This is a genomic window from Mastigocladopsis repens PCC 10914, assembly GCF_000315565.1.
GTDB classification, from domain to species: domain Bacteria; phylum Cyanobacteriota; class Cyanobacteriia; order Cyanobacteriales; family Nostocaceae; genus Mastigocladopsis; species Mastigocladopsis repens.
Genome location: NZ_JH992901.1, coordinates 3,408,247 through 3,612,380, shown reverse-complemented (window position 1 = coordinate 3,612,380; position 204,134 = coordinate 3,408,247). Strand labels below are relative to the sequence as shown.

Annotated in this window: 184 protein-coding genes, 1 tRNA gene, 3 pseudogenes and 1 CRISPR repeat array; of the genes and pseudogenes, 91 read left to right on the top strand and 97 right to left on the bottom strand. The window is 43.5% G+C overall.

Annotated features, from left to right (window positions below; all coding sequences use genetic code 11):
• Nucleotides 1-582: 582 nt before the first annotated feature.
• Together MAS10914_RS0118285 and MAS10914_RS0118280 are read right to left on the bottom strand one after the other, a co-directional pair.
• The gene (locus MAS10914_RS0118285) at nt 583-1,989 is read right to left on the bottom strand and encodes an O-antigen ligase family protein (protein ID WP_017317397.1); all 1,407 of its coding nucleotides are present in this window, start codon (nt 1,987-1,989) and stop codon (nt 583-585) included.
• Complete coding sequence (locus MAS10914_RS0118280) at nt 1,986-2,828, bottom strand: YaaW family protein (protein ID WP_017317396.1); 843 nt, start codon at nt 2,826-2,828, stop codon at nt 1,986-1,988. Before MAS10914_RS0118280 ends, MAS10914_RS0118285 begins: the two co-directional genes overlap by 4 nt.
• Before the next feature lie 622 nt (nt 2,829-3,450).
• Between MAS10914_RS0118280 and MAS10914_RS0118275 the strand changes: the two genes are divergently transcribed.
• Together MAS10914_RS0118275 and MAS10914_RS35680 are read left to right on the top strand one after the other, a co-directional pair.
• Complete coding sequence (locus MAS10914_RS0118275; protein ID WP_017317395.1) at nt 3,451-3,933, top strand: TAXI family TRAP transporter solute-binding subunit; 483 nt, start codon at nt 3,451-3,453, stop codon at nt 3,931-3,933.
• A complete protein-coding gene (locus tag MAS10914_RS35680) occupies nt 3,818-4,159 on the top strand; it encodes a hypothetical protein (protein WP_232224289.1) in 342 nt (113 codons plus the stop codon). The genes MAS10914_RS0118275 and MAS10914_RS35680 overlap by 116 nt, the downstream gene beginning before the upstream one ends.
• 222 nt (nt 4,160-4,381) lie before the next feature.
• Here MAS10914_RS35680 and MAS10914_RS0118270 read toward each other — a convergent pair whose 3' ends face one another.
• The gene (locus tag MAS10914_RS0118270; protein WP_017317394.1) at nt 4,382-5,611 is read right to left on the bottom strand and encodes a methionine gamma-lyase family protein; all 1,230 of its coding nucleotides are present in this window, start codon (nt 5,609-5,611) and stop codon (nt 4,382-4,384) included.
• Between the two features lie 135 nt (nt 5,612-5,746).
• Here MAS10914_RS0118270 and MAS10914_RS0118265 point away from each other — a divergent pair, with 135 nt between their 5' ends.
• The 3 genes from MAS10914_RS0118265 (at nt 5,747) to MAS10914_RS0118255 (ending at nt 9,089) form a co-directional block, all read left to right on the top strand.
• Nucleotides 5,747-6,565 (top strand): acyl-CoA desaturase, encoded by an 819-nt coding sequence (locus tag MAS10914_RS0118265; protein WP_017317393.1) that lies wholly within the window; start codon nt 5,747-5,749, stop codon nt 6,563-6,565.
• A gap of 258 nt (nt 6,566-6,823) precedes the next feature.
• The gene (locus MAS10914_RS0118260) at nt 6,824-7,876 is read left to right on the top strand and encodes a fatty acid desaturase (RefSeq protein WP_017317392.1); all 1,053 of its coding nucleotides are present in this window, start codon (nt 6,824-6,826) and stop codon (nt 7,874-7,876) included.
• 127 nt (nt 7,877-8,003) lie between these two features.
• Entirely contained in the window at nt 8,004-9,089 is a 1,086-nt protein-coding gene (locus tag MAS10914_RS0118255; RefSeq protein WP_017317391.1) for a fatty acid desaturase, read from the top strand.
• A gap of 44 nt (nt 9,090-9,133) precedes the next feature.
• On the opposite strand, the gene MAS10914_RS0118250 is transcribed toward MAS10914_RS0118255, so the two are convergent.
• The 5 genes from MAS10914_RS0118250 to psbZ all read right to left on the bottom strand — a co-directional run bounded on the left by MAS10914_RS0118250 (nt 9,134) and on the right by psbZ (nt 12,346).
• Nucleotides 9,134-10,399: a glutamate-5-semialdehyde dehydrogenase gene (locus tag MAS10914_RS0118250; RefSeq protein WP_017317390.1), complete on the bottom strand. Its 1,266-nt coding sequence runs from the start codon at nt 10,397-10,399 to the stop codon at nt 9,134-9,136.
• A 4-nt stretch (nt 10,400-10,403) separates the two neighbouring features.
• Nucleotides 10,404-10,811 carry a hypothetical protein gene (locus tag MAS10914_RS0118245; RefSeq protein WP_017317389.1) on the bottom strand — a complete coding sequence of 136 codons (408 nt, stop codon included), beginning with the start codon at nt 10,809-10,811 and terminating at the stop codon, nt 10,404-10,406.
• Between the two features lie 422 nt (nt 10,812-11,233).
• Nucleotides 11,234-11,305, bottom strand: a tRNA-Gly gene (locus MAS10914_RS0118235).
• Nucleotides 11,306-11,446: 141 nt separating this feature from the next.
• Nucleotides 11,447-12,007 carry a 6,7-dimethyl-8-ribityllumazine synthase gene (gene ribH, locus MAS10914_RS0118230; RefSeq protein WP_017317387.1) on the bottom strand — a complete coding sequence of 187 codons (561 nt, stop codon included), beginning with the start codon at nt 12,005-12,007 and terminating at the stop codon, nt 11,447-11,449.
• Nucleotides 12,008-12,157: 150 nt separating this feature from the next.
• Nucleotides 12,158-12,346, bottom strand: a complete 189-nt coding sequence (psbZ, locus tag MAS10914_RS0118225) for a photosystem II reaction center protein PsbZ (protein ID WP_017317386.1) — start codon at nt 12,344-12,346, stop codon at nt 12,158-12,160.
• 288 nt (nt 12,347-12,634) lie between these two features.
• On the opposite strand from psbZ, the gene MAS10914_RS0118220 reads away from it, so the two are divergent.
• The 6 genes from MAS10914_RS0118220 (at nt 12,635) to MAS10914_RS0118195 (ending at nt 20,524) form a co-directional block, all read left to right on the top strand.
• Nucleotides 12,635-15,376, top strand: a complete 2,742-nt coding sequence (locus MAS10914_RS0118220; protein ID WP_017317385.1) for a CBS domain-containing protein — start codon at nt 12,635-12,637, stop codon at nt 15,374-15,376.
• A gap of 136 nt (nt 15,377-15,512) precedes the next feature.
• Entirely contained in the window at nt 15,513-16,514 is a 1,002-nt protein-coding gene (gene ahr / locus MAS10914_RS0118215; RefSeq protein WP_017317384.1) for an NADPH-dependent aldehyde reductase Ahr, read from the top strand.
• Nucleotides 16,515-16,823: 309 nt separating this feature from the next.
• Complete coding sequence (locus MAS10914_RS0118210) at nt 16,824-17,150, top strand: DUF6825 family protein (RefSeq protein WP_017317383.1); 327 nt, start codon at nt 16,824-16,826, stop codon at nt 17,148-17,150.
• A gap of 109 nt (nt 17,151-17,259) precedes the next feature.
• Nucleotides 17,260-18,945, top strand: coding sequence for an ABC1 kinase family protein (locus MAS10914_RS0118205; protein WP_026082643.1), 1,686 nt, complete (start codon nt 17,260-17,262; stop codon nt 18,943-18,945).
• Nucleotides 18,946-18,961: 16 nt separating this feature from the next.
• On the top strand, nt 18,962-19,687 hold the full coding sequence (locus MAS10914_RS0118200) for a Stp1/IreP family PP2C-type Ser/Thr phosphatase (RefSeq protein ID WP_017317381.1): 726 nt from the start codon (nt 18,962-18,964) through the stop codon (nt 19,685-19,687).
• 639 nt (nt 19,688-20,326) lie between these two features.
• Nucleotides 20,327-20,524 (top strand): NblA/ycf18 family protein, encoded by a 198-nt coding sequence (locus MAS10914_RS0118195; protein WP_017317380.1) that lies wholly within the window; start codon nt 20,327-20,329, stop codon nt 20,522-20,524.
• A gap of 444 nt (nt 20,525-20,968) precedes the next feature.
• Here the strand turns inward: MAS10914_RS0118195 and MAS10914_RS0118190 are convergent, their stop codons facing one another.
• The 5 genes from MAS10914_RS0118190 to MAS10914_RS0118170 all read right to left on the bottom strand — a co-directional run bounded on the left by MAS10914_RS0118190 (nt 20,969) and on the right by MAS10914_RS0118170 (nt 25,228).
• Nucleotides 20,969-22,525, bottom strand: a complete 1,557-nt coding sequence (locus MAS10914_RS0118190) for a serine/threonine protein kinase (protein ID WP_017317379.1) — start codon at nt 22,523-22,525, stop codon at nt 20,969-20,971.
• 259 nt (nt 22,526-22,784) lie between these two features.
• Complete coding sequence (locus MAS10914_RS0118185) at nt 22,785-23,237, bottom strand: hypothetical protein (RefSeq protein ID WP_017317378.1); 453 nt, start codon at nt 23,235-23,237, stop codon at nt 22,785-22,787.
• A 69-nt stretch (nt 23,238-23,306) separates the two neighbouring features.
• The gene (locus MAS10914_RS30460; protein WP_017317377.1) at nt 23,307-23,930 is read right to left on the bottom strand and encodes a sugar-transfer associated ATP-grasp domain-containing protein; all 624 of its coding nucleotides are present in this window, start codon (nt 23,928-23,930) and stop codon (nt 23,307-23,309) included.
• A 104-nt stretch (nt 23,931-24,034) separates the two neighbouring features.
• Entirely contained in the window at nt 24,035-24,229 is a 195-nt protein-coding gene (locus MAS10914_RS35670; RefSeq protein WP_017317376.1) for a hypothetical protein, read from the bottom strand.
• A gap of 777 nt (nt 24,230-25,006) precedes the next feature.
• Nucleotides 25,007-25,228: a hypothetical protein gene (locus MAS10914_RS0118170; protein ID WP_017317375.1), complete on the bottom strand. Its 222-nt coding sequence runs from the start codon at nt 25,226-25,228 to the stop codon at nt 25,007-25,009.
• Between the two features lie 411 nt (nt 25,229-25,639).
• Here MAS10914_RS0118170 and MAS10914_RS0118160 point away from each other — a divergent pair, with 411 nt between their 5' ends.
• The 6 genes from MAS10914_RS0118160 to MAS10914_RS0118135 all read left to right on the top strand — a co-directional run bounded on the left by MAS10914_RS0118160 (nt 25,640) and on the right by MAS10914_RS0118135 (nt 33,683).
• Complete coding sequence (locus tag MAS10914_RS0118160; RefSeq protein ID WP_017317374.1) at nt 25,640-26,338, top strand: hypothetical protein; 699 nt, start codon at nt 25,640-25,642, stop codon at nt 26,336-26,338.
• Between the two features lie 296 nt (nt 26,339-26,634).
• On the top strand, nt 26,635-28,491 hold the full coding sequence (locus MAS10914_RS0118155; RefSeq protein ID WP_017317373.1) for a peptidoglycan D,D-transpeptidase FtsI family protein: 1,857 nt from the start codon (nt 26,635-26,637) through the stop codon (nt 28,489-28,491).
• Nucleotides 28,492-28,707: 216 nt separating this feature from the next.
• A complete protein-coding gene (locus MAS10914_RS0118150; RefSeq protein ID WP_026082642.1) occupies nt 28,708-29,832 on the top strand; it encodes an iron-containing redox enzyme family protein in 1,125 nt (374 codons plus the stop codon).
• 167 nt (nt 29,833-29,999) lie between these two features.
• Nucleotides 30,000-30,695 (top strand): class I SAM-dependent methyltransferase, encoded by a 696-nt coding sequence (locus MAS10914_RS0118145; protein WP_017317371.1) that lies wholly within the window; start codon nt 30,000-30,002, stop codon nt 30,693-30,695.
• A 753-nt stretch (nt 30,696-31,448) separates the two neighbouring features.
• Nucleotides 31,449-33,149 carry a tetratricopeptide repeat protein gene (locus MAS10914_RS0118140; protein WP_017317370.1) on the top strand — a complete coding sequence of 567 codons (1,701 nt, stop codon included), beginning with the start codon at nt 31,449-31,451 and terminating at the stop codon, nt 33,147-33,149.
• A gap of 270 nt (nt 33,150-33,419) precedes the next feature.
• Nucleotides 33,420-33,683, top strand: coding sequence for a hypothetical protein (locus tag MAS10914_RS0118135; protein ID WP_017317369.1), 264 nt, complete (start codon nt 33,420-33,422; stop codon nt 33,681-33,683).
• A gap of 227 nt (nt 33,684-33,910) precedes the next feature.
• Here MAS10914_RS0118135 and MAS10914_RS0118130 read toward each other — a convergent pair whose 3' ends face one another.
• From MAS10914_RS0118130 to MAS10914_RS0118120, 3 genes are all read right to left on the bottom strand, one after another.
• On the bottom strand, nt 33,911-34,486 hold the full coding sequence (locus MAS10914_RS0118130; protein WP_017317368.1) for an ABC transporter permease: 576 nt from the start codon (nt 34,484-34,486) through the stop codon (nt 33,911-33,913).
• Between the two features lie 6 nt (nt 34,487-34,492).
• Nucleotides 34,493-35,230 carry a prolipoprotein diacylglyceryl transferase gene (locus MAS10914_RS0118125; protein WP_017317367.1) on the bottom strand — a complete coding sequence of 246 codons (738 nt, stop codon included), beginning with the start codon at nt 35,228-35,230 and terminating at the stop codon, nt 34,493-34,495.
• A 73-nt stretch (nt 35,231-35,303) separates the two neighbouring features.
• Nucleotides 35,304-35,876: a TIGR04376 family protein gene (locus tag MAS10914_RS0118120; RefSeq protein ID WP_026082641.1), complete on the bottom strand. Its 573-nt coding sequence runs from the start codon at nt 35,874-35,876 to the stop codon at nt 35,304-35,306.
• Nucleotides 35,877-36,215: 339 nt separating this feature from the next.
• On the opposite strand from MAS10914_RS0118120, the gene MAS10914_RS0118115 reads away from it, so the two are divergent.
• Both MAS10914_RS0118115 and MAS10914_RS0118110 read left to right on the top strand, forming a co-directional pair.
• Entirely contained in the window at nt 36,216-36,542 is a 327-nt protein-coding gene (locus tag MAS10914_RS0118115; RefSeq protein WP_017317365.1) for an MAPEG family protein, read from the top strand.
• Between the two features lie 43 nt (nt 36,543-36,585).
• Nucleotides 36,586-37,506 carry an IS5/IS1182 family transposase gene (locus tag MAS10914_RS0118110; protein WP_017314084.1) on the top strand — a complete coding sequence of 307 codons (921 nt, stop codon included), beginning with the start codon at nt 36,586-36,588 and terminating at the stop codon, nt 37,504-37,506.
• Nucleotides 37,507-37,857: 351 nt separating this feature from the next.
• On the opposite strand, the gene MAS10914_RS35665 is transcribed toward MAS10914_RS0118110, so the two are convergent.
• Both MAS10914_RS35665 and MAS10914_RS0118105 read right to left on the bottom strand, forming a co-directional pair.
• Complete coding sequence (locus MAS10914_RS35665) at nt 37,858-38,010, bottom strand: hypothetical protein (protein ID WP_156818185.1); 153 nt, start codon at nt 38,008-38,010, stop codon at nt 37,858-37,860.
• A 28-nt stretch (nt 38,011-38,038) separates the two neighbouring features.
• A complete protein-coding gene (locus tag MAS10914_RS0118105; RefSeq protein ID WP_017317364.1) occupies nt 38,039-38,911 on the bottom strand; it encodes a D-alanyl-D-alanine carboxypeptidase family protein in 873 nt (290 codons plus the stop codon).
• Nucleotides 38,912-39,087: 176 nt separating this feature from the next.
• Between MAS10914_RS0118105 and mnmG the strand changes: the two genes are divergently transcribed.
• Together mnmG and MAS10914_RS0118095 are read left to right on the top strand one after the other, a co-directional pair.
• Entirely contained in the window at nt 39,088-41,010 is a 1,923-nt protein-coding gene (gene mnmG, locus MAS10914_RS0118100; protein WP_026082640.1) for a tRNA uridine-5-carboxymethylaminomethyl(34) synthesis enzyme MnmG, read from the top strand.
• Between the two features lie 237 nt (nt 41,011-41,247).
• The gene (locus MAS10914_RS0118095; protein ID WP_017317362.1) at nt 41,248-42,570 is read left to right on the top strand and encodes a hypothetical protein; all 1,323 of its coding nucleotides are present in this window, start codon (nt 41,248-41,250) and stop codon (nt 42,568-42,570) included.
• 130 nt (nt 42,571-42,700) lie between these two features.
• On the opposite strand, the gene MAS10914_RS36665 is transcribed toward MAS10914_RS0118095, so the two are convergent.
• Nucleotides 42,701-42,820 (bottom strand): VOC family protein, encoded by a 120-nt coding sequence (locus MAS10914_RS36665; protein ID WP_408605870.1) that lies wholly within the window; start codon nt 42,818-42,820, stop codon nt 42,701-42,703.
• A complete protein-coding gene (locus MAS10914_RS0118090; protein WP_017317361.1) occupies nt 42,802-43,050 on the bottom strand; it encodes a hypothetical protein in 249 nt (82 codons plus the stop codon). Before MAS10914_RS0118090 ends, MAS10914_RS36665 begins: the two co-directional genes overlap by 19 nt.
• A 407-nt stretch (nt 43,051-43,457) precedes the next feature.
• On the opposite strand from MAS10914_RS0118090, the gene MAS10914_RS0118085 reads away from it, so the two are divergent.
• A complete protein-coding gene (locus MAS10914_RS0118085; protein WP_017317360.1) occupies nt 43,458-43,679 on the top strand; it encodes a hypothetical protein in 222 nt (73 codons plus the stop codon).
• A gap of 137 nt (nt 43,680-43,816) precedes the next feature.
• Here the strand turns inward: MAS10914_RS0118085 and MAS10914_RS35010 are convergent, their stop codons facing one another.
• Both MAS10914_RS35010 and MAS10914_RS0118075 read right to left on the bottom strand, forming a co-directional pair.
• A complete protein-coding gene (locus MAS10914_RS35010; protein WP_017317359.1) occupies nt 43,817-43,981 on the bottom strand; it encodes a hypothetical protein in 165 nt (54 codons plus the stop codon).
• Between the two features lie 274 nt (nt 43,982-44,255).
• Nucleotides 44,256-44,462, bottom strand: coding sequence for a hypothetical protein (locus MAS10914_RS0118075; protein WP_026082639.1), 207 nt, complete (start codon nt 44,460-44,462; stop codon nt 44,256-44,258).
• 141 nt (nt 44,463-44,603) lie between these two features.
• Here MAS10914_RS0118075 and MAS10914_RS0118070 point away from each other — a divergent pair, with 141 nt between their 5' ends.
• Nucleotides 44,604-45,971: a GH1 family beta-glucosidase gene (locus MAS10914_RS0118070; RefSeq protein ID WP_033366153.1), complete on the top strand. Its 1,368-nt coding sequence runs from the start codon at nt 44,604-44,606 to the stop codon at nt 45,969-45,971.
• A 181-nt stretch (nt 45,972-46,152) separates the two neighbouring features.
• On the opposite strand, the gene MAS10914_RS0118065 is transcribed toward MAS10914_RS0118070, so the two are convergent.
• The 5 genes from MAS10914_RS0118065 to MAS10914_RS0118045 form a co-directional block, all read right to left on the bottom strand.
• Nucleotides 46,153-47,787 (bottom strand): tyrosinase family protein, encoded by a 1,635-nt coding sequence (locus MAS10914_RS0118065; RefSeq protein WP_017317356.1) that lies wholly within the window; start codon nt 47,785-47,787, stop codon nt 46,153-46,155.
• A 291-nt stretch (nt 47,788-48,078) separates the two neighbouring features.
• Nucleotides 48,079-49,014 carry an alpha/beta fold hydrolase gene (locus tag MAS10914_RS0118060; protein ID WP_017317355.1) on the bottom strand — a complete coding sequence of 312 codons (936 nt, stop codon included), beginning with the start codon at nt 49,012-49,014 and terminating at the stop codon, nt 48,079-48,081.
• Between the two features lie 19 nt (nt 49,015-49,033).
• A complete protein-coding gene (locus MAS10914_RS0118055) occupies nt 49,034-49,561 on the bottom strand; it encodes a DUF4112 domain-containing protein (RefSeq protein WP_017317354.1) in 528 nt (175 codons plus the stop codon).
• Nucleotides 49,562-49,935: 374 nt separating this feature from the next.
• Nucleotides 49,936-50,532, bottom strand: a complete 597-nt coding sequence (locus tag MAS10914_RS0118050) for a cupin domain-containing protein (protein WP_017317353.1) — start codon at nt 50,530-50,532, stop codon at nt 49,936-49,938.
• Nucleotides 50,533-50,599: 67 nt separating this feature from the next.
• A complete protein-coding gene (locus MAS10914_RS0118045; protein ID WP_017317352.1) occupies nt 50,600-51,583 on the bottom strand; it encodes a hypothetical protein in 984 nt (327 codons plus the stop codon).
• A gap of 422 nt (nt 51,584-52,005) precedes the next feature.
• Here MAS10914_RS0118045 and MAS10914_RS0118040 point away from each other — a divergent pair, with 422 nt between their 5' ends.
• Nucleotides 52,006-52,455 carry a hypothetical protein gene (locus MAS10914_RS0118040; RefSeq protein ID WP_026082637.1) on the top strand — a complete coding sequence of 150 codons (450 nt, stop codon included), beginning with the start codon at nt 52,006-52,008 and terminating at the stop codon, nt 52,453-52,455.
• 74 nt (nt 52,456-52,529) lie between these two features.
• On the opposite strand, the gene thrC is transcribed toward MAS10914_RS0118040, so the two are convergent.
• Nucleotides 52,530-53,621, bottom strand: a complete 1,092-nt coding sequence (gene thrC, locus MAS10914_RS0118035; protein WP_017317350.1) for a threonine synthase — start codon at nt 53,619-53,621, stop codon at nt 52,530-52,532.
• 337 nt (nt 53,622-53,958) lie between these two features.
• Here thrC and MAS10914_RS0118030 point away from each other — a divergent pair, with 337 nt between their 5' ends.
• Entirely contained in the window at nt 53,959-54,141 is a 183-nt protein-coding gene (locus tag MAS10914_RS0118030; protein WP_026082636.1) for a hypothetical protein, read from the top strand.
• A gap of 77 nt (nt 54,142-54,218) precedes the next feature.
• On the opposite strand, the gene MAS10914_RS0118025 is transcribed toward MAS10914_RS0118030, so the two are convergent.
• Nucleotides 54,219-56,708 carry a hypothetical protein gene (locus MAS10914_RS0118025; protein WP_017317348.1) on the bottom strand — a complete coding sequence of 830 codons (2,490 nt, stop codon included), beginning with the start codon at nt 56,706-56,708 and terminating at the stop codon, nt 54,219-54,221.
• Between the two features lie 719 nt (nt 56,709-57,427).
• Entirely contained in the window at nt 57,428-58,651 is a 1,224-nt protein-coding gene (locus MAS10914_RS0118020; protein ID WP_017317347.1) for a glycosyltransferase family 4 protein, read from the bottom strand.
• A 136-nt stretch (nt 58,652-58,787) separates the two neighbouring features.
• On the opposite strand from MAS10914_RS0118020, the gene MAS10914_RS0118015 reads away from it, so the two are divergent.
• The 8 genes from MAS10914_RS0118015 (at nt 58,788) to MAS10914_RS0117980 (ending at nt 68,873) form a co-directional block, all read left to right on the top strand.
• Nucleotides 58,788-59,810 carry an Npun_R2821/Npun_R2822 family protein gene (locus MAS10914_RS0118015; RefSeq protein WP_017317346.1) on the top strand — a complete coding sequence of 341 codons (1,023 nt, stop codon included), beginning with the start codon at nt 58,788-58,790 and terminating at the stop codon, nt 59,808-59,810.
• Nucleotides 59,811-59,854: 44 nt separating this feature from the next.
• Nucleotides 59,855-60,775 carry a polysaccharide pyruvyl transferase family protein gene (locus tag MAS10914_RS0118010; RefSeq protein WP_017317345.1) on the top strand — a complete coding sequence of 307 codons (921 nt, stop codon included), beginning with the start codon at nt 59,855-59,857 and terminating at the stop codon, nt 60,773-60,775.
• Nucleotides 60,776-60,812: 37 nt separating this feature from the next.
• On the top strand, nt 60,813-61,760 hold the full coding sequence (locus MAS10914_RS0118005) for a glycosyltransferase family 2 protein (protein WP_017317344.1): 948 nt from the start codon (nt 60,813-60,815) through the stop codon (nt 61,758-61,760).
• A gap of 128 nt (nt 61,761-61,888) precedes the next feature.
• Nucleotides 61,889-62,740 (top strand): hypothetical protein, encoded by an 852-nt coding sequence (locus MAS10914_RS0118000; RefSeq protein WP_017317343.1) that lies wholly within the window; start codon nt 61,889-61,891, stop codon nt 62,738-62,740.
• A gap of 57 nt (nt 62,741-62,797) precedes the next feature.
• Nucleotides 62,798-64,921: an ATP-binding protein gene (locus MAS10914_RS0117995; RefSeq protein WP_017317342.1), complete on the top strand. Its 2,124-nt coding sequence runs from the start codon at nt 62,798-62,800 to the stop codon at nt 64,919-64,921.
• Nucleotides 64,922-64,952: 31 nt separating this feature from the next.
• On the top strand, nt 64,953-67,562 hold the full coding sequence (locus MAS10914_RS0117990) for a DNA translocase FtsK (RefSeq protein WP_017317341.1): 2,610 nt from the start codon (nt 64,953-64,955) through the stop codon (nt 67,560-67,562).
• Nucleotides 67,563-67,597: 35 nt separating this feature from the next.
• The gene (locus tag MAS10914_RS30450; protein WP_017317340.1) at nt 67,598-67,831 is read left to right on the top strand and encodes a nucleotidyltransferase family protein; all 234 of its coding nucleotides are present in this window, start codon (nt 67,598-67,600) and stop codon (nt 67,829-67,831) included.
• A 103-nt stretch (nt 67,832-67,934) separates the two neighbouring features.
• On the top strand, nt 67,935-68,873 hold the full coding sequence (locus tag MAS10914_RS0117980) for a ParA family protein (RefSeq protein WP_017317339.1): 939 nt from the start codon (nt 67,935-67,937) through the stop codon (nt 68,871-68,873).
• 67 nt (nt 68,874-68,940) lie between these two features.
• Here the strand turns inward: MAS10914_RS0117980 and ileS are convergent, their stop codons facing one another.
• The 3 genes from ileS to MAS10914_RS0117965 all read right to left on the bottom strand — a co-directional run bounded on the left by ileS (nt 68,941) and on the right by MAS10914_RS0117965 (nt 72,641).
• Nucleotides 68,941-71,814, bottom strand: a complete 2,874-nt coding sequence (ileS, locus tag MAS10914_RS0117975; protein ID WP_017317338.1) for an isoleucine--tRNA ligase — start codon at nt 71,812-71,814, stop codon at nt 68,941-68,943.
• Nucleotides 71,815-71,952: 138 nt separating this feature from the next.
• Nucleotides 71,953-72,405, bottom strand: coding sequence for an HNH endonuclease (locus MAS10914_RS0117970; protein ID WP_017317337.1), 453 nt, complete (start codon nt 72,403-72,405; stop codon nt 71,953-71,955).
• A complete protein-coding gene (locus tag MAS10914_RS0117965) occupies nt 72,402-72,641 on the bottom strand; it encodes a hypothetical protein (RefSeq protein ID WP_017317336.1) in 240 nt (79 codons plus the stop codon). The genes MAS10914_RS0117970 and MAS10914_RS0117965 overlap by 4 nt, the downstream gene beginning before the upstream one ends.
• On the opposite strand from MAS10914_RS0117965, the gene MAS10914_RS36240 reads away from it, so the two are divergent.
• Nucleotides 72,640-72,771, top strand: coding sequence for a hypothetical protein (locus MAS10914_RS36240; RefSeq protein WP_269635060.1), 132 nt, complete (start codon nt 72,640-72,642; stop codon nt 72,769-72,771). The two genes, MAS10914_RS0117965 and MAS10914_RS36240, sit on opposite strands and share 2 nt — an antisense overlap.
• On the opposite strand, the gene MAS10914_RS0117960 is transcribed toward MAS10914_RS36240, so the two are convergent.
• Nucleotides 72,759-73,562 carry a Ycf66 family protein gene (locus MAS10914_RS0117960; protein WP_017317335.1) on the bottom strand — a complete coding sequence of 268 codons (804 nt, stop codon included), beginning with the start codon at nt 73,560-73,562 and terminating at the stop codon, nt 72,759-72,761. The genes MAS10914_RS36240 and MAS10914_RS0117960 overlap by 13 nt on opposite strands.
• A gap of 247 nt (nt 73,563-73,809) precedes the next feature.
• On the opposite strand from MAS10914_RS0117960, the gene gndA reads away from it, so the two are divergent.
• Nucleotides 73,810-75,240 carry an NADP-dependent phosphogluconate dehydrogenase gene (gene gndA / locus MAS10914_RS0117955; RefSeq protein ID WP_017317334.1) on the top strand — a complete coding sequence of 477 codons (1,431 nt, stop codon included), beginning with the start codon at nt 73,810-73,812 and terminating at the stop codon, nt 75,238-75,240.
• A 271-nt stretch (nt 75,241-75,511) separates the two neighbouring features.
• Here gndA and MAS10914_RS0117950 read toward each other — a convergent pair.
• From MAS10914_RS0117950 to MAS10914_RS0117910, 9 genes and pseudogenes are all read right to left on the bottom strand, one after another.
• Nucleotides 75,512-76,093: pseudogene (locus MAS10914_RS0117950) on the bottom strand (IS66 family transposase); the annotation flags it as partial.
• Entirely contained in the window at nt 76,029-76,394 is a 366-nt protein-coding gene (locus MAS10914_RS35660) for a DUF6444 domain-containing protein (RefSeq protein ID WP_017316668.1), read from the bottom strand. The gene MAS10914_RS35660 and the pseudogene MAS10914_RS0117950, both read right to left, overlap by 65 nt.
• A 46-nt stretch (nt 76,395-76,440) precedes the next feature.
• Nucleotides 76,441-78,141 carry an RAMP superfamily CRISPR-associated protein gene (locus MAS10914_RS0117940; protein ID WP_017317333.1) on the bottom strand — a complete coding sequence of 567 codons (1,701 nt, stop codon included), beginning with the start codon at nt 78,139-78,141 and terminating at the stop codon, nt 76,441-76,443.
• Nucleotides 78,141-78,554, bottom strand: coding sequence for a hypothetical protein (locus MAS10914_RS0117935; protein WP_017317332.1), 414 nt, complete (start codon nt 78,552-78,554; stop codon nt 78,141-78,143). Before MAS10914_RS0117935 ends, MAS10914_RS0117940 begins: the two co-directional genes overlap by 1 nt.
• Nucleotides 78,551-79,423, bottom strand: coding sequence for a type III-B CRISPR module RAMP protein Cmr4 (cmr4, locus tag MAS10914_RS0117930; protein ID WP_198014983.1), 873 nt, complete (start codon nt 79,421-79,423; stop codon nt 78,551-78,553). The genes MAS10914_RS0117935 and cmr4 overlap by 4 nt, the downstream gene beginning before the upstream one ends.
• Nucleotides 79,420-80,376 (bottom strand): type III-B CRISPR module-associated Cmr3 family protein, encoded by a 957-nt coding sequence (locus MAS10914_RS0117925; RefSeq protein ID WP_017317330.1) that lies wholly within the window; start codon nt 80,374-80,376, stop codon nt 79,420-79,422. Before MAS10914_RS0117925 ends, cmr4 begins: the two co-directional genes overlap by 4 nt.
• 3 nt (nt 80,377-80,379) lie before the next feature.
• Nucleotides 80,380-80,955, bottom strand: a complete 576-nt coding sequence (locus MAS10914_RS0117920) for a hypothetical protein (RefSeq protein WP_026082634.1) — start codon at nt 80,953-80,955, stop codon at nt 80,380-80,382.
• 133 nt (nt 80,956-81,088) lie between these two features.
• Nucleotides 81,089-81,526, bottom strand: a complete 438-nt coding sequence (locus MAS10914_RS0117915; RefSeq protein ID WP_026082633.1) for a hypothetical protein — start codon at nt 81,524-81,526, stop codon at nt 81,089-81,091.
• 29 nt (nt 81,527-81,555) lie between these two features.
• Nucleotides 81,556-81,789: a hypothetical protein gene (locus tag MAS10914_RS0117910; protein ID WP_017317329.1), complete on the bottom strand. Its 234-nt coding sequence runs from the start codon at nt 81,787-81,789 to the stop codon at nt 81,556-81,558.
• 449 nt (nt 81,790-82,238) lie between these two features.
• On the opposite strand from MAS10914_RS0117910, the gene MAS10914_RS0117905 reads away from it, so the two are divergent.
• Nucleotides 82,239-82,592, top strand: a complete 354-nt coding sequence (locus tag MAS10914_RS0117905; RefSeq protein ID WP_017317328.1) for a hypothetical protein — start codon at nt 82,239-82,241, stop codon at nt 82,590-82,592.
• A 147-nt stretch (nt 82,593-82,739) separates the two neighbouring features.
• The gene (locus tag MAS10914_RS0117900) at nt 82,740-84,062 is read left to right on the top strand and encodes an ABC transporter ATP-binding protein (protein ID WP_026082632.1); all 1,323 of its coding nucleotides are present in this window, start codon (nt 82,740-82,742) and stop codon (nt 84,060-84,062) included.
• Nucleotides 84,063-84,358: 296 nt separating this feature from the next.
• Here the strand turns inward: MAS10914_RS0117900 and MAS10914_RS0117895 are convergent, their stop codons facing one another.
• Nucleotides 84,359-84,628 carry a ferredoxin-thioredoxin reductase variable chain gene (locus tag MAS10914_RS0117895; RefSeq protein ID WP_017317326.1) on the bottom strand — a complete coding sequence of 90 codons (270 nt, stop codon included), beginning with the start codon at nt 84,626-84,628 and terminating at the stop codon, nt 84,359-84,361.
• A gap of 537 nt (nt 84,629-85,165) precedes the next feature.
• Here MAS10914_RS0117895 and MAS10914_RS0117890 point away from each other — a divergent pair.
• A complete protein-coding gene (locus MAS10914_RS0117890; protein WP_017317325.1) occupies nt 85,166-85,726 on the top strand; it encodes a Uma2 family endonuclease in 561 nt (186 codons plus the stop codon).
• Between the two features lie 59 nt (nt 85,727-85,785).
• On the opposite strand, the gene MAS10914_RS36440 is transcribed toward MAS10914_RS0117890, so the two are convergent.
• The 3 genes from MAS10914_RS36440 to MAS10914_RS0117875 all read right to left on the bottom strand — a co-directional run bounded on the left by MAS10914_RS36440 (nt 85,786) and on the right by MAS10914_RS0117875 (nt 86,950).
• Complete coding sequence (locus MAS10914_RS36440) at nt 85,786-86,046, bottom strand: hypothetical protein (protein ID WP_017317324.1); 261 nt, start codon at nt 86,044-86,046, stop codon at nt 85,786-85,788.
• Nucleotides 86,047-86,246: 200 nt separating this feature from the next.
• Nucleotides 86,247-86,663, bottom strand: a complete 417-nt coding sequence (locus tag MAS10914_RS0117880; RefSeq protein ID WP_017317322.1) for a type II toxin-antitoxin system VapC family toxin — start codon at nt 86,661-86,663, stop codon at nt 86,247-86,249.
• A complete protein-coding gene (locus tag MAS10914_RS0117875) occupies nt 86,660-86,950 on the bottom strand; it encodes a hypothetical protein (protein WP_017317321.1) in 291 nt (96 codons plus the stop codon). Before MAS10914_RS0117875 ends, MAS10914_RS0117880 begins: the two co-directional genes overlap by 4 nt.
• Nucleotides 86,951-87,164: 214 nt before the next feature.
• Between MAS10914_RS0117875 and MAS10914_RS34345 the strand changes: the two genes are divergently transcribed.
• Nucleotides 87,165-87,338, top strand: coding sequence for a hypothetical protein (locus tag MAS10914_RS34345; RefSeq protein ID WP_156818184.1), 174 nt, complete (start codon nt 87,165-87,167; stop codon nt 87,336-87,338).
• Between the two features lie 64 nt (nt 87,339-87,402).
• Here the strand turns inward: MAS10914_RS34345 and MAS10914_RS36660 are convergent.
• The 3 genes and pseudogenes from MAS10914_RS36660 to MAS10914_RS0117860 form a co-directional block, all read right to left on the bottom strand.
• Nucleotides 87,403-87,969: pseudogene (locus tag MAS10914_RS36660) on the bottom strand (tetratricopeptide repeat protein); the annotation flags it as partial.
• A gap of 26 nt (nt 87,970-87,995) precedes the next feature.
• Nucleotides 87,996-89,924 carry a CHAT domain-containing protein gene (locus tag MAS10914_RS0117865; RefSeq protein ID WP_026082630.1) on the bottom strand — a complete coding sequence of 643 codons (1,929 nt, stop codon included), beginning with the start codon at nt 89,922-89,924 and terminating at the stop codon, nt 87,996-87,998.
• Between the two features lie 130 nt (nt 89,925-90,054).
• Nucleotides 90,055-91,962: a PP2C family protein-serine/threonine phosphatase gene (locus MAS10914_RS0117860; protein ID WP_026082629.1), complete on the bottom strand. Its 1,908-nt coding sequence runs from the start codon at nt 91,960-91,962 to the stop codon at nt 90,055-90,057.
• 236 nt (nt 91,963-92,198) lie between these two features.
• On the opposite strand from MAS10914_RS0117860, the gene MAS10914_RS0117855 reads away from it, so the two are divergent.
• Nucleotides 92,199-92,633: an NfeD family protein gene (locus MAS10914_RS0117855; RefSeq protein WP_017317319.1), complete on the top strand. Its 435-nt coding sequence runs from the start codon at nt 92,199-92,201 to the stop codon at nt 92,631-92,633.
• Nucleotides 92,634-92,661: 28 nt separating this feature from the next.
• The gene (locus MAS10914_RS0117850; RefSeq protein ID WP_017317318.1) at nt 92,662-93,669 is read left to right on the top strand and encodes an SPFH domain-containing protein; all 1,008 of its coding nucleotides are present in this window, start codon (nt 92,662-92,664) and stop codon (nt 93,667-93,669) included.
• Nucleotides 93,670-93,753: 84 nt separating this feature from the next.
• Here MAS10914_RS0117850 and MAS10914_RS0117845 read toward each other — a convergent pair whose 3' ends face one another.
• Entirely contained in the window at nt 93,754-94,155 is a 402-nt protein-coding gene (locus tag MAS10914_RS0117845; protein WP_017317317.1) for a Fur family transcriptional regulator, read from the bottom strand.
• Between the two features lie 141 nt (nt 94,156-94,296).
• On the opposite strand from MAS10914_RS0117845, the gene purS reads away from it, so the two are divergent.
• Nucleotides 94,297-94,575, top strand: a complete 279-nt coding sequence (gene purS, locus MAS10914_RS0117840; RefSeq protein WP_017317316.1) for a phosphoribosylformylglycinamidine synthase subunit PurS — start codon at nt 94,297-94,299, stop codon at nt 94,573-94,575.
• 119 nt (nt 94,576-94,694) lie between these two features.
• Nucleotides 94,695-95,369 carry a phosphoribosylformylglycinamidine synthase subunit PurQ gene (purQ, locus tag MAS10914_RS0117835; protein WP_017317315.1) on the top strand — a complete coding sequence of 225 codons (675 nt, stop codon included), beginning with the start codon at nt 94,695-94,697 and terminating at the stop codon, nt 95,367-95,369.
• A gap of 378 nt (nt 95,370-95,747) precedes the next feature.
• Here the strand turns inward: purQ and MAS10914_RS0117830 are convergent, their stop codons facing one another.
• Both MAS10914_RS0117830 and MAS10914_RS0117825 read right to left on the bottom strand, forming a co-directional pair.
• On the bottom strand, nt 95,748-96,188 hold the full coding sequence (locus MAS10914_RS0117830; protein WP_017317314.1) for a photosystem I reaction center subunit II PsaD: 441 nt from the start codon (nt 96,186-96,188) through the stop codon (nt 95,748-95,750).
• A gap of 142 nt (nt 96,189-96,330) precedes the next feature.
• Entirely contained in the window at nt 96,331-98,337 is a 2,007-nt protein-coding gene (locus tag MAS10914_RS0117825; protein WP_017317313.1) for a DICT sensory domain-containing protein, read from the bottom strand.
• A 1,451-nt stretch (nt 98,338-99,788) separates the two neighbouring features.
• Here MAS10914_RS0117825 and MAS10914_RS0117815 point away from each other — a divergent pair.
• Nucleotides 99,789-100,814 (top strand): glycosyltransferase family 4 protein, encoded by a 1,026-nt coding sequence (locus tag MAS10914_RS0117815; RefSeq protein WP_017317311.1) that lies wholly within the window; start codon nt 99,789-99,791, stop codon nt 100,812-100,814.
• Between the two features lie 835 nt (nt 100,815-101,649).
• A complete protein-coding gene (locus MAS10914_RS0117810) occupies nt 101,650-103,932 on the top strand; it encodes an amylo-alpha-1,6-glucosidase (protein WP_026082628.1) in 2,283 nt (760 codons plus the stop codon).
• Between the two features lie 94 nt (nt 103,933-104,026).
• On the opposite strand, the gene MAS10914_RS0117805 is transcribed toward MAS10914_RS0117810, so the two are convergent.
• Nucleotides 104,027-104,359 (bottom strand): DUF2973 domain-containing protein, encoded by a 333-nt coding sequence (locus MAS10914_RS0117805; protein WP_017317309.1) that lies wholly within the window; start codon nt 104,357-104,359, stop codon nt 104,027-104,029.
• Nucleotides 104,360-104,598: 239 nt separating this feature from the next.
• Nucleotides 104,599-104,919, bottom strand: coding sequence for a DUF2605 domain-containing protein (locus MAS10914_RS0117800; protein ID WP_017317308.1), 321 nt, complete (start codon nt 104,917-104,919; stop codon nt 104,599-104,601).
• 1,087 nt (nt 104,920-106,006) lie between these two features.
• Here MAS10914_RS0117800 and thrS point away from each other — a divergent pair.
• The 3 genes from thrS to MAS10914_RS0117780 all read left to right on the top strand — a co-directional run bounded on the left by thrS (nt 106,007) and on the right by MAS10914_RS0117780 (nt 108,406).
• A complete protein-coding gene (thrS, locus tag MAS10914_RS0117790; RefSeq protein ID WP_026082627.1) occupies nt 106,007-107,851 on the top strand; it encodes a threonine--tRNA ligase in 1,845 nt (614 codons plus the stop codon).
• A gap of 76 nt (nt 107,852-107,927) precedes the next feature.
• Complete coding sequence (locus MAS10914_RS0117785) at nt 107,928-108,119, top strand: hypothetical protein (protein ID WP_017317305.1); 192 nt, start codon at nt 107,928-107,930, stop codon at nt 108,117-108,119.
• On the top strand, nt 108,104-108,406 hold the full coding sequence (locus MAS10914_RS0117780) for a type II toxin-antitoxin system RelE/ParE family toxin (RefSeq protein WP_017317304.1): 303 nt from the start codon (nt 108,104-108,106) through the stop codon (nt 108,404-108,406). The genes MAS10914_RS0117785 and MAS10914_RS0117780 overlap by 16 nt, the downstream gene beginning before the upstream one ends.
• A 360-nt stretch (nt 108,407-108,766) precedes the next feature.
• Here the strand turns inward: MAS10914_RS0117780 and MAS10914_RS0117775 are convergent, their stop codons facing one another.
• The 4 genes from MAS10914_RS0117775 to MAS10914_RS0117755 form a co-directional block, all read right to left on the bottom strand.
• Nucleotides 108,767-108,994, bottom strand: coding sequence for a hypothetical protein (locus tag MAS10914_RS0117775; protein WP_017317303.1), 228 nt, complete (start codon nt 108,992-108,994; stop codon nt 108,767-108,769).
• Between the two features lie 142 nt (nt 108,995-109,136).
• Nucleotides 109,137-109,652 carry an orange carotenoid protein N-terminal domain-containing protein gene (locus MAS10914_RS0117770; protein ID WP_017317302.1) on the bottom strand — a complete coding sequence of 172 codons (516 nt, stop codon included), beginning with the start codon at nt 109,650-109,652 and terminating at the stop codon, nt 109,137-109,139.
• 500 nt (nt 109,653-110,152) lie between these two features.
• Nucleotides 110,153-110,644, bottom strand: a complete 492-nt coding sequence (locus tag MAS10914_RS0117765) for an orange carotenoid protein N-terminal domain-containing protein (protein WP_017317301.1) — start codon at nt 110,642-110,644, stop codon at nt 110,153-110,155.
• A 475-nt stretch (nt 110,645-111,119) separates the two neighbouring features.
• Nucleotides 111,120-111,548: a DUF6335 family protein gene (locus tag MAS10914_RS0117755; protein ID WP_017317299.1), complete on the bottom strand. Its 429-nt coding sequence runs from the start codon at nt 111,546-111,548 to the stop codon at nt 111,120-111,122.
• A gap of 615 nt (nt 111,549-112,163) precedes the next feature.
• Between MAS10914_RS0117755 and MAS10914_RS0117750 the strand changes: the two genes are divergently transcribed.
• The 10 genes from MAS10914_RS0117750 to MAS10914_RS36235 all read left to right on the top strand — a co-directional run bounded on the left by MAS10914_RS0117750 (nt 112,164) and on the right by MAS10914_RS36235 (nt 121,110).
• Entirely contained in the window at nt 112,164-112,565 is a 402-nt protein-coding gene (locus MAS10914_RS0117750; RefSeq protein ID WP_017317298.1) for a DUF2267 domain-containing protein, read from the top strand.
• 102 nt (nt 112,566-112,667) lie between these two features.
• Entirely contained in the window at nt 112,668-113,759 is a 1,092-nt protein-coding gene (locus tag MAS10914_RS0117745; RefSeq protein ID WP_017317297.1) for a DJ-1/PfpI/YhbO family deglycase/protease, read from the top strand.
• Between the two features lie 165 nt (nt 113,760-113,924).
• Nucleotides 113,925-114,629 (top strand): SRPBCC family protein, encoded by a 705-nt coding sequence (locus MAS10914_RS0117740; protein WP_017317296.1) that lies wholly within the window; start codon nt 113,925-113,927, stop codon nt 114,627-114,629.
• A 60-nt stretch (nt 114,630-114,689) separates the two neighbouring features.
• Nucleotides 114,690-115,859, top strand: a complete 1,170-nt coding sequence (locus tag MAS10914_RS0117735) for a zinc-dependent alcohol dehydrogenase (RefSeq protein WP_017317295.1) — start codon at nt 114,690-114,692, stop codon at nt 115,857-115,859.
• Between the two features lie 102 nt (nt 115,860-115,961).
• Nucleotides 115,962-116,636, top strand: a complete 675-nt coding sequence (locus tag MAS10914_RS0117730) for a hypothetical protein (RefSeq protein ID WP_017317294.1) — start codon at nt 115,962-115,964, stop codon at nt 116,634-116,636.
• Nucleotides 116,637-116,777: 141 nt separating this feature from the next.
• Nucleotides 116,778-117,947, top strand: a complete 1,170-nt coding sequence (locus tag MAS10914_RS0117725; RefSeq protein ID WP_017317293.1) for a zinc-dependent alcohol dehydrogenase — start codon at nt 116,778-116,780, stop codon at nt 117,945-117,947.
• 22 nt (nt 117,948-117,969) lie between these two features.
• A complete protein-coding gene (locus MAS10914_RS0117720) occupies nt 117,970-119,148 on the top strand; it encodes a Gfo/Idh/MocA family protein (protein ID WP_033366144.1) in 1,179 nt (392 codons plus the stop codon).
• Between the two features lie 74 nt (nt 119,149-119,222).
• Nucleotides 119,223-119,564: a cupin domain-containing protein gene (locus MAS10914_RS0117715; RefSeq protein WP_017317291.1), complete on the top strand. Its 342-nt coding sequence runs from the start codon at nt 119,223-119,225 to the stop codon at nt 119,562-119,564.
• Nucleotides 119,565-119,855: 291 nt separating this feature from the next.
• The gene (locus MAS10914_RS0117710) at nt 119,856-120,776 is read left to right on the top strand and encodes a manganese catalase family protein (protein WP_017317290.1); all 921 of its coding nucleotides are present in this window, start codon (nt 119,856-119,858) and stop codon (nt 120,774-120,776) included.
• A gap of 211 nt (nt 120,777-120,987) precedes the next feature.
• Nucleotides 120,988-121,110: a hypothetical protein gene (locus tag MAS10914_RS36235; protein ID WP_269635059.1), complete on the top strand. Its 123-nt coding sequence runs from the start codon at nt 120,988-120,990 to the stop codon at nt 121,108-121,110.
• 276 nt (nt 121,111-121,386) lie between these two features.
• On the opposite strand, the gene MAS10914_RS0117700 is transcribed toward MAS10914_RS36235, so the two are convergent.
• Entirely contained in the window at nt 121,387-121,773 is a 387-nt protein-coding gene (locus tag MAS10914_RS0117700) for an RNA-guided endonuclease InsQ/TnpB family protein (protein ID WP_026082626.1), read from the bottom strand.
• 38 nt (nt 121,774-121,811) lie between these two features.
• On the opposite strand from MAS10914_RS0117700, the gene ureE reads away from it, so the two are divergent.
• From ureE to MAS10914_RS0117675, 5 genes are all read left to right on the top strand, one after another.
• Nucleotides 121,812-122,255: an urease accessory protein UreE gene (ureE, locus tag MAS10914_RS0117695; RefSeq protein WP_017317287.1), complete on the top strand. Its 444-nt coding sequence runs from the start codon at nt 121,812-121,814 to the stop codon at nt 122,253-122,255.
• Nucleotides 122,233-122,922 (top strand): urease accessory protein UreF, encoded by a 690-nt coding sequence (locus MAS10914_RS0117690; protein WP_017317286.1) that lies wholly within the window; start codon nt 122,233-122,235, stop codon nt 122,920-122,922. Before ureE ends, MAS10914_RS0117690 begins: the two co-directional genes overlap by 23 nt.
• A gap of 100 nt (nt 122,923-123,022) precedes the next feature.
• Complete coding sequence (ureG, locus tag MAS10914_RS0117685; RefSeq protein ID WP_017317285.1) at nt 123,023-123,619, top strand: urease accessory protein UreG; 597 nt, start codon at nt 123,023-123,025, stop codon at nt 123,617-123,619.
• Between the two features lie 127 nt (nt 123,620-123,746).
• Nucleotides 123,747-124,715, top strand: a complete 969-nt coding sequence (locus MAS10914_RS0117680; protein ID WP_017317284.1) for an acetamidase/formamidase family protein — start codon at nt 123,747-123,749, stop codon at nt 124,713-124,715.
• 144 nt (nt 124,716-124,859) lie between these two features.
• A complete protein-coding gene (locus tag MAS10914_RS0117675) occupies nt 124,860-125,630 on the top strand; it encodes a sulfite exporter TauE/SafE family protein (RefSeq protein ID WP_026082625.1) in 771 nt (256 codons plus the stop codon).
• A 1,185-nt stretch (nt 125,631-126,815) separates the two neighbouring features.
• On the opposite strand, the gene MAS10914_RS0117670 is transcribed toward MAS10914_RS0117675, so the two are convergent.
• The 3 genes from MAS10914_RS0117670 to MAS10914_RS0117660 form a co-directional block, all read right to left on the bottom strand.
• Nucleotides 126,816-128,642, bottom strand: coding sequence for an alpha-amylase family glycosyl hydrolase (locus MAS10914_RS0117670; protein ID WP_017317282.1), 1,827 nt, complete (start codon nt 128,640-128,642; stop codon nt 126,816-126,818).
• Between the two features lie 77 nt (nt 128,643-128,719).
• Nucleotides 128,720-130,549 carry a GMC oxidoreductase gene (locus MAS10914_RS0117665; protein WP_017317281.1) on the bottom strand — a complete coding sequence of 610 codons (1,830 nt, stop codon included), beginning with the start codon at nt 130,547-130,549 and terminating at the stop codon, nt 128,720-128,722.
• Nucleotides 130,550-130,586: 37 nt separating this feature from the next.
• Complete coding sequence (locus MAS10914_RS0117660; protein WP_017317280.1) at nt 130,587-131,297, bottom strand: LamG domain-containing protein; 711 nt, start codon at nt 131,295-131,297, stop codon at nt 130,587-130,589.
• A 393-nt stretch (nt 131,298-131,690) separates the two neighbouring features.
• On the opposite strand from MAS10914_RS0117660, the gene MAS10914_RS0117655 reads away from it, so the two are divergent.
• The 3 genes from MAS10914_RS0117655 to MAS10914_RS0117645 all read left to right on the top strand — a co-directional run bounded on the left by MAS10914_RS0117655 (nt 131,691) and on the right by MAS10914_RS0117645 (nt 134,698).
• Nucleotides 131,691-132,278 (top strand): hypothetical protein, encoded by a 588-nt coding sequence (locus tag MAS10914_RS0117655; RefSeq protein ID WP_026082623.1) that lies wholly within the window; start codon nt 131,691-131,693, stop codon nt 132,276-132,278.
• 172 nt (nt 132,279-132,450) lie between these two features.
• A complete protein-coding gene (locus tag MAS10914_RS0117650) occupies nt 132,451-133,893 on the top strand; it encodes a DICT sensory domain-containing protein (protein WP_017317278.1) in 1,443 nt (480 codons plus the stop codon).
• Nucleotides 133,894-133,906: 13 nt separating this feature from the next.
• On the top strand, nt 133,907-134,698 hold the full coding sequence (locus MAS10914_RS0117645; protein ID WP_017317277.1) for an SAM hydrolase/SAM-dependent halogenase family protein: 792 nt from the start codon (nt 133,907-133,909) through the stop codon (nt 134,696-134,698).
• A gap of 63 nt (nt 134,699-134,761) precedes the next feature.
• Here the strand turns inward: MAS10914_RS0117645 and MAS10914_RS0117640 are convergent, their stop codons facing one another.
• Nucleotides 134,762-136,303: a sensor histidine kinase gene (locus MAS10914_RS0117640; protein ID WP_017317276.1), complete on the bottom strand. Its 1,542-nt coding sequence runs from the start codon at nt 136,301-136,303 to the stop codon at nt 134,762-134,764.
• 339 nt (nt 136,304-136,642) lie between these two features.
• Here MAS10914_RS0117640 and MAS10914_RS0117635 point away from each other — a divergent pair, with 339 nt between their 5' ends.
• Together MAS10914_RS0117635 and MAS10914_RS0117630 are read left to right on the top strand one after the other, a co-directional pair.
• Nucleotides 136,643-137,299: a general stress protein gene (locus MAS10914_RS0117635; RefSeq protein WP_017317275.1), complete on the top strand. Its 657-nt coding sequence runs from the start codon at nt 136,643-136,645 to the stop codon at nt 137,297-137,299.
• Nucleotides 137,300-137,555: 256 nt separating this feature from the next.
• Nucleotides 137,556-138,044: a BON domain-containing protein gene (locus MAS10914_RS0117630; RefSeq protein ID WP_017317274.1), complete on the top strand. Its 489-nt coding sequence runs from the start codon at nt 137,556-137,558 to the stop codon at nt 138,042-138,044.
• Nucleotides 138,045-138,177: 133 nt separating this feature from the next.
• Here the strand turns inward: MAS10914_RS0117630 and MAS10914_RS0117625 are convergent, their stop codons facing one another.
• From MAS10914_RS0117625 to MAS10914_RS0117600, 6 genes are all read right to left on the bottom strand, one after another.
• The gene (locus MAS10914_RS0117625) at nt 138,178-139,455 is read right to left on the bottom strand and encodes a hypothetical protein (protein WP_017317273.1); all 1,278 of its coding nucleotides are present in this window, start codon (nt 139,453-139,455) and stop codon (nt 138,178-138,180) included.
• 34 nt (nt 139,456-139,489) lie between these two features.
• Nucleotides 139,490-140,125 (bottom strand): hypothetical protein, encoded by a 636-nt coding sequence (locus MAS10914_RS0117620; protein ID WP_017317272.1) that lies wholly within the window; start codon nt 140,123-140,125, stop codon nt 139,490-139,492.
• 1,325 nt (nt 140,126-141,450) lie between these two features.
• A CRISPR array of direct repeats spans nt 141,451-141,997; the repeat unit is 37 nt; unit sequence CCCGCACCGATTGCGTTAATTCGGATTAGTTGGAAAC.
• A 196-nt stretch (nt 141,998-142,193) separates the two neighbouring features.
• Nucleotides 142,194-143,357 (bottom strand): 8-amino-7-oxononanoate synthase, encoded by a 1,164-nt coding sequence (gene bioF / locus MAS10914_RS0117615; protein ID WP_017317271.1) that lies wholly within the window; start codon nt 143,355-143,357, stop codon nt 142,194-142,196.
• 9 nt (nt 143,358-143,366) lie between these two features.
• Nucleotides 143,367-143,624: a hypothetical protein gene (locus MAS10914_RS0117610; protein ID WP_017317270.1), complete on the bottom strand. Its 258-nt coding sequence runs from the start codon at nt 143,622-143,624 to the stop codon at nt 143,367-143,369.
• Nucleotides 143,625-143,903: 279 nt separating this feature from the next.
• Entirely contained in the window at nt 143,904-144,539 is a 636-nt protein-coding gene (gene ruvA / locus MAS10914_RS0117605) for a Holliday junction branch migration protein RuvA (protein WP_017317269.1), read from the bottom strand.
• Nucleotides 144,536-145,285, bottom strand: coding sequence for a sucrose-phosphate phosphatase (locus MAS10914_RS0117600; protein ID WP_026082622.1), 750 nt, complete (start codon nt 145,283-145,285; stop codon nt 144,536-144,538). Before MAS10914_RS0117600 ends, ruvA begins: the two co-directional genes overlap by 4 nt.
• Before the next feature lie 225 nt (nt 145,286-145,510).
• On the opposite strand from MAS10914_RS0117600, the gene MAS10914_RS0117595 reads away from it, so the two are divergent.
• Nucleotides 145,511-147,892, top strand: a complete 2,382-nt coding sequence (locus MAS10914_RS0117595) for a sensor histidine kinase (protein ID WP_017317267.1) — start codon at nt 145,511-145,513, stop codon at nt 147,890-147,892.
• Nucleotides 147,893-147,922: 30 nt separating this feature from the next.
• Here MAS10914_RS0117595 and xseB read toward each other — a convergent pair whose 3' ends face one another.
• Complete coding sequence (gene xseB, locus MAS10914_RS0117590) at nt 147,923-148,138, bottom strand: exodeoxyribonuclease VII small subunit (protein ID WP_232224185.1); 216 nt, start codon at nt 148,136-148,138, stop codon at nt 147,923-147,925.
• An 18-nt stretch (nt 148,139-148,156) separates the two neighbouring features.
• Nucleotides 148,157-149,389 (bottom strand): exodeoxyribonuclease VII large subunit, encoded by a 1,233-nt coding sequence (gene xseA, locus MAS10914_RS0117585; protein WP_017317265.1) that lies wholly within the window; start codon nt 149,387-149,389, stop codon nt 148,157-148,159.
• A gap of 273 nt (nt 149,390-149,662) precedes the next feature.
• Between xseA and recA the strand changes: the two genes are divergently transcribed.
• A complete protein-coding gene (recA, locus tag MAS10914_RS0117580; protein ID WP_017317264.1) occupies nt 149,663-150,742 on the top strand; it encodes a recombinase RecA in 1,080 nt (359 codons plus the stop codon).
• A gap of 226 nt (nt 150,743-150,968) precedes the next feature.
• Here recA and MAS10914_RS0117575 read toward each other — a convergent pair whose 3' ends face one another.
• The gene (locus MAS10914_RS0117575; RefSeq protein ID WP_026082621.1) at nt 150,969-152,555 is read right to left on the bottom strand and encodes a serine/threonine-protein kinase; all 1,587 of its coding nucleotides are present in this window, start codon (nt 152,553-152,555) and stop codon (nt 150,969-150,971) included.
• 295 nt (nt 152,556-152,850) lie between these two features.
• Between MAS10914_RS0117575 and MAS10914_RS32915 the strand changes: the two genes are divergently transcribed.
• The gene (locus tag MAS10914_RS32915; RefSeq protein ID WP_071599835.1) at nt 152,851-153,012 is read left to right on the top strand and encodes a metallothionein; all 162 of its coding nucleotides are present in this window, start codon (nt 152,851-152,853) and stop codon (nt 153,010-153,012) included.
• Between the two features lie 80 nt (nt 153,013-153,092).
• Here MAS10914_RS32915 and hemL read toward each other — a convergent pair whose 3' ends face one another.
• Nucleotides 153,093-154,391 carry a glutamate-1-semialdehyde 2,1-aminomutase gene (gene hemL / locus MAS10914_RS0117570; RefSeq protein ID WP_017317262.1) on the bottom strand — a complete coding sequence of 433 codons (1,299 nt, stop codon included), beginning with the start codon at nt 154,389-154,391 and terminating at the stop codon, nt 153,093-153,095.
• A gap of 104 nt (nt 154,392-154,495) precedes the next feature.
• On the opposite strand from hemL, the gene MAS10914_RS0117565 reads away from it, so the two are divergent.
• Complete coding sequence (locus MAS10914_RS0117565; protein WP_017317261.1) at nt 154,496-154,681, top strand: ChaB family protein; 186 nt, start codon at nt 154,496-154,498, stop codon at nt 154,679-154,681.
• A 102-nt stretch (nt 154,682-154,783) separates the two neighbouring features.
• Nucleotides 154,784-155,434, top strand: a complete 651-nt coding sequence (gene hisIE / locus MAS10914_RS0117560; protein WP_017317260.1) for a bifunctional phosphoribosyl-AMP cyclohydrolase/phosphoribosyl-ATP diphosphatase HisIE — start codon at nt 154,784-154,786, stop codon at nt 155,432-155,434.
• 51 nt (nt 155,435-155,485) lie between these two features.
• On the opposite strand, the gene MAS10914_RS0117555 is transcribed toward hisIE, so the two are convergent.
• Nucleotides 155,486-156,748 carry an MDR family MFS transporter gene (locus tag MAS10914_RS0117555; RefSeq protein ID WP_408605868.1) on the bottom strand — a complete coding sequence of 421 codons (1,263 nt, stop codon included), beginning with the start codon at nt 156,746-156,748 and terminating at the stop codon, nt 155,486-155,488.
• 361 nt (nt 156,749-157,109) lie between these two features.
• The gene (locus MAS10914_RS34340) at nt 157,110-157,250 is read right to left on the bottom strand and encodes a hypothetical protein (RefSeq protein WP_156818182.1); all 141 of its coding nucleotides are present in this window, start codon (nt 157,248-157,250) and stop codon (nt 157,110-157,112) included.
• Between the two features lie 818 nt (nt 157,251-158,068).
• Between MAS10914_RS34340 and MAS10914_RS0117545 the strand changes: the two genes are divergently transcribed.
• Entirely contained in the window at nt 158,069-158,266 is a 198-nt protein-coding gene (locus MAS10914_RS0117545; protein WP_017317257.1) for a DUF2811 domain-containing protein, read from the top strand.
• An 86-nt stretch (nt 158,267-158,352) separates the two neighbouring features.
• On the top strand, nt 158,353-158,565 hold the full coding sequence (locus tag MAS10914_RS34335) for a hypothetical protein (protein ID WP_156818181.1): 213 nt from the start codon (nt 158,353-158,355) through the stop codon (nt 158,563-158,565).
• 510 nt (nt 158,566-159,075) lie between these two features.
• Here the strand turns inward: MAS10914_RS34335 and MAS10914_RS0117540 are convergent.
• Nucleotides 159,076-159,795: a response regulator transcription factor gene (locus tag MAS10914_RS0117540; protein ID WP_017317256.1), complete on the bottom strand. Its 720-nt coding sequence runs from the start codon at nt 159,793-159,795 to the stop codon at nt 159,076-159,078.
• Nucleotides 159,796-160,477: 682 nt separating this feature from the next.
• Here MAS10914_RS0117540 and MAS10914_RS0117535 point away from each other — a divergent pair.
• The gene (locus tag MAS10914_RS0117535) at nt 160,478-161,104 is read left to right on the top strand and encodes a CPP1-like family protein (protein WP_017317255.1); all 627 of its coding nucleotides are present in this window, start codon (nt 160,478-160,480) and stop codon (nt 161,102-161,104) included.
• A gap of 33 nt (nt 161,105-161,137) precedes the next feature.
• On the opposite strand, the gene MAS10914_RS0117530 is transcribed toward MAS10914_RS0117535, so the two are convergent.
• The 4 genes and pseudogenes from MAS10914_RS0117530 to MAS10914_RS30440 all read right to left on the bottom strand — a co-directional run.
• Entirely contained in the window at nt 161,138-161,860 is a 723-nt protein-coding gene (locus MAS10914_RS0117530; RefSeq protein ID WP_017317254.1) for an HAD family hydrolase, read from the bottom strand.
• Between the two features lie 92 nt (nt 161,861-161,952).
• Nucleotides 161,953-163,107 (bottom strand): 4-hydroxyphenylpyruvate dioxygenase, encoded by a 1,155-nt coding sequence (gene hppD, locus MAS10914_RS0117525; protein ID WP_017317253.1) that lies wholly within the window; start codon nt 163,105-163,107, stop codon nt 161,953-161,955.
• A 329-nt stretch (nt 163,108-163,436) separates the two neighbouring features.
• Nucleotides 163,437-164,249, bottom strand: coding sequence for a peptidylprolyl isomerase (locus MAS10914_RS0117520; protein WP_017317252.1), 813 nt, complete (start codon nt 164,247-164,249; stop codon nt 163,437-163,439).
• Between the two features lie 250 nt (nt 164,250-164,499).
• Nucleotides 164,500-166,092: pseudogene (locus MAS10914_RS30440) on the bottom strand (glycerophosphodiester phosphodiesterase family protein); the annotation flags it as partial.
• A 507-nt stretch (nt 166,093-166,599) separates the two neighbouring features.
• On the opposite strand from MAS10914_RS30440, the gene MAS10914_RS0117510 reads away from it, so the two are divergent.
• Together MAS10914_RS0117510 and psbM are read left to right on the top strand one after the other, a co-directional pair.
• The gene (locus MAS10914_RS0117510) at nt 166,600-166,896 is read left to right on the top strand and encodes a 2Fe-2S iron-sulfur cluster-binding protein (protein WP_017317248.1); all 297 of its coding nucleotides are present in this window, start codon (nt 166,600-166,602) and stop codon (nt 166,894-166,896) included.
• A gap of 140 nt (nt 166,897-167,036) precedes the next feature.
• On the top strand, nt 167,037-167,153 hold the full coding sequence (gene psbM / locus MAS10914_RS0117505; protein ID WP_017317247.1) for a photosystem II reaction center protein PsbM: 117 nt from the start codon (nt 167,037-167,039) through the stop codon (nt 167,151-167,153).
• Between the two features lie 82 nt (nt 167,154-167,235).
• Here the strand turns inward: psbM and MAS10914_RS0117500 are convergent, their stop codons facing one another.
• The 4 genes from MAS10914_RS0117500 to MAS10914_RS0117485 all read right to left on the bottom strand — a co-directional run bounded on the left by MAS10914_RS0117500 (nt 167,236) and on the right by MAS10914_RS0117485 (nt 171,318).
• Nucleotides 167,236-168,078 (bottom strand): universal stress protein, encoded by an 843-nt coding sequence (locus MAS10914_RS0117500; protein ID WP_017317246.1) that lies wholly within the window; start codon nt 168,076-168,078, stop codon nt 167,236-167,238.
• Nucleotides 168,079-168,350: 272 nt separating this feature from the next.
• A complete protein-coding gene (locus MAS10914_RS0117495; protein WP_017317245.1) occupies nt 168,351-168,707 on the bottom strand; it encodes a hypothetical protein in 357 nt (118 codons plus the stop codon).
• A gap of 17 nt (nt 168,708-168,724) precedes the next feature.
• A complete protein-coding gene (locus MAS10914_RS0117490) occupies nt 168,725-170,830 on the bottom strand; it encodes a M3 family metallopeptidase (RefSeq protein WP_017317244.1) in 2,106 nt (701 codons plus the stop codon).
• A gap of 122 nt (nt 170,831-170,952) precedes the next feature.
• Nucleotides 170,953-171,318 carry a hypothetical protein gene (locus MAS10914_RS0117485; protein ID WP_017317243.1) on the bottom strand — a complete coding sequence of 122 codons (366 nt, stop codon included), beginning with the start codon at nt 171,316-171,318 and terminating at the stop codon, nt 170,953-170,955.
• A 610-nt stretch (nt 171,319-171,928) separates the two neighbouring features.
• On the opposite strand from MAS10914_RS0117485, the gene MAS10914_RS0117480 reads away from it, so the two are divergent.
• Both MAS10914_RS0117480 and MAS10914_RS0117475 read left to right on the top strand, forming a co-directional pair.
• Nucleotides 171,929-173,647: a diflavin flavoprotein gene (locus MAS10914_RS0117480; RefSeq protein ID WP_017317242.1), complete on the top strand. Its 1,719-nt coding sequence runs from the start codon at nt 171,929-171,931 to the stop codon at nt 173,645-173,647.
• 85 nt (nt 173,648-173,732) lie between these two features.
• Nucleotides 173,733-175,445 (top strand): diflavin flavoprotein, encoded by a 1,713-nt coding sequence (locus MAS10914_RS0117475; protein WP_017317241.1) that lies wholly within the window; start codon nt 173,733-173,735, stop codon nt 175,443-175,445.
• A 740-nt stretch (nt 175,446-176,185) separates the two neighbouring features.
• Here the strand turns inward: MAS10914_RS0117475 and MAS10914_RS0117465 are convergent.
• Nucleotides 176,186-177,478, bottom strand: coding sequence for a dicarboxylate/amino acid:cation symporter (locus MAS10914_RS0117465; protein ID WP_017317239.1), 1,293 nt, complete (start codon nt 177,476-177,478; stop codon nt 176,186-176,188).
• A gap of 142 nt (nt 177,479-177,620) precedes the next feature.
• On the opposite strand from MAS10914_RS0117465, the gene MAS10914_RS0117460 reads away from it, so the two are divergent.
• On the top strand, nt 177,621-180,251 hold the full coding sequence (locus MAS10914_RS0117460; RefSeq protein ID WP_017317238.1) for a trans-splicing intein-formed DNA polymerase III subunit alpha N-terminal partner DnaE-N: 2,631 nt from the start codon (nt 177,621-177,623) through the stop codon (nt 180,249-180,251).
• Between the two features lie 73 nt (nt 180,252-180,324).
• Here MAS10914_RS0117460 and MAS10914_RS0117455 read toward each other — a convergent pair whose 3' ends face one another.
• Nucleotides 180,325-181,542, bottom strand: a complete 1,218-nt coding sequence (locus MAS10914_RS0117455; protein WP_232224183.1) for a Na/Pi cotransporter family protein — start codon at nt 181,540-181,542, stop codon at nt 180,325-180,327.
• 561 nt (nt 181,543-182,103) lie between these two features.
• Between MAS10914_RS0117455 and MAS10914_RS0117450 the strand changes: the two genes are divergently transcribed.
• Nucleotides 182,104-182,892 carry a dienelactone hydrolase family protein gene (locus tag MAS10914_RS0117450; protein WP_017317236.1) on the top strand — a complete coding sequence of 263 codons (789 nt, stop codon included), beginning with the start codon at nt 182,104-182,106 and terminating at the stop codon, nt 182,890-182,892.
• A 255-nt stretch (nt 182,893-183,147) separates the two neighbouring features.
• Nucleotides 183,148-185,466 (top strand): hypothetical protein, encoded by a 2,319-nt coding sequence (locus MAS10914_RS0117445; protein ID WP_017317235.1) that lies wholly within the window; start codon nt 183,148-183,150, stop codon nt 185,464-185,466.
• Nucleotides 185,467-185,492: 26 nt separating this feature from the next.
• Here MAS10914_RS0117445 and MAS10914_RS0117440 read toward each other — a convergent pair whose 3' ends face one another.
• Nucleotides 185,493-186,407, bottom strand: coding sequence for a DUF1338 domain-containing protein (locus tag MAS10914_RS0117440; protein ID WP_017317234.1), 915 nt, complete (start codon nt 186,405-186,407; stop codon nt 185,493-185,495).
• Between the two features lie 338 nt (nt 186,408-186,745).
• Entirely contained in the window at nt 186,746-188,053 is a 1,308-nt protein-coding gene (locus tag MAS10914_RS0117435; RefSeq protein WP_017317233.1) for an acetyl ornithine aminotransferase family protein, read from the bottom strand.
• Between the two features lie 437 nt (nt 188,054-188,490).
• Between MAS10914_RS0117435 and MAS10914_RS0117430 the strand changes: the two genes are divergently transcribed.
• Nucleotides 188,491-188,790, top strand: coding sequence for an RNA recognition motif domain-containing protein (locus MAS10914_RS0117430; RefSeq protein ID WP_017317232.1), 300 nt, complete (start codon nt 188,491-188,493; stop codon nt 188,788-188,790).
• Nucleotides 188,791-189,097: 307 nt separating this feature from the next.
• A complete protein-coding gene (locus MAS10914_RS0117425; protein WP_026082620.1) occupies nt 189,098-189,433 on the top strand; it encodes a hypothetical protein in 336 nt (111 codons plus the stop codon).
• Nucleotides 189,434-189,783: 350 nt separating this feature from the next.
• Here the strand turns inward: MAS10914_RS0117425 and MAS10914_RS0117420 are convergent, their stop codons facing one another.
• A complete protein-coding gene (locus tag MAS10914_RS0117420; RefSeq protein WP_017317230.1) occupies nt 189,784-191,280 on the bottom strand; it encodes an aldehyde dehydrogenase family protein in 1,497 nt (498 codons plus the stop codon).
• Between the two features lie 222 nt (nt 191,281-191,502).
• Nucleotides 191,503-193,329, bottom strand: a complete 1,827-nt coding sequence (locus MAS10914_RS0117415; protein WP_232224182.1) for a cyclase family protein — start codon at nt 193,327-193,329, stop codon at nt 191,503-191,505.
• Nucleotides 193,330-193,630: 301 nt separating this feature from the next.
• Here MAS10914_RS0117415 and MAS10914_RS34330 point away from each other — a divergent pair, with 301 nt between their 5' ends.
• Nucleotides 193,631-193,804 carry a hypothetical protein gene (locus MAS10914_RS34330; protein ID WP_156818180.1) on the top strand — a complete coding sequence of 58 codons (174 nt, stop codon included), beginning with the start codon at nt 193,631-193,633 and terminating at the stop codon, nt 193,802-193,804.
• 66 nt (nt 193,805-193,870) lie between these two features.
• On the opposite strand, the gene MAS10914_RS0117410 is transcribed toward MAS10914_RS34330, so the two are convergent.
• Nucleotides 193,871-194,980, bottom strand: coding sequence for a retropepsin-like aspartic protease family protein (locus tag MAS10914_RS0117410; protein ID WP_017317228.1), 1,110 nt, complete (start codon nt 194,978-194,980; stop codon nt 193,871-193,873).
• A gap of 308 nt (nt 194,981-195,288) precedes the next feature.
• Between MAS10914_RS0117410 and carA the strand changes: the two genes are divergently transcribed.
• The 5 genes from carA (at nt 195,289) to MAS10914_RS0117385 (ending at nt 199,352) form a co-directional block, all read left to right on the top strand.
• A complete protein-coding gene (gene carA, locus MAS10914_RS0117405) occupies nt 195,289-196,455 on the top strand; it encodes a glutamine-hydrolyzing carbamoyl-phosphate synthase small subunit (protein WP_017317227.1) in 1,167 nt (388 codons plus the stop codon).
• Nucleotides 196,456-196,588: 133 nt separating this feature from the next.
• Complete coding sequence (locus tag MAS10914_RS0117400) at nt 196,589-196,990, top strand: STAS domain-containing protein (protein WP_017317226.1); 402 nt, start codon at nt 196,589-196,591, stop codon at nt 196,988-196,990.
• 416 nt (nt 196,991-197,406) lie between these two features.
• A complete protein-coding gene (locus tag MAS10914_RS0117395; protein WP_017317225.1) occupies nt 197,407-197,889 on the top strand; it encodes a Mini-ribonuclease 3 in 483 nt (160 codons plus the stop codon).
• A 93-nt stretch (nt 197,890-197,982) separates the two neighbouring features.
• Entirely contained in the window at nt 197,983-198,963 is a 981-nt protein-coding gene (gene rlmB / locus MAS10914_RS0117390; RefSeq protein ID WP_026082618.1) for a 23S rRNA (guanosine(2251)-2'-O)-methyltransferase RlmB, read from the top strand.
• Between the two features lie 86 nt (nt 198,964-199,049).
• Complete coding sequence (locus MAS10914_RS0117385; RefSeq protein WP_017317223.1) at nt 199,050-199,352, top strand: DUF1816 domain-containing protein; 303 nt, start codon at nt 199,050-199,052, stop codon at nt 199,350-199,352.
• 223 nt (nt 199,353-199,575) lie between these two features.
• Here MAS10914_RS0117385 and MAS10914_RS0117380 read toward each other — a convergent pair whose 3' ends face one another.
• The 5 genes from MAS10914_RS0117380 to MAS10914_RS0117360 form a co-directional block, all read right to left on the bottom strand.
• Entirely contained in the window at nt 199,576-200,427 is an 852-nt protein-coding gene (locus MAS10914_RS0117380) for an alpha/beta fold hydrolase (RefSeq protein ID WP_026082617.1), read from the bottom strand.
• 38 nt (nt 200,428-200,465) lie between these two features.
• Nucleotides 200,466-200,594, bottom strand: coding sequence for a hypothetical protein (locus MAS10914_RS36230; protein ID WP_017317221.1), 129 nt, complete (start codon nt 200,592-200,594; stop codon nt 200,466-200,468).
• Between the two features lie 58 nt (nt 200,595-200,652).
• Entirely contained in the window at nt 200,653-201,348 is a 696-nt protein-coding gene (locus MAS10914_RS0117370; RefSeq protein ID WP_017317220.1) for a CAP domain-containing protein, read from the bottom strand.
• 514 nt (nt 201,349-201,862) lie between these two features.
• Nucleotides 201,863-202,609, bottom strand: coding sequence for a CAP domain-containing protein (locus MAS10914_RS0117365; RefSeq protein ID WP_017317219.1), 747 nt, complete (start codon nt 202,607-202,609; stop codon nt 201,863-201,865).
• Nucleotides 202,610-202,873: 264 nt separating this feature from the next.
• The gene (locus tag MAS10914_RS0117360) at nt 202,874-203,698 is read right to left on the bottom strand and encodes a DsbA family protein (RefSeq protein ID WP_017317218.1); all 825 of its coding nucleotides are present in this window, start codon (nt 203,696-203,698) and stop codon (nt 202,874-202,876) included.
• Nucleotides 203,699-204,134: the final 436 nt, after the last annotated feature.

Sequence of the window (204,134 nt, the reverse complement as noted above, 5' to 3'; positions counted from 1 at the left end):
CACCTGGGTATAAAACTGCTCAAAAAGCTCTCAATCGTTTCATTGTTGAACTGACCCGTTCAGTTTAGATGTTTTGGGAATTCGCCAACGGTATCAGATTGGTGTTTCTCCACCAGACAACTCGCATCACCAAAAAGAAATACCTGATGAACAGGGGGGTCGAATGTTGTGAATCAGACAAACGATACATCAGAATAAGTATTTTGTGACTGCGGTCGGGCAGCCCGTGGTAGTAAAACAGATGCTTGTGGAGGGGAATCTGTCGGGGTCAGTGCCTGTGGGAGAGTTTTTAACTCGTTATACCACAGTGGGCTAGAAAAACCTGTTGAAGCAAGAATCTCCCTTCACAGGCGAAGCCTTGAAGGTAAGAGTGTCAATAAGAGATGCCCATGATGCAGGAAAACACCAAAAAAGGTTATTCCTACATCTTCCCAACAATCAGCAATCGTGACTCATCGTTAGTCACAGATGCATAATAGTAATTTTATTAACTGTTAAATGAGATATAATCAGTATATACTCTGAAAATAGTCAGCAGTGCTAAATTGCAGTTATGCAGAAAATTGCCTGCACAGCTAGTTTTTATCTGACCTGGAGCCTTTCGTCGCGGTTGTAGTGATACACAACTCCAGAAATTGCAGATAACAACAACCACGACAGAACATTCAATCGAAAATCGAATAGGCTAACGTCTGCTGTATTGAATAGCACCCAACCTACAAAAACTATCAGATAACTGAAAAATATCAACTTATCTTCTGCCTCCTCCACATATTTGGACTTTTGCAATAGTTGGACACCCGCAACAAATATCCAACCGAGTAAGCCACAAAATAGAAAAGCAGTAGGAAGCCCCGTTTCAGCCAATAGCATCAAAAACAAGTTATGCGGATGTCCCAACTGAATGTGCATCTGTACTTCATAAAGAGAAGTAAAATTGCGTAAACCCCAGCCAGTCCAAGGACGCTGCTGAGTCAAAGACAAAGCAAATTGCCACTGTGTTTTACGGAGTAACGCTATTGGTCTATCGGGATACAGTTGGTCGTTTAAACGTGCCCAAAAGAAAGCAGGAACAACCCTACGAAACAATTGTGCAATTGGCGAAGGAGCAAAAGCAGCCAAAAGCACACTAGCAGAAACACCAGCCACACTAGCCACAAGAATTCGCCAGCCTTCGTAAAATGCATAGGCTAAACAGGCAAAAATAGCAATTGCCCAAGCGTTACGTGAATTGGTCAAAATTAATGCTACGAAATTGGCAATGACCGCCACTGTGAGGAAGAGGAAGGGGAGGTGGAGGAAGTGGGCGAAGTGGGGGGAGTGGTGGGGGTGGTGGGAGTAAATACTTCCTCCTCCCCCTCGTCCCTTTGTCTGTTTGTCCTCTCGTCCCCTTTTCCCCTCCTCTCCTTGTCTCCTTATTAATCGGTAGCTTTCCACCCACAACCCTAATGCCAGGATGAAAACTATCATCAGATAACCAGCCAAGGTGTTAGCGTGCATGAATATGGAAGCCATGCGACCTAGTGGTTCTCCACCAGGTTCTATATCCCATTCCACTACAAACCCCAAAACTCTTAACTTAAAAGACCAGTCCAAAAACAACTGCCCAAATCCCAGAATCACGACTGGCAGGGAACTTAGTACCATAATCCAAGACATTTGCCGCAATTGTGCAGATGTCTGAATCAACCTGCTGAAAGCAGCGAATAATAAAAAAAACGGTAAGAAATTAAATAAACCCAGGAAAGCTGCTATTTTGTCATAGGCAAAGCTGGCAGTAATAATCAGCAAGAAACTAAGGAGAGCAAAGCCCCAGTTAAGGGGGCGGCGGATAATTGTACGGTATTGAGCAATCCAAGTTCCTAATAATGCCAAAACCATACCCACAGCCCCGATAAACGGACTCAATGGGAAGATAAGCAGCCCCAGTTGGGCGTAGTTCCAAAAGGATTGCAAACCAGGGTTGGGATGGTGAAAAGGTCTTTTCAAGCAGGCTCCCAAAATTCGGTGCGGGTGAGACGAATTTGAGCTAAGGTAAAAATCGTAGGTATAATCCGACCGTAGTTAGTGGCGATCGCTCTCCACCCTAAATCCGCAAAAAACCAAGTCCACATCACTGGTCCTAAAACGGCAAACACACTGCGAGCGACTCCATACCGAGCTGCGCTGACAGTCATACCCCGCTTTGCCATCTGCAAAGATATATAGTTTTGAAACTGATTTGCAGCGACTTCAGAACCTTGAATCGCCGCTTGTTGGGCAACTTGATATGCAGCAAAGTGCGTTGCAAATTGACGGGCAATTTGTTTGAGCAATAGTGGCTGGACGATAGAGGTGACAGCGAGGGCGCTACCACCTTTGAAAAGTAACGCCAAAGGGTCTTGTTGCAATGAAAGTGGTAGCGGTTCTGTTAATTCTGCTTTGGCTAGCTGACGCTGTATCCGCACAGTCAATTTTTGCTTATCCTTTGCCGGCAATTTTCTCCATACGTGTCCTAGCAAATGCAAAAACACCTCTGCTTCTAAATCAACGGTGGTCAGTTGATGAGAATAAGGTATTTTCAAATACTTACACACTTGAATCAGCGCTTGCCGGTAAGTCACCTGACTAGTGCGTCCCCGTAATACCGTTATCCCATCTGCTGCCAAAAAGCGAAAGCGCTGCTCTAGCGCATCTAGCCACGCTTTGCGACCTTGGCTTTGCACTTCTATAGGTTCTGGCGTGTGAACATAATCTAGGGGATTAAACTTGCGACTAAACAGAATTGCCGTTAAATCTTGCAATTCATCTTCAGTTGCCAGCTCTAGTGCCGCCCTTAGTTCATCCAATTTCCCTTCCTCCGTTCTATGCAGCTTTTTCTGTACCTTATTCTACTATTAGCTTTCTGGACTCATGAGTAGCCAACGACCTGTTTTTGTAGTACAAAGTAGCGCTACTTTTGCCCAGAGTTGTGACTAAACCCAGGATTTACATCCAGCAGGACAGTGTTATGTTACAACGTGCGGCCCAGTCTCTGCTGCTTGTTTGCCTGAATATTCCCCAATAGATGCAAGTCCATGAATGGCGCTGTGCCTTTCTTCTCCATCGTTGGCAGGAAGTTTGTTTACCTACCTGCCAACACTTCCATATGTGCTTAGTACAGCTTTGCATTAATTCGTGGCGTTTTAATTTGTACTAAGTGCTTTAGCACTCTTCGTGCTGACTACGAACTATATGCATCATCTTCATTTCGTTACCAACTTTTGCAATCCTGTACTTACTGGGACTGGTTAAAGCAATTTTTAGAATTCCCAAAAAGTTTCATAAAAATTCTGGAATGCCGTCATTACGATTTGTATCCATAACTGTTTTAATGTGGCTAAAATACAACGCAACCCAATGGGAGATTGCACTGTTGGGGGCGGGAGTCGTAGTGAATTAATCTCTGCCAAGGATTAAAATTTTACAGTTATGGCAGCATTGAAAGCTTCTCCTCAACTCAAATTCCTCAGCTTTTTTCAAAAGCTCGACCCTATATCCAAGTTCATCTTTATTTGCCTGGGGTTTGCCAGCATAAGCTTAGTTGCACTAACCACCTGGAGAGTTGTAGGGCGTTTGACACCTCCTCAACTTATTCTCGCAGCAGGCGACCCAGAAGGGGAGAGTTATATTATCAGCGAAGCGATTGAAAAGGTTGTAGAACGCAGATCCAATATCAAAATTACAGTCATATCCACTGGCGGTACAGCAGATAGCCTCAAAATGTTGGAAGAAGGTGGTGCACACTTAGCAGCAGCTCAAGCAGACGTTGCCTCTGAGGAAATGGATGTATCAGCTGGTGACGAGGCTAAATCATCAAAGCCTGGAGGCGCAGACGCCTCAATCAGAACCGTGGCTATTTTGTATAAAGAAAACGACTCGGGAAGCAATAGAACGCGAAAAACAACTTGTTGAGCAACAAACAGAACAGAAGCAAAGAGAACTTTCTGCAAGATACATTAAGGCAATAGTTGAACTGCTGCGTGATAACAAACAAAGCAGAGATTTACTTCAACAAAAGATAGACAAAACTCTCAAAGAAGTTGCAGAAAAACTGATTTTAGAAGAAATTTCTCAAGAATCATTCCGAACTTTTATTGAAGCTTACAAAACCACAAGAGATGCCATTGAACGGAATTAGTCATTTGGTAGTTAGTAGTGGATAGTTGGTAGTGGGTAGCTGATAGTTGTTAAAAGAACTACAAACTACTAACCCTATGGCTGACGCCACGCCTTACGGCGAACGGGTATGCCTGCGGCACGTCTGCGACGTTAGCGGAAGCTCCTCCGCAGGAGGCACACCAGTTACCTGCGGAGGGTTTCCCTCCCGCAGTACTGGTTCACCACTAACTACTAACGACTCTCAAGCTGAACCTACCGCTTCTATCGCTGCTTCCAAGGCTATTGCTACGTGTGTCCAGTGGGTTCCGCCTTGGCAATACACCACGTAAGGTTCCCGCACTGGACCATCGGCTGAAAATTCAGAGGTACTCCCCTCAATAAACGTCCCGCCAGCCATAACGACCTTACTTTCATAACCTGGCATTTCATCGGGGATGGGGTCGAGGTAGGAACCGATGGGTGAATGCTGTTGAATTGCCCGACAAAAAGCGATAAGCTTTTGGGCAGAACCCAGTTTAATTGCCTGAATGACATCCCGACGCTTGGCAAATGGCGATGGATTGACTGGATAACCCAGTTTGTCAAATACATAACCAGTAAGGTGAGTTCCTTTCATAGCCTCTCCTACCATTTGCGGGGCGAGAAACAGTCCTTGGAACAGCAGGCGATTTTGGTCAAAAGTCGCACCTCCATAACTGCCAATTCCTGGTGCAGTGAGACGACAAGCGGCGGCTTCTACCAAGTCAGCCCGACCGGCAACATAACCGCCTGCGGTGACAATGGTGCCACCAGGGTTTTTAATCAATGACCCCGCAATTAAATCAGCGCCAACGTGAGTTGGTTCTTGAGTCTCAATGAATTCACCGTAGCAGTTATCGACAAAGCAAATGGTGTTGGGGTTTTGCTGTTTGACGAAGTGGATAATTTTTTCAATTTCGGCAATTGATAGGCTAGGACGCCAAGAATAGCCACAGGAACGCTGAATCAGTACTAAACTAGTAGTGTCCTCTATCGCACGGCTTAAAGCTTGCCAATTTACTGTTCCTTCTTCAGTCAGATCCAATTGTCGATATCGAATGCCAAACTCAAGGAGTGATCCTTGACCTTTACCTCTTAATCCGATTACTTCTTCAAGGGTGTCGTAGGGTGCGCCTACCACCGCCAGTATTTCATCACCGGGACGAAGAACGCCGAATAAGGCACAAGCAATGGCGTGGGTTCCAGAAACGAACTGCACGCGCACTGCCGCCGCTTCAGCGCCCATTACTTCAGCGAATACTTTGTCTAAAGTTTCTCGCCCTAAATCGTCGTGTCCATATCCTGAGACACCTGCGAAATGGTATGCACCCACACGATAATGACGAAAGGCATCTAACACTTTTTGGAGATTTTGCTTGACCTGAGCGTCAATACCAGAAAAAATCTGTAACAGTGCTTGTTCTGCTTCGTGCAGCTGTCTCAAGCTGTTCATTAGTTCCTCATTCACAAAAAAATATCAATTTGCGGATTAATGGCGTCATGCGCCACGCTAATTGTGAAGCACACGCTTCACGAATGCGAACGGATCACGCAGATTAGGCTGAACAATTCCTATTCAGGTTACTGCATGACAATTGCTACCTCAACCAAACGCCAAATCAACTGGGTTAATACCCTATTTTTCGCCTTTTTGCATATCGGAGCTTTATTTGCCTTGCTTCCCAGTAACTTTAGCTGGAAAGCAGTGGCTGTTGCTTTGTTTCTCTACTGGCTGACTGGCGGCTTAGGGATTACTCTGGGATTTCACCGCCTTGTAACCCACCGCAGTTTTCAAACTCCTAAATGGCTGGAGTATTCTCTCATGTTTTGCGGAACCCTCGCCTGCCAAGGGGGACCAATCGAGTGGATAGGGACACACCGCATACATCATTTACACTCCGATCAAGACGCTGACCCGCATGATTCCAATAAGGGCTTTTGGTGGAGTCATATAGGTTGGTTGATTTATAGCAAATCAGAAGATTTGGAAATTCCTCGCTTTACTAAAGACATTGAAGATGATCCAGTTTATCAGTTTTTAGAAAAAAATATGATTCTTATCCAGCTTGCCTTGGGTGTAGTTCTTCTGCTCCTGGGTGGCTGGTCTTTCGTTGTCTGGGGAATTTTTGTTCGCATTGTTTTTGTCTACCACTGTACCTGGTTGGTTAACAGTGCCACCCATAAATTTGGCTATCGTAGCCATGAATCAGGTGATCACTCAACTAACTGCTGGTGGGTAGCCCTACTGGTGTTTGGTGAAGGTTGGCACAATAACCACCACGCCTATCAATATTCAGCTCGTCACGGGCTGGAATGGTGGGAACTTGACCTCACCTGGATGACGATTCAACTACTGCAAACACTTGGTTTAGCGACAAATGTGAAGCTGGCAGATAAAAAGCAATAAGCACTCAGTAGTTAGCAGTCCTTACAGTGTCAGATTTTACATTTTGTAGACGCCCAGAGGGGGCTTCCCAAAGGGTATTTTGAATTGCTTGTGCTCCCCCGCGTCTAAACTACTACTCAAGCATCGGCGGGGGTTAATTCCGGGTGTGCTAGAGTGCCTAAGATTGCTATAATCCAAAACGCTAATGTTACAAAAGTTTGTGACAAGCTACTTTTTTAATGACTAGGTAGTGAGGTTTGTTTGTCTTTTCAGGTATTCATGACTACATCAACAATCAAAAGCCAAAAGCTAGCTGATGACTTTGGGAATTCCGATCTGAAGCTAAAAGATATTATCAAAACCTTGCCACAGGAATGTTTTCAGCAGAATCGCCACAAAGCTTGGGCAAAAGTGCTGACCAGTGTCTTGATGGTGTGCCTGGGCTACTTGAGCTTGATAATTGCTCCTTGGTTTCTTTTGCCCCTGGCTTGGATTTTTACCGGTACTGCTTTGACCGGTTTTTTTGTGATCGGGCATGATTGCGGTCATCGTTCATTTGCCAAACGCCGTTGGGTAAACGATTTAGTGGGTCATTTAATGATGATGCCGTTGATTTACCCGTTCCACAGTTGGCGCATTGGGCATAATTATCATCACACTCATACCAATAAGCTGGACGAGGACAACGCTTGGCATCCAATTAGAACAGAGGTGTTTGAAAGTTGGGGAAAAATCGGGCGCTCAAGTTTTGAGGGGTTCATGCGAAACCGATTGTGGTGGATAGGCTCAATCATGCATTGGGCAGTTGTACACTTCGATTGGTCTAAATTCCGCGAAAAAGACCAATCAAGCGTGAAGCTTTCTGTGGCTGTCGTCGTGCTTTTTGCGGCGATCGCTTTCCCCATCCTCATCGCTACGACTGGTCTGTGGGGATTTGTCAAATTTTGGCTGATACCCTGGTTAGTTTACCATTTTTGGATGAGTACCTTTACTTATGTTCACCATACGGCTCCAGAGATTCCTTTTGTGGCAGAATCTAAGTGGAATGCTGTCTTAGCACAGTTATCTGGCACGGTTCACTGCGATTACCCCCGTTGGATAGAATTCCTTTGCCACGATATCAATGTCCACGTTCCCCATCACATTTCTACCGCCATTCCTTCTTATAACTTGCGCTTTGCTCATCGCAGTTTGCGAGAGAATTGGGGCGCTTATCTATATCCTGAATGTCGGTTTTCTTGGTCTTTGATGAAGCGAATTACAGACCAGTGTCACCTGTATATCACTGATACTGGCTATCAGTCTTTCAACGACTATCACGCGGGGCGATAAACCAAGACGGTGTGGATAGTGGGAATTTTTGATAACTACCTACTACCTACTAACGTGAAATACCACTCCTTTTAGGGGGTGGTATGAGCTTAAAAAACTTCCAATTTATATCCAACAACACAATAAAGTGCAATCTAACACCATCAAGTTAAATAATCCTCAAGGTGACTATGAGTTATCTGAGGATACAACCAAACTCCCCTTTACCCTTGGTGATTTGAAAGCTGCAATCCCATCTGAATGCTTTCAGCCCAATGTCGGAAAATCGCTATTTTACTTTTTTCGGGACATTCTGATTATCGGTCTGCTTTATGCAGTTGCTCATTACCTAGATTCTTGGTTTTTTTGGCCTATTTTCTGGGTCATGCAAGGAACGATGTTTTGGGCTTTGTTTGTAGTCGGACATGATTGCGGACACCAATCTTTTTCTAAGAAGAAATGGCTTAATGATTTGATTGGGCATTTGTCCCACACGCCGATTCTCGTTCCTTATCATGGTTGGCGAATCAGCCATAGAACCCACCACCTAAATACTGGCAACATCGATAATGATGAAAGCTGGTATCCTGTGAGTGAATCACAGTACAAGGCGATGCCTTTGGAGCAAAAGATAGGCCGATATTATTTGTTCCTATTGGCTTATCCGGTGTATTTGTTTAAGCGGAGTCCTAATAAGGAAGGCTCTCACTTTTCCCCTAGCAGCCCACTTTTCAAACCATCCGAGAAATGGGATGTGATCACAAGCACTATACTCTGTACTTGCATGGTAGGTTTGCTATTGTTTCTCACCTATCAATGGGGTTGGATGTGGTTGCTCAAATACTATGCTGGACCCTACATTGTGTTTGTCATTTGGCTAGATTTGGTGACATTTTTGCACCATACTGAGCCAGATATCCCTTGGTATCGTGGGGAAGATTGGACTTTCCTCAAAGGTGCGATTTCCACCATTGACCACGATTACGGTTTTATCAATCACATACATCATGATATCGGTACTCATGTTGCTCACCATATATTCCTAAATATCCCTCACTACAATTTGAAGAAGGCAACTGAGGCGATTAAACCAATTATGGGGGATTACTTCCGCAAATCCGAGAAACCAATTTTGACTGCATTATGGCACTCTTGCACCAGTTGTTATTTTGTACCGGATACTGGAAGCAAGGTTTACTACACATCCAATAAGAAATTAGCAAAAGACGAGTAGGAACTTAAAATGTAGAGACGCGCGATGGCGCGTCTCTACAACTTTTAAAACCGTCCGTTTCCCTGAACAATATGTTTGACGGTAGTCAGGCTTTCTAAACTAATCAATCCGCGTCGATGACCTTTTTGATTGGACATCCCTAGAAAGACTGAGTCTCCTCGGGACGGATTCCGAGAAAAACGCGGGGAAGCGTTGATGTAGCTAGAGGCGCTGTTAACTCCTAAGGCAAACTGCCGACTTTCCTGGTAAGATTCGGTCACAATACAGTCGGCATGACCACTGCTGTAACGATTAATCCAGGCTATTGCAGCCTCTAGACTATGCACCAGTTTAAAAGCAACTGTCTTGGTTAAATAAGCGCTTTCCCATTCTCCATCCTTGACAAGCTGTAACTGAGGAAAGGCTTCTACCAGTTCGGCATCTCCCTTAATTTCAAAGCCCTTTTCCTTTAAGCTATTCAACAACGTCAGTAACGATGATGGCAAGGCTTGTCGGTGAATTAGCACTTTTTCAATTGCGTTCACTGGGTCTGGTTCGCTTTGATGGCTATCTATAATTACCCACCTCACCATTTCCAAACTGCCATTTGGCGACCAGTAGAGGTAACAGTTGCCCATAGCTGATTTGAGAACTGGGGAAGTGGAATGTCTGACGACCTGCTGTACTAAGCTGGAACGTCCGTAGGGAATGATTAAATTCAAGCACTGGTCTTGTGTGACTAAGTCCCGAATGGCAATTCCATGTTCTGCTGATATGAGCTGTAAGCAAGATGCTGGTAAACCAACTTCACTCACAGCAGATAGGAGTGCGTTAGCGATCGCCGCGTTAGAATGACTAGCTTCCGTACCACCTTTAAGGATCAGACTGTTGCCAGTTTTGATACACAACCCCGCTGCAATCGCTCCCAACTCCGGAAACGCCTCATAAATAAACGCAATCACTCCCAAAGGCATTAATTGGGTGTACGTTTGAGAGTCTTCTAGTTGATAGTCACCGTGTCTGACTCGCCGCAGCGGATCTGATAACTCCCCTAGCCGTTGCAGAATGTCTACTGCCATCTCTAGCCGTTTTGGAGTCAGCTTCAGCCAATCCAGAATTAAATCTGGCACTGCCATTTCCCGACTCGCTTCTAAATCCAAAGTGTTGGCTTCTAGAATGTCGTCAAATGAACGCCTAATTGCTTGTGCCATCTCCAACACGGCACGACTTCTGTCTGCTCCTTTTGTGCTTCCCAACTTTAGGGAAGCTTGATGAGCGCGTCTAGCGCTTGCAATTGGTTCAGGGTTAACATCAAAAGCATCCACTGTCATTCAGTTATCGTCTGTAGGTAAGCCAGACCATCAGTGCTGGCAGAATAGCCAACAGTACCGCCACCATTGCCCAAGCAATAATGCTGTAACCACTTGCCAATCGCAGTGCTAATGGTAACCATATAATCACTAGCACGAAAATAATGCCAAGTGCTACGGGCAAATAGCTTTCTCCTAACCGAGGATGGACAACTTGCCAAATACTCCCTGTCCAGCGCCAAGCTCGCTTGTAGGGGTAGGTGGTGGAAAGTTGCTCCAGCACATGACCATTATCTTCCACCACGAAAATTTGCTGACAGCGATCGCAACCAAATGCTTCTGTCAGGGTAATCGGAATTAACCGCCCCCGCCGACGACAGGGACACGGGTATTCGCTATTGAAGTCAATTTTATCTGCTTTTTGAGGTTGCACAAGCGAACTTTTTACTTGAGCGTGTTTGTCCTAAGCTAGTGAGAATAGCATCCCTTCGTTTATGTCTTTGGGGCTGGCTACCCTCCCATGACCTTCTTTTATAACATTAGCCAGTTTGGGTTACCCTTTGTCCCCAGACATATTTTTTCTAAATTCAGTGGCAAATCAACTTTGGCACTGAAAGATATTGAAATTTATTCGATCATTTTAACTTTGAAGTATGTGGTCTGAAATAACAAAACTTTTTATTTTCAGCTTTTCTACTTCACTTTTTCTTTCGTCACCCTTTACAAGGGGTAGTGCATCTTACAAAAAAGTAGTTAGCTACACTTAAATATTATTATGAATGATGAATTTTGCAATTTTGCGAGACTAATAACCCCACTTCCTTACAAAAAAACCATATATATTTTTTCTTCTCAAGCGGGTAACGCGATTCGAACGCGCGACATTCACCTTGGCAAGGTGACGCTCTACCACTGAGCTATACCCGCAACATTCACGTATATCTAATATGCCAGATGAGCCGTTGTTTGTCAACACCTTTTTGGTGAGTGGTTAGTTGGTAGTTGGTAGTTGATAGTTGTTTTTCACTACTAACCACTCACCACTAACTACTCACCACGATCTCTTGACTATTCTACTGGCAACTCACCAACGCTGGCGCTTTTGAGCGATGCTGGTGAGAGAGAATTGCCAGAAAATGGCTCGGCGAGGTTAGAACGCAATTTCCGCATGAGGCTAGCCATTTCCAAAGCACTCATGGCGTACTCCCAGCCAAGATTGCTTTTAATGCCAGATCGTTCTAATGCTTGCTGCATGGTATCTGTCGTTAAAACGCCAAAAACCACAGGTACACCTGTTTGAAAAGCAGCGGCAGCAATGCCCTTGGCTACCTCAGAAGATACGTAGTCAAAATGAGGCGTTTGCCCTCGGATAACAGCACCCAGACAAATGACCGCATCATAACGACCGGAAACTGCCAATTGGCGGGCCACAACTGGAACTTCAAAACTGCCTGGTACCCAAACATAGTCTACTTGAGAGCCGTGAGGATTGACATCAACACCGTGGCGTTTCAAGCAATCTTGACACCCCTCCAGCAGCTTGGTGGTGACGAGGTCATTGAATCGACCAATAACCAATGCAAACCGCAAAGGTTCTGTCTGAGTAAAAGTTCCCTCGAAAACTGCCATAACCGCCTCTCAATCATGTATACTTCTTGCCAATATACATTTCTTCTCCAAACAATAAAGTATAAGAGCAGAGGAATCAACAGACGCGGTTAAATGGAGACGCGGGGAAACGCTGTCTCACCGCGTCTATGCTATCAAAGAAGCAGTCACTTAGACTACAAAAAAGCTTAACGCACCAACTAAAAACACTAAGCCAATCCAAGCTCCTGAACCAATCCACAGGAGCCTTCTAGATTCATTCCAGTTTTGTGGAGTGGCATAAGCAACAGGAACGCCAACCACCAAGACAAAAGACAGCACAACCAAAGCTAATAAAGCAACTTGGAATACAATCGTCATCTTCCCTTCTCCCAAAACAGCAAATCAGTTAATAAAAATAGAATATTGTACAGGTCAACACTGACAGTTTTTCCTTATTTGTTAAGCTAGCAGAAATTGACACACTTTAGTCATTTATCCTTCGCTAATGACTAATGACTATTAAAACAGTGACCAGTGAACAGTGAACAGTGACCAGGTTTGACGCAGGGGATTTAGACCCCAAGTCAAACGTACCATCTTTGATGGGGGTCTCTTTCCTGCCGCTAAAAACTGGTAACTGGTAACTGGTAACTGCAAAAGATGACTATGGACTTAATTCTGTGCCATACAACAGCTGATTTTGACTCGTTAGGAGCAGCGGTAGGGCTGTCACGCCTGTTACCTGGAAGCAAGATTGTGCTGAGTGGCGGAACTCATCCACCCGTACGAGATTTTTTGGCGCTCCATCGGGATGAGTATCAGCTGATTGAACGGCGTTCGGTCAATCCAAAGGAAATTCGTTCCTTAAATGTGGTGGACACACAACAGCGCGATCGCTTGGGTAAGGCTGGTGAATGGTTAGATTTACTCCACATTAAAGAAATTATCATTTATGACCATCACCAAGAACAACTTGGGGATATTCCCGCTACAGAGGTACACATTTCCCCTGTTGGAGCCACAACAACTCTCATCGTCGAGAAATTGCAAAAACAACAAATTTCCTTGACAACGGCAGAAGCAACCGTGATGGCTTTGGGTATCCATGTGGATACTGGGTCTCTGACATTTGACTATGCCACACCACGGGACGCCCTAGCCTTGGCTTGGTTAATGCAACAAGGGGCAAGTTTGTCGGTCGTGAACCAGTACGTTGACCCTGGTCTTTCTCCTCAGTTGCAGCAGCTATTAAAGGTAGCACTGGAAAAACTACAAAATATATATGTTAGGGGATATAAAATTGCTTGGGTCACTCTGAAAACAGATAAATTTGTGCCTGGGTTATCGAGTCTCGCGTCGCAGTTGGTAGAGTTAACAGAAATAGATGCGTTACTGCTTTTTCATGAATATCCTCTGACAGAAGGTGAATCACGCTTAATAGTGATTGGAAGATCACAAATTCAAGGCATTAATCTTAACGAATTATTCCAACCACTAGGTGGCGGTGGTCATTCCCAAGCAGCGGCGCTGAACTTGAGAGGCGTAGATTCTCAGGAAATCTTAAACCAACTCCTTGAGGAGATAAAAGTAACAATTCCTCACCCACCTACCGCCAGAGACTTGATGTCTTCCCCAGTCCGCACGATTCGTCCAGAAACCACAATTGCAGAAGCACAGCGTATTTTACTGCGTTATGGGCACTCTGGTTTATGTGTAGCCGATGCCCTTGGGCAACTGCTAGGTATTATTTCCCGACGGGATTTAGATATTGCTCTGCATCATGGCTTCAGTCATGCTCCAGCCAAGGGCTACATGACAGTCAATATGAAGATAATTACCCCAGATACGACACTGCCAGAAATTGAGTCGTTGATGGTGACATACGATATCGGACGCTTGCCAGTATTGGAAAATGGGCAGTTGGTGGGAATTGTTACCCGTACTGATGTTTTGCGGGAATTACATCAAGAAGAGGAGAGGGGAAGAGGGGGAGAGAGGGGGAGAGGGGAAGGCGGAGAAAAAAATCTTAATTTTCCCTCCTTAGAGGAATTAAATTCACGCCTTGCACCCCAATTATGGCAATTGTTGACTAAAGCATCGCAAGAAGCAGAAAAACGCGGTTGGCATCTTTACCTTGTTGGGGGAGCAGTACGTGACTTGCTCTTAGCTGAAGAAGCCTCTGGCACTTTGATGAAAGATATTGACCTAGTGGTTGATGGCTTTCACAGAGGAGCGGATGTGGGTGCTGGTGTGGAACTGGCAAAGGCACTACAGCAACTTTACCCAAGCGCACGTCTAGAAATTCACGGGGCTTTTCAAACTGCGGCTTTGCTGTGGCACAAAGACCTAGAATTAGATTCTTTGTGGGTGGATATTGCGACTGCCAGAACAGAATTCTATCCTTACCCGGCGGCAAATCCTGAAGTTGAGGCGAGTTCGATTCGTCAAGACCTGTATCGCAGAGATTTTACCATCAACGCAATGGCACTGCGGCTAACGTCTCCCCGCGCTGGTGAATTACTCGATTTTTTTGGTGGGTTGCTAGATTTACAGGCGAAACAAATTCGGGTTTTACACGCTAACAGCTTTATTGAAGACCCGACCCGCATTTATCGCGGTGTGCGCTTTGCCGTGCGCTTGGGATTTCACTTGGAGGCTCAAACACAAGAGTATATCCGCTACGCTATCAACAGCGGCGTTTACGATCGCACCACCCGAGAAAATAGCAAAACCCCGGCACTGCAAACTCGACTGAAAGCAGAATTGAAGCTTATCCTGGAAGCTCCTTATTGGAAACAAGCCTTGCAGTTACTTGGAAATTTGGGGGCGTTGCAGTGTATCCATCCCACCCTGAAGCTAAATGAGGAACTTCTGCGGCAATTGCGTTTGTTAGAGCGCTCTTTACGGCGGTTTGACTCCCAGCAAACCCTAATCCACTGGCAAATACGTTTGGAAGCTCTCATTGCCCACTTGGCACCAGAATACCGAGGGCAAGTGGCAAGAAATCTGCAATTGTCGGAGGACAGTATCAACAGGTTGGAACTAATAGCACAGGCGCTAGCGAATGTCAATAGCCTCATCTCCAGCCCCTCTGGGCAAGCAGAGAGGGGAGTGGATGAGGTACGTCCTAGTCAGGTGGTGCAGTTATTGCGCCAGTACGACGTCCCACTGCTGATCTTGATAGCTGTGCAAAGTCCACGACCAATTAGGCGCAAGATTTGGCAATATTTGACTGTTTGGTCAAGAGTTCAGCCTATCCTAAATGGGAATGATTTAAGGAAACTAGGGTATAAACCAGGACCACAGTATCGGCAAATGCTCGATCATTTGCTGGCGGTGACGTTGGATGGAGTGATTTCCAATAGAGAGCAGGCGGAGGAGTTTTTAGCCAAACATTATCCTCGCTAATGGCAATATTTTATGAAAATTGCATAGCAAGTACTAAGATTTCTTTCCAATTTCATATACAGCCCTAGGAAAAGAAGAGCAAACTTTACAATGACTACTGGAAACAAAATTAACATCATTAAGTGAGGTCAGGTCTATGATCCGCGCCTACGCAGCTTTTCAACGAGGTGAAGAACTGAAGCCCTTTGAGTACGATCCGGGACCACTTGGCAGTGAGGATGTGGAAATTAATGTAGAATACTGCGGTATATGCCACAGCGACCTCAGTATGCTCAAGAATGATTGGGGAATGACTCAGTATCCCCTTGTTCCAGGACATGAAGTGGTTGGCACGATTGCAAGCGTTGGCAGTGCGGTTAAGAAACTTCAAGTAGGACAGCGGGTTGGACTGGGTTGGAATTCGCGATCATGTATGACTTGTGAGTGGTGTATGTCCGGCAACCATAATCTCTGCTTAACAGCCGAGGGTACTATTGTTGGTCGTTATGGTGGCTTTGCCGACAAGGTACGTGCTCACGAGGCTTGGATTGTGCCTTTACCTGAGGGAATTGACCCTGTGACTGCTGGACCTTTATTTTGCGGTGGGATCACAGTTTTTAATCCGATAGTGCAGTTTGATGTCAAACCAACTGACCGGGTTGGTGTGATTGGTATTGGCGGATTAGGTCATATGGCATTGAAATTTCTTCATGCATGGGGTTGTGATGTGACTGCATTCTCCACTAGCCCTGATAAGGAAGCAGAAGCAAGAGAACTTGGTGCAAATCACTTTATCAATTCCCGCGACCCAAATGCACTTAAATCAGTGGAAAATTCTTTCGATTTAATTCTCTCAACCGTCAACGCCGATTTAGATTGGAGTACTTACATTGCCTGCTTACGTCCAAAAGGACGATTACACTTTGTTGGCGTGGTTCCTAACCCGGTTAGCAGCCTTGTTTTCCCATTAATAGTGGGTCAGAAGTCAATTTCTGGTAGTCCGCTTGGTAGTCCCGCTACAGTCGCCCAAATGCTGGATTTTGCTGCTCGCCATAAGATTGAGCCAGTCATTGAAACCTTCGGGTTTAATGAAGTGAATGAGGCATTAGAACACCTCCATAGTGGGAAAGCACGGTATCGGCTGGTGCTGAAACACTAAATTCTTAAGAAAGGCAACGGATTATGTAGCTTATGTAACGGATAAATTAACCGTTCCCACAGTTACTCTATCCGTTACATCGGTTATTTGATCAAAAACAAGGGTAAATACTCGGATTTTTAGAGTTCGCTACATTTTACAGCTATCATCCTCACTTTTCGGTAACAGAAACCAACTATTTTGTAAAAAAAATACATACTAATTATGAGATCCACATCTGTGCTGCACAAAAGCCAAGCACTTTAGCATAAGCACCCAAGCATCAGGGCAAGTTATAATTTTTTTGCGGATCTAACGTAACAAAAATTTATGAGTAACCCCCTTTTACAAGCCTTTTTCGTCGGGAGAGCAACTGCTGAAATCCTCACCGAGAGGTTGGAGTTCGCCTTGACTGATGCTTTGAGCGAACTCGGCAAATGGGATGCTGAAGCTAGAGAGCAAATGCGCTCGTTTACAGAAGAAGTCATGGAGCGGGCAAATCGAGCAGCAGAAGCTGCCGGTGCTGCTCAAACGACAGGCTATGGAGAACCTAGTTCAGCATCAGTTGATGTACAAGCCATGATTGATGAACTGCGAGCCGAAATCGCCACATTGCGAACAGAATTACAACGCTATCGCAGTGGTAATTCTCTGTAGAGATGCAACAAAGGCGCGCGTCTGTGCAACCCTATAAACAAATAGTTTTGGAATCAGAGTGTCTTTTCTTCCCACTGACTCGGTCAAAAACCAGCGGTACGCAAAGCATATGGAAAAAGGTTATACAAATAAGGCATACCGTTGGAATCGCGAAAACTACTCTCGTAGACGGCGCTTTTTGGACATTTGGTCGTTTGTCTTGACTTTATTGTTCAAGCTTTGGCGGTATAACAAATCCTGGAGTTACCCAGGAGGAGTTACCGAAGCCAAACAAGCTGCTCGACGTAAGGCTCAAGCAGTATGGATTCGCAACACCCTGCTAGATTTAGGACCAACCTTTATCAAAGTTGGGCAATTGTTCTCTACTCGTGCTGATATCTTCCCTAGCGAATATGTAGAAGAACTTGCCAAGTTACAAGATAAAGTGCCTGCATTTAGCTATGAGCAGGTAGAAGCGATTATTGAACAAGAACTAGCCAAGAAAATCCCCCAACTCTACCAAAGTTTTGAACCCATACCCTTAGCTGCTGCGAGCTTAGGGCAAGTACATAAAGCTGTGCTGCATTCCGGGGAAGCAGTTGTTGTCAAAGTACAACGCCCCGGACTCAGGAAGCTATTTGAAATTGATTTACAAATTCTCAAGGGTATTACTCGTTATTTCCAAAACCATCCCAAATGGGGACGGGGGCGAGATTGGCTGGGCATTTATGAAGAGTGTTGTCGCATTCTTTGGGAAGAAATTGATTATCTCAATGAAGGTCGCAACGCTGATACTTTTCGCCGCAATTTTCGCGCCCACGACTGGGTAAGAGTACCGCGCGTCTACTGGCGTTACACTTCATCACGGGTGTTGACGCTGGAGTATGCTCCTGGTATAAAAATTAGCCAATATGAAGCTATAGAAGCAGCAGGTTTAGATAGGAAAGTGATTGCCCGTCAGGGTGCCGAAGCTTACCTGCATCAGCTACTCAATGATGGCTTTTTCCATGCTGACCCCCACCCAGGCAATATTGCTGTCAGTCCAACTGGTGCTTTGATCTTCTATGATTTTGGCATGATGGGGCGCATTAAGACCAATGTGCGTGAAGGACTGATGGAAACGCTGTTTGGCATTGCTTCAAAAGACGGTGAACGGGTTGTCAGGTCTCTAGTTGATTTGGGGGCGCTTGCGCCAGCAGATGATATGGGACCTGTGCGGCGTTCTGTCCAGTATATGCTGGATCATTTCATGGATAAGCCTTTTGAAAACCAATCGGTAGCTGCTATTAGTGACGACTTGTACGAAATAGCGTATAATCAGCCTTTTAGATTTCCAGCGACCTTCACTTTCGTGATGCGAGCCTTCTCGACACTTGAAGGTGTCGGGAAAGGGTTAGATCCAGAATTTAACTTTATGGAAGTTGCTAAACCATATGCCATGCAAATTATGACCAATGTAAATGGTTCTGAGGGCAATACCTTTCTCAATGAATTGAGCCGCCAAGCAGTTCAGGTCAGCAGCACTGCATTAGGACTACCACGCAGGCTAGAAGACACACTAGACAAGCTAGAACGGGGAGATGTGCGCGTGCGTGTCAGGTCAACAGAAACAGAACGCCTGCTGCGACGGCAAAGCAGTGTTCAGCTAGGAATGACTTACGCTGTAATTGTGAGTGGTTTTACGCTTTCAGCCACGATTTTATTGGTTAACGAATATGTATGGTTGGCTATGCTCGCCCTTTTAATCGCAGCCGCAGTATCCGGCTTGCTGATTCGACTACTTATGCGCCTTGACCGTTCCGACCGTATGTATTAAATCTTTTAGAAAGTATATGAAACTTAATTTCACCGGGGTTAGTGATCCGGGACTTATTCGTTCTAATAATCAGGATGCTTACTACATTGACCCAGAGGGGCGTTTCTTCATTGTTGCCGATGGTATGGGTGGTCATGCAGGAGGCGAACAAGCAAGCTATATTGCGACTGGGCAAATTCATGCATACTTGGATGCCAATTGGAATTCTCCTAAGCCTTCTGAGCAGTTATTAGAAGAAGCTTTGTTACAAGCCAATCAAGGAATTTTGCTAGATCAGCAAAATCATCCTGAACGCTCGGACATGGGGACAACGATTGTGGTGGTCATTTTTCGCTCAAAAGAGCCGCCTTTGTGCGCTCACGTTGGTGACTCAAGGCTGTACCGCTTTCGGGATTCCCAATTAGAGCAACTCACACAAGACCATACTTGGGTAGCACGCGCTCTTAAAATAGGTGAAATTACACCAGAAGAATCCCGAATTCATCCTTTTCGTCATGTCTTATCCCGCTGTTTGGGGCGTGAAGACCTAAATCACATTGATGTGCAACACCTAGACGTGAAAGCGGGCGATCGCCTACTGTTATGCAGTGATGGTTTAACAGAAGAACTAGCTGACCAGAAGATTGCTTACTATCTCAAAGAAATCCCCTTGGTGGAAAAGACTGCTCTATCTCTGGTTGAAGCTGCGAAAGAGCATGGTGGACACGATAACATCACAGTCGTCATTGTCGCACTGGAGTAGGGAACTGGTTACAGATGATAGGCTATAGGTTTTTGGTTTGAGAGTATGAGGGACAAATTTTTCCCTGTTCTGTGTCTACCAGACCTTCTCAAAATTTGTTCAGATTGAGCATTTTTCCTGTTTACAATTTGATACATATACTTCTAACCTCCAAAGTTTCTAACTTAGGAGGCTAATTACTCTATTTTGTGTAATTGACATCTTGCACGCACTAAGGTAGGACGAATATAATTCACTCTTACCTACCTTAAATACTCCAAGAAGAAAGGGTCTAGGGGACAGGGACGCAAAATTCGGCGTCTATAAGGTCTTTGTGGATGTAAAATTCACTACATTTCCTACCTAAAACCTCAGCCCAATTTCAAACAGGGGAAAGGAGTATCAGCCAACTAAAAGGGCATCAAAACCTATATTTTCCCGAAATCTGCTGCAACAGACTTGGGGTCTATATCAGTTGGCTGAGAAATTAGATGTGTCAAGCAAAAAATTACCCATTAGGGTATGGGCAATCTGTCAAACAATTGTTATCTTTCGTAATACGGAGGTACAAATGTTTTGGATAAATAAAATCCCAGCTATTAACCCTATTGGTCTTGTGAAACCTATATCACCTTTACTTTTTGTTTTTAGGAGTCAATTATGAACCAACCAATCGAACTGAGCCTTGAACAACAATTCAGCATCCGCTCCTTTGCTACTCAAGTGCAGAACATGAGTCATGACCAAGCTAAAGACTTTTTAGTCAAGCTCTATGAACAGATGGTCGTGCGGGAAGCCACTTATAAGGAGCTTCTCAAGCACCAATGGGGCCTAGATTCTGGTTCCAGTTGGGCATAGAGGTTGATCGCCGCAGTGGGCGACCTCCTTCTCTTGCTCGGTTCCAGGGAGGAAAGGAGCTGGGGATGCCGGGGCGTCAACTACAATGAGCAATCCCGATTAAATAATTCACCATAGACAACTCATTTAACCAAATGAATTGGCTGTATGCTCTATGTCGTTAGAATTGACATTGAGTGTGAGTAACTCTGTGCATTCGCAAAACTGTTGCTTTGTCGCAGAAAGCGTTACACATAGTACCCATGCCTGTTCTTTTAAAACAAGGCTTTACTCATAGAGCAAAGGTAATCTCAGCCATTAGTTTACTCAAATTTTGCTGCTTATATTATTTATATTTACATTTCTTATAACTTTATGAGCAATCACTTACATAATTTTTTAAAAAATTAATATAAATCCATGAGTAACACTGTACAACTTAGAAGGTTAGAAATTATATTCCCTCTAGCCGCAAAGGTCAAATGGGGAATCTGTCTCAAGTGCTTGTATCTTTGCCAAAATTTGAGGCTTAATTTTTTCGTACTCGGTTTTAAGTAAAGTTTTACTAGCATGGGGTTCAGCAGACGATTCCAGCTTATTGCTTATCGAAACCCACTGTTGCAGCCGCTGGCACTGTGCAGAGGCGATACTTGAAAGTAATACATGAACACAGGAAGTTGGTGTCTCTCGAGCGAAGAACAGTATACGGTAGAAACCTGTTTGTCCCAGTAAGCAAGTGATTTCTTGCCCAAAAGTTGTTTTCAGGTCGAGGTAGTATGGCAACCATTTGGCACCATGCCTGCGGTTATAAATGAGAGTCATCCACAGCAGCATGGGGTGAGGAGAAGTAATGAAAAGAAATTGGTTGTAGCGTGTACAAACCAAACGCTTTTGAATTTCTAAATGTGGTAGCATGACCCACAAAGCTGGTAAAACCTGCCCATTGGAACAGAGGGGACTGGGAAAAACAATATCAGCAATGGGTTTATTTGGGGGCCAACAAGCTTGCTTTGCAATTTCATCAACTAATCCAGAGGCTAGTATTACTGCCTTTGTCTTGTGTTCAACGTCTGCCTGTGCTGGAGGAAGGGCAGTAGAAGGCACATCAATGCTGGGCAAAGCTTTGCGTGTGCCATAACGCAGTTCTAGAGATGCCAGGATTTTGAGGATTTCGTCAGTACTTTGGGGTCGTGAGTTTGGTGTCTTGGCTAGACAACTCATAACTAAATTTTCTACCTCTTTCGGTAGTTGTAGATCGGGAGCAACCTCAGCGAAGCAACGCGGTTGTTGATAGTGGTGTACTTTATACCATGCTCCAAAAGAGTGAGTTGGCGCTAGCAGAGGAATTTTACCTGTAAGCATCTCAAACATCATCACTCCCAAACTATAAATATCAGAACGGTTATCTAATTCCTTGCCCTCCATTTGTTCAGGAGAAGAATAAACTAGAGTGCCTAAATAATAGTTAGTGCAATTGCTATCTGACTGTAGTAACTTAGCGATACCAAAATCTAAAACTTTGACTAATTCGCCAAAACTGGGGTCTGGAATGACCAGCATATTGCTCGGTTTAATGTCGCGGTGGATAATCGGGCAGATTTTGCCATCAACTGGGATACCATCATGAGCGCAGTGTAACCCCAAGCAAATTTGACGCACCATGCTCAAAAATCTTGGTAAAGACAGTTGCTGCTTGCGGATGACATCGCTGAGATTTGTTCCTTCCAGGTACTCCATAACGTAGTACGGAGTATTATTCTCGTCTACGCCATAGTCCATGACTCGGACAATGTGGATGCTTTTTTGCCCAAGTAAGGCACAGGTTTTCGCTTCTCGCTCAAAACGCTCCTGCACTCGTATTTTTTGATTTTGGATTGATATAGCAAGAAACTTAACAGCAACAGGTACGCCTCCCAACAAAATGTCCTTAGCACGATAAACCCTACCCATTGCTCCAGCACCAATTATTTGCTGAAGTTCGTAGCGTTTGCTCAGTATTCGACCAATGTTGAGGTCTGACATAGAAAAGTAGTGGGTAGTTGGTAAATGTTTAACACGTCCACAGAGATTTCTGCCTAACAGACAACTTGTTAGTGTTGTGGGTTAGAAATTAATACAACCGTGCGAGATGAGTATAGTCACTGGAAAATTTTGTACTATCGCGTACTTTTGTTCTTATTTAGTTTTCCCAAATTTCAGCAGGGAGATAACGTGGTGGATAGTGGATAAATGTTTTTTACAACTCACAACTACCAACTACCAACTATCAACTATCAACTAACTAAATTGATTGACGTTCTAAACTAGCTTCCATCGTACTGGTTAAAAAATGACCAGTTAAGATACCACTGGTGAGGTAGTAGATGTTATCAGAAATTCGGTGGAGAGTTTCAAAGCCACTACGACGTTGGGAATCGCTCAATCCCCAGTACCGCTGTACAATCGTTTCTGGACCAAGCCAGCCTTCTCCTTCCATTTGTCCCAAGAGATTATGCTGCAGTAGGAAAGCATACTGGCGCTCCCCACGATCTAGACGCCCTTTGTATTGCAAGGCAATTTCCGAGCGAACGCCATCGCTATCTGGAAATATGAGCTTGGTCGCCATAGTGAACCAATTATCCCGATTCCAAGCAATCAAGGTCATACCCTTGACGCTGATTGGCATACTATTACGTTCCAGCCAAGTTCCTTGTAGAGTCCAGCGTCCAGGTTCAATGAGAAAAGAGTGAGCCACCTTGTACGTTCCTTACCTTGCTTGAGTACCGCCTAGACTGCGGCAAATAAGTTAAGTACAGTATAGCCGTTAGCTATTTGGGTAGCTTTCAAGGGCAGGTTGTGCTGAATGAGCCAGGTGAGAACGAGTTTCTACGGCAAATGCTTCTTGGGCAAACACAATTTTTTCTTGAACTCCTAAGAGTTTTGGTAAAGCATCATCAATTGCTTCAAGTCGCCTAATCAGTCCCTCTCGATTGGCAATTTGAATTGAAAGACCCGGACGAGCATTTATCTCCAGTAACAGTGGTCCTCTTTCCTGATCTAGAACAATGTCAACGCCGAGATAGCCAAACTCTGTTTTGTCGCCTAACTTGGTAGCCATCTCCAGAATCGTTTGCCAGTGAGGAATTTGGCGATCGCGCAACAAATGCCCTGTTTCCGGATGGTTCTCAATATAGCGGTTGTTCTGGATACCAGCCAGTGTTGTACCAGTTGCAAGGTCAATTCCAACACCGACCCCACCTCTATGCAAATTAGCTTTACCGTCAGAAGCCCGCGTGGGGAGACGCAACATTGCCATTGCTGGTACACCTCGGTAGACAATTACCCGGATATCGGGGACACCTTGATAGGCAATTTCATCAAAGACCGGATCGAACTGTACAGCATATTCAATGATTGCCTTATCGCTTTGTCCTCCCAGTGAAAACATCGCTTCAACATATTGCGTCCAATTAAGACCGGATAGTTGAAATTGTCTCGTTCTGCAAGGTTCACCTCTTCCTCAATCCAGCGACCTGCAATACAAAATTTCATTCACACCACCGGACGGCGTAAATTACCATTTTGGCCTTCGCGATTCTTGATGCGAACCCACCGCACAACAGGACGCTCGAAAACTGCGTTGTTTCCCTCTCCATTTGTGAATCGGAATTTAATCATTCCGCCGGATTCTAAGTCTTTATCGGGCTTTTCTAAAATTTCGGCATTACATAGACGCTGTTGTCGCACCGGTGTCAAGCTTTACTTTGACCTCTTTCTCAACACCAGGAATCCTTGCTTTCTCTACCCAACCGATGGTCTGAGTCTCTTGTTCTTGCGAGTTAATGGCTTGAGTCTGTTGTAAACTGCATCCTGCTCCAGATAATAAACTAAATAAACAAGACGACAAAAATCTTTTTAGATGCATATGATGTATGCAAACTAAATTTACTTCTCATAGCAAGGTTACCGTTTCCCATAAGACAAGGCTTTATAGCCCATTAGTAAATATACTTAATTAAAGTTGCAACAATAACTATCTGGAGGCAGATTGTCGTTAGTAGTGAGGTTTAAGGACAGGGAAAATGTATCTAATTATGCTTGACAAAAATTTATTTATCTGAATTAAAAAAATTAGGAATCGATGACTCAACTTGCTCGGCTAAACAGACAAAGCCCGCAAGGCAGAGACTGCATAGGCAGCCTTTGTTAGGGTGACACCTGTGAACCGAACCTTTCCCCAAAAGCTGACTTGCTAAGAAACCCGGTTTCAAAGAGAAACCGGGTTTCTTAAGGGAGTAGTTGTGAGAACCTGGCAAGCTCAATTGTCACTACCAGGTCACTTTTCCAAATCAACAAAGGAGTACAGGGAATTGTCAAGAGAAATTGTCAGTGAGCGTGACTAACTTATGCACTCTTGCACTCTCAGAACTCAGCCATCTACTCTGTAGAAATCCCGGAGGTCAACTCAACCAATGTAGTGAGGATCTCTGCAAGAACCTGTTTTGGCTGTTTTAAAACTGCTATTTAGGGGGTCGTAGTTGGGCTGGCAGGAGTGGTGGCAGTTGCGGGAGGGGTCGCTGTGGTACCACCTGCGGGTGGGGTAGCGCCAGTATCTGCTGGTTCAGCAGGTGAAGTAGCAGCACCCCCACCCGCAGGTGTATCGCCGCCGCCACCACCACCTTCGCAAGCTCCGAGAACTGCGGTCAGACCTAGAATTAATGCAAAACCAAGGATTTTTATTTTCATAACTCCTCTTTCACCAATTGCGCCTAGAACAATTTTAGCCTGTTGAATACGATACCCTATTTGTTGCTTTTTTTTAAGTGATTTGAGATTACAGATTCAGGCAAAATGTTTTAGCTTCTTGTAAGGTAACTTAATTATTCAGGGTAGCATCACTAAATTTGCTCGCCAACTGGGATATCATCCCAAAAACTGCAATTTTTTTGGCATACTCTTGTTTGTGGTGGCAATGAGTTGCCATACTTTTTCTTTGAGAAACCGAGTATTTTGGAGATGCGAAGATTGATGCGCCTACCTATCAGAATATATTGATTGGGTGTAGGGTGTTATTTGTGATTATTGTCCGAAAGGCAATGATAACCAGAGCAAAAACAGACAATCATCTAGAATAAAGTATTTTCTATCCCAAAAATTATGACTCTTGCTCGCAAATCAGATGTTTCTGCAACGGGCAGTGGGTTCCGGACAGCAGTTAGAAGTGGCAGAAAACGGCACTCTGCTCACCGACAAAAAGCGTCCCCCCAACCAGAAAATGCCCCACAGACACGGCAGTTTAGTACTCCTGGAGCCTCTCTAAGAGCCTCGTCTACATCAGTAGACTCCGGAAAACAAAGGCATTCGTCAAAAAATTTATCAGTCTCTGCACGGCAGCACTCAACTGAAGCTTCCAGTCCCAAGGCATACACCACAACATCCGTGCCAGAGTTAAGCAAACAAAAAGCGCCAACCGTCCCTGTGATGCCATCTGCTGAATCTGTACCTTCGTGGTTGCTGCGCCTATACGCCTTACATCGTCATTCTTCAATTGTGGCGTTTTTGTTGGTGGCTACAACGCTTGTTGTTTATGGTTGGACAGTATATTCCCAACAACTTTGGAGTCAAGCATACCGCAAGCTGCAAAACTTGCAACGCCATGAGCGCCAATTGATGACAACCAATGAGGTGCTAAAAAACAAAATGGCACAAGAAGCAGAACGTCCATCAGCCAAATTGGTATCTCCAACTCCCTCAAGGATGATGTTTGTGAATCCTGCACCTGTTGAGGCTCACCCTGCACCCAACACAACACCAACAGAAATACAACAGCAAACTCCCAATCCGGTGGGATATTAGTCAAAAGTTAGTGGTGAGCCAGCGCGAATGACGGCTTTCCCGCGCCCTGGCGACTGGCGTTGGCGCAGCCTCTGGGGAGGAGATACCCGAAGGGTTAGTGGTTAGTGGTGAACCAGTAGTGCGGGAGGGAAACCCTCCCGCACTACTGGTGAATCCAAAGGGTTAGTAGAACAACCCTTCGGGTATACCTAAGCCTGAGGCACGCACACGCACTCACGCGAAGCGCTTACACTACTCGCTTTGCAACGCAGTGGCTCACCAACAACTAACAACCAACAACCAACAACCAACACACAATGCAAAAGTTACCAGGCAGAACAAAATTTAGAAAATTTAACTTTCCGAAACCAGCACTGACAAGGCGACAGCACAAGGGTTCGAGACGAGAGTACAACAGCAAACTTGCTGACCATACTCAAGAACAAACATCCAAGACTAAACCCAGACTATTCATTGTTTGGAGCTTTCTCATTGCGGCTGGGGTAGGGTTGGCCGTTAACTTGTACAACTTGCAAATCGTAAGTGGTCCAAAGCTAACCCAAAAGGCGCGAAACCAGCAAATGGTGAATTTGCGACCTTTTATGCCCCGTCGCCCAGTGGTGGATCGCAATAAGGATTTGCTGGCAATTGACCGTCCTGTATATACTTTGTACGCCCATCCCAAACTTTTTGAAAATTCTAATCACCAGATGGCAGAACAGCTCTCGTCAATACTGGATCGAGACGCTACTGAGTTAGAAAAAAAGTTTGAAAGTAGAAAAAGCGGTATTACACTTGCCTCTACCTTACCAGAAGAAATTGCTGATCGCATTTCTTCATTACACCTGAATGGCTTAGAGTTAATTCAAAAATACTCCCGATTCTACCCACAGCAGGATTTGGTTTCAGAAGTGGTGGGCTATGTCAATGTTGACCGTCGCGGTCAGGCTGGTGTGGAGTACAGCCAAGAGAAGTTGCTAGAACGTTCTATGCAGACAATACGGTTAAGCCGAGCAGGTAATGGGGCGCTGATGAGCGATTATGCTCCAGATGGTTTTCTCAGTTCTGATGACCTGCGCCTGCAACTGACTATCGACAGCCGCCTGCAACGAGTTGCCCGCTTTGCTCTTAAGGAACAAATGGAAAAGTACCGGGCAAAGCGGGGGGCAGTCATTGTTATGGATGCGTGGGATGGTTCCCTACTCGCCCTGGTTTCTCATCCCACTTATAACCCAAATGAATACTCTAAAGCCGATATCTCTTTATTTAAAAACTGGACGGTAGCAGACCTGTATGAACCAGGTTCAACTTTCAAACCTTTAAATGTGGCTATTGCCCTAGAAGCTGGCGTTATTAAAGCTGATGATGTGTTCAATGACCCCGGTTACATTCAAGTGGCTGACAGAACAATTAAGAATGCCGAAAACAAACGTTACGGGCGGATAAACATAGCTCAAATTCTGCAACACTCCAGCAACATAGGCATGGTTCAAATCATCCAAAGATTGCAGCCTTCAATCTACTACGGTTGGCTGGAACGCTTAGGGCTAGGACAAAGCGTTGATGATACGGATTTACCTTTCACCGTTAGCAGTCAGCTAAAAAGTCAAGAAGAATTTCTTGCCTCGCCTGTCGAACCAGCAACTACCTCCTTTGGTCAGGGCTTTTCGCTGACACCGTTACAGTTGGTGCAAATGCATGGAGCTTTAGCCAATGGGGGCAAATTGGTCACACCTCACGCAGTCCGGGCGCTGATAGACACCAAAGGGCAAGTCCACTATTCACCCAATCGAGATGCATCGCGCCAAATATTCTCACCCACCACCAGCCAAAAGGTCGTAGAGATGATGGAGAGTGTAGTCGATGAAGGATCAGGAAAAGCATCGCAAATTCTTGGGTATCGCATCGCAGGCAAAACCGGCACAGCCCAAAAAGCCAGTTCCGCTGGTGGTTACATCAGCGGATCTGAAATTACCAGCTTCGTGGGTATCTTACCTGTAGAATCCCCTCGTTATGTGGTGTTGGCATTGGTTGATGACCCGAGAGGAGAAAATGCCTATGGCAGTACTGTAGCCGCACCAATTGCTAAGTCAGTCATGGAAGCACTCATTACCATTGAACAGATTCCACCTAGTAAGGTTATCAATCAAGCACCTGCTAGTCCCCAACAGTAAGGAGTAGGGGAAGTAGGGGAGTGGGGGAAGTCAAATTTATCTGTTTATTTCCCTCTACTCCCTCCACTGCCCATCTGCCCCTCTAGACTGAATCTTTCATCATAAACTTAATTTTTCTTTATCACTTGTGGGAGAGGTACTTAAATTTACTTAATGGAAATCTAAATAGTAGAAGTTGAAATAATTTCATGCCTGCCTTTACTAGCCAAGTATTCCATGCACAGCAATTTCGTGATGTCTCCTCTCCCCGAGGTTGAAACAAAGAGTACACAAATAAAAGAAAAAGAAAAAATAGATATAAACTATGCGCGTGTTGAGCAGCAATTTATAGAACTGCTCGCAACAAATAATTTGGACAAAAAACTAGATGCAGAACCTGCGTTAAAGAGCGAGTTTGAAAGCTCACTCTCTGTAGCAATTCGTGCAGCTTATCAAAATGGTGCTGGTGATGATGTAGCTCACTGCTTTCTCCAGCGCATACTTTATCGTATCAATCGGTTAAATTTGTTTTGGTACGACGACCTCCGCCACTACATCAACGAGCGTTCTCCTTACTTGCATAAGGTGCGCGACCAAATTGAGACAGCTTGCCAAGAGTGGGAACTCGCACAAATTGATGTGGCTGCATTGCAACAATTAGATGTTAAGCAAGCTCTCATTGAGCGCTGTGCTGACGATTTAGATCCGCCTTTGTCGCAAGACAGCCGCTACATCCGTGAGGAAATGAGTGAGGCTGGCTACCGTCACTTGCTGGCTATTGGCTCATTTGACGGTTTAGTTGAAGGTAGTCGCCTTTCCCGCATTTTGGGTGGTGCTGCTAATCAAGTACAGTGTACTCTGGTGCGAGTCCTGCTGGAAGAGTACGGCAACGGACGTTTTTCTCGTAAACACTCTACATTTTTTGCCCAAATGCTGGCTGAATTTGGGATGAACACCGAACCAGAGGGATACTTCGATCTAGTTCCTTGGGAGGTGCTGGCTTGCGCTAATCATAATTTCCTCCTCACCGAGTGCAAGCGTCATTTTCTGCGTTACAGTGGAGGGCTGACTTATTTTGAGGTGGCGGGACCTGCAGCTTACAGAAACTATCTTGCGGCGGCGCAACGACTGGGACTATCGGACGCAGCGATGGGTTATTGGGAATTGCACATTCGGGAAGATGAACGCCACGGACGTTGGATGTTGGATGATGTGGCTTTGCCTTTGACCCAAATGTACCCTGATGATGCATGGCAATTGGTGCTGGGATACGACCAAGAAAAGCTCACAGGTGATCGCGCTGCCAAAGCTGTTGTGCGCTCTATACGCGTCGCAGAGCAAGCCATATTGAGTGAGTCATAATGTAAAGCGCTTGGTTTTGCTTTTTTAATTGCTTCATCTACCAACTTATTCCTTTGGTAACAGGTTGTTTACTAAAGGAACATTTTTTCATTGCCTTTTTAGAGATAGCTGATAGGGTGGGCATCACCTGCCTAAAGTTCAACCAATGGAATTTCTGGATAACTCAAATGAAGAACATCTTTTTTTGCCCTGAAGAATCCAATTTTTACTCAAACTGCTTGGACAATTTTGTTTTGAGCAATTGTCAACAATCTGAGTGTATCGTTGAGTTTGGCTCAGGAGATGGGAAACCTGTTATTAATTCATTATTGAAAAACAGGTTTGATGGTGTGATACATGGATTTGAATTAAATACTTCTGCCTGGAAAGTTGCTAATTTAACAATCGACGAATATAATCTCGGACAAAAATATATAATCCATAATTCATGTTTGTTTGAATCTTCTCAAACAGAAGCTGAGTATCTAGTTGCTAATCCTCCGTATCTTCCCGCACCAGATAAAGATATTTGTATGCCACTCTTATTTGGTGGCACAGATGGAGCAACAATTACCAACGAACTCTTATCATTAGGTTATGAGAATGTACTCCTTTTAGTCTCTAGCTTTTCTAATCCAGAAAGTACAATTCATCATGCTAGAGCGAACGGTTACAGGGTGACAAATTTTATAGTTTTACCTTTAAAATTTGGATACTATAGCTCTGAGCTAAAAGTTAAAAATCACATAGAGGAATTACGAAAAAATAAAATGGCATTCTATTCTGGTGATTATTACTTTTTAGCTGGGGTTTTATTTCAAAAGTCCCAGGAATCTGGAGCAGATTTATCTAACGAGTTAGCTCAAGTTATGACAACTTTGTAATATAGGCGAATAGAACCACACTCACAAACCCGGTTTCTTATAGAAACTGGGTTTCTCAAATTGAAAACAATGTCAAACTTTTTCTCTTAATTTCCTGATATAGCAATCCTAAATCATAAGCCCTACGTACACCGCACTCGGGTATGCCTGCGGCACGGTACGCGAACGTGAACAATAAATGATGGAGTAGGGTAGGCAGCATTGCCGACCCTACGCGCTGGATTGTTTGCTTGGTCAAGGAATCCGCAAAAATTTTCAGAAAAGATTAATACTTTTCTTCAAAAGATTCACAATACCCTTTAGGGTAACGGCTCACCGTTAACTGAACCGTAATGAGGGTGGGGTACTAGATATTCATGCAAGAGGTCTAATGACCGGAGAAATTGACATGAGACGGAAACAACCTCGTCCTCCAAAATCTATCTTAAAGTAGATGTAAAATATTTAAAAGTTTTAAATTAACAAATAAATGTGTTATTTCCTACAATTATTATTATTGAGCACTAAATCCGGAATGAGTAATAATTGGATCTGATTTTTACGAGAAGATTAATGTAACTGCTTTAACATCAAGCTGTAAGCCAGTTCCAATAGCTTTCTCGCTCCCATTGCTGTGCAGGTAGATTGAGTGTCCCTAACTCGCCCTTGAAGCACGACACTACTTGAGAAGAACTACCTGTTGTTGAGTTAACAAGGTGCATCTCAATATTGTTCACTCTATCAAACCAGCCTTTGAAGGTTTACCAAAAAAAGATGAACTCACAACCACCCCTGCCTAACAATGAAATAGCTAGGCTCAATGCACTTCACCAGTATCAAATTCTCGACACTCCTGCCGAAAAAGTCTTCGATGACTTCACCTTTTTGGCTACACAAATTTGTCGTACCCCAATTGCGCTTATTAGCCTTATCGATGGGAATCGGCAGTGGTTCAAATCGAAGGTGGGTTTAACAGCGTGTGAAACAAGCCGGGACGTTGCATTCTGCGCCTATAGTATTTTGCAACAAAGACCATTAGTGGTCAGCAATGCGTTAGCAGACTCCAGGTTTGCAACAAACCCTTTGGTCACCTCCGACCCCAATATTCGTTTTTACGCTGGTGCGCCCCTCGTTACACCTGAGGGATTTGCGATTGGAACGCTGTGTGTTATAGACGTAGTGCCCCGAGATTTGAGCCTGGAACAGGTGGAAGCACTACGGGTATTAAGTGACCAGGTGATTGCACAATTTGAGTTGCGGCGTAATGCCGCAACTCTATCACGCGCTATCATTCAACGGCAGCAGGCGGCAGCACAGCTTCGTCGCCAGCAGGATTTTATTGAGGTCTTGTATCGCCAAGGAGAGGAAAAGGCTCAAAGAGGAGACTACCAAGGAGCCATTGCAGACTTTAACCAGTTCCTGCGGCTCAATCCAAACGGTTTCAAGGCTTACTACAACAGAGGGCTTGCCCGTCAAAAGCTAGGAGACTACAAAGGTGCAATGATAGACTTTGATATGTACCTGCGGTTTAATCCTAACGATGTTGAAGCTCGCTGCAATCGGGGGCTGCTCCGTTTTGAACTTGGAGACTATAAGGGAGCAATTGCGGATTACAGCAATACGATGCATATCAATCCTGACTATGTCGTTCCTGGCGACAATGGATTTATCTGCGCTGAACTTAATCCCCAAGAGGCAATTGTTAATCAAACCTACTCATTAGGGCTTCATCCCAATCATGTCGATGTTGATATTGATATCAATATCAGCCAGACTCATGCTCGCTCTGAGTTGGAAGATTACAACGGTCTAATTGAGGATAAAACCCAGTTTCTGCCTCATCATCCTAACGATACTGAAAGGTACATTAGCCGAGGTTCTGCCCGCTATGAGCTTGAAGATAGCACTCAGTCTCTGGGACTGAGTTTTGATAATGCCAAATCTTTTCTTAGCCGGGGTAATACCCGTTGCGAGTTGGAAGATTACAGTGGTGCTATTGAAGATTATACCCAATTTTTAAGGATTAATCCTTACAATGCACAAGCTTACATCAGCCGGGGTAATGCTCGCTTTATGCTAAAAGATTACACTGGCGCAGTGGAAGATTATAATCAGTGCTTAAGGATGAATCCTAAGGATGCTGAAGCTTACATCAGCCGGGGTAAGACGCGTTACGAGTTGGAAGATTACAGTGGCGCTATTGAAGATTACACCCGCTCCATAGAGCTGAGTTCCAACAATGCTGAAGCTTACATCAATCGAGCTAATGCTCGCTCTAGACTCAAAGATTACAGCGGCGCAATCGATGATTACACGGAGTTTCTGCGGTTTAATCCTAACGATGCTAAAGCTTATATCAGCCGGGGTAATGCCCGCTCTAAGCTAAAAGATTACAGCGGTGCAATCGATGATTACAAAAGAGTGTGGTCAAAAGCAATTGAGCAGTTACCTAAGCTATCCAACGAGGAGAGCTGATGAGAAATTGCCTTTAGACATTTCTCTTTGACTCGTGGAGTTTTTGACTGTTGGCTAGAGTTCTTGCAAATATCCCTAGTTCTATAATTTGGCACTACAGAAGGAAATAATTTTATATATTTTTTTTATCTATAACTAAAGGGGTAAGGGTGTAGGGTGTGAAAGACCCATACAGAACCCCGTTTTCATTCAATTGTTGTTGTGGTAAACATTAAGTGTCTCCAACCTATTTACAATTGATAAAGTCGTTTAAATCCCAGGGGGAGAAACATGAGAGTCTGGCTTGCCTGCTTTTTGGTGCTGTTTGCTCTAGCGGAACTATTTGACTGGGTGAAAGAATTTACCCTACCACTTCCTATATATATATTAGGTGGAGCATTTCTAGCTGTTGCTTCCAACTACGACAAGCTTTTTGGAGCTTACTTCAGTCATGCAATGACTGAAGCAAGATGGGAACAATCCAAGTTAGATTCTCCTTCTTCTACAATTTCTTTGCCTGTTGAAGAATCTCAAAAATCTGAAATAAAAAGTTAATCTGTTGAGACGTTATATCATGTTTGGAAAATTACCCATAATAAAACTTGTTTGTAGTAAGGACTTTAGTCCTTGCTTTCTCGAGCAAGAGGACTAAAGTCCTTACTACAAATTTATTAAGCTTTGCACAGATCTCTATTGCAACGTATACTCAATAATGCCGATTTTTTTGAAAAACTCTAGGTGAATCGTTGGTTCACCGCCACTTATTTGTACAATCTGTCAGTTTAAAGGTCTCTTTGTTGCCCCTCCAATACAATTTGCGAGAGGAAGTATCCGGTTATATCTAGCAATTGGTCAAGTATAAAGCCGATGATACTTATATAGATTATCGCCTGGATAATGTAATTTGGATTCCTTGAATTATAAGCACTCCAAATGACAACACCAAGACCTCGTCCACCTGTTAACATTTCTATGGCAATAACTGTAAACCAGGCTACCCATATGCCAATTCTTAAACCACGAAATATGTGATGAATAGCAACTCGAAAGTTACCACCTTCTTGGCGAAATTGTCTGACACCCTTTGCCGTATCGATGATAACTGTCCAAAGAGCACTCATAAAAACTACGACAAATGCAGCTGGTTCAATTTGTTTAAAAACTATCAGAGCAATGGGTAACAAAGCTATAGGAATGATACTACGCGCCATCTGTAGTATCCGCTTGAATATTCGATAAACTATGCGGTTGATACCAATGAAAATACCGATAAAAATACCTACAATAGCGGCGGGAATGTAACCTACCAATAACCGTTGCAGGCTAGTTAAAACATCTACAAAAATATTTTGTTCCATGCTTCATTATCGTATTTGGAACATTTTTGGAATGTTGCGGCGATAACAAAAAAGAGAGATTAAACAAGCAATTTGAATCGCACTTAGTCCTAACAAAGAACGAAAATCAGGTTTCATAAAATCTATCAAAAAACGAAACCCTAAATATGAAATTAAATAAAATTTAAATAAATCGCCCTCTTGTCGTTGATAACGACTACGAAGGTGTAAAAATATCATTAAAATGATTAGAAATATAATTTCATACAGTTGCGTAGGATGGCGAGGAATTCCATCACCAAAATCAACTCCCCAAGGTAATGATGTAGGAATTCCGTAGGTTTGGTCGCTTAATCCTGTAAGAAAGCAACCAATTCTACCAATAGCCGTTCCCACAATTAAAGGATAAACAAATACATCACCAGTAGAACGATTGACACCAAGAATTTTTTTGGTAATTTCCACACCAATAACACCCCCCAACAGCACCCCTACTACTGTTTTTCCTTGTAGTAAAAGTAATAGTAATTGCTGAGGATATTGCCAGAGTAAATCAATATGTTGCAGCCAAGCCAGCATTTTAGCGCCCAGCAGGGCACCCATCATACCAGCAACAATTATGGAAGTACCCTGTTCTGCTTCAACCCAATCCCTGCGAACGTTACGCAATACTAAACGTAACGCCACAGCATAAGCCAAAGACTCAAACAAAACATGAGGGTGAATCCGCAGCGAACCTAACCAAAAATATACGGGAAAAGTCATTAGTCATTCGTTATTAGTTATTAGTTATTAGTTCTTTGTAAAGCACAAATGACAAAAGACTAAGGACAAACGACTATTTCCCCATATTTCGCTTCATTTGTTCCAACTCGTCTTGAGTTTCCCACCGGCGAAACTTCTCCTCTAAATCGTCATACCCACCAGAATAACTGCTCCTAGCATCCCAGCCGCTAGTCTCCAAGCGTTGCTGGGCTTGAGCTTGAGCACGCGCCGTTTGTGCTTCAGTTGCTTTGGCTTGGACTTCCTGTCGCCGTTGTTGTATTTTCCGTAATAGCTCCTTAGCTTGGGTAATGCGTTCTTTCACCCCTTGCATCTGTCCCCATTGCTGATTTCCTTCACGCAACAGTGCAGCTTCTCGCTGTCCAGCAGCAGCCGCTAAATCCTGTCTATTAGCGGCTTTTGCCTTTTCTACACGGATATGCCACCTTTGGATTTCTTGAGCAGTAGACAGAACTTGCTCTTGCGATCGCTTCTCCTGCAATTGTAAATCTGCAATGAGCTTTAAAGTGTCTTCCTCTTGCTCACGCAGCTGTTCTAACAACGCTTCCAACTCCAAATGCGGATTATTACGCAAGAATTCTTCCAAGCGGTTTTCCAGAAACCGACTAAAATCGTCAAATAAGCCCACTGCGACAACTCCAGAGGTTAGGTGCTTTTTTATTGTAGTCATTATTATCGGGCCGGGAAAGCTGGTTTTATCCTGCTTGTGGCTTGTGTCAACTCACAACCGTTAACCCACCTCTACGTATTCACTATGTATTTTCAAGTCTGACTACTATTTCCCACTTTGGTAGTGGTAGAGGACAATTCATAGATCAAGTTGTCTGAATTGTACCCGTTCGAGGTCTAGAAGTCTTGAAATACTCAGCCTATATTGGGCTTTATCCGGGATACTTGGTGCGGTTCCTTTCGGAGAAATCTATTATCGCCCACTAACCATCTAAATACTCAACTTTGAGAGGTAAAAATGACGCAAGATGCAATCTTCAGTCCATTCTTTGCAACAGTGTTTCTGACACTCCTGGTTTGGGTATATATGTACATCCGCCGTATTAGTTTCATTACAAGTAGAAAGATGCGCTCGCAGGATCTTACTGTACCTGGCACACTGGCGCAGATTTCGCCACCAAACGTATCCAATCCATCCGATAACCTCAAGAACCTGTTTGAGATCCCAGTACTTTTTTATGCACTCGTTCTATACCTGTTCATCACAAAGCAGGTGGATACAGTGTATGTGAACGCTGCGTGGGTCTTTGTTGTATTTCGCGTATTGCATAGCGCTGTCCATTAGACATCTCCGGAAAATAAATAATTCCTGGTAAAATCATATACAAATGTATTTTTACCAAACTATTGTGGGTTCTCTATTTGAGCATATTCAACATCATCCTCTAGATGCACAGCGTTTAATTGGTCTCAAGTATGAGCAATTAGAGCAACTTTTAGAACAAGCGAGAGAGGTGCATAACCAAAAACAAGTATCATCTGAGTCTAAAAAGGTAAGAATTATTGCGGGTGGAGGAGGTCGCAGACCTAAACTGTCGTTGGAAGAGCAAATAATTTTAACTTTGACATATCTCAGACATTTAACAACATTTCAATTGCTGGGCATCCAATTTGGGGTAAGTGAGACAACTGCAAACGATACATTCAATTATTGGTTTCCAATTCTAGGAGAATTATTACCACCAAGCCTACTTGAGCAGGTAAAAAAAAACTCAAGTGACTACCAAGTTGTTCAAGAAATTTTAACCGAGTTTGAGCTAATAGTAGATAGCTATGAACAGCCAAGAGAGCGGCCTGGGGAATATGAAGAGCAAAAAGAATATTACTCTGGCAAAAAGAAAAACCATACTATGAAAAATCAAATTATCGTTTTACCTGAGGGGAAAGATATTATTGATGTAGTAGCAGGAAAACCAGGAACAAAAAGTGACATCAATTTATTTCGGGAACATCAAAAAGGATTTGACCCCAATCAGAGGTTTCATGGTGACAAAGCATACGCAGGAGAAGAATCAATCAAGACCCCAACGAAAAAGCCAAAAAAACAAGAATTAACTCCGGAACAAAAAGAACGAAATAAAGAATTGGCCAAGGAACGAATATTTGTTGAACATTTAATTCGTGTCGTGAAAATATTCCGAGTAGCCCAAGAACGGTTTCGGTTAAATCCTAATAAATATGAACAAATAATTATGACTATTTGTGGACTTGTAAGACTCCGACTTGGAACCTTAGTTTTCTCATCATAAAAGAGCGGAATAATTCTCAAGTACAATTCCTGTACATAGCCACTTATTTTTGCCCTCTTCTTAATAAGAAACATCTCAAACCCTTATTGTTACGTGTTGTCTAGCTCACTTTTGGAATTGGCGATTGCGCGAAGCGCAGTGCCCCTTGGGCAATCGCACGCTAAAAGTCACTTCGGCAAACAATTTGAGTATTTTCGGAGATGTCTATTGCACATTCAATCTCATCATGCTTCGATTCTACTTGTACCTCATTGCCACACTTGCAGTGTGGTTCATCGCGCTCCGCGCAGCCCTTACACACTTTGTGGGTAGCTTATAAGTCTTTCAAGATAAGCATTTCAGGATTTTACATTATCTTGATACAATCAACCCTAATAAGCTCGACGCGCCTTGCGCGGCTCCCTCTGGGAGCATCGCGCCTGTGCGGCGATCGCTGCGTGCCATCGCAGTCCATAATCTATGTAGTTCAATTCTACCACTTACTTGAAACTGCCCAGCAAACACTTCTTTATTTTTACTTTATGAATTAGATCTAAAGAGGTGTTATCCAATAGTTAATTCCCCCAACAACTTTATTTTGAAAACCAAATTGGGTCAATCTTTCTGGTGGTAAACCGACATAAGTCCAGTGAAGCGTATCATATTCTACAGTCCGATACCAACCATTTTTATTAAGAGCTTGTTTCTGCACTTCATTTGATACTCTTAAATCAACTGCTAGTCCCCAAAGATGTTGTGATGTGCCTGGAGGTGCAACAACACCAAGAATTTTTGTTTCCTTACCCAGCTGCACTTGTTCTAAAGTATTTCTGTTTGCGTATTTCTGCCAAAATCTTAAATTGGTAGCAAAACTGCGAGTACAATCACTAGCGCCATAACCTGATTTTAGAGGAATTTGTACTTGCATTGCTATATTTAAAGCATCTGCCGCTGACTTTTGTAAATAACAGTTACTTGTACCATTTACTTTACTCAGTGTTAGAGTAGATTGAAACTGTTTTGTTTCCTGCTCGTTATTAAATACAACTTTTGGCGGTAGTTTAATTTCAGGTTTTTGATTGATGAAAACTGCACCATATGCTCGCAGTAATATGTATTCAAATGTGTTAGGAGCAGGAATTGTTGGTAAATGACCTGTAATTGCTGCCAAAAACCGCTCTTTGTCAGTCAAATTCGGGTTGGGAATTGGAGGTAGGTTTGGAGTGGGAGATATGACTCGTTGAGGAAGATTTGTACAATTTATAATTAAGTTTCTATCGTCCACAGAAGGAGCAATTAGACAATTTGCTGTATTTTGAATATTTGCCATGACCATATGGCGTGTGATTGCTTGACTAGCCACTAATGCAAAAGAAATAAAAGCAATTAGAATGTAAAAAAAGGCATTTTTAAAAAAGCGTTTCATTGTCCTAGTTTACGGTAGATATATCCTCTGGTTTCAATGGTGGCAATCACCCTATCAATCTTTCAATCGCTTTTCAAGAAAGCCAAAGCTCAAAATATACAATGCGATTGGAATTTACGGCGATGCAACCACTGTATCGGTTAACATTGAGATTGACTATATGCTTGCTTTAAAGTATGACCATGCACACTTGTGTTGAATTCCAAGACGCTTTTGATGTCATCGTCGTCGGTGCAGGTCACTCCGGTTGTGAAGCAGCCCTTGCTACCGCACGCCTTGGCTGTCGTACTTTACTGTTGACACTTAACTTGGATAAAATTGCTTGGCAACCCTGTAACCCAGCAGTGGGTGGTCCAGCAAAATCCCAGTTGACCCATGAGGTGGATGCCCTTGGCGGGGAAATGGGCAAAATGGCGGATCGCACTTATTTGCAAAAGCGCGTTCTCAACTCTTCACGGGGACCTGCGGTTTGGGCATTACGCGCCCAGACAGATAAACGAGAATATGCAGCTGTGATGAAGGCTCTTGTTGAGAACCAAGAAAACTTGACAATCCGCGAGGCAATGGTCACAGATTTGGTGCTGGGCACAAACGATGAGATTATCGGTCTTCAGACGTATTTTGGTGTGGCGTTTCAGTGCAAAGCAGTCATCTTGACGACGGGTACGTTCTTGGGAGGACGGATTTGGGTTGGTAACAAGTCAATGGCGGCGGGACGTGCTGGAGAATTTGCCGCCGAGGGTTTAACCCAAACCCTCAATCGCTTGGGATTTGAAACAGGAAGACTAAAAACGGGAACCCCCGCACGGGTAGACAAACGGTCTGTAGACTACAGTAAGATGATACCCCAGCCAGGAGATGAGGAAGTCCGCTGGTTTAGCTTTGACCCAGAGGTCTGGGTAGAACGGGAGCAGCTGCCTTGTTATATTACCCGCACCACACCCGAAACCCATCGCCTGATTCGGGAAAATCTACAACTATCCCCAGTTTATGGGGGGTGGGTGGATGCCAAAGGACCGCGTTATTGTCCCAGTATTGAAGATAAGATTGTACGCTTTGCCGACAAGGAAAGCCACCAAATTTTCATTGAACCCGAAGGACGAGATATCCCCGAACTTTATATTCAAGGGTTTTCTACAGGGTTGCCTGAAAATTTGCAACTGCAAATGTTACGGAGTCTCCCGGGTTTAGAAAACTGTGTCATGCTCCGCCCAGCTTATGCTGTAGAGTATGATTATTTACCTGCTACCCAGTGTTATCCCACAATGATGACTAAGAAGGTAGAAGGGCTGTTCTGTGCTGGACAAATTAACGGAACAACTGGCTATGAAGAAGCAGCAGCTCAAGGTTTGGTGGCTGGAATCAATGCAGCTCGTCTTGTTCGTGGTCAGGAAATGATTGTTTTCCCTCGTGAACAAAGTTACATCGGTACGCTAGTTGACGACCTATGTACGAAAGACTTACGGGAGCCTTACCGTATGCTCACAAGTAGATCCGAGTATAGACTAATACTACGGTCTGATAATTCCGACCAGCGCTTGACACCATTAGGATGGGAAATCGGCTTGATCGATGACCGACGTTGGGAGCTTTTTACTCGCAAGCAAGAGAAGATTGCAGCAGAAAAAGAACGGCTGTACGCCACACGGGTGAAAGAGCATGATGATATTGGAAGGGCGATCGCCCTTGCCACTCAACAAGCCATCAAAGGCTCAATTACCCTAGCTGACTTACTGCGGCGTCCAGGATTGCATTATGTAGACCTCGACAAATTCGGATTGGGAAATCCCAATCTCGATCGCATCGAGAAAGAAGGCGCAGAAATTGACATCAAGTATTCTGGCTATTTGCAAAGACAGCAAAATCAGATAGACCAAATTGCCCGTCAGGCTCACCGCCAGTTACCTGCGGACTTGGATTATGCAGCCATTGATACTCTTTCTAAAGAAGCACGGGAAAAACTGAGCAAGGTAAAACCCTTGACCATCGGTCAAGCTGCTCGCATTGGAGGCGTAAATCCAGCTGATATCAATGCCTTGCTCATTTATCTAGAATTACGTAAAACCAAAACCCAAAGGGAATTTCCAGCGTTGGCTTGAAAACAACTCCACAAGAGCGAGTATAGTGGTAGGGGAAATCTCAGGAGACTGGTATGATAGATGACATTAAATTAATAACTGGCATCATCAACAGTCCCTGGATTAAAGTAGAATTTCATACCAACTGTCAATCAACTCGTTGATTAAAACGAGAGATGGGATATTTTATCCAAAGTCTTTATTTGTAGGCAGGGGAAACGAAATTTATCTTCCCAGGAGCCAGAAGTTAACAACGCTATGTCACAAAAAGCCAATACGTATCTCATTCTTCCAGAATCATCAGAGGAGTTAATCGCCAGCGAACCCTGGTCAATAGAAACCTATGCTGATGGCTTGATGGATGAACTCTTTGCCGAAATCGACCTGATTCTGGATGGTAATGATAACCTACCTTTCCAAACGGCGCTGCCTCAAGAGCACATTCGTCATGTGCAAATGGTGACAGTACCGCAAATTGTCATCCCAGAAACACAGATCCGCCCCATACAGAAAGTTTCCAAAGCTAGGAACAACCCCTTGAGTACAGTAGTAGTAGGTACTCCAGGTGTTAGTAGACCCATAAGCAAACCACCTCAAAAATCTCAACAGACAAAGAGCATAGTGCTTTGGGTGGGAGTCACCATCGGATTAGCCATTGCTAGTGTTTTTTGGGTACTAAACTCTGGGCTGCTCAATCGTTTAGTTTCCAAATCACTTCAGCAAAGTCTCCTCAAACCGCAGGTGCAGCCCCAGCCAACCAAAGCGCAACCCCAATTGCCAACCAAAGCGCAAGTTGAGGCAGATTTGGTTAACTATATAATGGGAGCACTAGCAGTTATTGACAAACAAGAAGCAAAAAGCAATCTCAGGTTTGCAAAAACCGCCCTTACTACTGCTACTCCAGCCAACCAAACAGCCCTTGCATATATCACCCCTCAACCAACAGGTCATCTACCAGCACCCGTAGCTGCAAATAATGTCCCACCAGCCTCTAGCAACTCTACAAAGGTTGTTGAACGCATCTACATTCCGGTGTATCAAGCGCCACAGCCCATGCGCTACACGCTTCCACCTATTGCTGGCACTTCCAACCCCTTACCACCAGTAGCTACTACAGTCCCTAAGAAGACCTTGGCGAATGCTTCTAAACCTGCGCCTCCTGTCAAAATAGCCCTTAATAAGGGGCAAAAATCAGTCAAGCCTGCCACTGTACAAGCGCTTGCGGCTGTACGTCCAGAACTTAACCCTGTAGCTGTAGCCAAGCCTATGGCTGTACCGCCAGTTGAGCCTTCCAGCGTTGCAGCACCAGCACCAGCGCTCAGTCTAGCACCAGAAAAACAGGAAATGGCTTCCACAGTAACGACTCCAGAGCTTGCTGCTGTTTCCCACACCTTGGAAGGATTACTAGAGTTAGGGAACAAATCTGCTGCCTTATTTAAAATTAACGGCGTCAGTCGCCGCGTTGAAGTCGGTGAAGCTATCGGCTCAAGCGGTTGGACTTTGGTCAATGTTGCCAATGGCGAAGCCGTCATCCGCCGCAACGGTGAAGTCCGTTCGATTTATGCAGGTCAGACTTTTTAGTTATTGGTGTGAGGGGGTTACTTGATGGTCAAGAATATCTTGATAACCTATGCGCCCCCAACCCAATAACCACTTCTTGGCATTAAGTCCCTTTAATAACCGATAGGAAAAATTTCTTTGTGTCTTTGCATCAGCGTTGTGGCTGACTGACGATACTTACCAAAATCCCGTTTAAGTCACGCACGCGAGACACAATTTGTCCCCAAGGCATTCTTCGCGGCTTAACAACTTCTATGGCTCCTGCTTCCACAGCGATTGTGTATGCAGCGTCAACATCTGCTGCAATAATTGAGTTATAAATCCAACCGTCCAAGTATCGCGATTCGATGTCTGCTCTTGGTCACGGGTGAGCAAAATTCGCAGTGGGAACCGATTGCAGTCTGTAAATTCGAGTGCTAATTGTTGTTGTGCAATGTCTGCAATGCGAATGGGAGCCAAATACAAGAGTAAGCGTACTGTCACACATACAGCAGTTTTCATGTATTTGAACCATCATCGAACGTAGGGGCGTATGCCCTTACAGTGTGGTCTCTTTACCTGAAAATAGCTGTAAAAGCTTTTTTACGACAGTTTTCTCCAATGACAACAAAAATGGTTGATGTTCTTATTGCAACCGCACTCGATTTAGTTAATCCTAAGCATTTAAAACACTGGTTTACAAACTGTTGTTACTGTACCTCATAAACCTGCAATACGCTGTATCTTAATTTTTGCGCTATGGTTCTGACAAAATCAGAAAATATTTCAAAGCTGTAACAATAAAGCTTTGAAGATTCGATTTTCAGGAACTGATGGACAATTAACCTAGACAAACAACAAAGCGCCACAGGATTTCGTGCAGGATGCCGTGGCGCAATTTTTCAATAGTTATAACAGGGTGACATATCATGGCAAGCATCTTTGGCTTAATCTTCTTTTTATCTACTGTCTTGCTGGTTGTATCATCAGCTATAGAGCAAGCCGAAAGTAGAACAAGCAAAGTAGCTGTTATTCTGACTGTTGCGTTTGGCTTATCTCTCATTATCTACTGGTACGGAGAACAAAAGCTAGGAAGCGTAACGCAAGAAATTCAGGATTATCTAGTGTATGAGAATCTTTATTGTGAGTGAATGCCCAACTTACTACAAAGTATAGCAGACAGCTGGTAACTTGGTTTCAAGACTATCTATCGCGATGGCGGCGATGGCGAGCCTTTTGGGACAATCGCACTACTGCAACAACAGATTCACGAATATCTAGGTAAAAATCAGCTTGCATGATCCCAATCGCTCAGTAGCTCATGCTCCTGCTCTTTTCTCTGACGGGGTCGCAAAGGTGCTAAAGGAGTACCAATATTCGTGGGACGAAAAGATTGCTTCTTCTTAGCGGATTTGTTTTCCTGTTTGTTTGAGTCAATTTCTACAGTAGTCATGGTATTCACCTGTATGTTGTGGTTTCGGGGTTTGTGATTCTTGAGGCATCGATAAATCTGCAATCATTGCCTGAACCTTATCTATATGCCTACATCTCTATCAAGATCATCACTCTACAAAGAGTAATTTCCGGAAAAAGAAAAAACGAAGACAAACTCCCGAAGCGATGTACAGAATCTGTCTAATTATTTGATATTTGATAGAGTTACACTAACCACAATTTTCGCAATTGCTTGAGCGCAACGATAACAAGAGAAGATCAGCTCACATCCATTATGACACCTGCTGCCCGCACAGTCTCAACTCACGGGACTCCTGCCGAATTTTTCCCAAACTAGCAGCTTCTTGCAATGTCATGAAAGCATCAAAATCTTCTAACTCATACTTTGTCTTCAGAAGAATTCGCAATTGTTCTTCCGCTGCAACGCTGAGATATCCAGTTGTTATAGCCTCTTGAACGACATCACGGATTAACATCATAGCCGGAAAAATCTATGTGGTTCTGTTGACTACAACTTCTTCATGAGAAGTTTCGTTTTTGTCATCAATCTTTACAATAACTTGATGGAGCAGACTTTGTCATTCTTTAAGAGAATGGTTACGTTGCCTAAGATTGTGACTATGTATAAATTTCCAGAGGATTTTTACTGGGGTGCTGCGACTGCTGCGTATCAAATTGAAGGCGCATATCGAGAAGGTGGACGCAAGCCCAGCGTGTGGGATACCTTCAGCGCTACTCGGGGAAAGGTTCTTAACGGCGATACGGGTGCTGTAGCCTGCGACCATTACCATCGCTACAAAGCAGATGTCCAGCTCATGGCAGAATTGGGCATCAAACACTATCGCTTTAGTATCGCATGGACGCGCATCATTCCTGATGGTCGCGGCGCAGTCAATGAAGAGGGCATTGATTTCTACAAACGCTTGGTAGATTGCTTGCACGAGTACGGCATTACTCCTCATGCAACCTTGTATCACTGGGATACTCCCCAAGCACTAGAAGACTTGTATGGTACCTGGCAAAGTCGCCAGATAGCACACGATTACGCTGATTATGTCACAGTTGTGGTGAAGCGGTTGGGCGATCGCATCACCCATTGGATGACTCTCAACGAAATCCCCTGCTTTACCCACCTAAGTTATGATGTTGAGGAGCAACCACAGCACGCCCCAGGAAAACAACTCAGGAGTCGAAAGGAAGTTTGGCAAACTTCTCACCATGCCTTACTTGCTCATGGTACGGGATGCCAAGCCATTCGTGCTGCTTCACCCGTTCCCTGTCAAGTTTCCTTGGTGGATAACATCGCGGTTACAGTTCCCATCAACGAATCTCCTGCCAATATTGCAGCAGCAAAAAGCGCCTTCCACACCAATTGGGTGAATGGCGGCATTATTTTCCCAGCCCTAACTGGTACTTACAGTCCAGCAATGCTTCAGAAGCTGAAACAAGATGCCCCAGATATTCAACCAGGTGACTTAGAAATTATTCACCAACCCCTTGATGCCCTTGGTCTTAACATCTACACTGGCGCTTATGTTCGTGCTGCCAGTAATGAAGATGGTTACGAATTCCTCAACCTTCCCAAAGGCTACCCGCAGATGCATATGCCCTGGTTAAACATCTTGCCTGAAAGTATTTATTGGGGCATTCGTCATATCAGCGAAACGGTGGGGCGCAATGACTTACCAGTGTACATCACTGAAAGTGGCTGTGCAGCACAAGATGAAGTGAATTCTACTGGTGAAATCATTGACACTGACCGAATTATGTACTTACGCCAGCACCTAAAATCAGCTCATCGCGCCATCAGTGAAGGATATGGTTTAAAGGGGTATTTCGTGTGGAGTCTGATGGATAATTTTGAGTGGGCTTGGGGATACTCCCGACGCTTTGGGATTGTTTATGTGGACTACAAAACACAAAAACGCATCCCAAAAGCCAGCTTTGAATGGTACGCAGAATGTATCCGTCAGAACCGAGTGGTTTAAGACGGTGTTTATAAATAAAGGTAGGCTGTGTTACGGCTCTAGGAGTATTTTGGGCAAATGTAACTACATTTTCAGCCCTTATTAAGGAAGCGATCGCCGACGGCGATCGCTTCCTCGCCCTCCAAGCGATTATCATTCTTGTTAGAAATTGTAAGCGCTTGAGATAAACCGAAAGTTATACTTACTTAAACTTGCGAAGTGAAACCGTCTCGACAACAATGTCCTCTGCGGTCGAAGCATTTTTTGCCAGAAAAGACACTTTTAAGTTTTGGATTTCCGACGGTTGTTCGCGTCTTTTCACCTGCTCAATGAGTTTGTCGGTAATGTCAAACAGAACGATTTTTGTCACCCTTTCAGAACTCGGTACTTCAAAGAAATTGACAACGCCGACGAAGTGGGCATTTTTGTCAAGAGTGTCAACAGTTGCCTCTGTATTGGGCAGGTTTAGATAAACATCATAAGCTCCCCTTGGTTGTCCCTGGAAAGACACTTGAACTTCCAACTCATAATTTTCATCTCCAGAAGGAGCACCTCGCGCTACCACATCTTCTGAAATCTCAACAGGGGTAGATAATGGAACATTTACTGTTGTCAGTTTATCAGTTAACTTAGTCTTAACCTCCTCAGAGGTAACAACAGTGTCTTCTACGGGTATTATGGATCTACCGCGTGAACGATTCTGTGCTCGGCGACTCGGTGGCACTTCATCAAGTTTATCGTAGATGGAACTGTTGTAACTTGGTGTATAGACCTCGGAAACCACTTCTGATGGTTGGAAGCTAATCGCAGTACTTCCATTATAAAAATTATACACCCAAGGTACTGAACTTAATTCTTCAGCCGTTACTCTGATATCTGTTGCTGTTGGGTTATCTTTTTCTCTTTGTCTTGTCCAAGATTCCCACATACGGTCGATATTAGTGTGATGTACCCAAAAGATTGGGTCGAAACCAGCAGTAGGAACACCTGACATCAGCCCTGCATCAGTTTCAGTTTGCGTAATAGGATTGAATGTGTTTTCGCTATACACACCACCAAGTTCAACGTGCATGAGACCGTGAGGTGAATTTTCAAGCGGGCTAGAAAAATCCCGAAATCGAATAGCTTGGTACGCTTGTTGTTTGCCTTCAATCAGCGTGTCTTGAGTAAACTGGTCTGCAACAGGAGTCGGGTCGTTTGCATCTGCAGCTGATATTGAGCTACCGCTATTTAGGATTCTACGCCTCAATGGCTCATAAAGACTGTTACTTACGTCAGCAGGACTTCTAAACGCGTTTGGGATAATGCTGTTTTCTGGAGACCCATTATCGGTGTAATCCCAGTACGGAATGGCAAAATCATCCTTGCCAGTGATGTTACGAACAGCTATTTCAAAGAAAGAAAGGTAGAGTCGATGCCAGGGTAGAAAGTGATATATATTAACACCTACTGGATGGGGGCACTTCTGCCAAAAGTTTTGTAACAATTGTGTTACCTCTGGAGTTGATGCCGTCGCTGAGGTATAGCTTGGGCACAGAGGATTTCTCTCAAGTTCGTCAGGATTGGGAAGCCAATGAATTGCTCCCTGGAAATACCAACTAGCAGGATCTAGACAACCCTGCTCTCGCATTTTACTAAGCGCATCTTTAAGCGTCTGTAGATCCTTCTGTCCTTCCGGAGTGTAAATGTTTTTCCGAACTGGGGTGGGTGACTTAGTGAACTGGGTGGACTGGGGTAACTCGGTGGACTGGATAGATTGGGCATAAGCGTTGCTTGGTAGCAGCAGCAACCCAAAAATAGATATTGCCAAAATCAAAGCGAAAATAAACTTTCTCATGGCTTTCTCTAAAATTTGATAAACTGTCGGTTATGGAATTTTCCTGCCTGATAGCCTTGCTGTAAAAACTTCAACCTACAAAAAGTGCAACTTGTAGGCGCAACAGCTTAGCTCTAAGAGTATATGGGTGCAAGCGAAAGCAACTTATGCAGTTTGAGGATATCTTGCTACCCACGCCAGCCGACCCTATCATCGCCCCCTTCCTTTCTTTGCCCCCTCACCTCCCCACCTCCCATCACCTCCCCATCATGTCAAGACTGTCAGTAAACCGAAAAGTTTTCCAGGAGCCTTCTAAGAGAAGTTATGTTGTTGCAAGAATTTAAGAATCGCTGCATTCACCGCTTCTGAAGCACCCGTAGACGCATCATGATGGCAGTTAGGCAGGATTTGTAATTTAGCATGGGGAAGGCGCTGACGTAATTTTTCCCCATCGCTAGCAGGAAACCAAGTATCTTGTTCGCCCCATAAAATCAGGGTAGGACATGTTATCGCACCGAGATTATTCTGAATTTTACTAATCAGACTTGGTTTATTTGTTTGCAAGTGTTCAATTTCCCGCGCTGCTATTTGTAACTCTTCAGCCACCTTGGTAAGAGTCCCAGGAATTTCAGTGTAAGGGTAAGTTATCCAGTAAACATCATCCTGCGTCAGTATTGATGGGTCGTACAAGACTCCACGCCTTTCTATTGCCATAATTTCTCTCACCAGTGGTGCAAACAGGTGCGCTAGACGAGAGGAGTCAATTGTTTGCACGATTTCTAAGGGGATTTGGGAAAGCAACCACATTCCCCAATGAGGTAAACGTTGAGGGAAAATAGGTACATTTACCAGCACAAGCCGCGCTATGAGCTGGGGATTTGCTTCGGCAAGACCAAGGGCAATTAATGCGCCTAAAGATTCTGCCACAAGAACCACGGGTTCATCACATAAGGAAAGAATGACTCTTTCTAACTCAATAATTTGATGACCACTCTGTTCTCGACGAAACACAGGTTTTTCGGAAAATCCGTAACCTTTGGCATCAAAAGAAATAACCCGAAAATGAGCAGAGAGTGGCTGGACGCTGTGACGCCAATTGTAGCTCCAGCTGCCAACACCATGTAACAAAAATAAAGGTTTACCTGTTCCTTTTTCACCGTAAGCGATTTTTACAGGATACCCATTAGCATCGGTAATTACGAGACTTTGCCGACCTTTCGGGAAAGTCGCTTGCCACCAGTCTTTCATTAATTTTGTCTTGACTTATCTAACTGCCAGTAAACAATCCCAGCAGCATTCCAAGCAACGTTCCAAGCAGTCTGGTGAGTATCACAGTAAATGCTACTAATCCAAGAGCAACGATGAACAAGACAATGAAAACCGCAAATACAAACCACTTGTCTGCGCTCTTCCTCTGGCTGGGAAACCTTAAGTGATCTTCCAGTAGCCTGATATTATACTCGTTAGCTTTCCAGCTAACATCAAACAAGTCCCCTGCTATGGGTATTGCACCTAATAAGCCATCAATAATGATATTCAACACCATTCTACTCAAAGTAGGCGCAGGCGCGCCTAACCGCGCAGCTTCCAGAACAATATACGCCGAAAGCATAACTCCCAAAAAATCACCGCCGACAGGTATGAGTCCCAGAATTGGATCTAGACCAATACTAAGCTGCGTTCCTGGAACAGTAATGACTTTATCCAGTAAGCGGCTCAACTGACGCAGCCTTCTTAAAGTAGGTGCTTTGGCATCAGGTTCAATCAAGGGATACTGAGGGGGAAATTCAGACATTAGCGCGTTTGTATTTGTGTTGTGAAACCGCTAAATATTCTACTCTAGCTGGGAAAGTTAAAGCTGATTGCTAACACACGTAACAATATTTACGAATTTCTGTGACGTGCTGTATTATTTGTCGTTATGCCAATCTTCACATCTACGGCTTGTTCAAAGAAGGTTTTAAAACCAGAGTTTTCCTTATCTGAGGTTCTTTATTTTGTCAATTCTCTGAAACCAGCTTCTACTAAGGGATAATGTGAGGACGTAGGACGCGCCTTATCCCTCAGTCTTTGGAAAGGACTATTTTCAAAAGAGGCTGTCTCTCAAGAAATGTAAAGAGTAAAAATTAGGCATTAGCATTCTGGGAGGCTGGAGAAGGGATTAAGTAATTACGTTAAATTGGGATTGTATATTTGGCTAAAATCTTCAGAAGGTTTTACTAATAAATCCTTTTTCTCATTAATAGGTTCGGTACGATAGCTTGGTTGGTTTAATCGATCTGTTATATTCAATGTCTCCAAACCCTCATTACCAACTTCTTTAATTGTATGAACAGTATTCGATGGAAAGAATAAGGTTGTACCTGGTTTGAGGTCTATATCAATCGCCTTCTTAGTATCATCATAAATAAAAGAAAAGACCCCTGAACCGTTGACAACAAAAATGACTGTATCAACCGGGTGAGAATGATGTTCTAAAGGATATTGATTATTCTGTTTTGGTGGATCGTATACTAAACGCGCTGATATATGATTTTCATCACCAAATAAATGTTGAGAAATAGACAATGGCTGTTCAGGACGACCATGTTCTGTAATCAATTTATCAAAAGATAAATGCCAAATATTGAGACAAAAAGAACTAGGGTCATGGTAGTACATCACACCGCCCTCTTCACTTTCCCATATATTTTTAACATATAAAGAGAAATTCTCACGAGAAATATTTTGAGACAAAATATCTTGAAGAAAGGCTTCTAAAATCATTTAATTTAAATAAAAATTTCAGTGATTTATAATAACGTTTTGGTCTCGGATCTAGTAATTTATTTTTCTATTTTCTCTTTTTAATGCATTTGTGTACAATGGAGATGCTTTTTGATTGCTGCTTTCTAGATAATTGAAAAACCACTGCAAATGCTTCATTATGAATAATCTCAGCGTTTTTTTCTTGTTTTAAGTCGGTGTAGATAAGTCTCCATCCGCTATCACTTATATATGTTCCTATATCACAAGTACCCCATTCGGAGCCTCCTCCGCATACAATAAACACTTTTTTTTTTATACGAAACTTTGCAAATAAAGCGTAATCACGACCATCTTTGGGACGCGAAGTTTGAGGATCAAGTGATACAGGATAATCTGTCCACCGTATTTCCTCTATAAGCTGATTATAATTGTCAAATAACCCACCTTTTATAATAATTTTTGATAAATTGTTGTTTTGATCTAGATTTTGATTAATTGAAAAAAATTTATGCGTAGATTGGTTTACGAATTCAATTACATTATTTGAAAGACCTATAAGAATATAAGTTTTTACACCATCATCATCATTAATATTTATCTCTTCATCCCACTTTATTTGAGGAACAGGAAGACCGAGTTTTGAGAAAGCAGACACCAAGTATGAAGCCGCAGTCACATCATTTTGTATGGCTGCCTTAGTAGAGAACTTCCAAACTAGTTTCTGTGCCTGCTGCTTTAAACTATTGCCAGCTTGCTGCGAGTTAGTTTGGCTAAGATCAAACGCTGGAACAATAATTGCTATAGAACCATAGCCATTTGTTTTATCATCACACCCAAAAAGTTTCAAAAACCTACGTTGATTGGTACGCTTTTCTATACTTTCTGTAAGTAATTCAATAATTAGAACAAGAGTAGTTGCCAACCCAGAGGTTGATATACTTAATCCAATATTATATAATGATGATTCTTGGTTTACATTGATAATAGTTACTATCAGTATTAAAGATGAAATTATAAGTATAGATATAGTAACAGTGAATTTTATATTCCTAACCAATAGATCCAGCATAAACTCAATTCCTTAATGTAGTTTCTGCTTTAGCGACAGGTTTTGAATCTGAAAAATTGCTTGTTAAATCTGAAGGGGTGTTTTATAAAAGAACTTATTTAAAACAAAAATCATGAACATATTAATATATTACTTCCATTTATGCAACTAATGGTACGTTGATTGGCTTCAGACCAAAACAGGCATTAGCTTGTTTACTCTTATGGTTTCCATTTGGTCATTGCTCGTAACACGGCTAAAGAATTGTTCAGAAGAACACATTAATGTAGAGACGTTGCAGTGCAACGTCTCTACAAGCCTGGAATTGTCACGAAAAATGCTTAACTGAGGGGTATGCTTTACTACCAACTTCAATAACAGCCTCTCACTAACTGACAACTCAGACTATCCTTAGTTAAATGTGTTTTACCTTTGTAGAATTCATGACTCAAGAATTAACATCACAGTGGTTAGCAGAAATTAAAGCGCTCAAACAGCAGCTAGCGGAACTTCAAACAGAACAAGATGCAGGATGGCAAAGTGCCGAGAAATGGCGCAAACTTTACAACACTGAAGCAGAACAACGCCGTACAGATGCTCAAATGGCGCAGCAGACGATCGCGGATTTAAAAGCACAAATACAACAAATCAAAGGTATTGAGGCAGCACGACTTGATGACCCCACAGCTACAACAGCTATTCAAAAAGAAGTCGAACAACTCAAATCTGTGGAGGAATTGAAGGCAAAACTGATTGCAGTCATCAAAGAACGCGATCGCCTACTACAAGCTTTAAAAACAGAACAAGACAACCATTCCCAAACACGCAAAAGCCTAACCACCGCTTTGGGTGATGCCATCGATGGTTTGACAAAGGAGAGAGGAGAGAAGTAGGAGGAGTGGGGGAGGAGAGGAGTGGAGAAAGATAATTTATTTGTTGGTCTGTGTTATCTCCGCCCGACTCTCTTCTAAAATCCCATTGCTTCTGCTACTGCCAACAGTTCCGGCGCAATGCCTTGTTTAAACTGGCTTTGACTGTGTTTGAGGGCTGTATCTGGGTCTTTGAGACCGTTGCCGGTGAGGACACAAACCACTGTCGCGCCTGTAGGAACTTGGTCTTTCACCTGCAACAAACCGGCAACGGAAGCGGCGCTGGCGGGTTCGCAGAAAACTCCTTCTTCTGATGCCAAAAGGCGATAAGCATCGAGAATTTCTGCATCGGTGACGGCGTGGAAATTGCCCATACTGGCTTGTTGGACTGCAACTGCTTTTTGCCAGCTTGCAGGGTTGCCAATGCGAATTGCGGTAGCTATAGTTTCTGGATGTGCCACTGGCTGACCTGTCACCAGGGGAGATGCACCTGCTGCTTGGAATCCCATCATTCGAGGCAGGCGATCGCACTTTCGGGCTTGATGATATTGACAAAAACCCATCCAGTATGCTGTGATATTTCCCGCATTACCAACTGGGATGCACAGCCAGTCAGGAGCATCGCCCAAAACATCAACAACTTCAAACGCTCCTGTTTTTTGCCCTTCTAGGCGGTAAGGATTGACCGAATTGACCAAAGTCACCGGATAAGTTTGGGCCATTTCGCGTACAATTTCCAACGCTTGGTCAAAATTCCCTTTGATTGCCAAGACTTCTGCCCCATACAGCAACGCCTGTGCCAATTTGCCCAGCGCCACATAGCCATCGGGAATTAATACGAAGGCACGCATACCCCCACGCCGAGCGTAAGCCGCTGCTGCTGCTGAGGTGTTGCCCGTACTGGCACAAATGACCGCCTTTGCCCCAGCTTCTTTTGCCTTAGAAATTGCCAATGTCATTCCTCGGTCTTTAAAGCTACCAGTGGGGTTAAGACCATCGTATTTGACGAAGACACGCACTTCTTTGCCTACCCGTTCTGCAATAGAGGGAACAGGTATGAGGGGTGTATTGCCCTCCAGTAGGGTAACAACTGGTGTTTTTTCGTTTACAGGCAAGTATTCGCGATATTGCTCTATAAGTCCAAGCCAGGGTTGGCGATGAGATTTAGCTGCAGACAGGCTTAAAGTCACGGTATTTAAAAGCTCTTAGCTCCAGTTGAAAAACAGCATCTGGTATATATTCATATTTTGCACTCCAGATGCTACACAAGCGCAAGCAGCGAAATCATTCAAAATTTAAAAGTCAAAATTATTTTTTAACTTTTAATTTTGAATTTACGCTACACCTTTATACTCCCTAATGAAAGTCTTGTTTGGAACAAACTCACAGCTTATGCAGTCTCCTAGTACACAACCTAAGACACATTTTATTGGCAAGAGAAAAGTATACAATTCTTTAATGATTCTTAAAACTTGCCTATTATAATATCTCTAATGGTGTGAGTTGATTTCTGGTATAGATATGGCAATGTCTACATCTAGTGTTTCGGAAAAGCAATCCCAAGCTGTCTGGGCAAGCAAATTGAACAAATGTTTTTACCAAGCCGAGCAGTTAACTAAATTTATGCATCTACAGGCAGAGGTTGATGGCTTGCTAGAGCAATTGCAAAGCATGAAGACGCAAAGGGTCTCTACCCACAAGGAGGAATAAGTTAGTTAGTCTTCCACTGAGCGATTGCTAATCTCTTCTAGTCATATATAGTCAGTCACAACGCTGTGATAAGTCTGTTATTCAAAGCGCTGATTCTTCTGTGACCAAATTTTTAGACTATAATTACGGGCATTCTGTACAAATAAGGCGAGAGATGGCCCAGCCGAGAGTTTAGCAATCGCAATCAAGACTTGCTGGGAATCACGCTTAAAATCAGTATAGATGACTTGACCATCGTCAGACAAGATAAGCGTACGAGGGCGGGAGCGCTTTTTGTCATCATGTCTGAATGTTGGCTGTTGGGTCAGAAAATTTCTCTCCTCATCGCTCTCATTTGGCATATCTAATGATGCCATCGCCTCTACTGAGATAGTCAGCACAGTATCTGGCTTACCATTACCTGTTAAATCAATCTCTTGAATGGGCAAATGTCCTAGCTTTTGCACAATGTATTGGAAATCTGGAGCATCACCATTTGGCAACTGACCGGATTCTTGTAGTGCTCGCCACACTCTCGGTAGCATGGCTTTTACCCGTGACTCGTCTTGTTGATATACTTTTTCAAGTGTAATGGGCAATTGCTGAACCCATTCTAAAGCAGAGCTAGTCACTGCTATGGGTGGTGATTGGTTTATAGATGTTGCATACAACGTCTCTACAGTTTCATCAGCAGCAACTAGTAACCGCAATATCCCATCCCGCAATTGCACAGCTTTGATAAAAGCTGTGGTCGTTAACTGTTCTCCGTTTGGCAGCCAGACCACTATTTGAATTTCAGGGTCAGAGTTTATACCTAAAGTTTGCCAGAAAAAGTCTTCTGTTGAAGTTTTAGGCGGGTTTAAATTTGTAAAAGGGTAATAAAGCCAGCGTCTGCCATCATGAAATGCAGAGACTTGTACCTGATACCAAACCTGGGTATCTGCCTTTTGTAGAGACGTTGCATTATCTATTTTTTCTAGAGACGCGCCATGGCGCGTCTGTTGCAGCCACTCAGCAGGGTTAACATCAGCGATTGATTGTACCGCACCAACAATCTGACTGGGGTGAGTGGGGAAAATTTTAGATGATACGACTTCACCACTCAGTTGTTCTAACAAGCCTTGAATGTAGGTAAGAGTTTCTGTTGTGGTTTTAGATTGCTTATTTAACCAAGAGTTCGCCCGTTCTTGCCCATGCTTGGCTGCTAAAATTAAGGCTCCCCAAGCTTGCACCAACTCTCGATTTGGGTTTACCCGCAATTGGGCTTCTACGCGACTCCACAACCGTCCGCCATCTGCTTTCAGTAGAGTGGCAATTTCTTGGGCATTTTGCGGTGACGCCTCAAACACCTGTAAAGCTTTCTCCCAACGACCATCTATCAAATCTGCCAGGACTTGTTGGCTAGGACTTGCCCAACTTGTATCTGCCTGGGTTTTGGTCAGTTGGGAATGCAAGTAAACAACATCCATTTGCGCTTGTGCTGTCTGTGAAAGCAACCCTTTTCGCTGTTTCTTGAGAGATTCCAACTGTTCAAAGGCTGGTGTCCACAGTCCATTACTGGCTAATAGTAGGGCATTTTGGTAATCTGAATCTTGGAGAGCTGGTGGTGTCAGCGAGATTTGTTCTAGCTGGATGGGGTTAAGGACAAACTTGACAGAGTTGACTTGATAAATGCGTAGCTGGGGTTCTAGACCGACTGTTTGATCGACGACTAACTCTTTTGCATCACCACCAGTGACTTGGCGCCATTGAGGGAGTTGTCCGTTGGGACTTGTCCAGGGCTGCATTAATTGTAAGTGAGTGCGTTCGGGATTATAGTAAACGATGTGACCGTAAGCGATGCTCCCAAAGGGAGCGCCCGCCGTAGGCGATCGCGCGGAGCGCCCGCCGTAGGCGATCGCACTTGTTCCTTGCTGGCGTTGACCTCTGAGATAGAACCATACGCCTGATGAAGTTCCACTGCCTTCAAAACGCCCCACTTCACTTAAAGGCAAGGGTAAACTGGAACCTTGATTGTCATCAGTAGCATCGACTATAGGGGCAACTACAAAAGATTCTTCTGGTCCACTAACAGCTAATTGAGAAGCTAAATGGTAGTACTCCTCTGGTGCAGATTGCAGTTCTGAGTTTTCTGCACGTTGATAAACCCTGAGTTCAACTATATATTGACAATCTGACTGGCAGTTAGCACGCTCCTTGAAAATAGGCAGTAAAAAAGAGGTTGTTGTATCCTTCTTTAATGGTAGGATTTGTCCTACTATCTGTCCTTGTTTGTTCAGAAAATCTTGAATTTGTCTGAGGGTTTGGGGACGTTCTAGGGTATTATCTGAAATTTTCTCCCACCCTGGTAAAAGTTTATTCAGCCAGCTTACCTGCTCTGGATTGAGTATAAATTGAATGCTAATCCAGGCAAAAGTCGCAATTAAACCAGCGCTGCATAACAAAACCGTCATTGCTACCATCGACGCTAGCCAACTTCCCTGTTGAGGCTTTTTCTTGGGTTTTTTAAGAACGCGCTTAACTATGCGTGAATTAGATTGTTTTCGTCTGTATGGTTTTGGTGCAGGATTTGACGAGGGGTTTGCCATGCGACTTCTGCTGTCAATCTAGTAGGGACTTTGGCAAGAGCATTTTCCTTTATACTCGCGTTCCTCAAATCTTGGCTAGAAACTTTTAAAGGAAAGTGAGTGTAGGAAATTTTTTCAATTTTCAATTTTGATTCTTCTTTTCTTCTTCATTTACACTTTTCAGGATGCAATGCCTTATTTCCGCACACTTTCAAACCTAACTTTTTATTTTCTTTATAAAATCAGTAAATTCACCAATGCCATAAAAACTACTCCTTCAATAGACTCTCATTATGTGTGTGTGAGTTGAGTGTAAAAAATTGAGAAACAAGAATGAACCGCAGCGATTTTGTCTATCGCGGCGATTTTGAGATACGGAGACATATGAGACACAGAAAAAAATTTTTCTGCGTTGTCAATGTCTCCGTGTTTTCTTTCTTATCAGGTGTATCTATAAGTAGTGCGTTTATCTGTTGAAGAAATAAATGCTATTTAATTGATTCTTCAGCGCCACATTTTTTATAAACTTCTTCTAATTAATGATTTTCAGTATTTTTAACATTTTCCATAACAATGTATTCATATCTTCTCAATTTGCTAGCACTTTTATTAGCTCTCAGTTCTGCTGCAATTGTTGCTCAATCTTCAACTTCAATACAATCAGATGATGACAATCAACAAAATAATAACCATATCTTCGTCATCGATAGAGTCGTAAATCTCGAATGGTGAGTCAATACTTAGCACCCACCACTTGTAAGAACTTCCTCATAGCGTTTACCAGCGCTATCCCAAGTGAATTCCGTTTCTACGAATTGTCTGGCGTTACGAGACAATTCTGCTCGCAATTGCGGATTTTCAAACAATTGACGAATAGCAGTAACATATTCTGTAGGCTGATTTGCTCGTAATGCCCTCAGTGGTACATTTGCACCATCTATAGCCAGTCCTTCTAAACCACGGTCACTTGCAACGACTGGCACACCAGCCGCCATCGCCTCTAAAGTTTTATTTTTAATACCAAATCCCGTCCGCATTGGCACAACGCAGACAGTTGCTTTGTGCAAATACTCTACCATTGAAGGCACACGCCCTGTTACAGTAATACCAGGTTTTTCTTTAAGTGCTAAAACTTCTGGTGCAGGACGAGAACCAACAATATCAAAAGTGGTATCAGGGTAAAGCTTTTGAATTTCTGGTAAGACTTCGTTGCTGAAAAAGCACACAGCATCAATGTTTGCTAAATTATCCATCGCACCGATGAAAATTAAGCGTTGTCCCCCTAGATCATGAGTGCGGTTGGGAAAGGAAACTAAATCTACGCCATTGGGAATGACTTGAATTTTACTGTTAGGGTTAAATTCTTGTATCTGAACCCTATCTTCTTCTGTTGTTACCACAATTGCCGAGAATTTAGAGCAGTAGCGTTTCTCGTAACGACGCAAAAGTGGTAGATAGAGTTTATCTCGAAATCTATTTTCAGAAATCCCCGTGTCTAGCTGGTTGCGACAGGAACCATAGACCGAACTATGAACGTTAACTACGGTTGTAAGATGTTTTTGGAAATGGGGTTTCACATAAATTTCATTCACGCTATGTTCGCACGTAATGACATCGCATTTCCCCGCCTGCACGAAATTATCCACCCAAATTTGCATTTCATCTGAGTAACGGTTTAACACACTTGGCGGTATCCCTTGTAAGATAAAAGTAGTGAAACGCTGGATTTTCTTCAGTATTCCTCCGGATGTTGTAGAGTCTTGTGGGCGATTAAAAATAACTAAGTGAGCCACATAATTCCGTAATTCTTCTATTTCTGCATTTGTGACATCAGGCTCCCGTTGAGTAACCAGGGTGATAGCATGGTGTTGACTAATATACTTGAGTAAATTAAACGTTCTTACCTGCGTTCCCCCTCGTGTGGGCGGATAGGGAAAGGTCGAAGATAGCATTAAAATGTTCATAAACCTGATTATTTGGGAATAATACTAACGAGAGCGGTGATATATATAGAATGACCTGTTGCCACAGTTTATGTCATCATTAGGCTGCCTATATATTTGAGTTACTCATAAACTAAAGACAAAAAGGTTCTTCAACATGGAAGATTTCGGTATTTATACGCTGGCAAATGATGTTGTTTATGACCAATTAGTGGCATTGCTAAACAGCATTGAAGTGAATGTTAGCCCAGATATTCATATTTGTATTATTCCCTACGATGATAGACTAAATTTGGTTAATCAGGAAATAGATTCCAGACCGAATGTTAGCTTGTTTTACGATCCAACTTCCTTACAACGTTGGGAAGAGTTTTATCATGAAGTTTGGAATGCTCATCCTAGTAACAATAAGAAAAATTTAGGACACTCAAAATGGTACAAAAAAAGTAATTTACTCAGAAAAATGTGCGCCTTTGATGGCAAGTTTGACAAGTTTGTATTTTATGATGCTGACAGTTTAGCTATGAGTCCGCTGAATAGGGTCTTACAAAAGCTAGACCAATACGATTTTGTCTTTGATGACTGGGAACATAGCAAGCCAACTCCTGTTGCAGCATTTAATTTTTCTGTGATTGAAAAGGCAATTTCCTTGCCTGAATCTGAAGTGCGTTCTAAAATACATTGTTCCAGTTTCTTCGGTTCAAAACGCGGTATTTTTGGCAATGATGAGCTAGAAATACTAAGAAAACGTCTGGTCAAAGACCAAGAATTTACCTGGATTAATGAACGCTCTTGGTGGTGTGATGCAGACTTATTCAGTTACATGACATTGCGCTCCAATCGCCCATTATTTAACTTTACCCAAAGCACCAATGGTCAAGATAGAACTGGTAACTGTGCTGATGGCGATCCATTTGTCAATATTAACAACGTTCTTTTCAACCAACAGGGATTAAAACCAATTCATCGTCTTCATTACATGAATTATCCTGCTACTTATTTTACCCATTTGTCTAAAGGTGAAGACGTTAAAATCAGTTACAGGGATGAATTTTTGTACTATCGTTTTTTAAAGCAACCAGAACAAAGACCAAAAGAGTTAAAGCCACCTAGTCTATTGACTCAAACTACTCGCAAGCTACAAAGTGCTATCAACAAGTTAAAAAAATTTATTTCTTAGTTTGTAGACACCTGACTCCTATACTTGAAATCACGGGTACAAAAATGAAGCTGTTTTATTTTCGCTTCCCCAATGGGATTAGCAATTTTGGCGATAATCTTAACCCCTGGTTATGGGACCGATTGCTCCCAGGCGTGTTTGACCAGGATAAAACAACTACCTTTATCGGCATCGGCTCACTGCTAAATAATTATATTCCCAAAGCTCATAAAACGGTGGTATTTGGATCTGGGGTTGGCTACGGTAAGGGCTTACCCAAAGTCGATGAGTCTTGGAAAATTTACTGTTTGAGAGGGCAACTCTCAGCAAAAGCATTGGGGGTTGCATCTGAATTAGCGGTAACAGACAGCGCTGTACTTGTCAGGCGGTTATATAAACAGACCACGACCAAGGTAAATCGATTCGCTTATATGCCTCACATCGACCATGCCATCCTTGGGGATAGCGCCTGGAAACTCATCTGCGAGCAAGCAGGAATTGCATACATCGATCCCCGTTGGCAAATTGAACAAGTGTTGTCTGCCATTAACCAAACGGAAGTCTTGCTGGCTGAGGCGATGCACGGTGTTATTATTGCCGATGCTCTTCGGGTACCTTGGATTCCTATTTTTACCAGTACCAAGATTTTTCCCTTCAAATGGCACGATTGGTGTTCATCAATTGATGTAAAATACGAACCTAAGTACGTCATGCCTTTGAGGAAGCTATATCCACCAGGTCCGGGAGTTCGTTCATCTCTTCGTTACTCGCTCAAATGTGTAAAGCAGGCTCCACAGCGATTCTTTAAAGCGTTTTGGGCAGATGAGTCAAAGAAGATGGCAATCCAACTGGCTGATATTGCCAAGACCTCAAAACCAACTTTGAGTAATGAGGCTCGGATTGAGCAACTGACTGTTGAACTTGAGGAAAGACTACAGCAATTTAAAGAAGATATGGCAGCTGGGTACTTTGATCATTCCGGCTAAAGGCTTCGTTATTCTAGTTTTTTAAATCGTTACGCTTGTGCCTAAAGTAAGTGTTTGCATTCCGACTTTCAACCGTATCAACCTGCTACCTTTTGCTATTGAAAGCGTATTACAGCAGACTTATCAAGACTTTGAATTGATTGTCTGTGATGACGGTTCTTGTGACGGTACATCTGAACTTATGTCAAAGTACACAGACAGCCGCATCAAATATCTCCGTCATCCGCAAAATATTGGTAAAAGTAATAATATGCGCTCTGGTTTTGATGCCGCAACGGGCGAATATTTTATTAAATTTGATGATGATGATAGGTTAACTTCAGATTTCCTATCACGTACCACTGCAATTCTTCATAAAGACCCTAGTATTGATTTTGTTGGTACTGACCACTGGGTCATTGATATTAACAATATCCGGGATGAGGCGAAAACCCAAGAAAATTCTCGCCGCTGGGGTAGGGCGAATTTACTAGAAGGTGTTGTTGATAATTTATTGGAAGTTGTCTTTGTTAACCAAAGCTTTCAAATAGGCGCAACTTTATTTCGCCGTTCAACCTTACAAGAGTTGGGATTTATGCAGCCCAATTGGCAAAATTGTGAGGATAATGATTTATTTGTGCGGCTAGCTTTGGCAGGTAAGAAAGGTTATTATCTACCAGAATTGTTAATGGAATATCGTTTTCATGAGCAACAGCAAGGTATTAATCGGGCAATTCCTTATTTAACTGATAAATTGCGGTATTTAGAAAATTATCAATTTGAGTCTGAGAAGCTGGAGAAAATTAGGCAACAGCGTCTTGCAGAGACACAGTTATTGTTAGGATTGCGGTTGATTGAAAAGGGTGAAACGCAAAAAGGAAGGGAGTTAGTTTTAGCAGGGAAGTCTTTTTCTCCTGCCAAGGCTTGGACTGGGTTAGGGTTGGCGTTGTTACCTGTGGGGTTGCGTCCTTGGGCTTTTGGTTTGGTAAGGAGGGTGAAGGGGTAGAAAAAATTACTTGAACTGGGAGCGGTCAATGCGCGTTTACACTAAATTCAGCTAGGATAAAAAAGTGTGTCAATTATTGCAGTTCGAGCTAGAGTAGTGCTGATTTATATTCAGACAAGACTACCTGTATGGATACTAATGAATTAAAGTTCCTACTAAAGTTGTTGGGATGCAACAACTATCGTTCTAGTCTTACTGCTAGCGGTTTTAAAGATTTTAAAGGTAAAGACAAAATTTGTCGAGATTTGGGCGATCGCGAACTGATAGACTTTTCCCGCGAGATAGCCACAGTAAAGATTTTACCACCAGGTCAAGCCCTACTAAAAACTGACACAAGTCAGTTGCCGCTCAAGCCTAATGAATTGAAAGTATTGGGGAGTATCGGCAAGGCTTCAGGAAAAATCACGCCAAGCAAAATCAATGTCAAGTCCGTGAAGTCAGGGGAGCGAGATGCCATCTTGCAAAGCTTCCATGAAAAAGGACTGATTGAAGTTGAAACCAAAATCAAAAAGGCTAAAGCTGAGGTATGGCTCACTGAACGAGGAATCGAGTATTTGCGGGATGATTACAGTCCCAAGGGAGCCGCAAACATCAGCTTGGATCTGCTAAATAATTACGTGCGCTTTTTGCGTAAATCTCTACACAGTAAGCCAGAGCCAGCACCTACTTCAGTGCCAACCAAGGAAGAGCCTGCTGCTGTAACGATTATTAATCTTACTGACGAAGAAATTTTACAAACTATCCGGAGATTGGATAGGGAGCTAGGTACTGACAATTATTTGCCAATCTTCCATTTGCGGCAAAAGTTACAACCCCCGCTATCACGGGAAGAATTAGATAAGGCACTGTATCGTCTGGAAGAAGCTGACAAAGTTGAATTAAGTAAGTTGGCAGAACCAGGTGATTATTCTCCTGAGCAAGTTGATGCTGGAATTCTGCAAATCAGCGGTGGCTCTTTGTTTTTCATCACAGTGAGCTAGCGGAATATATCTAAATCACGACAAGTAGGCTTATTTTTAAACAGTAGGGATATCAGCATGGCAAGTATTGACGAAGTTATTAAAAAATCGCTTAATCCATTTGAGAACCATGCAGCAGGTAACTTTTGGCTAGAGCAGGAGCCACCCCCTACTGTTGAATCTATTCATCAAAAGCCATTAACTCAAATCAAAAGTGTTTTAGCAGAGGTTACCCAAGACCATCAAACCCGCAGCCTAATTCTCTATGGCGACGCTGGAACTGGAAAGACTCATTTCTTGGGTCAGCTGAAACAACAGCTAAACGATCAAGCTTTTTTTATCTACGTTGAGCCATTTTCTCAGAGTGACCGTATCTGGCAGCACATATTACGCTACACCGTTGATAGCTTGGTTAATGCTCCAGCAGGACAAGCAGATTCCCAATTAATCCTCTGGCTCAAAAGCAGCTTGTCTACGATTGAGAAGGGGTTAAAAAGTGAGCAGCAAAGTTTGCTTGAAAGAATAAAAGGCATATTTGGGCAAACAAAAACTGGTACAGGACGTGATCCTGCAAAGCAGCCGCTAGGCGAACGCCAACTCTTCATTGACATCCTTAAAAAGACCATTGGCACCACAGGAATTTACAATGCCAATGAATTCTTTGGTGTTCTTTATGACCTGACTAATCCAGATTTATACTATCTAGCCTGTGAATGGTTGAAAGGAGATGACTTAGATGAAGAAAGTCTGAAAAAGTTAAAAGTTAAGCAATCTATTGATGATGAAGACAAGGCGCGTGGTATTTTAGGCAATTTTAGCAAAGCTTCTGCTAAAACTCAGCCGATTGTGTTGTGTTTCGATCAGTTAGATAGCATTGCTCGTTTGCCAGATGGCTCTATTGATCTACAAGCTTTATTCAACGTCAACTCTATGATTTATAATGGCAGGTGGAAAAATTTCCTGATTATCATCAGCATCAGGACAGAGAACTGGTATAACAATTCTAAGCGAGTTCATCCCTCTGACATAGATAAAGCTAGTATCAGAATTCCACTAAAACGCATTACGCTGGAAGAAGGCGAAACCCTTTTAGCTTCTCGACTCTATCCCCTGCACAATCAAGCTAACCCCAAACCTGTTTCCCCGATTTACCCCTTAAATAAACAGGTGCTAGAGAAAGTGTTTCCTAGCCGTAAAGCTACACCCCGCGATTTTCTGACGCTAGGGAAACAACTATTCCATGATTATAAGAAATGGCTATTTAGAGATAAACAACCGCCTAAACCAAAATGGTTTGATGGTGGAGCTACGCCACCGCCGCCACCGCCACCTCCAGAAGATAAAATTAAAGCAGAATTTGAATTGCTATGGCAGCAGGAATATCAAAAAGTTCAGGGAAAAAATACCAAAATTATCTTGTTAGCCGCACCGGATCTAATTCGGATGTTGCAACAAGCCTTGGAAGCATTACAAGTACAGGAAATCAAGCTGAAACTTATCAGTGGAAAGTACGCTAGTTATTCCTTGAGTTATCAACAACCCAGTAAGCGTGAGCGAGTAGGGATAGTCTGGACAGAAGACTCAAATATGAATAGTTTTTTCAATATAATGAATGCTTGCCAAAAAGCAATTCAGCAAAATCTCTGTCAAACCCTGTATTTAATTCGGGCTGGAAATGTAGGGAAACCAAACCTGGTTGGAAATCAAATATACCAACAGATATTCACAAATACTAATCATCGTCATATTAAGCCCAATCTGTCTTCGGTTCACTACTTGGCGACATATCACAGCTTTGTGAATTCAGTGGAAGCTAATGAATTGGTGCTTGCAAGCAAAACCATTACTTTGCAGGAACTACAAACTTTAGTCCGCGAGTGCAATCTTTTGCATAAATGTACTTTCTTGCAAGATTTAAGAATTGTTTCTAAAACAAGTGATGATAAAGGGAATGGTAACGATGGTAACGGTAGAAACGATTTACAACCAGTTAAGAATTTTATATTTAATTTAGTGAAAACCCAAGGGTTTATGGGAGTAATGACTCTAATTAAAGAGATTAACGCCCAGTTTACTCTTGTGAAAGACTCTGAAATTAAACAGTTGATTCAAGAACTGTGTCAAGAGCAAAAGGTCAAAATTTTTGACCCCAAAGCAAAGTTGCAAGACCAATTAATTTGTTTAGTTACTAAAAAAAAGTAATTTCTTAACAAAAATGCTGACATTATAGCAAATGCAATACCTGACAGAAGCTATTGAAATCCGAGCGCAAATTGCCAATTTTGCCTTGGCTAAAACGCTGTGGTTAGATACAGAAATTGCTAACTGGAATACTTCCTATCCCAAATTATCGCTAATTCAGGTGTTGGCTAACCCCACAGATTCGGCGGGTGAATCTGTTTTCATTCTCGATGTGTTACATAAACCTGATTTAGCGGCAGATTTTATTAACCAAATAATGGTTAATCCTAATATAGAAAAGGTATTCCACAACGCCAGTTTTGATTTGAAATACCTGGGTGGACAGCTAGCACAAAATGTTACCTGTACGCTGAAGCTAGCCAGAAAAATTACCCGTAAAGTTTTGCCAGTATCCAACTTACAACTTAAAACCTTAGCAGCAGAACTTTGTCACTTCTCTAACGTAAATAAAGAAGAACAGGGAAGCGACTGGGGACAGCGCCCTCTCAGTCAAAACCAGCTACAGTATGCTGCAATGGATACAATTTATTTGGCTGCTGTGCATCGCCGCTTATTAGAAATTTATAATCCTAATCTTATAAGTAATATTTTTGATATGGTCGCTAATAGTTCAAAGCAGTCAACTGAAAAATCAGAAAATTTATCTTTAAATGCTACTAAAGTCAGAGTTGCGTTTGAGTGTCCTCGCCTTTTTTATTTGAATCAGCGTTTCCGTGGAAATACCTTATTTTTACCACAAAACACCCAAACTGGCATTGGCAAGGCATTCCATGAATTGGCTGATGAATTTGTGAGTTTAGCAACTCATGAACCACGATTTCAAGATTTGTTTAAACCAGCTGCAGCCCAATTGCAGGTAGAGCAAATTGCTTCTGGGATGCAACAGCTATTTTATGAAATAAAGTTCTATCCTTACCTGCAACAAATTGTTAAAAAAGATGCCGACCAAGCACAAGCACTGCTGCAAGTATGGCAGGGATTACAACGACTCATCAAACGCTTTGCAGAATTGCTGGTAATCAATCGGCGCTATTGCAGTGCAGAAAGGGTTATTCGTAACACTTTTATCTCTGAAAAACGTAAACTTGAGTATTACTTTAATCTTCCAGATGGAACGCAACAACGGGTAGGAGGGGAATTTGATTGCTTAGTCTATAACTTTGAAAAAAAGCGTTTATGTGTGGTGGAGTTTAAAACTTATCAACCAGCCGATGCATCAGCGCAATTAGCCCAAGTTGCGCTTTATAGTTATATGCTATGGCAGAATAAAAAAGTAGCTGTTGACTCAGCGGTTTACTGTGTTTTGCCAGAGTTTAAAGAGTATCAGTATTCTTGGGAACAGCTAGAAAATACGGTGCATCAGCTGATTCCCTATAAATTACAACAAATGCAGCAATGGCTGAGTTGGGAAGCACCATCACCCAATCCACCGCCACCTACAACCCAGCCTCATCTGTGTCAAATTTGTCCACAGCAGCAAAAGTGTCAAAGTTACTTTTTAGAAGAATCTCAAGATCAGAAAGCATCTAACAACCAGGAGCAACAAAGAACAAGTGGGCAGAATGGACAGACAGTAAACAATCAGCAGCAATCAACCAGTAGTAATGCTAATGCCATAGGTGAAGAGTTGGTTGCCACGTTGCAATCTTTTGGTATTAGTGTAGATTACCACGGGGCAGCTATTGGTCCAGCATTTATTCGAGTAAAACTCAAACCTCAGCTTGGTGTTAAAGTGAACTCTTTACTGAAATTATCGGCTGATTTGCAAGTGCAGTTGGGGTTAGCGAATCCGCCTCTGATTTCTCCTCAGGCTGGATATGTTAGTGTTGATTTGCCTCGTCCTGATAGACAAGTTGCTAAGTTTGAAGATTATATAAAATCGCAAATTTTACCTGCAACTGCACCAGTAAAAATTGCTATTGGAGTGAATTTAGATGGGCAATTGGTAGAAGCTGATTTATCAGATCCAAATACTTGCCACTTTTTAGTTGGGGGTACGACAGGAAGTGGTAAGAGTGAATTTTTACGATCGCTCCTCCTTAGTTTACTCGTTCGTCATTCTCCGCAACATCTGCAAATTGCCCTCGTTGATCCCAAACGAGTTACTTTTCCAGAGTTTGAGGAAATGCGGTGGTTGTATTCACCAATTGTGAAAGATAGCGATCGCGCTATTGAATTGATGGATGAATTAGTCACACAAATGGAGTCGCGTTATCAGCAATTTGAAAAAGCCGGTTGTGCTGATTTGAGTACTTATAATCAACGTTCTCGTCAACCTTTGCCTCGTATTGTCTGCATATTTGATGAATACGCCGACTTTATGGCAGAAAAAGAAATCCGCACGGCGCTAGAACAAAGCATTAAACGGCTTGGTGCAATGGCAAGAGCAGCTGGAATTCATCTAATTATTGCCACTCAACGCCCCGAAGCTGGTGTTGTCACTCCAATTATCCGCTCCAATTTACCGGGAAGGGTTGCACTGAAAACTGCTAGTGAAGCAGACTCAATGATTATCTTAGGAGGTAAACAAACATCTGCTGCTCGCTTATTAGGTAAAGGCGATTTACTCTATCAAATGGGTGCTCAACTGTACCGCTTACAAAGTTTATTCACGATTAATATTCTGCTACCGTCAGTCTAGAATTCAGGATTGAAAAAATTTGTGTGGATTAAGTTATGGGAATTCATGAAGTACTACTACCTTATCGAAAGGAAATCTTAGAAATCCCTGCCAAATACGGAGCTTATAATGTACGAGTTTTTGGTTCCGTCGCTAGGGGAGAAGCAAAACCAGAGAGTGATGTGGATTTTTTGGTAGAAATTGAGCCGCAAAGAAGTTTGTCAGACACCAATGCACCACTCACTGCTATAATCTTGACTGCTTTACTGAAAGAAGTGTCACTGAGGTAACGCTTTTGACTATTTAAAAATGTTAAATTTAGCAAAAATTTTCTATCTATAACGAAACATTTACGTTACGTAAATGGGAATGCTTTATTAGAGGAATTAACCAATGGGATATGTGATTGCTACTGCAAATATGAAGGGCGGGGTTGGCAAAACTACCCTCACCGTTAATGTAGCTACTTGTTTAGCAAAAAATTATGGTAAGCGGGTGCTTGTCCTTGACTTAGATAGCCAAATTAGTGCCACACTCAGTCTTATGTCTCCTGTGGACTTTGCCAAGCTCCGCAAACAAAGACGGACATTGAGATATCTGATAGACAGTATTATCAGTCCATCGTCAAGGTCAAAATTAACAATTCGGGATATCATTCAGCCTCAGGTTTGCAATCTCCCCGGACTGGATTTATTACCGGGAGATATTGACCTATACGATGAATTTGTCGTTTCAGAAATGCTGCATCAACAAGCAGTAAGTTTGGGTGAAAATGAATTTGAAACGATTTGGAATCGTTTTGAAAGAGTCTTGCTTGGTAAAATCTTAGAACCAGTTGGGCAAGAATACGATTTTATCATTTTAGACTGTGCTCCTGGGTATAATCTTTTAACTCGTAGTGCTTTGGCAACCAGTAATTTCTATATACTTCCGGCTAAACCCGAACCGTTATCTGTGGTGGGTATTCAATTGCTGGAAAGACGCATTGCCCAGTTAAAAGAAAGTCACGAACAGGAAGCAAATATAGATATACAAATGCTGGGAATTGTCTTCACAATGTCTAACGCTAACTTTCTCAGCGGAAGGTACTACAAACAAGTCATGCAGCGCGTTCATCAAGATTTTGGTGAGGCAAAAATTTGTCAGACACAAATACCAATTGATGTAAACGTTGCTAAGGCAGTTGACAGTTTTATGCCGGTTGTTTTAAACAATCCCAGCACAGCAGGGTCGAAAGCATTCTTTCAATTAACTCAAGAGCTGTTGCAAAAGCTAGAGTATGCTGAGGCTGAAAAGCAGCAAAGAACTAATTTAGAATTTGCCACATCATAAAAGCAGTGGGGGGAGTAAGGGGAGTAAATTTCTCCTTGTCCCCCTGTCGTGTTTTCCCCTTGTCTTCCTAAAACTCCCCTGCTAAGGCTGCAACACACCGTTCGCAAATTAGTGGATGTTCGGCTGACTCTCCTACATGAGTTGAGTAGTTCCAGCATCTATCGCATTTCTGCCCTTCTGCGTTCACGACTCCAATTTTCCATGTATCGGACTGCAAGCTGTACTCCAACCCTTGTACTGCTTCCGATGAATTCAACAAGTCTACTTGTGAAGTGATGAACAGGTAACGTAGCTCATCTATTCCATTCTGACTGTCATTTAGTGATTTTACTGATGAACGTAACTGCTCATCTTCTACATACAGCAACACCTTAGCTTCCAGGGAAGAACCAATCATTTTATTGACTCTGGCTTCTTCCAGTACCTTGTTCACCTCAGTACGCATTTGTCGCAATTGCTGCCACAAGGTCGCTAATTCTGGATTGTGCCACTTCTGGTCTAACTGCACCCAGCCAGCTTCAAACACTGACTTGTAGGGTGTCTTATACGGGAGAAATTGCCAGATATCTTCTGCCATATGACATAGTACAGGGGCGATCGCACGTGCTATGTTCTCCAAAGCAATCTTCAGCACTGTTTGACAGCTACGACGGCGGAACGAATTAAGCGCACTGATATACAGCCTGTCCTTAGCGATATCCAGATAAAAGTTGGATAAATCCACCACGCAGAAATTCTGCATGGTTTGGAAAAAGCGGAAAAATTGGAAGCTTTCAAACGCTTCTGTAACTTCCTTGAAAACCTCCGTCATGCGGTGCAGCATATAGCGGTCAAGCTGGGTCATTTCCTCAAACGGTACTGCATCTTTTTCGGGATCAAAATCATGCAAATTTCCCAACAAGAACCGCGCCGTATTGCGAATTTTGTTCCGCACATCTGCCAGTTGCTTGATGATATTACTGCCAAGACGGACATCAGAAGAGTAGTCTACTGAAGATACCCACAAACGCAAGACATCAGCACCATAGCCTGGTTCTTTTTTCTGGTCTTTGCCTCCCAAAATGAGCGTTGCTGGGTCAACTACATTCCCCAATGACTTACTCATCTTGCGCCCTTGTTCATCCAAAGCAAAGCCGTGAGTCAAAACGGTTTTGTAAGGCGCACAGTCGTTAACTGCTACGCTGGTGAGCAAACTCGACTGGAACCAACCGCGATGCTGGTCTGAACCTTCCAGGTACATATCAACTGGGTAGCGCAACTCTGGACGTTGTTCTGCCACAGATGCCCAGGATGAGCCAGAATCAAACCATACATCCATAGTATCAGTCCCTTTACGGTAAGACCGACCGTTGATGCGGTATTTTTCTGGCAATAACTCTTGGGGTGAAAGTTCCCACCAAGCATCGGAACCTTTTTCGGCAACAATTGCCTGAACATGGGAGATGGTTTCCTCATTCAGCAGCGGTTCGCCTGTTTCTTCATCGTAAAAAACGGGAATTGGCACACCCCAGTTGCGCTGACGGGAAATACACCAGTCAGAACGTTCCGCAACCATTGGTGTGATACGGTTTTCACCTTGCGCGGGAATCCATCTTACAGAGGCGATCGCCTTTAGCGCCTCATCCCGAAATCCTTCAACGCTTGCAAACCACTGTTCTGTAGCACGGAAAATCGTTGGTTTCTTCGTCCGCCAGTCGTAAGGATACTTGTGTTGGTAGGGTTCCTCCTTCAGCAGCGAACCCGCCGCCGTCAGCGCATCAATTACCGCCTGGTTTCCATCACCCAGGACATTCAACCCAGCAAACTGTCCCGCCTCTTCAGTGAAGTTGCCATTGTCATCCACAGGCGCAAGGATAGGCAACCCGTAGCGCTGACCAACCATGTAGTCTTCTTGACCATGACCAGGGGCAGTGTGTACCAAACCAGTACCCGATTCGGTGGTGACATAATCACCGCCGATAACAATCGGACTTTCACGGTCAAATAGGGGATGTCGGTAGGTGGAATGTTCTAAATCTTTCCCTTTTACCGTGGCTTTGACAATTAGCTGACTTCCCAAGACCTCAGATAGACGTTCCACCAAATCAGCCGCCACAATCAGGTACTTTGTAGAGACGCGCCATGGCGCGTCTCTACATTCAACCACTGCGTAGTTGAGGTCTGGATTCACCGCTACTGCCAAGTTAGCGGGAATTGTCCATGGTGTTGTTGTCCAGATAGCCACACCCAACTGCGGCAAAAATTCCCCAAGTCCTGGTTTCGCTGCTTCCGATAAACCCGTCATTGGAAAAGCCACATAGATACTGCGCGAGGTATGACCTTCAGGATATTCCAACTCAGCTTCTGCCAGTGCCGTGTTAGAACTGGGACTCCAGTGAACTGGCTTCAAACCACGATAGATGTATCCTTTTAATACCATCTGACCGAAAACGCCAATTTGAGCCGCTTCGTATTGCGGTTTCATCGTCAAATATGGGTGTTCCCAATCACCCCAAACACCGTAGCGTTTGAAACTTTCACGTTGTTCATTCACCGCAGCCAGGGCAAATTCTTTCGCTTTGTGGCGCAACTGCAAAGGCGTCAAGTTTTGCCGTTCTCCTGGCTTCATGTTCTGCAAAACTTTCAGTTCAATTGGCAAGCCGTGGCAATCCCAACCAGGCACGTAACGAACTTTACGTCCTCGTATCAGTTGGTAGCGATTAATAATATCTTTAAGAATTTTATTTAAAGCGTGACCAATATGCAGAGAACCATTTGCGTAGGGTGGTCCATCATGCAATATAAATAAATCACCTGGATTCTCTTGAGACAGGCGTTCATAAATTTTATTGTCTTCCCAAAACTTTTGGATTTCTGGCTCCCTCTTGACAGCGTTTGCACGCATATCAAAGTTGGTTTTGGGCAAATTGACCGTATCTTTGTATTTTCCTGTTTCTGTCACGATTTCATGCCAAGGAATAGTAACGTCTTTTTCTCACTATAATATCTATGAGAAAGTCTTTTACGTGAATACAAAGTATTTCAGCAGGCATCCCTCGCATTGCCTGCTGAAATACTTGGATATTACATCTATAGTACCCTATCTTTGTTGTTGGGGGTCGTCTTGGGGCGGATGCCAACCACCCCGCACCCACAAACGACGTGCTTTAACGATAGAGCCTTCATTGTGACGTTCATCATTTAGGTCTAAACGATGACAAGTAGCTCGTCCAATAGGAGTGACACCAAGAATTCTTAAACCGTCTGTTGACCAAATAAAGTGATCTGCCCACTTTTGCTGACGAGGATTAAATAAGGGGACAACCTCTTGGGTTTGTGGATCAATTCCAGTTGTGAAGTTATAGCGGTATCCATTGCAGCGCTGGCAAGCCAATGCTAGGTTATCAGGGTTATCAGAACCACCCAGAGACTGGGGAAGAATATGGTCGATAGCAAACAGAGCTGCACTTGCTTCTTCTAAAGAATGACAGTATTCGCAAAGAAAGTTAGCTCTTTCTCGTACTAACTTTCTTGTTGCATTATTAACTGTCATGACTCAGCAATTATTCTGGCGTTAAGCAAGGTAAAAATTTTATCAAGTTCTAATATTCCTGTTAGTTCAGCCTCTTCTTCTGAAATGAGCAAACCTGCTTTTTTCTTCTCTGACAGTTCTTCAAGCCGAGATTGGAGTTCATCGGTAAATTTGAACAGATAGAGATTCTTGACTTTGCTGATTTTGATTCCAGATTCCACCCAGAATGAAGGTTGAACCATCATTTGAGTAATCATGGTTTTATTTTGGTTTGTGGGGGATTGGTCGTATTGTAACAGTGAATCTTTATTTGATGCTTCTTGGGAGGCGATTACCCTTCAGGCGATCGCCTCTACGGCAGTTACATTTGCTACTTATGAACTCTGACCTGGAGGATTGGGTGGAATTTCTCCAGGATGCCCTTCTGCTGGGGGAGCAAGTGCAGCATCGGGAGCAATTTCTTCTACAGGAGGTAGTGTTTTTTCAGTCTCAGTATGTTCGTGAGCAGCTTCTACTAATTCCGGAGATGGTGGATGAGGTGGAATTACTTGTGGGACACTGTCAGTTTTTGCTTCAGTGGGAGCAGAAGCCGTTACATCTGCTAGTTGTTCTTGTGGTGGAGTTTTTGCTTCGATATCAGTTATCGCAGGAGAAGCGACTACTTGTTGTTCTGGTACAGGAGTGCGTTCATCGACAATCTCAACCGCAGCTTTACCTGCTGGTGCAGGGGGAGTCTCGGCAGTTTTGGGTTTTTCCGATGTTTTTTGACTCACAGTTTGTTGCACTCGGTCTTTCGCACCAGAAAAGGTGCTACCGATACCTTTTTGCAACTGGGAAAGCCGTTGGGGAAGCGACAACTTAGAAACCTGCTCCTGAATGTTTGTTTTTACTGTCTCAGTGCTGGGTATTTGGGTTTGTTGTGTCGTTGGCGTTAGTTGACGACGTAATGATAATGTTTGCCAGCCAAACCAACCCAAAAGAGCGACACTAGCCACATGACCCAGCAAAAAACCCCCAGTAATGCGTTGTGCAAATATCCATAACACCAAGGCGTAGAACAGTCCTACACCACTCCAGATAAAGTCATTTTTGCGGTGAATTTCAGGGAAAAAGAAAGCCGCCATGTAAAGCCCTACACTTCCAAGACCGACAGCCAACGCTAGGACATATGCCAGCATTTTGTGGTTACTCCTTAACAGTGTCGTTTGACTAGATTAATTTCAATTTTGCAAATTTTGACAAAAAGTTGTTGATTCAGATACAAATTAAAATTATTTATTTGTGTAGATTGAGTATTCTTATTGAGTATTCTTGCTGTATCCATGAACTCTTCGTGAACTCTTAATATCTTCTTTAGGAGAGAAGCGAAAATCTCGGACTACCCTAAAGAAGAAAAGGATCTACAAGAGTTAGCCAAAAGAATTTATGACACAGCAAAGCTTTGGTGTGATTGGTCTAGCTGTTATGGGTGAAAACATCGCTCTAAATGTGGAGCGTAACGGCTTTCCAATCGCAGTTTACAACCGCTCGCGCGACAAAACTGATAAATTCATGGCGGAGCGTGCCCCAGGAAGAAACGTCAAAGCCGCTTTTACTCTAGAAGAGTTCGTTGCCTCCTTGGAACGTCCCAGAAGAATTCTCATCATGGTGCAAGCTGGTAAGCCAGTAGATGCCGTGATTGCTCAGCTCAAACCCTTGCTGGACGAAGGCGACATTATCATCGATGGTGGCAACTCTTGGTTTGAAGATACAGATCGACGCACCCAAGAATTAGAACCTGCTGGGTTTCGATTCATTGGTATGGGCGTCAGCGGTGGTGAAGAAGGAGCACTCAATGGTCCTTCTCTGATGCCAGGAGGTACGCAAAGCTCTTACCAGTATCTAGAGCCAATTTTCACGAAGATTGCCGCCCAAGTCGATGATGGTCCGTGTGTGACATACATTGGTCCTGGTGGTTCTGGTCACTATGTCAAAATGGTACACAACGGTATTGAGTACGGCGATATGCAGCTGATTGCAGAAGCCTACGATTTACTGAAAAATGCCGCTGGACTTGACCATAATCAACTCCATGAAGTTTTTGCCCAATGGAACACCACGGACGAACTGAATTCGTTTTTGATTGAAATTACGGCAAATATTTTCCCTTACATTGACCCAGACACAAATTTACCTTTGGTCGATTTGATTGTTGACTCCGCAGGTCAAAAGGGAACCGGACGTTGGACGGTGCAGACTGCGCTGGAATTGGGTGTTTCTATACCAACGATTATCGCCGCAGTCAATGGGCGCATCATCTCTTCCTACAAACAAGAGCGCGTGGCAGCATCGAAGATACTCACAGGTCCCACTGGCAAGTATGAGGGAAATACCAAAGAGTTTATTAGCATGGTGCGGGATGCCCTCTACTGCTCGAAAATCTGTTCTTACGCTCAGGGAATGGCGCTACTCTCTAAAGCTTCCCAAACCTATAACTGGAATTTGCAACTGGGTGAATTGGCGCGGATTTGGAAGGGCGGCTGTATTATTCGCGCTGGATTTTTGAATAAGATTAAGAATGCGTTTAACGAAAATCCAACCCTGCCTAACCTTCTGTTAGCTCCTGAATTCAAACAGACGATTCTTGACAGACAAACAGCTTGGCGTGAAGTGTTGGCAACAGCAGCAAAACTGGGAATTCCAGTGCCAGCATTTAGTGCATCTTTGGATTATTTCGACAGCTACCGTCGCGATCGCTTGCCTCAAAACCTCACCCAAGCTCAACGCGACTATTTCGGGGCGCATACCTACCAGCGTGTGGATAAGCCCGGTGCTTTCCACACTGAATGGGTACCAATTACTGAGAAATCTGAGTAAAGTTTAACGCCAGAACTACCAATACAGTTCGGTTCTGTAGAGACGTTGCAGTGCAACGTCTCTGCACGTATGAAATGTTATTAATAATCTTTATATGATGAATCAATTTCAGGGTTACATTACCTTCAACTCTGGATAAATTGTAAGCGACCACGGGGTAGTCGCAGATTAAAAGACAATGCTTCTCTTTAGTTAAAGCATTTGCAGGAATAAATGCCAGAGATTCCAGCAGGTTGAATAAAGGTAAATAACCGGATCTCAGCAATGGGGATTAGGCAGCATTTATTACTTGGTCGGAAGAATCAGCGACTTCAGGAAGTAAAGAAGGGGCTGGCGAATTAGCGCGTGCAGCACTTACTGCTGATACCATAAAATCCAAAACATTTCGACGCTGAGACTTTAAAGTAGTAACAACAGTTAACATCCTTTGGACAAAACGACTATCCGCCTGGGTTTGGGAGCCAAAACTAGTACGTCGCCATATAACCGCAGGACGTATGGCTCTCTCAGCAGCATTATTTGTTGGTTCAACACCTTCAACCGTCAAAAATAACCATAAAGCAGGTTCAACTTTCAGTATTTGGCGGCAAGTGCGAACAGTTTTAGCCAGTGGTGTCTTTTCTACCGAACCAATTTCATAATCGGCAGCCTCTTGTAGAGAAAACTTGATGGAGTTACGAATTGGTTGGACTAAAAGTTGAAGTTCACAATGCTTCAAAGTTCCATCTCTGACTCGATGCCAAAGTTCAAATAATTTCTCCTGTTGTTTTACCAGAGCCGTTCCTAATTCAGCTGAAACTCCGGGACGCTCTGATATTTTGATGAATTCTCGCCTTAAGTGTGCCCAACACAATCAAAAATCGACTATGACCCTTGTGCCCTGGTTGCCCCCCTCGCTTTTTACCACTCTTCTTTTTTTCTGGTTTTTTTTCGGCATGAAGTGGATCTGACGATGGGGGAATGCTGGAGTTTTTTGATGTGCAATTGATTTTTTCTAATAACTCTTGCTGTTTGGCTTCTAAATCAGCCAGCCTTTTTTCTGATTGCTTTATATGCTGCCCCATTTTCTCCACCAGTTGTTTGACGCTGGCTGGAGTCTTGTCCCAATCTAAGTCGGAAATTTCAATTCCGTAGGCGAGGCAGTTTTCTTCCATGTAGTTTAATCTACCACCTCAGTAACCCATTTTTCACTGTAGCGTTTCAGATCCTGTGAACGGTTACCACATTTTTGGGATGTTTCATTCCCAAACAGGGCACCAAATAAATCTCTGCTTTATTATTTAAAACATCCTGACAACGAGAGTTATCAGGACTGCTAGATGATGGTGAACCTTGAGGACGTTGCACAGCCAAAAAAGCCTCCCGCACCTGTTTGAGAAAATCCTGCCAAGATTGCTTATCGCTAGGTAGTATTGCATTAGTCAGCTCCCAATGACACCCTCGCATTCTGCCACTATTCCAATGCAGAGGTCGTCGTGAACCCCTGCCGACTCCGGCAAGATGGGATGATAAGCGCAGCAGTTTTTCAATTAGGGTGAGGTGTTGTTGGTTCTTTGCCTCCAACAAAATTTTGCCTTTGTAGAAGTAGGCGCGTTCGCCCTTTGGGCGGGTTCCTGCTGGACCATCGCTTGGTGCTTCCTCCCACTCTACGGCAATGCGGATACTACCTTCTTTAGTTTTCGGTTCCAGCGTCCCAAAAAGAGTGGCTTCTAGTTCTTTGCATTGACTGGGTGAATAAATTCCGAGGGCGATCGCTCTAAACCAGTATCGCAACATCCCCCGCAATGCCACCGGACGAAACTCTGGGTTGTCAGTAGAAGCTCCATACATTCCCTGCGTCCACAGATGAAAATCGTGAGATGATGAATGTGGTAAGGTATGGCTCAAACTCGCTCGTCCATAGCCCGCACTCAAGCGCGAACCGATTCCCATTGCTAAAGCTTTTTCCAACCAGCCCTTGACTTTTTCCACATCATCTGCATTATTTCCTCGGCTAGTGCGAATCAACCCAATGACCAACTCAGGTTGTTCCATTGAGAGTAAAGCGTGGGGTTGAGGGTTGTATTCAACGTTATTTTTGTGCCAATGCCATTGGGGATTTGCCATATCGACACTCAGACAGGCTGCGGTGGGGAAAGCATCAAGAATCTGTACGCAACCGATGCCATCGTCAAGACTTCCCAGGAGGCGATTGACCTCAGATTGAGTTTCATGCTGGAGTGCGATCGCCCGGATAGCACCTTTGAGACTGCTGGAGGGAATGTAAGGCACACCATACACCGGATGAAATACAGGCAATAACAACTCGCGAAAGCCTCGCATTCCCCCAACCCGCACCCGCCAGGGAAACGCAACAGTGATGGTGACATCAGCTAATTTTTGGGTTTTCTCTGTTAGCTGCTTGTACAGAATTTCACAAGTTTCATCAGCAGCTGCTGCGGCTTCCAGCACAGGTTGAGCCAGTTCATTCAGCTTTTTATCTACGCCAAATTCCGCAAAGTTTAATTCTTGAAGTGGACTTTGAAGAACTTTGTGTCTTCCCATTACTGACGATGAATTTGACCCTGGTTTTGACTGACTGACAGGCTGCTTTTTTGAAGGTTGTAATAATTCTACAGGCGGCTCACCAACTACAAGATTAATCCTTTTCTTTTGCCAATGATTAGGCAGTTTCGCTTGAATTTTCGGTATTTTTCCTTGAGCTTCCTTTTTCTTATCTTCAGTGGGAATGTACAGCTTAAGAGCATCCCCATCTTCATCTATTCCACTGCCTTGAAGCAACTCGTAAAGGGGATTTTTATCTTTTTTAAGTTTTTCTAAAAAAGCCTGCCATTCCTGCTGAATAGTTTGGTTTTGTCCTTGTTGGCGCTTAGAGTTGCGGTTATCCCGATTGTAATTCATTATTCCTCCGGCTCTCCTAAAACAGCAGATGCCCAAAAAGACCATTCTCGTGCTAATTCAATCGCCAATCGATTGAGAGACGTGTACTCTTTGAGAGGCATTTTGAGTAAGCTGCCTTCATCATCAACGTTAAAATTCTTGCCACTAAAACTCTTAAGCGACCTCAGAAACTTTTTATAAACCTTCCCCTTGTATTTAGTATCCTCCGCTTTGCCATTTAAGAATTTTTTTGCATCTCCACTCAGACGATGCAATCCCCAAGTAGAGATATAGGCTGTTAATCCTTGTACCACTCCACTGGCTTTTTTGTGATATTTCTTATCTAGATAGTAAGGGTCTTGTGTATCCGCTACTATTGCATTCAAAGCCGTATAAGCTTCCTGACTAAATTTACGTGAATCAAGCTTTATCATTTGCCTTCCTTCGTCAGATCTACAGTTGTTAAATCAGCCCAACCTCTGCCTAATCCTTCTAACCCGCCAAATTGCATCCGTTCGTTTAAAGTATTAGGCGTAGAAGAGCGAATGTTGGTCGTTTTATCAGGGTCTTTTGCTAGTTTCATCCCCCAAGGAAAGAACAGCACTGTTTCTGGAGGAATTGCTTCTTCTGAACGGAAAGAACCACCTTTGACGATTTTCGATTTTTCTTCCAATGCGACTCGCACTTCTCGTTGCAACCCTGTTTCCACTAACGCTATACAGTCTTCATCTGTTAAAACGACTAATTTATTAGTCAACGTAGAAATGATTCCACCAGCAGAAGTTAAGGCGAAAATTTGCTCTGCAAGTGGTGCTACATCTATTTTCTGGAGATCCGATTCCTTTAAAAGTGCTGTTTGCAGGTAAAGTTCTTTGGACTGGAAGCTTACGACTGCTGACTTTTCACCAGATAAAATTTGGTGACATTGTTTGATAATTGGTTGTAGCGGTGCTTTATCAAGCCAACGGTTCCAGCGTGATAACCATAGGGGACAAGTTACCCAAACTAAATGATGACTTAAAGAAGCGATAGGGAAAAATAGCAACGTTGCATCAGCAAACCAAACTTCTCCCTCAGTAGGTTGTTGACCATCTTTAATCTTATGTCCAAAAAATATTTCCGCTTCTTCAGGATGTTTGCGTTCCAACTCAGAGCGAATTTTACCGCGCAACGATGAAGCAGGCAGATAGGGAAATTCTGTGTGGACTTCACGGGCAATGCCCATCATATTGCCTTCATTTGAACTGCCGCCAGTATGCAGAGGTGTTAGCATATACAAATAAGTCAGATAATTCGTCATCATCTTTGACCCCATAAAAGTTTGCCATAGTTCAATTGTTGAAATGTCATCAGCCAGTTCCCTCCAGTTGTTGGTAGTAAGTCATCTGCTTGTTCGGGAATATCTTCAAACAGATACACTGTTCCTGGTGGCACAAAACCCCGTTGGGGAAGGAGGGCGAATTCTTTCTCCTGTTGGTTTTTACGTTCAATAGTGGATACGCCACCCCACAACAAAGGGCGATCGCTCACACATCCACTTAAATTCTCTTTCCAGTTTGTGGGATAAACTCCATAGACTGCTGGTTGTTTTTCAGCCAGTCCTGGGGTGAGCAAATATGCAAAATTACTTGCATCTGTAGGCTTCTCGTAAGCTGCTAATTGCTGCCACTGCTGAAAATCTGGCAATGGGGAAACAAGCGCACGATGTCCCTCACCCCCCAAACGCACCACAAACGGCTCATCCAGCTTGCAACTTATACTAGCTACCAGTTTCCACCCAGAATGCAGACGTATCGCCACCTCAGTAAAGTACCCTTCCTCATCCCGGACTTGCCTAGTGCCTGTCTCCATGTGAATGTGCGGTAGAATTTGCACACTCCAGGGATGATCATGAAAATCTCTGGGATTATTAAGCTTTTCGCCCGCCAGATACAGACTCAAAGCTTCTGCTTTTATCCAAGGTTGAGGTCGGCATATAAATTCATTTTTGTCAATCAGCGGTGTGACCATTGGTGAAAGTCCGTCGGAGTCAAAGCAAAGGTGTTTCCATGCTTTATCCTGTTGAAAAGCGGGTTGAAAGCGTTCAGTTCTATCCCAGTCATTCGTTTTATCATCCAAGTCATCCTCTGGTGTTTCTTTATCACCTGATGGCTTCTTTTTTACCCCTAATAAATCCTTGGGTGTTGGCAACCAGAGGGTGTTATTTGTATCTAGCAGAAACGAACCTAGAAATTCCAAATCTCGATGCTGGGTCACTTTTTACTTCCAATTCTGGCGCTGCACCATTTTGTCTACCCAGAATGCACTAAACCGCAGCAAGTTTCCTAAATCTTCAGGTTTAGTTCCTAGTCGTTGTTCTACTTCTAACTTCTCAATCCATTTTTCCCAAGTCATTTTTTCTGGACGTTTAGTAAGTTCAACGGCATTTAACTTTTCTGAACCATTAAACAACCCTGGATAAACTTCAGCCATCACTCGCCAGAAGAGGCGCATTGAACTGGTTGATACCCCCGCACCTTCTTTGAAATGACTTTTGTAATGCAGTTGAGGATGCACTGCACTAAATTGACCAGAAAGGGTGGAACGCTCCCCTGGTGCTGTGGGTATCTGCCAAGTACGAGTATTCTTTACCGATTGAATCAACTGTCCAAGACGCGATTGCACATTCCCCCACCAAGTGCCAACGTTTAGGGTGTGGTAAGTTATTTCTTCGGCTTGTGTTGGGGTGAACTGCTCAAAACGCGAAGGTGCGATCGCATCCTGTGCTTTTTTCCAAGTATCATCAAAATTACCGTCCTTTTTGGATATCTCCAATGACTGTTCAGGGTTGCCCAAAGGTACAGCTGTCCAGTAACTCTCCCAGGTAGTCTCTATTTGAGCATCCCAGAGTTTATTCCACTCCCAACAACCTTGTTGCTTCCATTTTTGTAGCTCACTGCGGTAGGGATTTGTCTCATTACTGCTGGGATCAGGCGCGCGGACAATCTGGGAGAATTTTGTGAGCAGGAATTAAAAGTGCATTCGGTTGTTTACTTGCCAACGCCTCCGGATAGAACCGCCAAAACCACCAAAATACCTTTTCCACATCTGGTTCTGCAGCTATCTGACTAATTTCAAATGCTGTATTAATTTCCTGTGCCGTAATTTCCTGAGACTCTCCACTGATTGGATGGCGCACCTGCACATTGTTAAAGGCAGCTAGTGAATTCAATTCCAGGTTCACTCGGTCAGAAGAACTGCTAATAAGAGCCGCTTGCTTACCTAGACTGCTTCCCTTACTCCACCATGCGTCCAATTCCACAAGATGTTCTTGTAAGCATTGTAGCTGTTGGCACATAAGATTGCACTGAACAGGTTTTGTTGGTTCGTGCAGTAGAGCATACAACTTGCGGTGATAGACGTTCATGCTCATGTATCCTTAGAGACTCCCCAAGTTTATAACGCCAGTATTTGAAAACCAGGAGTTTTCATGCGAATGACAAAATTATCAACAAAGGCTTCGGGCTTCGCATCCCGGTTAAGAACAAAGCCAGCCTTATTACCAGCCTTATTAACAAAACGATTTTCTGTGGGTGATGACGAATTAGCCTTGAAAAGCTGGCTTTGTTCCAGGGTTAACCTCGTGGGGCTGGAGGCAGAAGGAATACTGCCACGCCAGTCGCACGCCACTTGCTATCTCCTATGGCTTCGCCACGCCAAAGGCGTTAGCGTCAGATCCTCCGTTCGCCTTTGGCGTGGCGAAGCCATAGGAGGCACGGACATAGGGCTTACAACGGGGTAGACCCCCAAGGGCGCAGTGTGGCTCCTCAAGTCGGCACAGCCGCCCACGGTGCTGGCTCCTCTGTTCTCTGCTGCGACCACTGGTGTGCAAGGGTTTAAGACCCCCACTGAACTCCCGTTCAGTGGCTCCAAGTCAGGAGGGATCGAATCCCCTTCTGACTTGTTCCTTCTGCTCTTTGCCTCCAGCATAGCTGCCTTCTTCAAGTATGTATACAAAATTACATACAAACCTTTTTGCAGCTATCCGGATTCTTTTGCCAACAGTTGTGATAATAGCTCACACAGAGAGTATTCTGCGTCAAAATGATGAGTAGTCAATCATAAAATAGATTTTATTCATGTCTTCTAATTGGGATGATGGCTGGGATTTGTTAGTTGATAACCGCAATGGTCAACTAATGCTTGTTGTTGAGGTTAAGACCAAACGCAATGCATCACCAGAGTGGGCTGCCCAGCTCCGGGGCAATATTCTCGCGCACGAAACTTTCCCAAAAGCCCCATATTTCCTGATGGTCTTTCCGGATCGGTTTTACTTATGGACTGACACGGATGACCAACTTGAGGAAAGTCAGCCAGATTACATCATTGATGCACGCCCTATTCTTCAGCCTTATTTTCAACAGGCTGGCGTGAGTGACGAGCAAATCAGTAGCCAAAGCCTTGAACTGTTGAGGGGGCGACAAAGAAGTTAAAGTGGTTGCTGTATAAGCAGCATAGCCATCAAACCCTGGTGATAAAATGCCTGTTTATTGCGAACACAAGCCATCATTTCCAGAACCAATTCCTGACACTCATTCACAGAAACTATCCAATTATTGTTGCAGTTACCTCAAACTCCCGTGGCGCAAGTTGTTTTAGAAAATGTTTATAAAAGTTTTCCCCCTCGCAAAGGCGAAGGTGTTGCATCCCAAACACAACACCCTCTCAACTCTGGGAAGCAAGGTGATACAGTTGTTCACCGTGGGGAAAGCGTCAATGTTTTACGGCGGATTAACCTAACGGTAGCAGATGGTGAATTTATGGTGCTGGTGGGTCCTTCCGGTTGTGGGAAAAGCACCCTTTTGCGGTTAATCGCTGGGTTGGAAGTCATGACAGGAGGCAATATTTGGGTGGGCGATCGCCTAGTCAATGACCTACCCCCCAAGGAACGCGACATTGCTATGGTGTTTCAAAATTATGCTTTGTATCCCCACATGACGGTGTATGACAACATTGCTTTTGGACTGCGACGCCGTCCTTTGGGAGATGGGGAACATGAGGGAGTTATATCTTCCTCATCCTCCTTATCCGATCTTCGTAATTGGGCTGAAAATTTATTAATGGGGATAACAAGGGCGCTTCCTAAGGGACTAAGATATATCTCTGATCAAGAACGAGTCGTGGATGAGCGAGTGCGTACTGTTGCCCAACTGTTGCAAATTGAAGCCTTACTCAATCGTTTACCCAAGCAGCTCTCTGGTGGACAAAGGCAAAGAGTTGCACTGGGAAGAGCGATCGCACGTAATCCCCAAGTGTTTTTGATGGATGAACCACTTTCTAACTTAGATGCCAAACTGCGTGCCCAAACTCGCGCCCAAATTGTGAAATTACAGCGCCAGTTAGGTGTGACAACGATTTACGTCACCCACGACCAAACGGAAGCCATGACGATGGGCGATCGCATTGCTATCCTCAATCATGGTCAACTGCAACAAGTTGCTGCTCCTTTAGAACTTTACAACTATCCTGCTAACCGCTTTGTTGCTGAATTTATTGGTTCACCACCGATGAATTTTATCCCTGTGGAGTTCCACGCTCCCCTGTTGATTACTAATGGTGATTTTCGCCTCACCTTGCCAGAACTTTGGGCAAGTGCTTTGCAAAAATACGACGGGCAAACCCTTATTTTAGGAATTCGCCCGGAACACTTGATTTTAAGCGTGCCTGCAAATAAAAATTTACCAGTGCAAGTAGAATTGGTAGAGAATCTCGGCAACGATACATATCTTTCCACAAGACTTCTCGAACCTGGTTTTCAAAAAGCTGCCTTTCCAATCAACGAAGTGCAAGTACGAGTTCCACCAGAACGCTTTGTGTCTTATGGCGAGCAACTGTGGTTATCTTTGACGCCAGAAAAACTTCACTTTTTTGACCCAGCAACGGAACTGGCGATATTTCCATGAATCAGCTGATCCAGGATTTTTCTCAACCACCTATGGTGATAAGCTAATGAGCATTCAAGTTGCATAGAGCTAGGGCTGAAGCCCTTACTACAAGCGAATCATCCTGGAAAACTGAATGACGATTAGCTTAATTGTACGTTTAGCTGTTGCTCTCCACAGGTTCTTCACAATCTTTCGGAATAATGTAGTTGAACATTCATCTAGATAAAGTAACGTACAGCCTCCTGCCAAAAGGAGGCTACTTATTTTCAACAGAGATATCAAAAAATGCAGTGGTCTGGCTGCCAACGAGCGATTCAGAGGATTTCTAATTCATTTTCACGCAAGTGTGCCTTGAATTTTTTACTAAACTGGACTTGAATGGGCAAGTTAGCGCTAACAGGTCTACCTTGCCATTGATTGATAATACCTACCACGTCACCTTCTGTACCTTTGAGGTCAAAAGCTTTACCGCGATGCTCTGGATGATGGTAAACTATGACGGATTCTTTAACGCGGATGCGATCGCCAATTTTCATAACAGTATTTACACCTAGCTTTTGTTCCACAACTGTCTCCACAGCCATCCCTCACTGAACTTGCTTTTTTGAAAAATAGACTGCTTGCACAATTTGTTGCTGTTCGTAGTCTGCACAGACACGCCGTCTTAACGCCTCTGTTGCTGCTAGACAAACAAATCTTGGCTGTGCAGGCTTTTATTATTTCATGTTTAGCCTTAGTCCTGACCCTTTTGTTCTTCCAATCAACGAAAAGACATACAGGGTAAGGGCAACAACAAAGTTGCCTCGTACTTTGGCAAGAGGTCTAGTCCTTATTATCTTCACTCTTGAATGTTCCCAAGGTCAACTGCTTGGTTAGGAAGTCGCGGAAGCTGGCAATAAAACCACAGGTATTAACACAGATGTACACAGATTAATTATCTGTGTGTATCTGTGTGCATCTGTGGTTCCAAATACTAGACCTCTTGCATCAATACTTTAAAAGATTTGTAGGATGTGTTAGGACGAAGTCCGTAACGCATCTTCGCCTTGTTGCAGTGCTGAAGCATTGTATTTTTGCAACAAATCTCATAATTTAAGATATGGAAAAAAGTAGAGGTGGCGATGTCTGTGCAATTACTAAGACGGAAATTCACAGTTGAGCAATACCACAAAATGGCTGAATCGGGAATTCTTGCCAAGGATGACCGAGTAGAATTGATACGAGGAGAGATTATTGAAATGTCACCGATTGGGACTAAACACGCTGCTTGTGTGAATCGACTTGTTAACTTATTGATTCAGCGGTTGGGAAAACGTATCATACTTGCTCCCCAAAATCCCGTCATATTAAACAATAACTCCGAACCGCAGCCAGATGTAACATTGCTGCAACCCCGCGAAGATTTTTATGAAAACGCACATCCTCAACCAACCGATATTTTCCTGCTCATAGAAGTAGCAGATACAACCGTTAAATATGACCTGGAAGTAAAAATTCCTCTTTATGCAGAAGAGAAGATAACTGAAGTTTGGTTAGTGGATATTAATGAGCAATCTGTGGAAGTTTTTCGAGAACCGACAACTGAGGGATATCGGAATGTTTCCAAGTTGAAGCGGGGTAATAGTTTATCAATTCAGGCATTTTCTGATGTGATGATTACTGTTGATGAAATCTTAGGATAGTTCTTGGTTTTACTCCAAATATTTAATTTAATATATATTGTGTGTAGATACAGAGAAATTTATTTCTTCTCCTCTTCACCCTCTGAAGCAGTATATTTACAGAAAACATTCAGTCCAATTTTTAAAATATATAACGCGACAATTGTAGCGATCGCTCCATCAATAGGTATGCCATTTAACGCTGCAACTGTCACCAATGAACCAATAATACTGTTAAGTAAAGAAGCGCTACCAGGATTATTCGTGTATTCCTTGAGTTTGCCTCGTAAACCCGCATCACCGCATATTTCAGCGCGGATTTCTTCTAGTGTAAGCTGCAATAGAGATTTGCCCTTGCCGTACTCTTGAATGCCGAATTGTTCTTGCCAGAGGGTGTCAAAAGTAGCTTCTAGGTTACCGTTAGTTTTGTTCTAGAGTGGAAAGCGCTTTTTGTGCAGGTTCGTCTTTGAGAAGTTGTTGAATTTGTTGAATTTCAGAAGGGGTTAATTGGGTATTCATAGATATATTTTTAGCAAAATAATCAAGGATTGCTGAATTCTTGAATTAATTGTTCAGGGGTAATTATTCGTGGAATCGTTACCGGAAAATCAACTGGGTTGCGAGTAATAATAGCATCTAAGCGATTAAGAACCGCAGTGCTGTATTGAATAGCGTCTTCAAAATCTTTAAAGTTGACAGTTAGCGCCATTGAGATGACTGCTTGGTCTACTGTAGCAACTTGGCAGAAAGTTACAATTCTGTTTAAAAGGGATAAAGCAGATGCTCGACCTTTATCTTTGCGGACAATGTAATAAAGGTCACTAAAAGTAGAAGCAGAAATAAAACCTTCTATTTGTTTTTGATAAATCAACGATAATACTTGTACGCTGTTAGTGTAAAAGGGATGTCGTTCCAGAGCAAAATCAAGAATTATATTAGTGTCTAGCAAGACCTTCACAGATTATGTTTCTCCTTCAAATAGTCCCATTTTGCTTGCTCAGGGTCAAAGTCTGAAGGAGTTGGTTCTGTGCTTTCTAACCACTCTTTCAAAATGGGGATAGAGCATTCTACTACTCTTTTTTGCTTTGTAGGCTGTGGTTGAGTTTGAGTTTCTGTAGAAGTTTGTACAGATGCTTCTGATTGCAAAATAATGACTTCCACCTTACCAGGAGCAATATTCAGAGGTTCGTCAATAATTAAGTGACCTGATTCATCAATTGTTGCATTCAACTTGTAGGCTTGCATACTTTTGCTCCTTTTTATTTCTAGAATATAGCGGTTCGGGAGTTAAGTGCAATACATCAAGAAATAAGAACCACAGATGGACACAGATGGACACAGATAAATAATTATTTCATCCAAACGAGAAGCGCTATTAAACACGACTGTTGTAAACGTCGCGATCAGCTTCGCTGCGCGGAACGCGATCGCATTCGCAAATCAGCGTCTTATTGTTGAAATGGCGATCGCACTCACGAATCATCTGCTTGTCGTTACTTCCAGAGTTGCTGTCGTTACTTCCAGAGTTGTTGTCATCACTCCCAGAGTTGCTGTCGTTACTCCCAGAGTTGTTGTCGTCACTCCCGAAGTTGTTGTCGTAGCAACCGCTTATGGATTCGTTACGACAGCTTAAATAAAACTTATGAATGAAACCGCGAGATTCCCGACTTCTTCAAGAAGTCGGGAATCTGACCAACCTAACTATCCCGCGCCGCCCAAATTACCTCGCGCACCTCACCCGCGCATTCCTCACCCGTTACGTCGCGCCAAATCACCTTAAATTCATTTTCTCCCACTTGCATGAGGATTCGCGCTAAACCTTTGATAAGCAAATCAAACCACTCTTGATTATGTTGCAAATCTATATTTAAAGCTTGCACATAACTTTTCACTGCTTCTGTCCAATTTGATTGGTTTTCTAAAATGTTACCCAATCCCATCAAAACTAATGGGATTTTATACCAATCTTGAAAATTTTGAAAAATTACAAATGCTTTTTGGTAATAATTAAATGCTTCTTCAAATAGCTGTAACGCCTGTGCTACCATACCCAAAACATAATAGCCATCCGCAGCTTTGTACCAATTCTGTGTTTCTTCTCTAATTTTCACGGCTTTTTGGCAATAATCAATTGCATCCTTAAACAAATTTTGCCGATGTGCCATAATGCCTAATTGATGATAGACGGTAGCAGCCTTTTCCCAATTTTTTACATCTTCAAAAATTTTCAAGGCTTTTTTATAATAGGCAAAAGCATCATCAAATTGCTGCTGTGCTTCTGCTACTGTACCTAATTGAAGATATTCATCAACTGCACTGGTGTCTGCGTCTTCAAATGCGGTAACACCACCCGCAGCGACAAGGGATGTCCGCCCAACAGTTTCAACAACTCTAAATACTCTTTCGGTAACTTCGCCCTGTCTACTCCCGCCGTTTGCAAAATCTTTGCCGCTAATTCTTCTACATCCTGTTCGCGCAACCCGCCCAAATTCAGCAGCGTGTAACCACAGTCAAGCCAAGGTTCCTCCCGGCGACTGGTAATCAACACCCAAGTTTTCCCACCGCGCAATTCTTTAAGAAATTGCTTGAGTTCGCTTCTCTCCTCCCCATTCAATAAAGGTTCATTTCCTGTGGGAAAGCCGTTGACTGGTTCAAAGTTATCCCAAATCAATAAACAAGGCTGAGTTTGGAGATACTTCAACACCGCCAACCGTTGTTTATCTGTAGAAAGCGGAGAAAACTTATCTCCCCAAACTTCGCTACCCACTTGGTTGATTACATGACTCAGCGTCACTCCATGTTCAAAGGACACAAAAAATATCTTGCCAGCACGTCCCTGAGTTTCTTCTAACCACCGTGCAAACCCACAGGCTAACTCAGTTTTCCCCACGCCGCCCATGCCTTGCACCAGTACAATATTATTTTGCCGAAATCCGCGCTCTAACCGCAAAATATCGTAATCTCGCCCAATAAAACCGTAAGCACCCGCTTCTGGAAACCCATGTAGAGACGCGCCATGGCGCGTCTCTACAAGCAAATCGTCAATATCGGGAATATCTGTATTATTTTCCGGAATAAACGGCGTGTAAGGTTCCTGCTGATACAACACGGGAACCAACCAATCTCGCAACGGTTTATCTCCTTTGGGACTTGGACGCTGCGGCTGATTTAAAATTGCTTTACGCCCAGCCGCTACCGCGTTAGAAAGACTCGCACCCGCTACCAACTCGCCATATAACCGTCCGATGAAATGTTTCGCCGCCACAGCATAGACAGAATAAGCCATCGCGACAACACCCTTCGCCCCTAAGGACACCAAGCGCGTAGCCACTGAAGAAAATTTTGCTTCTCCTTCCTGGGCTGATTTGCAAGCGTTCAACACAAAAATCGGCACACCGCAATCTGCCAAATTCTGGGCAATTTGTGCCGCTGTGATAATTTGCGGTGAACCATCAAGGGCTTCAAATACTAATACTCCTTGTCCCAACCCACCCAAGGTATGCTGAAATCCTTGGCTATTGCCGTCAAAATCGCCGTGTCCGTCAAAATGGACTATATGATAAAATCCTTTGTTTCTATTCAGTTCCCGTTCAAACTCCTCAAAGCTAGGCGGACGCAAGACTTTAATATTGACTTTTTGACGAATTTGTGAAACAGAATCTAGTAATGGACGAGCAATAGTTTTCAGAGCAATATCTCTTTCCCCATAGGGACGGGCAATCACTAGCAAGATATTCAGTTTATCCTGGGGCAATGGTGACATTTCCGCCCGCACAGCATACTCACTCAGACTGCGGGACATTCCAGCTAGAGATGGGGCGAGAAATTGGCGATCGCTTGGTGAGTACAGCAATTCCCAAGGTAAATTTAACACCGTGGGATCATCAGAAGTAATCACCAGTTCGCAGTTATGCAGCCCATCGTAGGTAGCTGCTTGAAAAAATTCCCGCGCCTTCTCGCTACTGCGAAACACTAATTCAAATAACTGTTCTCCCCAATTCTGCAACTTTTGCTCTATCTTTGCGGCGTTGTCTGGCGCGAGTCCGTAGGGATGGCGTAAATATTCTTCTAAATACCAGCGCAAGTCGGTAAGCGCTTGCTGATTAAAAGGATGCTCAAATTCTACGACATCGGCAAACCGAGGCGCTGCCTGTCCCCGTTGCCAAGAAAGTTGAATGGTATCCTCTTGATGAGTAATCCGCAAGCAATTTTTCGCCATAGCTGCTGTGGAGGAGGTTAATTTTATGCTAGCTAAAATTAAACATCACGTAGATCATTGCTAATTCCGGATAGGATATTACTCCTTTTTCGCAAACCAATTTAGAGTTCAAACACTCGCGCTTGAGTCTTTACTTCTGTGGCGGACACAATTGCTGCACTTTCTGGGGAAGTTGCTGACACGTCTGCTGGAATGTTTGAGGACTTAGCCGCCACCAAGCAAATAATCCTAAACTCATACCACCCACAAGCGCTAATAATCCCCCAAGCACAACCCACCACTTTTGCTGTCCTTGTCGTTTAGTAGGGGTTTTGGTCTTATCTGTTGCAGGTGATTCTTCAGACACCAACTCCAAAAGCGCTTGAGAACTTGCTGTCAACTCAGATTGTTGTTCTTGTTCTGCTTGTGTTATTTCTACAGGTGGTAGTGCCCGAGTTATTGGCACTATGTAGTCTGGGGAAACTTGACAATGGGTGAGAACGACTGATGTATTATCATGAGCATTTTTCTGGTTTGCCAAGTCGATCCACGCTCCGACAGCATCTTCCAAAGAAAGTGTACCTTGTAACACGGGTACAGCATAATCTCGCCAAGAGTGTTCTATCCAATCATTCTCACTTAAACCATCAGAACACAGCAGCAAGATGCCGTCTTCTTCTAAAATAAATCGCTGAATCACAGGACGCAGAAATTCGCCTTCTTTTGTCCCTAAAGCTTGAGTCAGGGCAGTCGCATCTGGGCGTTGAAGTGCTTTGCGATACAAACTGCGACCATAGCGGACTTCTCGCCCTGCCACATCATCATCTACTGTTAAAATTTGGCAATAATTGGGCGTCATCCAGTAGGCACGGCTATCGCCGATACTAACTAAGTAAAGCTCATGAGCGTTTTGTGACTTACCCTCAGAAGGAGTTTTAATAACTTGAGGTAATTGCAGCGCCATCACGAGAGTCGTACCCATGCGTTGGGTGCCTTCGCGTTTTTGCTCATCATTGCCACTGCAAATTACATTATTCACAATTCGCAAACTTGCCTCTAGTTGTTTTTGGATCAAGTCCGGCGGCAAGATATCTGCTTGTTCTGTAATCTCTGTTAGTAAGGCGCGAAGTTGTAACTTTAGCGATCGCACGGCTAGTAAACTTGCAACTTCGCCACCTTCGTGTCCACCAATACCATCACAAACAATCGACACATATGGCAGTAATGAGTCGTCTGAGTCACCAGAGTTGTTGGGATAGCAAGTGTCTTCATTTTGCGTTTGTTGTGGACCTGTATCTGTTGCACCTGCAACCTTTAGGGTTAATGGCAAATCTGCTGCTGATGATAGGAGTAATGCATTAAGTTGATTTGCAATAGAGTCTAAATTTGCTTCCTCATTACACATCTGCTGGACAATATTCTTCAACTCTTGTGTCACTGGTGTTTTTGCCGCAGCTACCCAAGGTTGCCAACACTCGCCCAACTGCTGTAGAGACGTTGTATGCAACGTCTCTACAAGTTCCAACAGTCGCACGCACCAACCTTGCACTCGTAAATTATCTGGAATGAGCAAACTGCCAGCGACTCCCAATTCTGATAGAGGCGTCCACAGTTGGAGAATTTGCCACAACCAGTAAACTTGTCTTACGGCTTGTGCTTGCTCCCATGCATCTGTTATTGCTGGGTAGAGATTTCCCGTCTCATCTATCGGCGCATTTTCCAGTAAGAGAATATCATTGTAAGCAAACCCGTATGCCTGAGGAATATGTAATCTGTGTTGATATAATCGCAGATAAGACACAATTTCTTTTGACAATTCTTCAGGTATATCTGGCAATAGTCCTGGTTGAGTATCCAGCCAAATACTCGGGGTAATCACCTCATACCTATTTGCCACCTTTTCTCCAGGTTGGATTTCGGCAACTGATGAACCAGTTGCCCAAAGGTAGCGGTAAACTAAGGGGGTTTGACAAGTTGCACAAACACTATCCCCCACAGAATTAATAGGTTGAGTACAGCTGGGATTTGTGCAATAGATTATCCGCTGATTTGAAATCATGCAAGTGTGAATTTTTGGATAAATATAAGGGTTAATTACGATTAAATTTGGCAGTCAAATACCTGAAGGTTAGAATAGACTGGAATTGTGTTCTTTTAGTTAAACATATTGTTACTAAAACTTATCAAAATTTACCGCAAAAAATTTACTTTCGCTTTCAGGAAACAGTCAAGGCATGACTGTATCTAATCATAAAAATGTATTGACGAGGTGAATGTATTGTCTAGGATGGCATTATGCCAAGTACTACCTTAATCTGGTTGTTGGCAGGAGCAAGTCTGTGTTTGATTGAACTATTTGTGCCAATAGCTTTCGTCGCTTTCTTGATGGGAATTAGCGCCCTGGTGGTGGCGTTTCTGTCTCAAGCGATTTTGGGCAATTTATGGCTGCAAGTTGTGGTTTGGCTGTTGCTTTCCACAGTCCTTGTCTTACTTTCGCGGCGATTTGTGACATTACCACGACGCAGGTCGAAAATTCAGCATGCAATTATAGCTGAAACTTTAACTGAGATTCCAGCCGGGAAACCAGGACGAGTGCTGTATGAGGGGAATTCTTGGCGGGCACGTTGTGACGATGAAAAACTCAGCATACCACCCAATCAAAGAGTTTACGTCACAAGACGCGAAGGCACCACCCTCATTGTGATGCCAGAAAATCTGTTGCACTCATAATTCTTTTTTTTAATTTGGAAAATTTTTTATGGAACAGTTCTTTTTACTTGTATTTTTAGCTCTAGGCGGTTCTGCCTTAGCAGGTTCTGTGAAAGTTGTGAATCAGGGTAATGAAGCCTTGGTGGAACGCTTGGGAAGCTATAACAAAAAGTTAGAACCAGGACTTAACTTTGTCGTTCCCTTTGTTGATAGAGTTGTCTTCCGCGAAACCATCCGAGAAAAAGTTTTAGATATCCCGCCCCAACAATGCATCACCCGGGATAATGTGACGATTACCGCTGATGCGGTAGTTTACTGGCGGATTATGGATATGGAGAAATCCTACTACAAAGTGGAAAATCTCCAGGCGGCAATGGTAAATTTGGTACTGACTCAAATTCGTGCCGAAATGGGCAAACTGGAATTGGATGAGACTTTTACAGCCCGTTCTCAAATTAATGAAACTCTTTTGCACGAATTGGACGTTGCGACCGATCCTTGGGGTGTGAAGGTCACGCGGGTGGAACTGCGGGATATTATTCCTTCACAAGCAGTCAGGGAGTCAATGGAACTGCAAATGTCAGCGGAACGGCGCAAACGGGCAGCAATTTTAACTTCCGAAGGCGATCGCGAATCAGCTGTTAATAGCGCTAGAGGTAAAGCAGACGCCCAACTTCTCGACGCAGAAGCCCGTCAAAAAGCGGTCATTTTACAGGCGGAAGCTGAACAAAAAGCGATCGTTCTTAAAGCACAAGCCGAACGCCAGCAGCAAGTTCTTAAAGCACAAGCGATTGCTGAGTCTGCGGACATTATTGCCCAAAAAATCCAAACTAACCCTCTTGCTCATCAAGCTTTAGAAGTTCTGTTTGCCTTGGGATATCTGGATATGGGTGCAACGATTGGTAAAAGCGAGAGCAGCAAAGTCATGTTTATGGACCCGCGCACCATTCCCGCCACTTTGGAGGGTATACGCTCGATTGTCTCAGATGGTCAGACTGACTCAAACCCGTTGTTGGCGAAGGAAATGCCCCCAGTAAATAACAAACACGCCAGCTAGGAGTGGAGGAGTGGGGGAATGGAGGAACAAGGGGAAGAAATTACTTTCTCATCTTCCTCATCTTCCTTATCTGTCCATCCTCTCTTATTCTGTAGCCGCAGCTTGAGCTAACTGGCATTGGGTGCATAAACCGAAAAACTCTAGAGTGTGGTAAAAAATCTTAAACTTATGTGTAGATTGCAACTGAGCTTCTAGGTCGTGGACAGGGCATTGATTAATCGGAATGGAAGCACCGCATTGCAAGCAGGTCAGGTGGTGCTTGTCTTGTTGCGCTAAACTATAAAGGGCTTCACCGTTAGCTAATGTCCGCACTTGCACCATGCCTTCAAGTTTTAAGGCTTCCAATGAGCGGTAAACTGTTGCTAAACCCAGGTTTTGGTTACGGTTACGTAATTCCACATAAATATCCTGGGCGGAAATGCCTTGTTTAACGGTTTTTAGTAGATTTAGAATACGCTCTTGACTGCGGGTGCGTATGGCTCTCATAGACAATAGTAAAAAACGCCAATTGTTGAAAATGTTCTCTTGGCTAACTTCTAGCTTAACTCTAATTCCTTGTTATCTTATTGTCCTCTAGTTGGGACAGTAAAGATATAGTATGAGCGTAGCAGTATTCAGCAAAAGCCAGTGCAAAGGAAGTATCTAGCCAAAATTTTTGTAACTCTCCGTCCTTCAGTTCTTGACCCTGCTGGTGTAGCAGTACAATCTAATCTGAAGCAACTGGGATACGATAATGTTGATCAGGTGCGGATCGGCAAGTACATTGAAATAACTCTCACCTCACCTGATGAAGGTACAGCCCGTCAGAACCTGGATCGGATGTGTGACCAAATGTTAGCCAATCCAGTGATAGAAAATTATCGCTTTGATTTGACTGAGGTTGAGTCACAAACGGGAGTGTATTGAGGAGATGGAAAGTCGTTAGTAGGTACTAGTTAGTAGGTAGTAGTTAGTGAAACAACAACTAACAACTAACAACTAACAACTAACGACTAACAACTAACAACTAACTGATAACAAATAACATGAAATTTGGGGTTGTTGTTTTTCCGGGTTCTAATTGCGATCGCGACGTTGCTTACGTAACAAGAGACTTGCTGAAGCAACCAACTCGCATGGTTTGGCATCAAGAAACTGATATTTCGGATTTGGATGTCATCATTATACCAGGTGGCTTTAGCTACGGCGATTATTTGCGCTGCGGTGCAATCGCGCGGTTTTCGCCTGTTATGCAGCAAGTAGTAGAACACGCTCAAAAGGGGAAAGCTGTTCTCGGTATTTGCAACGGCTTTCAAGTATTAACTGAGGCAGGGCTGTTACCAGGAGCGTTGGTTAAAAATCGGGATTTGCATTTTATCTGCGATCGCGTCCCTGTGAAAGTTGAGCGCACAGACCTATCTTGGACGCAAGGTTATCAAAAAGGTGAAATTATCACTCTGCCTATTGCCCACGGAGAAGGGCAATTCTACGCTGATGGAGCTACGTTATCAGAACTGGAAGATAACGCTCAAGTGTTATTCCGCTACGAGGGAGATAATCTTAACGGCTCATTGAACAATATCGCGGGGATTTGCAATCCTACGGGCAATGTGTTGGGCATGATGCCGCATCCAGAAAGGGCATCTGACCCAATGCTGGGTGGTAGCGATGGGTTGAGGTTGTTTCAGGGGTTGTTGGAGAAAGTGGCGGCGTTGGTGTAGTTGCTACCTTGGAATTATTTCGCGCAAAGCAAAGAGGAGTTTTACCTCGTGGGCGTGTTTTAGCAATGGGGCGTACAGTTGCTATTACCTCGCCTTGTGAATCTAGTTCTGCCCAGCTTTTCCCCACCTTCTACTGATTCCAACAAAAAGCTGTAGGGCTGTCCGGCACATACTTTATACCAAGCCGATACTGGTGTTTCGAGGTCGGCTAACCATTCCTGACACACCGGGATAAAGTTGCCTTGTTTTGCTAGTTAGGAAAACTGGGAAAACTCTGGGAAAATCATAAATTTTTCCAAGGAAATAGGGAATTGAGAATAAGCAATTAATATTTTTGCCTGTTCCCCATGCCCTATTTTCTGTTTTTTAGATTACCTATTAACTATTGGTTGGAGTTGGAGAGTCATAGGTAGCTGTACCGCTGAACTTGACTGCTGCTGGACTGGGGTTCTTGCCGATATTGCGGTCTACATAACGCACTTTCTCACGACCTGGGTTGACCTTCTCTGGGAAGACACCATCAGCCGGGTGTATGTACTGAATTTCTCCGTTGGGATAAATCCGGTAAACTTTGTAGTTTGTGATTTTCAATTTCCGGAAGACCTGCCCGCCCAAATAGATACCGTATTCCTTACGAGCCAGATACAGCAGGTTTTCTCCTTGGCGCATGATAGCAGTACCGCCTGTAGGCATTTCAAAAGGCTGCTCCTTGGGGCTAGTCCAAGTGATAGCGTACTTTTCTTCCCGTTCTGCTTTTGCCAGCAACCCGCCAGTACTACCACCAAATATGGGGGTTTGTCCAGAAAGTGTTTCTGCCATAAAGTTTTCTCTCAACGTTTTTACGGCATCGTAACACCGCGACTAGGGTCATATTGCGATCGCGTCATAGTCTGTAACAGTTATTAGTCATTTGTCATTTGTCCTTTGTTACTAGCTTGGACGAAGGAGAAGGGACAAAGGACTATTTCCTCTTGACTTTTGACGGCTTTTGCTGTTGGCTCCCCTCAATGATGGGTATGGTGAAGTGAAACTGACTGCCTTGGTTTTTGCCGTTTGATTTTGCCCAAATCTCTCCACCCCAGCCATTGACAATTTGACGGCAAATTGCTAAACCAAGACCTGTGCCACCAGTGGTGCGGCGCAGTGCTCCTTCTTCTTGATAGAAGCGGTCAAAAACGATTTCTAGAAGATGTGGTTCAATACCGCGTCCGGTGTCAGCCACAGTGACTTCAACCATTTTATTTCGGTTGCGTGCCTTAATGGTGATTTGTCCCTCTGTCGGTGTAAATTTGCAAGCGTTGTCTATCAGTTTTGCCAGTACTTCCACTAGCCAATCTCCATCGGCTTTGACCAAAGGCAAGTTTTTTGCAAGTTGAGTCGTAATTTTGGGCAGATTTTCGGAGACAAACCGGGTGCGAATGCGACTGAGTGACAGTTCCACACATTCTTCTAAGCTGAGGGATTCTGGATGCCACTCTACCCGACCGCTTTCCAAATTGGAAAGCGTCAGGAAATCTTGTATGAGTTTCCGCATCCGTTCTGAGTCAGTAAGAGCAGTGTCTAGCATGACCTGGCGCAACTCTGGAGGCATATCCGGTTCGCTGGTAAGACTTTCCAAGCACACCTGAATGGTAGATAAGGGGGTACGGAGTTCATGTCCGGTGATGGCTATCAAGTTGCTGCGGGTACGGTCAAGAGCTTCCAACTGCTTGTTAAGGTCTTCTAGGTTGGCATAAGCCTCTGCCTGGATCAGGGCTACTCCCACTTGGGTGGCAATAGCTTCTACTAGGTCAAAGTCCCCAACTTGCCAATCGTGTAAAGTTTCGTTGCAGTAGTGCAGCTCAACGATACCCAACAACCGCCCCTGGTAGAACACTGGTTCCATCAACCAAGAACGAATGCCATACTTTTTCACGAGTTCCCAAAGTTCTTTAGAACTGGTAATGCGAACGTCAGTCTGAGTATCGGCAACACAAACCCCCGCGCTTTGCAGTACCACTTCTCGAAATAGGAGATTATTCTCCAATTGCCAGGTTTGTCCAAGAAGAGATGGTATACCAGAACTCAAAAACTCGTGTTCAATTGAGGCTTTGGCATCCGTGCCTTGAGCGCGGTAGATTAAACAGCGAGACGCTCCTAAGTTTTGTCCCAGTTCTTGGGTTGCGACTTGGAGAATGTCTTGAAGGTTGAGCGATCGCCTAATAGCGGTGCTAATCGTATTGACCAAGCGTTCTTTGCGTGCTTGGGCTGCGATGGAACGGTATGCTTTGTGCAATTTGTACTGACTTGCTTGCAGGTAAGTCACTAAACGCCGTACAAATGGGTCAGTGTCTATGTCGCAGGCATATTCGTTGATCTGGTCTGTTTTTGTTTCTCTCGGACTCTCCTCTATCCCAAACCTCTGGCGGCAGAAGTGAATTTTGTTTGCCAGTTCTGGTCTGTAAACTAAAATCCTGTCCAATAGCAATTCAGCAACTTTCAGGCTCACCCCCCGTTCTGCTGTCCAAATTCCTTCAAACCTTCGCGCCGTGTCCATATCTAAACTCGGACTTAGCTCCGGCAGTTGCTGATTTTTGGCAAGAGAACCAATGCTTTCCCGGCAAACCAGACAAGTCGCATAGTTTTGGGCAATCACCACCAAGTGCCACTCTTGACTTAAGCCATCATCTGGTTCAAAGGCAATCTTTTCGTAGTGTTCCGAACTGTTGGTAAAATCCGTTTCGGGTGCGGATAATACGTATATTTGATTACTGCGCTGGGCAAGCCGCTGATATCGATGAGCTTCTTGGCGGTAGAATCGCTCTCTTTGGAAGCTAGCAATGACCAGAGGCTGCTCCAAAGTAGCAGCCAAAACTTGGTCTTCCATTGCGTGGGAGAGCGCCGTTAGTGAAGCCTTGAAATATATTTGAGGTCTCAGGTTGGGTAGACCCTGTAGCAGTTCACTCAGCACGGAAGTCGAAATGCTCATCAATTTCTTTAAGGAGCCACAATCGCGAATGAATCGATGTCACAGATGCATTGTACAAATTACAACGGACTCTCAAGTGAACGAGATAGTTGCAATATGTAAAGAATAGTGAAAGACACCTTGAGAGTTTGGGCAGGCGCAGCACGTTGCTTATGCCGCAACCTTTTGCCTAGGTTTCCCGCCAGCTAACCGACGGCAGCTTTAGCAGTATAGATAAGTATCCTACAGAAATAAACCACCATATTCATCAATGTTAAGTCTTAAGTCCTGAGTTTTGAGTATATCCCCACGGGTAACGCTAATCGTTGGTCATCCGCTACAGTTGTTCTGTTCTTCACACAAGTATTCTTCAGCTATTTACCACAATGGTAAGGTTTCAAAGAATAGACTGACTAGAAAATGGAAAGTAGGGAAACCGCACAGTTTTATGCTTGATATGGTTTACAGTTTATAGGCACTACGCACATAATATAATGCACAAAATAGTCAACTCATTTGTTTTGTCAGTGCAATCAACATAAGCTGAATGACAACAGGTTTCCTTATTAAGAAAAAAAATCTCTTTTCTCTAATAAAAAATTTTAGGAGCTTTTTATCATTTTCCTTTTGACTGGAGTCCTTTAAAGAATTGAACCCAAAAACGACTGATCAGCACTTGGAACTCAGGAAGGTTATTTTTGACAAAAGTGACTAACGACCAAAGTTGTGCTATACAAGAAACCTGCTTACGCGCAATCTAGTAGATCTGTGGAGGTAATAATCAACTTCCAAAAATGGCGCTATCCACAAGATAACTCTCTTCAGAGATTACTTTAGAGCATATCACCAAAGGGTTGTATGTCTATTGAATAAGGATTTTTTACTACTATCTCACTAGGCAAAGAGTTAGATTTTCATACATAGCTAACCTAAAGGTTTATGTAATTTGAATACGCAACAACTTGAGCCGTACTTTTTCTTTGATAAGTTCTTGTCTAAATGTATAATTATTTACAATAATTAATCTTATCGACTTTTTAAGTACGGAGGAGGAACTATAGAAGTTTTTGTATTAACCGCTCAAGAAGCGTGTTGCGAAATATAACTAATTCATGTAATATGACTTTATCAATAATTTTCAAAATTCTTAAAACGATGAGATAAATCTCAAAATTTACCTGTTGCTGCAAGCAGTGAAGTCTGCAATAGCAGCTAGGTAAAATAGTTAACCCATAAACAAAGGAAGCCTTGATGGGGGGGATGATTCTATCCAGAAATTTTTTTTAATAAAAAAGTAGGAAAAATCATTCCCCAATGCCGTATGATGCAGTTGACTAAAATTCCACCATCAGGGTTTGCAACAACAGTAAACATAAAGCGTTGCATATTTGCCCAATCTTCTTAAAACTATGAGTCTGTTGGTCATAGTTTTCCGGGGTTAATATGCTGACACTTACCTGCTTAGGTGAAACATGAGAATAGCCCAAATTTCTCCTTTATGGGAGCGAGTTCCTCCCTTTCGCTACGGCGGTATTGAACTCATTGTTCAACTCCTTACAGACGAATTAGTTAGGCGCGGTCATGATGTTACCTTGTTTGCTTCTGGTGACTCGATTACCAAAGCAAAGGTCCGTTCAGTCCATAACCAGGCTCTACGACTTGACCCCAATATCAAAGAGCCAATACTCTACGAGCAGATGATGCTAGCTGAGGTTTATCAACACGCCCATCATTTTGATATCATTCACTCTCATATAGGTTGTTCTGCCCTTCCTTACTCTGGTTTTGTGAAAACACCCACTGTACACACAATGCATGGTGTTTTTACGTCCGATAATGAGAAAATGTATCGGCGTTTTGCGTGGCAACCTTTCATCAGTATCAGTGAGGCACAACGAGAACCGCGCTTAGGCTTAAACTACATTCATACCGTTTATAACGGCATTGACACAACTGCCTATCCCTTCCATCCCGAAGCGACACAACCTACATACCTCGCATTTGTAGGACGGATTTCCCCAGAAAAAGGACCAGTGGAAGCAATGAAAATTGCTCGTGCTGCTGGCTTACCACTAAAGATGGCTGGCAAAGTTGACGCTGTTGACCAAGATTATTATCGCCAACAAGTGGAGCCTCTGATTGATGGTGAACAGATTCAGTACTTGGGTGAGGTTTCCCACGAAGAAAAAGTTAAATTGCTTGGGGGAGCGAGTGTGACTTTGTTCCCCATTACCTGGCGAGAGCCTTTTGGTTTGGTTATGATTGAGTCAATGGCAACGGGTACACCTGTCATTGGCATGGCGTTAGGTTCAGTCCCAGAAGTGATTGCTCACGGGAAAACAGGTTTCGTTTGCTACTCGCTGGAAAAAATGATTGAGGTAATTCCAGACGCCATAAAATTAGATCGGCAGACGTGTCGCGAGTACGTTATCAGTCGCTTTAGCGTCCAATCTATGACCGATGAGTATGAGAGGGCTTACAAAATGGTGCTAGGGTAGAAGTCTGCACCTGCAACCCCTCAATCTTAAAGTCAGAAGGCAGTATAGCAAATCCATTTAGCCTTCTGGCTTTACTGTTGATAGCACAATGACAAAGGAAAAACGTCTGCTCTCCAGAATGAATTGACTGGCTATTTCTGTTTCACTCTTCACCCAGTCAAAAAGAACACCCGGCCTGAATTCTGACTGGAGGCAACGGAAGTCTGGTGGCTCTGCTCCCAATACTACTCAGTTAAGGGTTATTGCTGCGAATTTTAGGTGTGTAGAGACGGTTGCAATCCAACGTCTCTACAGGGTTTGTCGTTTAATAAATCAGCTTATCCGAACAGTGTTGGCTCTGCTCCTGAGTTTTGAGTTCAAAGGTCAATTTAAAAAATAAATTTTTTAAAAAATTGGAAACTCAACTCATATTATTTTGCTAAGATTAGTATATAATTATTAATATTGCATATTATACATAAATATATTTATTTTTTTATTCCCTTTACAGAAAATTTTAAGTAGCAGTTTAGGGGAAAGATACTAAACTGTTACATTTGGGTGTGGAAAGCAGCGATTCTACGCTGCTGCTGGGGAGTGTCTACGTCTTGCAATTCTGAACAAAAGCGGCTAGTCCAACAGGTAGGAATTTATCCTTGTAAACTTTTTCAGAAAATTTTTAGAAAATACTCTTTTATAAAGATTTTATGATAAAGGCTTCATCCATGACCTGTTACTAGCTGTAAGCGATTATGATTTTTGCTCAATGGCTCAAATCTGCTTTTAACAGCGTCTTTTTTCCTGTTGACGCTGATGATCTCATAAAAAACTAGACCTGTACACGGAATTTTGGCTGATGACACCGGATACGCTAATGACACCGGAAAAAATTCACCTAGACGGAAAAACTTTTGTTCCTGCTGATCAAATACCCATTCCAGAATGGCCATGTGTAGTCAGTGAAAGACCGCAACCGACGCTAACGGTTAAAGATGACGATTTATTTTTGGTGACAGACACGTTGGGCAACATTTCTGGTTGTTCACTCAATGATGGCAATCCCAGTATGGGACTGTTCTGCAGTGACACACGCTTTCTCAGTCGCCTAGAGTTGCAAATTGATGGGCACTCGCCTGTGTTACTCAGCAGCACCGCTGAAAAAGGATTTTCTCTGTCAATTTTGTGTACGAATCCCAGAATAGAAGACCGTCTGAGAGCCGATACAGTGGGCATTCGTCGCGAACTTGTACTTAACGGGGCACTCTTTGAAGAATTAGAAGTATCTAATTATAGCACAAGTTCCGTCATCTTTGAACTTAGTATTAGCTTTGATGCGGATTTTGCGGATTTATTTGAAGTCCGGGGCTATGACAGAGACAAACGGGGTAGACTTTTACGCCTTGTAGAACCTACACCTGAAGAAGGAACATCAACTGGCGATGGTGTTTCTGCATCTGGATCACCCGTACAAAAAGAGCAATCCTTGATCCTTGCCTATCAAGGTCTGGATGGGTTGGTGATGGAATCTCGCATTCAATTCCAGCATAGGCAACCAGACTATTTCAAAGGTTACACAGCAGTTTGGCGCTTAGAGTTGGCTTCTCACGAAACTCAAAAGTTGGGCTACCGAGCAAATTTGTTGACAAACAACCAATCTAGTTCCACCGTCAGCGCAGCTTTTACCTTAGTACAAGCAAAAGCCGGTGAGATGATGGAAGAGCAACATTGGGTACAACAAATTACTCGAATTCGCTCAGATAAAGGGACTTTTAATCGAATTATTGAACGGGCTGAACAAGATATGTATCTGTTGCGCCAGTCCTTTGGTAAGTACAAAACTGTGTCCGCAGGAGTGCCGTGGTTTTCCTCGCTTTTTGGGCGGGATTCGATCATCACGGCTTCTCAAAGTCTCATGTTAAACCCTCAAATCGCCAAAGAAACTCTGTTCCTACTAGCAACATATCAAGGCAAAGCTGATGATGAGTGGCGCGAAGAGGAACCGGGTAAGATGTTGCACGAGTTGCGGTTTGGGGAATTGGCGCGCTGTCAGGAAATTCCCCATACACCCTACTACGGTACAGTCGATGCTACTCCCTTATGGCTGATGCTGTATGCCGAATATTATGCCTGGACTCATGACGGGGAAACTTTAGAGCAACTATGGTCCAATGCTGTGTTGGCGATGGATTGGATTGACCGCAACTTAAAAGAAACAGGCTATCTCAGCTATATCCGAAAATCCAAACGAGGTCTTGACAACCAAGGGTGGAAAGACTCTGGTGATTGTATTGTCAATCGTAAGGGAGAGTTAGCGACCGGACCCATTGCCCTTTGTGAGGTGCAAGCTTATGTCTATGCTGCAAAATTGCGCATGGCTGAAATTGCGAGGCTGAAAAAGCGGATTGACTTATCAGACCGCTGGACAGAGGAAGCAAGAAACCTCAAGCTTCGTTTCAATAGAGATTTCTGGATGGAAGACCAGGATTTCTGCGCCCTAGCTTTGGATGGAGATGGCAAGCAGGTAGATAGTATTACCTCAAATCCCGGTCATTGCTTACATTTAGGCATTTTCACACCTGAAAAAGCTTATAGTGTTGCTGAACGACTGCGGGCACCAGATATGTTTAATGGTTGGGGTATCCGCACCCTCAATAGCTTGTCACCAGCTTACAATCCTATGGGGTATCACATTGGTTCCGTGTGGCCCCACGACAACGCGCTTATTGCAATGGGGTTGCGTTCTCTTGGTTTAATCGATCAAGCCCTGGAACTTTTTGAAGGTTTGTTCGACATGACTAACCAGCAGCCCTATCAACGTCCTCCAGAGTTGTTCTGCGGCTACGAGCGCAATGGTGATAACGCTCCTGTACAGTATCCTGTTGCTTGCACACCTCAAGCATGGGCTACTGGCACTATCTTCCAATTGCTGCAAATGATCGTAAATTTGGTACCCGACGCCCCTAACAACTGCTTACGAATTATCGACCCTACTTTGCCAGAGTCGATAAGCAGTCTGTCAGTGCATAATTTAAAAGTTGGTCCTACGATACTCGATTTGGAATTTGAGCGTTCCGGTAACACAACTGCTTGTCGCGTTGCCAACAAACGCGGTAATCTCCGGGTTGTTATCGAAGCGTAATAAGGGAAATAGGTTACAGGGGACAGGGAACACGAAAGAGGTTATAGGTTTTTCCCTGTCCTCTTTTGTCTTGTGACTATACACTTTCCCCTGTTTACCCTTCCTCTTGTTGATTCTCACTTCTGTGTCCTGGAGAAGCTTCGTAAAGCTCATCCAGTCTTTGGCGGGCGTCTTCAACGTTAATAGAACGCATCACCAGAAGCGGTTCTTTAATTAAGTTGCCAGCAGCATCTAATAACTCTGGATGTGGTGTAAACTTCTTAGTTGATGAATTATAGGGATATCTGCCCTGATTTTGTAAAGATGCGGACTTAGGTGGATAAATTCGCTCTCTATCAAAGCTGAAGAAAATCAGGTTACGAATTAAGTTAGCAACAGCTATAAAAGCTAGGATGGTAAAAGCAAGAATGTAAAGCAGGTGTAACATTTTCCTTCCTCCAGAGGTATCAAATTTTAAAACTATATAGGTTGTTAAAGTTTTGCTTAGCTAAATTGCCTAATGCCGTTAATTACGCTGATGTTGAATGGTTAACGCAATCTTTATGCGCTCATACTCTTGATTAAGAGGGTATTAAGAGGAGAATTTTTATCCTAAAAGAGATTGGGTTAGCATAAAACACATCCCTTGCTATCTCAGATGGTGTCAAAAATTTTTTACTATTTCACTTACATTCCGTCTTGCTGGGAACGGAAGCGCGTTGCCACATTCCAGCATTGTGTTACTAATTGATGCCAAGGCACTAGCGCTGCCATATCAATACCGACCTGCCCGTCAGTTGCATTAAACAGCATCTTTGCCGTCTTCACTTCCTCTTGTGCTTTCTTGACTCGCATCAGTAAGTCAGATTGTTCATGTTGACTCATAAACGAAAGCTGTTCCGTTTCCAGAAAACTGCGTGAGCGCGCGAACCAGTACTGAAAATCTTCTAACAGCGGTTGCAAAACTGTTTTCAGCAGTTCAGTTTCTGGTAAATTCGAGTCTCGCATAAATGAGAAGGATATTCCTAACTTTCTTACTAATATTAACTCTATTTAAGATTCTTAACATTTCTCTTGTCTCTCCCATAAGTCTGAAAATAGAAAACTTTAGTAATATTATTTACACCCTATTCATTAAATTATATAAACTTATCCTAGCTATTGTACAGATCCCCAGGGGGGATCTCAAAAATGCCGTTCATATTGGAGACAAAGAAATTGAGTATTTACGCATATTTATGTATTTTTCTATACTTAAGTTAGTTAAACTTAATTTAGGATGTAAGTGAATGTATGCAAATCCTGTAGGGAAAAACCTGGAGGGTTTTCTCAGCAAATTTACTTCCATTAGGCAGTTAATTCATTTGCATCAACCTTTTGGCGTCCCTTATTACAATTCCTGTTGCTGTAAAGATTAGATAATGTAAACAAACAAGCAATGACGGCAACGGAGTGTTAAAGTAATAATTTATTGTCTCATAATTAAAGTTAAAATTATAGGAGATTGAAGAAAATCCAGATTTAAAAGAGAACACTTGCATGGTTGGGTTTTGTCAAAAACAAAATGTCCTGACAACAGAATAACTACTCTTAGACATTCATCAGAAGTTTGTTTTCATCCTTTATGGGAAATGATTAACTGGACAGTTGAAATATTAAGTTAAACCTACAGGGATTAAAGTGGTTATATTTAAAGAACAAGCCCATATACTAAAATGTGTGGCACTCAGATGGGCAAACATTTCAAGACTGAGGCGAAGTTTTGGCTTGCTAAGAGTAGACTTTACTGATTGGGTGCGTTATTAAGTGGTCATTGTCTTATGACCATTAGCAATTAGGGATGAGCATTCTTTATATAAAGGTTATGGTAGATTTCTACGTAGGTATTAAATGAGATGAGTACTTATTAAAAATAGACATTACTTATGGGAATCATTGGAAATGAATATATCTTTAGGGAACGAGTTCATCCGTCTAAAGGTATAAACCTTCCGAAGAAAACACTGACAAAACTGAAAAATAGTCCCATGTTATATTTGGGGAAATTTTTTCATCACTCCAACTGATCCATCATCTTTATACAATCACGTCGCCAATGGTACAGCAGCAGATGTCGCCGAATTCATCTTCTCATCAGCTAGAACAACCTGAAAAAATATATTTACCGCGTACCAGCGAATCGGAGACTTTAAAGAAGATTCGCCACACGGCTTCTCATGTGATGGCAATGGCAGTACAAAAGCTGTTTCCCAAGGCGCAAGTCACAATTGGTCCGTGGATTGAAAACGGCTTTTACTATGACTTTGATAATCCTGAGCCATTTACTGACAAAGATTTAAAAGCCATTTATAAAGAAATGGTTAAGATTATCAATCGGAAATTGCCAGTCATACGAGAAGAAGTCAGCCGTGAAGAAGCTGAACAGCGTATAAAAAAAATTAACGAACCTTATAAGCTAGAAATCCTCTCAGACATCAAAGAGGAACCAATCACAATGTACCACCTAGGAGATGAATGGTGGGATTTGTGCGCTGGACCTCATGTAGAAAATACGAGCGAACTTAACCCGAAAGCGATTGATTTAGAAAGCGTTGCCGGCGCTTATTGGCGTGGAGATGAAACCAAAGCGCAGTTGCAACGCATCTACGCCACCGCTTGGGAAACGCCAGAACAACTCGCTGAGTACAAGCGGCGTAAAGAAGAAGCGCTGCGACGGGACCATCGGAAACTGGGTAAGGAACTGGGATTATTTATATTTTCCGACCAAGTGGGACCGGGTTTACCATTGTGGACGCCTAAAGGAACTTTGTTGCGGAGTCTTTTAGAAGACTTCCTGAAGCAGGAACAGATCAAGCGTGGCTACCAACAGGTTGTCACACCCCACATCAGCAGAGTAGATTTATTTAAAACCTCTGGACACTGGCAGAAATATAAAGAAGATTTGTTCCCAATGATGGCAGAAGATGAGGAAGCAGCGGCGCACGAACAAGGCTTTGTTCTCAAAGCGATGAATTGCCCCTTCCACATCCAAATATATAAGAGCGAGTTGCGTTCCTACCGGGAACTACCGATGCGGTTGGCAGAATTTGGCACCGTCTACCGCTACGAACAATCTGGGGAATTAGGCGGTTTAACACGCGTGCGGGGTTTCACTCAGGATGATGCCCATCTGTTCGTGACGCCAGAACAGCTAGACAGCGAATTCCTCAACGTCGTGGATTTGATTTTATCCGTAATTAAGATTCTGCAACTAGGGAATTTCAAAGCACGACTCAGTTTCCGCGACCCGAAGAGTGATAAGTATATAGGTTCTGACGAAGCTTGGAACAAAGCTGAAAATGCCATCCGCCGTGCTGTTGAAACCTTGGGGATGGATCACTTTGAAGGCATTGGCGAAGCAGCATTCTATGGTCCCAAACTAGATTTCATTGTCCGTGATGCTCTAGACAGGGAGTGGCAACTAGGAACAGTGCAGGTAGATTATAACCTGCCAGAAAGGTTTGAGCTAGAGTACGTCGCTGAAGATGGTTCCCGCAAACGCCCAGTGATGATTCACCGTGCGCCCTTCGGTTCCCTAGAACGGCTCATTGGTATCTTGATTGAAGAGTATGCGGGAGATTTCCCCTTGTGGTTAGCCCCAGTGCAAGCAAGATTGCTGCCAGTGGGTGAAGTACAACTGGATTATACCAAAGATGTGGCGGCGAAGATGAGAGCAATCGGTATCCGTGCGGAAGTCGATACCAGTGGCGATCGCCTTGGTAAACTCATTCGTAATGCCGAGAAAGAAAAAATCCCCGTCATGGCAGTGGTGGGAGCGAAGGAGGTAGAAACGAATACCCTAAGCATTCGTACCCGTACCTCAGGCGAGTTAGGAAGTATACCTGTAGCTGAGATTTTGGACAAGATGAAAACAGCTATTGCCAACTATGACAACCTTTAACAGAATTTAGAGTCAAGGGTGGGCTATTTGCTCGCCCTTAAAAATTACTTCATATAAATATCCTAAAAAAGATGCTATGACTACTACAAAAGAAAAAGTCCAATCTCTGTTGAGCAAATTACCAGACGATTGTTCTGTGGAAGATGTTCAATATCATCTGTACGTACTTGAAAAAGTTCGTCAGGGGTTGGTAGTCACTGACAATAAAGACACTATCATCTCTCAAGAAGAAGCCGAGGCGCTATTAAGTAAATGGCTTATCGAGTAGTTTGGTCTCCCAAAGCGCTCGAAGATGTAGACGCAATCGCGGCATACATATTTCGTGACTCCGCTTCCTTTGCTGCCACAGTAGTTCAGAAGATACTTGACTCCTCCGATAAGTTAAGCGCTTGTCCCTGTTCAGGTTCCATTGTCCCAGAATTTAACGAGGATACCATCAGGGAACTATTTGCTTATACTTATCGAATCATTTATCACATTCAAGAAGACACTGTAACTATTGCGGCAGTCATTCATGGCAAAAGGCTCTTGGCTCAACGTCTAGATATAGATTGAAAATATGACAGATGGCATAATTGCTACATCTGACATCCCGCTGAGAGTTCTTTGTGCATCGCAAAAAGTAGCAACAAAGAAGGGTGGGCAATGCCCACCCTTCTGCAATTTGTCCCCAGAGACAATACTGAAACATATAGAAATTTTCAGATACAGCGGTTTTCATTTGTGTGGAATACACCTTATTGAAGGGTCGAATGGTCGTTCGCCTGTGAGAGTCCTTAACGCGCGCCTCTGGCAAAACAACCTACATGGCATCTTTGGCACGCTGGTCGAATGCTGACCCTAGAATGAGCAATCACACATAAACTAGGGTGGGAGTCTTGCCCATCCTAATTCTTTTAACTGATAACTGATTCATTAATATGCTCGACCGCAAATAGAATCAACAACTGCGGCTGGCTGGTTACTATTGCGTTCTCGACATAACAAAATTTGAGCTAGACGTTGCTGGTAATAGTATTGATGAGCAATCCAACCTAGAGGTGTACCGGCAATAGTACCAATAATCAGACCAGTAATCAGACTATAAATAAGATGCTTTCTTTTGATAGTGTTTTGTCTAATCGTAGTATCTTGTCTTAACATAGAACTCTTCTTTAAAACTATTTTTTGAAAACTAAAACCGATGTAGGTAGAGCATAACCCTACCTACAGCTATTTCATTTGTCTGAACACACTCTCCCCTGCAAGAAGCCTTCCTCCAGGGATTTACAAAACTTCCGACTGTTTACAGCGCGTGCTTCAGAAACGACACTAATTCATCGGTGTTCAGAGATTGGATTGAGTTCAACACAATTGTGACTTGCTCAGTAGGTGTAAACTCACTTAGATTGCCGATGATATTGCTTCCTAGTCTTTGTGCTAACAGATACCAGAAAGCTATCCTAGCTTCAGCGCTCAATGAGCTATACTCATGAGCGGGAATTGTAGTTCCGCCGCCAGTAACAAGTTCAGCCAGCGCCTTGCTTGGGTTTGGATCGAGGATTGTTGCATCTTGGTCATTTCTTTCTGCTCCTAGGAAGTCACGCAGAGCAGATAGCTGATTTTCTTGGGGCGACAGTTGCTCAACTCGTGTTACCAAATTTGCAGCATCTTGTGTTGGCAAGGCATTTGCAGCATCGGCGGGAACTGATCCAGCAACATCGCGGTACAGTAACGCCAGCACTAGTAGCTCATCGTCAATAATCAAACTCCTAAACCCTGCTACAGCTTCTTGTATGGCATTGGTATTTGTAGAAGTCATGAAACCTCCTAATTGGTAATAATTTTTTAGCGATTTGAGGGAGTTAGCAACATAAATTGCTAATACTGTTTATGGGTGGAAGTCACGGAATTTTAGGATAAATTAGTGACAATATTGTTCCCAAAACGGTGACTTTGCCTTATGTTGTGAAAATCTTTCTGCCAAAGCAACAGAGTAGAAATTTTGACTGCTCTTGCTCATGCCTATTTCAAGATTAAAGATTTCAGTCATAACGAAATCACTATTAAAAGATAGAAAGATTTTTAGAGAAAAATCTTTTGATACCTATCTAAAGAGAGATGAAAGTACATCGGTAAAATTAAAAAATTGTTAATTACCAAGTCAAAGGCGTGACGGCTATTATAGGGTGTAACTACTTGAGCGAAAAATATAGATAAACACAGAGTGAATAGCATAGTTTGTTGACTCTGTGCTTATCTATGTTTTTTTATTTGCTATTTAGCAATGAAGGATGGATACTAGTTTAAAATCTGGAAATTTTAAATTTCAGCACCAGCTTTTGGTTCAGCACCCATTGGCGCAACGTAATCGCGGAAAAGAGTAATCTGCTGCTCGAAATCAATTTGCTTAATTCTATTGAGCAGTTCTTGAGATTGGGAAGAAAGCTGATAGTTTGGAGGCATAGGAATGATAGTAGCGTTTTCCATGCCTTGAGCTAGGCGATACCAAAACAGTAACTTGGTAGTTTCGCTCATCGAGCCATACATACGGGTATATTGATTATCTGCCTTGTTAATTAAATCGCGCTGTAACTGCAACTGTTCTTCGTGGGATAATTCCTTAACTTGATTGAACAAACCTTCAGCAATATCTGTGGAAACAGTGCTGGCTCCGGGTGCTGCGGGGGTAACAGAGTTGCCCATTTCTTTGTAAATAAACCAAAACAAAGCTAGCTGATCGTCTACATTTAAGCTTTGAAAAGCTTGGACAATTTCGCGAATAGTTGGGTCGTTAGTTTGAGTGAATGTCATAAAAAACCCCGATTGCAATAAATTACCAACATTAGCAACAGTATCAAACGTGCATTTAGTGTTTAACCCCGCTGAAGGCAGATGTATCTCAATCAAAGAGAAGAACAATCAGTGGATGAGTTCTTAGTGGTTAGTAGCTAGTTGTCTTCTACTAACAACTCACCACAAACTCATACCTTTCAGGAAGTTGAAACGTCGAGAGACGTTGCGTGCAAACGGCAATTATTGCTTATGGCAACTTAGACATCCTGGTTAACAACGCTGGAGTTTTTCTGGCGACAGGCGAAACTCAGGACTACCCTAATTGATGTCTTTGATGAAACTATTCACATGAACATCGGTTCTGCGTTTTTGATGACAAAATACCCACTACCGCACTTGCAAAAAACGCGGGGTAATATTGTCTCAGCATTGGGATGATCCTGAAGGCACTGGGGGGAAATAAGGGAGATTAATTTGTCTCCCCCTACTACCCCTACTCCTGTGTCTCGTTCCTTCTATCCTCATAATCTGGCGAGGACATTGGGTCTAATTCCCAGCGTCTATCGTCCCGCTGCTCCAAAATTTCCGTTGTTCGCACAAAGGCTTTGTCGTCCATTTCCAACCCAACAGCAGCACCAATCTCATCAACAATATCTTGATCGGGAGTAGGAGCGGTACCACCAACAGCTTCATCACCTACGGCTGCTTCCAGTTCCCAAGCCGCATCTATATCCCCCCCTGTTATTTCTGGACTGGCTTCTACAGTCCCCTCCGTCTGATACCGTTGTCTGCGATCGCCAATGTTATACCCTGGTTCTGCCTGAACACCAGTTCCGTAAGATTCGGTAATTTCTTGGGGCAAATCATCCGTTGCAAGTTCGTTATTACTATTTTGCTCTGATAAATCTCTTTTTTCTGCCATAATCCTAGCCCTTGCTGCATCCTCACAATAACGCTTTCTTCTCTAAGGGTAGTCTTCCAAAAGAAGTATGACTTCAGGAATAAAACAATCTCATCCTTAAGAATGAAGAGAAGCTATGCATTGATGCATAGTCTTATATGTATAAATTCACGTTATAGCCACTTCAGAGAAAGTTATGAATTCAGGAAGTCGGAGTTAGGAGATACTTTCTTATGCTAACTCCCACATGACTAACTCATAACTTTTTTTAGTTTAATGGAAAAATAAAGATAGGAAATAATCAATGTATCACTTTAGAAATAAAAAACATATATCCCCTAAGAACGACGAAAAAGCCCTCATTTTAGCGCAATAATAATGATTACATGAATTCATGGTCGAGTGATAAGGCAGTTAGGATTTATGACTTGGGGTTTTACTTATTTAATGAAACTCCAAGTCATAGCTCCTAACTATTTTCTAAATTATTAAGAAATCAAAAAAACTGAGTTATTTTAAGTTCTTTGATTTATAAAAATTTATCTAGCATTGAAAAATACAATACGAAAAATAAAATACTGAATACTTTAAGTCTAATCAACCCAAGTATTTAGTAAGATAAGCGGAGGCAGAAAAATGAAATACGGAGAGTTTATTAAACACGTTCAAAGCCTATCTCAGTTGAATTCTCGTGAAGAAGCAGAACGTGCGACCAGTGCCACACTAGAAACAATTAAAGAACGCATAGTTGGTGATGAAGCAAAGGATTTAGCAGCACAGTTACCTCAGGAGCTAGGTGAGTATTTGCGTGGGCGAGAGGGTGAAAACGGTCAACACTTTGACCTGCAAGAATTTATTAAGCGTGTCAGTGAAAAAGAAGGAGTAGACCCAACCGCAGCGGTAATGCACGTCCGGTCTGTATTCGCAGTTCTGAGGAACGCTGTGACACCAGGTGAATTTGAAGATTTTCAGGCAAATTTTTCAGACGATTACGCGGAACTATTCCCAACATCGCCCACGAGTGAAGTTCCTGCTTAGTTAGTAGCAAGCGTTTAAGCGTTTACTACTCACCAAACAAAATTAATAACCGATAATTGCATAACTGAACATTCAATGAGTAAGAGGAGTTAAGGAAAGTCAATGGTAAACAATCATACTGGTAAGAAAAAAGTTGCTATCCTGATTGAAAACTTTGTAGAGGATTCGGAATTTCAAGTTCCTTATAATGCTTTAAAGCAAGCAGGAATGGAAGTGGTTGTCCTGGGTTCGCGCATGAACGAAACCTATAAAGGTAAACAAGGAAAACTTTCCAAACAACCCGATGGCACCACAACTGAAGCAATAGCTTCTGAATTTGATGCTGTGGTCATTCCTGGTGGTATGGCTCCTGATCATATGCGGCGCAACCCTAATACAGTGAGGTTTGTGCAAGAAGCAATGCAGCAAGGAAAATTGGTAGCTGCGGTTTGTCACGGACCACAACTTTTGATTGAAGGCGACTTGCTCAAAGGCAAACAAGCCACTGGTTTCCTGGCAATTCGCAAAGACATGATTAATGCCGGTGCCAATTATATAGATGAACCTTTGGTTGTGGATGGGAATTTGATTAGTTCACGTCAACCTGGAGATCTGCCAATTTTTACCACAGCTCTATTGAGTCGTCTTGGTTATGGTGGCAAAGATGCTGCTTTACCAGATGAGAGAGACACAAACGCTGAATGGTGGAAACTGGCTGATGCTTGGGGTGGTTCTACTAAGGGTGATATTACCAAAGCCTTGAATACGGCTCTTGCGGGTGAGCGTTATTCACTAGAAGCGCTGGACAAGTATGCTCAGAAAGAATCGGATGCACAAATCAAATCTCTTTTTCAAGAGATGATTGGCAACAAACAGCGCCACATCCAAATACTGGAAGCACGTCTGAATGAGCTGGGCGAAAAACCTTCTTTAGTAGCAAATATCGCTAACCAGTATGCAAAGGTGAAGACTGCCCTCACAGGAAGTGACGACATATATCAGTTGCGTTCTGCCTTGGGCGATGTGCAAACGGGTATTGGCGATATTGGCAACTTAATGGCAGCAACGACCGACCCAGTATCAACTGCAATTTTCACACAAATCCACAAAGATCTGTTGGTATACGAGCAGCAGCTTGTAGACCTGTATCGGACGCGGATGGGTACAGAAGTCAAGCCTGCTAAACCGACTACAGGGGCTGCTGTGTCAATGTAAGGTCTTTGTGGAACGAACCACATAGGCGCAAAGAAAAGGACACTTCCGTGTCAGGAGAAGGGGGGTTCCCCCTGGTTGAGGAAAGTCTTCGTAGGAACAACACATTAAGAGGGGATCTTTGCGCCTTAATGGTTCGTTTTTGAGAGTCAAGGGAGAGAGAAGAACATGGCATCAACATCGGAAAATAATTTAAGTCAAGGTCAGACGGAAGCCAGTGAAACGGAGCGTTGGGCTTCATTAATTGGCGGTGGTGCAATGGTGTTAATGGGGTTAAGTCAACGTTCCTTAAGAGGGGTGTTGACTGCTTTGGCAGGTGGTGGACTGATTTATCAGGGCGCGACGAAACAAAGCACAATTAAGCAGGCACAGCAAGTACTCAGCGGTAGTGTGAGCCAAGTGATCAAAGTCGAAAAGACGGTAACGATTGATAAACCGGCAGATGAGCTTTATCGCTTTTGGCACAACTTTGAGAATTTGCCCAATTTTATGAAGCATCTCAAGTCTGTGAAGGTGTACGACAACAAGCGTTCTCACTGGATAGCAAGTGCACCTTTGGGCGGAAGTGTGGAGTGGGATGCAGATATTATTGAAGACCGGGAAAACGAATTTATCTCTTGGGCTTCAGTGGAAGGGGCAGATATTGACAACTCCGGTTTTGTCCGCTTCAAAAAAGCGCCTGGGAATCGTGGAACTGAGGTCAAAGTCGTTGTTGAATATAATCCGCCTGGTGGTGCTTTAGCATCTGTTTTCGCCAAACTCTTTGGGGAAGAACCAGAACAGCAAATAGGTGATGATTTGCGCCGTTTCAAGATGTTGATGGAAGCAGGCGAAATTGCCACCAATGAAGGTCAACCAAGAGGTGGGCAATGAAGTCATTAGTCAAATAATTTTGACCAGTGACCAAAGACCAATGACTAATGACTAATAACTATGAAAGCAGTATGTTGGCACGGCGCTAATGATGTGCGGGTTGAGACAGTACCAGATCCAAAGATTCTCAACCCGCGTGATGCTATTCTCAAAGTAACCTCAGCAACCATCTGTGGTTCTGACTTGCACATTTATGATGGCTACATCCCGACGATGAAAGCTGGTGACATTATTGGTCACGAGTTTATGGGCGAAGTGGTCGATATTGGTAGTGAAGTTAAGAAATTACAAAAGGGCGATCGCGTTGTCGTCTCTTCAATTATTGGGTGTGGTCAGTGCAACTACTGCCAGCAACAAATGTGGTCGCTGTGCGATAATTCCAACCCTAACGCCTGGATACAGGATAAATTATATGGGTTTGGTACCTCAGGAATTTTTGGCTACTCCCATGCTTTTGGAGGCTATGCAGGAGCCTTTGCAGAATATATCAGGGTACCGTTTGCTGATTATGGTGCTATCAAAGTGCCACAAGGCATTCCTGATGAAAAAGTGCTGCCCATTTCCGATGCCTTCCCTACAGGCTATATGGGAGCAGAAATGTGCAATATTGAACCTGGAGATATTGTAGCAGTCTGGGGTTGCGGCCCAGTGGGACTTTTTGCCATGAAAAGCGCCTATATGTTAGGTGCAGAACGCGTGATTGGTATTGACCGATTTCCCGAACGCCTCCAGATGGCTAAAGACTTCGCCAATGCAGATACCATCAACTATGAGGAAATTGATGCAGGCGAAGCCCTCAAAGAAATGACGGGTGGACGTGGTGCTGATGCTTGTATTGATGCCGTTGGACTTGAAGCACACGGTGTGGGTCTAGAAGGATTTTACGACGAAGCCAAGACGGCAGTAAAGCTAGAAACTGACCGCCCTCACGTACTGCGGCAAATGATGCTGGCTTGTCGCAAGGGTGGCATTCTCTCCATCATGGGTGTTTACGGAGGCTTTGTCGACAAAATACCGATGGGTGCAGCCTTCAACAAAGGCTTGACCTTCAGAATGGGGCAAATGTTCGGTCAGAAGTATATGCCCATGTTGTTGGATCATGTTTTGAATGGAGAAGTTGATCCATCCCGTGTTTTCACTCATCATTTACCCCTTGAAGAAACTAAGCAGGGCTTTGAGCTTTTCAAGCACAAGAAAGACAACTGTGTCAAAGTTCTGCTGAAACCATAAGGCTTGTTAGTTGATAGTTGATAGTTGTTAGTTTAAAAAAACAAATAACTATTATCTACTATCTACTAACTCAACTCAAACTGAATATATTGGAGGAAATTTATGAAGCGCTTGCGTCAGATTCTGACTGTTTTTCTAGTAGGATTAACATTTTTCGTAATGCAGGCTTTAGGCTACGGTAACGCACTGCAAGCACAAGCTGAAGAAACCGTAAAATCGCCAGAGGGTATTTATTACAAGGGGACACCTTCTGATACAAGCTCTGATACAAGCAATATCCAAAACGACAACAAGCTGGTTGAAAAAGCCAGAAAGAACCTCAAAGAAACTGCTGATAATGTCCGTGAGGCGATCGCTCCAAATGAAACCGTAAAATCGCCAGAGGGTATTTATTACAAGGGGACACCTTCTGATACAAGCAATATCCAAAACGACAACAAGCTGATTGAAAAAGCCACAAAAAAGGTGAAAGAAACTGCTGATAATCTCCGTGCAGCAGTTGATCTAGATGAAAACATCACAACACCAGAGGCGAATTATTACAAAGCACAACCGGAAACAAACACGACTAGTAACGGCAACAACCTGATTGAACAAGCCAAAGAAAGTCTGAAAGAAACTGCTGACAATATCCGCGAAAAACTCAATCTTGATGAAGAACTTCCTCGCAGCACAAAAGAATTTTTGAATTCAACTGAAAAAAGAGTTGAAAAAACAGTTGCGCCAGTCACTGGAACAACAGAAGGATACTATCAAGAACCTTCTCAAGCTAGATAAGTAGAATTATAGGGTGTAGGGACTCACTACACCCTACACCTTATATTATGCGTAGTGAGGACTAAAGTCCTCTTCTTCCACAAAAACAAGGACTACAGTCCTCACTACAAGTTTTATTAAATGACCAAGGACTAAAGACTTATGAAAGCAGTTTGCTGGCATGGTGCCAATGATGTGCGAGTCGAAACGGTGCCAGATCCAAAAATCATTAACCCACGTGATGCTATTGTCAAAATTACCTCAACGGCAATTTGCGGTTCTGACTTGCATCTTTACGATGGCTTTATCCCCACGATGGAAAAGGGTGATATCCTCGGTCATGAATTCATGGGGGAAGTCGTTGAAGTTGGCAGCGCAGTGAAGAATATAAAAGTGGGCGATCGCGTTGTCGTTCCCTTTACAATAGCTTGCGGGAACTGCTTTTTTTGCCAACGGGATTACTGGTCGCTGTGTGACAACTCTAATCCAAACGGCTGGATGGCAGAAAAGTTAATGGGTTATTCGCCGTCGGGTCTGTTTGGTTACTCTCATATGTTAGGCGGTTACGCTGGTGGTCAAGCAGAGTATGCCAGAGTCCCATTTGCTGATGTGGGTTTGTTCAAAATCCCTGATGGTTTAACGGATGAGCAAGTATTATTTTTAACAGATATCTTTCCGACTGGCTACATGGCAGCGGAGAACTGTAACATCAAACCTGGTCATATCGTCGCTGTTTGGGGTTGCGGGCCAGTTGGACAATTTGCCATCAAGAGCGCTTATTTGCTAGGTGCAGACCGTGTTATAGCTATTGACCGCATCCCTGAACGCTTGCAGATGGCGAAAGAATACGGCAAGGCTGAAGTCCTCAACTACGAAGAAGTGAATGTCGGCGAAGCCCTTAAAGAAATGACTGGTGGTCGTGGTCCTGATGCTGTTCTTGATGCAGTAGGTATGGAGGCACACGGCACGGACTTTATGGCGTTATACGACAAAGCAAAGCAAGCAGTACGTCTAGAAACAGACAGACCTACAGCCTTGCGCCAAGTCATTCTCTCTTGTGGCAAAGGCGGTAATGTGTCTCTTGCTGGAGTTTATGGTGGCTTTTTAGACAAAGTGCCAATGGGTGCTGCTGTGAATAAAGGCTTGACGTTCAAGATGGGACAAACCCACGTCCACAAATACTTACGTCCTTTACTTGAGCGCGTACAGAACGGTGAAATCGACCCATCATTTGTCATCACTCACCGCTTACCCCTAGAACAAGCGCCTCACGGCTACGAAATTTTCAAGCACAAGAAAGACAACTGCATCAAAGTTGTACTCAAACCCTAAGGTCATTTGTTCTTTGCTGCAAATGAAAAAAGAACTATCTCGCCGCGCTCTTTTACATAGAGCTGGTTTTGGGTTCATGGGACTCAGTGTTGCTGGAGCAGTGGGACACATTATCAAACCTGCGCGTACCCTAGCTCAAGCAGGACCAGCACCAAGCAATGAACCATCTTTGCCCCCTGAAAAAAAGCTAGGCTGGGCGGTTGTTGGTTTGGGTAAATTTGCCACCCAACAGATCATGCCCTCTTTTGCAGAGTGTAAAAGCTCGAGGTTGGTGGCTTTAGTGAGTGGAGAGCGTGCTAAAGCTGAAAAGTATGCACAGCAATACGGCATCAACCCCAAAAATATCTATAACTACCAGAACTACGACTCTATCCGCAATAACCCGGAAGTAGACGTTATTTATATCATCTTGCCTAACGGGATGCATGCTGAATACAGCATTCGTGGGGCGCAAGCTGGCAAACACATCATGTGTGAAAAGCCAATGGCGAACACACCAGAAGAATGCCAAGCAATGATTGAGGCGGCAAAAAAAGCAAACCGCAAATTAATGATTGCTTACCGCGCTCAGTATGAACCATACAACCTCGCCGCCATTCAACTTGCTCAAAGCGGCAAACTTGGTAAGCTCAAGTCGATAACCTCTGACCACGGACGCAACCTCGATCCCAAAGACCCCGCCGACATTTGGCGGATGCAAAAAAAGCTAGCTGGCGGTGGTTCCCTCTACGACATTGGTATCTACAGCTTGCAAGCAGCACGGTACATTACTCGCGAGGAACCTGTAGCAATCAGCGCCATGATGTACAGCACTCCTGGCGACCCCCGCTTTCGGGAAGTCGAGGAAAATGTCAACTTCGTGCTGCGTTTCCCTAGCGGTGTTCTTGCGAACTGTACTTCAAGCTACGGCTACTCCAATACCAAACGCATTCAAGTTTTTGGTTCTGATGCTGTCTTAGAATTAGATCCAGCCACCGACTACTACCAACATCGCTTATTCATCAATCGCAACAATCGCATAGAAGAGCAAAATATTGAGGAAAAAAACCAGTTCGCCCTAGAGATAGATCACCTTTCTGAGAGCATCATACAGAACAAACAGCCTAAAACTCCTGGCGAAGAAGGCTTGCAAGACGTTAGACTTATGCAGCTGATTTATGAAGCAGCTCGCACAGGCAAAACTATCAATGTTAGTGGTTAGTCGTTAGTTGTTAAAAAGTACTACTAAGCACTAATAACTACTCCCCCTTTATAAACCTAATTGAGGAAACAAATATGGCTGACACAAGTGTTAAAAAAGTAGACTCAGCTTATTCTCCTAAAGGTCAACAAGGTCAAAAGTATCTCGCCTCCGGCAAAAGTGTTTCAATGCGTCTTTGGGAGAACGAACAACCTGACGAACCCAAAGAACCAGCAACGCGGGAATATGAAACCGTTGGTTATGTGATTAGTGGTCGTGCTGAGTTGCACATCGAAGGTCAAGTCGTTTTACTGGAGTCTGGGAATTCTTGGGTCGTGCCAAAGGGCGCATCCCACACTTACAAAATCCTAGAACCATTTACTGCTGTTGAGGCAACCAGTCCACCCGCTCAAGTTCACGGTCGGGATGAGGATTAATTTATACACCTTGACTTCTTACCAGAATCACTCATCATGACATCTCTCCAGAGGCTGAACCTCTGGTTTTTTCTTTATTTTCTAAAGGCAGCAGTCCCTCTGATTGCATTTTTAGTCTTCTGCCTAAGAACTCAATGACCTCAGTCAGTTTACTTATTTTTTAAGTATTTTTTATTTAACTATAGAGTGAGGTACAGCAAGCATTAAATAGGTTTCCTAGAAAGCATAAGCGACACAAATATCAATTGAGCCTGAATTTGTGCCGCCCTGTATGCAAATGAGGTCACAATAATGTTTTACCACACTAAGAAGCTCCAATACTTCAGACCACCAGAAAAACCCGATCCAATTTACGCCAAGAAAATTCAAGAACTCATCGGTGGCACCTTTGGTGAAATGACCGTGATGATGCAGTACCTGTTCCAAGGCTGGAATTGTCGCGGACCTGCGAAGTACCGCGATATGCTTTTGGACATTGGTACCGAAGAAATCGGTCACGTCGAAATGCTTGCCACGATGATTGCTCACCTACTGAATCACGCACCCATCAAACTGCAAGAACAAGGTGCACAAGACCCAGTGGTGGGAGCGGTTATGGGCGGTACCAATCCACAGGATGTGATTGTAGATGTGATGGCGGCAGCTATGAACCCCCAACACGCTATCGTCTCCGGTTTGGGTGCCACGGCAGCTGACAGCGTCGGTTTTCCCTGGAACGGTCGCTTCATCGTCGCCAGTGGAAACCTGATGGCTGATTTCCGGTCAAATCTCCACGCGGAATCTCAAGGACGCTTGCAAGCAGTGCGGATGTACGAGATGAGCAATGACGCAGGAGTCAAAGATACCCTGAGTTTCATGATTGCCCGCGACACCATGCATCAAAACCAGTGGATAGCAGCCCTTGAGGAGTTAAAAGCAGATGGACTGGAAGACACTCCAGTTCCCAGTTCCTTCCCATTGGAATTGGAGAAGCGCGAGTTTGCTTATCAGTTCTGGAATCATTCAGAAGGCACCGAAAGTGCAGAAGGTCGCTGGGCAAAAGGTCCTTCTCCAGATGGCAAAGGGGAATTCCAGTATGTTGAAAATCCCAGACCGCTAGGACCAGAACCTCTACCACCCCTAGCAGATCCACGACTGCATGGAACACCTATAGACAGACAAGCGCAAGGTAGCGCAGATCCTTTGGTTGATCGCACCACAACTATCGGCTAATATCAACACTCTCAAGTTCCTAATTTTGGTTGGCATTGGGTAAAAAGAGCACCCTATTTACTGACATATACGATATGTATGTGTCAGTTTTTTTAACTTATCTTAGCTAATGGTGTAGTATATTATGTAGCATATTCTCAAGCCTAATTTTTAGATGTCTTTGCCCTGGGTACACGCCAATAATGCAGAAATCCAACAAGGAGAAAGCGTCATGAAAATGAGAAAATTGGGACATCAAGGACTGGTCGTTTCAGAACTGGGACTCGGTTGTATGGGTATGTCCGAGTTCCTATCCCTGGCACAAAACGCCGCACTTATCTGGAAGAAAATGTAGCAGCAACCCAAATCACGCTCACACCAAACGATTTGCGTCGAATTGAGGAGGTAGCACCTAAAGGAATTGCAGCGGGTGAGCGGTATTCAGAACAACATATGAGCGCAGTGAATCAATGAGACTAGTTAACTTCAGATATTGCACCTCTTGATCTGAATACCAAATATGAGCGATCGCTCTCAGGGCGATCGCTCATATCATGTCCAGATGAAGACTTTTGACACTCCCACGGCTTCAAGCCGTGGGATTCTAGGCTCAACCTCGAAACTTACTCAATCAGGATTGCTCCAGACTGAACAGAGGTTTCAACTCCCCTAGCGTTTCTTGGTTTCCGTTTAGAAACCAAGATCCCTCATGCCCTGAGGTAGCAATTTTTTCTCTGCCTTTACGAAGTATGTTAATTGCAGCAGCGTAGTCACGTTGTAGAACCCAACCACACTTACAAGTGTGCGTCCTAGTTGATAACGATTTCTTAACCATTGTACCGCAATCTGGGCATTGCTGCGAGGTGTAGTGAGGTTCTACAGCTACTACCACTTTTCCATACTTCTGGGCAAAGTATTCTAAATAGCTGCGAAACTGTCTCCATCCAGCGTCGTTAATGCTTTTTGCTAGACGGTGGTTACGCACCATATTTTTAACCTGCAAGTTTTCGTAGACCACTAAGTCGTTTGAGCAATTACCCAACTGAAAATAAGATGATGTTGACCTTTACCCAACGTAAACTGCCAAACCCAAATACAGCAGTCACCTTAACCCTCGCTCTGACAGCCCAAGAACGCACTCGCAGTCGTCATCGTTTTGAGACAGAAGATGGGGAGCTAGTGTTTTTGCGTTTACCGCGAGGAACGGTGTTACGGGATGGAGATATTCTGCAAGATGAAACAACTGGTAGTTTAGTCAGAATTGCTGCCAAACCAGAACCTGTTTTAACTGTAACTCCCCAAACAGTGATAGATTTGCTAAGGGCAGCGTACCATTTAGGAAACCGTCATGTGCCAGTAGAGATTACAGCGACTTATTTAAGGTTATCTCCCGACCCAGTTTTACATACAATGTTAGAACAGCTAGGGCTAAAAGTGAAAGAGGAAACTGTACCGTTTCAGCCAGAAACTGGTGCTTATGGACACCATCATGCTCACTGATAGCAATCTCTTGTGTCTTTTGCAGTTGGCTAGTCCAGCTTTGCCTGTGGGAGCTTATAGCTATTCTGAAGGGTTAGAAACGCTGGTGGAGAATAGCACAATTGATAATCAAGCAGCCTTAAAGCACTGGTTAGAGGCGGAACTGCGTTACGGAGCAATACGGTTAGAAGCCGCGATCATGGTACGAGCTTACCAGTCTGTGAAGGTGGGTGATTTAAAGTCGCTATCGTATTGGAATACGTGGTTATCAGCGGCTAGGGAAACTGAGGAATTACGCGCTTCTAGCTGGCAAATGGGGCGATCGCTCATCCGACTACTTGTGGAATTACAACCGCAAATTGTGCCGATAGTGGATGCTGTTGGAAATCCTTGCAATTATGCGATCGCTTTTGGCATTGCGGCTGCTTATTGGGATATCAATATAAAAGCAGCTTTACTAGGATATCTGCATAGTTGGGCAAGTAATTTGATTACTTCTGGGGTAAAACTCATCCCCCTAGGACAAACGGCGGGACAGCGGTTATTGCTAGAGTTACAAGAATTGCTTGGCGATGCAGTGGTGGAAATTATGGAGTTGGAGGATGATCAACTAAGTTGTTGTAGTTGGGGTTTGTCTTTGGCAAGTATGAAACATGAGACGCTATATACAAGGTTGTTTCGGAGTTAACGAACCGCGCACTGGGAGATGGGGTGATAGGGTGATGGGGTGATGGGGTGATGGGGAGAATAACTATTGACCATTGACTATTGACTATTGACTAATTATTATGAATGCTTTTCGAGTTGGTGTTGCGGGACCTGTAGGGTCGGGTAAGACGGCTTTGGTTGATGCTTTGTGCAAGGCGATGCGCGAGCAGTATAATCTGGCAGTAGTGACAAATGATATTTATACGCAGGAGGATGCTCAGTTTTTGGTGCGTTCTCAAGCTTTGTCAGGCGATCGCATTTTGGGTGTGGAAACTGGGGGTTGTCCCCACACTGCTATCCGGGAAGATGCTTCGATGAATTTGGCAGCAATTGAACAGTTAGAGGTGCGGTTTCCAGATTTGGATTTGGTATTTTTGGAAAGTGGCGGTGATAATTTGGCTGCAACTTTCAGCCCGGAGTTAGTGGATTTAACGATTTACGTTATTGATGTTGCCGCTGGTGATAAAATTCCCCGTAAAGGTGGTCCTGGAATTACTAAGTCTGATTTGTTGGTGATAAATAAAATTGACTTAGCTCCCTATGTCGGCGCAGATTTAACTGTGATGGAACGAGATGCAAAGAAAATGCGCGGTAATAAACCTTTTGTTTTCACAAATTTGAAAACAAAAGAAGGATTGACAGAGGTTATTGAGTTTGTGGCTACTCATATTTGCTAATGTGGTAGATTCAAGGAATGAGAAATGAAGTCATCACAACTAGCAGTGTTAGAGTAATTCTTCACTCCGCTTCTACGAATTTGTGCAATTCTGTACTAAGCAATAATTCTGACACACCACAGCAACGATGGCTCACCACATTCTCAAAGCTACCAGGGAAACCGTGCATCTGGGTGGTTTCTCTCACATTTTAGAACCAGCACTCACTGTTGACTCTGGCGACACAGTTGACCTAGAAACATACACTGGTTACTACGTTTACGACAAAGCACCACCGGAGTTTCTGACATCTGCATTCCTTGATATTTGCCAAAATCTTCCCTCAGAACGCAAAGTTGCAGCAGGACCACATCTACTGACTGGACCAATTTACGTGCGCGCGGCGGAACCTGGAGATGTTTTGGAAGTCAAACTAGAAGCAATAACACCCAGTTTACCCGTTGGCTTCAATGCAATTCGTACAGGTTGGGGAGCGTTACCAGATCAGTTTCATCAACCTGCCTTAAGATTTATTTCCCTCAATTTAGAGGATAACATCGCTGAATTTCCAAGGGGGAGCGGTATTAAAATTCCCCTCAAACCCTTTTTTGGTATCCTGGGTGTTGCTACTACCGAAGCATCTCGAAACTCAATTCCTCCTGGTCATTATGGTGGTAATATCGATAACCAGGAACTACAAGCAGGTTCTAAGGTTTTTTTGCCGATTTTCGTTCCTGGTGCTTTGTTTTCTATCGGCGATGGACATTCAGCACAGGGAGATGGTGAAGTTAATGTCACCGCAATTGAAACTTCCATGAATGGCACTATTAAGTTGAAACTTCGCAAGGATTTGCAATTAACAATGCCAATTGCTGAAACTCCCACGGATATCATCACAATGGGATTTGGTCAAACATTAGATGAAGCCTTAGAGCTAGCTTTAAAAAACATGATTGACTTTTTAGAACGCTTCATCAATTTGTCACCAGAAGATGCTTATGTATTGTGTAGTTTAGCTGTGAATTTTCGCATTAGTCAAGTTGTTAACAGTCCACAAAAAGGTGTTCACGGAATGCTACCCAAGTCAATTCTACCTATAAAATTCTCATTTTCTTAGAAGCAGTGTAACACAGCTTCAACTTCTTTAAAAAGCATTATCATAAGTTCAGAATCTAGAGCCTATGGAATCTAGATTCTGAACTTATGATATTAAAAAAAATATTTAACGCCACTTAGTCTTCATCCAAAATCTCAAATTTATATGGTTTCTACACATCGGTTACTTCTCGTCATGAGTGGGGTGTTTTCTGGTATTCTTGCTGGATTTTTAGGAATTGGCGGCGGTACAGTTTTAGTCCCTATACTAGTAACCTTGGGATATATGCCAGTGCAAGCAGTTGCTACCAGTAGTCTAGCTATTTTGATTACATCTATTTCTGGTACTATACAGAATTGGCGAATGGGTTATATCAATTTTAAGCGGGTGATTATGTTAGGATTGCCTGCTTTAGTAACGGCGCAAATTGGTGTTTATTTAGCAAATCTTTTTCCTTCTTACATCCTGCTAAGTGCTTTTGGATTATTACTGTTATTGAATATTTATTTGGTGGAATTGCGTAAGCGCCTGACAACTGGGAACGTACAAACCCAAGAGCAAAGGTTCAACCCCACACTTGCTAGAATTTTCACAGGAGGAGCAGCTGGGATCTTAGCAGGTTTATTTGGTGTAGGTGGTGGTGTCATTATGGTTCCACTACAAATTTTGCTACTAGGGGAACCAATTAAATTGGCGATCCAGACGAGTTTAGGCGTAATTGTTCTTACAGCAATTTCTGCTACTCTAGGACATGCTGTAAGTGGTAATATCCTATTTGTAGAAGGGATAATTTTGGGAACTGGGGGACTTGTGGGAGCGCAATTTAGCACTCGCTTTCTGCCTAAGTTACCAGACAAAGTTGTGCTTTTGGCGTTTCGGACTCTGCTAGCAATTTTAGCAGTTTATATGTTTTGGCAAGCTTGGCAGAAGTTTTAGAAAATAACCACAGATAAACACAGATGATGTGTCGGTTCCTAGTTTGCTGATGCAGAATGTTAGCAAGTCGTATCCCGGTTGTTTGGCAAAGCATCAGGTCAATTTGACAATTCAACGTGGATGGGAGGTGTTGGCTTTGAAAGCTTATCTAGGGAATAGAAAATGCTTTTACATTAATATCTGCATCCTAATGCCCTAGATGATAAGTGAGTATCTGTTGCCAAAAACAAAAATTTCCCTAATCGAGAAACGGTAAATATGATAACACTCTACTCATCGTATTTCCTTACTATGTAGGACGCTGATTCCAGCCATCCAACATGATTCGATTTTCTCTTAGTTGTTTCTAGCTTTTTCTGTTTTATCTTTTGCGATTTCCTTAAAACTAAGGCATTCAAAAATCCTACAAAAAAACTTGGAGAGATTGTTAATATCATAAGAGATCCAACAAATTAGTAAAATGTCAATTATGTTAGTTTTGTTTGAACATTTCCTCTTATTAATAGAATTGTTAATAGCTAATTATCATGGGTAATAATATCTATTGGTATTTGTGTCAACTACAACTAAGGCAGGAGCGCAGAGCTTTGCGCTTATACAGTTGTATTTCATTCAAGCGAAAATCGCTATATAGCGGTTTGCAATTGGGTAAGGTACACAAAGAAATAATGAACCACAGATGCACACAGATAAATTTGTACTTCATTCAAGTGAGAAGCGCTATAGTTACAAACAAATAAGTCAGCGGTTGTAAATAAAGTTAAATAGGTTGACTGTCTTTTGTCTTTGCTCCTTGAGCCTTTGTACAGTATAAATGACTTTTGAAAAATGGCAACCCTCCTAGTAAAATTTATTGAGCTTGTTCTACTTATTTACCCATTACTAATCACCAATAGACCCTAAAGCTTAGTGATTAAACGAACTTAGATTTAATTATATTTCAAAATGATTTGAAGAAACTCTGAGATTAAATTGTTACCTAATAAAAGAACAATCAAGCTTTGAAACCGCTCCTGTAAAGAAAAAATACTTTTTCATAAGTAAACAAGAAAGTGAAAAATATACTCTTCCTTTGTTTTAAAAAGAAAGCCCCCTCATAAAAGAGGGGGATATATGGGGCACAAAAAACCCATTAAATGCAAGCAAATATACTATTCGTTTACTACAGATTTTCCACGCCAATGTTTATTGAGAATAAATGAGACCACTATAGGGACCGATCGCGAAACCAGCACTATGAGGCATATTATCCTTTGCTTCTGCTTCAGCGCTGACCGGATGTCCTCCCACGTTGCCAAAATCGCTGCTGTAACCTGCCCAATCACTAGAAAAACGACACCACCAAGTCCCCGAACTGGGTAATCCTACACGATAAGAATCCCAAGTGCGATCGCTAAAATTTAAGATAACAATGACGTCATCCCCTGGACCGCCCTCATTCCAACGGTGGAAGGCAACGACTTTATTGAGGTTATCGACGACGTGACAGTTGATGTGCTGTCCTCTCAGTCCGCGAGTATTGTTGTCCCAATTGCGTCGCAGTTGGCAAAGACGTTGATAAAGCTGAAATATGCCGTTAAAAGTCTCTTTGCGAGACCAGTCAAGCGGAATTGTGTCGCTAAATTTCTCAATTGAGAAAAGTTCTTGTCCCTGCCAAATCATGGGAATTCCAGGTGCTGTCAAAACCACAGCTGCTCCAAGGGTCGTTCGCTTCTTGGCAAACCAGGACTCAGGATTGGCGGGATCGATGCGGCGAGCTAGGGCATCATTATTGCCGGATTCATCGTGAGATTCTGTATAGATAACCCGCTTAAAGGCATCGTTATTGAAGCGGGCGTAGAGAGCGCGAGCAATTCCATCCATATCTCGAAATTGATCGCTGGGAGTTTCTAAAGCATGGCGCACTTCATGGACAAACCAATGCCATTCTGCATCGAAACCTGCTCCCATCTCTGGTGTCGGACGTGTGACCCAGCCGTCATTGTGCCAATCTTCGGCAATGAAGATTTTCTGTCTGGGATAGCGATGGAAAAAGTTTTTCTCATCACTAATCCAACGGAGTAAATTAAATCCCTCGTTATTCCACCCTTGACCGTTATTGAATCCCCAGACATTGGATGTGCTATCAATCCTCAATCCATCACAGTGACACTCGCCTAATAAAAACATCACGTTGTCACGGATAAATTGCCGCACTTCCGGACGTCCAAAGTCAGGTCGAGGACCCCAGTCAGTGGGTTCTCTCTCGTCGTTGTAGAAATAAATGCCTCCATGTTCGCCTTGATGCCAGCCATCAAAGCGCCTTAAGCATTCGTCCAAATCACCAGGTCCAAAGTGATTAAATACGCTGTCAGTAATCACAGCAATTCCTAAACTATGGGCGCGATTGACAAACTTTTTAAATTCGACAATCCCTCCATAAATCGACTCAATAGCAAATGGGAAGGCAATGTTAAATCCCCAGGAAAAATCGGCGGCAAATTCATTAGGGGGCATCACATGAACACAGTTGATACCAAGTTCAAGTAGATGGTCGAGTCGTGCAGTAGCTCTTGCTAAGTCTCCAGGGCGATCGCCTGGATCGTCATCGAATGTGCCTAAATGAAGCTCATAAATCACCAAAGAATTGTAGTCTGGCATCTGAAAATCGTCATCCGTCCAGGGAAACTCCGATTCACGGACAATAGCTTTCCCGACTGAGTTGGTGATTTGCGTCGCATAGGGATCAATCTTATAAAAGACATCTCCTGTATCGCCATTGGTAATTTGATAGCGATAGAGCTGATCGGGTGAAATGCCAGCTACATCAGTAGACCAATAACCATTATTTTCTGAAGCTAAACCGACTAAGCTCGAAGGGCTGTTATTATCTTGATTTCTGTCGTTATAAAAAGCAACTTGAACCTGGCGGGCGTTGGGTGCCCAAACGCGAAAGGCGGTGCCGCCAGGAAACACAATATTGCCCATGCCTTCATGGGTACTGACTTGAGGTGGTGCTATACCAACTACCATTTTTCTCCTGAATTCATTGATATAAATGCCAAAAAAGGATTTTAACCTTCTCACGCGGTTGAGAAGGTTAGTCTTCATTAAGAACGGACAAGTTGTACTAGATGATCGCTTAAACGTAGTGCGAGGGCGACCGCTGTTAAGCTGGGGTTAGCGGCTGGAGAAGTAGGAAATATTGACAAATCGCAGGCGTAAACAAACTCCTGGTCGAGAAACTTGCCGTTTTCATCGACAACGCCTTCTAAGACTGCCTGTGTCCCTTTTCCAATATTGTTGCTGTCTCTCACCTGCATATGGAGAGAACCAACCTCATGGGCTACGCCGCCAAGTCCACCATCGCCAAATCCTTCGTTAAACTTCACTGCCCCGAAAGAATTTAAAATATTGTCTGAGATTTCCCGAACTCTGGCTTCCACTTCGTCAGGAAGTCCAGGATTTTGAATTTTGGCGATCGGGCGAAAATCATTGTCGGCATCAAACTCGATTTGATTGCTTAAAAGTAATTCCCTATTTGTGAGAAAAACGATTTCGCACAGCATATTACGCTTTTCTAAATTGTCGCGGAAAATATCCTCATCCAGATACCGCCCTTGGTTAAAATCTGCACCGAGTTCAATCAGAACATTAAAGGGATCACGAATTCTATCTTCTCCTGGGTGCGGCTCAGTTGGTTGGGATACCACCTTCACAGACCCAAAACGATCATAATAGGGCGACTCGGGCGGAATAAAAAAATGTGCAAACGCAATGGGGTGGTCGGTAACACCCTGCCCTACCAAGTCATTCCCTATGTTACTGCGTTTGGCAAGGCGCGCACTTTCAAAGCAGCCACAAGCAAGAACGACAAACCTAGCTGAAAATTCCTTTTCTTCCTCGGAAATCATATCCCGGACAACGACTGTGCAGGGTTCCCCAGGTTCAATTCTGATTGCCTGATGATGAGTTCGCACGCTTAAGTTGCCGGAACCCGTAGGACCAGCAGTTCTAGATGATTCTAGTAGCAAATCTGCCGTTGAAAACATCCCAGTCGTGATGGTATTTGCACTGGTCAAATTCTGTCTGACCGCCACCGGAGCATCAAAATGACTGTATCGAGGAAGTTGTTCTCGCAATACTCGGTGAATCTCCCGCGTGTAGTAAGTTACTGGCGCGGTTGAACGACCCATCAAGTCCTCAGCGAGTTGATAGTAGCGATCTTCTAAGTCCCACTTAATTTGAGTCGGCCAATAATCCAACTCCCAGGAACTCATGCGCGGAATAAAACCGCCCCAAAATACCGATCGCCCACCCAAATTAAACGCTTGGGCACCTCCGTAGACATTTTCACTCCCATCAGTAGGCTGATCGTAATTAATGACTTGATATTCAAACCAGCGATCCCAGACGTGTTTTCTAAATTCACCAGGAAAATGGCGTCGAGGCAGATTTGCAATGTGAGTCTCTAGGGGAACTCCGCCTGCTTCTAGTACTAAAGTATCTAAACCGCTATCAGCGAGTTGATCAGCCAATACGCCCCCAGCCATTCCAGAGCCGATCACAATAACATCGTAGGGTTCGCGATCAGCAGGATCTGGACGGGAAGTATCAAAAAGCTTTATCTGGGTTTGACCAAGTTCAACAACGGGTTCAACAGGTAAACCAAAGCCAAACTCATTCAGATAAAAAGTATGGCGTTCATTGTCGGTGCCAGGAATATTAAAATTGGGATCGTTAGACCAAATTTGTCGGTTGAGTGCAAACTTACAGAGGAAGCCAGTTAAATACTTCGGATCGGCTAGCTCGAATATCCAGCGATCGTTTTGGTAGCTTCCCTCAATCTCATTGTTTTCCCATTCATCTTTATCTGTTCGCAAGGTCACTTCAGAGAAAGGGGGAATATGAGCAATGGTAACTAATTCGACAAAAATCATAAAAAATACCTTTCATTCGTGAATGAAACTCAAAACATTAAGAAGCCGTCAAAAGGACACTTGAGTTTACTGAGTCAAGGTTAAAAATTTCACGAATTTCAGATGCATCCAAGGCACGATTATAAATGCGAACTTCATCAATGAGTCCTTCAAATTCGCTATCTACTACCTGAGGATCTGGTCCATTTTCTTCCCCACCAATAGTGACAGCATTATCATCTACTCGAATGTTTCCAGTCAGAGGTCGATTGCCAATTTCGATGCCATCAACATAGAGACGCATGATACTTCCATCGTAGGTTCCTGCTAGATGTATCCAACGATTATTCTCTGGAACACCACTGTAAATGTCGCCTTCACGTAAAGTGCCACCGTCATCTGTGCCAAGGTGCCACTTATAATGCATCGCGCCATTTTCTGGACCAAAACCCAAATAAAACTGATCGGGATGCAGAACAGTACCAATTTGTCTGGAAACAGCGACTTTAAAACCTTCCGGGGCTACATTTGGAAACACCCAAGCTGTCACGGTAATTTTATCAGTTAGGCTATTCAGGCTTACCGAACCAGGAATACTGACATGTGAATCATCACGACCACTCAGTTCTACAGCTTTGCCATATTTCCCATCACTTCGAGTGCCATTTATTAACAAGCCGCGATTATTATTGCCTGAGCTATCCAGGACAGTAGTACCTTCTGTTTCATCAAATTGCCAATAGCCTATTAATCCATCATTAATGCCCATAGAACTTTCTCCAAAATAACTTTTTTACTACTAGTGGTTCAGCACACCAAGTTTGAGGGGTTTGTCGTGAGCACTTTAGCGCTAAAGCGCCAACTACAAACTACGCTTACCCGGCAATTTTGGGTTGGCAAACTACTAGGACTTACCCATTAACAGAAATTTGATTGTATGCGTAAAGTTTTAGTTGATTTGCTCAACACAAGTTAAGCATGAATGAGCTAACCTTCTGTATCCTTATCCTTATATAGATGTAAGTACTGATCCACTTATGCAGTTCCGGGATAGAAATGGAAAAAATTGCCAGTATTTTGGTCAGTTCAACCTTTCTACTGAGTGCAGTGCCGTTGATGCACGTAAGTGTCTCAAAGTAAAGTGCGTAAGTCCTACAAAATTATGAAATCCAGGAAAAAATATGTTGTTCTGTTTATGATTGTGGCGATGGTTGCTAGCCTAAGCAGGTGTAGTTTTGATCCGACCTCTGGTGATCTTGAAAGCACAACACCAACACCCAGTCCAACGACCAACAGCGAAAAATTTACACCTGCTGCACAAAGACCGAGTGAGAGCAGTTCATCTTCTCAAGAAACCCCAACCCAAAATAAAGCTTCTTCGAGTTCTCGCGCTGTCACGAAAAAAACTATCAATGTTACGTTGTTCACAAGTGATACTCAATGTCAAGAACTGATTCCACAACAAGTCTCAGTACCAGCCGCAGAACCTGTGACAGGTGTGGTGGGTAAAATCATAGAGCAACGTGACAGTGCTGATTTTAGCTTGTCGGGATATCGTGTTATCGTCAAAGATGGAGTTGCAACAGTTGATTTACGAATATCTCCAAATTCCCACCGTCAATTCACTTCTCTTTCTAGTTGTGAACAATTTGCTCTATTTGGCAGTCTTCGCAAAACTTTATTAAGTAATTCTCAATGGAAGATTAAAGAAGTTCGCTTCACTGAACGAGGAGAGAAAATCGTTCTTTAAACGAGAGAAGATATAAGATAAAAAAGTTGTTCACTCTTCACACTTAGACTTGAGCCATTGCTCAACTATCTTGTGTCCCTAATAAGAAATCAGGTTTTTTGCGGCTTTCTTATAAGATGAGAAACTAAGGCAGTATCATTTTGTTCGTCCTTGTCCCTGTTGTGCTTTACCCATGAATTTTTCTTTTGCTCAGGATCTATCCGTTTATCAGCTGGCTTTGGGAGTGCAAGCCCCTCCTCAAGCATTGCCCCATAGTCCTGCGACTCTGCTGTCACTTGTGAGGTCACAAATTGATTTACTTATTGAGCAACAGATTGCAGCCACTTTATGGGTCAAGCTACCACCAGGAAAAATTTGGCACTCAGAAATTCAGCGTTATCATCAACAACTGAGAATGTCTGGCGTCATTCATACTTTATACATTGAGGAGAGCTGGAGCAAAGAAAATGGGCAGCACAATCTCCCCCTCTCCCCCCACTCTATCGCCCCATCAGAGAATCTCCATGACATACGAGTACAAACCCTGCAAGATAGCCAGTTGCAACGGGAATACTTTGTGATGGTATTGTCACCCCAGTTTTGCTGTCTCATTCTGGCTCATAGACCATTGAGAAGACGCAGAAACAATTCGGCAAAAGCAAACAGGAAAAAAACCCCGCCGTTACTTGCCATAACGACTTTTGATGGCAGAGTCATTCAGCAAGTTTTTCATGTGATCAAACAGGCTATCACACCAGAATCACCCCTGTTTGTACCTGCTGATTTTATTTGTCCCGCAGCACCCGAACCAGCACTTATGAGTCAACTGCTGGCAAAACAACTCCAGCGACAGGATGAAATGAACCGTCAAAGAACGAGAAAGCATCTTGCCAAAATGCAGCAGAAAAATCAAAAACTACAAGATACCCTGCAATTTAAAGATGAATACTTGAGCAATGTGTGTCAGGAACTGCGCGCACCTTTAACACACATGAAGACAGCGTTGAGTCTTTTAAATTCCCCTAATCTGAAACCCCCCCAAAGACAACGTTATTTCCAAATGCTCAATACCCAATGCGATCGCCAAAATGCACTTATTAGTGGGGTGTTGGATTTGGTGCAGTTAGAGCGCAATTTAGAGCGTATTTCGTTAGAGCCTGTACGTCTGTCAGACATTGTGCCTGGAGTCGTGAGTACCTACCAACCCTTAGCTCAAGAAAAAGGTATCATGTTAGCCTACACCGTACCGACTGAACTTCCACCTGTTTGGTGTGTGAGCGGTGGCTTGAGGCAAATTGTGATTAATCTGCTTTCTAACAGCATCAAGTTCACCTCCAATGGTGGACAGGTTTGGGTCCGAGGACGTGTTCAAGGTGATGATGTCCAATTGGAATTTCGCGATACTGGTATTGGTATTGCCGACAACGAAATTCCCAAAATCTTAGACCGCTTTTATCGCGTGCGTCCAGCCGCAACTGAAGATCCAGGTGGTGTGGGTTTGGGCTTATCAATTGTGCAATTATTGCTATGGCGTGGAGGAGGCTCTCTTTCTGTGAAAAGTAAGCTATGTGAAGGTTCCACTTTTACTGTGCAGTTGCCGATCGCTCCTGAAAATCCCACTCAAGAATTGGTTTGAGATTAAGCTTATTATGTTCATCACCTTGATTGCAGACTATGGTAACGGTGACCCAGCTTTTGCTGAGGTTACGCAACGTTTACTGATGGCACTGCCTAAAGCACAGATTCACTCTCTTACAGTTCCTGCCTTCAGTACTCTAGCAACAGGCTTTTGGATTGCTCAACTTGGTCTTAACCCCGGTCCAGTAGAGCGTTTAATCTACCACAACTGTGCGCCTCGCCAAGATGATAAACAACCTAGGCAGGACAATGAAGGCGAAGGACTCACTTATGCCCTGTTACCCAATGGCGTTACAGTGGTGGGCGTCAATGCGGGTTACAGCCTCTCTTTTATCAAAAAATATGCACAAAGACTGCACATAGTCAAGGTTTCTAGAGGCGGGTCGCAGTTCCGCTCTCGTGATGTCTTCCCCAATGCGGCGGCGGCAATTGCTCAGGGCGACTTTAGCCTTTTGGGAGAAGTTTTGCATCCAAGCAATATACCTGATCCGCCAAGCGATCGCGTTGCTTGGATTGATGGTTACGGTAATATCAAAACAACCATCCCAGCAGATACCGTTAACCTCAAACCTGAAGAGAAGGTGGTCGTCCGCGTTGGTGATGTTGTCAGTGATGCGGTGTACTCCGATGGCAGTTTTAAAGTGCCAGAAGGGACTTTAGCCTTTGCACCGGGGAGTTCTGGTTGGTCAATGGCAGATGGGTCGAAATCAGTTCGTTGGATGGAACTCTTTCTACGTGGTGGTAACGCCTGGGAACGCTTCGGCAGACCTCGTGTCAATCAGTTCATTACTCGTATCGGCTAGGAACAGAGAAGGGAGAATAAGAGATTGCCCTTTTTCTCTGGACGAGATGTGTGTGATGAACAATTAACTCTTGACTTCCAACTTCTGCTCGCTACTGACTTCTAAGGGAAGAAAAATCGTAAGCACTTCTCCATAACGGGGGCGTTCGCGTACGATGAGTTTACCCCCGATCGCCTGAAACAAATGCTTGGTTGCAGCAAGATTCAGACTAATTGTCCCCGTTTCTGGTTGGAACATCAGCAGTTGACCAAGAGCCTTGCGAATGGGCGGTGTGCATGGAGATACTGAGGTTTTATCATTATCTACCACTTGGGGTAGGGGCAATAATTGTAATTTCAGTTGGTCGCCAGCAGGGATAACCTGTACTTGAATACGGCTACCAGCGGGTAAACTGCGGGTAAAATTCTCCATCAAACCCGTGAGAACCCGATCCAACATGGTAGGATTACTAACTACAGTTGGTAACTGCTGGGGTAAAACCACATCCAAACTCAAGTTCCGTCGATTCGCTGTTTGTTGCCAGCGAGGAATACTCTGTTGCAACACTTGCTCCAGAGACATTGCCGTCAGTTGAGTGTTTGTGCATTTTACCTTGGCAGATGTTTCTAGTTCTGCTGCTCTCAACAGCAACTCCATCCTGTCAATTTGCTCAGTGCATTCGCGATCAATCAGTTCCAAACGCTTGATAGCATTTGCAGGCAAATCGCGCTGTTTGAGCAATAGACGAGTCATGGTGCGAATCGTTGTCAGTGGAGTGCGAACTTCATGAGCAAAAGCTTGCAACAGTTCTACATCAGGACGAGTTGGCGCTTCTGATGAGCCGCACAGGAGGACACTTGCGTGCGCGGGTTCCCCTGCTGTTGCAAAGTTTCTGTTGGATAGACGTGGCGAACCGGAGAGACTTTCGACAAATTCTGGGCGTCCTCTTGTCGGACTGTCCCCTTGTCTTGCTATTTCCGTGTCTTGTTCTGGTTCAGGAAATTGCGTGAGCAACAACCGACTGAACTCCATCACCGTGCGGTAATCTGGAGCTACGGGAGAATATTTTTGTACTAATTCCTCTAAATTGGCGAACAGATCAGGATGACTTAATATGACTCGTGCTCCTAGCGATCGCCATGCTAACTCAACGACCTCAGGATCAAAAGAAAATGAAAAAGTTTTATCGCCATTGGTGTCTTCTGCTAGAACCAACACTAATCTAAATTGCTTGGTAAAAACCAAACAAAACTGCTCCTTCGCCAATGGATCTGTTTCTAGCACAGGTAAAACCGACTCATCAGGAGCAAATGCATCTGTCACCGCCACACCAGGAGGCATTTGAAATGGCATGAGTGCCAAGGGGTTAAACGGCTTTGCCGTAAAAGTGACTGTCTGCAAGCTTCGAGCCAGTCTTGGGTCGCTGAAGACTGGTGCTGGCGCAGCCAGAACTAATCCAAGGCTCGCCTCAGGTGAAGCCGTTGCTAAAGTATTTAATAGCAATTGTTCTGTCGCTGCTATGCTTACACGCCATTGCCGCTCTGCTTTGGCAGATGAGCACTTAGCCACTGTTGATTGACTATTTGTTAAAACTTCGCTCAAACTCGGTAAGATCCACTTGTACACGACTTTCCACCCCTTCAATAAAGAGCGACTGACAGCGTTTGGGCAGGCATTCACTACTATTTACGAGGTTATAGGTATTTGTTTGTTATTGAAAGTCGTATAACCGAACAATTGCAGCGCAATTTCCCCTGTGCTCACTCATGATTATGTTACGGGTAGCTCAGGACGAAGGACAAAGGAGTATAGAGCAGTCGGGCAAATAACCAATCTCTTGATAGAGACTTAGCTTACACTTATGGACGATGAAAGTCAGCTCAAACAAAGGCAAAGTTATATAGGCGCAAGACAAAAATAGTTTTCGTTTTTGTGCTGTTTTTAGCTATTTAAAGGAGGAGTAAAATGGCTTTGGGCGAACACAAGCGTGCAGTCGGCGTATTTTCTAGCCGTCATGAAGCCGAGCATGCACTCACCGAGCTCAGAGATGCTGGCTTCCCGATGAATAAGATTTCTATCATTGCTAAAGATGCTGATCGCACCGGTGATATTGCTGGTGTTGAAACGCAGGAGCGTGTTGGCAACAAAGCTGATGAAGGAGCCAAAGCCGGAGCAGTGACAGGCGCAACATTAGGGGGCATTACCGGCTTGTTGGTAGGTTTAGGTACCTTGGCAATTCCTGGCGTTGGTCCGGTATTACTTGCAGGCGAGATAGCCACAACTCTGGCTACAGCCGCTGCTGGTGCTGGAATTGGTGCTGCTGCTGGTGGCTTACTGGGTGGGCTTGTTGGTTTGGGAATTCCTGAAGAACGAGCCAAAGTCTACAACGAGCGGGTATCCCGTGGGGATTATCTGGTAATAGTAGAGGGTACGGATGACGAAATGCGTCGTGCCGAAACTATTTTGAGAAACCGGGGTATTCAAGAGTTTGGCATTTATAGTGCGCCTGGTGTTACAGACACTCGCACAGATTACGCTGATCCTGTTGTGAACAACCAACCTCCGTTAACTAACAACCAACCTCCAGTAACTATTGTTGACCGTCGGGATGCAACTCTTTAAGAGTTGCACTTATGAGTCAATAATTAGAAAAGTCCTTCCTCTAAAATATTGCTTTGGACTTTGAAAAATTCGCTCCTCAACCTCACACACAATTAACAGTGTTCAGTTATCAGTGAATTCCCATAACTGAAATTCAAGGATTACTACAAGCATTTGCCTGTTCCTGTATGTATTTTTGGGTGAAATGATAACTGTTTCGTGTTAAGAACTGCTTCTGTCAATGAATCTTGAGAAACATTTAAGTGGAACAGAGAAGATGAAGAAGTTTATTCCATTGATCATTAGTGGCGTGATTGCTGTTGGTGCGGTTGGTTGCGAACCCCCTTCAAGAACGAGTGCAGATGCTCCTGCTGGTACAAATGAAAACGTTAATGCTCCAACAAAAGACACTGCTCAGACAACCCAAGAAGACGCTACTGGTGAAGTTCGTAAAGAGCAAATAGAGTCTGACATTAGAGCACGCGAGCAACGTAACAATGCCACTGGCGGTGACTTAGACAGAGCTGATGCTGATTTAGAAAGCGAAGTTCGCGGCAAGTTAGAAGCAAATTTGCCAGCCAGCCAGTTAACAGTTGACGCTAAAGAAGGCTCTGTCACTGTAGCTGGAACAGTTCCAACACAAGAGCAACTGAATAAAATTCCTACTTTGGCACAAGAGATTAAAGGTGTTAAAGGTGTGAAGGTAGACGCAAAAGTAGCTCCAGCTCAACCAGAATCAGACACAAACAATAAACAACCTCAATAGTAAGTTATGTAGTATAAACTACATAAGCATCTACCATAACAAATTCAAAAACCAACGCTCGCATTCTTCAAGAAAACAGAGAAATGCGAGCGCTTCTCATATCTCAAACCCCCCTAGTGTAGAAGGGAAAAATTTAACCTTTGGTTTGTAAGAGCCAGTGTTTGTAACTGAGTACGTAAATGAAAATAATCATGAATAAAAGAGGTGTTATTGTTGTTGGTTCCGGTACCTTCTTCACTTCCTGTCCAGGCGGAGAACTTACAGGGGGAGTGGAAGGCACCTCAATGATTTGATTTTCACCGGAAGGACCACTGCCTAAAGGAGGACTAGACCCATCAGACGAAGGCGGAGTGGTAACAGGGGATGTACTTGAGACGCTACTAGATCCCTCATCTGAGGAACTATCTCCACCAAGGGTCAGAAGAAGTAGAAGTAAGGCAAGACCGCCACCGCCAATGAGCCAGCCTGGAAAAGAATTCCGTGAGGCTTCTTGCAATACGACATCTTCTGGTAAGTAGGAAGGAAAATCAACGCTTGTCAATTCTGGCGTCAACGTTACTGGAGTTTCCCCTACAAAGACTTCTCCAGCCAGAGTTTCTTCAGCAAACCACTCAGCTTGGGGAACACCAAGATTTGGACGTCCGAACTCACCACCATCTGGTGAATATGGTATGGAGAGGTCTTTGAGAATGGTGTCTTTGAGAGACTGTTCATTCCCGGAGTTCAAGGCGCGCATCGATCTGGAAAGTTTGTCCGAGTAAAACTTGGTTTGCTCTGGCTCTAGACCGAGAGATTGAATCTGCTGTTGAGCATTAGGAATTTTTGCGACCTCTTCAAGCAACAAACGCCCATAAGCGTATTTCAAATCCAGCAAGGCATTGCGAGGATCAAGCGAGTTCCCGCCTCCTTCAGGTGCCCAGTAGAAGTTTTGGGTAACTTGTCCTAAACCTTGTTGGGGAGTCCGAGCTACTGTTTGCCCAAGAAGATACCGATACCCGTCCACAATATTAGGGTTGTCATTCTCCCAGAATGAGTGGTACGGTATCTCAGAAAGATTGGGATTGTCTCCATAGAAGGAAGCAAAATTCCGGTAGTTTTCCTCCCCACCAGCTGCTCGCATCAGCAGTTCTTGGTAGCTAGGTCCACCGTTGGATTCAAGTATTTTCTGGAAAACGGCTCCAGCCTTGTTACATGAAGCACCAAATCCTACAGTACATGCTGGAATGCCTCGCATTTGACTCAAATCTCGCCCTGATACCTGATACTGGAGATAATTTTGCTCCAGTCCTGGTTGGATCCCATAGCGCCCAATGTTCAACTGAGCAGAAGCAGATTGAGATACAGTGAGTACTCCTGCAAAGGATGATAAGGATGATAGTGCAATTGCGATTCTTTTGACTCTTGACTTCAAGGGATCACCTCCAACAAGTAACTTTGAATGCAGCCTATGAAACTGGAGAAGAAGCTAAATTCTGAGGCGAGTTGATGTTAATTGTGATTCCTGTACCTTTAAGTTTCCCACCTGTGACAGGGTGATATATGACAACTCCACCGTTTGTTTGGTCGAAAAGATAACCACGACCAGATGGTTGTACTTTTCCTTGCTTTACTAAGGAGAAGAAGGATTCAAGATATCTGCTTATACTTTCACGGTTCCCTTGATTTGTCTTTGTATGCTTCTCTATAAGCATCATGAACAAGTCCAGGGTACGCTCGTCTTGCCCTTCAACGAGAATACCATCGTCCAGGAAAGAACTAGCTACAAGCTTTCCATTAATTTGCTGAACTTTAAGGAGGCTATAATAGCGTCCCTGCTTTCTAGAATCATTCACATAACAGACCCAAGAACCATCTGGGTTTTGTCTAAAACCTTGTTGCGCCAGGTAGGAAAGTGGGGAACCACTTTTTTGACTCACTGGCGAAGGCAACAAATCTTCCACTGAATCGGAAGAGCAAAGCCTTTGCGTCATTTTTTGTTGAGGAGTAGTTGGAGTCTGTTGCGCTATTGCAAAGTAAGGCATAACAGCAACCGCAGATAGAGAGATAGTAAATGTACTTAGTAAACGAGCAAATATATTCATGTTCTTTCCCTATAAGTTACGAAGGAATTCCTTTTGTGGGAGGGTGCCCTTAGGTATTTCCTTGTACCTAGATCCAATTATTTAGATATTGTTTCCAGATTTAGTTAAAAATCCCTAGAAATCTTTAAAAAGAATGTATAAATCCCACTGGTTTGACAAGCAAAATTTAAATTTTTAATGTTTTTGTTACGTAGAAATAAGGAATTTGCATCCTGCGTAGATTCGCCTTCTCTTCCCTTGTTTGCCTTTGTGCTACTTACATCTAGCCTTTTTGAAAAATTGTCCATAAAAAAATAATTGAAATTTCTGAATAATTATAAGTGCTTTTACTGATGAAATGACGCTTAACTTCCTACCGAACTGAAATGTCATTTATGAAGCCAACTTTAAATTCTCGCTCGTAGAGTGCTAGAGTGCTTACTTTTAGAGATTTTGTAGTTTTGTAGTTTTGTATTATACCTATCACTCACACCTCGCTATAACTCTTCATAAGATCGCCGTAAGTTAAAACCTGTTTAAGGACTGTATGATTTTAAGATTTACTTTATAAATCAGAGCTTACTTCTGATAGCTAAAGAATCTCCGGTTAATTCCTTAAAATTTTGGGCGTAATAACCGTTATTTGCTTTTCGATTAACTTTTCGGAGAGTATACTACTAAATTTATTGCTGTTCTAGCACCCACATGAAAACATCTTAAGCAGTGACCGAAATCACAACATGAGTGTTCATCTCTGCATAATCACACGATTGTCATAATCAATTCAAGTGATACCAATGTGAAAAAAGAATGCAACACATCGGTTAAACCCCTCCCCAACCCTCCCACCCCCCTTGGCAAGGGGCGGGTGGGGTTATCTAGCGCGTATTAAGTCATTTTGCAGTATTGCTCACAAAGAAGCACTAATCAGCGTAATAGCACAAACTAACCAGGCTTGATATAAGAAGCGATCGCATCCGCAGACATCGAGCAGGACTAGAACTATTAGCCGACTGGGAATTTAACAGCATTGGCAAAATCGTTGGTAAAAAGTTAATGCTACTTGTCTGTACAAAGTCCATTACAATTGACAAAATCTCGACAAAAGCAGATGATCGATTTATAGTTTGGTTATCAGCTTGATGTTTGGCAGAGCGAAGCGGCGGCTAAAACCTGGAGAGTTCTGCCAAAAACTCCAGAACCTAGACTAGTAAATATTTTGAAGGTTTGAAGTGTTGAGATAAATGAAAAAAAGTCTCAACAAGTATGGCTGAAATTAACCTCTTTTTGAGGTCTGCCAAAACCCGTTCTGGAACGCTTACTATGTAACGTTTTCAGGGCACAGACCCGCACCGATTGCGTTAATTCGGATTAGTTGGAAACGTATGCCGTTGATGACCAGGTTCCTCGGGTTCTGAACCCGCACCGATTGCGTTAATTCGGATTAGTTGGAAACAAGCAGAATGTAGTCAGAGCACTTGACATATGTGTCCGCCCCGCACCGATTGCGTTAATTCGGATTAGTTGGAAACTTTTGTATCCCGCTTCTGCTTGTAAACCTCCACTACCCGCACCGATTGCGTTAATTCGGATTAGTTGGAAACCGGTAGCCTTCTTCGGATGGGTCGTCTAATCTCCACCCGCACCGATTGCGTTAATTCGGATTAGTTGGAAACGGGCAATTACGTGATGTAATGATGTTTGCAATACTCCCCGCACCGATTGCGTTAATTCGGATTAGTTGGAAACATCGCCTCTTCAACGCGCTCTTTTATCTCACAATACCCGCACCGATTGCGTTAATTCGGATTAGTTGGAAACCGGTAGCCTTCTTCGGATGGGTCGTCTAATCTCCACCCGCACCGATTGCGTTAATTCGGATTAGTTGGAAACTCGACCTCGATCTTTTTGCGGACAAAGGTCAATCACTCCCGCACCGATTGCGTTAATAAACGCAGATCATACAAAGGCAGAGGCTTCGCTAGTTACATAGTGCGATCGCATCTCATGCATGGCATCAAATTAAAACCTATCCTTAATCAAATTCCTACTGCTATTGACCTGCAATGAAAGGTTGATTGGACTGAGTTTAGATACTGCTCAAAGCTTCTACCAATTTCTCAATATGCGCTGCTTCATGAGTCGCCATCACAGAAATCCGTATCCGACTCGTAGGAACGGTGGGGGGACGAATAGCCGGGGCAAAAATGCCAGCAGATTTCAGATGTTGTCCACCTTTGAGAGCATCTGCTGCACTGGGCAATTGAAAGCAGAGAATGGGTGACTCAGAGGGTAGTAATATCAACGATAGTGACTGCTGTTGGATGACGTGTTTGAGTTGGGCTACATTCTGCCATAATTGGGCGCGGCGTTGCGGTTCTTGCTGTACTATTTTTATTGCTGTTAGCGCCGCTGCTGTATCCGCAGGGGAAAGCGCCGTGGTGTAAATCCAGCTAGGTGCGCGATTCCGCAAAAAGTCTATTAAGGTTCCACTTCCCGCCACATATCCGCCTAGACTACCCAAAGCTTTGCTCAAAGTGCCAATTTGAATTAATTGCCTTCCCGTACATCCGAAATGTTCTACGCATCCAGCGCCAGTTTCTCCCAGTACCCCTGTGGCATGAGCTTCATCAACGAGCAGCATACAGCTAAATTCTTCAGCTACATCAAGTAGTGCCGATAAAGGACACAAATCACCATCCATGCTGAAGACGCTATCAGTGATGATAAGGCAACGTCGGTAGTTTTGCCGCTGTTGACTCAGTTGGGTTCTTAATGCTGCAACATCACAGTGAGGATATTCAATAATGGTTGCACCACTTAAGATTGCCCCGTTTTTGAGACTGGAATGATTGTACTGGTCAGATAAAATAAAATCGCGCTTGCCTACAAGGGCAGTTATTGTACCTACATTCGCCAGATAGCCGGAACTGAAAATCACTGCATCTTCTGTTTGTTTGAGGGATGCGATCGCTCTTTCCAACTCCCTATGTAATTCTCTATGTCCGCTGAGTAATCTAGAACCTGTAGCACCCGTACCAAATTCTTGGACAGCAACAGTAGCCGCCTTAATCAGCCGCTTATCCCCAGCCAATCCTAAATAGTCATTACTGGCAAAATTAATCACCTCTCGTCCTTCCAAAAGTACCGTTGCACCAGGAAGACCGTGGATTGTTTGTACTGAGCGATACCAGTCAGCACGGTGAATTGTCGCCAGGGATTCTTCTATCCAAGCGTAAGGATTTGTCGGCATTTTTGAGTGTTATGACTCCTTTTGCGAGCCTGACTCAGTATTCTTTGTTTCAGGGTGTTTGTTATAATCTAGTGGTAATTGCTCCACTTTTCCTTTCATTGGAGGCAGTTGTTCGACTAAACCCATTTCAAAGGCTATATCTGGTAAATCACTAGCATAGTAATTACCAGGCGTGAAAACTTTGATAGTCGTAAAGCAGTTTTGTCTGAGATGAACCACTTCACTTGGGGCAAAAATTTCCCTAGAATTTCTTCTTTCGATTGACATCACTAATACTCTCAGAGAGTCTTAAGACTTTCTCCTAATAGTTTAGCTATACAGTAATCCTAAATATCTTATGAACAAATACTTTTCTTTCCAATCTTGGCGTTATCAGCGTCTTGGCGGTTTATAAAAATAAACTTGTTCACGACCTACAGCGGTTTGCAATTGGGTGAGGTACACAAAGAAATAATGAACCACAGATGGACACAGATGGACACAGATAAATTAGTACTTCATTCAGATGAGAAGCGCTGTATTTGTGATTGCTATAAGACTCAATAACTACTGACTATATTCACTACTCAGATGAGTGATCGCCTGTTTAATCCACTCTTCGACGTAGGCATCTTTGGGTAGTCCTAGATCTTCACTAACGACATGTAGGGCATGACTCACTTCACTGGCAGTATACCCCAGTGCGAGGAGGGTCATTTGCACTTCTTCAAGAATACCTGGTGCAGGACCACCTGTTGCGACGAAGAATCCCGCTGTCTTACGCCACTCTACTAACTTACTTTTGAGTTCTAGACAGAGGCGTTCTGCGGTTTTTTTGCCAACACCAGGAGATTGAATGAGTAATTGAATGTTGCTGGTAATAATCGCCTGCACTAAATCTGGTAGTTCCAAAGTGTCCAATAGGGCGATCGCTAAAGCTGCACCAACACCACTAACACTTAACAAATGGCGAAACACATCTCGTTCCCCAGGTGAACCAAAGCCGTACAGCAATGGTATCTCCTCACGAATTTGGTAATGGGTAAAAATTTGCACTTCACCTCCGGAGTCTGGCAATTGCTGTGCCAGTCGTGCAGGGATTTGCAAATCATACCCCATACCATTCACTTCCAGAGTCAGAGTATGGCGATGACCACTATTGTTCTGGATACCAGCAACAATTCCTTTGAGATAGCTAATCATTCTAAGAAACCAAAATATTTTAAGCCTTCTAGTATTCCACCAGCACAAAAATTTGTTGCCAGGTAACGGTAGTCAGCAGGATGTTCATTATGCCATTGAAGTAGCTCCGGACGAGCATTGCCCACAATAATTCCCCGTTCTGCTCCAGCAGCGAATAAAGCAATATCATTACCAGAATCGCCACAAACAACCGTTTGCTCTGCTACAAATTTCCATTTTTGGCGGAGAAACTGTACTGCCTGTCCTTTATCGCTGTGATGGGGTACGATGTCAAGGTCTATACCGCTACTGTAGATTAACTTTACATTTAAACCACTTTCTTGCAATTCTGACTTGAGTTGCGGTAAAACCCTTGCTGCTGCCTCTTCTTGAAGGAAAAAACTCACCTTGAAGGAACGCTGTTCTGAGTCGGGTTGCGGAACCAAGTCAGAAAATTGAGTTGTTTTTGTTACTACAAGATCCCGGTTCCAAGCAGACGAAAGTTTTTCTGACCATTCTGAGTCAGGATCGGGACTACCGTCAAGGTAAATTTCTGTTCCCACAGCCAGGACGAGACTATCTGGTTCTAAAAGATTTTTTTCATTTTTGAGTTCTTGGTAGAGAATAGGCGATCGCCCTGTCGCATAAACAATCTTGGTGCCATGTTCTTGGCGTGTCTGCTGTAAGCGGTCGTTCAGTTCCAAGAGTGCATTGTCATTGCCAACGAGGGTATTGTCTAAATCGGTTACGAACAAGAATTTAGCCACAGGAACCTCTTTTGTTAGCTTTTCCACCAAAAAGTTTATGCTGATTTGGCACCAATCTTATCTGTTTCCATATAGGTATTGGCAAATTGAACAGTTGTGCTAAAACCGAGATTGGACAAATCTAAACGATTTACAGCCGCTGAATTTAATATTCTCAGAGAAATTCAAAAAAACATCAACCCTTGAGGTTCTAACTCAATTTCTGCAACACCGGAGGATTTTGGAGTGGCGACCATCTTTGAATTTTTACATGACTTAGCTGCCAATCTCAATCCTCTCCACAGCCTCAGAACCCGGTTAGGGCTAGCAATTGGCAGTATTGCGTTTGTGCTGTCAATCTTAGCAAGTCTGATTGTTGGACACACCTCCAGCGAACTGGTCAAAGTCGATGTTGGTCAGTCGCTAGCAGAAATAGCTTACCAGATGGCTGATAAGCTAGACCGGGGGATGTTTGAGCGCTATCGCGACATTCAAATTATCAGCACACTGGATGCCATCCGTAATCCAGACTCTTCTGTATCACAGCAGCGTACACTCTTAGAAAAACTGCAAAGCACTTATACTGATTACGCTTGGATAGGTTTGACGGATGAGAAGGGGATTGTTCAAGCCAGTACAGGAACATTGTTGGAAGGCAAGGATGTTTCTCAAAGACCTTGGTTTATTTATGGGCGCACAGCCAGCTACATCGGTGACGTACATGATGCTGTAAAACTGGCGAAATTGCTACCCAATCCGACGTATGAACCATTGCGTTTTGTGGATATTGCGGTTCCTGTGATGGATCTTCAAGGTCATCTACAGGGTGTTTTGGGTGCCCATTTAAGCTGGGGATGGTCTAAGGAGGTGAAAAAATCCCTATTGCCTCCAGTAGAAGAACGCAACAAAGAAATGTTTGTTCTCAGTCAGAATGGTAATGTTTTGCTAGCCCCCCCAGAGTTCAGCACAGTCAATTCTCTATCCCTAAAAAGTGTTGAAGCAGCGCAACGCGGAATGAATGGTTACCTGATTGAGAAATGGTCGGATGGTCACAGTTATCTGACTGGCTACACTCAAAGTGTTGGTTATCGAAATTACCCAGGATTGGGGTGGTTGGTGCTAGTAAGGCAAAACACTGATGTCGCATTTACTCCAGTACGGCATCTACAGCAGCAGATATTTATTGGGAATATGATACTAGGGACTTTGTTTGCGGTTTTGGGTTGGCTTGTCACAGCAGCAATTACCAACCCCATGTTAGCGATCGCCAAAGCCGCCACCAGCATTCGTCAAGGCAATAAACAAGTGAAAATTCCCGTCCTGCAAGGTCAAGATGAAATTGCCAATCTCTCTCGAAACATCAGCCAGCTTGTTTCTACTTTAACCCAGCAGGAAAAAGACCTCAAGGCAAGTAACGACCAGTTGCAGTTAGAACTCACCTCCAAGCTTATGGCGCAGGAAATGCTACGACAAAGCGAGGAGAAGTTTCGCCAATTAGCAGAAAACATTCAAGAAGTTTTTTGGCTTCAAGACTTCAAAAGTAGCAAAATTATCTACATTAGTCCTGCATACGAGCAAGTGTGGCAACGCAGCTGCGAAAGTTTGTATGCTAACCCCAATTCTTGGTTAGAAGCTGTTCATCCAGAGGACAGAGAATACCTATTTACTAACATTAAGAAAAATACTGATAACGCTTACCACAATGAATATAGAATTGTGCGGCCAGATGGTTCTGTACGCTGGATTTGGGATCGCAGTTTCCCAGTGTATAACAATCTTGGAAAAGTCTATCGTCGAGTAGGAATTGCCCAAGATATTACCGAGGGCAAACAGGCAGAAGAAACTCGTTTAGCACTGGAACAAGAAAGAGAAATTAGTCATCTCAAATCACAGTTCATTGCCATTGCATCCCATGAATTCCGTACACCGTTGACAACCATTTTGTTGTCTTGTGACTTTCTCCAAACCTACAATGACCAAATATCTTATGAGAAAAAAGAGCGGCATTTCAAGAAAATTAAGTCAAGTGTCAAACATCTGACTCAAGTATTAGAAGATGTTTTAACTATTGGGAAAACAGAAGCAGGAAAACTTAAATTTGAACCAGTCCCCATAGACTTAATAAGCTTTTGCTTAGATTTAGTCGAACAGCTACAACTGAGCGCTGGCGAAAAATATCGTCTTAACTTTATTGACCAGTGCGTTTACGGCTGCAAAAGAGAAGAACTACCTCTCATGGATGAAAAACTGCTGCGGCATATACTCACCAATTTGCTTTCAAATGCCATTAAATATTCACCGCAAGGAGGTACTATTCAATTTGAACTGATTTGTGACCATAAAAGTGTCATTTTCCGTATCCAAGATGAAGGTATTGGCATTCCAGAAGAAGACCAACCTAAGCTATTTAGCTCCTTTTTTAGAAGTAGTAATACAGGCAATCTTCCGGGAACTGGACTAGGGTTAACTATTGTTAAAAATGCAGTTGAATTGCACGGAGGACAAATTACCTTAGACAGTCAAGTGGGTAAGGGGACAACTTTTACCGTGATATTGCCACTAAATGAAACAGTTGCAGTAGAGAAAACCTTAATGGGTAGTAGTGAGTGGGTAGTTGGTAGTAGTTAATGGTGCTTTTTAACAACTAACAAGTAACATTTATTCTTCTTTCAAAGTTTCAATCAACAAGTCCACCTTCTCCTGTCGTTCCTGCAAAAAAGCTTCACATTGACGCAAAGACTCAACAGCCGCTGCAAATTGGTCAAACACCTCTTGTAATTCCAAATCACCCGCCTCAATGCGAGCAATAATTCTTTCTATTTCAGCAACCTTAGCCTCATAATTCCAACCTTGATTCATAAAAACTCTCTGCATTCTCTGCATCTCTACGGTTTACTCTCCAACTTCCGTAACCTTCACTTTAACCTCACCCTGACCCAACTGAACCAACAACTCCTCTCCCACAGTCAACTCAGCAGCAGAACGAGCAATTGCACCATTTTGCTGACGCACCACCGCATAACCACGTTGCAAAACAGCTTTAGGGTCAAGAGTTGCCAACTTTTGGCGTAACATCTCTACGTGCTGCGTTGCGTGCTGCAATTTCGTCGTTGTCGCACGCACCAATTGCTGACGCTTCCAACTGAGTTCCTGCATTTCCTGCTGCACTTGTCTATCTAACCGTATGCGCCGCAAGCGGTTTCGCATTTGTTCCAGTTGGTTGTGTGACGTTTCCAACGAATCATGTACGCTCTGGTGTAAAGCAACAACTCGCTGTTGATGCTGAGTATATAATTCCGCCACCGCTGGAACAACTAGTTCAGCAGCAGCCGTAGGTGTATGTACGGAAGCATCTGCAACTAAATCTACCAAAGACTCATCCCTTTGATGACCAATGCCGGTAATCACTGGAATGGAACAACAAGCAACTGCTCGCACCACCCGTTCATCATTAAAGCAAGCCAATTCCTCAACCGCACCACCACCTCGTGATAAAATGAGCACTTCGGCGCGTCCATCTTGTTCTACTCGTTGAATAGCATGAAATATCGACTCTGGCGCTTGCTCACCCTGTACTGTCGCAGGAGAAAAAAGAACGTGTAAACCTGGATACCTTTGCTTGAGAGTCTTTTGAATATCTCCCCAAGCTGCAGCAGTGGGTGAGGTGACAACGGCGATAGTTTGAGGATGACGGGGGAGCGATCGCTTTCTTTGCGAGTCGAATAACCCTTCCGCCTCCAACCGTTTTCGTAGTTGTTGGTAGCGTAGCGCTTGCAAACCAACACCAGCCGGCAAAGCTTGCCAAACGGAAAGCTGATATTCTCCGCGATCTCGGTAAATTCTTATACTGCCTAAGACAATTAACTGCTCACCAGGAACAGGTATCTGTGCAAGTTTTGCTAATTGGCTATTCCACACTATACACTTAATTGCAGCACCACCATCGGGGTCTTGTAGCGTGAAAAATAACCCACTGCGATGATGGTTAGCGCTGGAAACTTCTCCAGTTACCCAAACCCGTCGCAATTCCTCATCTTGTTCTAGTAGAAAGCAGATGTAGTCTGTCAATCCAGCAACTGAAAGCGCTGTCTCGAGAATGAGAGAGTCAGGAAGGTCGGAAGTCATAATATCTATTGTGGGGCAAAAAAGATGCTTGCTAAATCATTTTGGCAGGCAAGATACTTGTCTTTATCAAGATATGATTTTTACCGACACCACAGAATTTGTTACATAGTTGTTTATGCTTACCTATCACCAGGCAATGATTGAGTTAGGATATTGTCACACTTCCTTGTTGAGAAGTTCTTTACTAGCAAATTGTGTTTAAATAAATTAGTATATTTGTTCTACTCTTACTCCTAAACCTACACTCCCTAGATCCATATATAGAGGCACGGAATGGCTATTAACACCACTGATGTTGCTGGCAAGCAAAAAGCGCTCAACATGGTACTCAACCAAATTGAGCGCACCTTTGGCAAAGGAACAATTATGCGTTTGGGCGACGCGACCCGGATGCAGGTAGAGACGATTTCCAGTGGGGCGCTGACCCTGGATCTAGCGTTAGGTGGCGGTTTACCCAAGGGACGGGTGATTGAGATTTATGGTCCGGAAAGTTCTGGTAAGACGACACTAGCGTTACACGCGGTCGCCGAAGTGCAAAAAAACGGCGGTATTGCTGCCTATGTTGATGCTGAACACGCTCTCGACCCCACCTACGCTGCGGCGTTGGGTGTTGACACCTTAAATTTGTTCATTTCCCAACCTGACACTGGCGAAACTGCTTTAGAAATTGTCGATCAGCTTGTCCGTTCTGCTGCGGTTGACATTGTCGTTATTGACTCTGTGGCAGCACTCGTACCCCGTGCTGAAATTGAAGGCGATATGGGTGATGCCCATGTTGGTCTTCAAGCAAGATTGATGAGCCAAGCTCTACGTAAAATTACTGGAAATATTGGTAAATCTGGTTGCACAGTGATTTTTCTTAACCAACTGCGCCAAAAAATTGGTGTCAGCTACGGTAATCCAGAAACGACGACTGGCGGTAACGCTCTGAAATATTATGCTTCGATACGCTTAGACATTCGCCGGATTCAAACCTTGAAAAAAGGTACAGAGGAATTTGGTAATCGCGTCAAAGTCAAAGTTGCTAAAAATAAAGTTGCACCACCTTTTAGAATTGCGGAATTTGACATTATCTTTGGCAAAGGTATTTCTACGTTGGGTTGTCTTGTAGATTTGGCAGAAGAAACTGGTATCCTTGTCCGCAAGGGTGCTTGGTACAGCTATAATGGCGAGAATATCTCCCAAGGTCGAGACAACGCGATTAAGTACCTAGAAGACAAGCCTGAATTTACGGAAAAAATTAAGCAGCAGGTGCGTGAAAAACTAGAAATGGGCGCTGTTGTTTCTGCTAACTCTGTGAAGAAGACCGAAGAGGACGAAGAGGAAGAAGAATTTCAGTTAGAAGAAGAGTAAAACTGTAGTTTTGGTACGTTAAACTTTGGTAACGTACCAGACAAAACTTATAGCGGTTCTCATCTGCACGCCAGTCGCCACAACGGGGGACACCCCCGCAAGGCACTGGCTCGTCCATCTGCGTGCATCTGCGGTTCCTTAATTCTTTAGGGTTATTTGTGGCAATTTGGTGTGTGTAGAGACGTAGTATACTACGTCTCTAGATAAAGTATGCCAAAATCTAGAATCACAACAAACCTCGTTTCCCATTGGGGCGCACGGTCATCCAGTTCGTCTTTGCTAAGACTAACTGCTCTTCAGAAATTTTGGCACCAGTTAGATTAGCTCCACAAAGATTGGCTCCTCGGAGATTAGCATGATTGAGATAAGCATAGCTGAGGTCTGCCCCACGCAGGTCTGCCCCTTCTAAATCAGAATTACTCAGATAAGCCTTGCTTAAATTAGCGTCTTTGAGATTAGCTCGGTTTAGACTGGCTTGTCCAAAATCACTGTTATGAAGATTAGCTCCTTGGAGATTAGTTTTCTGCAACTGTGAGGAATGAAAATTTGTCCCTGATAAGTCAACTCCTTGCAGGTTGAGCATACTCAAATTGTATAGGGCAAAATCCCGTCTCCCTTTCAAGTAGGCTGTCAGCAGACCTTGAGTATCCAACTGACGCGGAGTGTTTGACTTTTGACCACTACTAGAGCCACTATTATTGCTCTCCAAAGTCGTTGGTTTTGCTGTTAGAACTCTTGGTGGTGTTCCCGTCCCATATGTACCAGTGGCATTTTTTGTCTTGGCTCGTCTTGCCCGAATAGCAGCTGCAACCTGCGCCACCCCTTGTCCAGAAGGATTAGCAGAAGAGTTACTGCACAAAATACCAGATTCGCTTCCTGTAGAGGATTGTATCAAAACGCTCTGCGCCAAAGTATCCAGATATGGCTCTAGCTCCAACGCTCTGAGTACTTCCTCGGCTGCTTGGTAACGATTACGGACTGATACTTCCAGCATTTTTCGCAGTACTTTGCTTAAGTGGTCGCTAATTTCCACCAGTCGCTCCCACAACATTTCGCCCGTTGTCGGATTGTAGTCTAAATCTTTAGGAGATTTGCCACTGAGTAGATAAATGCATGTCACGCCTACAGCGTAGAGATCGCTGGCGAAGACAGGACGCATTGCCATTTGTTCTGGAGGAGCAAAACCAGGAGTGCCAATAGCATATGCAGTTAATGCCGATTGATCAGATTGTGCTAATTGGCTAACTTGGTTTTTGACAGCACCAAAGTCAATCAGAACCAATATGCCATCTTGAGCGCGGCGAATGATATTGGCAGGCTTGATATCACGGTGAATCACTTTTCGCTCGTGGATGTGTTGCAGCAATGGCAGAAGTTCGCTCAAAAATTTCTTGACTCTTGCTTCGCTGAAAACTCCGTTACGTTTGACCTCCTGTTGTAAGGTGTCACCATGAATGTATTCCTGAACTAAATAAAATTGTTCGCAGTCTTCAAAATAGTCCAGCAGCCTTGGTACTTGAGGATGATTGCCAATTTTACCTAAGGTAACGGCTTCTCTGTCAAAGAGTTCCCGTGCCATTTGCAAAACATGTGGTGCTGTTCCTGAGGGGCGTAGTTGCTTGATGACACAACTCGGTTCTCCAGGTAAGGCTTGATCTTGAGCTAAAAACGTTGCTCCAAACCCACCCTGACCTAAAGCTTTGATAACTTGATAGCGATCGCGCAACAGCAGTCGCGAGCCACAAGACTGACACATCTCGCTATACGCTAAATTTTCCGGATTGGGACACGTAGGATTTATGCAGTAGCTCATGTACTGTCAACTCGCTGCACGAAAAATAACGGGGAGTATTAAACTCTGATCTCATTATTGAGTTCAAAGTCAACTCTTGCCAGGTAATTTTTTCTAGAATGCCATTGAAGAGTTGGTAAAGTTATGTTTATTTTACGTAAAGCAAGCGTAAATCTACGTAAATTTAGTATGTTGCTGCTCTCTAATTGTTTCACTTCTATTGCCAGAGCAGAGAAATCTAAAGTTTTATTAACTCATATATGAACAATTGTTCAAGTGTTGTAGATTAATCTCAAGGAGAGTAAGGAGTAAAGTTATGACCAGCGTAACCCAGATGAAATGTGCGTGTGAACCTTGCTTATGTATTGTTTCCTTAGAGGACGCTATTCAAAAAGACGATAAATACTACTGCTCAGAAGCTTGTGCTGAAGGGCATCAAACCATGAAAGGCTGCGGTCACAACGGTTGTGGCTGTTAAAAATTAAAAAGGGGTTGGCGACTGGGGAATTTTATTTCCTAGTCCCCAATCGCCAATTCCCAGCACTCAGTCCCTAGATATTACAGAGTAGACATCACATCCCGTGCGGCTGTTAGCGTCCGCTCAATATCTTCTTCTGTGTGGGCAATGGAAGTAAACCCTGCCTCAAATTGAGATGGTGCTAGGTAAATGCCTCGCTCCAACATACCGCGATGGAACCGCCCGAACTTAGCGGTATCCGACTTTTTGGCATCCTCGTAGTTATGGACTGGTCCATTCGTGAAGAATAGACCAAACATCCCACTGATTTGACCGCCGCAAGCCGCGTGACCTGTTTGGTGAGCAATTTGTAGCAAACCCTCTGCTAGCTTCTTGGTAATGCTGTCTAAGTACTCGTATGTTCCTTGTTTTTGCAGCAATTCCAACGTTTTAATTCCGGCAGTCATTGCTAAAGGATTACCAGAAAGAGTCCCAGCTTGATACACCGGACCTGCGGGAGCAACCATTGACATGATATCGCGACGACCACCATAGGCTCCTACTGGTAGACCACCGCCGATAATCTTGCCTAAAGTTGTTAGGTCGGGGGTGACGCCAAACTTCTCCTGTGCGCCGCCATAGGCAATGCGGAAGCCCGTCATTACCTCGTCAAACACTAATAACGCCCCATGCTCCTGGGTCAGCTCTCGTAGACCTTCTAGGAAACCTGCATCGGGAGGAATAAACCCAGCATTGCCAACAACTGGCTCTAGAATAACACCCGCAATTTGGTCGGAGTTTTCCTCAAACAGTTCCTTGACAGCTTCTAGGTCATTGAAAGGAGCAGTCAGGGTATGACTGGTAGCTGATTTGGGAACGCCAGGAGAGTCAGGTAAACCCAGCGTGGCTACACCAGAGCCAGCCTTGACTAAGAACATATCGGCGTGACCGTGGTAACAGCCCTCAAACTTGATAATCTTATCGCGTCCGGTGAAAGCTCGCATCAAACGCAGCACTGCCATACAAGCTTCAGTACCGGAGTTAACAAATCTTACCATTTCGATGCTGGGGACGGCAGCGATGACCATTTCTGCCAGTATATTTTCTAGCACGCTGGGCGCACCGAAGCTAGTCCCTTTTTCCAAGGCTTCATGTAGTGCCGTGATAACTTCAGGATGAGTATGACCACAAATGGCTGGTCCCCAAGTTCCCACATAGTCAATATACTGGTTGCCATCTACATCCCAAATATACGCGCCTTTGACTCGGTCAAAAACGATAGGTTGTCCACCCACGGATTTGAAGGCTCGGACGGGGGAACTGACCCCTCCTGGCATGAGGTTTTGGGCAGCAGCAAAGATTTCTTGTGATTTTGTAGTTTTAATCGTTGTATTTACCAAAGTTATCTCCTACGGTGAGAATAAAAAGCTCTATCTTAGGATAGGGGTAAACACTGCCTAGAACTTATATCGTAGTAAATTAGCTGAACCAGGATAATAACAATATGTTATACAAGTCAAATCAAGACTTGCCTCTAGAAATTCGCAGTCGTTTATCAGAGGCATACCAGGATTGGTATCGAGCCGCTTTTAACTCGGCGATGCACTGGTACGGTGAAGCACCAAAGGCTCACCAAGTCGCGTTGAGTGCTGTTAAGATGCAATCGGCCATGCATAAGAGTGTTATTTAAAGCTTGGGTTAAGTAAGTGAGTTAGAAAAAACGTACCAGATGCTCTCTTTAGAATGGTATGGTGAACCAATGAACTATTTCTAATAGAACGAAGCATCTGGTATGTTTTCTTGCGATTTACATTCACTGCACCACGCCATCCCTGTTGAAAAAATTCGCTATGATGAAAAAGGACTTGTGCCAGCTATTGTTCAAGATTATTTAGATGGCACGGTTTTAATGATGGCGTGGATGAATCGGGAGTCGCTCCAAAAAAGTTTGGAGACTGGAGAAAGTTGGTTTTGGAGTCGTTCTCGTCAGGAGTTGTGGCACAAAGGGGCGACTTCTGGGCATCTTCAGAAACTGAAAAGTATGCGTTATGACTGTGATAGTGATGCGCTACTGGTTGGGGTAGAGCAAGTAGGAGATATTGCCTGTCATACTGGTCAGCGCAGCTGTTTTCATAAAGTAGATGGACAAATAGTCCCGCCACTAGGGGATACATTGTCACAACTGTTTGCCGTCATATGCGATCGCCGTGATAACCCGACTGAAAGTTCTTATACTTGCAAGCTTTTTGCAGGCGGTGATAACAAGATTTTGAAAAAGTTAGGTGAGGAAACCGCAGAGGTCGTGATGGCTTTTAAGGATGATGATGCGGATGCCATTACTTCAGAAGTTGCTGATTTGCTTTACCATACTTTAGTGGCATTAGCTCATCATAAAGTTGATGTGAAGGCTGTTTATCGCAAGTTGCAAGAGCGGCGGAAATAACATGAACTGCACCAGGCGCAGAAGGTGCAGAGGAACAGTTCCTGCCGGTAATCAGTGTTTAATTTTCAGCAACCGATGAAGGTACTGTAAACTGGCGATAAAGATGACAGTACTTAGCCCTAAGCATATCCAAAAGCTATCAACTACGATTCGGGCTTGGTCTAATACCCAACCACCCAAGGGAGGACCTATAAAATACCCAGCAGCCCAGCACAGGGAGCTAATAGAGAAATAAACACCGCGTTGGGATTCGGGGGCTAGATCAGTGACTAGGGACGAGGCAGAGGGGGTGTAAGAGGCAATAGCTAGGGCAAATACTCCCAATGCCAAAGATGCCCACACCAACTGATGAGATGAAGCAACGCCTGTCATCCAGATGAGGCTAAAACCCACACCCCATAACACTGCGGAAACAGTGAAGACTTGAGAATGAGTAAAGCGTCTTAAAACACGGGCAATGGGCAGTTGTCCCAAACTCGTGATGACCAAATGCCAAGCGAAAAGGGCACTGATAGTAGTTTCAGTAAATCCTTTTGCTGATTCCCCAACTTGCACAAAGTTTTTGAAGTAAATGGGGAGGGTACTGTGTAGTTGGGAAACGTAAGTAGTGAAGATAATATTGATGACAACATAAACCCTGAACGGGGCATTGCGTAATGCTGTTATCCAAGAAGCTGTTTGTGACGTGACTTCTTGTCTTATCTTTTTTGGTTGACAGGTTTCTTGGATGGCTACATAAACAACTGCAAAAAATACTATGAAAGAAACTGCATCAATGATAAACAGTGAGCGATAACTCCCTGTTGTCGCTATCAAAACCCCTCCTAGCACAATTCCCATCCCCAAGCCAAGATTATCAAAAAGTCGGGTGAGGGCGTAAGCTTCACGACGATTTTCAGTTGGTGTGACATCGGCAACAACAGATTCATTTGCAGGCCAGTATAAACCTAAGCCCAAGCCACAAATCACATTACCAATAACTAAATTGACAAAATCGCTAGTTGCAGCCAAAACTAGAGAACCAATTGCCGAAATTGCCGCCGAAAGCAACAAAGTGCGGCGGCGTCCAATTTGGGGGGCATCAGACAAAACACCACTCAAAATTCGCCCTAAAATGCCAGAAACTGAGGCGCTACCTAAAGCCAAGCCGACAGATGTTGCAGATAAACCTATTTTGTTAACGAAAAAGATAGGAGCGTAAAACAGTGTAAATCCAGTACCAAGTTCTGAGAGAAATCTACCAATTGCTAAGATCCAAACTTGGGGATTTAACTTTGGGAAAAAGCTTAATTTATACTTATTCAAGAATGTCACTCCAACTGTTAAATCAAAGCAGGTTGGTTGAATAAGATAACAACAGGAATTTTTCTAATAACTTTAGATAGTAAAAATTCTGGGAAGTACCACGAACGCAGGGACATTGCTCTTCATTATATGAATAACTATTGCGATTAGTACACTCCTCTTAAGACTCATTTTTTATGACTGTCATCTTTACCGTTCCACTTCTAAAGATAGTGTGTTCAGACAAGCTAGTGCCGCTGCTTTTGAAGTCAAAAGGAGCCAGCGCTATGCAGGAGGTGAGACCAGTACCGCAGTTTCTTAGGTCGGGCTAACCCTCCAAGCAAACTAAGCCCGAAGGGCACGCTGCGCGAACGGAAGGGTTAGCCCGCTCTCACGGCAACTGGCGTAAGCGCAAAGCGTACCGCAGGCATAGGCGCAGCCTCTGGGGAGGAGATACCCGTAAGCGCACGCACACTACGTGTTGGCGCAGCCTGTCCGCAGGACTTACGCCGTAAGGCGTGGCGTCAGCCATAGGGGTTTCCCTCTCCCTAAAAAGACCCTCGACCCCACGAGTACTCGTGGAACCTCCACTCTTATCTGTGGAGGCGGGGTTTGCGACTGGGGAACGAGCCAGCCTTTCTGGTTGATTCGTGGGACAAGACGGATGGATACTCGTGGGGTTATTAAGGCTGGCTCATTTCTTTGCCCAAATGTATCGGGGGCGAAAAAGGCGGTTAATTCTCAATTAATCTTGATTGTTGACATAAAAACCCGCCTTTTTGCCAAGGTTGTCCAATTTTGTCCAGGAAAAATGAAGCGGGGAGTGAAGAAGACGCGGGTAAGGGGAGACGCGGCGATGCAAAGACAGAAAATTTCCCCCTGTCCCCTTTTAAATAGACCTAAAATTAATTTTTTTGTAATTCTTATTATTGGCTGGAGTTTTCCTCACTGATTCCACAAAGTTTCCACAGGCGCTTTGCTATTTTCCACAGCTGCTTCACGATGTTACAAGCTCTTGCCGTATTATTGGGGATTTCTTTGTCTTGTGGGCGGGGGTGTTAAGAGACTGAGTTTTTATTAACAAACATTACAAAAAAGAACTGAAAACCCCTATGTTTTCGTAAATATTTATTTTTCATAAATATTTACTTCACATTTCGCAGCATTGACAACCCCACCCCCTTTTGCTGCAAAATGATGCGGCTTGCTTTTTTAGTCCATTGAACTAAAGTGTAAATTTACCTAAGCTGTTGCCGCAGATTGTCGGACAGGCTAAGGGCTATGTGTTCCCACTATGGCTTAGTAAAAGCAAGATTTCCCGATTGGTGAACTTTAAAGGAGACGAATCTGATGAACGCAACAGTTAGCATTTTTACAGAAATACCCGAAACACTTCATGAATCGTTGAAAAATTACTTAGAAACACATCCAGATTGGGATCAAAACCGTGTACTGACAGCAGCATTGTCGTTGTTTTTACTTCAAAATGGGGATAGCGATCGCCGTGCTGCCCGAGTTTATCTAGAAACTTTGTTTCATCACTGCTAAATAGAAATACGTTGTCCGATTTACCAGAAATACGAGCAAATTGATCAGACATTCTTGCTTGTGCCTGAGTATATGTAGGGCTTACCATGCCTCATGCCCAAATTTTAGTGACACACAGCCACCGATGGGTTCGGTTGTGGCAAACATTGCAATCAAAAAGGCTGGCGGATGCTTTTGGAAGGGTCAAAGAGTTTTTTCAAGTCACTACAGATGTTATTGCTATTGTTGTGACATTCTTCCCCTACTCCCTGTGCTTGTCCTTACTAACCGTCAATGCCACCTTAACGACGTTTAGGTGAGGAAGTTGAGGCACAAATTTGAAGAGCGCCATTTGGGTTACGAGCATGGAAAATGGCTAGGCTATCTGTTTGTTTCTGGAGTTAATGCAGGGTATCCGTAACAAAAAACCTCGAGTGGGGACTTTCGCCACTTGAGGTTATCGCTTGCAGCATCACGAATTTTTTGGAAGTTATCAAGCCAAAATTATAGAAATGGTCTATACTTGTTTGCCCGCGTTCAAATAGCCCTGCTTTCAATAGACAGGGCTTTTACTGAAGGATGAGGTGTGAAGTATGAAGGATCAACTGAAGTATTGAGTATTTCATCCTTTGTCCTTTATCCTTCGTTCTTTAGACTTGATTCGTTCATACCCCAGCGATTAAAGCCAAAAAAGCAACGCCTAGTTTCTGCTTGTGCGGTAATTACAGTAACTGCGATTAAGGGCTTATATTAAGGCTAATTTTTTAACCTGGTTCCCAGTACAGTCGTCATAATTCACATATTTTGCAATAACTAACAATTGATTTTTCCTAGTGAGATTTTTCAGACTGTGGGACTTGAGAAGGGCATTCAAATTTATACCCAACGCCACGCACCGTTTGAATTAATGCTGGTTGGGTGGCATCAGCCTCAATCTTCTTGCGAATTTGACCGATATGTACATCTACAACCCTTTGGTCGCCGACATACTCGTAGTCCCACACCTCCTGAATAAGTTCAGCTCGTCGCCAAACTCGACCTGGATGGCTGGCTAAAAAATGCAACAAGTCAAATTCCAAAGCAGTTAAGGGTACAGGTAGGCTGTTAAGTGTTACCTCCCGCCGTACGGGGTCAATCATGAGCTTTTCAAATACCAACCTCTTCTGTTCTGCCGTAGTGACAACACGCTGACGCCTTAAAATCGCTGCCACTCTGACTTCTAGTTCTCCTAAGCCAAATGGCTTAGTCAGATAGTCATCAGCACCTTTAGAAAAGCCGCGAATCTTGTCAGCTTCGTCTGCTCGGCTAGTTAGCATTAGTACAAAAACTCCATTACGGCTTTGCATCTCTTGGCAGAGGTTAAACCCAATAACGTCTGGTAAATTTACATCTAAAATCACCAAGTCTGGGTTAAATTGCTCAAACATCGCTAGGGCAGTCTTACCATCTTCGGCAGCCTCTACCTGATAGTTTTGCTTGATTAAAAAGCGTTGGATTAAATTCCGAACCGCAGGGTCGTCATCAACTACAAGAATCTTGGCAGGAGCCATGACCATCACTTTGCACAAAAATTTATAGGATTAACATGCGGATTCCGTAAGAAGCACGGTTCCCGCTTTGGGGTCCATAAGTATCTACAAGGCTAAGGCAAGAAATCCCTGATTATTCAAATACTAGTGTAATCAGGATTCTCAACTATTAGAGCGTAAATATTTTGGTAATGCCACCCCTTGCTTGAGTATTTCGCTTTATTATTCTCAACCTTGTGTCCACAAGGCAGATGCTCTGACCTTAGCCACGGCAACTAGGTAAACTAGGACACTGTATTATCCCAGTTGCGTGATCATTTAAAACGCTTCAATTTTAAATCGATATGCGGCTTTATGGTACAAAACACCTGAGACTAATTATTCATAAATGAGTCAAGGTACAATAAAATGTCAAATCTAACAAAGAGATTTTTTTCATAAAAATGCCTTTTAGGTATTTTTAGCTTAAATTCTAGAGTAAAGCCCTAGTAAGTGAACGACATGAGGGGATACACGGAGTTATGGCTATATGTTAAAGTGACTATAGTTAAAATCACCAAAACGATGCAACTTACCTATACTACTATCCGGGTAAGGCATACGAATTGACCAAAACATTGGTTTCGACCAAAATTTAAGAGTATAAGTGGTTTTTTCTTTAGTAAGATATTGCCGCCGATTGAGGCTGAAGTGATAAACTCCCATGAGCGAGCAAAATCCCTACGAAAAACTTGGGGTATCAGAGGATGCTACCTTCGATGAAATTCAAGACGTTCGCAATCGCCTATTGGAGCAATACAGTGGCGATGGCAAACGTCTAGAAGTCATTGAAGCAGCTTATGACGCGATTTTAATGGAGCGCTTAAGGATGCGCCAAGAAGGCAAAATAAAAGTGCCCGAACGCATCCGCTTTCCCGAGCGGCTCGTGCAATCGCCTCCAAAAGAAAAGCTAACCCCTCGCGACCAGTCGCCTGCGTGGCTACAACGAATCCTGGATAAGCCAACTCCAGCAGATGTATTGTTACCTGGAGCTTGGTATATTGGGTTGAGTGCCATTAGCGTGTTTTACCAAGCTGGGGGCGACCAGATTTTGCAGTTGGTATTAGTGCTTGGGGTGGGTTTAAGTATTTACTTTCTCAATCGCAAGGAAGGAAAGTTTGGTAGAGCAGTTTTATTAACGCTTATCGGTCTAATTACGGGCTTAATTGCCGGAGGATTTGTTGTCAACTGGCTCCTACCCCAAATACAATTTCTCAATTTAACTCAGAATCAGTTTTCTACGGTGGTAACTTTCGTATTGTTATGGCTTATCAGTAGCTTTTTAAGATAAATGGATTTTTGGGAATGGAAAATGGGGAATTGGTTAATTCAATTCCCCATTTCCCATCCAAGGTGTTTGTTGTAGCGATCTCTCTAGGACTAAATCCACAGCACAACTCAAATCCTTTACAATTAAGTCTGGCTGGTAGGGTTCTAATTGAGCGCGATCGCGGATACCACACTCTACAGCTATCACCTTGATACCGTGTTTTGTGGCAGAAATCATGTCGGCTTCCGTATCTCCCACCATCCAGATATCAGTCGCAGGGGGAAGTTCTTCTATTGCCCGTGCCATCAATAAGGGTTTATCATCAATGTCACGGGTTTTCACGTAGTCGTTGCTTAGGCAATAACAACGATTTTCTGGGAAAAATCTGCCTAAATCATATTTTTTGAAGGCATAGTCTAATTCCCAAACTCGACGCATAGTCATAACGACTAAATCAACTCCCGTCTCTTGGATCTTTAGAAGTGCCTCTACAGCACCAGGCGCTAGGCTGTCATATTGGAAGTATGGTTCCGTATGCACAGTTTTTCGCCGCATTTGAGCAAATTCCTGCGCCTGCACTTCATCAAGACCAGAAATGATACCAATTTGTTTTTCGGGAATACGCGATCGCTTCAACTGCCAAAACTCTGCTTTGGGAAGTTGTCGTACTTGTTGGTCTAAGTGCCGAGTCTTCTCCAAACAGAATTGATAGACACGGTAGTACCGTTCAGAAACATCAATAATGGGACCGTCAAAATCTGTAATAAGTCTTAACATTTTTAGACAAATGTAAATTTTATTAACAGATTAGCCCAAAGATGCTGTTTTAGACTTTTGAAAATTTGATAAGTCCATTTTGGATTTCTAATCTATCGTCCAAAATCTTGTAGGCTACCACGTTTGATTTGTTCATTTTCAATTGCTGCAAATAAAGCGCGAAAATTCCCTTCACCAAAACCTTGAGCTTGGTCACGACGCTCAATAAACTCAAAGAAAAAAGTCGGCTGTCCAAAAATGGGCTGGGTAAAAATTTGCAGTAGTAAGGGCGTTATATTCTTTGACCCAAAAAAAGTATCTTCTTGCCAATCTACCAAAATCTCCTGTTGAGCAATAGCATTCAGTTCCTCTGGAGATAGGGGAAGCCCTTTTCGCTGTCGAATCTGTGAGTAGTAGCCTTTGGAAACTGGGAGTAAACATAGACCATTAGCGCGGAATTGGGCGATTGCATGAACAATATTGCGTGTCCGTAGGGCGATATGTTGAATTCCTGCTCCTCGGTTCACGTTCAAAAATTCTTGAATTTGAGAATTGGCTGAAGCTGGCTCATTAATCGGCAATTGTACGCCTCCATTGCGCGAAACTATCACCTGGCTATATAGAGCAGAGCGAGCAGTTTGAATATTAAACGTCTGCTGTTGCTGAAAATCAAGGATCTTCTCGTACCAAGTCACTGCACGTTCTAAATCGCCTGCATCTACGTTCAGCACGATGTGGTCTATGGCGGTGAAGGAAGAGGGGGGGAGTAGGGGAGTGTCCGAGTGGAGGGAGAACAAGGGAGATTTCTTGTCTTCACCTACTCCCCTTTCGATGAGAGTATGAGACAGAGAACCCCAAGCGGCAATTTTGCCCCATTTAATGTATTCCTGACCATATTGGTGTTGCTGGATAGGTTGGAGGACTTTTGCCCCGTGGGCTTGAGCAAGCAAAATCACCTCTTCTACATTTTCAACAGCAAAAGCGATATCTGCCACACCAGGCGGATGGTGGCGCAAAAACTCAGCCACAGGACTTGTGGGTAATAGCGGGGAAGACAGCAAAAAGTAGATTGGACCACTTTTGACCACTTGTGTGCAGGTGTGAAAGGTATCATCTTCCCTAACTCCCCACGGAATACAGCTCCCCTTTTCACGGAGGGTTGGAGGAATGGCAGAATCAGCGACGACTTGAAAACCCAGATGGCTTACAAACCAATCGCGCCACGCTTTGGCATCTTCTACATAGAAATGTACGTGATCAATTTTCATATGCTTTGAAAATCCAGCGCAAGTGCTTATCTGTCTGTAAATTCTGCCTTTTTTGCTGTATTTTCAGGTCATTCCTAAGCAAGAATCTGGATTTTCAAACAAAAGTGAGGATTGAAGATTTACTTGAGGTGTATCAGCATTATCTCTAGCAGAAGGGACATGAATCAAGCCAGAATGACGCTCATCCAGAGCAACACATCCAGTTTGCCCATACTACACCAATTTGCAAAGGCTATTTTGATTTGAATAGGAAAAGTGCAAACTGTTGTTAAAAACAACGTAGGATGACTAAGAATTTCTCCGTTGCTACAGCTAAATTAACTTTAAGATCATTGACTTGTGTCTGGAAAAAAAACTTCTTGGGGTACATCAGAGCTGACAAAGCCCCGTAGTTCAACTTGAGGTTGTGAAAATTTAGCCTGTAGGTTTTGTAAATTTTCTTGTAACTGAGTTTGTAGCCAGTATTCAAATAGTTCATTGAGCAGTCGCTGCCGCATTTCTTCATCTAACTGGGCCGGTAGAAACTTTTCCAGCTTAACAATTACAATCCAATCTCCCAAGGGTGTTGGTGGTAAAAGCTGACCAGCTTGAACCGATACCAGCATATTTGCCAAAGCTGGATGGGGAATACCTAACTCGACCGGACCTATTAAGCCGCCTGTTTGAGCTTCTGAACCTTGAGAATACTCGCGAGCAAGTTCGCTAAAAGACTGTTCCCCTTCCTGAATTCGGAAGTAAAGTTCTTGGGCAATACAAATATCTTTCACCCGAATGAGGGAATAGACAACCCTATCTAACTTTGCCTTACGTTGAAGAAAGTAGGACTGTAACTTATCTGCCCAAGTGCTTCGCTTGAAGTTTTCCAGTTTTATGTTACGTGTGGCTAGATAGTCTAGTTGTTCGCGGTCTAGACCACGGGCTTGCAACCATGCTTGCAGGTCACCTTCAGAATTCAACTGATGCTGCTGGTAGAAGTGCTTATATGCCTGGGTATTTTCTTCTTTTGTCAGGATAAGGTTGGCGATCGCATTGTCGATAATAATCTCTCGCATCAACTGCGGCAACATTCCGTACTGCTTCAGCAGGGGAATCAGTTCGTCCTTGCTAACGGCGCGCTTACCGACTTGTAAAACTGGAATCATAACTTCCTAAATGTTACAATTACCTGTCTAGGGTAGATAGAGTAAACTAACTCTTCAGGTTTTATCAAAATATCTTAATATCTAGTATTTCTAGTTTAATTGTACTAAGTATTACAGGTAACTTTATTATCCGCTTCAGTTTCACCTTCGTAAGAGTGATAGAAAAAAGAGGTTTGAAAAATCGCCCCCACGTTTGGAGTGAGGGCAAACTGAGGTAAAAGAGTTAGACTACCAAGACTAAGCTGATCATTCAACGAGAAGCCATAAGTAGAGTTGTCATCAGCACTGCCGTGATCACACTAAAGTCACCAATCGCATAGGTGGTATCTTCTAAACGGTAGTACCCAACAAGACCCGGATACTGTGTGCTAACAACATCAAACTGATAAATTCCCAGAGCATTGTTGGGTTCACCAAGAACTGATCCTTCTAGCAGGGAATATAGGTTGGTTTGATCAGGATTCATTGCCAAGCCTTCAAAGCCTGTGGAACGGCTAAGATTGGAGGGACTAAAACCTACAATCCTATCAGAATTATCGGGCGTTAGCGAAACTCGTCCAAAGGGAGCTTGCACCGAGTTGCCGCCAGTCATCTGATCACGGACTTTGTCTCCTGTGGCAGGGAAGTCAGTGAAGTAGCCATCCACGCCCAGGCGGATAAATTGCCTGTACTCTAGTTCTGGGTTTCCGTTATAGTTTGCTGCTAAATAACGATTTTCGTTACGGAAGGTGTAGGGATGTACCAGCAAACCAGCTGCGTGGGCATCCTGCACTAGCGTTGTGGGAGGCAATGTGATTTTGTCAGCTTCGTTGACGGTGCCATCTCCAGTGATATCATCTGCTTTACCATCGCCATCGGCATCAATACCCTTAACCGAGACAATCATCCGCTTCCAGGGACCAATGCCATCGGCGTAAGTTGCAATTTCCTTCAAACCCTCAGGAGTCCGCAGGTCGCCATAGGTACGGCTATCACCACTCACCACGAAATCGTATGGCTGCTTCTCAATCACCGTACCATCAAGGGCAACATCAGTTGCATCTAACAATTGCACCAACGGCACATCTATCATCTGGTTGAGTTCTTTAAGGTTCCCCACTTCAAAAGACTGGATAAACAACCGATTCGGGTCAGTAAAATCGTTTTTTTCCAGAGTCTTAACCAGTGGTTCTTCCAAAGACAAGCCGACAGAATCGTGATAAGTGGGGTGCTTGGTTTCGGGGTAGATGCCTATTTTACGGCCCGTTTCGGTTTCTACCTGCTTGACCAAATCAATGATTTCTTGAAGGGTGGGAATTTCAAACTGACCGTTATAGGACTGATCCCGGAAGGAGAGACGCTCTTTTGCTCGCAAAGTCTTAATTTCTTCCAAGGTAAAGTCGTTAGCAAACCACCCTGTTTCTGTTACACCGTCAATAATCTTAGTAGTATAGCGATCAGCAAACTCTGGGTGATCGGCAACGTTGGTGGTATCTGTAATATTTATTTCATGGCGAGCAATCAACACTCCATCCTTAGTGGAAACGAGGTCTGGCTCAATAAAGTCAGCCCCTTGCTCAATAGCTAATTTGTAAGATTCTAGGGTATGCTCTGGACGCTCACCACTGGCACCCCTGTGACCAATGACAATGGGGGGTTGACCATTTAGGGTTTTCAGGCGGTAGAAGTTCCGGGCGGTAATGGAAGCCTCAAACTGTATGCCACTGAAGCCTTGAGCAGGTTGTTCTGGAAAGGGGATTGTCCTTCCATTTGTATTGCCTGTCATCAAGTTTCCAGAGAGAAGACCCTCAGCAAATGTATCTACTGGTAGTGAAGCAAATCCCTTAAGTATCATGTTTGCCATGCTTTTTCCCTAGTTTGTCGCAACCTAATTTCTTCAGCGGTGGGTATACTATCTGGCTTAAATCTAAAAGAGGTTTGTTCACACCACAAAAATTGAGATTAAATCTCTTTTTTGATAGATATTTGTGGTAAAGAAGCTGCTTACATTTATCAGATTTAAGATGCATTGAACCCAGATATTTACCTTGTGTCTATCCCATCGAAATTCTCATATGTAGGTTAAGGATAAAAAATGTTCTGATTAAAAGTACGATATTTTCGGTAGTTAGAAAGCAACAAGCAGTTGGAGGTGGAAAAAGACGACGTTGGATACAGACAGATGGGCAGGCTGTGGAACAGAGGCTTACTGTCCCTACGTCGTTCAGTAAGCGGCAGTTGAAACAATCTTTACTAAAATTGATTCTTCTTAATAAAATGCAATAAGATAATATATTAAGTCATATATATTTTGAGGCGAGGTCAAAACTTAGCCTTCATACTCAGACTTACAGTGAATGAGGTATCAGGTATGGGTAATGTCACATTCGTTAAAGAAAATCAAGAAGTCGTGGCGGCAAATGGTGCGAACCTACGGGAGAAGGCTCTGCAAAACAACATCGATATATATAAACTCTTTGGCAAGATGATGAATTGTGGAGGTTACGGTCAGTGTGGCTGCTGCGTTGTTGAAGTAGTCGAAGGAGTGGAAAATCTCTCACCCCGTACAGATGCAGAAAATCGATTATTGAAGAAAAAGCCAGAAAATTGCCGTCTCGCTTGTCAAACCTTAGTGAACGGTCCAGTGAGCGTGGTAACAAAACCTTAACAGGAAATAATCACGAGTTAAGGTTAAGGGTAAAAAAGATATTGAACTTCGACTTTGAACTAGTAAAGAATAACTCGTTGAAGCCACGATAATGGTATCCTATAGTTGTTGACCGAATCTCATAGAGAGGCTTTCTTTCCATGCAAGTTAATGACCTGGGGTTCGTGGCGAGCATTTTGTTCGTTTTGGTTCCCTCTGTTTTTTTAATCATTCTTTACATCCAAACTGCTAGCCGCGAAGGGAAAAAAGATAATTAAGACCTGTTTTGTCAGCAAGATAAAAACCCCTATACTTGTCGTGTAGGGGTTTTGTTTATCAACTGCTCAATCTCCTTTGACTTTATCGCGCCAACAATACAGGACAGGTTGCATTAACTCGAACATAGTCAGATAAAGAGGATCCCAAAAGTCGGTCTATATCTACTAAATTCTTAGCAATTGAGGGACGCCGATCTGGAGAACCGAGCAATAATAAGTCTACGTCCAACTTATCTGCCAAGCGACAAATTTCTTCACCTGGTTTACCACTACTTGTGATACAACGAGCTTGGACGCCATATTTTTTAGCTTCTGCATAAGCTGTAGCCAAAATAGGATTTTGTTCTGGATTAATTTCAGTTGTTTCAGATTCTTTGCCGCGTAAATCTGTATTAATATTAGCGAGAATCAATTCCCCTCCCTTAATATCTCGCAGGAAGAATAAAGCCAAATTCACGCAATGTTTTGCGGTATCAGAGTTATCCATTGCCACCATAATGCGGTTAACTTTTTTGATATAAATATCATCTTTTACCAGCAACATGGGGCGAGAAGATAATTGGAAAACGTACTGACTGACTGAGTTTGCTAAAATCGATTGCAAGCGCTTGAGTCCGCGTGAACCCATAATAATTAAGTCAGCCTCGATTTCGTCAGCTACTTCGCAAACAACACGTTTAGGATCACCTTGCCGCAAAATTGAAGAAACTTTGCTGGGATCTAAGTTCAAATACTGGATTGCATTAGCCAGAATTTTGCCGCCTTCTTCCCATTTAGCTGTCATCGCTTCAGCAGAAACTTGATCGGGAACAACGTGCAAAACTGTAACTTTTGACCTTTGGATTGATGGCACTTCTATCAAAGTTTTGAGCATTTCTTCTGCATGCCCCAATCCAGAGACAGCTAGCAAAATTTTTTCTATCATTTTACGTCTTGTTGTTCAGGTTGCTTTGGGAATTAGCCACTGGTCATTTGTCATGAGTTATTAATTATACGGATGCAAAAAATGACAAACGACATTTGGGTTTATTTGCGCCTAGTTACCTAAATCTTCAACTAGGCTTCATTGATTTCAGCTTACTCTCAATTTTGACCAATAAACTTAACGAATGATTATTAAATTTATTAGTTTTAATTTATGTTTACTGTTTTTAATTAAAAACTCAGTTAAGTCTTGCAAAGAAGTGCTACAAAATTTTATAAAAAAAATTTAAATTTACTGTTTGCTATTCTTCTTTTATTTGGAAGTGGTAGCAGCAACGCCAACTGTGGTAATTCCCCAGACATACAACTTCCTCTACGTGTACCGCCATTTTCTCGGCGTCCTGGTCGCCCTTTATCAGGGATTTTCACTTGAAAATCCCTATTCTGCTGACTGCGGTTCCCCGTTTGTGTTAACTGGTTTGTGATGCGTGGGAGAGAAGTTTGTGCGTAAGTTGCTAAAGGCAAGCTTAACAGCAGAGGAAGTAGGGGAAGAAAGTAAAAAGTAAAAAGTAAAAAGTAAAAAGAAGTTTCTTTTAATTTTTGTCTTTTTACTTTTAACTTTTGCTTCATCTCCCTCATCTCCCTAGTTAAGCTGCGACAACTAAGCCGTTGTGCCTCAGCAAAGGTTCAGTACTGGGTTCGCGACCCCGGAACGACTTAAACACTTCCATTGGATGCTTGCTACCACCAAGAGCAAGCACTGTATTACGATAACGCTGACCTGTGACTTTTATCGCCTGTTCGTTATCTAAGCCTACTTCTTCAAAAGCGGCAAACGCATCGGCACTTAAAACTTCAGCCCATTTATAGCTGTAGTAACCTGCCGCATATCCTCCAGCAAATATGTGCCCAAAAGCACATAAAAAGGAATCCTCTGGCAGTGGTGGCAAAACACTTGTGGTCTTGGCAATGCGATCGCGCACATCCTTGGGAGTTTCTCCAGCACCTCGTCGGTACCGGTGGTGCAGTTCTATATCAAGGAGGCTAAAGTGGATTTGCCGCAACATAGCACTACCACTCATGTAATTCTTTGCTGCCAGTAGCTTTTGATAGTAATGTTCTGGCAGAGGTTCGCCTGTTTCGTAATGCTTTGCCATACCAAATAAAGTTGGTCTGTCATAGCACCAGTTTTCCATGAACTGGCTGGGCAATTCCACAGCATCCCACTCGACGTTGTTGATACCTGCTGCACTAGTGTAGTCTACCTTAGTCAGCATATGATGCAAGCCATGACCGAACTCGTGAAACAAAGTTTCTACTTCATAGAAAGTCATGAGACTAGGCTTGCCATCTATTGGGGGAGTTTGGTTGCAAACCAAATACGCCACAGGAAGGCGGGTAGTCGTCACCCCATTTTCTGTCACCTTACCACGGCTGATGCAGACATCCATCCAAGCACCATCACGCTTTTCTTCTGGACGGCTGTAGGGGTCTAGGTAGAAGTAGGCAATTGGGTTATCTGTTTCGTCAGCAATTTGGAAGTAACGCACATCCTCATGCCAAAGTGGGGCTTGACCATCAGCAGAGGTGATTTTGACGCCAAACAGCCGTTGCACCAATCCAAATAAGCCATCTAGAACTTGAGGAAGTGGGAAATAGGGGCGTAATTCTTCAGCAGTGAAGTCAAATTTTTCTTCTCGTTGACGTTCTGCCCAAAAAGTGGTATCCCAATGTTGTAAATCTTGGGCTTCTGGTGCTCCCTTTGATGCGGCAAAGCCTTTGAGTTCTTCTAATTCCTGATTAGCAGCATCATAACTACGGGAGCGTAGTTCTTCCAACAGCGACTCTACTGCTGGGACACTCTTAGCCATTTTACTGGCTAGGCTTAATTCAGCATATGTCTTAAAGCCGAGTAATTCCGACAGTTCTTGACGTAACTCCAAAATCCGTTCAATCAACGGGTTGTTATCCAGCTCACCCGATGAAGCACGGGTGATAAAGGCTTGATACAATTTTGCTCGCAAGTCACGCCTGGTGCTGTGCTGCATGAAAGGACCGTAACTGGGGAAATCCAAACTGATGCGCCAAGGACCGTTTTCTGGTGTAGCGTTTTCTTCCCCGCCAGCCCGTGCGGCTTGTGCTGCTAAACTCAGCAAACTGGGGGGTAAGCCGTCGATTTCTTCCTTGGTTGTCAGTGTCATGCTAAAGGCTTTAGTCGCATCTAGCAGATGGTTGGAAAACTTAGTAGAAAGTTCTGCCAACTCCATCTGAATGGCGTTGAAGCGTTCCCGTGCTTCACCCTGCAAGCCAACACCAGAAAGTTCTGCATCTCGGATGGCAGCCTCCACAATACGCTGTTGCGCCGAGTTTAATGTTGCCCAAGCATCACTAGCACGGAGTACCTTAAAAGCATTATAAATTGGTTGGCTTTGGCTAAGTTTATTAGAAAACTGTACCACCTGCGGCTGTACAGTTTCGTATGCTTCGCGAAGTTCAGGGCTATTTTTCACACCCATCAGATGGTTTACAACGCCCCAACTCCAATATAAGCGTTCCGTCAGCTTTTCTAGAGGTTCTACTAAACCGCTCCAAGTCGGCTCTACATTGGCTTCTAAAGTAGCAACTTCCTGGTCTAGTTCTGCCAGTAGTTGGTTGAATGCAGGCACCACATATTCTGCTTTAATCTCTCCAAAGGGAGGCAAACCAGAGCCTTTAAGTAAGGGATTATCTGAAATAATGGCATTTTTACTCATGTTTTTGTGTGAGTAGCGGGTCAATACGCAGTAAAAAGCGGTTTTTCTTTATATATCATCTAATGTAACGACAGCTTTCTCTATTGCGGATTTTTCGCAACTCAAGGTGATAACAACCGCACTTACACCAAATTGTGCAGGCTATAATTGTCCAACTCCAGTAGTGGAGTGCGAAAATTTTGGATTGACTCAGGGTCATTCTGACGTTCAAGGCTGGAGGTTGGATCAAACGTCATATCATGGTCAAGAAACTGACCCAAAAAAGTAAACCCTGCGGTAATTCTCGGGTTATCAGGGTTTTCGGGGTTGGGGTTTCCCGGTACATCTTTAGCATCCATGAGTCCACCTGGTTTTCCAAGCTCAGACAACTTCTCCCGTACTTGAGGAGTATCATCAGGGGCAAAGGGGGGTAACGATGGGAAGAGCCGACCGAACCTTCCTTGTTCGTGGTAAATAGAACGGGGCGGAACTTGGTCTCTAAGGTACAATTCACCGTGTCTAGTCCTAGTTTTTCCTTCTAGTTAATTACTGCGAAGGAAGGAAATTGCTTAAGCTTTTTTTAGAAAATCTTTCAGCTATAAATATAGTGACCCCATCGATTCAAAGCCTTCCTTCCGCTTTCTGACATAAGTGTTAGTGAAATCAACTTATGCACTTGCGTCATCAGATATAGCAATCCCAAATAATTCATGAACATTAGTTCAGAGTGCAGACTAAAAGTCCGCACTCTCCTTGAAGCCTGCACTACAAACAACGTTCACAACCCTTACGGGGATTGCTGTAGGCTAATTACTCAACTGTATTTAATTAGATACAACGGTTGCAAAATTTATGGCTTTTGCTACAAACTAGTTGGCACGAATATTATCTTGCTAACATTTCTTAATTATTTTTTTTGTTAGAAAACCAGAGTGTTTGATATAATTGATTATTTTTTTAAGCAATGGTTGATAACAATTGTTAAGTAAAAGATGACGCAAAAAAATAGCTATTTTGAATACATCTTGACTTAAAGAAAAAATAAAATTTTTGACAACTTTACGAAAATATTTATGAGCAAAATAAAGACGACTGATTATTTGTGCTTGGAGACAAAGAATGGTAGCGATCGCAGAGAACGTCCAAAAACGGCTAACTATACAAACTATCGAAATAGCTCCTAACACAACGGCGATTCGCTGTCTTGATTGGGACCGCGATCGCTTTGACATTGAATTCGGACTACAAAACGGTACGACTTACAACTCATATCTCATTAAGGGTGATAAGGTAGTTCTCGTTGATACCTCTCACACGAAGTTTCGCAACCTATATTTAGATACGCTCAAAAGCCTTGTAAACCCGAAGGCGATTGATTACATTATTGTCAGCCACACAGAGCCAGACCACAGCGGCTTAGTTGAAGACGTTCTCCAATTAGCTCCCAGAGCCACCGTCTTAGCATCAAAAGTTGCACTTCAATTTTTAGAAAACCTGGTACACGATCCGTTTTCTAAGAGGATTGTCAAGAGTGGCGATCGCATAGATTTAGGTCAAGGACACGAAATAGAATTCGTGAGTGCGCCTAACCTGCACTGGCCCGATACAATATTCAGCTACGACACCAAAAATCAAATCCTCTTCACCTGTGATGCCTTTGGGATGCATTATTGCAGTGATGATACCTTTGATGTCAACCTAGAGGCGATCGAACCAGATTTTCGATTCTACTACGATTGCTTGATGGGTCCGAACGCCCGTTCGCTGCTGAATGCCATGAAGAAAATGGGCGAACTTGGAAAAATTAAGATCATCGCCAACGGACACGGACCATTACTGTATCACAATCTGGAAGTTCTTAGAGAGTGTTACCACAGCTGGAGCCAAAAACAAGCTAAGGCAGAAACAGTAGTAGCCTTATTTTATGTCTCTGGCTATGGACACAGTGAGCGCCTTGCCCAAGCAGTTGCTCAGGGAGTCCAGAAAACTGAGGTTGGCGTCGAAATGATCGATCTGACCTCTGCTGAGATCCAAGAGATTCAAGAACTCGCAGGCAGGGCAGCTGGCATCATTATCGGTATGCCCCCAAGCGCTAACGCCGCCGCTCATGCTGCCATCAGTTCACTACTCGCTGTTGTCAAGAGCAAGCAAGTGATCGGACTCTTTGAATGCTACGGCGGCGATGATGAACCCATTGACCCACTGCGGAGAAAATTTCTTGAGCTTGGCATCAAAGAAGCCTTCCCAGCCATCCGGATTAAAGAAACTCCTACCAAAGCCACACATCAACTGTGTGAAGAAGCTGGTACAGACTTGGGACAATTGCTCGTCCGCGAACGCAACATCAAGCAAATTAAGTCCATCGATGCAAACTTGGAAAAAGCGTTGGGTCGCATCAGCAGCGGATTGTACATTATCACCACCAAAAAAGCTGATATCCAAGGTGCAATGCTCGCTTCCTGGGTAGCTCAAGCTAGTATACAACCTTTAGGATTTACAGTTGCAGTCGCCAAAGACCGTGCGATTGATTCCTTGATGCAAGTGGGTGATAAGTTCGTCCTTAACGTTTTGGAAGAAGGAAATTATCAAGAATTAAAGAAACACTTCCTCAAGCGTTTGCATCCTGGTGCAGACAGATTCGCCGGAGTCAAAACCCAAACAGCCAGAAACGGTTGCCCCATATTAACAGATGCTCTTGCCTATATAGAATGCGAAATTGCCAGCAGCATCGAATGCAGTGACCACTGGCTCGTATACTGTACAGTTCAAGACGGTCGAGTCTCCAAACCCGATGGAATCACAGCTGTTCGCCATCGCAAGGTAGGCAACTACTACTAAACGACAAGATTAGGAGGAGAAATAACTTCCTCCACTACCCCACTCCTCCACTCCTCCCCTCCTCCTCATCCCTCACTCGATAACTATGAGCAATCCGAATCCCCGCGACGTACAAGTTCTACCAATCGCTACAAACACAACAGTACTCAGGGCACGCAGTTGGACGCGTTTACGGTTTGAAATTGAATACGCGCTGGCAAAGGGTACCACCTCCAATTGCTATTTAATTGAAGGTGAGAAAACTGCAATTATTGACCCACCTCCAGAAACTTTCACCCCAATTTTTCTAGACGCATTACAGCAGTCTCTTGACCTAAAACGGTTGGATTATGTCATTTTAGGTCACTTTAATCCTAACCGGGTAGCAACTCTCAAAGCTCTCTTAGAACTCGCACCACAGCTGACCTTTGTTTGTTCTCTTCCTGGTGCTGCCAATTTGCGTGCAACTTTCCCCAACCACAAATTGAACATTATGGTGATGCGAGGGAAAGAAACTCTGGATTTAGGTAAGGGTCATGTGTTGCGATGCATCCCCATTCCCAGTCCACGTTGGCCCGCAGGTCTTTGTACCTACGACCAGCAAACCCAGATATTGTACAGCAATAAGTTATTCGGTGCTCACGTCTGTGGCGAAGAGGTTTTTGATGAAGACTGGGATGTTTTAAAGGAAGACCAGCGCTACTACTTCGATTGCTTAATGGCTCCCCATGCCACTCACCTACAAGCAGCGCTGGAGAAAATATCAGAACTGCAAGTAAGAATGTATGGTAATCTTCACGGTCCAGTAGTACGATACGGTTTGGTGGAACTTACTCAAGCTTATCAGCAATGGAGCCGTTCTCAAACCGAGCGCGAGATCACCGTTGCCCTACTTTACGCCTCAGCTTATGGAAATACAGCAACTCTGGCGCAGGCGATCGCTCTTGGTTTAACCAAAGGAGGAGTCGCTGTAGAATCTATCAACTGCGAATTTGCTCAACCTGAAGAAATCAAAGCAGCTGTAGAAAAAGCTGATGGCTTTATCATCGGTTCTCCCACCATTGGTGGTAATGCGCCGACTCCGATTCACACTGCTTTGGGTATTGTCTTATCGATTAGTGACAACAGCAAACTCGCTGGGGTCTTTGGTTCCTACGGATGGAGTGGCGAAGCTTTTGACTTAATTGAAGGCAAACTCCGGGATGCGGGATATCGGTTTGGGTTTGACAGTATGAAAGTGAAGTTTAAACCCTCAGATGTCCTTCTCAAGCAGTGTGAAGAAACGGGTACAGACTTTGCTCAAACCCTAAGAAAAGCTAAAAAACTGCGTTTGGCTCAACCAGCAGCGACCCCTGTTGAACAAGCTGTCGGTCGGATTGTCGGCTCAGTTTGCGTCGTGACAGCAAAGCTTGGAGAAGTCTCTACTGGAATGATGGGGTCTTGGATTTCTCAAGCCACGTTTAACCCACCCGGTCTTACCGTTGCTATTGCCAAAGACCGGGCGATTGATACCCTGATGTATCCAGGCGGTAAGTTTGTTTTAAATATTCTGCCTGAAGGCAACCAACAGGAATACATGAAACACTTCCGCAAATCTTTTGCCCCAGGAGAAGAGAGATTTGCAGGTTTTCCTACAGATGTTGCGGATAACGGCTGCATCGTCCTGACTGACTCTTCAGCATATCTTGAATGTTCTGTCAACAAACGCATGGAATGTGGAGACCACTGGGTTGTATATGCAACTGTTGACAATGGTAAATTATTAAAACCCGATGCTGTTACAGCCATTCACCATCGCAAAACAGGCAATCATTATTAAGCTTTGACACTGCGTAAAGTACCGCTCTTGAGTCAGCTAATCGTCATTCATTTTTCCAGGATGATTCGCTTGTAGTAAGGGCTTCAGCCCTAGCTCTATGCAACTTGAAGGCTCATTAGCTTAGCTTCCTGTTTAGCTGAATGATACACCAGATGTGAACTGACAAAAACCCTAATTCCACTGTTGATTCCCTCTCTCCCAGGTTGGCAGAGGGGGTTTATGTGCGGCTAGACCTATGTTGATTTAACGCAATACAGTTTGGTTAACGGTAGCCGTCACCCTAAAGGATACGGAGTTTACGGGCACACGCACAAAGCCTGCACAGGGTTGGTTTGTATAGCCACAGGCTATACAAACCGTATTGTGATTTAACGGATTTTTTATAACTACCTAGCGACATAATTTTTGAAATTTTCCGCATTTGCCACAAGGACACTCGAATATATATTGTGTAAGCTTTAACTTAGGACTCAGTGCTTGTTACATTTTATACTACAGAAGCACTGGATCAACCGTTCTATAGTATTGTCCTCCTTGTATGACTCAAGAAAACAGCAAAATTAAATTTCCTTTTTGGCAGTATCTGAACCAACCAGTCTTCGGTCACAACACAAAGCTGATCTTAAGCCCCCGTCGCTTTGCGCTTCTACATAGAGTGAAACTTTTAGAACGGTGCTGGGCTAAAGAATGTGACGCAAAAGGACCACAACAGAATTAGATAGGAAAGTCATAACTATTGATTAAGCCTCGTCAACAGAACGGGGCTTTTTGCCATCTAGTAGGGCACTCACAGTCATATCTCCCATAACATTGATCACAGTGCGGCAGCGATCCAAAAACCAATCCACTGTGATCAACAAAGCAATATACTGTGTGGGCAAGCCAACGGAAGTGAACACCAATGTCATCGTCACCAACCCAGCTTCTGGGATACCTGCTGCACCTACCGACGCAAAAATCGACGTGAGAATAACAACAAACTGCTGCCCGAGATTCAGATTTTGCCCAAGCACCTGGGAGATAAACAGCGCAGACATCGCCTCATAAAGCGCAGTGCCATCATTATTGAAATTTGCGCCAACTAATGCCCCCAAAGAAGCAGAGGTTTCCCGTACGCCAATTTTGTGCTGTAAAGCCTCAAAGGTAACGGGCATCGTCGCTACTGAGGAATCGGTGGAAAAAGCTGTTAAAAAGGCATCAGTACCGCCACGCAGGAAGTTTTGTGGTTTCACCCAAGAACCAAATTTCACCCTAGTCAGGTAGTAGCAAGCTTGCAACGCCAACGCCACTACCACCGCTACAACGAACGCGCCTAGAGATTTAAACGGCTCAAAGCCCTTTTCAGCAACAACTTTAGCAACAATTCCAAAAACTGCTAATGGCACAAGAGCAATCACCCAATGGAGGATACGGATGATAGCTTCAAACAAAACGCCAATGACCTGCTCAATCGGCTGGTATGTTGTTTGACCTTGGGCAACTTGCTCAGATTTTATCGCACGCAGGACGATGCCGAAGCAAAGAGCAATAACGATAAGCTGAATGACATTGTTATTAACCAAAGGCTCAAGTACAGCTTTTGGCACAGCGTCTTTGAGTAGTCCCCAGGGATCGAAACTTTTAGGAGCTGTTTGCTCACCTATTGGAGATGCCAAATTTCCCCACGTACCGGGACGCATGACGTTTGCCACCAAAAGTCCAATCACAATAGCTACTGTCGTGTTAGTAAACAGCAGCACTGCTAAACGCCGCCCGGCTCTACCAGGGATGTGAGTTGTCATGAAGGTATGTAACACTGCCATCAAAATCAGCGGCGTCGCAAGGGCGCGGAGAGCCTTTAGCACTAATTCAGCAGGAATTGCTAAAGTCTCTATAAAGGTTTTATTTGCCTCACTAGGGTTTCCTGCACCCAATGCAACGCCCAATGCGACTGCCAGAATGAGCGCGATGACAATTTGCAAAGTGAGTGGAATTCTTTGCCACCAAGGACGAGGTTTTGTTTGAGGCTTATCGATGCTGTCTGTTTCGTTCATGCAGGACGCTCAGTTAGCGATGCGATTATTAAAGCATCACTTTGGACATTAAAGATTCCGGATAAGGCGATTATCACGCTCAAGTACAAACTGCGCTACTCTGGTAAACGCCTCTGTTTTTGACTGCTAGTTGGAAACGCATATGTCCTTTGTCCCTTTACACATTCATAGTGACTACAGTCTACTTGATGGAGCCAGTCAGTTGCCAGAGTTGGTGGATCGTGCCATCGAACTGGGCATCAAAGCAATAGCTCTCACAGATCATGGTGTGATGTACGGTGCGATTGAGCTCATCAAAATCTGTCGCAATAAAAATATCAAGCCAATTATCGGCAATGAAATGTATATCATCAACGGCGATATCACAAAACAAGAACGCCGTCCCCGCTATCATCAAGTTGTTTTAGCTAAAAATACAAAAGGATACAAAAATTTAGTCAAACTCACCACAATTTCTAACCTACAAGGTGTACAGGGTAAAGGAATTTTTTCCCGTCCTTGTATCAATAAAGAATTCTTAAAACAATACCATGAAGGCTTGATAGTGACGAGTGCTTGTTTGGGTGGGGAAGTCCCCCAAGCAATTCTCAGCGGTAAATTAGAGGCTGCACGTAAAGTTGCCCGGTGGTATAAAGAAGTTTTTGGTGATGATTATTATTTAGAAATTCAAGACCACGGCTCCCAAGAAGACCGGATTGTGAATGTAGAAATTGTGAAAATTGCACGGGAGCTAGATATTAAAATTGTAGCTACTAACGATTCCCATTTTATTTCTTGTTACGACGTAGAAGCACATGATGCTTTGCTGTGCATTCAGACTGGCAAATTAATTTCTGAAGATAAGCGAATGCGTTACAGCGGCACAGAATATCTCAAATCTGCTGAAGAGATGAAGGGGCTATTTCGTGACCATTTGCCAGAGGATGTCATTGAAGAAGCAGTGACAACTACAGTTGAAGTTGCAGAGAAAGTCGAGTCATACCAAATTCTGGATACGCCTCGCCTTCCCAATTATCCCATCCCATCGGGTCACACTGCTGACACTTACGTTGAAGAAGTTGCTTGGCAAGGACTCTTACAAAAATTACATCGCAAATCTATAAATGAAGTTGACACAGTCTATAAAGAAAGGCTGGAATATGAACTTACAATGATTCAGAAGATGGGGTTTTCCACATACTTTTTAGTGGTGTGGGACTACATCAAATTTGCGAGAGATAATAATATTCCTGTTGGTCCTGGTCGTGGTTCAGCAGCGGGATCATTGGTTGCTTATACCATGGGAATTACTAACATTGACCCCGTGCATCATGGACTGCTCTTTGAAAGATTTCTTAACCCAGATCGGAAATCCATGCCTGATATTGATACGGATTTCTGTATCGAAAAACGGGATGAAGTCATTGATTATGTGACAGAAAAATACGGGAAAGAAAGAGTAGCCCAAATCATTACCTTTAACCGCCTAACATCTAAAGCAGTTTTAAAAGATGTTGCCAGAGTGTTAAATATTCCCTATGGGGAATCAGACAAAATGGCAAAGCTTATTCCCGTTTCGCGGGGAAAACCCACCAAACTCAAGGTGATGATTTCTGATGAAACACCAGCACCAGAGTTTAAAGAGAAATATGATAATGACCCAAGAGTCCGTCATTGGGTTGACATGGCAATCCGCATTGAGGGAACGAACAAAACCTTTGGTGTACATGCCGCCGGTGTGGTAATTTCTTCTGAACCATTAGATGAAATTGTACCGCTCCAAAAAAATAATGACGGTTCTGTGATTACCCAGTATTTTATGGAAGACTTGGAATTACTGGGGTTGTTGAAAATGGATTTTCTGGGTCTCAAGAACCTGACAATGATTCAGAAAACCATTGATTTGATTGAGAAGAATAAAGGATTTAGAATTGACCCATACGAAATAACTAGTCAAGAAAGAAAAGCTCAGAGGATATTAGCTAAAGGCGAATTTCCAACTTTACCAAAAGATGTTAAGAAGACTTACGAACTTTTAGAAGCGGGTGAATTAGAAGGGATATTTCAATTAGAATCTTCTGGAATGCGGCAAATAGTCCGCGATTTAAAACCTTCCAACATAGAAGATATTTCATCAATTTTGGCACTGTATCGACCAGGACCACTGGATGCAGGACTCATTCCTAAGTTTATTAACCGTAAGCATGGTCGAGAGAAGATTGACTATGAAACCCAAGTTCTAGAACCTATATTGAATGAAACATATGGAATTATGGTCTATCAAGAGCAAATTATGAAAATTGCTCAAGATATGGCTGGATATTCTCTAGGACAAGCGGATTTGCTGCGCCGTGCAATGGGGAAAAAGAAAGTCGATGAGATGAAAAAGCAGCGGGAAAAATTTGTAGATGGCGCGGCAAAAAATGGAGTAAAAAAACAAATTGCTGAAGAATTATTCGAGCAAATGTTAAAGTTTGCCGAATATTGCTTAAGCTATGACACGGAAGTGTTAACCGTAGAATATGGCTTTTTGCCGATTGGGGAAATTGTGGAAAAGAGTATTGAATGCTCTGTGTACACAGTTGATAGTAACGGGAATGTATACACACAACCAATTGCCCAATGGCATAATCGAGGTCAGCAAGAAGTCTTTGAATATTGCTTAGAAGATGGTTCAATTATTCGGGCAACAAAAGACCATAAATTTATGACGATTCATGGGCAAATGTTGCCAATTGATGAGATATTTGAAAGGGGATTGGAGTTAATGAAAATTCAGGGTTTGCCGGAATAGAATTTTCTGATAAAGCCTTACAGCCATAATATTTTGCACCCCAAGGCTTATGGACTCGCCTGCCAGACTATCCCTAACCCACAGAATTGGCTTCAGCTTGACTTTCACGGTTTTTTCCATCAGGAATCAGCCGTTCCAGCAAACGGGCGATCGATGGAATAAACCAGATGACCGTCAGCACACCCAGCAGATTAAATAATAACTGTGCATTAGCAATTTCACGGGCAACATTATCTCCCGCCCCCGCCAAGCTAGAAACCCACTGGGCAAGTCCTGCTAATTGAGCAGCAAATAAAATCCCCACACCGGCGCAAACAACATTGAAAATCAAATGAAAAATGCCCGTCCGCACGGCTGGGCGTTCGCGTCCTATCGTAGACACGAGTGTATCAGCGCAGGTACCAACTTCAGCACCCAGTACCAAAGCAACCCCTGCGGGTAATGAAACCAATCCTTGACTAGCTAGAGTGACGACAATGGCAACGGTAGCGGAGGAAGATTGGATCAAGATTGTAAACAGCGCCCCGACTAAAGCACCCAACAGCGTGTTTTCCCCCAAGCTTTCCATCCAATTAATAAATGGCTCATAGTCTTTGAACGGTTCCATTGCGTCTTCAATTGTGTCAAGGCCAAAAAACAGCAAGCCTAGCCCCAGCGTAATTAAACCGATGTTTTTCCAGCGGTCTGTCTTACCTAAAAAAGTTAACAACAAGCCAATAAACATTGCGATCGGCGCATACTCGTTAATCTTAAAAGCAACGACTTGAGCGCCGATAGTTGTGCCAATATTGGAACCTAGAACCACGCCGAGAGATTCCACAAAACTTAGCAATCCAGCACTCACCATCGCAATCACGATGATGATTGTCACACTCGACGAATCTAGTACTGTTGTCGCTACCGTACCAGTCAGTACTCCGGCAAAGCGATTCGTAGTGAACTTACTAATGATTTCTTTGGCGCGATCGCCTGCCAACGCTTCCATACCCTCTGCCATCCGGGTGACGCCATACAAAAACAGTACCAGACCCGCCAGCGCACCCGTAGTTATTTTAAAAATATCCAGCTTGCCTTCTTTTTCCCCTTCATTCCCAGCGCTTCCTGCTTCGCCACTCTTGCCCTTTTCTTCCCCTCCAGACGTTGCAGGTTTTTGAGCCTCATTATTGTTTTGCTGTTGAGCTTCTTGAGCATTGACAGTGATTTCTAAAGATGATGTGTTAAAAAAATGCCAATCATTTTCTACTAGAGAAGGACCAATAACCAAAGCTAAAACCACAATACTCAAGCTCAAAAATTTGAGTATTTTTATTTTGAAATTGTTTGAAAATAACACGATACTCCTCCTTGCAAAATTCTTAGAATTATGTTAATTATAATTTTCTGCTTATGATAGGCTAATAACGAGCAATACCAAACATAAATATGCTGGCTTCTACACAAAATTATTTAGAAAAATATTTTAAAATCCTAATTTTGTCATGTGCAGTCTTTTGCGTTACATAAAACTGACGAAAGCTTTTTTCTAAATAGTAGACACTAAAATTTTTGTATTTTTCAAGCCTTATTTACTTACACCCAAAGAGGGAGATTTATAGCTTCATTAGATAATTGACTAAAATTTAAAATCTGCTTAAACAATAGTTAATTTTTTATTAAACTTAAAATAATTTGTTTTTTGCAAGGTTTCTGGTGGAAATCATATCAATTCACCCTTGTGACGCGACAAAAACATTCTCATTTTTGTAAAAATATGTTAGACTCGCAACTTACTTGCTTTTCCAAGAGATTATCTCTTGGAAACAACGTTTCACTTGCTCTAAACTTCCTTTTGAAGGGGAAATTATTTGCATTTATGAAATCACTTTTTTCTGTTCTGATCACTCCTGTAGTTGTATTGTTAACATCAACACACGCGCTAGCAGCTATTCAAACTAAAGTCGTTGAATATAAACAAGGGAATACAGTTTTAGAAGGCTATCTGGCGTATGACGACGCTATACAGGGTAAACGTCCAGGTGTTTTAGTAGTTCACGAATGGAACGGGTTACAGGATTATGCCAAAAAACGTACTGAGCAATTAGCCAAACTAGGGTATGTCGCCTTTGCGGCTGATATCTATGGCAAAGGAATTAGACCGAAAAATCCAAAAGAGTCAGGAGCACAAGCGACAATTTATCGCAAAGATAGACAGTTGATGAGAGCGCGTGCTAATGCTGGACTGGAAGTCTTACGGAAAAATCAGCTCACTGATGCCAAACGCATTGCTGCTATTGGTTACTGCTTTGGTGGCGGTACAGTATTGGAATTAGCCCGCAGTGGTGCCAATATTGCGGGTGTCGTCAGTTTTCACGGAAATCTCGATACCCCAAACCCTAACGATGCCAAAAATATCAAAGCAAACGTCTTAGTGTTGCATGGTGCTAATGATCCCTTGGTTCCTCAGCAACAAGTCAAAGGTTTTCAAAAAGAAATGCAACAGGCAAATGTGGACTGGCAATTAATCTCTTACCCTGGTGCAGTTCATGCCTTCACAAATCCAGAAACAGGCAATGATCCTTCTAAGGGAGTAGCTTACAATGAAGCTGCAGATAAGCAATCCTGGGAAGCAATGAAGCGATTTTTTGCCAAAATTTTTAAATAAGAGTTAAATGGTGTTTACACTGATGGTTTGGTGTGAGTAGGGGAACTTGTCGGCAAACAATGGTTTTTCTTTCTATATCTTCTCATGTAGCGATCGCTAAAGAATTTCGTGGAGTGCGGCTATTGTGATCAATAAAAAGGGAATAACCGCCTTGCAGTAAAACAATCAAGCGTAAATCTAAACATCAGCCGAAAAGCTTACGACATTGACCTGACTCCTACTGAATCGAGTACTTTATTTTGCTGGGAGTGAATTATGAGTATGTTCTCAAATGTTAAAGCCAAGCTCATAACACAACAAATATTCATTTTTTTGTGTATCTCTTGCTCTTTTACCTTTCTCTTTATTAAAAATTTTTCCGAACCACTAGCTGGAGGTAATGATATAGATATTTGGGAATATATGGGCTTTTATTTAAAAGAAAATCTTACTTTTTCACCATTCCCAACGCTGAACCTTGAGAATAACCAAATTTTTTATCCCTATGGAACAAGCAGTGTTTTTCAACCTTGGGCATTTGAAAGAGATATTTTCTACGCTATTCTATCCTCAGTTTTTGGCAGTGGCCCTTGGTTAAAAATTTATTACCTATTAACTATATTAATAACAGCCCTGGGAACTTTTACGCTGCTTTTTCGGGATTATGGTTATGCTCGTGCTGTTGGAGCCGGATACCTGGTTTCCTATGGTAATTTCTATGCAATCATGGAATATCCAGTTCATATTAGCAAAGCTGTGCTTCACTGGACGACGCTTAGTTATATAGCTGATTTCCTCATAGTTAAGAGAGTCGTTTTGGGTCAATCCCTGTCTTTAAGACTCATTTTAGTGAGGGTTGCCTTGCTGTTTCTGTCGCTAGGGCAAGATATTGGATACATAGCTGGCTTTTCCCTAACTTCTTTTACGGTTTCTACGATTTTCATCGCTTTACTCTTCTGCTACAGATATTTTAAAGGCAAATTTAATTTAAACCAAATATTACAGATTCTAAAAAATTATAGAAATAAATTTTATGCTGATTTCCGTTTTTCCTTTTTTCTATTATCTTTAAGTATTATTTTAGGCTACATTTATATACCTTTAATTTTACAAATTCTCAGAGAAACTAAGAAATTTGATTTTACAGAAACTGTGAGTGCAGGTTTATGGGTTCACCCCTTGAGATTATTTATTCCATTCTTCCCTAAGGTTAACCCAGGACTACCGGCGTTTCAAAAATTATTTGGTGATATACCAGAAAATATAGGTGCTGGTAGTCCTGGTTTGTTTTTAGTTATCCTTGGTGGTGTGGGTTTATGGAAAGCACGTAAGCACATTACGATCTATATACCACTCCTTATAATATTCATACTATTTGTCTTTTACAATCCAATTCATTTGCCAACAATTAATATATTTCCCTGGCATGCTTTTAATCGGAAACCTGTGACTTCTATGTATGCAGTTATACTTTGTCTTTTTGCTTTAGAAATTAATTTCAATGAGTTCCGATGGCATACTAGAAAATTACTTTTAATACTCTTAGTTTGTTTAGCTTGCATTGAACTTTACACTGCTTACTCTATCAAGCTCCGCTACAATCCTTATTCAGCCGACTATAATTTCTCGTTTGATAAAAATTTCTTTTCTTATATGAACTATGTTAAACAACAGCCAGGAGAAGCAGTGTTAGATTGGCCTTTCTGTGCAGTAGGAGGTAACGGAGTTGGGTCAGAAAAACTTTGTCCATACTACCACTTAAATTCTGGTATTTTCTCTCTTAGAAGGTTTCATAAAAAGAAAGTGATGGGGCAGTACTTCGGTCGTTTGCACCCTTCACAAATAGAACCATATCTTCAAGCTGGCTGGGACAAGCTATTCTTTCCGGATAAACCAGATATTTTCAAAGCTACTCGTCAAACACGTTGTTTTCGACCAGAAGAGTGGTCTTTTTTTACAGATTTTTACAAGTACAATGACTTTGCGGGGATGAATCTTTATGTAAATTTGTTACCAGAAGATTGTGTGACAGATTTCTATAAACGTTTTGGTAAACCTGTAGCAGAAACATTAGTCCCAGCAGCAGGCAGAGTACAATTTTTCCCGAAGTCCTCAGATTTAAGAAATCAAGTTAACTTAGCCTTAGGTTCTAGCCTGAAGTTTGAGCCTCTGCTAAATTTATCGGAATCTAATTTAATAGACAGTAACTCGCCTAGTACTTTAACTACCAAAGGATTAAGTGCCATTGAGACAAATAATAAAGATGGTAAATGGCGCTGGGCTTTAGGAAAAGAAACTTTGTTAAGCTTCAAGCTATCGAAATCTCAACCATTACAGCTAAACTTCAGGTTTATCAATCCGATTGCTTCTCAAAGTGTAAATCTGGAGATTAACGGAGTCGTATTGGAGAGTATTTCTAATACTCAGGGGGGGGAGACTATTGAGCGGAGCCTCAAGTTTCAAGGTGTTTCAGGATTGAATCAGGTTATTTTTAGATATAAGGACTGGAACAAGCACCAAACTACATTTGCACCTAAAGATGATAGGCCTATGGCAATTCAATTTAAGAAATTAACAATTTCAGCACAAGAATAATCTTTTTCAAAAAGCTTTCTAATCTCCTAAATCATTTTTAATCGCGTCATTTCAAACAACTGCTGGGCGTTCCTTCCTAAAAAAGCATCAAACAGAACTTGCTGCCCTGGTTCCACTTCTACCATATAACGCTGGGCAATTTCATAGTAGGCATAAGTCCAGGGGACTTGAATTTCAACATCTGCGGTATCTTCAAAGACTGTGACAATTTCGGTAACTGCTTGAGTTGCTGTTTGCCGCAAACCACACGCAATATCCCCCTCAATCTCAGCTTTCATTGGCACACCTAAGTTAGCTAAACCACGAGCCGTCGTTTCAATATCTGGGTATTCTGAGGTATTCTGGCGGTTAACGTAGCCTGTAAAGTGGTTGACTGCATAACCGTGCAGCAGCACCCAAGCACCATATTGAGTGACCTTGTTCACTTCTTCCAAAATAGAACGCCGGGGAGGTTGCCAAGGGCAGATAAAGATTCTATGAAGTTCCTTGACAAGACGTTTAATATCAGCATTAAATGTATCGAAAATTGCTGAAAAATTAAGTAAATTTACGCCAGAGACGGTTTGATGGATGAGTTGGACAGTCTTTTCTGGCAATTCATCCACAATCAGCTCGCTGATAAACAACTTAGGCAAATCAAATTCTTCTTGCTGAGGATGGCAATAATGACGGGCGTAAAGATGGGTTTCTGGAAAAGAATACTCCCCAGCCGCCTGGTAACCCAAAGCCTCTGCAAGTTGTCCCAAGTAGCCAATACCCAAGTTAACCTTACCCTGTGGGCTGTCCACTACCATACGTAAAGACCGAAAAGCGATATGGTCATTAGTAACAGTCCCACCCGCGTGAGTTATCATTTGCGCGTATGTGCGGGCATAACTGACCCTAGTGCTGTAGTCGTGCCAAAGCAATTCCCAAAGATGACGGGCAATTTCGGGGTTCATGGTATTTCTGGCGATGCATACTTAGATTTATGATAACTTCACGCCAAGATGTACAGTTCCAAAAACTTCCTGAGTACCTTTGCGTCTCTACGCTGGATTCGTTTATATGAGTGTCTACAATACGGTAATGAAACCACAGATGCACACAGATTAACACAGATAAATTAACGGACACTTGCACGCCAGTCGCCTGGGTCGGGCTAACCCTCCTGCAGCACTGGTCTCACCGCCTGCAGCGCTCGACTCACCGCACGGCAGTGTCCTCATCTGTGTGCATCTGTGTTAATCTGTGGTTCTAAATATTCCTTAATCATACTTTTGAAGTTTATTGTAAGTGTCTAACACGAAACTTCAGCTAAAACTTCAAAAAGAATCTGTAGGGCAATTTCAATTTGGTCGCTATCAATAACCAGAGGCGGACAGAAGCGAATTGCTGCTTTTCCGCAACCAAGTAACAACAAACCGCGTAAGAAAGCTTTTTGAAGAATGCGATCGCGCAACTTGGGATCAAACTTACCCTCGTTGTCTAACAAATCCACCGCTACCATCAAGCCCTTTCCTCTCGGCGGTGAAACTTGCGGAAATTGCTCCGACAGATGACCTAAACCTACTTGCAGTAATTCTCCCATCTGGGTGGCGTTTGCCATCAAACCGCTTTCCAACAGTCGCAAAGTCGCAATAGCCGCAGCACAAGCAACTGGATTACCACCAAAGGTGGTAGCATGAGAACCAGGTTGCCAAGTCATAATTTCCGGACGAGAAAGAATAGCTCCCAACGGTAGACCACTGGCAATACCTTTGGCTGTGGTTATGATATCAGGCATGACACCCCAATGTTCAATGGCAAATAGACGACCCGTGCGCCCCATCCCAGATTGCACTTCATCAACAACCATGAGGATGCCATGGCGATCGCATATTTCCCGCAGCCGCTGCAAAAACCCATCCTCTGGCACAATATAACCACCTTCTCCTTGTATCGCTTCGACAACGATCGCTGCGACCTCTTTAGGCGGTAGCATTGTGGGAAATAATTGTTTTTCCAGGTAATCTAGGCTAGCGTGAGTCCCGTAGGGAATGTGGGTGACACCTGGAAGCAGAGGACCAAAGTTTGCTCGCTGTACTGTTTTGGAACCAGTGAGGGACATCGCTCCATAAGTGCGTCCGTGGAATGCTCCCAAAAAGGCAACTATCAGGGAACGCCCGGTGTAGTATCTTGCTAGTTTGATCGCTCCTTCGTTAGATTCTGCTCCAGAATTGCTAAAAAACACCCTTGCACCATTGGGAAAAGGGGCGCGGATAGCTAATTTCTCCGCCAGTTCCACCATTGGTTCATAGTAAAAATCAGTTCCCGACATATGCAGTAGCATTGCAGCTTGCTCTTGAATCGCTTGCACAACTTCCGGGTGCGCGTGTCCAGTTGCGGTAACGGCAATTCCTGCAGTCATATCTAAAAAGACATTACCGTCCACATCTTCCACCATACACTCCTCACCGCGAGCGACAACCAACGGGTAATCACGGGTGTAAGATGGTGAAGTCACAGCGCGATCCCGTTCTACAATAGCTTTGGCACGAGGACCGGGTAAGGATGTAACTATGTGAGGCGATCGCGGTAAACTTATATCAATAGGGATACTTAACATAGTTGTATTAGATTTTTTAAGATTATTTCTGATTAAACGGTGAGAGGCGATCGCTTGCAGTAGCTTTTGATTCTATTTCGGTTGATTCTATAGCGGTTCTCAGTCTTTATAAAATACAGTATGGCAAGATGGAAGCTGATTTGCTTAATGGTATGCCATAAAGCCGATGTTAGATTTTCATCAAAACGGCATCAGGGAAGAAACACTTCACTGCATCCTCCCTAAAAAACACTGACCTTTCAATTGCTCGGATGACTTTATGTAACAATTTGACCAACTTTCCCCCTGATAGTTACCTGATATGTCATCCTAGTAATGTGAGAATTTATTCGGTAACTGTGTTTGTTTTTTTTATTGATTGGCTTTTTCCTTTTGGTATTGAAAGACTTCTCTCCGAAATCTAAATCTCTCCACACTTATGATTTTGGAGACAATTTATGTCACTTTATGTAGGTAACCTCTCTTATGAAGTTACAAAAGAAGATCTGAATTCTGTGTTTGCAGAATATGGTTCTGTCAAGCAGGTTCAGGTTCCAACTGACCGTGAAACAGGTAAACCGCGCGGTTTTGCTTTTGTGGAAATGGGTACAGAAGCTGAAGAATCAGCAGCCATTGAAGGTCTTGATGGTGCTGAATGGATGGGTCGTGATCTCAAAGTCAATAAGGCTAAGCCCAAGGAAAACAGAAGTTCGTTTGGTGGTAACCAAAGCAACAACAGCTTCCGTAACCGCTACTAACCGTAATAGATTTACCTGCATCAAAGAGGCAAAAAGTAGTCGGAGCATTCTGTTGCTTTTTGTTCGTAACCCTCGATAGCAAAGTCGAGGGCTTTCTTAGAGTATGAATCGTCCTTTTCCAAAACATCTCCTCAAGGAATAGCTGGGATGTTTTGGTTGTATAGGTCGATGAAAAATCTTTTGATCAGTTTGATAAATGTACTGGTGCCTAGAAGGCGGTATCGGTGGTTCTTTGTGAAACGAACCGCCGATACGCCCGAAGGCAGAATCAATGAGAGCAAACCATATAAAAGGAGTAGGGCAACCCATGACAAAGCAGGAATCATCGGCAAATGAAGGGCAGTATATTCACCAGTCCGGCACAGAGGCGCTCGAAACGGCTCAAGCTAAGCAAGCCGGAGCCGAGTTCAAGTGGCATCTCGGTCGAGTTACTCGTTTGGGGAACTTCGAGATTGCTGGGGGCAGAGAAGTGACGATTATCTGGGAGGAGGGAGGCGTCAGTTCACAGCAAGGTGACATCACCGACGAGCAGTGGGAAATTTTTAAGCTAGCGTTTTTGACTACTGGGCGGCTCGCTGTGCTAAGCGATCAGGACGGGGAAGACTGGATGCGCGACTACCGCTGTCTGGAGGCAGTGCGCTAAGGATTCTACAGCAGACTTCCACCTAACTGTAGCGCCTCGAAAACATAATCACTCCGGCGCAGAATACACCAAAAGCTTTTCCGGGTTATCCTGGAAGGGCTTTTTTGTAGGGTGGGGATTGCCCACCATAAACTCAAATGCTATAGCAATCCTATTTGAGTTGTGAGAATTTTTTCGTGAATAAACCGCCAAGACGCCAAGAGGAGCCAGCGCTGCAGGAGGGTTTCCCGACCTAGGCGACTGGCGTCGCCAAGAAAAGATAAACAGACAATTTCACAAATGATTTAGGAGTGCTATAGAGGATGCTTATTACGAAATAGCCCTTTGTCCTGTACTCATGAAGAATTCCCCTAGCTACGGTTATCTATTTGAGCACGTTGCAAGCTTCCCGAAAAATCTACATACACAGTCTTCCATTCTGTAAACACATCCAAAACAGCAGTACCAGCTTCCCGATGTCCGTTTCCAGTTTGTTTGACACCCCCAAAAGGTAGATGAACCTCTGCGCCAATAGTCGGACCATTGATGTAAGTGATCCCAGCTTCGATGTCGCGCATGGCGGCGAAAGCACGGTTAATATCGCGGGTGTAGATTGAAGAAGAAAGACCGTAGGGTGTATCGTTAAGGATGGCGATCGCCTCTTCAAACGAGTTCACCTCGATAAGCGCCACCACAGGACCAAATATCTCTTCACGGGCGACTCGCATTTCGGGCGTGACTTCATCAAGAATCGTGGGTTGAAAGAAGTAACCGTATTTTAGTTCTCCCTCGGTTGCTATTTCTCCACCTATTAATACTTTTGCGCCTTCTTCATGGGCAATATCCAAATACTTGCTCACCCGTTGAAGTTGAGATGCATTTACTAAAGGTCCTATATCAATTTTGGGATCAGTCCCTGCGCCCAAGCGTAACTTGCTAGTACGCTCTTTAAGCATTATGGTAAACTTCTCTTTGATGTCACGATGCAAAAGCAGGCGACTCGTAGCAGTACATCTTTGACCGGCAGTACCAAATGCTCCCCAAACTGCCCCATCAAGAGCAAGTTCTAAGTCAGCATCTTCCATGACAATTTGAGCATTTTTGCCGCCCATCTCCAAACAGACGCGCTTGTGAGTGCGTCCGCAAGTTGCGCCAACAAAAGCACCCGTTTCCGAAGAACCGGTAAAAGATACCAAATCAACTTCAGGATGTTCAACTAAAGCTTTCCCTGCTTCTTCTCCCACTCCATGCACCAAGTTGATAACTCCGGGTGGCAAACCTGCTTCGGCAAAAATCTCAATAAGTTTTGTTGCACAAGCGGGGGTATCTTCAGCAGGTTTAAGGATGACAGTATTACCACACACCAAAGCTGGCATAGCTTTCCAGCAGGGGATAGCCACAGGGAAATTCCACGGAGTGATGAGGGCGCAGACTCCGATAGGCATCCTTACTGTCATTGCAAATTTGTTGGGCATTTCCGAGGGAATGGTTTGCCCAAATAGCCGTCGCCCTTCACCAGCACTGTAATAGGCGCAGTCAATCCCTTCTTGGACATCTCCCCGTGCTTCTGTTAGGGGTTTACCCATTTCCCGACTCATGAGTTGGGCAAGTTCTTCTTTGTGCTTGAGTAAAAGTTCTCCCACTCTCTGAATATATTCTGCTCTCGCGGGGGCGGGAACGAGTCGCCAGGTACGATATGCCTTGCGGGCGGCGGCTACTGCTGTATCAACATCAACTGCTGTAGAACGGGGGAATGTAGCAACAACTTCGCTGCTATCAGCGGGGTTGCGACTTTCTAGGGTAGCTTCTGATGCCGTATTCAACCATTGACCAGCGATGTAATTGCGGCAATTCAGGGGAGTGGTCATTGTCTACACCTTGGGATCAACGATGCAGTAGAACATTTGTTTCAAGTTTGACTTGATGTATCGATTGTAGTCAAAATGTGGTTTTACATTAATAGCGACACTAGATTGGTCTATTTGGTTTTTCAGCAGGCGCACTTACTGACACTTGCAGAAAGCCAACTGAGCGTGAATACTGCTGTTTTAGCTGGAGTTGGCAAAGACCTAGAAGCTACTGTTGGAAAATTAGGGTACAAACCCCATCACCCCAGCCGGAGAACCTGAACCCCCACGCAACCGCAGCACACCAATTGCCAGAGTAGCTCCTGTTGGCGGTAACTGATCCAAATTCGTCAAATTCTCCAACACAATACCCTGTCTTTCCAACACCAAGCGATTCGTCACAAAAGTAGTATCTTGCCCTGAATCTACCCCATGAGTATCAATTCCTAGCCCAGCAATTTGACGTTCCTCCAGTAAGAACCGTGTTGCATCGCTACCAAACCCAGGAAAATGCATACCTCCTTGAGTATCCTGGTTAAAAAAGGCATTGTTATCCAACCATTTCTCTTGCCAACACGTATAAAGTAACACTACGCAACTAGGCGGAATCTCACCATATCGTTCCTCCCAAGCCAGGATATCTTCAACACAAAGGGCATAATCTGGATTCACTACAACCTGTTCCCGAATATCAATGACTACAGCAGGTACAACCAACGACCCCGCAGAATATTCCTCAATTCCCACACCATCAAGGTGAAAGCTGTTGGGAGCATTGATATGAGTCGCGCTGTGTTCCCCCATAGAAAAACGCCGCAGATAATAACCATCCTTATATAATTCTGCCACAGTCTCAAATTCCACAGGCGGATCACCTTGCCATTGAGGAATATCAGTGTCAATCACATAACTTAGGTGTATCACCCGCGAGTAACTAATTTTTCTCTCCTCTTCTCTTTCCTCTGTGCGCCTGTGCGGTTCATTATAAAAATCTGCTCGCGTCAATCTCAAGAGCGTTGCTTCCATAACAGCACGAGTTTGACCAGTCACAGTAAATACGAGCGCCTCGCGGTACACCCGTTGTGCATTATGATGGCTATAAATAGCAGCACCACTAGAAACAGTCACCGCTGCATGAGCTATTCGCCCTGCTAGATCAATCGCCCAAGCTCGCAATTGTAGGCGTTCAGACAATTTCAATCCAGGATTATTTTGCGCTTCCCGAACAGCGTTGCGACAATTATTCAATTCCTGTTGCAGAGAATCAAAAGCTTTTTGGATAAAAGGTAGAGATTTTCTGCTGGCGACAGACTCCAAAATATCTAAACCAGCAAGGGCGCATCCCGTAGCAAGAAATGTAGCACGGAGAACATTTTTTTGATCGTTTTCGTGAATCCAACCAGCGGGTTTCATAAAAACGATACGTTCTGCGGATAAAAACCAGTTGTTCAGAGTAGCAGTTACGGTGTTGCTTGATGTCATAGCCGCTAGTTGTGCAGGAGTTGAAAGTGTAACAGCACCTCCTGAGTCTTGATGTGTTTCAAGTAAGGGTACAATACCGAAAACAGCACGACCATCAGGTAATGTGGCGGCGACAATAAACTCGCTGAAAAATTCCCATCCCGTCACCCACGGAACAACCCCATTGAGTTGATATCCTCCAGGTACTGGTATAGCTACAGTCAGCGGATCTCCTTCTCGCCGAAGCTGGGAAAAGCCAACACCCAATAAAACTTCACCGTTGCCCATGCGGGGGAGGTATTCTTCCTGTAGCGAGGAGTTGCTACTAGCAACGAGCATACCAGCAGCGCTTTGGTGTTGAGTTTGCACAAAGGCTAAAGCACCAGAATACCGTGCTACCAGTTCTTGAAAGTTGCCATATGTCTGTTCGCTGAATTCTTTTCCACCCCAGCGGTGCGGAACCTTTAGTGCTAGCAAACCCAATTTGCCAAGACCTCGAAGTGCATGGAATAGGGAATTTGGGTTGCAGTCTATCTCGTTAGCTGATGGTGCAACTTCTTCGAGCAAGTAGGACTTAGCTGTATTTAGGAGAGAGTGATGATCCTTCAAAGTGTCTTCTGAAATCGCTTCGACACGGTTGCAAAGGTTTGCTAGCTACCTATAGCATAGAGAACCCCTCCAACCTTTATGAGTATCAGGTTTTGGAGGGTTCAAATGTTGCAGCAAAAAGTGAATTAATAATAAGTAAACAACTTAAATGTTAAGTTGAGGTTAAAAAAAGGTTAAATGAACTTAAAAATCTTCTCCAACAAGCACACTTCCTCAAATATTTTACTTTATAAAAAGTAAAAAAACGAGAAATAGACAAGGTGCAAATACTTAACAATTGCAGTTTTTAGGGGTGTTAAGTATGAAGAAAACAGAGATATCCTCACCCCCTGCATCCTTGCCGATAACACTTAAATCCGCACGCCCTAGCCCCTACACCCTAGCCTTCTATGAAAATGCAGTACTATACCGACGGCAAACACAGCTACTTATCTTGGTGCTCAATAACACTGCTACTGTCTCTGCTATTTTCTGAGGAAAAGTTGGTAGCTAATTAATCTGTCTATCTTAGTGAGCTTACTGAGAACTTTGGTGAGAGCCACTAAGGATACAAGACAGATGGGCGCTCCTTGGGAGCAGTTGGAGCAGTGAATTCAGCCTCTTGTGTGGAATTGACTTGTGAGTGCGATTGCGGACGAAATTCTACGAGATCGCGTTTAATGGTGATATCATAGTCACCAAAAAAGTCATGCCCGAGAAGCCCAGTTTCTAATTCTGCACCAGCGATCGCCACTGCTACACGATTCACTTTAGCCCCACCAACTTCCATCGAATCCACATAGCCGATGGGAAACTCTATAGCTTTGGAACTGGCTGTGTTTGCCTTCGCTCTTCCGACTGGCACCACTCCCAGAGCATTTGCCATCTTCTGGGTAATGACTGTGCCACTAGCTCCCGTATCTAAAATCATCTCAAACGGCTGATTGCCATTGAAGGTGACTTCGATAATTGGCGTACCACCAATTCGCCGTTTGATGGGGGCTGTATACACCTGTTGTTCGTTTTGCCGTTTTGTTGGAAGTGCAAACGCCTCTTGCTGTTTAAGTGGCACTACTGGCGTTGACTTTGGCAACGGTGGTTGAAGTTTTTCCGCAGGTGCGATTGGTGGTTGGGTGACACTAGGTGGGGTAATACTTGGTATAACAGAAGCCTGGGGAACGGCAACAACGATCCTCTTTGGTTGAGCTTGTGGTGGCGGATTTATGGGGAGAGTGGCTTTTCGTATAGCATATTTGAGCTGGCGTTGGTAATCGATGATTTTTGCTTGGGCGCTTGTGAAATAAGGACTATCAACTGGCACTTTTTGCATCAGCGCGATCGCGTCTTGCAGCTGAATTGCCACTAAATCCCAATCCTCTACAGATTGAGCCGATTGGCTTATGCTAAGAGCGCCAACAGCTTTGTCTAGTCCCTGTTCAAAATAACTCACTTCAATCTCAGACAATTGCTGCCTTGGTGACTCTGGTTGTGGACTAGCGCTTAGAGGTAGCGTTGTGGCAGCAGGCGAGGCGACACTCTTATCAGTAGGCGCAGGTTGCTCATCGCCACCTGTCACGGCAACCTGTTGCTCTTTATTACAGGCAACAGTCAAAACCGCTAGTGTGGTTGACACAAGAATGAGCGCTGCTCGGGATAAAATAAGGTGAAGCATAATTAATATAAATATTACCCGCCCTAGGGCGTTGAAATCTACTACAGATCATTACCGTTTAAAGATTTTGTGTGTTCGAGCCTTAAGTAATAGTTAATTGAGTTATAACTGCCAAAAGCCTTGACTCATGGCATAATATTCGTTCGCACTATCGAGTTAATTGGAAAATGGAGAATAGGTGATGGGTTCATGTTCAATTCCTCTGTTATCTATAACCCTGTTCCCGATAACCTCCCTGTCTCTCTTATCCTATACCTTGTACCTTATACTTTCTTCTCATCCCAAATCCCTATCCTAGATCACAGCTTATGCCTCTTTCTGACACAATTCCTGCTATTTTTGTTTTGGCAGATGGAACCACATATCATGGCTGGTCTTTCGGTGCCACTGGAACCACGATTGGGGAAGTGGTTTTTAACACTGGTATGACCGGATATCAAGAAGTGCTGACCGACCCTAGTTACTGCGGTCAGATAGTCGTTTTTACTTACCCTGAATTGGGGAATACAGGAGTCAATCCAGAGGACGAGGAATCAAGTAGACCCCAGGTGCAGGGTGCGATTGCTCGGAACATTTGTACTCGCCCAAGTAACTGGCGCTCCACACAGTCTTTACCTGATTACCTTGAACAGCACCAGATACCCGGGATATACGGCATTGATACCCGTGCCTTAACCCGCAAAATTCGGATTTTTGGAGCCATGAACGGTGGCATTTCTACAGAAATTTTGGATGAGGCTGAGTTGCTGGAGCAAGTACAGGCAGCTCCTAATATGAAAGGATTGAATCTTGTCCGGGAGGTCACTACCCCAACTATATATGAATGGTCTGATCCCACCAACCCCGTATGGGAATTTAATCCTGCTTGCCAAGAAAATTCCGAGGAATTTTTCACTGTTGTTGCCATTGACTTTGGTGTAAAACGCAATATCTTACGTCGTTTGGCGAGTTACGGTTGTCGCGTCATTGTTGTTCCTGCTAATACCCCACCAGAAGAAATTCTCAAATACAATCCAGATGGCATCTTTCTTTCTAATGGTCCTGGTGATCCAGCAGCTGTCACCGAAGGCATTGAAACTACGAAAGCACTGCTGGGAAGTCAAAAACCCATGTTTGGTATTTGTATGGGACACCAGATTTTGGGTCATGCGCTCGGAGCTGAAACTGTCAAACTCAAATTTGGTCATCGCGGTTTGAATCAGCCAGCGGGTCTACAACAACGAGTAGAAATTACCAGCCAAAACCATAGTTTTGCCATTGACCCAGAGACTTTACCTAACACTGTTGTAGAAATTAGTCATCTCAACTTAAACGATCGCACCGTTGCTGGAGTACGTCACAAGTCACTGCCAGTATTTTCTGTACAGTATCATCCAGAGGCAAGTCCTGGTCCTCACGATGCTGATTATTTGTTTGAGCAGTTTGTTCAAGCAATGCAAGCAGATCGTCGAGCCGGATTAGCCAGAGTAGGATAAAAGTAGGATAAAAATGGAGAAAGCTGGAGATTGGGGATCTGGGGAGCAAAAAATCAGTTCTTCCCCTGTGGCCTTGTGCCCATTCCCCATATCCAAGCAAGTTGTAGACAATCTACACTAAAACCATCTATACTTGAGCGTTCACCAGAACTATGAGGAGGGAATTATTGCTGAGCCACTTAATCTAACTGTAAGCCTGAGAGGCACTCGTGAAGTCCGGGATAACTGTCAGCTATTCCGCCTCACAGGTTTGTTAGACGCCTTTTCTGAACCAACATTTCGCAAGGTACTTGGGAGCAAGATTGAAGAGGGACCAAAGCACATTATTCTGGATCTCTCGCAAATCGATTTTGTTGATAGCTCTGGCTTGGGTGCTTTGGTGCAGCTAGCTAAGCAGGCTCAAAACTCCGAAGGTACCTTGCAAATTGTTACTAATGCCCGTGTCACTCAGACGGTCAAGCTTGTTCGCTTGGAGAAGTTTCTCGCCCTACAATCTTCAGTTGAAGCGGCTCTAGAAAACACCAAGTCGTCTTGATTGCTTGACCTGAGAGCTTAATATAGCTATCCGATCATCCAATCTGGATAGCTTAAATTTTTCTCAGATAAGCAAAGATATATGGTGTATAAGACTCAAAGATAGCTTGCAGTATGCTATCATAGTTGAATATAAGATTTATTTCATACTTTACACTTTATACTTTAAGCTTTAAAAGTATCCTTGTTTTTAGCGCCCAGACAAATCATTTTGGATACTTTTAGATTTCAGACTTCACTTTAAGCCCCTTGAGTATAAGAAATGGCAACTAGAAATTGAAAAAAAGATAAAATTTAGGCAGTAATTTTTTTAGCTGTGATTAAGCTTAGGTATATCTGCACGGCATTCTGCGGGTAAACGAATAAGTCTTCCCGAAGAAAGCCTCCATAATAGAGCCTGCGAGGAAAAAAGAACTTGTGAGATCGAAGGAGGAAGACCCACTAGATGGATCAAATGAAGCTTCCAGTCAGAATTCAGTTTGGTATGAACTACTAGGGGCAACAAAAGAGCATTTATCCCAAGAGATTTCACAGGCACAGCTGCAACAAATTTCTCCTACTGCTTTAGCTTATTTGGGAGACGCAGTTTATGAACTGTACATCAGAATGTTTTATCTGCTACCACCTAGGCGCTCAGAAACATACCATCGTCTAGTCGTGTCACAAGTCAGAGCAGAGACCCAGGCTAAAATGTTGCAGACGCTGTATCCTCATCTGAGGCACACCGAGTTAGAAATTGTCCGACGGGGTCGCAATGCTGCCGCAAGGCGCCCTAGGCGGGTCGATCCCGCGACATATCAACAAGCAACTAGTTTAGAAACTTTAATTGGCTACCTGTATCTCACCGATTTCCATCGCTTAACCGACCTGTTGCAAAAACTTCACCTGGAAAAGCTGTGAGAAATTAAACTCAACAATAGCAAAACTTGTAGAGTAGGTTCGGTAAATAGAGGTAACAAGGACGCCCACCTATAAGCTCTACTAATGACTCATATGATCAATAAACCAAGAAAAATCAAGACTTCTGGCGAACCTAATAGTGGGCAACCCTTGAAAATGAAGGGAAAGCGTGTTATTTCTCATCCAAGTCGCGCTTCCAGAGATAAAGGTGCCAACACCCTAACAGAAGGCTCACGCCAACATCGTAACTTCTCCTCCAGTTCATCCACTTCTTTTCAACAATCAGAAGATACGGATTTGATCTACGGTCGTCATCCAGTGTTAAGTGCTTTGGAGAATGAGCGCAGTCTCAACCGGATCTGGATTACTTCCCGTCTGCGCTACGACTCCCGCTTTCACTCGCTGATTTTACGAGCGAAGGAAAATGGCACAATTATTGACGAAGTTGAGCCTAAGCGCTTAGACCAAATCACAGACCAAGGGAACCACCAAGGTGTGGCAGCGCAAATTGCTCCGTATGCTTATATTGATTTGGATGCGTTGATTGCACAGACAAAATCTGTTACAGATCCCGTGATTGTTGTTGCTGAGGGGATCACTGACCCCCACAACTTAGGAGCAATTATTCGCACTGCAGAGGCGTTAGGCGCTCAAGGAATGGTGATCCCGCAACGCAGAGCATCTGGTATTACCTCTACAGTCATGAAAGTAGCTGCCGGTGCTTTAGAAAATTTTCCCGTGGCTAGGGTGGTGAACTTGCAGCGTGCTTTGGAAGAACTGAAAGCCGCTGGCTTTTGGATTTATGGCACTGCTGCTCAAGCAAGCGAACCTCTGCATACGGTAAAACTCAACGGTCCTATTGTTTTGGTAATTGGTTCTGAAGGCGAAGGTCTGAGTATTTTGACACAACGTCATTGCGACTTTTTGGTGTCGATCCCCCTACAAGGTCAAACTCCTAGCCTGAATGCCTCAGTAGCAGCAGGTATGGCGCTTTATGAAATTTACCGTCAACGCTGGATAAATACGCTACACCTGGATAAATTCCCAAAAATTTCTTTGAAAAAAGAACAGTAAAACAGAGTATAAAGAAATGTAAAACAATCAAAACTAGCAGCATATCGTTTAGAACCCAGTACCACATTTAGAAATCGGCGAGAACCATGAAAATCGTTTGGCATAACCTTAAGGAATCTTTGATTAACCTATTCCAGAACTTGGGCTTAGCTTGGTGGGTAGAAATCGTGACGCAATATCCCCGTTGCACCTACTACTTTGGACCGTTTCTCAGTTCTGTTGACGCAAAAGCGGCGATAAAAGGCTACGTAGAAGATTTGGAACAAGAGGGAGCGCAGGGAATTATTGTTAATGTCAAGCGCTGCAAGCCAAATGCTTTGACGATTGCTGATGACCTGGGGGAAAGGATTGACCGCAAAGTAAAGCCTGTCTTTAGCGGTCAAATGTAATTAAACTGAGGAGAATTTAGAACTCAGAATTCCTAAATATCCCTACTAGTGAATGCAGGGGATTCAACAAGCAAAAAATTATTCATCTCCATAAATAAAAATTGGAGATTTTATCATGACTCGACATCCGGTTACAAAAGAACTCTCCGGCTGTGATCGAAGAGTAGTTCTGAGTTCTTTTCTCGTCAGAAGGCTAGTTAGTAGTTGTGCTTAAGCGCAACTACTAACTTACAACCTGTAGATTCTTCTCAAGCCAACGGTCAATGTCGCTTAATACTTGATCGGGGATCTCCCACGGGAAAAGATGGGCAGTATTAGAGTAGCAGTGCGACTGACAATCTTTGAGGTAACGAGATGTTTCTAAGCTGGCCTCAGCTGTGATGTGGCGATCGCATTCCCCAGCCAGCACAAGAGCGGGACATTGAATTTGTTCTAGGTCTGTTAGTCGATTGTACCCTGCCCCAATCGCGGAATAAAGAGCGCGAGTGGCAGGAGCAGAAGTTTGCAAATAGGCTGACAACGCATCCTTTGCTATGTAGCGGTAGGCAGTGGGATTGTGTTGTTGGATTAGGTAGCGAAAGAGCGATCGCTTGCCAAAAGTTTCAATATTCCACTGCCAATCTGGTTTTATGAAGCTTAAGAGGGCGGCAACACCAGTATAAACATTATCTTGCCAAGTCACAGGCGGATGATTGCCTCTGGGTCGGGCAGCTGTAGCCACCAAAATTAGCCCAGTGACTCGTTCCGGTAGCCGCAGTGCCAGTTCCATACCTAGAATGCCACCTAGCGACCATCCTAATATCAGACATTTTCTTATCCCAAAGCGGTCTATAAGCGCTTCTAAGTCGGTTAAATGGTCGTGCATGGCAAAATTGCCATTAAACCAACTTTTCCCGTACCCGCGCAAGTCTGGGGCAAAAGTTTGAAAGCGTTTTGATAGGTGATTGGTAAAGACAGAAAGACTAGAACCGGAACCAGGATGACCATGTAAACACAGAATTGGGAAGCCTTTACCTTGAACGTAGACGTTAAGGTTAGTAGCAGGTGAAGTTGTTTGACTGCGGTGAGCACTCATCGTTAATAATTCGTAATTGGGAAAAACTAGGAGCGGACTCAATTTCGTTGAAATCGGTCATTCTCAGGAAAACCGCTACCAATATTGGCGTAATGCAAACTGTCAAGAATGGCGCGTTGATGTTCAACAGTTGTTGTATCCAGTATATTTAAATGATAAATTGGCATCAATTATGACTTCTTGAGAGTGCGTAACAAAGCTTTTAGACAAATTATGAATTCTCAATTACGAATTTTCTCTATATCCTCCTGCATAGTTAATCACGCACATCTGCCTGTATGCAGTGTGAACCCCAAAAGCAACTCCAGCCACCTTAAAAGTAGGGTTAAACATATTTGTTCTATGACCGCGATCGGGTACTCCGTCGTCAATAATTAATTGCATAACAATATCTTGTGCCGTATGGGAACCATAGCTAATATTTTCCCCAGCAGTGAATTTCCAACTCCCGTAGCGGTTGAGGCGAGTAAAGGGGTCACTCTTATCGCTCCCCTTGTGACCCAGAATCCCTTTTGAGCCTTGGTCTTTGACATGATCCCTAGCCGCCAAAGACATTCCTTTGGATGCCGTTAAAGATCCCACTGGACGGACTGACTTGAGAAAGGCGATCGCCTCATCAACCGCTTTGACTCCTTCGTGTGTTTGCAAATAGACTCGACTAGAGATTCTAACTCGATTGCCTTCAAAACGTTGTCTATAGTTTTCTAATACAGCAGCATAAGCAGCGGGATTTGTTCTCGCCTTATTCATTTCTACAATCACTTGTTGTTCAAGACGCGAAAGAGTCTTTGGGCGTACCAAAACATCAGAATCTTCTTCTTCAGGAATGTTAGGTACAAAGGAGTCAGACTCAAACAATGCATCACAAGATGTAGTTAATAAAGTCATGGGGATAAATATCCAAAATACCATCCGACGCATCAACGACCTCATAACTTTGAAGCGACCAATCAATATGTATTGAGATCCATAAATTTATAACTAGTTTCCAGATGACTTGATAAGCTTCTCGTTTTTAAAGCAGACGAATGTTACACCGCTTATTCTGATGATTAGACCACAAATCTTCTGGTGGGCATTGCCCATAAAAGCTTATGTGATAGACATTTGAGATATAGCTATAGCCCAATACGGTTCAGTTAAGGATTTTTGGTGAGATTCGGTCAGGTGTAGAGACGCGCCATGGCGCGTCTCTACATTGTGTTCCTGATAAGGGTTTTGGTCTTATCTGAACCGTATTGAGCTATAGCCACCTTAGCTGAAAACCGCTGTCATAAAAAAACTCCCGTTATAATGCAAAAGCATTTAACGAGAGAGTGCTAACAAATTTCAATTCAGCAGGTCGGCACAAATAAATGTAACCCGTTCGGGCTGGAAATAGGGAATAGGAAAGAACCATTTCGCATTCCCTATTCCCAACCCCAAAAAGCCATGTTTAATTACCCCCATTTGCTGAAATCAATTTTTCTTGATATCCTGCTGCGTAGGTAATCACGCACATCGTTTTGTATCTGGCGTGATTTCCATAAGCAACCCCAGCCACTTTAAAAGCGGGGTTAAAAATGTTTTTTCTATGACCGCGATTGGGCACTCCATCATCAATAATTAACTGCATGACGATCTCCTGAGCCGTCGTGGGACCATAACTGATATTTTCCCCAGCAGTGGTTTGCCAATGTCCGTAGCGGTCAATCCGAGTAGATGTGTTACTACCATCGCTGCCATGATGACCTCTCTTACCTTGTGCTCCATTATCTTTGACATGATCTCTAGCACCTAAAGACATTCCCTTAGATGTGGTTAAAGCACTAACAGGACTCACTGAGTTGAGAAACTCAATTGCTTCATCAACGGCTGTTAGCCCTTCGTGTGTTTGCATGAAGCCTTGATTAGAAACTTTTACTCGCTTACCTTGGAAGCGCTGTTTGTAGCTTTCCAAGATAGGGATGTATGCCTTGGGATTTGTCCGTACCTTGTTCATCTCGCTCATAACTTGTTGTTCCAAAGGCGTCAGGTAAGTTTGCTGTGTATCTAAAGTAGGATTGACTGCTTGAACTGCACTGGGAGCGGCATTCCTTACATATTCTTCTCCTGCTAAAGATGGGCTGGATATAAATAGTTGAGAGCTACAAGTTGCTATCAGAGTCATAGGGAAAAACACACTGAATCCACTGCGACGCATTAATGACCTCATGATTTCTGTTCCACCGAAGTTAATAGGGTTGTCTTGGATGCACCACGTTTTGCTCGGGTTAATTATGTGGTACTTGGTTTAATAGAGCACTTAAACTGAACTCAGTACTCTGCAACCTTTGTAACCTTGCAAACCAAAGACAGTAAACAGTGAGCCTACCGAAGTAGGCTTTATGAGCGATTACCTGCGATTCTCAAGCTACGTACGTATCAAAAAATATGTAATATATAATACTTAGTTAGAGCCGAGAATTTACTGAACACGACTCAATGCATTCTCCAGATCCGAAACCTGCAATGCACCCGACAAAGTTTCACCATTCATCACAAAGAAGGGAGTGCCAGAAAGTCCCAATCTCTCAGCAAGCTGTACATCTTTCTCAATTGCAGTTTCACCAAGGAGGCGTTCGCCCGTAAGGGCGCGGCTTTGCCGATGCTCCCAAAGGGAGCCGCCCAAAGAGCGATCGCGTTTAAACTTTTCGAGATCCAAATTTAGGTTTTCGGCAATGTCTAAATACAAAGGCTCTCCCAGTTGTTTTTGATGGGTAAAGAGCGCGTCTTGGTACTCCCAAAATTTACCTTGTTGTTGTGCTGCCCAAGCAGCAACTGCTGCTGGCATTGCTTGAGGATGAATAGGTGTGAGAGGGAAATGTTTATAAACCAAAGTGACTTCATCCTTATGCTTTGCCATAAACTGTTTTAGGGTTTTATGTGCTTGGGCACAGTAGGGACATTGAAAATCTGAGAATTCTACCAATAAAGTCTTAAACTCAGTTGAGCCAGTCGTGGGAGACTCACCAATCACCTCTTGGGGATTGGTTTTCATTTGACGCACAAATTCTTGTTGTGCTTGTTGTATCTGTGCTTGTTGCTTTTGTTGGTACGCTTGTACTGATTCTATGAGGGCTTCCGGGTGTTCCCGGATAACTTGTAAGATTTGCTGTTCTAATTGAGGACTGATGCGATTCGCTGCATCTGCCGGGAGTGATGAACCTAACACTAAACACAGTATGCATAGTGCTACTAAACGACCTAGCCATTGAACATTTTTACCGAGCCAGTAGGAAAATGCACGCATACAGAAACAGATTGTTGATACAATTTCTACCATTTCTTAGTATTCACTGAGTTGGGTAATAGCGATCGCTCAAAATTACACATCACTAATAGGTCTTTGTATAAACTCTAGTAATACTGTTGGAAAAATTACTCCACACCGTGAGAAAAAAGTGATATATATATAGGTTGTTTAATTCTGCTATCATGGACAGCACATTAGAGAAATTGCTAGTTTGCCTAGGCAGATTTGGTTCTTGTAGCCGCAGGCTAAAGCCTGAAGGCTATTGGTGTAAGACATGATTTGAGTTATTAGCTATTAATTAAAGCTTTGTGATTTCGAGTACAGCGATTTTGCTCTCACTAGATTTTTCTCGAAAAACTGGTAGATGCTACGGTATAAGAAATACAGAAATATTTACAATTAAACTTAGCTACTGGCTTGCTAAATTCCTTGC

Coding starts and splice junctions, on each gene's coding strand:
- MAS10914_RS0118275 (WP_017317395.1), top strand. CDS start 3,451: ATGGCAGCATTGAAAGCTTCTCCTCAACTCAAATTCCTCAGCTTTTTT.
- MAS10914_RS0118270 (WP_017317394.1), bottom strand. CDS start 5,611: ATGAACAGCTTGAGACAGCTGCACGAAGCAGAACAAGCACTGTTACAG.
- MAS10914_RS0118265 (WP_017317393.1), top strand. CDS start 5,747: ATGACAATTGCTACCTCAACCAAACGCCAAATCAACTGGGTTAATACC.
- MAS10914_RS0118260 (WP_017317392.1), top strand. CDS start 6,824: ATGACTACATCAACAATCAAAAGCCAAAAGCTAGCTGATGACTTTGGG.
- MAS10914_RS0118250 (WP_017317390.1), bottom strand. CDS start 10,399: ATGACAGTGGATGCTTTTGATGTTAACCCTGAACCAATTGCAAGCGCT.
- ribH (WP_017317387.1), bottom strand. CDS start 12,007: ATGGCAGTTTTCGAGGGAACTTTTACTCAGACAGAACCTTTGCGGTTT.
- psbZ (WP_017317386.1), bottom strand. CDS start 12,346: ATGACGATTGTATTCCAAGTTGCTTTATTAGCTTTGGTTGTGCTGTCT.
- MAS10914_RS0118220 (WP_017317385.1), top strand. CDS start 12,635: ATGGACTTAATTCTGTGCCATACAACAGCTGATTTTGACTCGTTAGGA.
- ahr (WP_017317384.1), top strand. CDS start 15,513: ATGATCCGCGCCTACGCAGCTTTTCAACGAGGTGAAGAACTGAAGCCC.
- MAS10914_RS0118210 (WP_017317383.1), top strand. CDS start 16,824: ATGAGTAACCCCCTTTTACAAGCCTTTTTCGTCGGGAGAGCAACTGCT.
- MAS10914_RS0118205 (WP_026082643.1), top strand. CDS start 17,260: ATGGAAAAAGGTTATACAAATAAGGCATACCGTTGGAATCGCGAAAAC.
- MAS10914_RS0118200 (WP_017317381.1), top strand. CDS start 18,962: ATGAAACTTAATTTCACCGGGGTTAGTGATCCGGGACTTATTCGTTCT.
- MAS10914_RS0118195 (WP_017317380.1), top strand. CDS start 20,327: ATGAACCAACCAATCGAACTGAGCCTTGAACAACAATTCAGCATCCGC.
- MAS10914_RS0118190 (WP_017317379.1), bottom strand. CDS start 22,525: ATGTCAGACCTCAACATTGGTCGAATACTGAGCAAACGCTACGAACTT.
- MAS10914_RS30460 (WP_017317377.1), bottom strand. CDS start 23,930: ATGTTTTCACTGGGAGGACAAAGCGATAAGGCAATCATTGAATATGCT.
- MAS10914_RS0118170 (WP_017317375.1), bottom strand. CDS start 25,228: ATGAAAATAAAAATCCTTGGTTTTGCATTAATTCTAGGTCTGACCGCA.
- MAS10914_RS0118160 (WP_017317374.1), top strand. CDS start 25,640: ATGACTCTTGCTCGCAAATCAGATGTTTCTGCAACGGGCAGTGGGTTC.
- MAS10914_RS0118155 (WP_017317373.1), top strand. CDS start 26,635: ATGCAAAAGTTACCAGGCAGAACAAAATTTAGAAAATTTAACTTTCCG.
- MAS10914_RS0118150 (WP_026082642.1), top strand. CDS start 28,708: ATGCACAGCAATTTCGTGATGTCTCCTCTCCCCGAGGTTGAAACAAAG.
- MAS10914_RS0118145 (WP_017317371.1), top strand. CDS start 30,000: ATGAAGAACATCTTTTTTTGCCCTGAAGAATCCAATTTTTACTCAAAC.
- MAS10914_RS0118140 (WP_017317370.1), top strand. CDS start 31,449: ATGAACTCACAACCACCCCTGCCTAACAATGAAATAGCTAGGCTCAAT.
- MAS10914_RS0118135 (WP_017317369.1), top strand. CDS start 33,420: ATGAGAGTCTGGCTTGCCTGCTTTTTGGTGCTGTTTGCTCTAGCGGAA.
- MAS10914_RS0118130 (WP_017317368.1), bottom strand. CDS start 34,486: ATGGAACAAAATATTTTTGTAGATGTTTTAACTAGCCTGCAACGGTTA.
- MAS10914_RS0118125 (WP_017317367.1), bottom strand. CDS start 35,230: ATGACTTTTCCCGTATATTTTTGGTTAGGTTCGCTGCGGATTCACCCT.
- MAS10914_RS0118115 (WP_017317365.1), top strand. CDS start 36,216: ATGACGCAAGATGCAATCTTCAGTCCATTCTTTGCAACAGTGTTTCTG.
- MAS10914_RS0118110 (WP_017314084.1), top strand. CDS start 36,586: ATGTATTTTTACCAAACTATTGTGGGTTCTCTATTTGAGCATATTCAA.
- MAS10914_RS0118105 (WP_017317364.1), bottom strand. CDS start 38,911: ATGAAACGCTTTTTTAAAAATGCCTTTTTTTACATTCTAATTGCTTTT.
- mnmG (WP_026082640.1), top strand. CDS start 39,088: ATGACCATGCACACTTGTGTTGAATTCCAAGACGCTTTTGATGTCATC.
- MAS10914_RS0118095 (WP_017317362.1), top strand. CDS start 41,248: ATGTCACAAAAAGCCAATACGTATCTCATTCTTCCAGAATCATCAGAG.
- MAS10914_RS0118090 (WP_017317361.1), bottom strand. CDS start 43,050: ATGAAAACTGCTGTATGTGTGACAGTACGCTTACTCTTGTATTTGGCT.
- MAS10914_RS0118085 (WP_017317360.1), top strand. CDS start 43,458: ATGGCAAGCATCTTTGGCTTAATCTTCTTTTTATCTACTGTCTTGCTG.
- MAS10914_RS35010 (WP_017317359.1), bottom strand. CDS start 43,981: ATGACTACTGTAGAAATTGACTCAAACAAACAGGAAAACAAATCCGCT.
- MAS10914_RS0118075 (WP_026082639.1), bottom strand. CDS start 44,462: ATGATGTTAATCCGTGATGTCGTTCAAGAGGCTATAACAACTGGATAT.
- MAS10914_RS0118070 (WP_033366153.1), top strand. CDS start 44,604: ATGTATAAATTTCCAGAGGATTTTTACTGGGGTGCTGCGACTGCTGCG.
- MAS10914_RS0118065 (WP_017317356.1), bottom strand. CDS start 47,787: ATGAGAAAGTTTATTTTCGCTTTGATTTTGGCAATATCTATTTTTGGG.
- MAS10914_RS0118060 (WP_017317355.1), bottom strand. CDS start 49,014: ATGAAAGACTGGTGGCAAGCGACTTTCCCGAAAGGTCGGCAAAGTCTC.
- MAS10914_RS0118055 (WP_017317354.1), bottom strand. CDS start 49,561: ATGTCTGAATTTCCCCCTCAGTATCCCTTGATTGAACCTGATGCCAAA.
- MAS10914_RS0118050 (WP_017317353.1), bottom strand. CDS start 50,532: ATGATTTTAGAAGCCTTTCTTCAAGATATTTTGTCTCAAAATATTTCT.
- MAS10914_RS0118045 (WP_017317352.1), bottom strand. CDS start 51,583: ATGCTGGATCTATTGGTTAGGAATATAAAATTCACTGTTACTATATCT.
- MAS10914_RS0118040 (WP_026082637.1), top strand. CDS start 52,006: ATGACTCAAGAATTAACATCACAGTGGTTAGCAGAAATTAAAGCGCTC.
- MAS10914_RS0118030 (WP_026082636.1), top strand. CDS start 53,959: ATGTCTACATCTAGTGTTTCGGAAAAGCAATCCCAAGCTGTCTGGGCA.
- MAS10914_RS0118025 (WP_017317348.1), bottom strand. CDS start 56,708: ATGGCAAACCCCTCGTCAAATCCTGCACCAAAACCATACAGACGAAAA.
- MAS10914_RS0118020 (WP_017317347.1), bottom strand. CDS start 58,651: ATGAACATTTTAATGCTATCTTCGACCTTTCCCTATCCGCCCACACGA.
- MAS10914_RS0118015 (WP_017317346.1), top strand. CDS start 58,788: ATGGAAGATTTCGGTATTTATACGCTGGCAAATGATGTTGTTTATGAC.
- MAS10914_RS0118010 (WP_017317345.1), top strand. CDS start 59,855: ATGAAGCTGTTTTATTTTCGCTTCCCCAATGGGATTAGCAATTTTGGC.
- MAS10914_RS0118000 (WP_017317343.1), top strand. CDS start 61,889: ATGGATACTAATGAATTAAAGTTCCTACTAAAGTTGTTGGGATGCAAC.
- MAS10914_RS0117995 (WP_017317342.1), top strand. CDS start 62,798: ATGGCAAGTATTGACGAAGTTATTAAAAAATCGCTTAATCCATTTGAG.
- MAS10914_RS0117990 (WP_017317341.1), top strand. CDS start 64,953: ATGCAATACCTGACAGAAGCTATTGAAATCCGAGCGCAAATTGCCAAT.
- MAS10914_RS30450 (WP_017317340.1), top strand. CDS start 67,598: ATGGGAATTCATGAAGTACTACTACCTTATCGAAAGGAAATCTTAGAA.
- MAS10914_RS0117980 (WP_017317339.1), top strand. CDS start 67,935: ATGGGATATGTGATTGCTACTGCAAATATGAAGGGCGGGGTTGGCAAA.
- MAS10914_RS0117970 (WP_017317337.1), bottom strand. CDS start 72,405: ATGACAGTTAATAATGCAACAAGAAAGTTAGTACGAGAAAGAGCTAAC.
- MAS10914_RS36240 (WP_269635060.1), top strand. CDS start 72,640: ATGGTTTTATTTTGGTTTGTGGGGGATTGGTCGTATTGTAACAGTGAA.
- MAS10914_RS0117965 (WP_017317336.1), bottom strand. CDS start 72,641: ATGATTACTCAAATGATGGTTCAACCTTCATTCTGGGTGGAATCTGGA.
- MAS10914_RS0117960 (WP_017317335.1), bottom strand. CDS start 73,562: ATGCTGGCATATGTCCTAGCGTTGGCTGTCGGTCTTGGAAGTGTAGGG.
- gndA (WP_017317334.1), top strand. CDS start 73,810: ATGACACAGCAAAGCTTTGGTGTGATTGGTCTAGCTGTTATGGGTGAA.
- MAS10914_RS35660 (WP_017316668.1), bottom strand. CDS start 76,394: ATGGAAGAAAACTGCCTCGCCTACGGAATTGAAATTTCCGACTTAGAT.
- MAS10914_RS0117940 (WP_017317333.1), bottom strand. CDS start 78,141: ATGAATTACAATCGGGATAACCGCAACTCTAAGCGCCAACAAGGACAA.
- MAS10914_RS0117935 (WP_017317332.1), bottom strand. CDS start 78,554: ATGATAAAGCTTGATTCACGTAAATTTAGTCAGGAAGCTTATACGGCT.
- cmr4 (WP_198014983.1), bottom strand. CDS start 79,423: ATGATGACGAATTATCTGACTTATTTGTATATGCTAACACCTCTGCAT.
- MAS10914_RS0117915 (WP_026082633.1), bottom strand. CDS start 81,526: ATGAACGTCTATCACCGCAAGTTGTATGCTCTACTGCACGAACCAACA.
- MAS10914_RS0117905 (WP_017317328.1), top strand. CDS start 82,239: ATGTCTTCTAATTGGGATGATGGCTGGGATTTGTTAGTTGATAACCGC.
- MAS10914_RS0117895 (WP_017317326.1), bottom strand. CDS start 84,628: ATGGCTGTGGAGACAGTTGTGGAACAAAAGCTAGGTGTAAATACTGTT.
- MAS10914_RS0117890 (WP_017317325.1), top strand. CDS start 85,166: ATGTCTGTGCAATTACTAAGACGGAAATTCACAGTTGAGCAATACCAC.
- MAS10914_RS0117875 (WP_017317321.1), bottom strand. CDS start 86,950: ATGCAAGCCTACAAGTTGAATGCAACAATTGATGAATCAGGTCACTTA.
- MAS10914_RS34345 (WP_156818184.1), top strand. CDS start 87,165: ATGGCGATCGCACTCACGAATCATCTGCTTGTCGTTACTTCCAGAGTT.
- MAS10914_RS0117865 (WP_026082630.1), bottom strand. CDS start 89,924: ATGGCGAAAAATTGCTTGCGGATTACTCATCAAGAGGATACCATTCAA.
- MAS10914_RS0117860 (WP_026082629.1), bottom strand. CDS start 91,962: ATGATTTCAAATCAGCGGATAATCTATTGCACAAATCCCAGCTGTACT.
- MAS10914_RS0117855 (WP_017317319.1), top strand. CDS start 92,199: ATGCCAAGTACTACCTTAATCTGGTTGTTGGCAGGAGCAAGTCTGTGT.
- MAS10914_RS0117850 (WP_017317318.1), top strand. CDS start 92,662: ATGGAACAGTTCTTTTTACTTGTATTTTTAGCTCTAGGCGGTTCTGCC.
- MAS10914_RS0117845 (WP_017317317.1), bottom strand. CDS start 94,155: ATGAGAGCCATACGCACCCGCAGTCAAGAGCGTATTCTAAATCTACTA.
- purQ (WP_017317315.1), top strand. CDS start 94,695: ATGAAATTTGGGGTTGTTGTTTTTCCGGGTTCTAATTGCGATCGCGAC.
- MAS10914_RS0117830 (WP_017317314.1), bottom strand. CDS start 96,188: ATGGCAGAAACACTTTCTGGACAAACCCCCATATTTGGTGGTAGTACT.
- MAS10914_RS0117825 (WP_017317313.1), bottom strand. CDS start 98,337: ATGAGCATTTCGACTTCCGTGCTGAGTGAACTGCTACAGGGTCTACCC.
- MAS10914_RS0117815 (WP_017317311.1), top strand. CDS start 99,789: ATGAGAATAGCCCAAATTTCTCCTTTATGGGAGCGAGTTCCTCCCTTT.
- MAS10914_RS0117810 (WP_026082628.1), top strand. CDS start 101,650: ATGACACCGGATACGCTAATGACACCGGAAAAAATTCACCTAGACGGA.
- MAS10914_RS0117805 (WP_017317309.1), bottom strand. CDS start 104,359: ATGTTACACCTGCTTTACATTCTTGCTTTTACCATCCTAGCTTTTATA.
- MAS10914_RS0117800 (WP_017317308.1), bottom strand. CDS start 104,919: ATGCGAGACTCGAATTTACCAGAAACTGAACTGCTGAAAACAGTTTTG.
- thrS (WP_026082627.1), top strand. CDS start 106,007: ATGGTACAGCAGCAGATGTCGCCGAATTCATCTTCTCATCAGCTAGAA.
- MAS10914_RS0117785 (WP_017317305.1), top strand. CDS start 107,928: ATGACTACTACAAAAGAAAAAGTCCAATCTCTGTTGAGCAAATTACCA.
- MAS10914_RS0117780 (WP_017317304.1), top strand. CDS start 108,104: ATGGCTTATCGAGTAGTTTGGTCTCCCAAAGCGCTCGAAGATGTAGAC.
- MAS10914_RS0117775 (WP_017317303.1), bottom strand. CDS start 108,994: ATGTTAAGACAAGATACTACGATTAGACAAAACACTATCAAAAGAAAG.
- MAS10914_RS0117770 (WP_017317302.1), bottom strand. CDS start 109,652: ATGACTTCTACAAATACCAATGCCATACAAGAAGCTGTAGCAGGGTTT.
- MAS10914_RS0117765 (WP_017317301.1), bottom strand. CDS start 110,644: ATGACATTCACTCAAACTAACGACCCAACTATTCGCGAAATTGTCCAA.
- MAS10914_RS0117755 (WP_017317299.1), bottom strand. CDS start 111,548: ATGGCAGAAAAAAGAGATTTATCAGAGCAAAATAGTAATAACGAACTT.
- MAS10914_RS0117750 (WP_017317298.1), top strand. CDS start 112,164: ATGAAATACGGAGAGTTTATTAAACACGTTCAAAGCCTATCTCAGTTG.
- MAS10914_RS0117745 (WP_017317297.1), top strand. CDS start 112,668: ATGGTAAACAATCATACTGGTAAGAAAAAAGTTGCTATCCTGATTGAA.
- MAS10914_RS0117740 (WP_017317296.1), top strand. CDS start 113,925: ATGGCATCAACATCGGAAAATAATTTAAGTCAAGGTCAGACGGAAGCC.
- MAS10914_RS0117735 (WP_017317295.1), top strand. CDS start 114,690: ATGAAAGCAGTATGTTGGCACGGCGCTAATGATGTGCGGGTTGAGACA.
- MAS10914_RS0117730 (WP_017317294.1), top strand. CDS start 115,962: ATGAAGCGCTTGCGTCAGATTCTGACTGTTTTTCTAGTAGGATTAACA.
- MAS10914_RS0117725 (WP_017317293.1), top strand. CDS start 116,778: ATGAAAGCAGTTTGCTGGCATGGTGCCAATGATGTGCGAGTCGAAACG.
- MAS10914_RS0117720 (WP_033366144.1), top strand. CDS start 117,970: ATGAAAAAAGAACTATCTCGCCGCGCTCTTTTACATAGAGCTGGTTTT.
- MAS10914_RS0117715 (WP_017317291.1), top strand. CDS start 119,223: ATGGCTGACACAAGTGTTAAAAAAGTAGACTCAGCTTATTCTCCTAAA.
- MAS10914_RS0117710 (WP_017317290.1), top strand. CDS start 119,856: ATGTTTTACCACACTAAGAAGCTCCAATACTTCAGACCACCAGAAAAA.
- MAS10914_RS36235 (WP_269635059.1), top strand. CDS start 120,988: ATGAAAATGAGAAAATTGGGACATCAAGGACTGGTCGTTTCAGAACTG.
- ureE (WP_017317287.1), top strand. CDS start 121,812: ATGTTGACCTTTACCCAACGTAAACTGCCAAACCCAAATACAGCAGTC.
- MAS10914_RS0117690 (WP_017317286.1), top strand. CDS start 122,233: ATGGACACCATCATGCTCACTGATAGCAATCTCTTGTGTCTTTTGCAG.
- ureG (WP_017317285.1), top strand. CDS start 123,023: ATGAATGCTTTTCGAGTTGGTGTTGCGGGACCTGTAGGGTCGGGTAAG.
- MAS10914_RS0117680 (WP_017317284.1), top strand. CDS start 123,747: ATGGCTCACCACATTCTCAAAGCTACCAGGGAAACCGTGCATCTGGGT.
- MAS10914_RS0117675 (WP_026082625.1), top strand. CDS start 124,860: ATGGTTTCTACACATCGGTTACTTCTCGTCATGAGTGGGGTGTTTTCT.
- MAS10914_RS0117670 (WP_017317282.1), bottom strand. CDS start 128,642: ATGGTAGTTGGTATAGCACCACCTCAAGTCAGTACCCATGAAGGCATG.
- MAS10914_RS0117665 (WP_017317281.1), bottom strand. CDS start 130,549: ATGATTTTTGTCGAATTAGTTACCATTGCTCATATTCCCCCTTTCTCT.
- MAS10914_RS0117660 (WP_017317280.1), bottom strand. CDS start 131,297: ATGGGCATTAATGATGGATTAATAGGCTATTGGCAATTTGATGAAACA.
- MAS10914_RS0117655 (WP_026082623.1), top strand. CDS start 131,691: ATGAAATCCAGGAAAAAATATGTTGTTCTGTTTATGATTGTGGCGATG.
- MAS10914_RS0117650 (WP_017317278.1), top strand. CDS start 132,451: ATGAATTTTTCTTTTGCTCAGGATCTATCCGTTTATCAGCTGGCTTTG.
- MAS10914_RS0117645 (WP_017317277.1), top strand. CDS start 133,907: ATGTTCATCACCTTGATTGCAGACTATGGTAACGGTGACCCAGCTTTT.
- MAS10914_RS0117635 (WP_017317275.1), top strand. CDS start 136,643: ATGGCTTTGGGCGAACACAAGCGTGCAGTCGGCGTATTTTCTAGCCGT.
- MAS10914_RS0117630 (WP_017317274.1), top strand. CDS start 137,556: ATGAAGAAGTTTATTCCATTGATCATTAGTGGCGTGATTGCTGTTGGT.
- MAS10914_RS0117620 (WP_017317272.1), bottom strand. CDS start 140,125: ATGAATATATTTGCTCGTTTACTAAGTACATTTACTATCTCTCTATCT.
- bioF (WP_017317271.1), bottom strand. CDS start 143,357: ATGCCGACAAATCCTTACGCTTGGATAGAAGAATCCCTGGCGACAATT.
- MAS10914_RS0117610 (WP_017317270.1), bottom strand. CDS start 143,624: ATGTCAATCGAAAGAAGAAATTCTAGGGAAATTTTTGCCCCAAGTGAA.
- ruvA (WP_017317269.1), bottom strand. CDS start 144,539: ATGATTAGCTATCTCAAAGGAATTGTTGCTGGTATCCAGAACAATAGT.
- xseB (WP_232224185.1), bottom strand. CDS start 148,138: ATGCAGAGAGTTTTTATGAATCAAGGTTGGAATTATGAGGCTAAGGTT.
- xseA (WP_017317265.1), bottom strand. CDS start 149,389: ATGACTTCCGACCTTCCTGACTCTCTCATTCTCGAGACAGCGCTTTCA.
- recA (WP_017317264.1), top strand. CDS start 149,663: ATGGCTATTAACACCACTGATGTTGCTGGCAAGCAAAAAGCGCTCAAC.
- MAS10914_RS0117575 (WP_026082621.1), bottom strand. CDS start 152,555: ATGAGCTACTGCATAAATCCTACGTGTCCCAATCCGGAAAATTTAGCG.
- MAS10914_RS32915 (WP_071599835.1), top strand. CDS start 152,851: ATGACCAGCGTAACCCAGATGAAATGTGCGTGTGAACCTTGCTTATGT.
- MAS10914_RS0117565 (WP_017317261.1), top strand. CDS start 154,496: ATGTTATACAAGTCAAATCAAGACTTGCCTCTAGAAATTCGCAGTCGT.
- hisIE (WP_017317260.1), top strand. CDS start 154,784: ATGTTTTCTTGCGATTTACATTCACTGCACCACGCCATCCCTGTTGAA.
- MAS10914_RS34340 (WP_156818182.1), bottom strand. CDS start 157,250: ATGGCTGACGCCACGCCTTACGGCGTAAGTCCTGCGGACAGGCTGCGC.
- MAS10914_RS0117545 (WP_017317257.1), top strand. CDS start 158,069: ATGAACGCAACAGTTAGCATTTTTACAGAAATACCCGAAACACTTCAT.
- MAS10914_RS34335 (WP_156818181.1), top strand. CDS start 158,353: ATGCCTCATGCCCAAATTTTAGTGACACACAGCCACCGATGGGTTCGG.
- MAS10914_RS0117540 (WP_017317256.1), bottom strand. CDS start 159,795: ATGGCTCCTGCCAAGATTCTTGTAGTTGATGACGACCCTGCGGTTCGG.
- MAS10914_RS0117535 (WP_017317255.1), top strand. CDS start 160,478: ATGAGCGAGCAAAATCCCTACGAAAAACTTGGGGTATCAGAGGATGCT.
- MAS10914_RS0117530 (WP_017317254.1), bottom strand. CDS start 161,860: ATGTTAAGACTTATTACAGATTTTGACGGTCCCATTATTGATGTTTCT.
- hppD (WP_017317253.1), bottom strand. CDS start 163,107: ATGAAAATTGATCACGTACATTTCTATGTAGAAGATGCCAAAGCGTGG.
- MAS10914_RS0117520 (WP_017317252.1), bottom strand. CDS start 164,249: ATGATTCCAGTTTTACAAGTCGGTAAGCGCGCCGTTAGCAAGGACGAA.
- MAS10914_RS0117510 (WP_017317248.1), top strand. CDS start 166,600: ATGGGTAATGTCACATTCGTTAAAGAAAATCAAGAAGTCGTGGCGGCA.
- psbM (WP_017317247.1), top strand. CDS start 167,037: ATGCAAGTTAATGACCTGGGGTTCGTGGCGAGCATTTTGTTCGTTTTG.
- MAS10914_RS0117500 (WP_017317246.1), bottom strand. CDS start 168,078: ATGATAGAAAAAATTTTGCTAGCTGTCTCTGGATTGGGGCATGCAGAA.
- MAS10914_RS0117495 (WP_017317245.1), bottom strand. CDS start 168,707: ATGAAGCAAAAGTTAAAAGTAAAAAGACAAAAATTAAAAGAAACTTCT.
- MAS10914_RS0117490 (WP_017317244.1), bottom strand. CDS start 170,830: ATGAGTAAAAATGCCATTATTTCAGATAATCCCTTACTTAAAGGCTCT.
- MAS10914_RS0117480 (WP_017317242.1), top strand. CDS start 171,929: ATGGTAGCGATCGCAGAGAACGTCCAAAAACGGCTAACTATACAAACT.
- MAS10914_RS0117475 (WP_017317241.1), top strand. CDS start 173,733: ATGAGCAATCCGAATCCCCGCGACGTACAAGTTCTACCAATCGCTACA.
- MAS10914_RS0117465 (WP_017317239.1), bottom strand. CDS start 177,478: ATGAACGAAACAGACAGCATCGATAAGCCTCAAACAAAACCTCGTCCT.
- MAS10914_RS0117460 (WP_017317238.1), top strand. CDS start 177,621: ATGTCCTTTGTCCCTTTACACATTCATAGTGACTACAGTCTACTTGAT.
- MAS10914_RS0117450 (WP_017317236.1), top strand. CDS start 182,104: ATGAAATCACTTTTTTCTGTTCTGATCACTCCTGTAGTTGTATTGTTA.
- MAS10914_RS0117445 (WP_017317235.1), top strand. CDS start 183,148: ATGAGTATGTTCTCAAATGTTAAAGCCAAGCTCATAACACAACAAATA.
- MAS10914_RS0117440 (WP_017317234.1), bottom strand. CDS start 186,407: ATGAACCCCGAAATTGCCCGTCATCTTTGGGAATTGCTTTGGCACGAC.
- MAS10914_RS0117435 (WP_017317233.1), bottom strand. CDS start 188,053: ATGTTAAGTATCCCTATTGATATAAGTTTACCGCGATCGCCTCACATA.
- MAS10914_RS0117430 (WP_017317232.1), top strand. CDS start 188,491: ATGTCACTTTATGTAGGTAACCTCTCTTATGAAGTTACAAAAGAAGAT.
- MAS10914_RS0117425 (WP_026082620.1), top strand. CDS start 189,098: ATGACAAAGCAGGAATCATCGGCAAATGAAGGGCAGTATATTCACCAG.
- MAS10914_RS0117420 (WP_017317230.1), bottom strand. CDS start 191,280: ATGACCACTCCCCTGAATTGCCGCAATTACATCGCTGGTCAATGGTTG.
- MAS10914_RS34330 (WP_156818180.1), top strand. CDS start 193,631: ATGAAGAAAACAGAGATATCCTCACCCCCTGCATCCTTGCCGATAACA.
- MAS10914_RS0117410 (WP_017317228.1), bottom strand. CDS start 194,980: ATGCTTCACCTTATTTTATCCCGAGCAGCGCTCATTCTTGTGTCAACC.
- carA (WP_017317227.1), top strand. CDS start 195,289: ATGCCTCTTTCTGACACAATTCCTGCTATTTTTGTTTTGGCAGATGGA.
- rlmB (WP_026082618.1), top strand. CDS start 197,983: ATGATCAATAAACCAAGAAAAATCAAGACTTCTGGCGAACCTAATAGT.
- MAS10914_RS0117385 (WP_017317223.1), top strand. CDS start 199,050: ATGAAAATCGTTTGGCATAACCTTAAGGAATCTTTGATTAACCTATTC.
- MAS10914_RS0117380 (WP_026082617.1), bottom strand. CDS start 200,427: ATGAGTGCTCACCGCAGTCAAACAACTTCACCTGCTACTAACCTTAAC.
- MAS10914_RS36230 (WP_017317221.1), bottom strand. CDS start 200,594: ATGCCAATTTATCATTTAAATATACTGGATACAACAACTGTTGAACAT.
- MAS10914_RS0117370 (WP_017317220.1), bottom strand. CDS start 201,348: ATGCGTCGGATGGTATTTTGGATATTTATCCCCATGACTTTATTAACT.
- MAS10914_RS0117365 (WP_017317219.1), bottom strand. CDS start 202,609: ATGCGTCGCAGTGGATTCAGTGTGTTTTTCCCTATGACTCTGATAGCA.
- MAS10914_RS0117360 (WP_017317218.1), bottom strand. CDS start 203,698: ATGCGTGCATTTTCCTACTGGCTCGGTAAAAATGTTCAATGGCTAGGT.